This window comes from Paraburkholderia sp. NPDC080076, from assembly GCF_050281145.1.
GTDB lineage: Bacteria > Pseudomonadota > Gammaproteobacteria > Burkholderiales > Burkholderiaceae > Paraburkholderia.
Window position 1 is genome coordinate 57,672 of record NZ_JBNNWQ010000012.1, and the last position, 213,652, is coordinate 271,323.

187 protein-coding genes and 12 pseudogenes (1 of these 199 running past the window's edge) are annotated in these 213,652 nt (G+C 60.8%); 79 read left to right on the plus strand and 120 right to left on the minus strand.

From position 1 onward, the window contains the following. The 3 genes in view from ACQKRQ_RS34820 to ACQKRQ_RS34830 are tightly spaced (at most 39 nt apart) and all read right to left on the minus strand, a layout consistent with a single transcriptional unit that may run on beyond the window. Nucleotides 1-394 carry the 5' portion of an MFS transporter gene (locus tag ACQKRQ_RS34820; protein WP_427482053.1) on the minus strand. The gene continues 953 nt to the left of window position 1, outside the view, so the window shows 394 of its 1,347 coding nt (coding positions 1-394); the start codon lies at nucleotides 392-394; its stop codon lies off the left edge, out of view. Between the two features lie 39 nt (nucleotides 395-433). Beyond that, nucleotides 434-1,804 carry a dihydroorotase gene (locus ACQKRQ_RS34825; protein ID WP_427482055.1) on the minus strand — a complete coding sequence of 457 codons (1,371 nt, stop codon included), beginning with the start codon at nucleotides 1,802-1,804 and terminating at the stop codon, nucleotides 434-436. A gap of 25 nt (nucleotides 1,805-1,829) precedes the next feature. After that, nucleotides 1,830-2,921, minus strand: coding sequence for a CobW family GTP-binding protein (locus ACQKRQ_RS34830; protein WP_427482057.1), 1,092 nt, complete (start codon nucleotides 2,919-2,921; stop codon nucleotides 1,830-1,832). Nucleotides 2,922-3,070: 149 nt separating this feature from the next. On the opposite strand from ACQKRQ_RS34830, the gene ACQKRQ_RS34835 reads away from it, so the two are divergent. Continuing rightward, nucleotides 3,071-3,874: an IclR family transcriptional regulator gene (locus ACQKRQ_RS34835; RefSeq protein WP_408291195.1), complete on the plus strand. Its 804-nt coding sequence runs from the start codon at nucleotides 3,071-3,073 to the stop codon at nucleotides 3,872-3,874. A 208-nt stretch (nucleotides 3,875-4,082) separates the two neighbouring features. Here ACQKRQ_RS34835 and ACQKRQ_RS34840 read toward each other — a convergent pair whose 3' ends face one another. The 3 genes from ACQKRQ_RS34840 to ACQKRQ_RS34850 all read right to left on the minus strand — a co-directional run bounded on the left by ACQKRQ_RS34840 (nucleotide 4,083) and on the right by ACQKRQ_RS34850 (nucleotide 6,441). Continuing rightward, the gene (locus ACQKRQ_RS34840; protein WP_427482059.1) at nucleotides 4,083-4,229 is read right to left on the minus strand and encodes a hypothetical protein; all 147 of its coding nucleotides are present in this window, start codon (nucleotides 4,227-4,229) and stop codon (nucleotides 4,083-4,085) included. A 40-nt stretch (nucleotides 4,230-4,269) separates the two neighbouring features. After that, nucleotides 4,270-5,346 carry an ornithine cyclodeaminase gene (locus ACQKRQ_RS34845; RefSeq protein ID WP_427482061.1) on the minus strand — a complete coding sequence of 359 codons (1,077 nt, stop codon included), beginning with the start codon at nucleotides 5,344-5,346 and terminating at the stop codon, nucleotides 4,270-4,272. Nucleotides 5,347-5,409: 63 nt separating this feature from the next. Then, nucleotides 5,410-6,441: a histone deacetylase family protein gene (locus ACQKRQ_RS34850; protein WP_427482063.1), complete on the minus strand. Its 1,032-nt coding sequence runs from the start codon at nucleotides 6,439-6,441 to the stop codon at nucleotides 5,410-5,412. Between the two features lie 116 nt (nucleotides 6,442-6,557). Here ACQKRQ_RS34850 and ACQKRQ_RS34855 point away from each other — a divergent pair, with 116 nt between their 5' ends. Next, nucleotides 6,558-7,046, plus strand: coding sequence for an Lrp/AsnC family transcriptional regulator (locus ACQKRQ_RS34855; protein WP_168790669.1), 489 nt, complete (start codon nucleotides 6,558-6,560; stop codon nucleotides 7,044-7,046). A gap of 228 nt (nucleotides 7,047-7,274) precedes the next feature. On the opposite strand, the gene ACQKRQ_RS34860 is transcribed toward ACQKRQ_RS34855, so the two are convergent. Continuing rightward, entirely contained in the window at nucleotides 7,275-7,763 is a 489-nt protein-coding gene (locus ACQKRQ_RS34860) for an NUDIX domain-containing protein (protein WP_427482065.1), read from the minus strand. A 724-nt stretch (nucleotides 7,764-8,487) separates the two neighbouring features. Here ACQKRQ_RS34860 and ACQKRQ_RS34865 point away from each other — a divergent pair. Further along, entirely contained in the window at nucleotides 8,488-9,192 is a 705-nt protein-coding gene (locus ACQKRQ_RS34865; RefSeq protein WP_427482066.1) for a hypothetical protein, read from the plus strand. A gap of 364 nt (nucleotides 9,193-9,556) precedes the next feature. On the opposite strand, the gene ACQKRQ_RS34870 is transcribed toward ACQKRQ_RS34865, so the two are convergent. The 20 genes and pseudogenes from ACQKRQ_RS34870 to ACQKRQ_RS34965 form a co-directional block, all read right to left on the minus strand. Then, on the minus strand, nucleotides 9,557-10,012 hold the full coding sequence (locus ACQKRQ_RS34870) for a DUF3788 domain-containing protein (RefSeq protein WP_427482322.1): 456 nt from the start codon (nucleotides 10,010-10,012) through the stop codon (nucleotides 9,557-9,559). 318 nt (nucleotides 10,013-10,330) lie between these two features. Beyond that, nucleotides 10,331-10,789, minus strand: coding sequence for a RidA family protein (locus tag ACQKRQ_RS34875; RefSeq protein WP_427482068.1), 459 nt, complete (start codon nucleotides 10,787-10,789; stop codon nucleotides 10,331-10,333). 52 nt (nucleotides 10,790-10,841) lie between these two features. Further along, nucleotides 10,842-11,348 (minus strand): YkgB family protein, encoded by a 507-nt coding sequence (locus ACQKRQ_RS34880; RefSeq protein ID WP_427482070.1) that lies wholly within the window; start codon nucleotides 11,346-11,348, stop codon nucleotides 10,842-10,844. A gap of 382 nt (nucleotides 11,349-11,730) precedes the next feature. After that, nucleotides 11,731-12,009 (minus strand): annotated as a pseudogene (locus tag ACQKRQ_RS34885) (helix-turn-helix transcriptional regulator); the annotation flags it as partial. A 43-nt stretch (nucleotides 12,010-12,052) separates the two neighbouring features. Beyond that, a complete protein-coding gene (locus ACQKRQ_RS34890) occupies nucleotides 12,053-12,502 on the minus strand; it encodes a GNAT family N-acetyltransferase (RefSeq protein ID WP_427482072.1) in 450 nt (149 codons plus the stop codon). A gap of 271 nt (nucleotides 12,503-12,773) precedes the next feature. Further along, complete coding sequence (locus ACQKRQ_RS34895; protein ID WP_427482074.1) at nucleotides 12,774-13,244, minus strand: pyridoxamine 5'-phosphate oxidase family protein; 471 nt, start codon at nucleotides 13,242-13,244, stop codon at nucleotides 12,774-12,776. An 89-nt stretch (nucleotides 13,245-13,333) separates the two neighbouring features. Beyond that, a pseudogene (locus ACQKRQ_RS34900) lies at nucleotides 13,334-13,599 on the minus strand (hypothetical protein). A gap of 77 nt (nucleotides 13,600-13,676) precedes the next feature. After that, the gene (locus ACQKRQ_RS34905; protein WP_427482075.1) at nucleotides 13,677-14,372 is read right to left on the minus strand and encodes a glutathione S-transferase N-terminal domain-containing protein; all 696 of its coding nucleotides are present in this window, start codon (nucleotides 14,370-14,372) and stop codon (nucleotides 13,677-13,679) included. A 142-nt stretch (nucleotides 14,373-14,514) separates the two neighbouring features. Next, on the minus strand, nucleotides 14,515-15,432 hold the full coding sequence (locus tag ACQKRQ_RS34910; protein WP_427482077.1) for an NADP-dependent oxidoreductase: 918 nt from the start codon (nucleotides 15,430-15,432) through the stop codon (nucleotides 14,515-14,517). Nucleotides 15,433-15,497: 65 nt separating this feature from the next. After that, nucleotides 15,498-16,043, minus strand: a complete 546-nt coding sequence (locus tag ACQKRQ_RS34915) for a carboxymuconolactone decarboxylase family protein (RefSeq protein ID WP_427482078.1) — start codon at nucleotides 16,041-16,043, stop codon at nucleotides 15,498-15,500. 188 nt (nucleotides 16,044-16,231) lie between these two features. Further along, complete coding sequence (locus tag ACQKRQ_RS34920) at nucleotides 16,232-16,867, minus strand: nitroreductase family protein (protein WP_427482080.1); 636 nt, start codon at nucleotides 16,865-16,867, stop codon at nucleotides 16,232-16,234. Nucleotides 16,868-16,938: 71 nt separating this feature from the next. After that, nucleotides 16,939-17,709 carry an alpha/beta hydrolase family protein gene (locus ACQKRQ_RS34925; protein ID WP_427482081.1) on the minus strand — a complete coding sequence of 257 codons (771 nt, stop codon included), beginning with the start codon at nucleotides 17,707-17,709 and terminating at the stop codon, nucleotides 16,939-16,941. Between the two features lie 92 nt (nucleotides 17,710-17,801). Further along, nucleotides 17,802-18,341 carry a carboxymuconolactone decarboxylase family protein gene (locus ACQKRQ_RS34930; RefSeq protein WP_427482082.1) on the minus strand — a complete coding sequence of 180 codons (540 nt, stop codon included), beginning with the start codon at nucleotides 18,339-18,341 and terminating at the stop codon, nucleotides 17,802-17,804. Between the two features lie 295 nt (nucleotides 18,342-18,636). Continuing rightward, nucleotides 18,637-19,593 (minus strand): cupin domain-containing protein, encoded by a 957-nt coding sequence (locus ACQKRQ_RS34935; RefSeq protein ID WP_427482084.1) that lies wholly within the window; start codon nucleotides 19,591-19,593, stop codon nucleotides 18,637-18,639. A gap of 126 nt (nucleotides 19,594-19,719) precedes the next feature. Beyond that, complete coding sequence (locus ACQKRQ_RS34940; RefSeq protein ID WP_427482085.1) at nucleotides 19,720-20,430, minus strand: SDR family NAD(P)-dependent oxidoreductase; 711 nt, start codon at nucleotides 20,428-20,430, stop codon at nucleotides 19,720-19,722. A gap of 13 nt (nucleotides 20,431-20,443) precedes the next feature. Next, nucleotides 20,444-20,728 carry a DUF3331 domain-containing protein gene (locus tag ACQKRQ_RS34945; protein WP_132380043.1) on the minus strand — a complete coding sequence of 95 codons (285 nt, stop codon included), beginning with the start codon at nucleotides 20,726-20,728 and terminating at the stop codon, nucleotides 20,444-20,446. A 146-nt stretch (nucleotides 20,729-20,874) separates the two neighbouring features. After that, nucleotides 20,875-21,420, minus strand: coding sequence for a carboxymuconolactone decarboxylase family protein (locus ACQKRQ_RS34950; RefSeq protein WP_132380042.1), 546 nt, complete (start codon nucleotides 21,418-21,420; stop codon nucleotides 20,875-20,877). A gap of 37 nt (nucleotides 21,421-21,457) precedes the next feature. Then, a complete protein-coding gene (locus ACQKRQ_RS34955) occupies nucleotides 21,458-22,090 on the minus strand; it encodes an FMN-dependent NADH-azoreductase (RefSeq protein ID WP_132380040.1) in 633 nt (210 codons plus the stop codon). Nucleotides 22,091-22,202: 112 nt separating this feature from the next. After that, on the minus strand, nucleotides 22,203-22,820 hold the full coding sequence (locus tag ACQKRQ_RS34960; protein ID WP_427482088.1) for a nitroreductase family protein: 618 nt from the start codon (nucleotides 22,818-22,820) through the stop codon (nucleotides 22,203-22,205). 46 nt (nucleotides 22,821-22,866) lie between these two features. After that, nucleotides 22,867-23,130, minus strand: a pseudogene (locus tag ACQKRQ_RS34965) (cupin domain-containing protein); the annotation flags it as partial. 175 nt (nucleotides 23,131-23,305) lie between these two features. Between ACQKRQ_RS34965 and ACQKRQ_RS34970 the strand changes: the two are divergent. Both ACQKRQ_RS34970 and ACQKRQ_RS34975 read left to right on the plus strand, forming a co-directional pair. After that, nucleotides 23,306-24,739 (plus strand): PLP-dependent aminotransferase family protein, encoded by a 1,434-nt coding sequence (locus tag ACQKRQ_RS34970; protein ID WP_427482089.1) that lies wholly within the window; start codon nucleotides 23,306-23,308, stop codon nucleotides 24,737-24,739. Between the two features lie 331 nt (nucleotides 24,740-25,070). Continuing rightward, complete coding sequence (locus ACQKRQ_RS34975; RefSeq protein ID WP_427482090.1) at nucleotides 25,071-25,988, plus strand: sterol desaturase family protein; 918 nt, start codon at nucleotides 25,071-25,073, stop codon at nucleotides 25,986-25,988. Nucleotides 25,989-26,178: 190 nt separating this feature from the next. On the opposite strand, the gene ACQKRQ_RS34980 is transcribed toward ACQKRQ_RS34975, so the two are convergent. The 4 genes from ACQKRQ_RS34980 to ACQKRQ_RS34995 are packed head-to-tail and all read right to left on the minus strand — an operon-like array spanning nucleotide 26,179 to nucleotide 30,425. Next, nucleotides 26,179-27,753 carry an aldehyde dehydrogenase family protein gene (locus ACQKRQ_RS34980; RefSeq protein WP_427482092.1) on the minus strand — a complete coding sequence of 525 codons (1,575 nt, stop codon included), beginning with the start codon at nucleotides 27,751-27,753 and terminating at the stop codon, nucleotides 26,179-26,181. Beyond that, complete coding sequence (locus ACQKRQ_RS34985; protein ID WP_427482094.1) at nucleotides 27,717-28,595, minus strand: PhzF family phenazine biosynthesis protein; 879 nt, start codon at nucleotides 28,593-28,595, stop codon at nucleotides 27,717-27,719. Before ACQKRQ_RS34985 ends, ACQKRQ_RS34980 begins: the two co-directional genes overlap by 37 nt. Nucleotides 28,596-28,630: 35 nt before the next feature. Continuing rightward, nucleotides 28,631-29,347 carry a transporter substrate-binding domain-containing protein gene (locus tag ACQKRQ_RS34990; protein ID WP_427482095.1) on the minus strand — a complete coding sequence of 239 codons (717 nt, stop codon included), beginning with the start codon at nucleotides 29,345-29,347 and terminating at the stop codon, nucleotides 28,631-28,633. A 34-nt stretch (nucleotides 29,348-29,381) separates the two neighbouring features. Further along, a complete protein-coding gene (locus ACQKRQ_RS34995; protein WP_427482096.1) occupies nucleotides 29,382-30,425 on the minus strand; it encodes a pyridoxal phosphate-dependent aminotransferase in 1,044 nt (347 codons plus the stop codon). A 439-nt stretch (nucleotides 30,426-30,864) separates the two neighbouring features. Here ACQKRQ_RS34995 and ACQKRQ_RS35000 point away from each other — a divergent pair, with 439 nt between their 5' ends. From ACQKRQ_RS35000 to ACQKRQ_RS35025, 6 genes are all read left to right on the plus strand, one after another. Further along, complete coding sequence (locus ACQKRQ_RS35000) at nucleotides 30,865-32,319, plus strand: PLP-dependent aminotransferase family protein (RefSeq protein ID WP_427482098.1); 1,455 nt, start codon at nucleotides 30,865-30,867, stop codon at nucleotides 32,317-32,319. Between the two features lie 529 nt (nucleotides 32,320-32,848). Beyond that, nucleotides 32,849-33,829: a chromate resistance protein ChrB domain-containing protein gene (locus ACQKRQ_RS35005; RefSeq protein WP_427482099.1), complete on the plus strand. Its 981-nt coding sequence runs from the start codon at nucleotides 32,849-32,851 to the stop codon at nucleotides 33,827-33,829. Next, nucleotides 33,826-34,998 carry a chromate transporter gene (locus ACQKRQ_RS35010; RefSeq protein WP_427482100.1) on the plus strand — a complete coding sequence of 391 codons (1,173 nt, stop codon included), beginning with the start codon at nucleotides 33,826-33,828 and terminating at the stop codon, nucleotides 34,996-34,998. Before ACQKRQ_RS35005 ends, ACQKRQ_RS35010 begins: the two co-directional genes overlap by 4 nt. 50 nt (nucleotides 34,999-35,048) lie before the next feature. After that, the gene (locus ACQKRQ_RS35015) at nucleotides 35,049-35,783 is read left to right on the plus strand and encodes a superoxide dismutase (protein WP_427482101.1); all 735 of its coding nucleotides are present in this window, start codon (nucleotides 35,049-35,051) and stop codon (nucleotides 35,781-35,783) included. A gap of 94 nt (nucleotides 35,784-35,877) precedes the next feature. Next, complete coding sequence (locus ACQKRQ_RS35020; protein ID WP_427482102.1) at nucleotides 35,878-36,921, plus strand: YncE family protein; 1,044 nt, start codon at nucleotides 35,878-35,880, stop codon at nucleotides 36,919-36,921. A 106-nt stretch (nucleotides 36,922-37,027) separates the two neighbouring features. Further along, entirely contained in the window at nucleotides 37,028-38,125 is a 1,098-nt protein-coding gene (locus ACQKRQ_RS35025) for a Cj0069 family protein (protein WP_427482103.1), read from the plus strand. Between the two features lie 225 nt (nucleotides 38,126-38,350). On the opposite strand, the gene ACQKRQ_RS35030 is transcribed toward ACQKRQ_RS35025, so the two are convergent. The 3 genes from ACQKRQ_RS35030 to ACQKRQ_RS35040 all read right to left on the minus strand — a co-directional run bounded on the left by ACQKRQ_RS35030 (nucleotide 38,351) and on the right by ACQKRQ_RS35040 (nucleotide 40,674). After that, nucleotides 38,351-38,974 carry an MlaC/ttg2D family ABC transporter substrate-binding protein gene (locus ACQKRQ_RS35030; protein WP_427482104.1) on the minus strand — a complete coding sequence of 208 codons (624 nt, stop codon included), beginning with the start codon at nucleotides 38,972-38,974 and terminating at the stop codon, nucleotides 38,351-38,353. A 261-nt stretch (nucleotides 38,975-39,235) separates the two neighbouring features. Then, nucleotides 39,236-39,835: an NADPH-dependent F420 reductase gene (locus ACQKRQ_RS35035; RefSeq protein ID WP_427482106.1), complete on the minus strand. Its 600-nt coding sequence runs from the start codon at nucleotides 39,833-39,835 to the stop codon at nucleotides 39,236-39,238. A gap of 104 nt (nucleotides 39,836-39,939) precedes the next feature. Next, entirely contained in the window at nucleotides 39,940-40,674 is a 735-nt protein-coding gene (locus tag ACQKRQ_RS35040) for an SDR family NAD(P)-dependent oxidoreductase (protein ID WP_408178656.1), read from the minus strand. Nucleotides 40,675-40,803: 129 nt separating this feature from the next. Here ACQKRQ_RS35040 and ACQKRQ_RS35045 point away from each other — a divergent pair, with 129 nt between their 5' ends. Further along, nucleotides 40,804-41,379 (plus strand): TetR/AcrR family transcriptional regulator, encoded by a 576-nt coding sequence (locus ACQKRQ_RS35045; protein ID WP_427482108.1) that lies wholly within the window; start codon nucleotides 40,804-40,806, stop codon nucleotides 41,377-41,379. A 167-nt stretch (nucleotides 41,380-41,546) separates the two neighbouring features. Here the strand turns inward: ACQKRQ_RS35045 and ACQKRQ_RS35050 are convergent, their stop codons facing one another. Beyond that, the gene (locus ACQKRQ_RS35050; RefSeq protein ID WP_427482110.1) at nucleotides 41,547-41,732 is read right to left on the minus strand and encodes a thiamine pyrophosphate-binding protein; all 186 of its coding nucleotides are present in this window, start codon (nucleotides 41,730-41,732) and stop codon (nucleotides 41,547-41,549) included. Between the two features lie 193 nt (nucleotides 41,733-41,925). On the opposite strand from ACQKRQ_RS35050, the gene ACQKRQ_RS35055 reads away from it, so the two are divergent. Further along, complete coding sequence (locus ACQKRQ_RS35055; RefSeq protein ID WP_427482112.1) at nucleotides 41,926-42,873, plus strand: LysR family transcriptional regulator; 948 nt, start codon at nucleotides 41,926-41,928, stop codon at nucleotides 42,871-42,873. Nucleotides 42,874-43,112: 239 nt separating this feature from the next. Here ACQKRQ_RS35055 and ACQKRQ_RS35060 read toward each other — a convergent pair whose 3' ends face one another. After that, nucleotides 43,113-45,287: an alpha-galactosidase gene (locus ACQKRQ_RS35060; protein WP_427482113.1), complete on the minus strand. Its 2,175-nt coding sequence runs from the start codon at nucleotides 45,285-45,287 to the stop codon at nucleotides 43,113-43,115. A 355-nt stretch (nucleotides 45,288-45,642) separates the two neighbouring features. On the opposite strand from ACQKRQ_RS35060, the gene ACQKRQ_RS35065 reads away from it, so the two are divergent. Beyond that, nucleotides 45,643-46,887 (plus strand): MFS transporter, encoded by a 1,245-nt coding sequence (locus tag ACQKRQ_RS35065; RefSeq protein WP_427482115.1) that lies wholly within the window; start codon nucleotides 45,643-45,645, stop codon nucleotides 46,885-46,887. A gap of 404 nt (nucleotides 46,888-47,291) precedes the next feature. Here the strand turns inward: ACQKRQ_RS35065 and ACQKRQ_RS35070 are convergent, their stop codons facing one another. Further along, on the minus strand, nucleotides 47,292-49,331 hold the full coding sequence (locus ACQKRQ_RS35070) for an arabinofuranosidase catalytic domain-containing protein (protein WP_427482117.1): 2,040 nt from the start codon (nucleotides 49,329-49,331) through the stop codon (nucleotides 47,292-47,294). Nucleotides 49,332-50,789: 1,458 nt separating this feature from the next. Here ACQKRQ_RS35070 and ACQKRQ_RS35075 point away from each other — a divergent pair. The 8 genes from ACQKRQ_RS35075 to ACQKRQ_RS35110 all read left to right on the plus strand — a co-directional run bounded on the left by ACQKRQ_RS35075 (nucleotide 50,790) and on the right by ACQKRQ_RS35110 (nucleotide 61,876). Beyond that, the gene (locus ACQKRQ_RS35075) at nucleotides 50,790-53,579 is read left to right on the plus strand and encodes a beta-propeller fold lactonase family protein (protein WP_427482118.1); all 2,790 of its coding nucleotides are present in this window, start codon (nucleotides 50,790-50,792) and stop codon (nucleotides 53,577-53,579) included. A gap of 232 nt (nucleotides 53,580-53,811) precedes the next feature. Next, nucleotides 53,812-55,986: a TonB-dependent receptor gene (locus ACQKRQ_RS35080; protein WP_427482120.1), complete on the plus strand. Its 2,175-nt coding sequence runs from the start codon at nucleotides 53,812-53,814 to the stop codon at nucleotides 55,984-55,986. A gap of 12 nt (nucleotides 55,987-55,998) precedes the next feature. Then, nucleotides 55,999-56,697, plus strand: coding sequence for a MotA/TolQ/ExbB proton channel family protein (locus tag ACQKRQ_RS35085; RefSeq protein ID WP_427482122.1), 699 nt, complete (start codon nucleotides 55,999-56,001; stop codon nucleotides 56,695-56,697). 1 nt (nucleotide 56,698) lies between these two features. Next, the gene (locus ACQKRQ_RS35090; RefSeq protein ID WP_427482124.1) at nucleotides 56,699-57,100 is read left to right on the plus strand and encodes an ExbD/TolR family protein; all 402 of its coding nucleotides are present in this window, start codon (nucleotides 56,699-56,701) and stop codon (nucleotides 57,098-57,100) included. Between the two features lies 1 nt (nucleotide 57,101). Continuing rightward, complete coding sequence (locus tag ACQKRQ_RS35095) at nucleotides 57,102-57,848, plus strand: TonB family protein (RefSeq protein ID WP_427482125.1); 747 nt, start codon at nucleotides 57,102-57,104, stop codon at nucleotides 57,846-57,848. Nucleotides 57,849-58,699: 851 nt separating this feature from the next. Then, the gene (locus tag ACQKRQ_RS35100) at nucleotides 58,700-59,068 is read left to right on the plus strand and encodes a BON domain-containing protein (RefSeq protein ID WP_427482127.1); all 369 of its coding nucleotides are present in this window, start codon (nucleotides 58,700-58,702) and stop codon (nucleotides 59,066-59,068) included. A 235-nt stretch (nucleotides 59,069-59,303) separates the two neighbouring features. Next, nucleotides 59,304-60,716 (plus strand): DUF2252 domain-containing protein, encoded by a 1,413-nt coding sequence (locus ACQKRQ_RS35105; protein WP_427482128.1) that lies wholly within the window; start codon nucleotides 59,304-59,306, stop codon nucleotides 60,714-60,716. Between the two features lie 758 nt (nucleotides 60,717-61,474). Next, nucleotides 61,475-61,876, plus strand: a complete 402-nt coding sequence (locus ACQKRQ_RS35110; RefSeq protein ID WP_427482130.1) for a hypothetical protein — start codon at nucleotides 61,475-61,477, stop codon at nucleotides 61,874-61,876. Nucleotides 61,877-62,108: 232 nt separating this feature from the next. Here the strand turns inward: ACQKRQ_RS35110 and ACQKRQ_RS35115 are convergent, their stop codons facing one another. Further along, a complete protein-coding gene (locus ACQKRQ_RS35115; protein WP_427482131.1) occupies nucleotides 62,109-62,639 on the minus strand; it encodes a hypothetical protein in 531 nt (176 codons plus the stop codon). Between the two features lie 108 nt (nucleotides 62,640-62,747). Here ACQKRQ_RS35115 and ACQKRQ_RS35120 point away from each other — a divergent pair, with 108 nt between their 5' ends. Beyond that, a complete protein-coding gene (locus ACQKRQ_RS35120; RefSeq protein ID WP_427482132.1) occupies nucleotides 62,748-63,065 on the plus strand; it encodes a hypothetical protein in 318 nt (105 codons plus the stop codon). 63 nt (nucleotides 63,066-63,128) lie between these two features. On the opposite strand, the gene ACQKRQ_RS35125 is transcribed toward ACQKRQ_RS35120, so the two are convergent. Next, nucleotides 63,129-63,476, minus strand: a complete 348-nt coding sequence (locus ACQKRQ_RS35125; RefSeq protein WP_427482134.1) for a hypothetical protein — start codon at nucleotides 63,474-63,476, stop codon at nucleotides 63,129-63,131. A gap of 39 nt (nucleotides 63,477-63,515) precedes the next feature. Between ACQKRQ_RS35125 and ACQKRQ_RS35130 the strand changes: the two genes are divergently transcribed. Further along, nucleotides 63,516-63,743, plus strand: coding sequence for a hypothetical protein (locus ACQKRQ_RS35130; protein WP_427482136.1), 228 nt, complete (start codon nucleotides 63,516-63,518; stop codon nucleotides 63,741-63,743). A 311-nt stretch (nucleotides 63,744-64,054) separates the two neighbouring features. Here the strand turns inward: ACQKRQ_RS35130 and ACQKRQ_RS35135 are convergent, their stop codons facing one another. Beyond that, on the minus strand, nucleotides 64,055-64,219 hold the full coding sequence (locus ACQKRQ_RS35135; RefSeq protein WP_427482335.1) for a hypothetical protein: 165 nt from the start codon (nucleotides 64,217-64,219) through the stop codon (nucleotides 64,055-64,057). Nucleotides 64,220-64,428: 209 nt separating this feature from the next. On the opposite strand from ACQKRQ_RS35135, the gene ACQKRQ_RS35140 reads away from it, so the two are divergent. After that, nucleotides 64,429-66,156, plus strand: a complete 1,728-nt coding sequence (locus ACQKRQ_RS35140) for a methyl-accepting chemotaxis protein (RefSeq protein ID WP_427482138.1) — start codon at nucleotides 64,429-64,431, stop codon at nucleotides 66,154-66,156. 405 nt (nucleotides 66,157-66,561) lie between these two features. Here ACQKRQ_RS35140 and ACQKRQ_RS35145 read toward each other — a convergent pair. Next, nucleotides 66,562-66,753: pseudogene (locus tag ACQKRQ_RS35145) on the minus strand (hypothetical protein); the annotation flags it as partial. On the opposite strand from ACQKRQ_RS35145, the pseudogene ACQKRQ_RS35150 reads away from it, so the two are divergent. Together ACQKRQ_RS35150 and ACQKRQ_RS35155 are read left to right on the plus strand one after the other, a co-directional pair. Next, nucleotides 66,754-67,259, plus strand: a pseudogene (locus ACQKRQ_RS35150) (sodium:solute symporter family transporter); the annotation flags it as partial. Between the two features lie 557 nt (nucleotides 67,260-67,816). Then, nucleotides 67,817-68,632 (plus strand): alpha/beta fold hydrolase, encoded by an 816-nt coding sequence (locus ACQKRQ_RS35155; protein WP_427482140.1) that lies wholly within the window; start codon nucleotides 67,817-67,819, stop codon nucleotides 68,630-68,632. Nucleotides 68,633-69,185: 553 nt separating this feature from the next. Here the strand turns inward: ACQKRQ_RS35155 and ACQKRQ_RS35160 are convergent. Together ACQKRQ_RS35160 and ACQKRQ_RS35165 are read right to left on the minus strand one after the other, a co-directional pair. After that, a complete protein-coding gene (locus ACQKRQ_RS35160) occupies nucleotides 69,186-70,508 on the minus strand; it encodes a TIGR00366 family protein (RefSeq protein ID WP_427482141.1) in 1,323 nt (440 codons plus the stop codon). Nucleotides 70,509-71,084: 576 nt separating this feature from the next. Then, a pseudogene (locus ACQKRQ_RS35165) lies at nucleotides 71,085-71,519 on the minus strand (alginate export family protein); the annotation flags it as partial. Nucleotides 71,520-71,705: 186 nt separating this feature from the next. Between ACQKRQ_RS35165 and ACQKRQ_RS35170 the strand changes: the two are divergent. The 3 genes from ACQKRQ_RS35170 to ACQKRQ_RS35180 all read left to right on the plus strand — a co-directional run bounded on the left by ACQKRQ_RS35170 (nucleotide 71,706) and on the right by ACQKRQ_RS35180 (nucleotide 74,928). Next, nucleotides 71,706-72,422: a transposase gene (locus tag ACQKRQ_RS35170; protein WP_427482143.1), complete on the plus strand. Its 717-nt coding sequence runs from the start codon at nucleotides 71,706-71,708 to the stop codon at nucleotides 72,420-72,422. A 501-nt stretch (nucleotides 72,423-72,923) separates the two neighbouring features. Further along, complete coding sequence (locus tag ACQKRQ_RS35175) at nucleotides 72,924-74,516, plus strand: flavin monoamine oxidase family protein (RefSeq protein WP_427482145.1); 1,593 nt, start codon at nucleotides 72,924-72,926, stop codon at nucleotides 74,514-74,516. Beyond that, nucleotides 74,509-74,928, plus strand: a complete 420-nt coding sequence (locus ACQKRQ_RS35180; RefSeq protein ID WP_427482146.1) for a c-type cytochrome — start codon at nucleotides 74,509-74,511, stop codon at nucleotides 74,926-74,928. Before ACQKRQ_RS35175 ends, ACQKRQ_RS35180 begins: the two co-directional genes overlap by 8 nt. Nucleotides 74,929-75,062: 134 nt before the next feature. Here the strand turns inward: ACQKRQ_RS35180 and ACQKRQ_RS35185 are convergent, their stop codons facing one another. The 5 genes from ACQKRQ_RS35185 to ACQKRQ_RS35205 all read right to left on the minus strand — a co-directional run bounded on the left by ACQKRQ_RS35185 (nucleotide 75,063) and on the right by ACQKRQ_RS35205 (nucleotide 83,079). Continuing rightward, nucleotides 75,063-76,268, minus strand: a complete 1,206-nt coding sequence (locus ACQKRQ_RS35185) for a hypothetical protein (protein WP_427482147.1) — start codon at nucleotides 76,266-76,268, stop codon at nucleotides 75,063-75,065. Between the two features lie 22 nt (nucleotides 76,269-76,290). After that, nucleotides 76,291-78,420 carry an alpha-galactosidase D gene (locus ACQKRQ_RS35190; RefSeq protein WP_427482148.1) on the minus strand — a complete coding sequence of 710 codons (2,130 nt, stop codon included), beginning with the start codon at nucleotides 78,418-78,420 and terminating at the stop codon, nucleotides 76,291-76,293. An 88-nt stretch (nucleotides 78,421-78,508) separates the two neighbouring features. Then, on the minus strand, nucleotides 78,509-80,929 hold the full coding sequence (locus ACQKRQ_RS35195; protein WP_427482150.1) for a glycoside hydrolase family 95 protein: 2,421 nt from the start codon (nucleotides 80,927-80,929) through the stop codon (nucleotides 78,509-78,511). Between the two features lie 907 nt (nucleotides 80,930-81,836). Beyond that, a complete protein-coding gene (locus ACQKRQ_RS35200) occupies nucleotides 81,837-82,589 on the minus strand; it encodes a hypothetical protein (RefSeq protein WP_427482151.1) in 753 nt (250 codons plus the stop codon). A gap of 295 nt (nucleotides 82,590-82,884) precedes the next feature. Further along, on the minus strand, nucleotides 82,885-83,079 hold the full coding sequence (locus tag ACQKRQ_RS35205; RefSeq protein ID WP_427482152.1) for a hypothetical protein: 195 nt from the start codon (nucleotides 83,077-83,079) through the stop codon (nucleotides 82,885-82,887). Between the two features lie 284 nt (nucleotides 83,080-83,363). Here ACQKRQ_RS35205 and ACQKRQ_RS35210 point away from each other — a divergent pair, with 284 nt between their 5' ends. From ACQKRQ_RS35210 to ACQKRQ_RS35220, 3 genes are all read left to right on the plus strand, one after another. Then, a complete protein-coding gene (locus ACQKRQ_RS35210) occupies nucleotides 83,364-84,143 on the plus strand; it encodes an alpha/beta hydrolase (protein ID WP_427482153.1) in 780 nt (259 codons plus the stop codon). Nucleotides 84,144-84,420: 277 nt separating this feature from the next. Then, the gene (locus tag ACQKRQ_RS35215; protein WP_427482155.1) at nucleotides 84,421-85,044 is read left to right on the plus strand and encodes an FMN-dependent NADH-azoreductase; all 624 of its coding nucleotides are present in this window, start codon (nucleotides 84,421-84,423) and stop codon (nucleotides 85,042-85,044) included. 411 nt (nucleotides 85,045-85,455) lie between these two features. After that, a complete protein-coding gene (locus tag ACQKRQ_RS35220; RefSeq protein WP_427482157.1) occupies nucleotides 85,456-86,496 on the plus strand; it encodes a LysR family transcriptional regulator in 1,041 nt (346 codons plus the stop codon). Between the two features lie 220 nt (nucleotides 86,497-86,716). Here the strand turns inward: ACQKRQ_RS35220 and ACQKRQ_RS35225 are convergent, their stop codons facing one another. Further along, a complete protein-coding gene (locus ACQKRQ_RS35225) occupies nucleotides 86,717-87,244 on the minus strand; it encodes a MarR family winged helix-turn-helix transcriptional regulator (protein WP_132379971.1) in 528 nt (175 codons plus the stop codon). A gap of 342 nt (nucleotides 87,245-87,586) precedes the next feature. Here ACQKRQ_RS35225 and ACQKRQ_RS35230 point away from each other — a divergent pair, with 342 nt between their 5' ends. The 6 genes from ACQKRQ_RS35230 to ACQKRQ_RS35255 are packed head-to-tail and all read left to right on the plus strand — an operon-like array spanning nucleotide 87,587 to nucleotide 94,531. Further along, a complete protein-coding gene (locus tag ACQKRQ_RS35230) occupies nucleotides 87,587-88,849 on the plus strand; it encodes an amidohydrolase/deacetylase family metallohydrolase (RefSeq protein WP_427482159.1) in 1,263 nt (420 codons plus the stop codon). A 31-nt stretch (nucleotides 88,850-88,880) separates the two neighbouring features. Beyond that, nucleotides 88,881-91,280: a xanthine dehydrogenase family protein molybdopterin-binding subunit gene (locus tag ACQKRQ_RS35235; RefSeq protein WP_427482161.1), complete on the plus strand. Its 2,400-nt coding sequence runs from the start codon at nucleotides 88,881-88,883 to the stop codon at nucleotides 91,278-91,280. Further along, nucleotides 91,277-92,104: an FAD binding domain-containing protein gene (locus tag ACQKRQ_RS35240; protein ID WP_427482163.1), complete on the plus strand. Its 828-nt coding sequence runs from the start codon at nucleotides 91,277-91,279 to the stop codon at nucleotides 92,102-92,104. Before ACQKRQ_RS35235 ends, ACQKRQ_RS35240 begins: the two co-directional genes overlap by 4 nt. After that, nucleotides 92,101-92,619, plus strand: coding sequence for a (2Fe-2S)-binding protein (locus ACQKRQ_RS35245; protein WP_427482165.1), 519 nt, complete (start codon nucleotides 92,101-92,103; stop codon nucleotides 92,617-92,619). Before ACQKRQ_RS35240 ends, ACQKRQ_RS35245 begins: the two co-directional genes overlap by 4 nt. Nucleotides 92,620-92,648: 29 nt before the next feature. Further along, nucleotides 92,649-93,353, plus strand: a complete 705-nt coding sequence (locus ACQKRQ_RS35250) for an SRPBCC family protein (protein WP_427482167.1) — start codon at nucleotides 92,649-92,651, stop codon at nucleotides 93,351-93,353. Beyond that, nucleotides 93,350-94,531 carry a DUF1116 domain-containing protein gene (locus ACQKRQ_RS35255; RefSeq protein ID WP_427482169.1) on the plus strand — a complete coding sequence of 394 codons (1,182 nt, stop codon included), beginning with the start codon at nucleotides 93,350-93,352 and terminating at the stop codon, nucleotides 94,529-94,531. Before ACQKRQ_RS35250 ends, ACQKRQ_RS35255 begins: the two co-directional genes overlap by 4 nt. A 146-nt stretch (nucleotides 94,532-94,677) precedes the next feature. Here ACQKRQ_RS35255 and ACQKRQ_RS35260 read toward each other — a convergent pair whose 3' ends face one another. Next, a complete protein-coding gene (locus tag ACQKRQ_RS35260) occupies nucleotides 94,678-95,223 on the minus strand; it encodes a MarR family winged helix-turn-helix transcriptional regulator (RefSeq protein ID WP_427482171.1) in 546 nt (181 codons plus the stop codon). A gap of 8 nt (nucleotides 95,224-95,231) precedes the next feature. Beyond that, nucleotides 95,232-95,885, minus strand: coding sequence for a DUF1989 domain-containing protein (locus ACQKRQ_RS35265; protein WP_427482173.1), 654 nt, complete (start codon nucleotides 95,883-95,885; stop codon nucleotides 95,232-95,234). A gap of 289 nt (nucleotides 95,886-96,174) precedes the next feature. Between ACQKRQ_RS35265 and ACQKRQ_RS35270 the strand changes: the two genes are divergently transcribed. The 4 genes from ACQKRQ_RS35270 to ACQKRQ_RS35285 are packed head-to-tail and all read left to right on the plus strand — an operon-like array spanning nucleotide 96,175 to nucleotide 99,373. Further along, entirely contained in the window at nucleotides 96,175-97,209 is a 1,035-nt protein-coding gene (locus tag ACQKRQ_RS35270) for a transporter substrate-binding domain-containing protein (protein WP_427482175.1), read from the plus strand. Nucleotides 97,210-97,230: 21 nt separating this feature from the next. Further along, entirely contained in the window at nucleotides 97,231-97,875 is a 645-nt protein-coding gene (locus ACQKRQ_RS35275) for an amino acid ABC transporter permease (RefSeq protein WP_132379953.1), read from the plus strand. Then, complete coding sequence (locus ACQKRQ_RS35280) at nucleotides 97,872-98,531, plus strand: amino acid ABC transporter permease (protein ID WP_427482178.1); 660 nt, start codon at nucleotides 97,872-97,874, stop codon at nucleotides 98,529-98,531. The genes ACQKRQ_RS35275 and ACQKRQ_RS35280 overlap by 4 nt, the downstream gene beginning before the upstream one ends. A gap of 20 nt (nucleotides 98,532-98,551) precedes the next feature. Then, nucleotides 98,552-99,373 carry an amino acid ABC transporter ATP-binding protein gene (locus tag ACQKRQ_RS35285; protein WP_427482180.1) on the plus strand — a complete coding sequence of 274 codons (822 nt, stop codon included), beginning with the start codon at nucleotides 98,552-98,554 and terminating at the stop codon, nucleotides 99,371-99,373. Between the two features lie 787 nt (nucleotides 99,374-100,160). Here the strand turns inward: ACQKRQ_RS35285 and ACQKRQ_RS35290 are convergent. The 9 genes from ACQKRQ_RS35290 to ACQKRQ_RS35330 form a co-directional block, all read right to left on the minus strand. Beyond that, the gene (locus tag ACQKRQ_RS35290) at nucleotides 100,161-100,481 is read right to left on the minus strand and encodes a DUF4148 domain-containing protein (protein ID WP_427482324.1); all 321 of its coding nucleotides are present in this window, start codon (nucleotides 100,479-100,481) and stop codon (nucleotides 100,161-100,163) included. 1,075 nt (nucleotides 100,482-101,556) lie between these two features. Next, entirely contained in the window at nucleotides 101,557-102,837 is a 1,281-nt protein-coding gene (locus ACQKRQ_RS35295; RefSeq protein ID WP_427482182.1) for an ABC transporter substrate-binding protein, read from the minus strand. Continuing rightward, nucleotides 102,815-103,885, minus strand: coding sequence for a porin (locus ACQKRQ_RS35300; protein WP_408318250.1), 1,071 nt, complete (start codon nucleotides 103,883-103,885; stop codon nucleotides 102,815-102,817). The genes ACQKRQ_RS35295 and ACQKRQ_RS35300 overlap by 23 nt, the downstream gene beginning before the upstream one ends. 308 nt (nucleotides 103,886-104,193) lie before the next feature. After that, entirely contained in the window at nucleotides 104,194-105,909 is a 1,716-nt protein-coding gene (locus ACQKRQ_RS35305) for a hydantoinase B/oxoprolinase family protein (RefSeq protein WP_427482184.1), read from the minus strand. A 7-nt stretch (nucleotides 105,910-105,916) separates the two neighbouring features. Then, nucleotides 105,917-107,992: a hydantoinase/oxoprolinase family protein gene (locus ACQKRQ_RS35310; RefSeq protein ID WP_427482186.1), complete on the minus strand. Its 2,076-nt coding sequence runs from the start codon at nucleotides 107,990-107,992 to the stop codon at nucleotides 105,917-105,919. Between the two features lie 281 nt (nucleotides 107,993-108,273). After that, nucleotides 108,274-108,990: an ABC transporter ATP-binding protein gene (locus ACQKRQ_RS35315; RefSeq protein ID WP_427482188.1), complete on the minus strand. Its 717-nt coding sequence runs from the start codon at nucleotides 108,988-108,990 to the stop codon at nucleotides 108,274-108,276. Beyond that, a complete protein-coding gene (locus tag ACQKRQ_RS35320) occupies nucleotides 108,987-109,757 on the minus strand; it encodes an ABC transporter ATP-binding protein (protein WP_427482190.1) in 771 nt (256 codons plus the stop codon). The genes ACQKRQ_RS35315 and ACQKRQ_RS35320 overlap by 4 nt, the downstream gene beginning before the upstream one ends. Beyond that, complete coding sequence (locus ACQKRQ_RS35325; protein WP_427482192.1) at nucleotides 109,754-110,791, minus strand: branched-chain amino acid ABC transporter permease; 1,038 nt, start codon at nucleotides 110,789-110,791, stop codon at nucleotides 109,754-109,756. The genes ACQKRQ_RS35320 and ACQKRQ_RS35325 overlap by 4 nt, the downstream gene beginning before the upstream one ends. Further along, complete coding sequence (locus tag ACQKRQ_RS35330) at nucleotides 110,788-111,678, minus strand: branched-chain amino acid ABC transporter permease (RefSeq protein WP_427482194.1); 891 nt, start codon at nucleotides 111,676-111,678, stop codon at nucleotides 110,788-110,790. Before ACQKRQ_RS35330 ends, ACQKRQ_RS35325 begins: the two co-directional genes overlap by 4 nt. A 422-nt stretch (nucleotides 111,679-112,100) precedes the next feature. Between ACQKRQ_RS35330 and ACQKRQ_RS35335 the strand changes: the two genes are divergently transcribed. Next, the gene (locus ACQKRQ_RS35335) at nucleotides 112,101-113,060 is read left to right on the plus strand and encodes an NAD-dependent epimerase/dehydratase family protein (RefSeq protein WP_427482196.1); all 960 of its coding nucleotides are present in this window, start codon (nucleotides 112,101-112,103) and stop codon (nucleotides 113,058-113,060) included. A 63-nt stretch (nucleotides 113,061-113,123) separates the two neighbouring features. On the opposite strand, the gene ACQKRQ_RS35340 is transcribed toward ACQKRQ_RS35335, so the two are convergent. After that, nucleotides 113,124-113,429 carry a hypothetical protein gene (locus ACQKRQ_RS35340; protein ID WP_408318234.1) on the minus strand — a complete coding sequence of 102 codons (306 nt, stop codon included), beginning with the start codon at nucleotides 113,427-113,429 and terminating at the stop codon, nucleotides 113,124-113,126. Between the two features lie 88 nt (nucleotides 113,430-113,517). Here ACQKRQ_RS35340 and ACQKRQ_RS35345 point away from each other — a divergent pair, with 88 nt between their 5' ends. From ACQKRQ_RS35345 to ACQKRQ_RS35355, 3 genes are all read left to right on the plus strand, one after another. After that, a complete protein-coding gene (locus ACQKRQ_RS35345) occupies nucleotides 113,518-114,117 on the plus strand; it encodes a MarR family winged helix-turn-helix transcriptional regulator (protein WP_408318232.1) in 600 nt (199 codons plus the stop codon). A 169-nt stretch (nucleotides 114,118-114,286) separates the two neighbouring features. Then, nucleotides 114,287-115,708, plus strand: coding sequence for an MFS transporter (locus tag ACQKRQ_RS35350; protein WP_427482197.1), 1,422 nt, complete (start codon nucleotides 114,287-114,289; stop codon nucleotides 115,706-115,708). A gap of 197 nt (nucleotides 115,709-115,905) precedes the next feature. Further along, nucleotides 115,906-117,192 carry a Rieske 2Fe-2S domain-containing protein gene (locus tag ACQKRQ_RS35355; protein WP_427482198.1) on the plus strand — a complete coding sequence of 429 codons (1,287 nt, stop codon included), beginning with the start codon at nucleotides 115,906-115,908 and terminating at the stop codon, nucleotides 117,190-117,192. Between the two features lie 66 nt (nucleotides 117,193-117,258). Here ACQKRQ_RS35355 and ACQKRQ_RS35360 read toward each other — a convergent pair whose 3' ends face one another. From ACQKRQ_RS35360 to ACQKRQ_RS35410, 11 genes are all read right to left on the minus strand, one after another. Next, complete coding sequence (locus ACQKRQ_RS35360; RefSeq protein WP_427482200.1) at nucleotides 117,259-117,852, minus strand: carboxymuconolactone decarboxylase family protein; 594 nt, start codon at nucleotides 117,850-117,852, stop codon at nucleotides 117,259-117,261. A gap of 41 nt (nucleotides 117,853-117,893) precedes the next feature. Then, nucleotides 117,894-118,187 (minus strand): DUF4148 domain-containing protein, encoded by a 294-nt coding sequence (locus tag ACQKRQ_RS35365; protein WP_427482202.1) that lies wholly within the window; start codon nucleotides 118,185-118,187, stop codon nucleotides 117,894-117,896. Between the two features lie 2 nt (nucleotides 118,188-118,189). After that, the gene (locus ACQKRQ_RS35370; RefSeq protein WP_427482204.1) at nucleotides 118,190-119,569 is read right to left on the minus strand and encodes an NAD(P)H-dependent oxidoreductase; all 1,380 of its coding nucleotides are present in this window, start codon (nucleotides 119,567-119,569) and stop codon (nucleotides 118,190-118,192) included. 39 nt (nucleotides 119,570-119,608) lie between these two features. Next, entirely contained in the window at nucleotides 119,609-120,457 is an 849-nt protein-coding gene (locus tag ACQKRQ_RS35375; RefSeq protein WP_427482206.1) for a TauD/TfdA dioxygenase family protein, read from the minus strand. Beyond that, nucleotides 120,454-122,223, minus strand: coding sequence for a GMC family oxidoreductase (locus tag ACQKRQ_RS35380; protein ID WP_427482208.1), 1,770 nt, complete (start codon nucleotides 122,221-122,223; stop codon nucleotides 120,454-120,456). Before ACQKRQ_RS35380 ends, ACQKRQ_RS35375 begins: the two co-directional genes overlap by 4 nt. 33 nt (nucleotides 122,224-122,256) lie before the next feature. Next, nucleotides 122,257-123,741 carry an aldehyde dehydrogenase family protein gene (locus tag ACQKRQ_RS35385; RefSeq protein WP_427482210.1) on the minus strand — a complete coding sequence of 495 codons (1,485 nt, stop codon included), beginning with the start codon at nucleotides 123,739-123,741 and terminating at the stop codon, nucleotides 122,257-122,259. Between the two features lie 91 nt (nucleotides 123,742-123,832). Continuing rightward, nucleotides 123,833-125,881 carry a hydantoinase/oxoprolinase family protein gene (locus tag ACQKRQ_RS35390; protein WP_427482212.1) on the minus strand — a complete coding sequence of 683 codons (2,049 nt, stop codon included), beginning with the start codon at nucleotides 125,879-125,881 and terminating at the stop codon, nucleotides 123,833-123,835. Between the two features lie 63 nt (nucleotides 125,882-125,944). Beyond that, nucleotides 125,945-127,687: a hydantoinase B/oxoprolinase family protein gene (locus ACQKRQ_RS35395; protein WP_427482214.1), complete on the minus strand. Its 1,743-nt coding sequence runs from the start codon at nucleotides 127,685-127,687 to the stop codon at nucleotides 125,945-125,947. Nucleotides 127,688-127,753: 66 nt separating this feature from the next. Next, nucleotides 127,754-128,515 (minus strand): class II aldolase/adducin family protein, encoded by a 762-nt coding sequence (locus ACQKRQ_RS35400; RefSeq protein ID WP_408318211.1) that lies wholly within the window; start codon nucleotides 128,513-128,515, stop codon nucleotides 127,754-127,756. A gap of 65 nt (nucleotides 128,516-128,580) precedes the next feature. After that, nucleotides 128,581-129,525: a PDR/VanB family oxidoreductase gene (locus tag ACQKRQ_RS35405; RefSeq protein WP_427482216.1), complete on the minus strand. Its 945-nt coding sequence runs from the start codon at nucleotides 129,523-129,525 to the stop codon at nucleotides 128,581-128,583. 50 nt (nucleotides 129,526-129,575) lie between these two features. Continuing rightward, on the minus strand, nucleotides 129,576-130,865 hold the full coding sequence (locus ACQKRQ_RS35410; RefSeq protein WP_427482218.1) for a Rieske 2Fe-2S domain-containing protein: 1,290 nt from the start codon (nucleotides 130,863-130,865) through the stop codon (nucleotides 129,576-129,578). A gap of 316 nt (nucleotides 130,866-131,181) precedes the next feature. On the opposite strand from ACQKRQ_RS35410, the gene ACQKRQ_RS35415 reads away from it, so the two are divergent. The 3 genes from ACQKRQ_RS35415 to ACQKRQ_RS35425 all read left to right on the plus strand — a co-directional run bounded on the left by ACQKRQ_RS35415 (nucleotide 131,182) and on the right by ACQKRQ_RS35425 (nucleotide 134,275). After that, nucleotides 131,182-132,183, plus strand: coding sequence for a PhnD/SsuA/transferrin family substrate-binding protein (locus ACQKRQ_RS35415; protein ID WP_427482220.1), 1,002 nt, complete (start codon nucleotides 131,182-131,184; stop codon nucleotides 132,181-132,183). An 83-nt stretch (nucleotides 132,184-132,266) separates the two neighbouring features. Further along, nucleotides 132,267-132,815: a glutathione peroxidase gene (locus ACQKRQ_RS35420; RefSeq protein WP_427482222.1), complete on the plus strand. Its 549-nt coding sequence runs from the start codon at nucleotides 132,267-132,269 to the stop codon at nucleotides 132,813-132,815. Between the two features lie 23 nt (nucleotides 132,816-132,838). Continuing rightward, entirely contained in the window at nucleotides 132,839-134,275 is a 1,437-nt protein-coding gene (locus ACQKRQ_RS35425) for an MFS transporter (RefSeq protein ID WP_427482224.1), read from the plus strand. Nucleotides 134,276-134,329: 54 nt separating this feature from the next. Here ACQKRQ_RS35425 and ACQKRQ_RS35430 read toward each other — a convergent pair whose 3' ends face one another. Beyond that, entirely contained in the window at nucleotides 134,330-135,508 is a 1,179-nt protein-coding gene (locus tag ACQKRQ_RS35430; protein WP_427482226.1) for a Gfo/Idh/MocA family oxidoreductase, read from the minus strand. Between the two features lie 336 nt (nucleotides 135,509-135,844). On the opposite strand from ACQKRQ_RS35430, the gene ACQKRQ_RS35435 reads away from it, so the two are divergent. After that, nucleotides 135,845-137,191, plus strand: coding sequence for an MFS transporter (locus ACQKRQ_RS35435; RefSeq protein WP_427482228.1), 1,347 nt, complete (start codon nucleotides 135,845-135,847; stop codon nucleotides 137,189-137,191). A 30-nt stretch (nucleotides 137,192-137,221) separates the two neighbouring features. On the opposite strand, the gene ACQKRQ_RS35440 is transcribed toward ACQKRQ_RS35435, so the two are convergent. Genes ACQKRQ_RS35440 through ACQKRQ_RS35470 form a run of 7 tightly spaced genes read right to left on the minus strand, consistent with a single transcriptional unit; the run spans nucleotide 137,222 to nucleotide 142,676 of the window. Then, a complete protein-coding gene (locus tag ACQKRQ_RS35440) occupies nucleotides 137,222-138,181 on the minus strand; it encodes a Gfo/Idh/MocA family oxidoreductase (protein ID WP_427482230.1) in 960 nt (319 codons plus the stop codon). A gap of 54 nt (nucleotides 138,182-138,235) precedes the next feature. After that, complete coding sequence (locus tag ACQKRQ_RS35445) at nucleotides 138,236-139,234, minus strand: hypothetical protein (RefSeq protein ID WP_427482232.1); 999 nt, start codon at nucleotides 139,232-139,234, stop codon at nucleotides 138,236-138,238. Nucleotides 139,235-139,245: 11 nt separating this feature from the next. After that, nucleotides 139,246-139,884 (minus strand): RraA family protein, encoded by a 639-nt coding sequence (locus tag ACQKRQ_RS35450; protein WP_427482233.1) that lies wholly within the window; start codon nucleotides 139,882-139,884, stop codon nucleotides 139,246-139,248. Further along, nucleotides 139,881-140,537, minus strand: coding sequence for an RraA family protein (locus ACQKRQ_RS35455; RefSeq protein ID WP_427482234.1), 657 nt, complete (start codon nucleotides 140,535-140,537; stop codon nucleotides 139,881-139,883). The genes ACQKRQ_RS35450 and ACQKRQ_RS35455 overlap by 4 nt, the downstream gene beginning before the upstream one ends. Further along, nucleotides 140,534-141,262 carry an RraA family protein gene (locus ACQKRQ_RS35460; RefSeq protein WP_427482235.1) on the minus strand — a complete coding sequence of 243 codons (729 nt, stop codon included), beginning with the start codon at nucleotides 141,260-141,262 and terminating at the stop codon, nucleotides 140,534-140,536. The genes ACQKRQ_RS35455 and ACQKRQ_RS35460 overlap by 4 nt, the downstream gene beginning before the upstream one ends. An 11-nt stretch (nucleotides 141,263-141,273) precedes the next feature. Next, nucleotides 141,274-142,269: an amidohydrolase family protein gene (locus tag ACQKRQ_RS35465; protein WP_427482237.1), complete on the minus strand. Its 996-nt coding sequence runs from the start codon at nucleotides 142,267-142,269 to the stop codon at nucleotides 141,274-141,276. Between the two features lie 14 nt (nucleotides 142,270-142,283). Next, entirely contained in the window at nucleotides 142,284-142,676 is a 393-nt protein-coding gene (locus tag ACQKRQ_RS35470; RefSeq protein WP_408320933.1) for a RidA family protein, read from the minus strand. Between the two features lie 296 nt (nucleotides 142,677-142,972). Between ACQKRQ_RS35470 and ACQKRQ_RS35475 the strand changes: the two genes are divergently transcribed. Beyond that, on the plus strand, nucleotides 142,973-144,262 hold the full coding sequence (locus tag ACQKRQ_RS35475; RefSeq protein ID WP_427482218.1) for a Rieske 2Fe-2S domain-containing protein: 1,290 nt from the start codon (nucleotides 142,973-142,975) through the stop codon (nucleotides 144,260-144,262). 87 nt (nucleotides 144,263-144,349) lie between these two features. On the opposite strand, the gene ACQKRQ_RS35480 is transcribed toward ACQKRQ_RS35475, so the two are convergent. Then, nucleotides 144,350-145,624 carry an ABC transporter substrate-binding protein gene (locus ACQKRQ_RS35480; RefSeq protein ID WP_427482238.1) on the minus strand — a complete coding sequence of 425 codons (1,275 nt, stop codon included), beginning with the start codon at nucleotides 145,622-145,624 and terminating at the stop codon, nucleotides 144,350-144,352. A gap of 309 nt (nucleotides 145,625-145,933) precedes the next feature. Here ACQKRQ_RS35480 and ACQKRQ_RS35485 point away from each other — a divergent pair, with 309 nt between their 5' ends. Beyond that, a complete protein-coding gene (locus ACQKRQ_RS35485) occupies nucleotides 145,934-146,467 on the plus strand; it encodes a MarR family winged helix-turn-helix transcriptional regulator (RefSeq protein ID WP_427482240.1) in 534 nt (177 codons plus the stop codon). Between the two features lie 6 nt (nucleotides 146,468-146,473). On the opposite strand, the gene ACQKRQ_RS35490 is transcribed toward ACQKRQ_RS35485, so the two are convergent. From ACQKRQ_RS35490 to ACQKRQ_RS35500, 3 genes are all read right to left on the minus strand, one after another. After that, complete coding sequence (locus ACQKRQ_RS35490) at nucleotides 146,474-147,013, minus strand: hypothetical protein (RefSeq protein WP_427482243.1); 540 nt, start codon at nucleotides 147,011-147,013, stop codon at nucleotides 146,474-146,476. Nucleotides 147,014-147,078: 65 nt separating this feature from the next. After that, on the minus strand, nucleotides 147,079-148,086 hold the full coding sequence (locus ACQKRQ_RS35495; RefSeq protein WP_427482245.1) for a PDR/VanB family oxidoreductase: 1,008 nt from the start codon (nucleotides 148,084-148,086) through the stop codon (nucleotides 147,079-147,081). A 70-nt stretch (nucleotides 148,087-148,156) separates the two neighbouring features. After that, nucleotides 148,157-149,740: a Rieske 2Fe-2S domain-containing protein gene (locus ACQKRQ_RS35500; protein ID WP_427482247.1), complete on the minus strand. Its 1,584-nt coding sequence runs from the start codon at nucleotides 149,738-149,740 to the stop codon at nucleotides 148,157-148,159. A 214-nt stretch (nucleotides 149,741-149,954) separates the two neighbouring features. Between ACQKRQ_RS35500 and ACQKRQ_RS35505 the strand changes: the two genes are divergently transcribed. Continuing rightward, nucleotides 149,955-150,635: a GntR family transcriptional regulator gene (locus ACQKRQ_RS35505; RefSeq protein ID WP_427482248.1), complete on the plus strand. Its 681-nt coding sequence runs from the start codon at nucleotides 149,955-149,957 to the stop codon at nucleotides 150,633-150,635. A 43-nt stretch (nucleotides 150,636-150,678) separates the two neighbouring features. Here ACQKRQ_RS35505 and ACQKRQ_RS35510 read toward each other — a convergent pair whose 3' ends face one another. After that, nucleotides 150,679-151,644: a homocysteine S-methyltransferase family protein gene (locus ACQKRQ_RS35510; RefSeq protein ID WP_427482250.1), complete on the minus strand. Its 966-nt coding sequence runs from the start codon at nucleotides 151,642-151,644 to the stop codon at nucleotides 150,679-150,681. A gap of 233 nt (nucleotides 151,645-151,877) precedes the next feature. Between ACQKRQ_RS35510 and ACQKRQ_RS35515 the strand changes: the two genes are divergently transcribed. Beyond that, nucleotides 151,878-152,918, plus strand: coding sequence for a GlxA family transcriptional regulator (locus tag ACQKRQ_RS35515; protein ID WP_132379948.1), 1,041 nt, complete (start codon nucleotides 151,878-151,880; stop codon nucleotides 152,916-152,918). A 103-nt stretch (nucleotides 152,919-153,021) separates the two neighbouring features. Here ACQKRQ_RS35515 and ACQKRQ_RS35520 read toward each other — a convergent pair whose 3' ends face one another. The 10 genes from ACQKRQ_RS35520 to leuB all read right to left on the minus strand — a co-directional run bounded on the left by ACQKRQ_RS35520 (nucleotide 153,022) and on the right by leuB (nucleotide 163,461). Further along, entirely contained in the window at nucleotides 153,022-154,503 is a 1,482-nt protein-coding gene (locus ACQKRQ_RS35520; protein ID WP_427482253.1) for an NAD-dependent succinate-semialdehyde dehydrogenase, read from the minus strand. 90 nt (nucleotides 154,504-154,593) lie between these two features. Then, nucleotides 154,594-155,646: an ABC transporter substrate-binding protein gene (locus ACQKRQ_RS35525; RefSeq protein WP_427482254.1), complete on the minus strand. Its 1,053-nt coding sequence runs from the start codon at nucleotides 155,644-155,646 to the stop codon at nucleotides 154,594-154,596. Further along, a complete protein-coding gene (locus ACQKRQ_RS35530; RefSeq protein WP_427482256.1) occupies nucleotides 155,643-156,725 on the minus strand; it encodes an amidohydrolase family protein in 1,083 nt (360 codons plus the stop codon). The genes ACQKRQ_RS35525 and ACQKRQ_RS35530 overlap by 4 nt, the downstream gene beginning before the upstream one ends. A gap of 14 nt (nucleotides 156,726-156,739) precedes the next feature. Next, complete coding sequence (locus ACQKRQ_RS35535; RefSeq protein ID WP_132379940.1) at nucleotides 156,740-157,513, minus strand: aldolase/citrate lyase family protein; 774 nt, start codon at nucleotides 157,511-157,513, stop codon at nucleotides 156,740-156,742. Nucleotides 157,514-157,533: 20 nt separating this feature from the next. After that, nucleotides 157,534-158,565 carry an ABC transporter substrate-binding protein gene (locus tag ACQKRQ_RS35540; RefSeq protein ID WP_427482259.1) on the minus strand — a complete coding sequence of 344 codons (1,032 nt, stop codon included), beginning with the start codon at nucleotides 158,563-158,565 and terminating at the stop codon, nucleotides 157,534-157,536. Between the two features lie 50 nt (nucleotides 158,566-158,615). Further along, complete coding sequence (gene leuD / locus ACQKRQ_RS35545; RefSeq protein WP_427482261.1) at nucleotides 158,616-159,209, minus strand: 3-isopropylmalate dehydratase small subunit; 594 nt, start codon at nucleotides 159,207-159,209, stop codon at nucleotides 158,616-158,618. 10 nt (nucleotides 159,210-159,219) lie between these two features. Beyond that, the gene (leuC, locus tag ACQKRQ_RS35550) at nucleotides 159,220-160,623 is read right to left on the minus strand and encodes a 3-isopropylmalate dehydratase large subunit (protein ID WP_427482326.1); all 1,404 of its coding nucleotides are present in this window, start codon (nucleotides 160,621-160,623) and stop codon (nucleotides 159,220-159,222) included. 21 nt (nucleotides 160,624-160,644) lie between these two features. Continuing rightward, on the minus strand, nucleotides 160,645-161,418 hold the full coding sequence (locus ACQKRQ_RS35555) for an ABC transporter permease (protein ID WP_427482328.1): 774 nt from the start codon (nucleotides 161,416-161,418) through the stop codon (nucleotides 160,645-160,647). Nucleotides 161,419-161,482: 64 nt separating this feature from the next. Beyond that, nucleotides 161,483-162,385 (minus strand): ABC transporter ATP-binding protein, encoded by a 903-nt coding sequence (locus ACQKRQ_RS35560; RefSeq protein ID WP_427482263.1) that lies wholly within the window; start codon nucleotides 162,383-162,385, stop codon nucleotides 161,483-161,485. Nucleotides 162,386-162,390: 5 nt separating this feature from the next. Beyond that, entirely contained in the window at nucleotides 162,391-163,461 is a 1,071-nt protein-coding gene (gene leuB, locus ACQKRQ_RS35565) for a 3-isopropylmalate dehydrogenase (RefSeq protein WP_427482264.1), read from the minus strand. A gap of 385 nt (nucleotides 163,462-163,846) precedes the next feature. On the opposite strand from leuB, the gene ACQKRQ_RS35570 reads away from it, so the two are divergent. The 4 genes from ACQKRQ_RS35570 (at nucleotide 163,847) to ACQKRQ_RS35585 (ending at nucleotide 167,637) form a co-directional block, all read left to right on the plus strand. After that, nucleotides 163,847-164,737, plus strand: coding sequence for a LysR family transcriptional regulator (locus ACQKRQ_RS35570; protein ID WP_132379930.1), 891 nt, complete (start codon nucleotides 163,847-163,849; stop codon nucleotides 164,735-164,737). 381 nt (nucleotides 164,738-165,118) lie between these two features. Next, a complete protein-coding gene (locus tag ACQKRQ_RS35575) occupies nucleotides 165,119-165,868 on the plus strand; it encodes a M91 family zinc metallopeptidase (RefSeq protein WP_427482267.1) in 750 nt (249 codons plus the stop codon). 77 nt (nucleotides 165,869-165,945) lie between these two features. Continuing rightward, nucleotides 165,946-166,569 (plus strand): TetR/AcrR family transcriptional regulator, encoded by a 624-nt coding sequence (locus ACQKRQ_RS35580; RefSeq protein ID WP_427482269.1) that lies wholly within the window; start codon nucleotides 165,946-165,948, stop codon nucleotides 166,567-166,569. A gap of 129 nt (nucleotides 166,570-166,698) precedes the next feature. Beyond that, on the plus strand, nucleotides 166,699-167,637 hold the full coding sequence (locus ACQKRQ_RS35585; RefSeq protein WP_427482271.1) for an alpha/beta fold hydrolase: 939 nt from the start codon (nucleotides 166,699-166,701) through the stop codon (nucleotides 167,635-167,637). An 83-nt stretch (nucleotides 167,638-167,720) separates the two neighbouring features. On the opposite strand, the pseudogene ACQKRQ_RS35590 reads toward ACQKRQ_RS35585, so the two are convergent. Beyond that, a pseudogene (locus ACQKRQ_RS35590) lies at nucleotides 167,721-168,008 on the minus strand (IS6 family transposase); the annotation flags it as partial. Nucleotides 168,009-168,278: 270 nt separating this feature from the next. Continuing rightward, nucleotides 168,279-168,534 (minus strand): annotated as a pseudogene (locus tag ACQKRQ_RS35595) (NmrA family NAD(P)-binding protein); the annotation flags it as partial. Between the two features lie 102 nt (nucleotides 168,535-168,636). Here ACQKRQ_RS35595 and ACQKRQ_RS35600 point away from each other — a divergent pair. The 4 genes from ACQKRQ_RS35600 (at nucleotide 168,637) to ACQKRQ_RS35615 (ending at nucleotide 173,038) form a co-directional block, all read left to right on the plus strand. Continuing rightward, nucleotides 168,637-169,590, plus strand: coding sequence for a LysR family transcriptional regulator (locus ACQKRQ_RS35600; protein ID WP_427482272.1), 954 nt, complete (start codon nucleotides 168,637-168,639; stop codon nucleotides 169,588-169,590). A gap of 482 nt (nucleotides 169,591-170,072) precedes the next feature. Next, entirely contained in the window at nucleotides 170,073-170,396 is a 324-nt protein-coding gene (locus tag ACQKRQ_RS35605) for a DUF4148 domain-containing protein (RefSeq protein ID WP_427482274.1), read from the plus strand. Nucleotides 170,397-170,783: 387 nt separating this feature from the next. After that, complete coding sequence (locus ACQKRQ_RS35610) at nucleotides 170,784-171,641, plus strand: NmrA family NAD(P)-binding protein (RefSeq protein WP_427482275.1); 858 nt, start codon at nucleotides 170,784-170,786, stop codon at nucleotides 171,639-171,641. A 209-nt stretch (nucleotides 171,642-171,850) separates the two neighbouring features. Next, complete coding sequence (locus ACQKRQ_RS35615) at nucleotides 171,851-173,038, plus strand: MFS transporter (RefSeq protein WP_427482276.1); 1,188 nt, start codon at nucleotides 171,851-171,853, stop codon at nucleotides 173,036-173,038. Nucleotides 173,039-173,122: 84 nt separating this feature from the next. On the opposite strand, the gene ACQKRQ_RS35620 is transcribed toward ACQKRQ_RS35615, so the two are convergent. From ACQKRQ_RS35620 to ACQKRQ_RS35635, 4 genes are read right to left on the minus strand one after another with little or no spacing between them, the layout of a single operon-like run. Further along, complete coding sequence (locus tag ACQKRQ_RS35620) at nucleotides 173,123-174,418, minus strand: amidase (RefSeq protein ID WP_427482278.1); 1,296 nt, start codon at nucleotides 174,416-174,418, stop codon at nucleotides 173,123-173,125. A 37-nt stretch (nucleotides 174,419-174,455) separates the two neighbouring features. Beyond that, a complete protein-coding gene (locus ACQKRQ_RS35625; protein ID WP_427482280.1) occupies nucleotides 174,456-175,382 on the minus strand; it encodes a polysaccharide deacetylase family protein in 927 nt (308 codons plus the stop codon). 14 nt (nucleotides 175,383-175,396) lie between these two features. Further along, entirely contained in the window at nucleotides 175,397-175,891 is a 495-nt protein-coding gene (locus tag ACQKRQ_RS35630) for an ureidoglycolate lyase (protein WP_132379914.1), read from the minus strand. A gap of 1 nt (nucleotide 175,892) precedes the next feature. Beyond that, complete coding sequence (locus tag ACQKRQ_RS35635) at nucleotides 175,893-177,224, minus strand: MFS transporter (protein ID WP_408289258.1); 1,332 nt, start codon at nucleotides 177,222-177,224, stop codon at nucleotides 175,893-175,895. A gap of 138 nt (nucleotides 177,225-177,362) precedes the next feature. Here ACQKRQ_RS35635 and ACQKRQ_RS35640 point away from each other — a divergent pair, with 138 nt between their 5' ends. After that, nucleotides 177,363-178,262 carry a LysR family transcriptional regulator gene (locus tag ACQKRQ_RS35640; protein WP_427482283.1) on the plus strand — a complete coding sequence of 300 codons (900 nt, stop codon included), beginning with the start codon at nucleotides 177,363-177,365 and terminating at the stop codon, nucleotides 178,260-178,262. A gap of 125 nt (nucleotides 178,263-178,387) precedes the next feature. Here the strand turns inward: ACQKRQ_RS35640 and ACQKRQ_RS35645 are convergent, their stop codons facing one another. From ACQKRQ_RS35645 to ACQKRQ_RS35665, 5 genes are all read right to left on the minus strand, one after another. Next, nucleotides 178,388-179,704, minus strand: coding sequence for an amidase (locus ACQKRQ_RS35645; RefSeq protein ID WP_427482285.1), 1,317 nt, complete (start codon nucleotides 179,702-179,704; stop codon nucleotides 178,388-178,390). Nucleotides 179,705-179,971: 267 nt separating this feature from the next. Then, the gene (locus tag ACQKRQ_RS35650) at nucleotides 179,972-180,385 is read right to left on the minus strand and encodes a RidA family protein (protein ID WP_132379906.1); all 414 of its coding nucleotides are present in this window, start codon (nucleotides 180,383-180,385) and stop codon (nucleotides 179,972-179,974) included. A 125-nt stretch (nucleotides 180,386-180,510) separates the two neighbouring features. Next, nucleotides 180,511-181,761 (minus strand): acetamidase/formamidase family protein, encoded by a 1,251-nt coding sequence (locus tag ACQKRQ_RS35655; RefSeq protein ID WP_427482287.1) that lies wholly within the window; start codon nucleotides 181,759-181,761, stop codon nucleotides 180,511-180,513. Between the two features lie 50 nt (nucleotides 181,762-181,811). After that, nucleotides 181,812-183,446 carry an amino acid ABC transporter permease/ATP-binding protein gene (locus ACQKRQ_RS35660; RefSeq protein ID WP_132379902.1) on the minus strand — a complete coding sequence of 545 codons (1,635 nt, stop codon included), beginning with the start codon at nucleotides 183,444-183,446 and terminating at the stop codon, nucleotides 181,812-181,814. After that, nucleotides 183,446-184,372, minus strand: coding sequence for an ABC transporter substrate-binding protein (locus ACQKRQ_RS35665; RefSeq protein WP_427482289.1), 927 nt, complete (start codon nucleotides 184,370-184,372; stop codon nucleotides 183,446-183,448). The genes ACQKRQ_RS35660 and ACQKRQ_RS35665 overlap by 1 nt, the downstream gene beginning before the upstream one ends. A gap of 306 nt (nucleotides 184,373-184,678) precedes the next feature. Between ACQKRQ_RS35665 and ACQKRQ_RS35670 the strand changes: the two genes are divergently transcribed. Then, the gene (locus ACQKRQ_RS35670) at nucleotides 184,679-184,834 is read left to right on the plus strand and encodes a transposase (protein ID WP_427482291.1); all 156 of its coding nucleotides are present in this window, start codon (nucleotides 184,679-184,681) and stop codon (nucleotides 184,832-184,834) included. A 148-nt stretch (nucleotides 184,835-184,982) separates the two neighbouring features. Here the strand turns inward: ACQKRQ_RS35670 and ACQKRQ_RS35675 are convergent. The 4 genes and pseudogenes from ACQKRQ_RS35675 to ACQKRQ_RS35690 form a co-directional block, all read right to left on the minus strand. Further along, a pseudogene (locus ACQKRQ_RS35675) lies at nucleotides 184,983-185,111 on the minus strand (IS6 family transposase); the annotation flags it as partial. A gap of 137 nt (nucleotides 185,112-185,248) precedes the next feature. Further along, nucleotides 185,249-186,049 (minus strand): SDR family NAD(P)-dependent oxidoreductase, encoded by an 801-nt coding sequence (locus ACQKRQ_RS35680; RefSeq protein ID WP_427482293.1) that lies wholly within the window; start codon nucleotides 186,047-186,049, stop codon nucleotides 185,249-185,251. Beyond that, on the minus strand, nucleotides 186,021-186,764 hold the full coding sequence (locus ACQKRQ_RS35685; RefSeq protein WP_132379894.1) for an SDR family oxidoreductase: 744 nt from the start codon (nucleotides 186,762-186,764) through the stop codon (nucleotides 186,021-186,023). The genes ACQKRQ_RS35680 and ACQKRQ_RS35685 overlap by 29 nt, the downstream gene beginning before the upstream one ends. A gap of 232 nt (nucleotides 186,765-186,996) precedes the next feature. Beyond that, nucleotides 186,997-187,379 (minus strand): annotated as a pseudogene (locus tag ACQKRQ_RS35690) (DDE-type integrase/transposase/recombinase); the annotation flags it as partial. Between the two features lie 35 nt (nucleotides 187,380-187,414). Between ACQKRQ_RS35690 and ACQKRQ_RS35695 the strand changes: the two are divergent. From ACQKRQ_RS35695 to ACQKRQ_RS35705, 3 genes and pseudogenes are all read left to right on the plus strand, one after another. Then, nucleotides 187,415-188,047 (plus strand): annotated as a pseudogene (locus ACQKRQ_RS35695) (transposase); the annotation flags it as partial. A 1,140-nt stretch (nucleotides 188,048-189,187) separates the two neighbouring features. Beyond that, the gene (gene oxlT, locus ACQKRQ_RS35700; protein WP_132379892.1) at nucleotides 189,188-190,525 is read left to right on the plus strand and encodes an oxalate/formate MFS antiporter; all 1,338 of its coding nucleotides are present in this window, start codon (nucleotides 189,188-189,190) and stop codon (nucleotides 190,523-190,525) included. A 111-nt stretch (nucleotides 190,526-190,636) separates the two neighbouring features. Next, nucleotides 190,637-190,852: pseudogene (locus tag ACQKRQ_RS35705) on the plus strand (IS5/IS1182 family transposase); the annotation flags it as partial. A gap of 36 nt (nucleotides 190,853-190,888) precedes the next feature. On the opposite strand, the gene ACQKRQ_RS35710 reads toward ACQKRQ_RS35705, so the two are convergent. Further along, complete coding sequence (locus ACQKRQ_RS35710; protein WP_427482330.1) at nucleotides 190,889-191,056, minus strand: ABC transporter substrate-binding protein; 168 nt, start codon at nucleotides 191,054-191,056, stop codon at nucleotides 190,889-190,891. Nucleotides 191,057-191,706: 650 nt separating this feature from the next. On the opposite strand from ACQKRQ_RS35710, the gene ACQKRQ_RS35715 reads away from it, so the two are divergent. From ACQKRQ_RS35715 to ACQKRQ_RS35730, 4 genes are read left to right on the plus strand one after another with little or no spacing between them, the layout of a single operon-like run. Further along, the gene (locus ACQKRQ_RS35715; protein WP_427482296.1) at nucleotides 191,707-192,546 is read left to right on the plus strand and encodes an ABC transporter permease subunit; all 840 of its coding nucleotides are present in this window, start codon (nucleotides 191,707-191,709) and stop codon (nucleotides 192,544-192,546) included. Further along, nucleotides 192,543-193,289, plus strand: a complete 747-nt coding sequence (locus tag ACQKRQ_RS35720) for an ABC transporter ATP-binding protein (protein ID WP_132379886.1) — start codon at nucleotides 192,543-192,545, stop codon at nucleotides 193,287-193,289. Before ACQKRQ_RS35715 ends, ACQKRQ_RS35720 begins: the two co-directional genes overlap by 4 nt. Before the next feature lie 35 nt (nucleotides 193,290-193,324). Continuing rightward, on the plus strand, nucleotides 193,325-194,329 hold the full coding sequence (locus ACQKRQ_RS35725) for an NrtA/SsuA/CpmA family ABC transporter substrate-binding protein (protein ID WP_408317434.1): 1,005 nt from the start codon (nucleotides 193,325-193,327) through the stop codon (nucleotides 194,327-194,329). Nucleotides 194,330-194,338: 9 nt separating this feature from the next. Then, the gene (locus tag ACQKRQ_RS35730) at nucleotides 194,339-195,586 is read left to right on the plus strand and encodes an acyl-CoA dehydrogenase family protein (protein ID WP_427482297.1); all 1,248 of its coding nucleotides are present in this window, start codon (nucleotides 194,339-194,341) and stop codon (nucleotides 195,584-195,586) included. Between the two features lie 66 nt (nucleotides 195,587-195,652). On the opposite strand, the gene ACQKRQ_RS35735 is transcribed toward ACQKRQ_RS35730, so the two are convergent. Continuing rightward, a complete protein-coding gene (locus ACQKRQ_RS35735) occupies nucleotides 195,653-196,714 on the minus strand; it encodes an LLM class flavin-dependent oxidoreductase (protein WP_427482298.1) in 1,062 nt (353 codons plus the stop codon). A 293-nt stretch (nucleotides 196,715-197,007) separates the two neighbouring features. On the opposite strand from ACQKRQ_RS35735, the gene ACQKRQ_RS35740 reads away from it, so the two are divergent. Beyond that, nucleotides 197,008-197,460 (plus strand): helix-turn-helix transcriptional regulator, encoded by a 453-nt coding sequence (locus tag ACQKRQ_RS35740; RefSeq protein ID WP_427482300.1) that lies wholly within the window; start codon nucleotides 197,008-197,010, stop codon nucleotides 197,458-197,460. A gap of 2 nt (nucleotides 197,461-197,462) precedes the next feature. After that, entirely contained in the window at nucleotides 197,463-198,794 is a 1,332-nt protein-coding gene (locus ACQKRQ_RS35745; RefSeq protein ID WP_427482302.1) for a type II toxin-antitoxin system HipA family toxin, read from the plus strand. A 209-nt stretch (nucleotides 198,795-199,003) separates the two neighbouring features. Here ACQKRQ_RS35745 and ACQKRQ_RS35750 read toward each other — a convergent pair whose 3' ends face one another. Further along, a complete protein-coding gene (locus tag ACQKRQ_RS35750; RefSeq protein WP_427482304.1) occupies nucleotides 199,004-199,576 on the minus strand; it encodes a cupin domain-containing protein in 573 nt (190 codons plus the stop codon). Nucleotides 199,577-200,186: 610 nt separating this feature from the next. Here ACQKRQ_RS35750 and ACQKRQ_RS35755 point away from each other — a divergent pair. Next, nucleotides 200,187-201,137 carry an oxidoreductase gene (locus tag ACQKRQ_RS35755; protein ID WP_427482306.1) on the plus strand — a complete coding sequence of 317 codons (951 nt, stop codon included), beginning with the start codon at nucleotides 200,187-200,189 and terminating at the stop codon, nucleotides 201,135-201,137. 310 nt (nucleotides 201,138-201,447) lie between these two features. Further along, complete coding sequence (locus ACQKRQ_RS35760; protein ID WP_408254028.1) at nucleotides 201,448-201,870, plus strand: hypothetical protein; 423 nt, start codon at nucleotides 201,448-201,450, stop codon at nucleotides 201,868-201,870. A 197-nt stretch (nucleotides 201,871-202,067) separates the two neighbouring features. Here ACQKRQ_RS35760 and ACQKRQ_RS35765 read toward each other — a convergent pair whose 3' ends face one another. The 3 genes from ACQKRQ_RS35765 to ACQKRQ_RS35775 all read right to left on the minus strand — a co-directional run bounded on the left by ACQKRQ_RS35765 (nucleotide 202,068) and on the right by ACQKRQ_RS35775 (nucleotide 204,966). Then, a complete protein-coding gene (locus ACQKRQ_RS35765; RefSeq protein WP_132379868.1) occupies nucleotides 202,068-203,003 on the minus strand; it encodes an SMP-30/gluconolactonase/LRE family protein in 936 nt (311 codons plus the stop codon). A 16-nt stretch (nucleotides 203,004-203,019) separates the two neighbouring features. Further along, nucleotides 203,020-203,874: an SDR family NAD(P)-dependent oxidoreductase gene (locus ACQKRQ_RS35770; RefSeq protein WP_427482309.1), complete on the minus strand. Its 855-nt coding sequence runs from the start codon at nucleotides 203,872-203,874 to the stop codon at nucleotides 203,020-203,022. Nucleotides 203,875-204,051: 177 nt separating this feature from the next. After that, the gene (locus ACQKRQ_RS35775) at nucleotides 204,052-204,966 is read right to left on the minus strand and encodes a LysR family transcriptional regulator (RefSeq protein ID WP_408288432.1); all 915 of its coding nucleotides are present in this window, start codon (nucleotides 204,964-204,966) and stop codon (nucleotides 204,052-204,054) included. A gap of 201 nt (nucleotides 204,967-205,167) precedes the next feature. Here ACQKRQ_RS35775 and ACQKRQ_RS35780 point away from each other — a divergent pair, with 201 nt between their 5' ends. Both ACQKRQ_RS35780 and ACQKRQ_RS35785 read left to right on the plus strand, forming a co-directional pair. Beyond that, nucleotides 205,168-206,223: an aldo/keto reductase gene (locus ACQKRQ_RS35780; RefSeq protein ID WP_427482311.1), complete on the plus strand. Its 1,056-nt coding sequence runs from the start codon at nucleotides 205,168-205,170 to the stop codon at nucleotides 206,221-206,223. Between the two features lie 22 nt (nucleotides 206,224-206,245). Next, nucleotides 206,246-206,548, plus strand: a complete 303-nt coding sequence (locus ACQKRQ_RS35785) for a hypothetical protein (protein WP_408288430.1) — start codon at nucleotides 206,246-206,248, stop codon at nucleotides 206,546-206,548. Nucleotides 206,549-206,628: 80 nt separating this feature from the next. On the opposite strand, the gene ACQKRQ_RS35790 is transcribed toward ACQKRQ_RS35785, so the two are convergent. The 3 genes from ACQKRQ_RS35790 to ACQKRQ_RS35800 form a co-directional block, all read right to left on the minus strand. Further along, nucleotides 206,629-208,170 (minus strand): UxaA family hydrolase, encoded by a 1,542-nt coding sequence (locus tag ACQKRQ_RS35790; RefSeq protein WP_427482312.1) that lies wholly within the window; start codon nucleotides 208,168-208,170, stop codon nucleotides 206,629-206,631. A gap of 194 nt (nucleotides 208,171-208,364) precedes the next feature. Further along, entirely contained in the window at nucleotides 208,365-209,702 is a 1,338-nt protein-coding gene (locus tag ACQKRQ_RS35795) for an MFS transporter (protein WP_132379856.1), read from the minus strand. A gap of 70 nt (nucleotides 209,703-209,772) precedes the next feature. Continuing rightward, nucleotides 209,773-210,993 carry a fumarylacetoacetate hydrolase family protein gene (locus tag ACQKRQ_RS35800; RefSeq protein WP_427482314.1) on the minus strand — a complete coding sequence of 407 codons (1,221 nt, stop codon included), beginning with the start codon at nucleotides 210,991-210,993 and terminating at the stop codon, nucleotides 209,773-209,775. Between the two features lie 171 nt (nucleotides 210,994-211,164). Between ACQKRQ_RS35800 and ACQKRQ_RS35805 the strand changes: the two genes are divergently transcribed. Beyond that, the gene (locus ACQKRQ_RS35805) at nucleotides 211,165-212,154 is read left to right on the plus strand and encodes a LysR family transcriptional regulator (RefSeq protein ID WP_427482331.1); all 990 of its coding nucleotides are present in this window, start codon (nucleotides 211,165-211,167) and stop codon (nucleotides 212,152-212,154) included. A gap of 35 nt (nucleotides 212,155-212,189) precedes the next feature. On the opposite strand, the gene bamA is transcribed toward ACQKRQ_RS35805, so the two are convergent. Further along, nucleotides 212,190-213,652, minus strand: a 1,463-nt coding sequence (gene bamA, locus ACQKRQ_RS35810; protein WP_427482316.1) for an outer membrane protein assembly factor BamA, incomplete at its 5' end; no start/stop codon positions are given.

Consider the following 213,652-nt stretch of genomic DNA (forward strand, 5'->3'; position numbering starts at 1 on the left):
CAATCGCCGCATAGGTGGGAAGAAAACCAATCAGTCCACTTGCCACAGACATCAACAACACGGTCGCGGCGAGTGCGTTCTTTCTGCCGAAGCGATCACCAAAATGACTGAATACCAATCCGCCAACCGGTCTCAGCACAAACGCAATCGCGAAAGCTGCCAGTGTGTTCAAGATTGCGGAGGTAGGATTGCCGGAAGAGAAGAACTGGGTAGCGAGGATCACTGCGACGTAGCCATACACGCCAAAGTCGAAGTACTCCACGATCGAGCCCACCGCGCCCGCGACAACAATACGCGGGGAAATTCGCGCTGGAAAAGGCGCATCCAATTCGGACGTGCGATCGATGTCCAGTGCGGGCAGGCTTTGAGCGCCAAGACTTGCTTGTGTCTCCATGATTCTTTTCCTTGCAAGCATTCGTTACGATGAAGTTGCTTAACGCGACGTCAACGGACGCGACAGGTAGCGCCCATACCCGGGCTTTCCAACGGTCTCGCCGTCCAGCATGATCGTCTCTCCACGCACAATCGTGCGCACGGGCCAGCCTTTCAGCGACCAGCCGTCATAGAGGCTGTAGTCCGAGTACGAACCGAGCTCTTCTGCTCGCACCACTCGACTGAGGTTGAGATCGACGAACGTCAAATCAGCGTCGGCGCCCACCGACAGTGAGCCTTTCGCCGACGCCATGCCGAAGATTTGCGACGGAGCTTCAGTCAGTACCTCGGCTATTCGTGACAAACTCAGCCGGCCCTTGTGGTAACCCTCGCTGAGCAGCACCGGCAAAATTGTCGCCGTACCGGGGAACCCTTGCGAGGCAAGCCAGAAAGGACGCTCCTTGGTGGCTTTCTTGCGCGGCACATGGTCGGAGGCGACGACGTCTATGCTGCCGTCCTGCAGGCCTTCCCACATCGCCGCCACGTCGTCCTTGCTGCGAAACGGCGGGTTCGCGCGACCCAATGAGCCCAACTGCGAATCTTCATCGTGCGTCAGATAGTGCGGGCACGTCTCGACATATACATGTGGATAGCGCTCACGCCAACGACGCACTTCATCAAGCGCCATACGCGTGCTCAAATGCGGGATATAGATGTGCGCGCCGAAATGCTCGGCAAAATACATCGCACGGATGCAACTCTCGGCCTCGGTGAAAGGTGGCTTGACGGACGCCCAATCCTTGAGCGTCGGTGCGTCGAGATCCTTCATCGCCGTACGCAGACGGTTGACGATCTCGATGTTCTCGGTATGGCACACGACCTTTACCCCGTCCATACAGCCCGCCGTCCTGAGCAAATTGAACAGATACCCGTCGTCCGTTCCGTCGAGACCGAGATAGCGTCCTTCCTCGGCCTTGAAGTTCATGAAGTACTTGAACGACGTCACGCCGTAGTCGCGCACGTAGGCCGCCATGTCGCGCACGTGTTCTTCGTTCGCGACACTGAAGTGAAATCCGTAGTCAATATGCGCGCGAGCCCGTGCGTATTCCTGTTCGCGCTCGAAAACTGCGCCGTACGCTTCGTTGTTGAGGAAGTAGCCGAGAATCGACGTAAAGCCGCCTTGTGCGGCATACGCGGTCTCCGTCGAATACTCGGTGATCTTCTCGCCGAATCCGAAATGGACATGTGCGTCGATCAGGCCCGGGAAGATATGCAGGCCCTGTGCCTCTATGACAGAGATCGACGCATCCACCGGTGTTCCCGGCAAGAACCGGCCGGCAATCTTGCCGTCCCGGATCAGCAGGTCGAGCGGTGCCGGGTCCTTTCCCGCCTCGACGATCTGCGCATGGCGCACGACGAATTCCTTACTCATCTTGAAGACTCCGCAAATACTGTGATCAATGTTGTCCGGGCAATATACGGTCGAGTTCGTCCAGATTGCGGGGCAGCAACCCCGCCTCATCTATCCGCAAAGCACGCAAGCTCGACGCCAGCCAGTCGCGTTCGAGCGCCTCGCCGATAACCGTCAATCGCGCACGGTTATCACCGATGGGCCAGCGCAAAAGTGTCTCCGGCGGATAGAAGTGCGTGCCGACACCCTGAATCAGCACGGCCGCCTGAGTCTCTTTCAGGCGAAATAATCCCTTGCAGCGCAGCAACCGTGCGCCGTATCTTTCGACGACCAGTTGCCACCACGCCGCGATGCCGGGCCACGAGGTGTCTCCATCGATCCAGAAGCTCTCTGCGCCCACGGACGTCTCATGCACGCCACGGGCGTGATCGTGGTGCCCGTGCTCATGCTGAGGGGCCAGCGCTTCCAGCGGCGCAATCGGCTCTCTGTCGGGCGTCGCCTCGCAGAAGGCGGCGTGAAGCGCGTTATCGGCTGCCGCATCGATCCGGCGTGCTCGCGGATTCATCGCGATTGTCATGGTGCCCACAGCGGACACTTGCGCCGCGTCCACCAGATCCGTCTTGGTTATCACCAGCACGTCCGCCACCGCGATTTGCCGAGCGGTCTCGCGCTGCATCTTGATCTGCTCTGCGGCCAATCGGGCGTCGACCGTGGTGATCACGCGTCCGAGTGCAAAGTAGCCCGCGAGCGCCCTATCACCGATCAGCGAATGCAGGACGGGCAATGGCTCGGCGAGTCCTGTCGTTTCAACAACCACCTTGCGCAGTGGCATACCGATCCGCTTTGCCTGTGCGGCAATATTCAGCAAGGTCTCGCGCAGCGCGCCGTTCAATGAGCAGCACAGGCACCCCGAGTCAAGCAGCAAGACGTTGTCCGACACCTCACCGAGGATCACCTGATCGATACCGATTTCACCCACCTCGTTGACCACGACGGCGGTCCCCAGAGCCTCGGAGCTCTTCAGGAAACGATTCAGGAAGGTTGTTTTGCCGCTGCCGAGGTAGCCGGTCAGCACGTCGCAAGGAATCGGCGCGCCTTGTTGAGACACTTCCCCGGCTACATCGTGGAGTTTTTCCATGATCACTTAAATCGTTACGTTTAGCGATACATCGTTACGATCAGCATAACACGCTAATTTTTTTGCTTGCAACTGTCAGCAGCGAAATCGCTTGATGGGCGTCGCGGCCTGCTAATCTCTCGTTTCACGCGTGAAAAAGAGAAGGACGTATGACGGAGAAGAAGCTGAACTCGGTGGATGCGGTCAAGGTATCGGTGCGCATCATGGAAGCAATGGCGCTGGCTCAACGCGCTATGGGCGTGACTGAACTGGCGGACTTGCTTTCGGAAACGAAACCGCGCGTGCATCGACATCTCGTGACGCTGAAGGAAGTCGGCATGATTGAGCAGGACGCCTCCAACGATCGGTACCGATTGGGATGGAGAATTTTTCAGCTGGGCGAAGCGGCTGGAAACCAGTTTGATCTACGCCGCCTCGCTCAACCCTATCTGCTCGACCTGCGCGACGCGTTGCATGAAACGGTCGTGTTGGCCGTACCTACCAATGGCCTGCCGATGGTGATCGACTCGGTCGACAACATCTATGCGCGCATCTGCGTGAGCGTCAAACCGGGGAACCGGCCGCCACCGCATTGCTCAGCGCTTGGCCGCGTCACAATGGCATTTGCCACTGAGACTGAGCGTCAGGCGCTGGTCGGGGATTTACTGAAGGAAGACTCAAGCTTTTCCAAAGCGGCGCTGACGCGACTCGAGAAGCGCCTTGCACGCATTCGCTCAACGCGGTTCGATGTTTGCGCCGGAGAAATGATGCCAGGTATCAATACACTGGCCGTGCCGGTCTTCCGCGACGGCGCGACGCTCGCCGGCGTGATCGCAATCATCGGCTCCGTCGAGAGCATCACTGAGCCGCCTGCGGTGAAACAACTCAGTCTGCTGCACCATGCTGCATCCGAACTGTCGCGACACCTTCACGGCGACGTCTATGCCCTCGATGTCGGCGGCACGCCTGCCTAAGCGCTCAGCACGTTCCGCCAGCTGTTCAGGCACATGACTGGCCGGACGACTTAGGCGGGCGAATCGGAAGTCGTCGTTGCCGCTATTTATACAACTCCGACTCCGCCGTCAGTGTCAGCGTACCGATGACCTCGTTAATCCGAGGATCCGGCCGCGAGCGAGCTGACGCCCCCGACCGTCTTTGCAAATTCACCAGCGTCGTCGCTGATCACGGTCCCGCGTTCATCGCTCGCCACACCGTTCCGGCCGAGGAACTGATCGAGTCGCGCTGCAGCCGAGGCAACCTCCCTGTGCGCAAGCGTTGCGCGTCGGTGGCGACAACCCGGTACGTCGTGTTGAGGCTTTGCTGAGTCATGTCCCCTCCTCTTTGTGCCGCGCCAAAGGCGCCTGTTCAATCAATGACGAATCGTGTCAGCCAGCGCGGTATCGACGCGCTTCAACGGTTCGCACGAGGCGCTACCTATCGCCACGCCATAGAGATTCTTCGGATCAGGCGGCGTGGGAATAAGATCGAGTTCGATGCCGATGTTCCGTTCGCGTGACGCGGCATTGAGGTAGCGCAGCGCGGAGAAGTCTTCCAGCGCGAAACCGACCGAGTCGAACACGGTGACCTGCGAGGCGGATTCGCGGCCTTTTTCCGTGCCGGACACGATCCGGTGGAACTCGACGACAGGAAAGTCCGGCGTGAGCTGCTGAATATCGCCTTCGATGCGCGTCTGCGGCTCGTACTCGACAACGACACGTGCGCGCCGGAGAACATCGGCATGCAATTCCGTCTTGCCCGGACAATCGCCGCCGACGGCGTTGATATGCATGCCGTCTTCGATCATCTCCGGCGTCAGAATCGTCGCGTTTGTCTTGTCCGCGGTAACCGTGGTCACGATGTCCGCGCCGCGGACCGCGTCCGCCGTGGAGTCGATCCGGATCACTCGAAGCGCCCTGTACGGCGCGAGGTTGTGCACGAGCTTTTCCGTCGCGGTCTCGTCGACGTCGAAGACTCTGATCTCTTCGATGCCCAACATCTGGTGAAACGCAATGGCCTGAAATTCGCTTTGCGCGCCGTTGCCGATCATGGCCATCGAGCGCGAGTCCGGTCGTGCAAGGTAGCGTGCAAATAGCACTGAAGTCGCGGCCGTCCGAATAGCCGTCGTCAACGTCATCTCGCTCAGGAGCAACGGATAGCCCGTGTCCACATCCGCGAGCACGCCGAATGCCATGACCGTGAGCAGATCAGACTGTGTATTCTTCGGATGTCCATTGACGTACTTGAACGAATACAGCCGGTTATCCGACGTCGGCATCAGTTCAATCACGCCATCGGTCGAATGGCTTGCCAGCCGGGCAGTCTTTTCGAACGTATCCCAACGGCGATAGTCCTGTTCGATGTAAGACGCCATGGTCGTCAGGACTTGTGTCATGCCGACCTCGGCGACCAGCTTTGAAACATCGTTTACATCTATGTATCGCGTCATGCTTTTAGCTCCTTGTATGCGGGCGACGGTCGGATCGCAAAGCGACGAATCGGTAAAACGACATCAGGCTCTACCTTCAAAGCCCAACAGAACGTTGACCGCGTTGATTCCAATCTCGTCGACCATATATCCGCCCTCCATCACGAAAAGCGTGGGGACGTTGAAGCTTGCGATCGCCTCGCCGATGCGCAGATAGTCCGGCGTGCGCAGGCGGAAGTGGCTGATGGGGTCGTCTTCGAACGTGTCGACCCCGAGAGAAATGACCAGTGCGTCGGGTGCATGCTGCCCGATCGCCGTGCCGGCGTGGCGCAGCGCGTGGTCGAAGCCTTCCCAGGCCGTTCCCCTCGGAAGGGGCAGGTTCAGGTTGAAACCCTCTCCCGCGCCGACGCCACGTTCGTCGGCATACCCCGAGAAATATGGATAGGACACCGTGGGATCGCCATGAGTCGATACGAATAGAACATCAGGTCGATCGTAGAAAATGTCTTGCGTGCCGTTGCCGTGATGGAAGTCGATGTCGAGAACGGCTACGCGCTTTGCGCCGCCGTCGATGCAATGCTGGGCCGCAATCGCCGCGTTGTTCAAGTAACAATAGCCGCCCATGTATTCACGACCAGCATGGTGACCGGGCGGGCGGCAAAGCGCGAATGCGGCGCGCGCGCCACCCGACAACGCATCCATGCCGGTCAGTGCCGAGTTGGCGCTGGAACTGATCGCGGCCCACGTACCCGCGTTGATGGGGGATCCGGCGTCCATCGAAAAGAAGCCAAGCTTGCCATCGATGAATTCGGGCAACTCGTGACCGGGCAGTCCCCTCACGGGCCAGACGAGTGGCAGAGCCTGACAGGTTCTGCCCGTTGCAAGCCACTCGTGCCACGCTCCTGCCAGAAAGTCGACGTACCGCTGGCTGTGCGCGCCTGCATAGTCCGCGCATTGGTAGGCCTTCGGGCTGATGACATCGCCGAGTCCGGTTGCCCTCACTTGCGCGAGCACCGTCTCGGCGCGGAGGGGCTTCTCGAAGGAATCGGAGATGGCGCCGTCCTTTAGTTCGACGCCATGGTGCAAGCGATGATCGCTACTGTAAATGGTGAGCATGGTTGACTGCCGCGTTGAAGACAGCCAACAGTTTATTGAGCGGCGGCCGCATTGATTTTGCTTTCGGATGCGGAAAAGCCTAATATTTTGGGAAATTTGTCTAACAGGAATGAAAGATGAGCACAAATCGCCCAAAAATAGAAATGGACGCGGTCGACCGCTCGATGTTGCGCCTGCTTCAGGACGATGGTGCCGTGTCGAATGCCGCACTCGGGGAGAAACTCTCGCTGAGCGTGACGCCATGCTGGAGGCGGCGCAAGCACCTGGAAGACGAAGGTGTGATTACCGGTTACCAGGCGAACATCGACCGGCGCGCGGTCGGCCTGAATCTTCTTGCGTTCGTGCATCTCCGGTTCAATGTGCACTCGGACAAAACCGCGGATAACTTCGAGGCCGTCATCCGCGGTCGACCGGAAGTCCTCTCGTGCCACAAAATCACAGGCGATGCGGACTATATTCTGCAGGTGGTCGCCGCTGATCTGGACGCATACGGTGAATTTGTCGAGCGGGTGCTACGACGGCAGCCGGGCATCGCGTCGATACAATCGAGTCTTGCGCTACGCGAGGTGAAGTTTTCGTCCCGGGTTCCGATTCCTGACGCCTGAACACATGACTCAAAAGTGGGCTGCCGATTCGCCACTCGTTGCGACTCAACTCGGAGCGGGTTGTCAACGCGCGCTCGACCGCCACGCGCTGCACCCCGTTGTGGACCCTCGCCCTGGCCGCGCGTGCGTCCGATATCCGGTCGGAAGAGCACTCTCTCGATGAATTCCGCCCTGCTTGCTGGCCGCATTGAACTGCCCGTCGAGATGTCCCGAAAGGAAAAGGGCCAACTAACGGCAGAGATCTCTGCCGAGATACGCAGCGACCGCCCCTGTCAGCGCGATGCCGTGCAATTCCTCTGGCGATACCAGATGCGCGGCGATAATCTCACGATTATCAAGCCGCAACTCGGGTATGCAATCGAGGTGCAGTTCAAAGAAATGCACCCGGTCTCTTCGCCCGTCCCAAATGCCGCAGGCGCTGCCCGCGGGAAGTAATGGGCACGACGAGAAACCAATCTCCTCCTCCATCTCGCGCTGCGCCGCTGTATCAGGCGTCTCTCCGGGCCGGACACTGCCGCCGGGAAAATTCCACTCGGCCCGGTACGATGACTCCACCAGTAATAGCGCCCGCCCGACGTAGATTGCTACTAGCGCTCCCTCATGGCGAGGCCGTCGAAGGTGCCACCAGGCGCGAGCGAACGGGAATCCAAGACGAAGCACCATGCGCCAGACAGAGTCGATAGGCATAGATGGTCGCACTTGCTCAAGGCTCCGCATGAGGTCTCCCCTCCCTTATAATCCCTGCATTGATAGTGATTTCACCGGCGGAGAGCCCCACTTTATGAGTCAAGCACACGGGCGATACTCGGGATCTCGGGACAAGGGCCCGCGTCAGTCGCGCCAACCTTCAAAAACGTCATCTTACCGACAGAACAAATCATACGTAAAGGCGCCACCTGCCCGAGACCCGGCCCAGACGGCGTCTATTTTCAAAACGCGTTCCTTTAAATTTTTGGTCGATGCAGTGGGCGCGGAGAACATCGCACTAGGACTCGATTCGAACCTGACGCGCGTAACCGAACTGATGAATGGCGAGAGATTCACACCTGAGACGGCCTTCCACATCGAAACGACGCTCGGGTTACCGGATGGGTTTTTCGATCAACCTCATCCCACCCTCCCGTCCGAGACCATCAGTCGCTTGAGGGCGCCGCTCGACTTTATTCACCCGAATGCTGAACCGGAATCAGCGCACGGGCAGGTATTGGAGACGGTTCCCGCCACACAGGCGAATTCCCGCCCTACCCCCACAGATCGTTTGCCCAGGGAATCAGAAATGTCAAAGAGGACCGATGGCAGTTCGCCAAAGGCCGCCGCGAAGAGTAATCCCGCAGGGGCAAAGCCTGCCACGACTCCCCCGTCGAAATCTGCGTCAGCGAGAGCCAAAGCGTCTCCAAAGTCAGGGACTCAGCAATCGTTGCCACTGAACGACGTCGCAGCGTTGGAAAACATCCGTCGTGCCAATCTGCATGTGCTTACCCACCGTAAGGGATCGAAGGTGCGGCTGAGCGCAGTAGTGAGTATCAGCGCCTCCAACCTCGACAATCGTCTGTATGGACAGAAGCGCATGGACGACGCCGAAGCCAACCGCTTCACCGAACGTCTTGGTCTGCCAACCGCGTGGCTGGACGTTCCCCGTTCAGTCAGAGACATCCCTGAATCGGTCTCGGCTCTGCTTGATCCAGATCCACGGTCCGGTCGACATGCACCTGATCAGCAGGAACTGCCAGCTGCTTTAAAACCGGAAGCTACGGTGGCAAGAAAGCCTGCGGTTAAGAAAGCGAAAACCGCGCGCCGACGAAACACCGACCCGTCGGAGGCAGATCACACGGACGTCGCCGCCGAAACGAAGTCAGTTGTGGAGCAACAGGATGCGGTGCTCCCATCAGCCGCCGATCCGGACGTTCGGCAAGCTGTTGACCGTGATGTCCCGTCGTCCGCCTCTCACCCGCAGCCCGCGCTGGCCTCCGTCACAGAGATTATCGCGGAGCCACACCGTTATGCTTCCGTGACGAGCCTGGACGATCTGATAGGTATTGAACCGATAGCAGAGGCGCTGATCAAGACGCTCGCGGGTAAGGCACGCACCGGCCGCCTGGACGAGATGAAAGCGTTGGAACTCTTGCGGCAGATCGTGTCGCTCTGACCTGAATCGACAACTCACCGGCACTCCACGGCCGCCGGAGATTCCGCCGGAACGGAGTGCCTTTCCAGCAAACGCCGCGTATCCGATCATTGAGATGGGAACTGCGCCTCGTCTCATGGCGGGTTTGCTGGAGTATCGTGCGAGACGTTCGCGAATGTCACTTAACGGTCGCCTTGGGTATCTTCCGCCGGCCCCTCGAGCTGACAGAGTGTGGGGGTTCACGTCTGGTTACAGTAGTTCCTCTGGCCTTCCAACTTTCGCTGTAATAGATCCGGGGTCTCTGCTTCAGGGCAACACTCCCACCGCTAACGCGGCTTCCATTGTGATGCATCGACCGGTTGAATCCGCGGAACTTCCGCGACATTCAACCGCATGATAGCGGTGGGCGCTTCATGCTCACAAGCTCTGTCACCTCACGCCAATCATCTGCGGATGAGACCGCAACAGTCAACCATTTGCCGTCAGGGTATGCTCGGGCTTCATCGTAAAGCTTGACCAACTGTGGTCGCCAGGAATAACGCCGCTCCTCAAACTTCTCTCGCTCTGCTCGCCCCAAGACCACCAGAACCGAAAACAGCCTGTATGCCGGCAGCAAGGTGCAGAACGCCTTGGTCTTCTTGTAGCGCAGTGACCAACCGCGTTTCTTGCCACCATAGAGCCACTCTGGCGCGAAAACACCGGGGTAGGAAGCCTCGATCCAGCTCTGCAGCTCGGCCCAATGCTCGAACGCCTCTGGCCCGATCCAACTGCGGACAGTGCGCTCATCGGGCGGTGCCGATTTGTCGGTGATCCTGTCGCCGATTTGAGGGGACTGTTTCATGTTGCTTTCCTCTTCCTCTTCGTGGGTGGAATGTTTCTGGCGGTGCAGGTGCTCTCCTTGCCGACGATCTTTCATGAGCTTCTCGAAGGCAATTTAAATGCTTGGCGGTATCGAAAGTTCACCTATCCACGCTTGTGTCAGACCAATCGCTCTAATCGGATGCGCCAATGGCTGCGGCCTCAACAAAGCAAATACGCGGCACTCGTATCGATCTTGTCGAATTCGGGCGACTGCTAAGGATGCTCTGGACAATTCACTTTTGGAGCGGTGCCTATCTTTTCGATGAGATATCAAATCGGCTCGATCATCAGGGGCCGCCTATACCGTAGGCAGCACTGCTTTGAAGACGATTTCGATGAGTTGCTCAGGAAACGCCAGCCTCGAAACGCCGATCAGATTGCTGGCGCACTGAGGCCGCGCCGTAGCATAGGCTTCCTTGCGCACCTTGCCCGCTATCGCGAAAGCCTCATCGACATCGAGGACATAGATCGTCTCTTCCACCACATGGTCGAGGGTGGCTCCGAACTTTGCCAGGATCTTTGCAGCGTTTGCATAGGTCACCCGCATCTGCTCCGCCATCGTCGAGAAGTCGGCTGGCTTGCCGGTTTCATCGAGCGCGGCCGGCGCGATCATGACCCCCATGTTGTCATGACTAAGCTGACCGGACACATAGATCATGTTTCCGACCTTGATCGCCTGTGCATAGCCGTAATCGTCTTCCGCCGGTACGCCGTGATAGGCGGCCTCTTTGCCATTCGCTGCGCTCGTGTGCGTCATATATCATCTCCTGTCGAATAAGCCGGTTCAGATGTCCGGCCATCTGTTCACGTCACGATTTCTGAGGGTTGGTCCGCGAGCCCTGGACTGACGCTAGAAAGAGAGAAACCGATGCAGCCAGCAGAACAAGATCCTTAAGAAGAAACTGGCCAGGTACAGCTGAAATGGCCGGAAATCCGCCCGCCGTCGCTTCAGCTACTCCAGGGGTGCTCAAGAAGAAGGTGAGCGTGATCAGATAGGTCGCCGTCGACATCGCCGCGCCCAATGCGGAGAAAATGGGCAGGAAGGCTCCGAGAATCAGAGCAGCCGCGGTCGACAGCTCAAGGACGCCTATAACGTTACTTGCCCCTTGAACTCCCAATAGCGCGTGCAACCAGCTCATGATCGGGCTGTTGACGATGAACGGCGCGATGCCGTTGGCTTCGTAGGCGGTGAATTTCATTGCACCGAACCAAAGAAAGATGACCACCAGCGCCCATCTGAGCAGGGCCAGAATAGAGAGCGATCCAACGCTCTTTTCAGCGATTTGTAGACGATACTGATTTGCTCGAATGCTCATTTTGGATTTCCCGTTCAGGTTGTTCGTCGGTTCGTTAGGAGGCTCCACTTTAGAGCTACCCGGTTTCCGTTTCGAGACTAAATATGCTCAATAAAATGCCCAAAAGGATCAAGGCAACGAGGCGATCCGTTCCCGCGGCCGCGTTGCGGGATGGCACGATACGAGTCGTTTCGTCGAGATCGAGGTTCAAAATACTTGAAGGTAGAGACGAGCGCGTCGTGGATCGCTTGCCCAAATGAAACGGAAGGAGAGTTCCGATCCTCCGTGGATCTGGGATAGTTGCAACTGGGGTGTGCATGTCGGACTGCGCGTCATTGCTTGACCAGGACCGAACGAGGTCTGGTCGAAAGAAAGGCTCGCCCCGCGTTAGTGCATCTCCGCCTCATTCGTGCGGTATTCCGCAAACGAAGCGTCGCCATTCGCGTTCGCGCGCGAGGCGACGCCATTGTCCCGCCGTCATGCCCATCCTGTCGGTGAACACACGCCGGAATACCGACACGGATCGATACCCTATCGACCCGGCCACGACCTTCACGGTCATCGCCGGCTCCTTCAGCCCGTTGACGACCAGGCTCATGCGGATATCGGTCAGCAGTTCGACGGCCGAGCGCCCCAGCCTGTCCTGAAACTGCCGCATGAAGGTGTCTCGTGACATGCCGCACGGTGCGCCGCACGAGTGCTGGGGACGGCCCCGCGCCGTCGTGTCAGGCGAATAGTTTCCGGTACTGAATGAAAGGCGAGCGATCACCGACGCGGTCGTAAAGCCGCATAGCGGTATGGTTGGTTTCGTGTGTAAGCCAGTGCACACGGCACAGCCCGCGACGTTTCGCATCCGCGTAGACATGCTCGATCAGCGCGCGGCCGATGCCGCTGCCACGCGCATCGTGCGCAACGAACAGATCTTGCAGATAGCAGTAGTCGCCCGCTGTCCAGGTGGATCGATGGTAGATCGAATGCACCAGCCCCAACGCCTGTTCATCCACCATCGCAAGCGCGGCATGCATCGGCTCAACCGGGTCCAGAAAGCGTCCCCATGTCTCGAGCGTCACGGACTCGGGGATATCCACTTCGTAAAATCGCTGATAGCCTTTCCACAGCGGAAGCCAAATATCAAAATCGTTCTTTTCAATAGCTTTGATCTCGACTGATTGCATAGAATGCTCCTGAACTTGAGATATCCGCCATTCTGAATGCGGACGGGGCGCGCGGACGTGGCCGAACACCTCTAACGCCCAATCGAAGTGATCTGCGCCGACAATCCACTGGACGCCGATTCGTCGACCGAAGAGAGGGGGCCACTCCGGCGGACGACTCGCCCTTTCCCCTTGATGCGATCAACCGATTCCAGGAGTCAGAGGGTGCATGGACAGTTCGGGCGCATCAACAGGATCGGCCTCGTGAGCCGCTCGCGAGCGTACCCCCCGCCTACTCCATGATGGGTTTCACGCCATACTTTTGATAGTAAGTCATCCTGATCTCGTCCTGACTTCGAGGAGGGTCCGCGAAGACATGGGCCGGCGACAGCAATGGGACAATCGAAGAGGTTTCGATTCTGGCGACGTGATCGACAGGATACTCGAGGCCGTTCGTCGCCCGAACCCAGTCCGCGATCTTCAGATACTCGTCATCGCCCGGCGTCAGTATCAACGCACGGCCCTTGAATCGATAACCGCGCCTCTGGAAGATGTCGATGACGTTAATCTCCACGGCGGGATTGAGCTTCAGGTTCCGTATCGTCCCGGGCGATGCGATATCGGCGAAGTAGAGAACACCGTTGTTGACCGTCAAAGACGCCTTCGGCGAAAGATTGGGTGTCCCGTCCTCGTTGACTGTCGCGACGAACGACAGTATCGCCTGTTTGATGATCGCCTTCATGTCGGCGTTGATTTCATTCATAGATATCCTCGCTTGAAAAGAATTTGGGTGACTCCCAATGCGTCGACGAACAGAACTCGTCAAATGTTGATCTCAGGGTGAGCTTTTCGTTATTTGATGGGCGTGGTCAGCGTTTTGTCATCGGTGTCGAGGACGAATACCGCGAGCAACTTTGCCGGCTCGGTCTTGCTCGCGTTGCGGCTGATCGAATGGATCGCGCCCAGTGCATAATCGACTCCACGGCAATCAGTGACTTGCCCGGAATATTGGGAATGGCCGGCTCGTAGTTCTTCGTGACGGTTTCCGCTTCGCCGTCATGGGCCGAGACGGGGTCAACCACCAGGATGGCAAGGGTCGCGCAAGTGACAGCGATGATGGTTCAGATCTTCATGGACTATCTCCTTCCGGGTATCGGTTAGTCTTTGTTCTTCCGTGTTTTCTGCCAGCGCTGCTTCAGGCCGCCGTCACTTTCAGCCCGCGCTGTACCGCCGTCCGCGCGAGACCCCGTTCGAGCCATCGTTGTACCTGCCCGAAGCGCTCGAAACCGACGAGCTCGCGCGCTTCGTAAAAGCCGATCAGGTTGCGTACCCAGCCGAGCAGTGAAATATCGGCGATGCTGTAGTCAGCCCCCATCACCCAGTCGCGGCCCGCGAGCCGTTCGTCGAGGACACCGAGCAGCCGGGCTGATTCGGTTGCGTAGCGCTCGCGCGGGCGCTTGTCCTCATAGGCTTTGCCTGCGAATTTGTTGAAGAAGCCCACCTGGCCGAACATCGGCCCGACACCGCCCATCTGCCACATCAGCCACTGGATCGTTTCGTAGCGCGTGTTGGGATCGGTGGAGAGGAGCCGTCCCGTTTTGTCGGCGAGATAGATCAGGATCGCTCCCGATTCAAACAACGCAAGCGGCCGTCCGCCCGGACCATCGGGATCGAAGATCGCCGGAATCTTGCCATTGGGGTTGAGCGCGAGGAAGGCCGGATCGTGGTTCTCGTGCGCCATGATGTCGATGCGATGCGGCTCATAGGCAAGGCCCGTCTCCTCCAGCATAATGCCGACTTTCACACCGTTGGGTGTCGGTAAGGAAAAGAGCTGGAGCCGATCAGGGTACTGCGCCGGCCAGCGCGTGAAAATTGGATGAAGGAGTGTCATTTTCTTCCTGGGTGAGCGGGTCGAGTCGGGCCGGGGCATGGCCGACTCTTCCGACTGGATGCATGCCGGGACGATCGCCACGAGCCAAAAAAGCAACGATGATCCACGGGGTGGGCAGAGCCGTTCGCCCTCCCCCGCTTTCTCACGAACGAACGCGGATGATCGTCTTCCCCGCGATTCGTCCGGTCGGGTTGAAGGCGGCAACCGCATCATCGAGGCTCGCGACGGTGCCGATGTTCGTCCGCAGTCGCCCGTCCCGCACCCGCTGGACGATCTCACCCAGCTGGGCACGATCGGACTCGACCACGAAGTCGACCACCAGGCCGTCCGTAGGCCGCGCCTCGGTCGGGCCGGCGATCGTCACCAGCGTTCCTCCGGCTCGAATCAGGCCCGCGGACCGCTTCGCGATGTCGCCGCCAAAGACATCGAAAACCAGATCGACGCCGCCGACGTCTTCCAGGGCGTCGTTCTCGAGGTCGACGAACTCCTGCACGCCGAAGTCGAGCGCCGTCTGACGGTGCGCAGCGCGTCCGGTACCGATGACGTAGGCGCCGTACTCACGTGCAAGCTGGGTCACCATTGACCCGACCACGCCGGCCGCGCCGTGCACGAGGACGCTCTGCCCCGACCTGAGGCGGCCGTGCTGGAACAACCCCTGCCATGCAGTCAGGCCCGGCATCGGCAGGCTCGCGCCTACCGTGAAGTCAACGTCGCCTGGCAGCGGCGCGAGGTTACGCGCCTCGACGGCCGCGTACTCGGCAAGCGTGCCATCGCGAGTCCAGTCCGTGAGACCGAACACCCGCTGTCCCACTGACAGCCCCGTCGTCCCATAGCCGAGAGCGGTCACCACTCCGGCCAGCTCGTGCCCAGGAATTGACGGTGTTCGGTCACGGTTCACGCGGTCGGTCCAGGTGGGGGGCCACGTCAGCTCATCCCAGGTGAATCCCGACGCGTGAACCTGCACGATGACGTCGTTTATCGCCGCGTGCGGCTCGGGTCGCTCCGTCAGCCGCATCCCGCCTGTTCCTGCAGCCTGGTCCGTCACAATGATTGCCTTCATCGTCCTTCTCCTTGTGCGTGGTATATCGCCATTTCCGAATTCCCTCGCAAACGAATGAATAGAGTTCAGATCGAGCCAGCCGGCGTAACGGCGGGAAAGTCCTTCTCGGGATCGAACACGTTATTGAAAAAGTTCGTCAGCGAGTACATGGCTACCAGCGCGACGATCTCCATCACGTTTGCATCCGTGTAGCCGGCATCGCGGACCGCTTTCAGATCGGCGTCACCGACCTGCCCTCGGGTCTCGATGACCTTGCGCGCAAACTGGACGGCGGCGTCCCGCTTCGGGTCGGTGGCATGGCCCTTCCGGGCGAGAATGATTTCATCAGCCGGCAGCTTCGCCATGTGCTCGGCCGTAAAGCTGTGAACCGTCAGGCAGTAGTTGCAGCCGTTCACTTCGGAGACAGCGAGGCCGATGCTGTCACGCGTCTTCACGTCGAGCGCCTTGCTCAGGGAACCGAGCAGCGTGGCCCATGCGTTGAACGCGATCGGGCTTTGCGCGAAGGCCGCCATCATATTCGGGGTGAACCCGATATTTTTGGTGAACGCATCGAGCGTCGGTTTCGATTCGGCCGGCACCTGGTCCGGCTTTAAAGTAGTAGTCCTTGTCATCGTGGTCTCTCTAAGTCACTGGTTTCACTAGTTTGGGAGAGTTCATCTGGGAACCATCCCTCGGCTTACTTCGTGCCCGAGTCCGGGGTCGAATGTGATCAGGCCTTCAGGTAGGAGGTACCTTGCGCTTGCCTCCCATTCTGTCGGCCCCGTGGTCGTTCGGCGTGGTCACCGCCGCGGCGACGCATCTAAACGAGATCCAGCACATCGGTCAGGGGACGGCGCGGCTTTTGCGCCCAGTTTCCCGGACGCTCCGCCCCGACGGACAGCAGCAGAACCGGCACTTCGTCCCCGGCCAGTCCGAACTCGCGGTGCACCGCTTCGGCATCGAAACCGATCATCGGCGTCGAACCCAGCCCCAGTGAGCGGGCCGCATAGATCATCGCCGACGCGCCGAACGTGGCGGTGCGTACAGCCTCGTCGCGCCGGCGCTGCGGGTACGCCATGTACAGATCGCGTGCGGGGTTTTCCCATTCGGGCACCATCGCGGCCGGCATGACGCCCGCCTCCACCAGCGGCGCCAGCCGCTCCGGTATGACGCTGGTATCGACCAGCTGGCCGCAAACGATGAAGGTCACGGCCGCATCGGTGATCGCGGGCTGGTTCCAGGCAATCGGACTCAACCGGGCCTTGGCTTCACGCGTGCGTACCGCGATGAAGCGCCAGTTCTGCAGGTGGAAGGATGTCGGCGCGGTGGTGCCGATTCGCACGAGCTCGCGAATCTGGTCGTCGCTCAGGGTGACGGCAGGATCGTAATATTTGGCGGCGCTGCGGCTCAGGATACATTCGATGACTGCATTGGTCATGGTGGTTCCATCGTTCATGGTGATTCCTATGGGTGTGGGGATAGGTTGAGGGACACGAGTGCTTTCGCTCTATGCAGAGCTGCTGTCATTCACGGTTCTGAAACCTGATACCGGCTGGCCCAGGTCGCTATCATCGCGGCGGCATAGTCGGCGTCGGCCCGGCGCGTAAGCAGGTGATCGGCGTTGTCCAGGGAAATGAAGCTCTTGGGGTGCTTCGCGACCGCAAAAATGCGCGCGGCATTCTCGATACCCACTGTCGCATCCAGCGGCGAATGCAGGACCAGCAATGGAATTCGCAACTGGGCGATTCGGAACGCCAGGTTGTGACGCGCCAGGTCGTCGACAAAACTCTTGCGCACGACGAACGGCCTGCCAGCCAGCAATACCTCTGCTTCCCCTCGCGTCTCAATGGTTTGAAGGCTTCGCGGGTCGAACTGATGCAGAACATGGCTGGTATCAAAGGGGGCGCCCAGCGTGGCCACGGCACGAATGCCCGGCATCTCGCCCGCCGCCAACAAGACGGCTGCGCCACCAAGACTATGGCCGACGAGAATCGATGGGGATTTACCGTCTCTGGTCATGGCGTTGCCGGCCGCGACCAGATCGTCCACGTCCGCGGCGAAAGTGGTGTCGGCAAAACTCCCACCGCTATTGCCTAGTCCGGCAAAATCGAAGCGCAACACACCAATGCCATGAGCGGCCAGCGCACGCGCCACGCGACTGGCGGCCAGGCTGTCCTTGCCGCACGTAAAGCAGTGAGCGAGTATGGCCCAGCTCTGCGCATCCCCGTCCGGTAGTTCCAACCTGCCGGCGAGCCTGTAGGCACGTGGTCCGTCAAACTCAAAGGATTGTGCGGTCATAAGTCGATATCTCTGGTTTGGCGGGCATTACATCAGCGAGCTGCCGGGCGACACCCTGGATGTGTGCTGCCGAGCTTGTCCGGCGAGGCCCTTCACTCGACGGCTGGAAAGTCGACGTCGGTGCCGTTGATACGATTGAAGGTATTGGTGAAGATTCCGAGTGCGACGGTCAGCGAGATCTCCGCCAACTGGGTGTCGGTATAGCCAGCCGCACGAATGGCATTAAACTCGTCCTCGCTGATCGTGCCGCTCGTGGTCTGCAGGTGTGACACGAAGCGCACCAGTGCATCACGTTTGGCGTCACCCGTGACCTGCCCCACGCGAATGGCGCGCAAGACATCGACCGGCAGGCCCACCTTCTTGCCCACAAAACTGTGGGCGGCCACACAAACGTCGCAGCCCGTCTTCGCACTGACCAACAGCTTGATGGTTTCGACCTCTTGCCGGCTCAGGCTGCCTGAGTCCAATGTGCCTTGGGCGTCGAGCACCGCGGCCAAAGACGCCGGTAGAAGGTAGCCCAACGCGGCGTACGTGTTCGGGACCCGGCCGCCAGCAATCTTCCTGACCCGCGCATAGATATCAGCGGTGGCGCCAGTTGCCGATTCGATGGCGGGAATAGCGATACGGCTCATGTTGTGAACCCTTCATCACGTGGTTAGGAGTCTCCACTTTAGGCCTCCCCCGTACCGATTTCGAGACCGGATTTACTCAATAAAATGTCCAAAAGGATCAAGTCAACCCGGGGGATCCATCCCTCGGCACACAGCGCGGACGGCGCATGTCGTCTCGTGGAGATCGAGGTTCACGTGCTGCAGTTATAGACGAACGCGTCGAGGGTCGCTCGCGCGAATGGGCGGCCGCCCCGCGCCGACACCTCTAGCACTTCATCCAGCCTGCACACCGAAAGCGAAGCGCTAATTTGTGCCACTACTGGCCCTGGCGCGCGAGACGGCGCCATTGCCCCGGCGTCATGCCCATCCTGTCGGCAAACAGACGCCGGAATGACGACACGGATTGATACCCTACCGATTCGGCGACGGCCTCGGTTGTCATCGTCGGCTTCTTCAGCTCGTTTGCGGCCAGGCTCATGCGGATATCGGTTAGCAGGTCGATGGCCGAGCGCCCCAGTGTGTCCTGGAAGTGCCGCATGAAGGTGGCGCGTGACATGCTGCACAAGGCGGCCAGATCAGGCAGACTCCAGGACCGCGCGGGATCGGCGAACATGGCTGAAATGGCCGGCGCCAGTCGTGGATGGCCTGCGAGCGCCAACAGGCCTGCCGGGGCCTGCTCGGATTCGCTCGCCTCGCGCAGTACTAGCATGAACAGCGCCGAACTAAGCGCGTTGAGGATGGCGTATCCGCCCACTTTGTCGCCCGTGGACTCGGAGCGCATCAGACCCACGAAACTGGCCAGGTGATTCGAAGCAGACCCGATATCCGTTTCACCATGGCCTTCCATGGTCCGTACCACCAGATTCGTGGGCAGGTAATTGCGAATCAGCCGGTCATGAGGCGGCCCGATGAGAAATCGCCCGCACAACATGTCCAGATGCTCGCCCTGGCCGTCATTCTCGCTGAGCGTCAATCCGGCGGAGCCCTGGCGTTCGTAAGTAGGCCCAGGCGCATGTCCACTGCCATCGTGCAGAACGTGCGCCGACCCGTGAGGCAGCAGCACGATATCGCCGCCCACCAGTTCCCTGGCCGTCTCTGTCTCCGGATCCTCGATGATGGCCCGGCCCTTGAGCACGACGTGGTAGGGAATCTCATGCGCCGCGGACTGATCCCAGGCCACACGCCAGGGCGCACCGTAGGCGCAGCGGACCTCCAGCCGGCCGGTGATGGTGATCATTTGCAGGAGATGGCTCAGCCAGTCGACTTGGGACATGGGACTCCGTTAGGCCTCGACATGGAAAAGATGGGGCACCGGCCGGACTACTGCGCCTGCCGGCGCGTGAAAATGGGATGCCTGAGTGTCATTTTCTTCCTCCTTCACGATCAGCGCCGGCGCATCTCAGCGGCCAGCACTTTGCCCGCCGTCGACGTGCAGGATCTCTCCGGTGATAAACGGTGCAGAATCGAGAAACAGGATGGCGTCGGCGATGTCGCTCGTCTCGCCCAGACGTCCAATAGGGTTGAAGGCTCCCAGCGCTTCATAAATTTCAGGCGCGTGCATGGGCGTCTTTATGTTCCCCGGAGCGACGGCGTTTACACGAATGCCCTTCTTCGCGTACTCGATCGCCAGTGACTTCGTGGCGGCGTTGATGCCGCCCTTCGTCAGAGCCGCCAGGACCGAGTAGACCCCACTGATTGCAACCTGGTCTATGCTGGCCGTGACGCTCACCACGTGGCCACTCGAATGCTTTTCCATCTCGGCGATCGCGAGTTGCGTGATGTGATAGAAGCCCGCCATGTTCACGTTCATCACGGCGGCGTAGTCCTCAGCGGTGTGTTCGGTAAAAGGCTTTCCGATATAGATGCCCGCGTTGTTCACCAGCGTATCGATCCGGCCAAATCGCGCGACGCCTTCGGAAATGACACGTTGGGCGGTCGCGGGGTTGCCGCTGTCACCGGCTACCGTCAGGACGTTCGCGTCGTCCGACGGCTTGATCGAACGTGAGGTTGCAACGACGGCATAGTCGAGCTTGCGAAATGCCTGAACGATCGCGGCACCGATCCCTTGCGACGCGCCGGTAACGACGACAACCTTTCGTGACGTGCTCATGTTTTGGTACTTTTTAACGTGATGGTTTCTGGGAAAAGCCAGATACAGCGGAAGCTAGAATCATCCGATGGCGATTGATAGGCACATGCGATCGATGTACACGCGGACGAAATATCGAATCCCCGCGGCGTATTGGCTTACCGGACAGCACACAAATCGCATCCGCGTGCGCAAGACCGATACCCCAGATCTGATTCGCATAATGACCCAGGCAAGGATCGCTCCAGCGTATGCTAATCGTCGTTGACGACAGCTTCTCCACAATGGAGACGTGCAACGGCGACCGTTCGTTTTGCATGGTGGGGATCGCTCATCATCAAAACCTTGTCGGTAAGCCCGGATGGGTTCGCAAGAATCTTTTGGCATCAGGAATCTTTTGCATCCGGGCTTTCGCGTTACGCTCGCATCAACCTCCTGGGACACCCGGAAATGGTCGATATATCGTCAAATCGAGCCAGCCGGCGTAACAGCGGGAAAGTCCTTCTCGGGATCGAACACGTTGTTGAAAAAGTTCGTCAGCGAGTACATGGCTACCAGCGCGACGATCTCCATCACGTTTGCATCCGTGTAGCCGGCATCGCGAACCGCTTTCAGATCGGCGTCACCGACCTGCCCTCGGGTCTCGATGACCTTGCGCGCAAACTGGACGGCAGCGTCCCGCTTCGCGTCGGTGGCATGGCCCTTGCGCGCGAGAATGATTTCATCAGCCGGCAGCTTCGCCATGTGCTCGGCCGTAAAGCTGTGAACCGTCAGGCAGTAGTTGCAGCCGTTCACTTCGGACACAGCGAGGCCGATGCTGTCACGCGTCTTTACGTCGAGCGCCCTGCTCAGGGAACCGAGCAGGGTGGCCCATGCGTTGAACGCGATCGGGCTCTGCGCGAAGGCCGCCATCATATTCGGGGTGAACCCGATATTTTTGGTGAACGCATCGAGCGTCGGTTTCGATTCGGCCGGCACCTGGTCCGGCGTTAGCGCTGAAGTTCTTGCCATCGTAGTCTTCCTTATAAGTTACTGGTTTTACGAATACTCAAACGCGGCTCCGCACGAGGCTGACCATCGCCGGTTCGATCGTCGCGATGAGCGAGCGGCGAAGTTCGGTTGCGCGCGTCTCATCGATGAAGGCTGTAGCCTGCAAAGGCAGGTAATGGACGGTATTGAGACCAATGCAGCCGAGCACGGCGGTAAGATAGGGCGTAAGGAAATCCGGCTGATTGGCTCGATCACCAGCGAATACGCCACCCGAAGCGATCCCGACGAATACCGGACGGTCCTGAAGCATTCCGACCTTGCCGGTTGGTGTCGACTTCATCGTGCGGCCGACACGGAGGATCTGATCGATCCACGCCTTCAGGACGGACGGGACCGTGAAGTTGTTCATCGGCGTGCCGATGACAACGACATCGGCACACTCGACCTCCTGAATGAGTTGCTCGGCCGGAAGCACCGCGTCGGCGGACCGCCCTGCCGCGGCCAGCGACGCGGGCGTCGCGAGCGCGGCGGCATAGTCGGGTCCGGCATGAGGTATCGGTTCATATCCGAGGTCCCGACGAATTACATTCGCGCCGGGCAGAATCGTGAGAAGCTTTTCGACAAGCGCCGCCGACAGCTCTCGACTGTGCGACTTCGGTCGCGGACTGCTATCGATGTGCAGGATATTCATACGACTTTCTCCGGCCGCGTCACAAAGCCAATGGCGGCATCGAGCATCTGTTCAGGCTTGGTGCGGCGGTTCTTGCCGCGTACCTTCCACAGGTCACCGGTTCTACTAGCCATTAAACGAGATCCAGCACATCGGTCAGGGGACGGCGCGGCTTCTGCGCCCAGTTTCCCGGACGCTCCGCCCCGACGGACAGCAGCAGAACCGGCACTTCGTCCCCGGCCAGTCCGAACTCGCGGTGTACCGCTTCGGCATCGAAACCGATCATCGGCGTGGAACCCAAGCCCAGTGAGCGGGCCGCATAGATCATCGCCGACGCGCCGAACGTGGCGGTGCGTACAGCCTCGTCACGCCGGCGCTGCGGGTACGCCATGTACAGATCGCGTGCGGGGTTTTCCCATTCCGGCACCATCGCGGCCGGCATGACGCCCGCCTCCACCAGCGGCGCCAGCCGCTCCGGTATGACGCTGGTATCGACCAGCTGGCCGCAAACGATGAAGGTCACGGCCGCATCGGTGATCGCGGGCTGGTTCCAGGCAATCGGACTCAGCCTGGCCTTGGCTTCACGCGTGCGTACCGCGATGAAGCGCCAGTTCTGCAGGTGGAAGGATGTCGGCGCGGTGGTGCCGATTCGCACGAGCTCGCGAATCTGGTCGTCGCTCAGGGTGGCGGCAGGATCGTAATACTTGGCGGCGCTGCGGCTCAGGATACATTCGATGACTGCGTTGGTCATGGTTAATCCTACAGGTGAGGGGATAAGTCGAGGTACGAGGGGCTTTTTACCTGACCGGCGTGGTCAGTTCCTTGTCGTTGCTATCAACGACGAATACCGCCAACAGCTTTGCAGGTTCGGTTTTGCTCGCGTTCCGCCTGATGGGATGGCGCGCGCGAGGCGGTTCGGACCAGCTCTCGCCCGCGCGATACACGCGTACTTCACCATCGTTCACTTTTGATTCGATTGCGCCTGATACCACGTACGCGTATATGAAAGCGGACTTGGTGTGCGCGTGAGGTACCGAGGCAGCGCCCGGCCGCAGCGCCAGCGCTTACGAAGATCGCAACTATCGCGCAAAACGCAGACAGGATCGGGTGAATGGTCATGACCAGATATCTCCCCTATTGGCCTTACATTTGTACCAACGATGGTGTGAATATTCTGTACCATCGATGGTACGAATTAAAGAACCAAGATTCCCCGTTTTTGTGTGTACCAAGAACATGAATGCAGACCTGCAGATTCAGCTCGACCGGACAGCGAAGCTGTCCCTGGCAGAACAGATTCGTATGAGCATTAGCAGGGCCATAGAGTCAGGCCTGCTCGCACCTGGTACCCGACTGCCCTCGTGGCAGGACCTGGCCGCGCAGCTCGGCGTGGCGCGCGGTACAGTTCAAGCGGCATATGAACGGTTGTCCGACGCTCAAATGATCGAAACATTCCGGGCCGGGGGCACCCGCGTCGCCCCACGGCCCCGCGTGGCGGCGACTCAATCCGAAGCGCCGCAGCTCGGAGCGTTTATGAGGGCTTATGAGGAGATGAACGCCGGGCCGGCGATCTTTCAGCTCGGCATTCCGGCGTTTGAAGGCCTACCGGAACAGCTTTTTGCACGCGCGCGCTCGTCCAATCTACTGAAGACCGGATGTCTATCGTCACTGCTCTATCCCGATCCCAGAGGGGAGTTCGAATTGCGAAGAGAGATCGCGGGCTATCTCGCCATCGCTAGAAACGTTCACTGCTACCCGGAGCAGGTGTTTATCACTTCGGGATACAGCTCCGGCTTAGGCCTTGCACTGCGGGTGTTAGGTTTGGAAGGCAAGAAGGTCTGGATGGAAGAGCCCGGTTTCATGCTCACCCGGAAAGGGTTGGAGCTCGCTCGTTTGAATATCGTGCCGGTACCGGTGGATGCAGAAGGTCTCAACGTAGGCTATGGCATCGAGAACGCCGCGGACGCAGCGTTAGCCGTCGTGACGCCTGGCCAACAGGCTCCGCTGGGCTCGACCCTGTCGTTAAGGCGACGTCTTCAGCTGCTTGAATGGGCGGCCTCGAGCGACGCCTGGATTATCGAAGATGACTACCTCGGCGAGCTACAACTGCAAGGCAGGCCGGCACCTGCCCTGGCATCTCTGGACGAGGGAAAACGGGTCATTCACATCGGTTCCTTCAGCAAGACTGTTAGCCCGGGGCTCCGGCTTGGATTTGTCGTGGCGCCAAACGAATTGGCCAACGCATTCTCCGAAGTAGCCGCAACGCTTGCCCCGGCACCATCACCGGTAGTTCAACTCGCCACGGCTCAATTTATGCGTGATGGCCACTACATCCGACGCGTGCGTCGGCTCAAGCGTCTATATTCTGCCCAGCGTGACGCGCTATGCGAGCAGTTACGATTGCGCGACGCAGAGTGGGTTAATGCCGGCCTGGCAGTACTCCTCCGACTCCCCGACGGCGCGCCCGATGTGCGGATCGTTCGGGAAGCGATGACCATTGGCATGGCACCATCGCCTTTGTCCGCATGGTTCGCGACTCCATCCTGGACCTTACCCGGCCTTTTGCTCGGGGTGGCCACGGCGCCTGAACAGCACCTCGCCACATCGTGCCGTCGACTGTTCGAGATCATCGACCGATATTGCCAGCGCGACGTGCGGGGCGTCACTTGAGACCACGAAGGAAACTCCGGTGCAAGCCAGCAACTGAGGCGACACCGCGCACGACCGGAGACAAAGCGAAGCGCGCCGACGGCACAGTTTGACCTGCCCTTGACACCGTGCGGTCCTGTAACTGTCACTACCGTGTCGAAGGACCAGGCTCCATGTGTGTGGGCCCGACTTTCATCGCATGGCAAGGCTCCGCCTCCCACGACATACGATGAAATAACTTCCACATAGACTGTTATGGCGCCCATGGCTAATGTGTCGGTATCGGATGCGACGCACTGACACACCCTTTCACCGCAGACGATAGCTTCCGCCACTACCGTAGGGCATCGTCATGGAATCACTTGGAAAATTCACGCTTTACGTCACAGCTTTCGTCATCGCCGTGTCGCTGGTCGAAGCTGTCTGGCTTAGCCGGAAAAATCGCACAACCGACACGCCATTCGCATGGCACGAAGTGTGGCTTTCGCTCGCCGATGTTGTCGGGCGCAAGCTGCTCGCGCTGCTGCCGCTCTCGCTCGCAACCCCCATATTTGCCCTGGCGTGGGAGCATCGCATCTTCACCGTAGAACTGAACAGCGCTCTGATGGTGCTCACGCTCTTCATCGGCCAGGAATTCTGCTACTACTGGTATCACCGGGCGTCGCATCGCATCCGGTTCTTCTGGGCGACGCACGCTGTGCACCACTCGCCTAACCAGTTGACCCTTTCCACCGCGTACCGGCTCGGCGTGACGGGCAAGCTGTCGGGCTCGGCGATCTTCTTCGCGCCGCTCGTATGGCTCGGCGTGCGTCCTGAAGTCGTACTGCTGACGCTCTTCATCAACCTCATGTATCAATTCTGGCTGCATACCACGTGGATTCCGAAGCTCGGCTGGCTTGAGTATGTTTTCAATACGCCATCCTCGCACCGCGTGCACCATGCATCGAATGTCGATTATCTGGATGCGAACTACGGCGGCGTATTGATTATCTTCGACCGGCTGTTCGGCACCTACGTTGAAGAGCGCGCCGACGAACCTTGCCGTTACGGTCTCGTCACGCCGACCACCTCGCGCAATCCGTTCGTCGTCGAGTTCGAGCACTGGGCGACACTGGTGCGGGACGTAGCGAAGGCAAAGAACGTGTGGACGGCGATCAATCACATTCTCCAGCCGCCTGGCTGGCTGCCGGACGGCGGCGGCGAAACCACAGATGAACTGCGCCGCAGGAACAAGGCACCTTGTGGCGAACGCAAAGTGGCCAATGGCTGACCATACGTCCACTGACGCCTGGTTCACTCAGAAGGAACTGTCAGACCGGTCCGGTGACAACGGGTCAGCCGGCATCCGGTACGAGTTCGCCATCACAATTGGCGTACGGATCGCGCCGCCCATCGTGGCATCGATGAGATTTCCAGCGCGCACTGCCTGATTGTGGAAAGCGAGGCTTGCCGGCTGGTCCTTATCCGGCCGTCGCTACATGATCCTGGTTGCCATATGTCGTCTTCCTGATGCACACGACTTTCGGTTGAGTCATTTCCTCGTACGCAAACCTGACACCTTCGCGGCCCAGGCTTCCGTACTTGAATCCCCCGAACGGCATGGCATCGAATCTGTAATCCGATGAGTCGTTGATCATGACCCCGCCGGCTTCCAGTTCGTCGGCGGCCCTGAGCGCTGCATGCAGATCGTTTGTGAAGATGCCGGCATGCAGGCTGTACTCGGGGCTGTTGGCAAGCGAAAGCGCCTCGTCCAGTGTCTCAATCCGCTGCAGAACGACAACCGGGCTGAACACCTCCTCCTTCCACAGGTCGCAGTCGAAGCCGACGTCCTCGAGCACCGTCGGAGCGTAAAGCGAACCGTCTTGCGTATTCCCGCACAGCAGCCTGGCACCCTGACCGATCGCGGCATCCACCACGCGTTTCGTCTGGACGGCTGACTGAGCTGTAATCATCGGTCCGACGTCCGTGTCGGGCAAGGCGGGATTGCCCGACTTGAGTGCTCGAGTACGGGCAACAAAGCGCCTCGCGAACTCGTCGTAGATGGACGACTGGATCAGGATTCGTTGCGTGCCGATACAGTTCTGGCCCGCTGCCCAGAACGCTCCGGACACACACGACGAAACGGCGTCTTTGAGATTGCAGTCACTCAGGACGATGACGGGTGCGTTGCCTCCCAGATCCATCGCGAACTTTTTCAGACCCGACGACCGGGCGATTTTCTCTCCGGTTATGAATCCACCGGTAAAGGAAACCATTCTGACGTCCCGCGATGAGACGAGCGCTTCGCCGAGCGCTGCGCCGCCCGTCGCGACCGACACGACGTTCGATGGCAATCCGGCCGCCACCAGATATCCGACGAGCTTGATCGCCGACAGTGGCGTGAATTCAGACGGTTTGAGCACCACGGCATTGCCGCCGGCAATCGCCGGCCCCAACTTATGCGCCACCAGGTTCAGCGGATCGTTGTATGGGGTGATGGCGACGATGATGCCGAGAGGCTCCCGAGTGAACCATCCCTGCCGGTTTTCCGATCCACCGTACGCGTCGAACGGCACGACCTCACCTACGTTTTGACGCGCTTCATCGGCGGACAGCTTGAGCGTGTTCACGCATCGCAGCACTTCCTTGCTGGCCTGCCGGATCGTCTTGCCCGCTTCCGCGACGATCAGATCGGCAAACGCGTCCTTGTCACGCTCCACAAGCGATGCGCAAATCTCTAGCACGCGAGCCCGTTCGTGACGGGACAGGTTGCGGCAGACGCGCGCCCCCTCCTTTGCGGTCTGGATCAGCGCCTGCGCGCCTCCCGGTGGAATGTTCACGACAGTGCCCACTTCGACGCCATCGAAGGGATTGGTGATCGAGATGAAGCCCGGCGATGCATCAATGGGAAATGCGTCATTCATTTCGAAACGCCTGTGGTCGTCTTTTCTTTCGAATGCGGGAAATGGCAAAATTCCTCGCGCAAACACTCTCAGCGCGTCTCGCGCCAGGTCTCCGTTTAGAGCGTAAGCGAGCCTTCCACGGACGTGACGCACGAACCGCCGACGCTTACCACTCCGTTCGCATCCACGCTTACCTTGACTCGCCCATCTCGACCGACGCAACGCCCCTGAGCCGCCACGTAATCGGCTCCGCCAGGCGGTAACAGGCCGCGCTGCCACTGGAAGACGGCCACGCTGCCGTTGCCGCTTCCGCAGACAGGATCCTCCTCCACCCCGCAGGACGGTGCGAAGGTACGCACTTCAATTGCCGCATCGTCGCCATGCTCGCGAGCGCCGAATACGGTCAGGCCCGTGACGCCCAGGCGGCGCTCAAGCTCAGCCAGTCTCGGGAGATCCGGCCGAAGATCCAGTACGGAAGCCGCGTCGATCATTTGAACCACGATCCAGATGGCGCCCACGTTCACGATACCTGGCGCAGTCTTCAGGTCCACTTTGCACCCGAGGATGCGCTCCAACTTCGCCATGTCCGTCGTGTGCAGCGGCTCCAGCTTCGCAGGCGGTAGCCGGAAGGTGAGCTCGCGGCCTTCGCTTCGCGCCTCGATCGTCAATTCGATGAGCCCGATGCCGCATTCCTGGATCAATCGACCGATTCGGCGGGGCGCGACGCGCCCGGCTTCCAGGATTGCGTGCGCGCTACCAAGCGTCGGATGGCCGGCGAAAGGTAGTTCGCTACGCGGCGTGAAGATCCTCAAGCGATAGTCGGCGTCGGCTGTCGTGGGCGGAAGGACAAACGTCGTTTCCGAAAGATTGGTCCATCTCGCAACAGCCTGCATCGCGTCGGCGGTCAGGTTCTCCGCGTCCATGACCACGGCCACCGGGTTGCCCAGAAGCGGCCGGAATGAAAAGACGTCAACCACGCTATAGGATCGCTTCATGCTCCCTCCGTCTGAATCCCGCGGACTCGTGCCGCTCAGGCTGCGCTCACGCTGTCGAGTTCCGTCCCTGTGAGACCGTACTTCGCCATGCGAGCACGGTGATCCGCCGAACCGATGTACTTTCGAAGCTGCTCATTCACCGCTTGCAGAAGCGCGTGATTGCTCTGGCTGAACGAGAAGGCGCCGACAGGTGCTACGCTTTCGTTGCTCGTTTCGACCGCAACCCCTTCCAGTTCCCTATTGGCACCCGCCAGGACACGGCTTCCCACTGCCGTGCTCGCGTAGGCGTCAATCTTTCCTGCAAGCAGCGCGTCGATCGCGTGCGGTTGGTCCTTGAACGCCACGATCTGGCTGTCGCTCACGCCCGCCGACATTGCAGCGTCGTACTGAATCGTCCCGGCAACGATCCCGAGCCGGGCGTCGTTCCGCGCCGCGACGGCCCGGTAGCTCGTCAGCGCTTTCGGATTGCCATGACGAAGCAGGAAGCCATCACCCAGCGACCAGACCGGCACACTGAATGCAACGCGCTCCGCTCGCTCGGCCGTCACGAAAATTGGCACGTTCATGTCCCAGCGTCCTTCCTGCACGCCCGGCAGAAGCTCTTCGAACGAGGTCAAATGATGTTCGATCGAGGACACACCGATCGCTCGAAGCACCACATCCGCCAGCTCGATGTCGGCGCCCGTCGCGCAATGATCTTCGCCCGTCCAGTAGAAGGGCGGTTCCTCGAGATACGCGATGCTTACTCTCATAGCAGTACTCCACAAATCCAGGGGTTACGACACGTCAGGCAGTCGTGGCGTCCAGAGCCGACGAGAGCGCGGACAACGCGGATCCGAGGCGCGCTGGCGGCAGATAGCCAAAGCCCAGCCGGAATACACGGCTGCTTTCCCCAAACCATGCTCCGGACGCCAGTTGCAAGTCATGACCCGGCAGCAGATCCCAGAAGCGCGAGGCGGCAGCCTCGTCGAATGCCTCGGAGCGCAGGCGCACGCAGCACAGCGCACCTGCGTCGGGTCGGACCCACTCGACGCGTTCGCGCTCGCTCTCGCACCAGTGCGCCAGTTCCTGGAGAGCGCCGGCGAGCGACCGACGTCGCGACGCGAGTACACCTTCCCTGTGGCGCAGAAGCACAGTGGCGAGCGTCTCGTCGAGCACCGAACCCGAGATCACGGTGTTCATCCTGGCGACGGTCAGACGCGCCCGAAGATCAGCGTCCGCCACCGTGAGCCAGCCTGTTCGTAAGCCCGGCGCGCCGAGCGCCTTCGATACCGACGCGCCGGTGACGATGCGTGCGTCGAGCGCCGCGAAACTGTCGGCCACCGCATCGTCACCATAGGCGGCTTCCCGATAGGTCTCGTCAACGAAAAGTATCGCTTTCGGAGACCGCCTTTCCATCACGACAAGGAGCTTCTCGATGTCGGCACGAGACATCTGAACGCCAGATGGATTTTGTGGCGACGCGATGCTGACAAGCTTTGTCTTTGACGACAGGCGTGCGTCGATCCGATCCAGGTCCAGCCGATAGCCACTCTCGAACGACAGCTTGATCTCGCGTACGTCGACGCCGGCTCCGAGAAGGCAGTCACGGCTCGGCGGAAAGCATGGTGTCGCAAGGACAGCCTCGTCGCCGGACCGGCAGACCTCGAAAGCGAGAAGAAAGAGCCCGAGCGCGGTACCTTGTGTCGTGATGATCTGCCCGGCTGAAACGCCGCAGCCTTCTGAAATGGCTTCGCGCAACGCTAACGACCCAGCGGAGGTTCCGTAGCCGAGTTTCAGATCGCGGATACGGTCGAGACCCGCCAGGTCCAGCAATTCGCCGACCGTCAAGTCTTGCGAAGTGCTCTCCGCCAGATTGAATGGCCGATTCACGTCGAGCAGTGAAATGATCTCGTTGCGAGGAAATCTCCCGCGCCAGGCGAGGGAATTCGCTTCGTTGAAGCCAGGGCGCTGTCTTTCATCGAAATTCTGCTGAAAACTGTTCATGCTCGTGCCTTGCATTTGCTGTGAGTCATTCGCCAGACGATCCGCTGCAAGCCGTCGAACTGCCGGTCCAGCACGGCCTTCGTGGAGGTCACAGCCGTGCACGGGGGCCTTGCTGCGGTACGGCATCCCGGTTCCTCCGGACGCGATCGCAACGTATGCATCGTAGCGTCCCTGGGTCAACCAGAACAGTCACAGTTTTCTGCAGAATGGACCATCACAATTTCCCTTGGCGAGCCAGGGCGTCGCGTCGATAATCAGGGATTACTCCGTTATGAACGCTTCTATGGACACGCCCACTCCGTACCGTTACGAGCAGTTGGCCGAACTCATCGTCGGCATGATCGACAAGGGCGCACTCGCAGCGGGCATGCGGGTGCCATCCGTGCGCGCAGTCAGCGAGCAGCACGGCATCAGCATCTCCACGGCGTTACAGGCATATCGCCTGCTTGAAGATCGCGGCGTCCTCGTCGCGCGTCCGCAGTCGGGCTTCTACGTCGCGGCCGCACGCCGCGGCGTCCTCGCGTTGCCATCGGCCTCGCGGGCGCGCGCGAAGGCGTCGACTGTGTCGATCAGCGGAGCGGTCACAGCGCTTCTCGAGCACGCATCGAATTCGGCGCTCGTCCCCCTTGGCTGCGCCGTGCCCGACGCCGCGCTGCTGCAATCGAAGCGGCTCGATCTCGCGCTCGCGCGCGCCGCACGTCAACATGGCACGCGCTACAACACCTATTGCGCGCCACACGGCGAGCCGCGCCTGCGTCGCGAGATCGCAAAGCGCGCGATGCGCGTCGGGCACACGCTCTCCCCCGACGACGTGCTCGTGACGTGCGGCTGCACCGAGGCGCTGACACTCGCGCTTACGACTGTCACTACGCGTGGCGATACGATCGCGATCGAATCGCCCACATACTTTGGGCTCCTTCACACCATTGAAATGCTCGGCCTGAAGGCGTTCGAGCTGCCAACTCACCCGACGCGCGGTATCGACGTCGGCGCGCTCACACGCCTGCTCGATACAGAACCCGTGGCGGCCTGTGTGCTGTCATCGAGCTTCAACAATCCACTCGGCTCGGCGATGACAGAAGCCGAGAAACGTGCGCTCCTCGCGGTGCTTGCGCGGCATGCCGTACCGCTCATCGAAGACGACGTCTATGGCGACATCCACTTCGGTCGCGAGCGGCCGAAGCCCTTCATCGCGCTCGACGGCGGCGCCAATACGATCTACTGCAGCTCGTTTTCGAAATCCCTTGCGCCGGGATACCGGGTCGGGTGGATGGCGGCGGGCGCCTATACGCAGCAAGTGATGGAGCGCAAGCTCGCGTTCAGCCTCTGCAGCCCGGTCTTGCCGCAGGTTGCACTCGCAGACTTCCTGGAGAGCGGCAGCTACGATTCGCACCTGCGCGGCATCCGCCGAATCTTCGAAGAGAACCTCGCGCGCATGACTCAGACGATCGAGGCAAGCTTTCCCGCCGACACGAAAGTCAGCCGGCCAGCAGGCGGTTTTGTGCTCTGGCTCGAACTGCCAAGACGCTTCGATTCGCGTGCGCTCTTCGACGAGGCACTCGAGCAAGGCATTTGTTTCGCACCAGGCGACGTCTTTTCGGCGAGCCGGCGCTTTCGCAATTGCCTGCGCCTGAGCGCCGGGCATGCCTGGGACGACCGCATAGAGGACGGAGTCCGCCGCCTTGGCCGGCTCGCACGAGCGCAACTCGCGCGCCAGGAGGCATTGGTGAACGGTTAGGCGGGTGACCAAAACCCCGGTTGCTACAGACCAAAACTCAAAAGCCGGTCACACCGTCGATTGCCGAGGTCCGCCTCTGGCCGGTCGCCGCCCGACGTTCCGCACGCGTGAACTTGCAGACCCCGCATCGCGCGTCGGACCGTAGCCGACCCATAAGCGCCAATCGCGCTTTCCTTTCGAACGACCGTTATTCGGCCCAAGACGGCCGCTCAGGCCAGCGCTGCGAGACCAGCGGGCACTCTATTGAGTAGCCTTCGCCATCGCCAAGCGGAGAAGAACGCGCACGCACCCGTAACGACACGCGCCGATTACCCACCCGCGCGCATTTCCCCGACATTCACCGTCATTCACTGAGCCGGCGAGATAGCTCTCGCTTCGTCCGGCTCATGGCCAGTTCGGTTTTGGGCCCTCAGTCGGATACCAGCCACCGGCGTCCGTTCGCCCTTCAGTAATCACGGTCAGTGCTGCCCGCCGAAGTCAAAACAAAAATTGTTTGTAAAGTACGCTACATTTGTGTAGTTTACTTTACATGAATACTCTAACCAACTGGTGCGTCCTCGTTCTGACGTTCCCCACCGAGAACGCCACCGCGCGCATGCGAGCGTGGCGCGCGCTGAAGGCGAAGGGGTGCGCGGTCCTGCGTGACGGCATCTACCTGTTGCCTCACACCGCGGAGCGTGAGGACATGCTCCGCGAACTTGCCGGCAGCATCGACGAAGCCGGCGGCACCGCGCATCTGCTGCGGGCGCCAAGCTCGGACGCGTCGCAGGAAGCGGACTTTCGCGCACTGTTCGACCGGAACGACGACTACGCAACCTTTGTCGCGTCACTGGGCGCTACGCGCAAAACGCTGGGGGGCCTGCCGCCGGCAGACGTCACGCGCTTGCTGCGTCGCCTGCGCAAGGATTACGACGCGATCCGGATGATCGACTACTTTCCGGGTCCCGCATCGACCGACGCCGAAGTCGCCTGGGAAGATTTCGTGGCCCTTGCGGATACGGTCCTGTCGCCGGGCGAGCCGCATGCGGCTGAGCGAGTGATCCGGCCCCTCCCGCGTGACGAATACCAGGCTCGCACGTGGGCAACCCGGCAACGGCTCTGGGTCGATCGCGTCGCGAGCGCATGGCTGATCCGCCGCTTCATCGATCCGAAGGCACGCTTCCTCTGGCTGGCTTCGCCGGAGGCCTGCCCGCCGGACGCGCTCGGCTTCGACTTCGACGGCGCCGCCTTCACACACGTGGGCGAGCGAGTGACGTTTGAGGTGCTGGTCGTGAGCTTCGGCCTCGACGATGACGCGGCGCTGCTTCGGCTCGGTGAAATGGTGCACGCGCTCGATGTTGGCGGAGCACCGGTGCCGGAAGCGATCGGCTTCGAAGCGGTGATGGCCGGCGCGCGGCAACGCGCATTGGACGACGACCAACTGCTCGACGAGATGGGGCGCGTGCTCGATTCGATCTACGCACACTTTGCGACGAGCAAAAAAAATGACAACTCAGAGGGCCGTTCATGAACACCACGACGGCGATCACGCCCGGCTACACGCTCGGCCAGATCGTCCTCTACATGCTGCGGCTCGGCACCTTTGGATTTGGCGGCCCGGTGGCGCTGGTCGGCTACATGCACCGCGACCTCGTCGAGCGACGGGGCTGGATCAGCGAACAGGACTACAAGGAGGGCCTGGCGCTGGCTCAAATGATGCCGGGTCCTCTCGCCGCTCAACTCGGCATTTATCTCGGCTACGTCCATTACCGCGTCGTCGGTGCAACGGTGGCCGGTATCGCTTTCGTCCTGCCGTCGTTCCTGATGGTCGTGGCCCTCGGCTGGGCCTACGCGCAGTTTGGCGGCCTCTCCTGGATGCAGGCAGTCTTCTATGGCGTGGGCGCCGCGGTGGTCGGAATCATCGCGATGAGCGCGTATAAGCTGACCAGGAAGACCGTCGGCAAAGACAGATTGCTGTGGGCGATATTCCTGACGCTCGCGGTCGTTACCGTGGTCACTCAGTCCGAGATCGCGTGGCTCTTTATCGCGGGTGGTTTGATCAACTGGTTCTGGCGTGCCCCACCGAAGTGGCTTGGCAAGGGCGGACTGAATGCGCTTGCCGTGACGCAGGGACCGGGTGTAAGCGGTGTCCTGAGCGGTCTTGACCTGCCGTTGCTCGGCCAGATCGGTCTGTTCTTCGCCAAGGCCGGCGCGTTCGTGTTCGGTTCGGGACTGGCGATCGTGCCGTTCCTCTACGGTGGCGTCGTGACCGAACATCACTGGCTCAACGACAAGCAGTTCGTCGATGCGGTGGCCGTCGCGATGATCACGCCGGGGCCGGTCGTGATCACAGTCGGGTTTATCGGTTACCTGGTCGCGGGATTCCCGGGCGCCTGTGTCGCCGCGCTTGGGACCTTCCTGCCCTGCTACCTGTTCACCGTGCTGCCAGCGCCGTACTTCAAGAAATACGGCAGGTTACCTGCCGTCAAGGCGTTCGTTGATGGCATTACTGCGGCGGCCGTGGGTGCGATCACCGGCTCAGTCATTGTCATCGCGCGGCGCTCCATCGTCGACTGGCCGACTGTTGTGCTTGCGCTTGTGACGGTCGTATTGCTCTGGCGATTCAAGAAGCTGCAGGAGCCGGTGATTGTCGTTGCGGCTGCCCTGTTTGGTCTTGCTGTCTATCCGCTTATCCACTAGCACGCCATCTGACGGCACGCGCGTGCGCGCATTCTACGAGGAACGTAATCATGGCAACACGTCGTACCTTCCTGCACAACACCGCTGCGGTGGGCGCGGGAATCATGCTGGCCCAGGCGCAAACCGTGCGTGCCGCAGAAGAGCCCGGTTATACCGACAAGCTCACGGACGCGGACGGCAAGTATGCCGCTGGACCGCTGCCATTCGCCTACGACGCGCTAGAACCCGTCATCGATGCGCGCACGGTCGAACTGCACTACAACTTTCACCACAAGCCTGCTGTCGCTGCCGCGAACAAGGCTGAAGACGGTCTCGCGAAAGCGCGGGACTCAAACGACTTCGCGCTGGTGAAGTTCTATGAGAAAGAACTCGCGTTCCAGCTGTCGAGCCACATCCTGCACAGCATTTACTGGACCAGCATCTCGGGTAAAGGCGGTGAACCGAAGGGCGAACTGGCCAAAGCGATCGACAGGAATTTCGGTTCGTATGCGAAGTTCAAGGCCCAACTGGCGGCGGCAACGATTGCAGTGGAAGCATCCGGCTGGGGTGTCGTTGGCTATCATCCCGCGACGGGCAAGCTCATGATCCTGCAGTGCGAGAACCATCAGAAGCTGACCGCCTGGGGCATCCAGCCCATCCTCATCCTCGATGTTTTCGAGCACGCGTACTACCTGAAGTACCAGAACCGGCGCAACGAATACGTCAATCAGCTTTTTAGCCTCATCAACTGGGACAACGCCGCCATGCGGATGCAGGCAGCGGTGCCTGCTCGGAGGATGACGTGAACTGGATGATGCGTGAGCTGGCGAAGACGACGATTGAACGAGCGCCGCTCGCAAAGCATAGTTGCACGGTGAACACGCTGAGGAAACTCGCGTTATGAATGCACTTTGGACTCGGCCTGCTGCTCGTTGGCTGCTTTCTGTAGCGTGCGCTATTGTTGCCGCGCTGGGGGGCGTTGCGTTCCCAGCGTCGGGTGCGGACAACGGTCTTGAAATGGGTGGCCTGCCGTTGAGACAACTCGCCGACGTTCCGCTGGGCGGACGGCCGACCCGACTCGACTACGAAAGCTTCGATCCGGAACGCCACCTGCTGTACATCGCCCATCTGGGCGACGATGAGGTCATCGTGTTCGACACGCGCGCCGGTCGCGTCACCGGCCGGATTCCAGACGTGGCCACTGTGCATGGCGTACTGACGGTTCCGGAATTGTCACGCGTGTATGCGTCGGCCACCGGCTCAAATGAGATCGTCGCGATTGACGAAGCCACACTAAAGATCACGGCGCGCATGCCGGGCGGCCGTTATCCCGATGGCATGGCCTACGCGCCCGACGCGCACAAACTCTACGTGTCCGACGAAACGGGCGAAACCGAGACGGTGATTGACGTTCGCTCCAACACGCGGGTTGCAACGATCCCGCTCGGCGGTGAAGCCGGCAACACCCAGTACGATGCGGTTTCCCGACACATCTTCGTGAACGTTCAGTCTCGGCGGCAACTGCTCGAAATCGACCCAGCCACGGACCGGATCATCACACGGATCGATCTGCCGGGCGCGCAGGGCAATCACGGACTGCTGATCGAACCGCAGCAACGGCTTGCTTTCATCGCTTGCGAAGGCAATGACAAGCTGCTGGTACTCGACATGCCCACGATGCGGGTCACGTCATCGTTCGATGTCGGAGAGGATCCGGACGTCCTGGCCTTCGACCCGCAACTGCATCTGCTCTATGTCGCTGGCGAAGCCGGGATCGTCTCGATGTTCAAAGCCGAAGCGGGCAACGTGTCGAAGATCGGTGACGGTCGTGTCGGCCTCAATGCGCACGTTGTCGCAGTAGATGACTCAACGCATCGTGCCTACTTCCCGCTTAAAAATGTTCAGGGGCAAGCAATGTTGCGCATTATGGCCCCACAAGGCTGAGGCGATAAAGACAACGGAGTCGGAATGGGTAGTACCAACCCTGGCCGATCGCGAAGTTGTTCGCGCTCAAGTTCCCCCCTGGATGCAGGCGCGTGTGGAGGATGAGATGAGTCAAACTAAAACTGCCGCCAAGGTGGCCATACTGTGGCGCGGTGATCATGAAGCGCGCAAAAATGCGACACCGGCGAACAATCGCTTTTATCGCGTCTTCGAAGAACTGACGGCGATCGGTATTCAGGTGGAACCCGCTGTCTATTCCGACGAGATAGTGGATGAAGTGCGTGAGCAACTCTTGAAGGTCGACGGCGTACTGGTATGGGTTGATCCGATTCACGACGGGCAGACCCGTGTGGCTCTCGACGCCATGCTGCGGGAGGTGGCGTCGCGTGGACCCTGGGTCAGCGCCCACCCTGACGTCATCCTGAAAATGGGCGTCAAGGAAGTTCTGCATCGCACCCGGAATCTCAGCTGGGGAACGGATACCCATCTCTATCGCGACAGATCTGCGTTCCAGTCTGAGTTCCCGTCTCGCCTTGAATCGGCGGGGCCGCGCGTTCTCAAACAAAACAGGGGCAATGGTGGTCAGGGGATCTGGAAAGTCGAGCAGATCTCGCCGCCTGGCGGCGATGCGGTATTGGTTCGCGTGCTGCATGCACGCCGAGGGAGCGTGCCGGAAGAGATAACGCTGCACGATTTCATGGCGCGCTGCGAGGCATACCTCACGCCTGACGGCTGCATTGTTGACCAACCCTTTCAGTCACGCCTTCCCGACGGGATGATTCGCTGCTACATGGGAGCCGACAAGGTTGTCGGGTTCGGACACCAGTTGATCAAGGCGCTGATATCGCCACCACCGGAAGGCCATGACTCTGACGCTGCGCAGCCCGGGCCACGTATCATGCACTCCGCCTCGGCCGAGCCGTTCCAAGTCCTCAGAGCGAAAATGGAACTCGAATGGACGCCGCAAATGATGGATATCCTGAACATCGACAGCGCTTCGCTGCCGATTATCTGGGATGCTGACTTCCTTTACGGACCGCGCACCGAATCGGGCGAGGATACCTACGTACTCTGTGAGATCAACGTCAGTTCAGTTTTCGCCATACCGGACCAGGCGCCGGCAGCAATCGCCCGTCTGACGAAGGAACGTCTGCGGAAAAATAGTCATCGAACTGGAGTTCCCACCGGATGGCGAGCAGCATGATTTGTGCAGCAAAAGGCGCCGTCGAAGCTCGGGGAAACGGGGGAGTCGCTGCGGTTGGGCAGGATCGCCAAAGCCATGAAAGTCCGTTCGAGCGCACACTTCGGTCATTCGCGAAGCCCTATTGATTGACCGTAGATGGCCGCCCTCTGAATATCCAAACGATTTGCGGGCGAATGACGGGTCACGGCCCGGTAAGCGCCCGCCGCCATGATACCCAGCGATCACTTACTGCTTGCCGGAAGCGAGCTGCTGGTTGCGCTCAGCAAGAAACCGGATCAGACCGTCAACACCGCTTTCCTTGATCTTGTCACTGAACTGCTGCCGATATGTCTGGATTAGCCAGACGCCGAGCACATTCAGGTCATACAACCGCCAGCCCTGCGGCGTGCTGTACAGCCGGTAGTCGATCTCCGCTGGTTCGCCGTTCCTGGTTGCAACCGTGCGCACCACCACGTCCGTATCGGTTGGAGCGATGTGGATCGGCGGGTAGTCGATCCGTTGGTCTGGACGGAGCTGACCGATAGCACCCGAATAGGTGTGGATCAGGAGCATCTTGAACTGTTCGACCAGTTGCTGCTGCTGCGCGGGCGTAGCCGTCCGCCAGTAACGGCCCATCGCCAGTGACGTGGTGCGGTGAAAATCGGTGTAGGGAAGAATGTCCCGGTTTACGATATCAATGATGCGAGGAATATCGTCTGGCGCGATCGCTCTGGTCCGCACCTCGTCGAGTATCTGTTGCGTCGCGGTCTTGATCAGCAGCTGAGGCTCAGATTGGTCGACTTGCGCGTACGCCGCACCGCCGAACGACAACAGCGCTGCGCAAAGAGTCAGTAGAGAAAGTGTCTTCATGTGCAGAATCCTGGCTGGACGCGTTGACTTGCTGCTACGAAGTATCCTCCATCTACGCCCGAATGCGTCGCGGCAGCACTCGTCGCTGTTTCAAGTCCGAACGGACATCCGTCTGCGTCACTTCTGCCGTACGGGCGCTCGTAGCCGACGAGTCGCCAGCGGCCATCATGCACTCGCTCAGAGGCACTAACCGAATCCCGGTCAGATCACCAGCACGCGTTTAGCGATGCGCGTGGCCGCTGTCTTCGTCGTGAGGCGCCGCTATTTGAACTTGACGAGATCCTTGAAGATCAGTTGCCCCCAGGTATTCCCCCTACCTTGGACAAGCAAGCCGCCATCCTTGAGCGGTCCCAGCGCAATCGGCGCGAAACCGAGTTGTTCGGCCAAAGCAGCGACCGGTGCCACCGCATTTTCGTGATCGCTCGACAAAAACACGACGCGGCTCCCGCCATTCACGCTTGGATCAGCGGCCAGAACGGCAGCGGGCAGATGGTTAAAGCCCTTTACGAACCTGGCGCCGGTGAACGCTTTGGCGACAACCGCGGCCGACGGCTGACCTTCCAGGTCTGCAACGGGAACACCGTAAGCATTGGTCGTATCGATGATTGTCTTGCCCTGCCAGGTTGGGATCTGCTTCGCGACTTCGCGATGTTCCCAGAACGGAACCGCCAGGAAGATCGTGTCGGACGCGATTGCATCCTGCAGCGTCCCGGGGACAACGGTGCGGCCAATCGCTTGTGCCTGCGGCATCAACGTCTCGGGAGAGCGCCGGCTGGCGACGGTCACATCGATGTTCTTTCTTGCAAACGCTCGGGCGAGTGCCTGACCTATCGCGCCAAAGCCAATAATTGAATAGCTCATGCGAACTCTCCATTCCGTATTGACAAGGAATCCATATTTATCGACACAAATCGGATCATCTTCGTCGAGTTGACAGGTGCTTCTACACGCTTTTCGGCGCGATTTCAGATGGCCGAGAAGCCGCCGTCGACAGACAACTCCACCCCATTCACGAAGCTCGAATCGTCTGAAGCAAGAAACAGCGCGACCGTCGCAATTTCCTCAGGACGACCCATCTTTCCCCGCGGAATCAGGGATTCGAACATCCGCTTAGCCTCCTCGGTGAGAACCTGGTCCTGCATCGGTGTGGCGATCGGCCCCGGGCTCAGCACGTTCACCCGGATATTCCTACCCTTCAGTTCGTTAAGCCAGGTGCGTGCGAATGAGCGCAACGCCGCCTTGCTCGCCGAATACACGCCATAACCAGGAAAGCCTTTCACCGAAGCAACGGACCCGGTCATGAAGATCGATCCGCCATCGTTGAACAGCGGCAACGCCTTCTGAACCGCAAACAGCGTTCCGCGCGTATTCAAACCGAAGATCGCATCGAAGTGCTGCTCGGTAATCTCGCCCAGAGGGACAGCTTCGCCCGTGCCTGCGCTCGCGAACAGGATGTCGATCTTGCCCTTTTCCCGTTTGACTGTATCGAACAGGCGGTCGAGGTCGTCCAGATTGGCCGCGTCGCCGCGCACGCCGGTCACGTTCCGGCCAATCAGCTTGACGGCCTCGTCGAGCGCCTCCTGCCTGCGGCCCGTGATGAAAACATAGGCGCCTTCTTCAACGAACCGCTTGGCGCTCGCCAGCGCCATGCCGCTCGATCCACCCGTGACGACTGCAACCTTACCCTCAAGCTTTCCCATGACATCTCCTTTCGTGGTGTCGGACAGCGTCTCTGTTCCAATTTGCACAAATGCGCTGTATCTTATGGATCAGTGATCCATATCCCGATTGAAATATATGGATCACCGATCCATTTGTCAAGGAAAGTTATGCGGGCCGACGCCAGAAAAAATTACAATCACCTGCTTGCAGTCGCTCGTGACGTCGTCACCGAGAATGGCGCCGATGCGTCCATGCGTGACATCGCCCGCCGGGCCGAGGTCGGGTTGGCCACAGTGTTGCGTCATTTCCCGACGCGAGAAGCCTTGTTCGAAGCGTTGCTGCGTGCGAATCTGGACGCACTGACGCAAAAGGCGGGCGAACTCGAAACGTCGAATCCGCCGGGCGAAGCGCTTGTGTCCTGGTTTCGCGAAGGGGTCGCATTCGTTCATAGCTATAGCGGCGTTGTCGCCTTGATGGCGAGCGCCCACGCGGACCCGCACTCCGCGCTTTACGCTTCTTGCACAGCGGTGCATGAAGCGGGCGAGCGACTACTGCGCCGCGCTCAGGGCGACGGAACGGCACGCGCCGATATGGATGGGGTAGATCTGTTCGCCCTGATGTCGGCGCTCGGCTGGCTCGTCGACCAACCCTCATTCGCGTCACGGGCCGATCATCTCCTTCACGTTATTACGAGCGCCATCCTGACAAATCGGCTTGGCAACGATATCAAGAAGGCAACTTAACAGAGCGCAACGAATTGTTGTCTGCATTGAGTCGGATGGCGTCCTCTATGACCGGCGCCGGAGACTCTATGCACAAACGTCCTGGCAAAGGTGACGAATGCACTGATCGTGTCGGGCGTTTTGAGCGGCTGTTATCCGCCGGGCTGGACAGCAGGACCACGGAGGACTCAACCAGGCACGGCGTGTATAGGGGCCGACACAGCGTTGGCGTGCCCGGAACCGCCCGTGATCGCGGCCACGCCTACTCTGCCGGCCATCCGCGCCAGTGAGTCGGCCATGTGACCGGTGGCGGCCTCGTGCCTCGTATGTATCAGCTTGATTCCTGTCTCGAAGGACGCGCCGAAGACCGGCATGATGTGATTGCGCTAGACCGTGAGAATCAGCCTGACTCCATTCCGAAGCATAGTCTGTGGAGTCAGGTCTGCGCCACGAGTCTCTGTCATTAATTACTCTCAAGTCACCCGGACCGGCGGCGTCGAAAAAGTAGCATCGTCCTCACGTGATACCTTTTTCGCATCTCCTCATCAACCCTCGGACGGTGATGTCATGAAGCGATCTCCTGCGGCACTGCAACGAAGTCATATCGAAGCCCTGATCGCCATCGGTGATGGTGGCTCGGTACATCGCGCTGCGCGCAGTCTTGGCGTTGCGCAACCGGTGCTCTCACGGCTGCTCGCCGATGCGGAAAGCCGGCTGGGAACACGACTCTTCGAACGGTCGAGCCAAGGAAGCCAGCCCACGTTGCTCGGCGAAACCGTGCTCGCGCAAGCGCGCTCCGTGATGCGCGCGATGGACCGGCTGAGCGCGAGCGCCGCGTCCGCGCGGTTGCCGGTCCGGCTCGGTTGCATACCCCGCGCAATGCATACGCTGATCCCGCCGCTCTATGCGCGGATGTACGCAGGGACGCACGCAGACGATCCAGCGGGCACCGACGACACGGCATTCCGCTGTAAGGTGATCGAGGGCAGCTCGACTATGCTGTTTGAGCTACTGGAGGCAGGCGAACTCGATTTCGCGATCCTGCGCTGCGCCAGCACGGTGAAGAGCGACGAGGTGAAGATCGAACGTCTGTATGCGGAGCGCACCGTAATCGTCTGTTCAAACCACCATCCTGTGTTATCCGCGAGGCCGCTGCGGCTTGCCGACCTGGCTGCGCTCGACTGGACGCTCCCGCATGCCGACACGACCTCGCGTGTCGCCTTCGATCTATTCTGGACGCGACGTCGTCTGCCGCCGATCGAGCCGGTGCTCGAGACACGCTCGTTCGAGTCGAATATCGAAGTGGTGGCACACACGCGGCTGCTGTCGATCGCGCCGGAGTCGATCGCCCGGCGCTACATGCGCTTCGGCATGCTGAGCATTCTGGAGATCGAGAGCGCGTTGCCATCGAGCCCGATCATGCTCGGCTCGCGGCTAACGGCGCGCGAAGAACCCGTGTTGAAGCGCTTTCGCAAGCTGCTGCAGGAAACGGCGGGCGAGTTGGCTTTGGGCTGAGTGGTGCTCGATTGCTTCTGTGATGGGACGTATCGTCCTTTGAAACTGCGAGCAGCAATCTGATCGTCCCCGCGTTGCCGCCGGCGACGCATCTTGTATTCCGCATGCCTTGAAAATCGCTATCGTGAGAGGTAGTAGCGCGCTGCGGCCTCACACATAGCGCACCCAACGCTGCGCGTCTCCCTAGTTTGAGGTTTGCGCCGCCGCAAGACACGGCGGCGCAGGTCTTTCAACTGAAGCTACTGCGCTGCCGGCGCGCCGACGCCATCAATGTCCGGTGCCCAACCCGAAGGGTTCGAGAAGATCAGCGCGTTCGCGTTGCCCGACTTGAATGTGCCCGTCACAGCGAGAGTCGAGATGGTGCTCCACCCACCGCTCGGCGGAAACGACACAGTGACAGGCGTTGATCCGTTAAAGCTGATGTCCGCGGAGCGCGGCGCCGAGTCGCCGTTCGCATAGCCCACCAACACGGTGTAGGTGCCGTCCGCGGGAACACTAATGTTGTTGATCGTCAACGTCCCGCCGTTGCCAACATAGCCGACGTCCGAGCCGCCCGAACAAACGCTGCATGCCGAAATGCGCGCGCCACCGGCGAGTACGCTGCTCGAAGCTTCTGCCTCGTAGGCGGCCTTGAACGGCGGAAGCGTCACCGGGCCGGCGACGACAGAGACTGTGCCAATGTCGGGCGCAGCCGCGGTGCTGTCCGCGCTCGACAGCGTCAGCGAGTTACCCCCGGGCTGCAGCGGCACGTAGACCGTGACCGTGCCAACGCGCCCTTCGCCGCCGGTCGGCGGAAACGCCACTGTGGTCGTCTGGCCGCCGTTCGTCGAAAGTTGTGCGGTCAACGTGTCGCGAGAGCGGTTCGCATATGCAATCTCGACGTAGCCGCCGGTGCCGGTCGATGCGACGTTGCCGAAGGTTACCGTGCCAAGTCCCCGAACGATCCTGCCGCCGTCGCAGTCCGGGCAGTGCGTATACGATGCACCACCGCCAAGTGAAGTCGGCTGGTAGTTCTTCGCGGCGACGTCCTGTCCGCTTACCGAGAGCATCACGGCGCCGCCCGCCGGCACCGAGGGTGCCGTATACGAAGTGACGAACGAGCCGAGTTGCTTGCCGGCCCACAGATCACGCACCATCGCGCGCGCGTTTGGCACCAAGCCGAGTTGCTGCCACGTGATCGTCATCGGCGCGTCCGTCGTGCCATTGTTGAACAGCACGACAGCACGCTGCCCCTGGCCGGCGAGAAGCTTCGCCCACACCTGCTGTGCGCCGGATTGTGCGACCTTTACACCTTGTGTGCCAAGCGGGTCCTGGTCGACTGCAATGACGTCGGTGTTGGTCGTCAACTGCGTGGTATCCGCGGTCAGCGGCTTCGACAGGTCGGCGCCAAGAATCAGCGGTGCGCCGGCGATCGCCCACAGGCTCATGTGCGCCTGATCGTGAACCGCCGTCATGCCCATGCCGACCACCATCATGTCGGGGTCGTTGTAGAAGCCAGTGTGCTGGGCCTCGGGGTGATAGTTGCCAAGAAAGTTGCCGGTCACGCTGCCGAAGTTCGGCGCGCCGCTGTTCGGCCCATAGATGTCCCCCGTCGTTCTCCACATCCGGCCAACCCCGGCGGCCCACGCCCACGGTCCCTCGTTGAAGTCGGGGTACGTGCTGTTGCTGGCGATGGTTCCCCAGTCGCAGATGCTGAGCGTCACGCGGTGGCCGGTCTGCACGTATGCCTTGTCGATCGCATCGGCGATGGCTGTATAGGCTTGCTGCGGATCATAGCCGGCTGCGCCGCCCCCGCAGAAGTCGACCTTCACGAAGTCGAATCCCCACTGCGCGAACTGCAGGAAGTCGTGATCGTAGTGCGCGAAGTCGCTACCGACGAAATGCGTGCCGTTGGTTCGCGTGCCGCAACCCTGCGGGCCGGCGTCGATGTAGATGCCCGCTTTCAGTCCCTTGCTGTGGATGTATTGCGCGATGGCCTGCATGCCGCCCGGCCATTGGGTGTTGTCGATGACGAAGTTGCCGTTGGCATCCCTCGCCCCTGAGGTCCACCAGCCTTCATCGGTGTTCACGTACTCGTATTGCGCGCCGGCTTTTAGCTGCGCATTCAGTGCGGAAAGGCCATCGGCTTCGGCCTTGATCGTGTTGTAATTCACGTTCTCGGCAAGGCTATTCCATGACGACCATCCCATTGGCGGCGGCACCACGGCGATTTGACGCGAGGGGCGGCGGCTTTGCTGCGCCGCGGATTCGCTTTGCGCGGCAGAGGCCGCCGTGGCTTGTTGACTCTTCGCCGAGGCGACGGCCCCGCTACCGCCCGGCGCATCGCCACCACAACCCGACAAGCCCAGCGACACACTCACGGTTAATGCGGTTAACAGCGAAAAGGCACAACGTCTGTACACGAGCAGGTTCATGTCTGTCTCCTGGTTGAACGCTTGACTCTTGCGGCAGGGCTGTTTTCGGGAGTGACTATATTCAGGTCCGCTCAGGAACTCCAAAAACTTTTTTGTTATCCCAGCACGTGGGAATATTTAGGGTTACAGAAATTTATGCGTAGAAGATAAAATCGAATGACCGCAATAAACGAGCACACGGACTGCTGAAGCGTTTGCAGTTTCAAGCCTCAGTCCGTTGTTTCGGCAATGCGGAAGTGACCAGTTCAACCTGGCTATAGCAATCGGGAAGCGGTCGCGATAGTCTCCAGTGTGCGGGCCGCACGGACCATCGCTGCCGAGCAAGTTCAGGAACATAACGGGGGGGCGGTTCACAATGTCTGACCAACGCGGTAGTCAATCTGTCACGATGTCTGACCGAACCGGTAGTAAATCTGCATTGCGTCAAGTTGCAGCTTCGAGGCTTTTTCTTGGCGCAACCATTGCGATGTTTTTGTCGGGTCTCGGCGCGTCGGCGGCTGCACCACAGATCGTTCTGTTCCTGGTGAAGGAACTCGGCGCCTCGCTGCCGTTGGCAGGATTCTATTACCTGACCAGCCTTGCAGCTCCAGTCGCGGGGTATTTCGTCGGCCGCTACTCTGATCACACAGGGAATCGCCTCGGTCTTTTTCGCATGTGTGCTGTGGCGGGCTTTGTGGGCTGGGCAGGGCTGGCCGTCTCTACTTCGGTCTGGATACCCTTCATCATTGCGGTCGCTTTGCTGGCCGTTTCCGGTGCTACCGCCTCGCAGATTTTTGCGGCTGTCCACGATGAACTCAGCGACAAGCCCGACGACGCAAATGAAAGTGTCGTTGCCATCATCCGTATGGCGCTTACCGGCGGATGGATCGTCGGGCCTGTCCTGGGAGCGTGGGTAGCGGCTGCCTATGGCCTGCGCCCCATGCTCTGGATGACCGCCATCTGCATGCTTTTACAGATCGCACCTCTCGGAACGCTGAACCCAACCGTCAAGATCAAGCCGGCGTCGGCGAGCGAGCCCGCGCGTCACTCCAGCCTACGTGCCATGCTTCCACTCCTGACGTTCACAGGACTCTTCGTCATGCTCTACGCGGGGGAGCCAGTGAAGTATGGATTCCTGCTGATCTACATGGAAGAACGCCTCAAGCTAGGCCCGGCCGTACGTGGAGCAGTCATCGGGACACAGCCATTCATCGAGCTGATCATCATGCCTTTCAGCATCGGGCTGGGCCGCAAGCTTGGCAACATATGGTTGATGTGTATCGCGGCCGCCATGGGGGTGTTTGCCAATCTTTGCTTTGCGCTCTGGTCGTCTGCAGCGGGCATGTTCGCCGGACAGATCCTCATGGGAGGTGTTTGGGGCATATTTATGGTTCTGGGCATCATCGTCGCTCAACGCCTGCTTCCCAACGCGGTAGCGACGGCGTCGGCAATCTTCATGAGCTCGACGGCCCTCGCCTCGGCGTTAGGAGGCATCGCGAGCGGTCTTGGCGTCGCATTCCTGGGCCTTCCCCATGTCTTCCTGCTGCCCGCACTCTTCGCGGGTATAGCAGTTATTGGACTGGCATTGATGGCACGCACCGAAAGCTTCAAGGTGTATTGATCTCGGGTCGGTCCCTTCGCGCGCTTCACTGTGCCGTTAAGGCAGTCCTTCGACGGCGCGGGCTGCTCCGCGGATATATGACGCGGCACGCAGTATTTGCGAGTTTGGCTCCATTTGTCTCGCCAGCGCGTTGAGTAACCCCAGGCGAGTTCGAAGGCGGCGTTCCCCTTGTCGGGCAGTTCGCATACGCGCTCGAGCAAAGATGCAGCGTCCGGTTCTGATCGAGAACACGCCGTTGATTGCGAGGACAGGAACGTCTGAGTTGGATCGGGAGCGCTCAATCGCTGACGGTGGGACCTGACATTCGCGGCCATCGGTGTGCGAACGTCAACGCTGTCCCCTGCGTCGTCGACAAACGTGGTGGCGCCCATGCGCTGGACGCCACCGTTCGCACACTTCGAGCGCTACATTCCTGAAGCAGTCTGAATTGCCAGGCTTGGGCAATAATGCGTTGCGCTGAGAAATGCCGCTTGCTGCGACCGGTTTCCAGCGGCGCTCGACGTGGGTGGATCGATAAATACAGATGCGTTATTCGATCCCGCAGGCGCGGTGAAGGTCATCGTCACTTTCCACCAGTTGCCCGCTCGCACCGCGCTCAGCGAGGTCGCTTGTCCGGCGCCCCATGTTCCCCTCACGACCTGCCCCGTATTCGTGTTGACGACCCATCCGAATTCCGTGCCGCTCGAGTCATCGGTCTGGATCGATCCGCCAGGAAAGACCGTCGCGTTGGAGGTAGCCATAACGTAGTCCGTGAAACTGTAGGTTTGGCCGCTCTGAACCCGGATGATTTCGCGGATATTCGCAACCGACGAGCCATTCGTACCGATGACCGTCGCCGCATGCTTGCTGTTCCCGCTGATATCAGTCGCAGGCACAGCCGTGCCGCCATTTTGCTGGCTCCATGCATCTGGCATTGCAAGACTCAGCGGCGAATTCACCAGATTGTTCGCGTAGCAGGCGGCCGAAGTCTTATTGGCCGGCGGCCCGTAGAAGCCCGCAATGCTGGACTGGATCCCGTTGTCCGTCACGTCGGATGTCGCCTTGGTGATGATCGCACCTTCGAAGAACTGAATTGGCGCAGCGCTGCCGTCGCCCCCTTCACCAAGTGAAAGACCGCCTTGCCATTGTCCGTTGAAGGCATGGCCCGCATCGCCGCCAAAGTTAAGGGCTTCTGGCGGAGCCTGATCAAAGAGCGGGGTGAGCACGCTCTGCGAAGCAGAACCGCCCTTGACGACGAAAATATTCGATGCGTTCACCGGCGAATACTTGGAAAGTACCGTGACAAACTTTTCATTCTTGGGCTGCTGTGGGCCGTACAGATAGACCCCCGCCTCGGCATCGACGCCCGGCCAGTTGGTATCCAGTCCGTTACATACCGGGTCCTTCGCATTCGGTGGCTGATTCGAATCACCATCGCAGTAACCGAACACCGCTGCGTTGCCGTTTGAGAACGCCAGCGCAAACATCTCGCCCTCGATTTCGCCATGAGCAAAGGTGCTGGGGTTAGCGCTGTTCTCCATGTTTCCGTACGTGCCGCAACACGTAGAGGACTGGCTGTAATGTGCGCCGGCCACCATATACTCGGCGATCTCGGTATCGCCGATCGACTGGTTCACTGTGCCGAACCGGTTCCGATAGGCTTGTCCCCCCAACGTATTCAGCGCTGGAATCTGCGCGCCTTCGAGCGGTACGAAACCCAGCTTCGCCGGTGTGCCGTGCGCCGGCAAATCGTTACCGATCGATACCTGCAGTGTGGGCGACTGCGCGGTCAGCGCGGTGGGCGGCTGCGACAACTGCACAGTCAGTGTCCCACCCGTTCCTGGGAGCGTGATCGTCGCAAAGCCGTTGATGACCGGTACGGTCGTCGTCTTCTTCGATCCTGACGCGCTACTCGCAAGGGTCAGTGATTCTGTGCCGTCCTGATTGAGTGTGAGAACGGCAGGCACGTTACCAAACGCGCCTCCCTTGAGAGCCGCAACTGAGTCGATCTGATCGTAAATGTATGAGACGGCGCAGGACGTATCGTTGCAGAACGCGTTTGCGCTTCTGACATTGGCCGAACCGATTTGCTGCCGATCGCCGCCGTTCGGCAAGGTGCTCGACGTATAAGGGTAGATGTCCTGCTTTGCATTGTCAGAGGCCCGTTGAAGCTGGAACAACGGGCCTCTATAATTTCTTGTCAGTAAGCGTGTCACGCTGTGAGCCGCGGAACACGGTGTGTTGGCCGCTGCGGCGGTGTCGCAAGGTAACGGAAGCGCATTTGCCGCTTCCGTTACTGCACTGCTATCTGGCTGCGATGCAATGTTCGCTGATGACGTCGGTGACGCACTCGTGTTCGCCACGCCTTGCGCCGCAGATGTGCCGGCGCTGTCTCCATTGCATGCAGCGAGTGCAACAGTCGCCGCCAGCAAAACAGAAATCAATCCAACTCCTCTGGACATCATGACCTCCTCGTATCGGACCACGCTTCGGGTTAGTTTTCATAAAATTAGTTATGCCAACTGATTTGCACAGAATCATCACCGATCAAGCAGACAGTGTGCGGAACCGTCACTCGTTTCCGGCGATTTGAAGAATGTTCTGCTGCGTGACGCGACTCGTCAGCCAGAGGGAGCACGATGCCGGTCAGGCGCCAGCGATCTCAACTATTAATAATATTAGTCAACAATATCGCCTCACCATCTCAGGATAATCCCCTAGCTGCAGCGCCGCAATTCAGCTATCCGACCGTTGAATCCAGATCAGCAACGGGCATAACAGGATCCTGTGTCAATATTATTGCTAATAAAGAACCTTTCATAATGAATGGTTTGGCGTCGTCCAGCTCACTCGCGCCCGCTTCCGGGTGGTGCCATCGTGTCCCACGCGCAGCGCTGGCTTTCCCGGCTTACACGTCAGGGGTACGTCGTGCGCGGTCGCGCTAGCGGATGCTGATGAAGCAGGGTCGGCTGTAAATGCAATTTACTATCAAGAGAAGCGATGCAGCACGCAATGCAATCATTCTTAAAGTTGTCGGTCAACAAAAAACGTTCGCTTTAATCAATTTGTAACGTTCAATAAAACATGACCACCGCGCGGCGCGTGTACTGTCACGTTGTTGATGGTCGAGCGGGCGAAGACTTTGAACATCAGCATTCCTGATTTGTGCGGCAAGGCGATCCAACGTTGGGTTGCCGGTCACGGTTTCCCACACTTTAAAACCTGTATGCGCGCCTGCCGCTTGTCTTGCGCGGATACTGTCACGTTGCCGGGATGTCGGCGGAAATGCAGCGACAATTGCGGGTATGAAACGGACTGCTCTCCAACACAGCGCACCTGCCAACGACGCTATGTCTATGCCGGCTACCGATTTCCGCCCGACGCAATCAGTGTACCGTGCCCGAAAAGATCCGCTCGATGACCCGGAAAAACTGGCAACCAGTTGTGAGAAAGAAAATCACTCTATTTACGCATAGTTCAGACTGCGAAGTATTTTCAATCTCCGGTAATTTTTTGAGTAAAGTGAATGAGTGGGTCTTTAGTTTTCGGAAAAAAATGCATGCATCGAGAGGCTTTTTTATAAAGGCACAAATTTCGGAAATCCGAATAACAATTTGCTTATACAACCCGTCGATCCGCATTTTTTTCGCCACGTCTTGATTCACGTCTCTGACATATGCAAACGATAGATTTTTCTGGCTGAGGCTCAGAAACGCTCAGCACAAGCAGCTCCAATTTTAGATCAGGGGTAACAGAACAGATCTGAGACGTTCAGTTCAGGAGCAGAGATTTCAATTCTGTTTGTTTTCTGGAGATATGAAATGAAAAAATGCAGACTGGTTCAGTCTAGCATTACATTAGGATTACTTACCGGCTCTATACTTTTCCCAACCCTTCAAGCAAGCGCAGCACCTCAAAGCAATATGGAACTGTTGCCGACCGGCCAGTTCATCTCCCCGAGAGCCATTCCGGGCGCCGTCCAGCAATTGCTGAATCCGCAGCTTTCGGCGAAGTCGACCCAAGTGGTCAGCGGTGCCATCAAGTCGCAGCTCAGCCCGGACGGCAACACGCTGGCCGTAATCACCGCTGGCTACAACACCGTCTACACGGGCGCCAACAACAGCACGCTGGACAAGGCTGACTCGACCCAGTACATCTTCATCTACGACGTGTCGGGCGCGAACAAGGCCCACCCGATGCTGGCGCAAGTCATTCACCAGAACAACGCGTTCGACGGTCTCGCCTGGAACGGCAACCAGACCCTGTACGGCACCGGCGGCGCCGACGACAAGGTCTATGTGTATAACCGCGCTTCGGCTGTCCCGTCGGCGCAATGGTCCCAGACCGCGGCCATCGCACTGAACCACACGACGGGTATCGGTTCGGGCGTCAAGCCGAACGCTGGCGGCCTCGCTGTGTCGGCTGACGGCCGGAACCTGGTCGTTGTCAACAACTACAACGACTCGATCTCCATCATCGATACGGGCTCGAACACACTCGTTTCCGAATACGACCTGCGTCCGTTCAACACGTCGGGCCAGCAGGGTGTCGCCGGTGGCGAATACCCGTGGGCGGTTTCGCTGAAGGCCGACGGGACCGCGTTCATCTCGTCGGTGCGTGACCGTGAAGTCGTGGTGCTGAACCTGGCGAACCCGGCCGCGCCGCAGTTCATCACGCGCATCCCGGTGAAGGGCAATGCATACGGCATGGCCTTCTCGCCCGATCAGTCTAAGCTCTACGTCGCCGTATCGAACACCGACCAGGTCGCCGTCATCGACACCGCCAGCCACAGGGTTGAGAAAGCGATCGACATCGCCAGCCAGAATGGCGACGGCAACGACCGGGGTAGCGGCAATAACAAGAAATACAGCGGCCGCGATACGGTCAACGTGACCGTATCGAAGAACGGCAAGACCCTGTACGCGGTCAACAACGGCGACAACTCGATCGCTGTGATCTCGCTCACCGGCGAGAACGGCTACCACGTCAACGGTCTGATCCCGACCGCCTATGCGCCGAAGGACATCACGCTGAGCGCCGATGGCTCACAGATGTACCTCATCAACGGCAAGTCGGTCACGGGCCCGAACCCCCTCTATACGTCGGGTACCACGGCCCAGTACCAGTTCGGCCTGGAACAGAGCAGTCTCGTCAGTGCTCCGGTCCCGACCGGCGATGTGCTCGCCCAGCTGACCACCCAGGTGGACGAAAATAACCACTACTCGGAGAAGGAGTCGGATAGCGATCGCGAGACGATGCACTTCTTGCGCGCTCGTATCAGGCACGTGATCTACGTCGTGAAGGAAAACCGCACGTTCGACCAGATCCTCGGCGACCTCGGCAACGGCTCGAACGGCGATCCGACGCTGACGATGTACGGCAAGGCCACCACGCCGAACTTCCACAACATCGCCAGCAACTTCGTCACGCTCGACAACTTCACCGATCCCGGCGACGGTTCGATGGACGGCTGGTCGTGGGTGCAGCACGCACACGTCACGCCGACCGAGGAAGTTTCGCAGCAGGAGAACTACGCCGGCGTCAGCCGCGGCATGGCGTATGAATCCGAAGGCTCCAACCGCGGTCTGCCGGTTGGCCTCCCCACCACCGCCATGCGCGACTTCGCCACGAATGGCAGCTTCACAAGCGCCACGTCGTCGCTGCCGGGCGGCGCGGCCAACGCGCTGCCGGGCAGCGCCGACGTGTCGGTGCCGGATGCGCCGTTCGGCTATCAGAAAGCGAGCATCTACGACGCGGTTCTGCAAGCCGGCGGTGCGGTCCGCAACTACGGCGGCATGGTCAACAACGTTGGCTCGATCGGCACGATCGCCAACCCGCTGCTCAATCCGGCTGGTGCCAACATCGTCCAGGCTCATCCGCTCAAGCCTTCGCTCGTCAACCTGACGGACCAGTACTACCGCGGCTTCGACCAGGCCTATCCCGACACCTTCCGCGAACTCGAATGGAACCGCGAGTTCCAGCAGTACGTCGCGAACGGCCAGCTCCCGTCGTTTGAAATGGTCCGCATGGGCTCCGACCACACCGGCAGCTTTGCCCAGAACGTCGGCCAGATGGGTTCGGCTGAGCAGGAAGAAGCCGATAACGACTTCGCAGTTGGCAAGCTGGTCGAAACCGTCGCGCACAGCCCGTATGCGCGGGACACGCTGATCGTGGTGGTCGAGGATGACTCGCAAGCCGGTTCCGATCACGTCGACTCGCACCGCTCGCCCGCGTACGTCGTCGGTGCATTCGTGAAGAAGCACGCCGTCGTCAGTACCGCCTACAGCCAGGTCAACGCGCTCCGTACCATGGAAGACCTGCTCGGTACCCAGCATATCGACCTGAACACGGCGTACGCGCGTCCGATGTCCGACCTTTTCGACACGAAGTCGGACGGTTCGTGGACCTACACGGCCGTTGCTTCGACGATTCTGAAAAACACGAACGTGGGCAACGTGGCGAGCGGCACCGACGGCAACCAGTTTGCCCAGGGTGAGGACATTCATCCGCTGCATGACGCGACGTACTGGGCGAACGCGACGAAGGACTTCGACTTCTCCAAAGAAGATCGTATTCCGCCGGATCTGTTCAATCGCGTGCAGTGGAAGGGCGTGATGGGTGACAAGCCGTATCCCGTCCCGCACTCGATCTACTCGAAGGCCGCAGCCGACGGTTCGAAGTCGGTCGCTGCTGTCGACGACGACGACGATTAAGCAGGTCGTCGCGTGGTCCGGTTCGAGTGCATCGGGCGGCCTTGCATTGCCTGATGCGCGAGATCCGAAGTAGCCAGTCACGGCGGGTCGCTGTCCCAACGGACGGCCGCCCGCCGACCTTCTCACTACCGTCTCCAACAATAGCCAGCACCGCGTGAAGCCAACGAACGTATCCAGGTCCCGAACCGCAATTGCCATATCGGCGCTATTTGCCGCTTTGTCATTCCCTAATTTGGCGAAGCCTCAACAAGCTCAACAGGAACAGCCTCAGCAAGCACAAGGTCAACAGACGCCAACCCGGCAGACGCAACCCGCGAGCACGCTCGGCGAGATTTCCGTCACCGCTGCGACGGCCGCGGCCGGGCGCGACCATAACGTCAACGACCCGTATCAGGTCACGGGCGTCAGCAAGACGGGTACCGCGCTCGGCGACCTGCCGATGAGCGTGCAGGTCATTCCGCGCGGAATTCTCGACGAACAAGGCGTCACGTCGTTGCAGGAAGCGATCCGGAACGGCAACGTGTCCGGCGTGAACTATGGCGGTACCGATTCGAAAGGCTTCACCGACCACTTCATGATCCGCGGCCTGCAGGCGCAGACCTATGACGACGGCTTCTCGGACGGCGACCAGGTCAACGGCCCGACGCATTCGCTGCTGGGCGTCGAGCGCATCGAAGTGCTCGAAGGACCGGGGTCGGCGCTGCTCGGCAGCGGCCCGCCGGGCGGCGCGATAAACCTGATCCACTACACGCCGTCGGCGCAGTTCCACTGGGGCGGCAATATCCAGGCCGGCTCGTTCGGTACCGTGAACGCCAGTGGCTACGTCACCGGTCCAACCGGCATCGACGGACTGAACTATCGCGTGGACGCCGGCGCCGGCCGCTCCGACGGCTACCGCGACCTCGCATCGTGGAACAAGGAAATCCGTCCCGATCTGCAATGGAAAATCGGCGACCACAAGATCGAGTTCTCGATCGACGCGCAGGACTATATGGCAACGCCCGACTCATACGGGATGATCTATTACAAGGGGGCGCCGATCCGCAATGTCCCGTTCGACGCCAAATATTCGACGCCGTTCGCGAACGCACACGGCAACGATGTACGCGCCACGCTCACGGACGAATGGCGCATCAGCGACTACCTGACGATCAACAATCGTCTGTCGTACATGCACCACACGCTGGATTTCTACAGCAACGGCGACAGCACGCACGCGAAGGTCAAGGGCAACACATTCACCGGCCGCCAGTTGCGCGACCAGGACGATTCGCTCAACACGCTCGACTACCAGTTGGAGCCGGTCTGGAAATTCTCGACGGGCAGCATCCACCATACGCTGCTGACGGGCTTCGAATACCTGAACCAGGATCTCAACACGGTGAAGGCGACGGCAGACCTTCCGGACATCGAGGACATCTTCGCGCCGGTTCCGACGGAAACCTCCATCGCCAGCCTGCATTTCCAGTGCGCGCCCTCTCACTCGTGCCAGAACGACCATGTGTACGCGAACTTCTACAGCATTTACGCGACCGATCAGGTGGACGTGACGGACAAGTTGAAGATTCGCGCGGGCGTGCGCAAGGACTGGTTCGATACGTCGCTGACCCTGAACCCGCTCCCCGGCGAGCCGAACCGTACCGCCAACGACGGCATCACGCTGGTTCAGGGCAATACGTATACGCGCAACGATGCGCCGACCAGTTGGAACGCCGGCGTGCTGTACAAGGTCACGCCCTGGATGACACCGTATTTCGGCGTATCGCGCAGCTACCTCGCCAATTTCAACTCGGAGAACGATGCGTTTTCCATCGGCCCGCCGGAATCGGCGCTGCAATACGAGCTAGGCGTAAAGTGGTCGCTCGACGACGGGCGCTACGTGCTCAACACCGCGCTGTTCGACGTGAAGCGGGAACACGTGGCGACCCCGTTCGGCGACGACCAGATCGCGTTCGATTCGCAGCGCACACGCGGCGCCGAGGCCTCGCTCGACGCGGATCTCACACCGAACTGGCACGTGTACGCGAATTTCACCGCGCAGCACGCGCGTATCACTTATAGCCCAGACACTCCTGGCGCGGTCGGTACGGTCCCGCAGGGCGTGCCCGCCTATATGGCGAACCTGTGGACGACGTATCGCTTCAGTCTCTTCGGCAGGGCGGGCTTTCATGCGGGTGCCGGCATCAATTACATGAGCCGGATGTCGAACGGCTTCGCCAACGGCTACGATTGGGCGCCTGCCTCTTTGATCGAGAACCTGCAGTTCGGTTACGCGGAACCTCACTGGGGGGTCGATCTAAACATCGACAACGTCACCAACCAGCGCTACTACATCGCCACCAACGTGGTCGGCGCCTACCTCGGCGCGCCGTTGGCCGCCTACGTTTCCCTGCATGCGGATTTTTGAGGAGGATCGATCATGTCGATGGACATCCTGTTACGCGTCGCCGATCATTCCGGCGGCGTGCTGTATGTGATCGCCGTGCTGCTGTTCGTCTCACTGACCGTCGTCATCGAGCGGCTGTGGTTCCTGCATCGTGTCGCGCGCGATGCGCACGCGGCGCTTGCCGAACTGGACCATCAGAAGACGCTGAACGCGAGCGCGCTCGCGGCCTGGGCCCAACGGCACGACGGGCTCCCGACGGGCAGCGTGATCGCAACCGCGGGCCGGCTCGCCGGACGCGCCGATCGCGACACGCTCGCCGCGAGCCTCGAGGAAGCAGTGATGCGCGAGGCTCCCCGCATCGACCGTTTCCTGTGGGTGCTCGATACCGCGGTCACGCTGGCGCCGCTGCTCGGCCTGTTCGGCACGATCGTCGGCATGTTCGACGCGTTTCAGGTGCTGTCGAATCCGGGCAACGCGCCGACCCAGGTGACGGGCGGCGTCGCCGAGGCGCTGATCGCGACTGCGTCGGGCCTGTTCGTCGCGATGATCGGACTCGTGTTCTTCAATGGCCTGCATAATCGCGTGCGACTCGTCGTGCATCAACTCGATACGCTGAAGACCGCGCTCGTCAATCGCCTGACGAGCGACATCCCGGATGTCCAGGTCGCGCGGGAGGCGGAAACTGAACCCCCGCACGGGGTGATCGGGTCGCTCGCCCGGCGGGGAGCATGACGTGAGGTACTTTGAGGCACGCAAGGCGCGCATCGAGATCATTCCGATGATCGACATCATGTTCTTCATGCTGGTGTTTTTCATCATGATCACGCTGCACATGATTCCGAACGCGGGCCTGCGCACGCGGCTGCCGTCGGCCACGGGCGCACAGAGCCTGCCTCCGCCGAAGGTGACGGTGACGCTCGCGGCCGACGGCAGCGTGTCGGTCGACGGCCGCACGCTCAGCACGGCCGATCTGACCGCGCTGCTCGCGAAGCGCCCCGATCCGGCGCATATGGTGGTGACCATCGCCGGCGCGAAGGACGTGCGGTTGCAGAAGCTCGTGAACGTGATGGACGCGTGCCGCGCGGCCGGCGTTACGCAGGTGTCGCTGGCCGCGCAACCGGAAAAGGTGGACTGACATGTCGTCGATGCCGACCGTCGCGCAGCATGCGCCGCACCCCGGCACGCGCAAGCCGCTCTATATGTCAGCCACGCTCGCGCTAGCCGTCGAGGCGCTCCTGCTCGCGGGCGTCGGCGCATGGCTGACTCATCCGCGCATCTCTGCGCCGAGGCGGCCCGAGCCGATGACGATCACCCTGACGCCGCCGACGGCCCAGCCGCCGAAGCTCGCGCCCATCCCCGGGCGCGAAGTGTCGATGCCGGTGCCGAAACCGGCCGTGCAGCCGCGTCGCGCTCCAGCGGTACATCAGGCGCGCGTCGCGCACGCGGCGCCGCCGAAGCCGCAGCCGGTCACGCCACCGCCCGCGCCGATTCCGGCGCCGAACACCGCGCCTGCACAGAGCGACGCGCCGGCCGAACCCGCCTCCCCTCCAGCACCGCGTCCCGCGCCAGCGCCCGTCCCCGCTCCGGCCCGCCCCGACGCGAGTTTTGACGCCGCGCTGCGCGCCGCGATCGAAGCGGCGCTGCGCTATCCAGAATCGGCTCGCATGGAAGGGACAACCGGGCGGACGCTCGTCGGGTTCGTCTATCGCGACGGCGCAGTGTCCGACACACACGTCGTGACGTCCAGCGGCATGGGCCTGCTCGACCATGCCGCGCTCGCGGCCGTGCGCGACGCCGTGTGCCCGCCTCCGCCGCATGGGCTCGAGGGCAAGAGCCTGCCCGAGCAGCTATGGGTCGATTTCACGCTCGACAGTAAGGGGTAAAGACCATTGTTAGTCCGTTGAACCAATGAGATTGCACCGTTCGTCTACTGTGCATGACCGTATGCGGATTACAACGTCGGCCTCGAAAACACATCCATGAGAAAGAAATCGCATGGCATTGCGCCGCAAGACGCGCTAACGCCGGCGGCCGGGTCCGGTCCATTTCGTCCTGCATCTTCTGGCGATCACTGGGCACAGCACCAAATTTGCTACCAATGTCACGGGAGCAGATGGCCTCCTTACGCCGACCAGGGAGAACCCGAATCTGGGTTGTGCCTCGGCGCGCCACATTTGTCAGTATGGTCTGGCGCGATAGGAACAACGCGCTGAGGCGACCGGGGGTGGTTGCGGCAGTCACCGGATTGGCTGACTCGAAAGTGGATTCGATCAGCGTAACGCGCTCCCGATGCTCCAGGAATTGGACCAAAGTTGCATTGCCGCTTTTTGTTCCGCAGCCTACATTATGAAAGGAATTGCGGAAAGTACCTGAACCCGGGACTCGCGAAGACAGGAATGGCGAAGGCAGAGGCGAAAAAAGACCGATCCGTCATCGTGTTCATAGCGGCGGAAATGCCGGCCAGATTCGTTCGCGGCGCTTCGGTGGCGCCGACTTTCAATTCGCTCGATCGGGGGGACTCTGAGCGAATTGCAGCCGCCCATCCATGATTTCTTCTGAAGGAACCGGAGAGTCACCTCAAACGTCTTGAGGACCGGCACTAGCGAGTCGAATCTGAACGTGATCGTCCGCAATGGTCGACGACTCGACTAGCATGATCGTCGGGTTAAGGTCCGTTGTCAGATGCAGACCGGCGATTCCCGCCGGATCTATCGTGCCTCAACAGGAGCGAGAAATGAAAGCAATCAGGACATTCAAGCTGATGGGTGGCGCATTGATCGTCGTGGTATCCGTCAATGCGTGGTCGCAGACTAGCGAATCCGCTGCGCCGTCGGCTCAGTCCAGTATGGCGCCGTCAAGCGGAGGAAGCGCGAAAGCCACCAGACAGGCAAATCGCGCACTCAGCAAGAAAGTGCTTGTCGCGCTCTCGAAGGGCGGTGTCAGCACGTCCAGAATCAACGTAGTTGCGAAAGGCGGTGCAGTGACGCTCGTGGGAGCCGTCACTGACGCGACCCAGATCGACAAGGCGGGAGAACTAGCGAAGGGGGTGTCCGGCGTCACGTCGGTGAAGAATTCCCTGACACTGAAAGAAGTGGGTCAGTGATCCTTCCTGATCAGGTCGGCCGGCGGGGTTAATTTCGCAAAAGTAACGGCTGGACCGCCGTGCTCACCCATGCCGGGTTGATGGCTAACCGCGCACCGCCGGTGCACGAAGGTTAGCAAGCTCGATATCTGAAGTATTTTTGGACACGTGCCTGGGGCCGGCAGGATCAGAGGATGCCGGCCTCCGCCATGCCAGAGTGAACTCCGCATCGCGAGCCCGTCAGGAGGAGGTGAGCATGGAAACCATGGTGAAGGTGCCTGGGAAAGCCAAGGTCAGGGTCAATAACGTCGCGGAGGATGTCTCGGCTCCTCGCTCCCGGGAAGAGCGACTTGCCGCCGGTCGGGCGTTGCGCGATCGGGTGCCGCGCAACAGCCACGCCGACTGGACACCATCGGCACAGCGCCGGGACCCCATCGAGATACTGGAAGAATCGAACCTGGATCGCTTGCCGGAATTGGTCCCGATCCGCTATGGCCGTATGCTCCGCAGTCCCTTCACGTTCCTGCGCGGCTCGGCGGCGCTCATGGCCCACGATCTTGCGGCTACCCCAAGTACAGGTCTTCGAGTGCAAGCCTGTGGAGACTGCCACCTGTTGAATTTTGGCCTGTTTGCCACCCCGGAGCGCAATCTGGTCTTCGATCTGAACGACTTTGACGAAACGCTGCCAGCGCCTTGGGAATGGGATCTGAAACGGCTGGCCGTCAGTTTCGCGATTGCTGGACGCGATAACGACTTGCCGGATGCGGATTCCCGGAAAGCCGCCCTCGAGTGCGTGCGCGCATATCGGGAACACCTGCGGGAGTATTCCCGGACGAATCCTCTAGAAGTCTGGTACACCCGCCTGGACATGGAAACCCTCATTGCGATGGCGCCCGATGAAAAGGTCAAAAAATACCGGGAGCGACTGGCAGAAAAAGCCCGCCAGCGTGTTGTCGAAAACCTCTTTCCCAAGATCACCGGCGAAGTGGCTGGACGACGCCGCCTGGTCGATCAACCGCCGCTGCTCTACCACGTCAGTGAGCCGGGCTTCGAGGAACGGGTTCGTGAGGCACTCGCCGACTATCGCCGGTCGCTGTCCGACGAGCGCCGTGTCCTCATGGATCGCTACCACCTGGAGGACTTCGCCGTTAAGGTCGTGGGTATTGGCAGCGTGGGCACCCGGTGCTTCATCGGGTTGTTTTTCGACGAGGAAGACCATCCCCTGATGCTCCAGTTCAAGGAACAGCGCCGGTCGGTGCTCGAACCCTATGCGGGAAAGAGCCATTATGAAAATCAGGGGCAGCGCGTCGTCATGGGACAACGGCTGATGCAGTCCTCCAGCGACATCTTTTTAGGGTGGTTGCGGGGACAGCGAGGCTATGACTTTTTTGTGCGGCAGTTGCGGGACATGAAGATGTCGGTTGTCCTCGATGAAATGACCGCCGCGCAGCTCAACCGCTATGCCCAGTACTGCGGCTGGACCCTGGCCCGCGCCCATGCCAAGTCCGGGGACGCCACGACCATCAGTGGCTATCTGGGCAAGGGTGACACCTTTGACGAGGCCATCGGCGCGTTCTCCCTCGCCTATGCAGATCAGACGGAGCGCGACCACGCAGCGCTGGTGAAGGCGGTACGTGCAGGCCGACTGGAGGCTCTCGTTGAGGAGTAGCCGTCCTGCACCACTCACACGCGACAGAGCGTGGCGAAAGACTTGTCGTGGCAACTTGACCAGCCCGACGTGCCGCCGGCTCAATGCCTTTTCACAGTCCTTCAGGGGCAGCTTGCGGTTGCTTCTCCCGGATCGGTCCGATGGATGGGGTGCGTAAGCGGCCGGCGATCCCGTCTTGAGTAACGTTGAAGGTCTTGGGAGCATCGTGTGCACTTAAATAGGTGGACACGTGAACACTATCGAAGAAGACGTGCCGGTTGGGAGGCGTCAACGCCGGCGGGTCTCGCGATGTCGTGATCGACATTGGGTGCGTGGGTCCGTACTCGCACGAACGCGAACGTGCGACACGTCTTGCCTTGCGCAGACAGTCGCCCTGTTAGCACCTCAAATCGGATATTCCGGTTTACGCCGGCCCGGACGAATCTACCGTCAATGGTCAGAGTCCATTCGGAGTCGCCGTCCATGCCGGTCTGCGTTACTGGTTACACGGCCTCTACACGAGTACCGATGCGAAGGCCGTGTTCAGAACAGCACCGGTCGCGCGCTCAGGAACATACTCTGTCATTGGACTATATCGCATATCCAACTGCCAGAAAGTCTCGCACAGGCACGATATGATCCGGCCACTTCGGAAAACGAACCGTGCCGAAGCACGATAAGTTCGTCTATTGCGCGTAATTCACCTTCAGTGCCGGCAAAGTCGGCATAACCTCGAAATACAATGCGCTAGAGCGGATAAGCAAAGCAAACGAAGCCCTATGATAGTGTCCAAAGGTCATGTAGACAAAGCCAAAACGGTAGTCGACGACAAATCGGCACTCCACGTACAGATCGTCCTGACACGTGTATTCCATAAACTGCCCATTGGTAGTCGCGTTTGCTGCTGCCTGATTATGCGGGAGAGCACTGACCGCGGACGGGGCATCATCCTTGTGCGGCAAATAACCGTGCTCATTCTGATGTACGGACCGCGTATCCTCGACAAAAGGGAGAAAGGCGTTATGTTGGATGCGCATCGTTTTGCGAACCTTTTGGAGGAGAGCGTATGTCTCTGGTTTATTCTCCAGACATTCATCATGGAAGATCGGTATTACCTTTTCGGCATGGTGGGCGTCAAGGATGCCTTAGCGATCCGTTGTAGTGCTTATTGCCACATTTAACGCCGTGATGGTGACTACTTCCGCTCGATGGGTAGAACAAGATGCCTACGACCACAACCACAAGGACAGCTGCCACGCCGATCCACAGAACAAGCCAAAGTCGTGGCACTTCCATAGGATCGTCAGTGCGGCCAACCGTCCAGGCACAGAAACCAGCAACGTCCATGCGGGCAGTTTGCTCGCGTCTGTGTTTTGGTTCATGTGTTCCTTGTTGCGCGGCCCGCTTTTCCGATTACCCGGATTTCTTCATTGACTCCCGCTCCGGGGCGGGCTTGACTGCAACAGTGGATCTAAAGGGGACATCAAAGGAAAATTCGTAGCCCGTCGCCGCCTTCAACGACGCAGTGATGCCCGTTCCAGGCGCACCCTTCCGAAAAATTGCGACGCGCCATACAGATCCCGTGGATCGGCAACGGACCTCATGAATGTCCTGTTCAACCGTGGCGTTGTCGTGCATTACGCCAGGGAGAATATGGCGAGTGTACGATGCGCAACCAGTGAGTTCGACATCCATGCGATTCCCATTCGAGTAGTCGTACACAAGCGAGCCGATTGCTCCATCCGAGCTGAAAGAGGTGGTCAGGCGAGAAAATCCCGCTCTGCTATCGCTCATTTCCACCACATTGAACGCGCCGGTCATCTCGGGCGCAAAGTTCTGTCCCGATGGTGTCGGAGAGGAAGGGTCGATCGCGCAGCTCGCCGCGAGCATAGAGAGGGCAAGCATCGCCCCAACCCGGAGGAAAACCTTTTTAGCCTTCTGCATGTGCTAAATTCTCTTTAATGTGTCGTCGAGTAATTCAATCGATTTGATCCAGCGAACTCTGCGCATTTCCGGCCCACGACCATCTATTTGGCTAATCATGCGAATTGCATGAATCTGCTTCGAACGTGGAATCTGCATCCAACGATAGTTAACGGCATCCACGCATCAATCTTTATCAAAGACCCTGTCGAATGTCGCGATGGCTTCCCATCGCTCCCGCCGAGTCACCTCCAGATACGGGGCAACGTGATCCAGATCGGAATGCCCAAGCAGAAACTGCACCGTGTCGAGCGAGTCGCCCTGCGCAACCAGGCGGCTTACAAATGTCCTTCGTCCACTATGGCTGCCATGACCAGCACCGAGGCCAGCGGCACGATACCGTCTCTCGCAGAGTTTGGCGCACGCACCGCAATGCTCATCTCATGAGGCATCATTCACTTATGCAAGGAATATGGTAGACCGGTGCGCCTCGGCTTCGTACAGACGTCATCAGGCTTTGACCTCTTCTCCTGTCACCTTCTGCGTGATCGCCGGAGCCTTTAGCGCGCTGACCGGCTTCAGCAGATTCAACACCTCGATCAGCCGTTTATGGATGTCGGGATCGTTGTGCGCCGCCTGGGTGATCGCCATGTGATGCCCGATCGATTCTTCCAGATCGGCTGGACGTTTGCCCCGCGCATCGGGATAGGCCAGATCGGGCAGCGCCGCCAGCGACCACGGATTCTCGATGATCGATTCGATTGTGGATAGAAACTCACTGCTCAGTGTGGCAAGCGGATAGGCATCACTGGTCCGACGCAGCCGAAACTGCGCCAATACTTTCGCAAGCAGATTCACATGAAGACAGCACGGTTACTTGTCGGTGGAGCAATCTGTATGTCTGCCTGGCAGGCGAACGCCGCAGACACCAACTCGAATCCGTCGCCCGCAATGTCAGAGACCGTGATCGCTTCACAAGGTCCGGATTTCTCTGGCCACTCCATGTCGGGCGGCGCTGCCGTTCCCCTTGCAAAAAGCCGAGCCGACATTTATCACGACCTCGTGCGCTCGAAAAATAACGGTGAAGCGGCGCACATCCAACAGCTTTACAGAGGAACTCATTGAATCTACGACACTCCCCACGGCTGGCCGACACAACGAGGACCGAAGACCGATTGCTACCTGACCTTGCACGCCAAAAGCGCGCTTGGCAAACGGAGACTGGTCCTTCGGCCCCAAGTTTGTCGGCTCCCAGTCGGCGGGTGATGAGCTGCATCAGGTACGTTGCAAACTCCGGTCCTGGTAATAGAGTCGCATTAAGTCGGCCGCAGAAGACCGAAAGGAGTTCGCAGTCGCTCCGGCAGCGTGCCGTGCAGGTCCGCCGGTGGTCGGCCGAAAACAGGCCGATCTCCTCCAGCATCGTGCCGGCCCCTACCTCAATTCCGATCTCCTGCAGTCTTCCGCTCGTCGCCATGGAACGTGCGTCTGGATCGCAAGCGCACGATCTTGTCCTGCAGTCGGATTGCCTTTACTTTCAGCTCAGCGAGTTGCGTATGGTCAGCAGTCTCCAGCGCGTTCAGATACCGCTGGATGCTCTTCATGGACAGTCCGTGTCGCGGGAGCATCACAGCCAAGCGGGTGACATTCAAGTGTTACGTAAAACATGACAAGCAATACGTAATAAATATGATGCCAACCGATTACTTTTTTTTGCGGTAATATTCGTCCCTTCGTTTTACACATAAAAATAATTGATGTGCTCTCCGAGGGAATATAACGATCCATTTATCTCGATCCTGGAGGGGGTGCCATGCAGTTTGGAAGAAACTTCAAGGTAGTAACGCAGTTGATCGCGGGATTTTCTCTCGTGATCTTTCTGATGGCTTGTCTTGGTGGGTTTTCCCTTTACAAGATGAATCAGGAGAACACGCACGTTGCCGCCCTGCGCGACAACGCATTGCCTAGCGTACGCACCAATCTGGAGATGCAATTGGCTATTCGCGGGATCCGGGCAAGTCAGCTTCTTGCCGCCACCGCAACGACGCCTGATGAATCCCATACTGCAGAAGATCGCATCAATGCGGCGCTGGCCAACTACCAGAAGGCATCTTCGGAATACGCAACTCTGGTAGATAGTCCCGAGGAAAAAACCGCCTACGCCGACATTCAGATGCTGATGCCTAAGTTTCTCGATCTCAACAATCAGGTTCTGGAACTCGTCAGACAGGATCGGCAGGCCGATGCGATGAGCCTGCTGCGCAAGAAGTCGGACTCGATTCGAAATGCAATCGAGAAAGACATCCAGACCATCGTGGATGCCAATACGGCCAGCGCAAACGACGAAGGCAAACAGGCCGGTCAGGATTATGCGCAGGCGAAAACGCTAGTTTACAGCTTGATGCTGGCAGCGGCCGTGGTCGCCATCGTGGTTGCTCTCGTCATCGCCTTTGGTGTGGCAAGGCAACTTGGTGGTGAGCCTCGCGACGCAATGGCACTCGCCAGCGAGATCGCGGCAGGTAACCTGCGCGCCACCGTACAGCTTAAGCCGGGCGACCACTCAAGCCTCATGTACTCGCTGAGCACAATGAGAGACCAGCTTGCGGCTCTCGTCCGGCGGATCAAGACCGCCAGCGAGTCGATTACGGTCTCCTCAGGCGAGATCGCGCAGGGCAATACCGATCTCTCACAGCGGACCGAAGAGCAGGCCGCCTCTCTGGAGGAGACCGCATCGAGCATGGAACAGCTGACCAGCGCCGTGCGCCAGAACGCAGACAATGCGATTCAGGCGAGCCAGCTGGCCAGTACAGGCTCGGGCGTCGCGCGACGGGGAGGGGAAGAGATTAGCCGTGTTGTCACGACGATGCACGAGATCGCCGAAAGCTCCGGGCGGGTTGCCGAGATCATCAGCGTGATCGAGGGGATTGCGTTCCAGACCAACATTCTCGCGCTCAATGCGGCGGTCGAGGCCGCCCGTGCCGGCGAGCAGGGGCGAGGGTTTGCCGTCGTCGCGGGAGAAGTCCGCACGCTTGCACAGCGCAGTGCCACTGCCGCGAAGGAGATCAAGGATCTGATCACCGAATCGGTCAGACGCATTGATACCGGATCGAAGCTCGTTGAAGACGCGGGTCGGACCATGACTGAGATCGTGCAGGCAGCCGTGCGCACCACGGACATCATGAGTGAGATCGCGGCGGCTTCCGAGGAGCAGAGCACTGGTATCGGACAGGTCAATACGGCCATTACCCGGATGGATGAAGTGACCCAGCAAAACGCCGCGCTCGTCGAGCAGGCCTCGGCCGCGGCCCAGTCTCTGGCGCAACAGGCAGAGGGTCTGCGTGACGCGGTGTCCGTCTTCAGCGTAGACGACCATGAAGCATCCCATGCGACTGTCCAGCCACTCGAACGGCCCCGAACGGTAGCCAGAAGCGCGTCATCCATCGCAAAGACTACGTCATCGCAAAAGCTCGTGCGAGCCGAGCGTACCGGCGGCAACACGGCTCTGGCCGATAGCGCCGCCGATGACTGGCAAAGGTTCTGAGCGAAGCCTGAAAATGGCAAGATACGGGCGTTCTAGGAGAAATGACCAGGGTCGTCACCTCCAACACAACAGCTATCAGCAGGCTGGGGGCACAGGCGATGGTTGTTGGAAAGTTTCTCGACTCTGCCTTGTCGCGACTCACCGGGTCGCTCCGTGTCAAAGTCACCCGGTCGTTCCGGCTGGGAATTTTGAAGATGCCCTGTCGATGATCGACGACCTGCCCTTGCCTGCCGAATATCACTCATGAGCGCTGGCCTGATGGCTGTCGTCCTCATCGCGATTGCATGCAGCGCATTCGTCATCCGCCGAACCAAGAGCGTTCGACACAATGGGGAGCCAATCTTCGTCAGCCAAAGACGCTCTTCCGGACTTGAGACCGGCAGTCGACGGAATCACGCGGACACTTTACGCTTGCCGCCCGTCCTGACGATTCGGAGCACTTTCTGCAATCAACGCGCGCCTGAATGCATCCCTTGCGCGCAGCCGTTCCAGATACGCGAATACTTCACAGTGCCCGGCCTCGTTGATGAAGCCGGTTTTCTGCAGGACGATCGAGCGGTCGCCGCCTCGCACCAGCGCATTCGAGTTGTGATAACTCTCTATTCTTCGTGCATAGCTCGCGGGAAACAGTCCGATCGCCGGGAGATGCAGATATCGCGCATATCAACTGTCGCACTAATCATGGTCGCAGTAGGCTTGGGCATTCCTTTTGAGCACGTGAATGTCGCGTTTATCGTCAGCATGGGAGCAGCGATTGCCGCCAGCGCCAATTGCCCCGTTCTTCTCTGTTCAATATTCTGGCGAGGCACAACCACGCTAGGCGCCGTGCTTGGCGGCCTACTCGGCCTTGTCTCGGCCTTGTCTCGGCCGTGGTTTTGACAATCCTGTCCAAACCGGTATGGGTTGATGTCATGCAACACGCCACCGCGCCCATCAGTCTCGACAATCCTTCTCTTTTTTCCGTGCCGCTCGCCTTCGCAGGCATATTTGTCTTCTCGAAGCTTGACCGCACTGCCCGCGCCAAAAAGGAAATTGCCGCCTTCGACGCGCAGGAGTTCATCTCACAGACAGGCATTTCACCTATGGAAGCCACCAGTCACTGATGTAGCGCAAGACGCTGTGCAGGCCAGCGCCTGTACGGCGCCTCGCTAACAGCGACCCATCTCAGCGTGCATTGGGGCCTATCCATGACGCCTCGCGGCCGAACTTAAACGTGGTTGCGGGCGTCGCCAGTCTCGCGAAGAACCCATCGGTTTGCCTGTCTGACTGCCGACTTGCTCTTGGCCGCTACATATGCCAGCGATGCTGGACATGACTGTTGCCCCGCGAGCGCGCCAAACACCAGTCGCTCCTTCAACCTCGCGAAGTGCCGCAGCCGCGTTGATGTCAAGTTTCAGTTGACGGCTCGTTGACTTTCACAAATGCGCTTCAAATGCGAATAGGTTTATACTTCGCATGCGAACGTTTAAGCGCGATGGCGTTCCAGGCGGAACTTTCCTCCCGTGCCCGCGGTCCAGCAGAACCGTGCCTCAACAAGGTTGCGCCCCAGGAACATAACGAACCGATGGAATGCTTTGATCGGTTCAAGCGTTATTACGCTGCACTCGTTGCGACGGAGCGAGTCTGCCGCACGGAACTCGAAACCTCTACCTGATCAAACATGCCATTCATCGAAATTGAAGGAAAGCCGCTGCACTATCAGACTCACGGCACGGGATTCCCGGTGCTGCTGGGGCACAGCTACTTGTGGGATTCGTCAATGTGGGCGCCGCAAATCGACGCGTTGTCTCGCCACTATCAGGTCATTGTTCCGGACCTTTGGGGCCACGGGCAATCCGGGCAGCTCCCGGAGAATACGCGTTCGCTTGGCGATTTGGCCACACATGCGGGCCGTCTTCTGGATGCCCTGGGTATCGGACAATGCGCGATAGTCGGTTTGTCGGTGGGCGGGATGTGGGGGTCCGAACTCGCGTTGCGAGAACCGGGCCGTGTCAAGTGCCTCGTCCTGATGGATACCGACAGGAGCGCCGAACCTGATGCGACGCTCAAGCAATATTCCCAGATGTTCAACGCGATCGAATCGCTTGGCAGTATTCCCGCTCCGATGATCGAGGTCATCGTGCCTTTGTTTTTCCGCCGGGGCGCAACGCTAGACGGTGAAGTGCACGCAAAGTTTCGAAAAGCGCTGGCGGGGTTCTCTGCGGACCAGTTGCGACAGTCGGTTGTACCGCTGGGCCGGTTAATTTTCGGGCGGTCCGACGCCCTTGCCAGTCTTGCCGGTCTTGACGCCGCCAGTACGCTGCTCATGTGCGGCGAACTCGACATTCCGCGGCCACCAACCGAAATGGCACGAATGGCTGCGGTGATTGGCTGCCGGCAAATGCTAATACCCGAGGCAGGCCACATTTCGAACCTTGAAAATCAGTCCTTCGTCACTGACACATTGCTTGCGTGGCTTGGTCAGCATGTCGCGTAACGGGCAGAGCGGCTGCCGATAAGAACGACGATATTCCGACCAACAACGAACGTGGCGCTGTCGACCACATTGCACTGCTTGCCCAAGGGTTCACACAGTTCCGCGCAAACTTCGAAAAGCTCGGCATGAGTGCGCGATAACAGAACCAGAACGGCAGTTCGAACTGGCAGACGTTCGTCCACGACCAGAATGGCGGCCTGGTCAGTATACATTCGGCCAGGGCTGCCGAGCCGGAATTACCAGTGCCAATCGAAGCAAAACGCTGTTACAGGACAAGCACGCAGTTCTTCAACCCAGCGGAATATTTGACGTTGCAGGCGAGGGTTGCGCAACTGACCCGTGGCCCCGAACAGGTCACACAGATGGTGTTACGAAGCAAAGATCGCTGCGTAGGAAAATTTGACCCAATCGTTACGAAATCAATTCGGTCAAGGAATCTAGTGCCCAGCCGGCGAGCAGCAACGGCCCGATGTAGTTCATACGGAAGGACACGAAGCTTCGCAACATGCCTTCCTGGGCGCCCCACCTCGCTTGAGGCGGAGCGCCAACCTTCTCAGAACAGGTACATACCAGCCACAAAAATCACGCCTGAAAACAGAAGTGCCGTCACGCAGTAGCCCATGATGTCTCGAACGCCCAAACCGGCGATAGCAAGTGCAGGCAGTGCCCAGAACGGCTGCGCCATATTCGTCCACGCTTCGCCGTAGGCAATTGCCATCGCGGACTTGCCGAGGTCGGCGCCAAGTGCTTGCGCTGCCGGCATAACAAAGGGACCTTGCACCACCCAATGACCGCCGCCAGACGGCACCGCGAAATTGATAAGCGCCGAACTCAGGAACGCCAGAAGCGGGAATGTGTGAACGTTCGCGATGTCGACGAACCACTTCGTAATTACACCAGCCAGCCCCGAATGGTCCATAAGGGCCTGAATGCCAGCGTAGAACGGGAACTGAATCATGATGGCGGACGCGCCCCTGGCTGCACCGGCTACAGCGCGCGCATAGGCCATCGGCGTCTTGTGAAGCACGATACCTGCTGCGAGGAACACGAGGTTCACGGTATCGATGTCAAGAACGAAGCCGTTCTTGACGAATCGGATTACCAGAAACACGGCGCACAGTGCCGCCACCAGGAACGCCAGGATACGGCTTTCTTCCATCTTCTCCGCGAACGTCGCGTTAGGAGGAAGTTTGCGCTCGACACTCGGCGGGTCCTGCAAAAGGGCCGGGTCCACTGTGACGACGTCCTCCGGCTTCGGCATCATGAGTCTCGCCAGAATTGGCAAAAGAATAATGAGGCCGATGGTGATAAACGCGTTGTAGCCGGTGAATATGGTGTGCGATACCGGAATCAGACCTACTGTCTTCTCCATCGGATTGCCTTTGGTCGCGGCCACTAGCGGCACTGAGCCAGACAGGCCCCCATGCCACGTCAGGAAACCCATGTAGGCGCTTGCAACGAGGAGACGGTAGTCCGTTCCGGGGACACGTCTCGCGACCTCGCGCGCAAGCATCGCACCGAGGACCAGACCGAAGCCCCAGTTAATGGCGCAGGCCACTCCGCCCACAAACGCCACCAGCATCACGCCTTGGCCGGGTGTACGCGCGGAGCTTGCGAGGGCGACCAACATCCGTTTGACCGGGCCTGAGCTCGCCAATGCGTGGCCGGTCACAAGAATCATCGCCATCTGCATCGAAAATGCAAGCAGATTCCAGAAGCCAGAACCCCATAGCATCACGAGGTCCGCGGGTGCTTTCGGCGTCAAACCAAGCGCGAGCGCGAAGGTCACGATGGTTAGGAGGATGGCAAAAATCAGGGGGTCCGGCAAAAACCTGTGCACCACCTGAGTAAAGAAGGCGGAAATTCGCTGAATCAAGTGTCTACTCCTCGTCACCAATATGAAGTCGGCCTACTGTCGTTGTTATGGCCGGTAAGCCGCGCGCGGCGATTCTTGCACACAACGAAAAATCCTGCAGCGACGAATGCCACGACTGTTGAAGTGGGTAAAGAAGACATTGATTGATAGAGCCGTCCTCGGCAAACTTCGCGCCTTGGACAGACAGACGGGCTATCGCGAACCGTAGAAGCAGCGACGAAGACAAGCCGAGTTCGCACACGCGAGTACGCCACGAGAACGCGGCGGCGCCGTCCCAATCGCCACTATCAGCGGCGATTCAGTCCAAACTCATTGACTCACTTCTGACAAGAGTGCTGTGGATTGCAGGCTTTTGGTTCGTCGAAGGTCGGGCGCGTTCGCACCGCTTCCAGCGCGGGCGCAACGTTCGAACTGACAAGCCAGTCGGCGCGAACCTGCCCATACATCCCAGTCCAGCGCGTTCGCTCCCCTTCCGTGCCGGGCACCACAGCCATGCCCTGACTGTAGATTGCATCGGCTGCGATCGCATGCCACTGGAAAACGCGCGCGGTAATTAACGTGACCTTCGGCGACACCTTGAACGTAATCGACGGCTTCACGTGGATCAGGTTGTAGCCGGCCGAAGGGCCGCGCATCCTGGAGTTGAAAGAGCGCCTGCGCATGCTGACCGATGCGCGCGTCGGCATGCACTTCGGTGCGCTGGATCACGTAGCTGTCGGGCCTCGCGCTGCCGAGCCCGAAGAGCGGCGCATTGTTCAGTTCGAAGGCCTCGCGCAGGTTCGCGCCGAGCGACAGATACGTCGACGGATCGCTGCCGAGCGGGATGTACTTGAGCGCATCGGATGACTTGCGCGGCACGCACGGATTCGCCAGCGCGGACCAGTCTTCCTGCCAGCGGTTCAACGACAGCGCCGACGGCCGCTCCGCAATGCATTGAGGCGCGGCGGCCGCGCCCGCATCCGCCGTGTCATTGGCGGCGAACGCGTTCGCGCCCTCCGTCAATCCGCCCACGGCGAACGCAGCGCACGCATAAAAAAGACGCTGGCTACGATGGGCAAATCAACGAAAAGAGGCCAGAAAAAAGGCCTGTTCGTGATGTAAACGCACGCACATGACCGATAGAATTTCGTTACGCACCGTCGCGCGTCCGATACCTGTCGGATCGCTTTCTCACATCGGATTTCCGGTTACTTCAGCATGACACGGCTTGCACGGCACTACGTCCCAGAACAACCTCAGCACGTTATCCTGCAGGGGCTCACGGGGCCCGCATTCCTGGACGAAGGAGACTACCTGTACTTCCTCGCCTGCCTGGCAGACGCAGCGCGCGTCGCCGATCTGGCAGTTCACGCGTGGGTCCTTATGCCTGACGCGGTACAGTTGCTCGTCACGCCTTCATACGAGTCGAGCGTGGCCATGGCGATGCAGGCGGTCGGCCGTCGCTATGTCGAGACCTTCAACCGCCGCCATGGACGCCGCGGTACGGTGTGGCGTGGCGCGTATTGGGCAACAGTGATTGAGCCCGACCGGTATTTCCTGCTCGCGAGCCAGATCATCGATCAAGCGCCGGTGCGCAACCGCCTTGTGGCAGAGCCTGGGAACTACCAGTGGTCGAGCTACACACATCACATCGGAATGCGTGTCGATAGCTTTATCAAGGACCATCCACTCTACCGGGCGCTCGGCAATACGCCGTCCGAGCGCCATCAGACTTACCGCGATTTGGGCGCACGGCCCCTTGACGAACACGAGGTCGATAACCTGATGCAGTCGACGCTCAAGGGCTGGGTGCTCGGCAGCGCCGCGTATTGCGAGTGGGCGGCGCAGACCGCTAACCGGCGTTTGATGCCCCTGCTGCTGCGAGACCGGCCGTCCAAGGTTCGCACGACACGCGCCCTCGCAGACGCGGACTAATCAGAAGAAAAACAAGCAAGGAAACCTTGCTTGTTTGAGAGGTGCTACGTCAGGTCGGAGCGTTTCAATCCGCTTGGCCGGTGTCGCGAAACAGCCACCCCATCTCGCTCATCCTCGAACGCTGCCGTCTCGCGCGCCCTGGCGAGCCCGACCCACAGGATGCAATCGGCCGTCCTGATAACGGACAGTCGAGCGTGGTGACGAGAAACGGTTCATACTTTTTAATTCGCCTCGAGCCCTATTTCAGTGGAAACAGACGGCCTCCTGACGTTCGCACCACAACGGGGGGCGCGACGACCAACATCGCCCGCTCACCACCGGTGTTTCTGGTGTTCGATTCACGACGCTCGACGGGTGATCGCATAAAATGAACTAGTCCGTTGCAGTACGCCCCAACGCAATCGCCAAACATGCGAATCCAGATGACTCGAGCCTTACGATCTGGGATGCCATCGGATTTCGTTCGCCATCGTTTCTCTCCAGTCGGGGCACCACGTCCTTATGTCGAGAATGACCACAAATGCGATGAGCCGCCGGCACCTGCTGACGCTGATCGGCAAGAACCTCGGCGCGGCCGCCATGATGCAAGGCATGGGCACGCTTGGGTTCGCCGCTACCTCGACCTACGCCGGCCCGATCAGACTCGACTGCGCACCCAAAGGAACGCGAATTCTCGTGCTTGGCGCGGGCATGGCTGGCCTCGTCGCGGCCTTTGAGCTGAGGAACGCGGGCTACCACGTGCAGGTGCTCGAGTACAACGACCGCCCGGGTGGCCGGGCCTGGACTGTCAGGGGCGGTGATCGTTATACAGAACTCGGCGGTGCCACCCAGTACTGCGATTTCGCTGACGGGCTTTATCTGAACCCGGGGCCGTGGCGCATTCCGTATCACCACCAGGGCGTACTCGACTACGCAAGACGCCTGAAGGTGTCGCTCGAACCGTTCATCCAGGTCAATTACAACGCATACCTGCATTCGACTGAGGCTTTCGGTGGTAAACCGCAACGATTCCGGGCGGTGCAGACCGACTATCAAGGCTATATCGCCGAGCTGCTTTCCAAAGCAATCCGCAAGGACGCACTCGACGATGCGGTGTCAGGCGAAGATGCGCATCTGCTACTCGAATCCCTGCGCGAATGGGGTGCGCTTGGTCGGGATGGCAGCTATCAGGCGGGCCGGCGAAGCAGTGAACGCCGCGGATTCGCGACCGCGCACGGCGGTGGGCTGATGCCCGAGGCCGTCCCGTCGGATCTGCTCCCGCGCGACCCCCTGCTTGCATCGCGTTTGTGGCAATGGCTCTCGTCTGGAAACGAGCAGGACTTCCAGAGCACCATTTTCCAGCCTGTCGGCGGCATGGACAGGATTGCCCATGCGCTTCATTCTCAGGTCGCGAGCGCCGTAGTGTTCAACGCCAAAGTCACGGCTATCTTGCAGGACGAGCAAGGCGTCACAGTGCGCTATACCGATACGACCACCCGGACCGAACGGAACGCGCACGCGGATTGGCTGGTGTGCACCATTCCGCTCTCGATTCTGAGTCAGATCGACATTGCGGTCGGTCCGGCCATGCGCGCCGCGATCGATGCGGTGCCCTACGAGACATCGGTGAAAATCGGGTTGCAATTCGGCCGGCGATTCTGGGAAGAAGACGAGCAGATCTACGGCGGCATCACGCAAACTGATCTGCCGATCTCGACGATTGGCTATCCGGCAACAGGTTACGGATCGACCGGTCCTGCGGTGCTGCTTGGCGCCTACATGTGGGGGCCCGCCAGCTATGAGATGGGTGCGCTGCCCCCTGCCGAACGGATCGCGGTGGCATTGAGCCAGGGCAGCCAGATTCATCCGCAGTACGCGCGCGAGTACCAGACCGGCTTCGCGATGAGCTGGAGCCGATCACCGTTCACGAATGGCTGCTTCGCCGCATGGACGGATGCGTTGAGAAAAGCGCATTACGCAAATCTCTGTCAGATCGACGGACGGATCGTCCTTGCCGGAGAGCACGCGTCCCATATCCCGGCATGGCAGGAAGGCGCCGTGCTGTCGTCGCTGGATGCGATCACCCGGTTGCATCGGAGAATCGTCAATGGATAAGCCGACGCTGATCCTCGGCGTGATGCTGATGGCCTTGCTGATGGGAGCCGCGACAATGTCGGTTCAGGCCGTGGCACAGGAAGCACCACGCACTTTCACGATTTCACCGGGCTATCGCTTCACCGAAAAAAGCGGTGAAGCGCTTTACAACGCTACCTGCGCGGGGTGCCATATGCCGGATGGAAAAGGCGCACAGGGCGCGGGTCACTACCCGGCGCTCGCTGACAACCCGGCAGTCGAAGCGGCACCCTACGTCATCGCCAATGTACTGCACGGCCGAAAGGCGATGCCATCGTTTGGCGACGCGATGAATGACGATCAGGTCGCTGCTGTCGTCAACTACACGAGAACCCATTTCGGCAATCGATTTGCCGGAACTGTCACGCCGAGCGAGGTTAGAGGTTTGCGCTGAGTTCACGTGGCATGGCTATCGCCCGGCCGCTTTCCCGCACCCTCCTCCACTCGCTTCACGAGACTTATGGCACGATGTACCCGGGTCTGTTTCGGCGCGGCGATGGCGCCGAGTGGTACGGAGTGATCCGTTCGTCAATTCGGCAGGCGCCGCGGAAGATCCGTGATGCGCGGCCCACAGAGTCGGGAGTGCCCGAGGCACGATGCGAGCGCCTGCTCGCCGAACCATTTCTGCGTGTCCAGGTTGTAGTGCACGCTGCCGTCCCCACCGCCTAACGCGCCGCCCTGGAAAATACCGAACCCGGGCGGCTGTCCATTCCAGTCCGGCGACTGCGACGCATCGACGAAACTGAAGACGCGAGGATTCGCGTCGACGAAGCCGCCGAACACTTTCTGCATCGACGCAAGCGCGGCGGGATTATAAGGCGCGACCGCGTTGGTGACGTTGTCGTAAGCGGTCGACAACGGCTTCACGATCAGCACCGGAAAGGTCGAACCCACCGCAGCAAAAAAACTGCTGAAGAGGTCAGCGTAATTCTGCGGCGCGCGATGAATCGTCGTTGCGTTGCCGGCCGAATTCAGCGGTGCAGCTTCTGCTTCCCACTGGTTCCACTGCAGGCCGAGGATGCGCGGCTTCTTGCCGGTCGCCAGAATCTGCTTCAGTCCCAGATACATCATGCGGCGCGCGAACGGTGCAAGCGCATACGTCGGCGTCTTGCTTGCATCGAGCATGGGTTGCCAGAGATTAACGCCATGCACCGTCCAGCCGCAGCAGCCGCTGAACGCGTCGTCTGCGACGTCCACGCCCTGGCTGCCCCAGCCGATATGAATGATGTACAGATCGGGCAGCGGCTCGCCCGCATTGATCGCCGCCTGCCACGCATACGCGGCGAAATTGGCGGCATTTCCGCTGCCGCCGTAGTAGCCGAGATTCATGTCGGACGACGTGCTGTCCGACCAGTTCACCCAGGACACGTGATCGATCGTGGATATCGGCTGGGTAAATGGCGCACCTGTCCCGTCGGCGTTACCGGTGATGTTCCCCCAGCCGTCGTTGCGGATGCCCCATACGTTGGGTGCCGGCATCCCGCCGGTGCCCGCGCCCGCACCCGAGGCTCCCGTCAACGTCAGATCCGCGGGCAGGCCGTTAAGACCGGCACTGTTGCTCTGCCCCATCACGAACAGGACCGCCACTTCGTCGTGACGGAATCGCGATCCTTTCTCCCACGATTGCGCCGCGGCGGCATTCGGTTGGGCCGTCGCGTCGGCGGCAACGGACATCTGTACCCCACTCGCAGCCAATACGAACGGCAGCGCAATCCGCATCAAGAAGTTCTTCATGCCTGTCTCCATGGATCGCCGGTCACTGTTTGGCCGGCTGGCTGACTGCCTGGCCCAGGCCGTCGATATCGGGACCGTAGTTGCCGGAAATCACCGAGAACTTGATCGTGTTGGCCGCACCGGCTTTTAACGGGACCATGACCTGAGCACTCGACAGGATCGGAAAGTCCCAGGTGCCTTCACCGGGAAACCGCACGGGAACCGGTGGGCCATTGTTGACGCTCACGCTCATTGCACGAGGCGAACCGCCACCGTCGTCCGCGCTGATATACACCACGGGGACCGCATACTCGCCATCGGCAGGCGCCACGATTCCGTTGAACTGGAGGCTCGAATCCGAGTTCACAAAATTACCGACCTTTTCGTGGCCGCTGCATATGTTGCATGCCTGGACTGCCGCATCCTGAATGATGTTGGTGGCGCTTTCCGCTTCATAGGCGATAGGCGGCAATGCGGGTTGCGGAGCGGCGATCAGCGTCACCTTGCCGATCGACGGAGCGCGGCGCCCCTTGTCCGGAAGAACGAAAGTCAGCTTGTTGCTTCCCGGCACGAACGGCATGTACAGCGTGACGGTGCCCTGGGCCTGTCCGATGGTAACGGGCAGCTGGATCGTCGTGAGTACGCTGTCGTTGAGAATCAGCGGCACCTTCAGCGAAGACTTTCCTTCGTTCCGGTACGTCACGTCGATGTACCCGCCCGCGGTTGCATTTACCGTGTAGCGTGCTACGCCGTCTTCATGTGTGACCGGTTTGGCCGGGTGGGTTTTCGATGCATCGTCCACGCCGGCGATGGTCAGCATGACGGAGCCGCCGGCCGGAACAGCGGACACCGTATACCCGGACGCGTGCGAACCAAGATCCTGGTGCGCCCAGATATCCCGCACGCTGGCCGAAACAGCGGGGTCCAGTCCGAGATCCTTCCAGTTCACCGTGATCGAAGCGGCAGACCCGGTCGTGTTGAGCAGAACTACCGCACGGCGACCTTGACCGGCGAGCAACTTGGCCCATACGCCCAGACCGTTCTGCGGCACCGCGACCCGGATCGCCTGAAGGCCGCGCGGGTCCTGATCGACGGCGAGCACCTCCGGATTGGTCAGCGTCGCCATCGTTGCCGGGCTGACGGGCGTCGTGAAATCGAGACCCAGGATAAGCGGCGCACCGGAAATGGCCCACAGGCTCATGTGCGTCTGATCCTGCGCGGCGCTCAGACCGAACCCGGCAAGCATCATGTCCGCATCGTTATAGACACCCGTATGTTGCGCTTCCGGAAACAGATTGCCGTAGAAATTCTGGTTGACGATTCTGGAAAAATCCGGCGTGCTTTGATGACCCGGTGTACCGGTGTCATAGGTGATGTCCTCGGTCGTTCTCCACAGATCCGCGACTTGCCCCCAGTCATACGATCTGCCCGTCTTGTCGGTGTGAAAACTGTTCGGATTGATGCTGTAGACGATCCGCCGATTCACCGCGGCACCCGCACTGTCCAGCGCATCGCGCATCTTCCGGAAACCGGCCACCTGATCGTCGACGGTGCCATCCGGCGAGCACCAGTCGTACTTCACGTAGTCGACGCCCCACGCCGCGAATGTATTGGCATCCTGAACTTCGTGCCCAAGACTGCCCATCGGGTTGGTGTGCCCAGGGTACAGATTGTTGCGCTGAGCACAGGTTTCGGCTGCGGGCACTTCATACATGCCGAACTTCAGACCTCTGGCGTGAATGTAGTCGGCCACCGCTTTGATGCCGCTCGGAAACTTCACGGGGTCGGCAACCAGATTGCCTTGCGCATCGCGGGATGGCGCGAACCAGCAGTCGTCGACGTTGATATAGCTGTAGCCCGCTTTCATCAACGGACCATCCTTCTTCAGGCCGTCGGAGATAACGTCCGCGGCCGTTTTCACCAGATCCTCGGTGATATTGCAGCCGTACGCATTCCACGACGCCCAACCCATTGGCGGTAGTGCAATCGACCTTTGGGCCTGAGTTTGCGATGGCCCGCCTTGTGCGGAAACGTTTGCGGAGTTGGCCGCGGCCTGCATGACGCTCGCGCCGTCGGAGGAACCTTGCTGGTCGCCGCCGCAGCCGGACAAACCGAAAACCATTATGATGCTCGCGAAAAACAGATACACCTGTGTGCGACCCAGGATCTTCATGATTTTCCTTTGTTGAAAAATGAAACTGGGACTTCCGGGTAAACTGCTGTGCGGCGTCTGTTTCGGGCTGCCCGGCCGCTTCGGGGGTTCAGGAAACCGGCTGCAGGTTGCCGTCGAATCGTGCCGTTCCGTTTTCCCTTATCGACACGGCTCGCGCCACGTTGCCGTATTGCAGTGTCGTTCGCGTGCCGCCGACGCTGACGAGCTTCACGGACGACAACACGCCGCGGTTCCACTTGACGTCCACCGCAAATCCGCCCTTTGCCCGCACGCCCGTGACATGCCCCGTGCTCCATTGCGACGGCAGCGCGGGGAGCAGCGTGATGCGATCCATCCTGCTTTGCAGCAGCATTTCCAGTATTGCCGCCGGACCGCCGAAGTTCGCATCGATCTGGAACGCCGATGAGTTGCTCGACAACGCATACGCGTCGAACATGTTGGCGAACGTGCCGCTCACGCCGTCATTGCCCACCGAATAGCGCAGCAGCTTCGGGATCATCGAATAGCAGTTGGCGGCGTCGTGGAAATGCGCCCAGCAGGCGATGCGCCATGCGAGCCCCCAACCGAACGAGTCGAAGCCGCGTGCAAGCAGCAGCGCCTTCACGCCGGCCACGAGCTTCGGATCGCTGTCGAGCGTGATGCGCTCGCCTTCGAACCAGCCGATCAGCGGCGACAGATGCCGATGCCCCGTCTCGCCGACGATGCTGTCGCTCATCCATTCCTGAAGCTGCCCTGTCGTGGCACTCACCTTCGGCAGATAGAGCTGCGCCTTCATGCTCCCGATCGAGCGAGCAAAATCCGCGTCCTTACCGAGCAGCTGGCTCGCGGTCAGATAGTTCGTGAACAGATCCCACACGAGTTCCTGCGCGTAGGTGATCCCGAGCTGCTGGTGCGGTCCCTGCTCCGGCGACCAGTCCTTGTCGTCGATGAGCAGACCCGTCACGGGGTCTCTGATCAAACGCGCCTGCCAGAACTCGCACGCGGACTTCATTACCGGATAGATGCGGGCGAGATACGCCTTGTCCAGCGTGTACTGGTAGTGATTCCACAGCGTGCGGCAATACCAGGCGCTCGCGGGCGGACTCCAGTCCCAGCCTATAGAGCCGTAGATGCCCGTCGAAATGGCAACCGTCCAGCCCGCGACGTTGCCGTTCGAATTGCTGTAGTTCACGTTGGCGGCATCGTTGAAGTGATTCTTCGTCGACTGAACCCACGACGGCAACTGCCCGGTGACGTAATCGGCGAACGGTTGCTGGCACTCCGGCAAACCGGCTCGATCGGCGAGCCAGTAGTTCATCTGGATGTTGATGTCGGTGTGGTAGTCGGCCATCCACGGCGGGTTGTTCGTGGTGCTCCACAAACCCTGCAGATTCGCCGGCATCGAACCGCGTGACGACGAGATCGTGAGATAGCGTCCAAACTGCACGTACATTGCTTCGAGCTCCGGGTCGGCCGCGTTGGGATTCACCTGACGCGCCAGCAACCGCTCCGGGATCGTCAGTGCCCGTTGCGCATCGCTCGACCTGCCGAGATCGAGGTCCATGCGCCCGAAGAGCGAACGATAGTCGCGCACGTGACGCTCGAGCAGTTCGCGGTAACGCAGGGACGAGGCGCCCTTCACGTCAGCGATCACTGCACCGCGCGGATTGACGCCCGTCAGATAGTTTTCGACGTAGCGCCCGTTGTAGTCGGTGCGCGCCGCGATGATGATCGTGAGCGCCGGACAACCCTGAAGAGTGATCTGCGCGTTGGCCGAGTCGAGCGAAGCGACGCCCGCATCTGGAACGACCAGCATGTAGGTCGTGTACAGCTCGCCACTGCCGCTGACCGCGCCCGAGAACGACAGCGCGTGGTTCGATTCACCGATGGTTTGCGTCCCCTGCCCGTCGACCAGCGACACCGCGCCGTTATAGGTGCCGCCGTCGGACGTGAGCCGTACGACGATCACGTTGTCGGGGAAGCTGCTGAAAATCTCGCGCCGATAGGTTTTGCCGCCAACGCGGTATTGCGTGCGTACGATCGAATTGCTGATGTCGAGCGAACGCTGGTAGTTCGTGGCGCCGGCGTGACCGGGCAGATCGATGTAGAGCTTGCCGAGCGACAGGTAGGTGCCCATCCCCGTCGTCGTGTAGGCCGGATCGACAACGTTCTTGCTGCCCGACCACAACGTGATTTCGTTCAGGTACAGCACCTCACGTTCGCTCGCGCCGCCGGCCATCGCACCGAGCCGCCCGTTCCCGACCGGCAGGCCTTGAAACTGGATGCTGGACTCGGCAGCAGGCGAGTCGTATCGGAACAGCAGTGCCTGATCGGCGGGAACGCGCGCCGAATCGGCCTGCGTCGAAGCGTTGGCTGAATCGAAAGTATCGGATGGAACTGAAGAGGGATCGCCGGTCGCGCCGGGCGAGGAAAGAGTTGCAGCGCCAGCACGTGCTGCAACCGGGAGGATGACAGCAGCACTGCCTAACTTCAGCAGCTTGCGGCGCTTTGGACTGGTGGGAATTTTCATCGTGTCTCCTGCTAGTAAATTATGCTGAATCCACCTATGAATATTTCGTTCAAATATGCACGCGTAAGGATTCATCAGACATTAGGTTTTTCCCCTGGTACCGCGTTGCAAATGGTGGGATGAAGATGCGGGCGAATTGATGTTGCTGTGGGATGTCTGCGGATCGGAATTTGGTGAAATTTAGGAAACCGTATTTTTTATGGCGTACGAGACCGCGTGCGGAGAAAGCGGTCATTTCAGTGGGTAACGATACGTTTCTACGCAACCCAGTCCGGCTAGTTCCCGACACAAAGCCTTGGTTCTCTTAAGCGAATTAACTGCTGCTCCGCCGACTTACGTTTGGACGGCTGGCAGCCCGCGACCCGTCAGAAATGGGACTGCGTTATCGGTATGACCGGTTGCCGCGCGTGTAGATCACGCATTGATATGCGAGCACGCAAAGTAGCCCCAAGCTCGCGAACAAACGAACGAGGCCGGCCACTTGCCCATGCCGACAATTCCGCTCCGTTCCCGCGAGAGCCGTCCGTCGTGTGGGGGCAGAGGTGGGGCAATAATCCGCCCCACACGATAAAGGCCTTATGGACATTTCCGAGCACGGCGTCGGTGAACGCCTCGCTGGTGAACTGGCTGCCCATCGTAGATTGGTGCACCAGGCATCTGACAGAAACCGTCACGCAGGATTAACAGCCCGTCTCGAGCATGAGAACTCTGGAATCAGGGAAACCTCATCGGGCTCCCATACGCGAAGCACTCGCGTCATCCACACCGCTCGCGAACAGCGGCTTACGCGCAGACCGTATGAACCGGTCGTTTCGAATCTGTCAGGTTTAATGGGGCCTTCGGCAGGCTTCGGCCCGGACTGACCCCGCAGCCAAAGGTCTGCCGCTCTCAAGCGGGCCCCCGTGGATTATCGGCTTAGGGCGGCCTGGGCCCGTTGCAGCCACTCGCTGTTATGTTCGCGGGCGTGGCGTGGCCAATGCCTGGCATCCTGCACAATCTCAGCGTAAAGTTCGCGCGCACGCTGGCGGTCGGCCTCGTCGGGCTGCACCGCTAGCCAATCGGCGTACAGGCAACGCGGTGCAGCGTCTCTTGCGCTCGCGAGCGCAATCTCGAACGCGGCGCGTGTGCCTGGCGCGCCAATCACGCCCAAGGCTCGTGCATACAGCAAGGCAGGCTCCGGCTGCCGTCGGGTGACAGGATGGGCGGCGAACAGTTTTTCCAGGGCGTCCTGCGTGGCCGAAGCATTGCCGTTGGCAAACTGCGCACGCGCCAGCCCTTGGAGTAAAGCCGGATCGGATGAGAACGGCCCGCTGGCCGCCGCCTGGTAATGCTCCAGGGCTTCGGCGGCATTTCCTGCATCGAGCAGCGCTGCGGCCAACCGCATGCGATGCGCGACGGTCGGCGCGCGATCGAAATCAGTGCGCGCCTCGCGCACCGCTCGATTGGGATCGACAAACTGCGAGATGGCCCTCGTTGCCGCCCTTGCCCCACGCGACTGGCGCAGGGAGGGCAAGTAAATGACAAAGAAGTAGACCGCACTGCCAAGGCCAGGGAAAAGAAACAGGATCAGCAGCCAGTACATGTTCTGCTGGGTGCGCACGGCATGCACCGCAAAGAACAGGGCGATGATGACGTAAAGGCTGATTCCGAAGATGCGCATTTACGAAAAGGTCAATTGTGGGGCGTTGCCGACGGTACGTCAGCGAAACGGCTGAGCGCTATTGTGACAGAAACACGCTGCCATATCTGGTAGCTCAACGGCACCCTTCCCGCCACCTGGCAATTGGGCCGGCCCGCGAGGCAGCGGATGCCCCGCATCATCGCTCCCCGCCGTCGTTATTGGGCCGGGAGGCCCGCGATGCGCGTCGTCCAGGCTCTCTATTGGCTCAACGATGCCTTGGAAGACAACAGGGACGGATTCGAAAGCGTCTAGGACCGGTTTTTTCCAACCCCGTTTACGGCTGTGAAATTAAGCGGGATTGAAAGATGGCTTTTCCCATTTGACCATCTGGATGCAAAAGTTCTTGCAGCTCATACCCGACTTTCTCCACGGCGGCTGACGAGACGATGCAGAAGCGCCACACCGGCATATAGCCATGCAGCCGCAATCCAGCCCGTCCATCGACCCAGCCCGCAGTGGCATGCTTCACACGGTCTCGCGTCAAGCGTCTATCCGCAAATCGCAACGGGATCCTTTTTCGGCGTTCTCCGACGGCCTCGCGTCGCGGCACATTTGACGCCATAAAAAAAATTGCAGCGAATGGAATGTTTGCTCCGAGCCTGTGTTTGCCCCTTCGTACACCAGAATCCAGCGCCCGCTTGCAGTCGGAAGCATCGACCGGATGATTGACTGGGTATGGTTCGTCTATCGACTCGCCGCAGCGGCTGAGCGAAATCCGCGAATCTCATCCCTCACCTATCTCGGAGAAGTCTCATGAAGTTGAATTCGTTTGTCCTCGCCGGTTTCGCCTGCGCCACGCTGCTGAGCGCAACGACATCATCTGCGCAGGACAGCACCGCCGCCCCGTCCGCACCGATCAAGAACGTCGTGTTGGTTCACGGACTGTTTGCAGATGGTTCAAGCTGGGGGAAAGTGATTCCTCTGCTGCAGGCGAAGGGCCTGCACGTGACGGCGGTGCAGAATCCGACGACCTCGCTCGACGCGGACGTGGACGCGGTCAAGCGCGCGCTTGCGCAGCAGCAGGGCCCAACGCTGCTGGTCGCGCACTCGTACGGCGGGATGGTGATCAGCCAGGCTGGCGATGATCCGAAGGTGGCCGGTCTTGTGTACATTGCCGCGCGTGCACCGGATGCCGGAGAGGACTATCCGGCGCTGACGAAAAAATTCCCGGCCGCGCCCGCATCGGCGGGGCTTCAGTGGTCGGACGGCTACGGCGCGCTGTCTGAGCAGGCATTCTTGAAGGACTTTGCCGGCGATCTGCCGACGGCTGAAGCAGAAAAGTATTATGCGGTTCAGCAGCCTATCGGCAAGGCGATCACGATGGCGAAGACGACCGTCGCCGCGTGGCACGACAAGCCGACCTGGTATGCGGTGTCGACTGAAGATCGGACCATCAACACCGATCTGGAGCGCTTCATGGCGAACCGGATGCACGCGCATACGATCGAGCTTAAGTCGAGCCACGTGTCGCTTCTGTCGCATCCGACTGAAGTGGCAAATCTGATCCTCGAAGCGACCGGTGAGCAGAAGTAAGGCGGTACTCGCGTCGGCTCGCAATGGCGTATAGAGCGCGAGCGGTCAATGGGGCGGTGGCGCGTGGTGGGTAACGTCTGCCCGCCCAGCGTTGTTGAACCGGTGTAGCGCATTCCGCAGACTGGCATCATGGCTTCGCAAGAGCAATTGTGTCCAATCAGACGCAGGCCGACCGCTATGGCCCGGCATGCGTGGACCACTCGGCGCAAGACATAAAGAAACAAGGCATTCTGCACTCACCCCTATTGTTCACACTTTCGCATCAGGGTCACGCATCATGCGTCTATTAAACATCGTGTCTTCTCCTCGTGGCGCCAAGTCAGTCTCAATCTCTGTCGCTAACGCGTTTCTCGATGCGTATGGTAAGGCTACTCCTTCGATTGAGATCGACACGTTGAACGTCTGGGACGAAAACTTGCCTGACTTTGACAGTCATGCGATTGGTGCAAAGTACAAAGGAGTATCAAAAGAGCCGATGGATAGCGCCGAATTGTCGATCTGGATTCGGATACAGTCTCTTGTGAAGCGTTTTCAACAAGCAGATCGGATAGTCGTCGGTGTCCCGATGTGGAATTTTGGATATCCCTATAAGCTGAAACAACTGATTGATCTTGTCAGTCAGCGGAACATGCTGTTCACCTTCGATGGCGAAAGATACGGCCCAATACTGAAGGTCCCGAGGGCCCTCGTCATCTATGTTCGCGGACAGAGCCACGATAGAGGTGCGGGTATTAGTAGCCCCGGGTTTAAACATCAAGCCGATTACATCGATTTCTGGCTGAAGTTCATCGGTGTGGATGAAGTTAAAAGCCTGACGGTGGAACACACTTGGGATGCTAAGGGACCGGAAACTATCGAGCAGGGGAAACGTCAAGCGATTGCGATGGCCGCAGATTTCTAATCGTGCTAACACAGCGTACCCGCAAGCGCCTCTTTGTTTAGCGACTACAGCACCTTGAAAATGTTCTGGCGGGACGGTCGACGCTATCTACCGGATCGTCCTGTTCGCCGCCCTATTCTTCGTGCTGCTTGTGTTGCGCCTCTGGAATTTGGTCGCCTAATCACCGGTCTCGGTCGCTTGGTAAAGCTGCACTTTTGCTGGCACGGCGGTGGTCCGCTATCGACACCACCTGTCTGGTCTTGGGCCGACAGTGCTCGCCTCGGTATGGCATCGATCGTGGTTGCGACAGTTTGCCAACGAGACATTTATAGTCGGGGAGGCCGGTCGAGTTTCCGGACAAATCCGGCCACACGCGGTAACCGCAGCAGCAACGAGTAGTGCGTTGACCGTCCACTTAAATCTGAGGGTTTTATGGACACATTGCAAAAAATGCGCGCGTTCACGCGAATCGCGGTGACCGGCAGCTTCACCTCCGCTGCCAGGTCGCTCGATACGACGACCGGAGTCATGTCTCGAGCGGTATCAGAACTCGAAGCCCATCTGCGAACCCGCCTGCTGAACCGTTCGACGCGACGTCTTGCCCTCACACCGGCTGGCGAGCGATATCTGCAAAACTGTCAACAGATCCTAGCTGACCTCGACATTGCAGAAGAGGAGGCTCGCAGTGCGCACGAACGCCCTGCCGGCACTTTACGGATGTTCAGCCTGGCGAGCATTGGACAACACTATGTGCTGCCGGCGATCTCGAAATATCGCGCCCAATACCCGGAAGTTGCGGTCGAACTAACCTTGTCGCAGAGTACGCCGGATCTGTTCGGTGGCGGCAGCGATGTTGCCGTCGTTGTAGCGCCGTCTCTTTCTGACTCGGAGATGGTGTCGCACCTGCTCGGCTCCACGTGTAGCATCCTGTGCGCATCGCCGGACTATTTGCGCTCGCGCGGCACTCCGCGGCAACCGGGCGATCTGGCGCAGCATGAATGCCTGACGCTGAACACGCCTGGCTTTCCGGAGCGCGAGTGGTTACTCGAAGGACCTGACGACAGCGAATTGCTACAAGTCAGGGGCCCGCTGCAAGTGAATATCGCCGAATCGCTTGTTGTCGCAATCCGCGAAGGCATGGGCATCGGGATGCTGCCGTTGTATGCCGCAGTCGACGGTCTGCGCAACGGCACGCTAGTTCGCGTGCTACCCGATCGCACGCTGCAGAAGATGAACATTTACGCACTTTACGCTTCACGCAAGTTCACCGATGCGAAAGTACGCACATGGGTCGATCTCCTGCGCGCCCACTTACCAGGGGTCATTGCGCGCGACAAAGCGATGCTTGCCAGTTCGAGGGCGATGAAAGACCGAGATGGACACCAAAGCTCTTCATGCTTGCCGCAAGCTCCCACTTCGCGCGGCTACCTGCGATCAGAACAGCAACGTGAGGTCCAGCAGCTTCCACCTTAGATCGCATGAAGACACGCTGAACGAACGGAACCACCGCAAAGGGAGTCGACGGGTACTACGCTGCGTATACATTTCCAGCTGGAATTTTCCAGGTCATGCTGCCCGCAGTCGCTCTATAACGTGTGCTCTTCACTTTCCCTCAAAAACTGCGGATGTATTGACAAAAGAATCCGACCTCGACCAAGTCAAGTAGCAACCGAATTTCTCACGTTGTCCACCACTAACCCTCCGGCAACCTCAACGGCACGACGGTCCGCTCATTATTGGCCTCCACGAGCCGGATCATTTGCAACATGAAGAAATCGCGCTCTACAGATGACAGATGCTCGATCGTTCTGTCGTGCGCGCGTTGCACGGCCGGCGCCATTTTTGCCACGAGACGCTTGCCCTGGGCAGAAAGCCGTACGAGCCTAAGGCGTTTGTCGTGCGCAGCCTGCTTTCGGTTGACGAGACCGCGCGCATGCAACCTCGGAATCACTTCGGCGACGCTCGAACGTTCAAGGCCGATCTCGATGGCCAGCGTGTTCTGGTCAATTTCGCCCAGCGCTTCAAGCGTGGTCAGCAAGCTGTATTGCACGGGCGTGATATTGAACTCGCTAGTCTCTTCGGCGAACAACGACCCGTGAATCTGATGCAGGCGCCTGATCAGAAAACCAGGCCGCCCAAACAATGGGGATCTTGCCTGCAGCCGCTCAAGCTCAGCACGGGTTGTTTCGAGGTCCATTTCCGGAATGATCAAGGTCGACATGGTGCGGTCTCTGGCGTAACTGGTGAACTGACGTAGATGCGCGAGCCGCGCGCTCAATGGCAGCATTCTATGCGAACGACGCGCCCCGTTTCAAATGCGCGGCACACCACACAATTCACCAAAAAATAGCACTGGGCAAGAATCCGGTGCACACCCGCCTCAGAGTCTTCATTTTGGTGCGAAGTCGCTCGGAAAAATCCGTGGTATGGCACACATCTGTTGGCGGTATCGACGGTTTCTCATTGATGCAAAAGGCTTTTCCGAATCATTGAAGCAACGGATTCAAACCGGCACACTATTTGCGGTACACCACGCATCTCGTCCCGGAAACGCACACAAAACATGTCCCAGCTTCTACTTCAAGGTGGCCGCGTGATCGATCCGGCCGCCGGCATCGACGCCACGCTCGACGTTCTCGTCGACGGCAAGTCGATCGCCGCGATCGGTGCCGGGCTCTTCGCCCAGGCGCCGTCAGCCGAAATCATCGATTGCCGCGGCCGGCTGGTGCTGCCCGGCCTGATCGACACACACGGCCACGTTTATCAATACGTGACCGGCCGCTTTGGCCTGAATGCCGATCAATGCGGCGTGCACTCCGGCGTGACGACCATCGTCGATCAAGGCGGAGCGAGCTGCATCACGATTCCGGGCTTTCGCAACTTCGTCGCCGAGCGCGCCGCAACCCGCGTGTTCGCCTTTATTTCGGCCTATCTCGTCGGCGGCCTCGAAGGTCATTACTATCCCGACCTGTACCGTCCCGACTGTCTCGATGCGGCAGCGACCGTCAAGTCGGCGCTCGCCAACGCTGATCTGGTCAAGGGTATCAAGGCGCATGCCGAGATCGGCGGCTTCGCGCGCTGGGGACTCGACGTGATGAAGATCGCATCGAAAATTGGCCGCGACGCTGCCTTGCCAGTCTACATTCACTTCGGACAGCTCTGGCCCAAGCCGGAGCTCGGCGGCATGCCTGTCAATCCCGACTCGATTTTCAATCAGGTCGTCGAGACCCTGAAGCCCGGCGATATTCTCGCGCATCCGTTCAGCCGGCATCCGGGCGGGTTTGTCGAGGAGAACGGCCAGTTGCATCCGCTCGTTCATGAAGCGGTCGCACGCGGCCTCAAGATCGACGTCGGTCACGGCTCGCACTTCAGCTTCAAGACCGCTCGCGTCGTGCTCGACAGCGGCGTGATCCCCGACACGCTGGGCGCGGACATGCATGGATACAACACGCATGTGCCCTCGCCTGCGGGCACGCCTGACAGCCATCCCGACGAAGAGCACTCATTCCTCGGCCGCACGCAGTTCAGTCTCGTCAGTGCGATGACCAGCATGCTGGCGCTCGGGCTTCCTCTCGATCATGTCGTTGCGATGACGACCAGCCATGCCGCGAAGATGATCGGCATGGACGGTGAATTGGGCACGCTCAAGGTGGGCGGTGTCGCTGACATCAGCGTGCTGGACGACCGCCGTGGCCGTTGGGTGCTCGAAGACAACGAAGGCACCCAGGTGATCACCGACCGCATGCTCGCCCCGCTTTTCTGTGTACGCGATGGCGTCCGCTATGACGCCAATGCGTCCCAGTTGCCTCTCGCGCGAGCGGCGTAAATCCGACCCGGCTCTCTTCACGAGGCAAACGATGAAACGTGCAGTCACAGTCAAGTCGCCGGACCGGCCGCAGGGCATCGGCGTATCGCTGCCGCGCAAGGAAGACGACCGCTTCCTGCATGGCCGCGGCGAATATGTCAGCAATATTCGCATGGTCGGAATGGTCGACGTCGCGTTCGTGCGCAGCCCGATCGCACATGGCCATATCGTTGGAATAGAGAAGCCGGCCGGTTTGGAAAAATCGGTCTACACGCTGATCGATCTCGACAATGTGAAGCCGATCGTAGCGAATTCGGGGCTGCCGGGTTTCAAACCGTCCGAACAGCCCGTACTCGCCAGCGGTAAGGTTCGCCAGGTGGGCGAAACCATTGCGATGTGCGTCGCGGCAACGCGCGCTGCCGCGGAAGACATCGCGGCGCAGGTGTTCGTGGACTTCGAAGAACTGCCCGCTGTCGTCGACATGCTCGACGCTCGCCGCGAAGGCTCCGCACTCGTGCACGAGCATTGGGGGGACAACGTCTTCCTCGAAACCTTTGTCGATGCGAAGCCCGACGTCGACCTCGACGCGATCCGTCGCGATGCGCCGATCAAGGTCCGCCGCAAGCTACGCACCTCGCGCCAAAGCATGGCGCCGATGGAAGGTCGCGGCGTCGTCGCGCACTGGGATAGACGCCTCTCTCAGCTGATCATCCACACGTCGGCGCAGATGCCGCACATCACTCGTACGGGCCTCGCGCATTGTCTCGGTCTCGATGAAGGCCAGGTCCGCGTGATCGCGCCCGACGTCGGCGGGGGGTTCGGCTACAAGGGCATCCTGTTGCCGGAAGAAGTCTGCTGTGGCTGGCTTGCGATGCATCTGGAGAAGCCGGTCCGCTGGATCGAGGATCGCCGCGAACAGTTGACGGCCAATGCCAACTGCCGCGAGCACGACTACGACATCACCGCGTATGCCGAACTCGACGGCCGGCTTATCGCCGTCGAGTGCGAGGCTAGCGTCGACTCAGGCGCTTACTCGTCGTATCCGTTCTCCGCCTGCCTTGAGGCCGCGCAGGTGGGCAGCATTCTGCCCGGCCCATACAAGATGGATCGATATCGCTGCCGCACCTGGTCGGTCGCGACGAACAAGCCGCCCATCCTGCCGTACCGTGGCGTAGCTCGTACCGGCGTGTGCTACGCGATCGAAACGGTCATGGACGCGATCGCCGTGGAAGCCGGCATCGAACCCTACGAAGTGCGACTGCGCAATCTCGTCGAACCGCACGAAATGCCGTACGACAACATCACCAACAAGCACTTCGACAGCGGCGACTATCCAGAGGCCGTACGGCGGGCCATCGCCGCCATCGATCTTCCCGCGATACGCGCGCGTCAACGGCGCGGCGAACCCGATGGTCGCCGGATCGGTTTCGGTCTCGCGGTCTTTTGCGAGCAAGGCGCACACGGCACCTCCGTCTATCATGGCTGGGGTATTCCGATGGTGCCGGGCCGCGAGCCGGCCGTCATTCGCCTCACCCCCGACGGCATTCTCGAAGTGCGGGCCGGCGTGCATTCGCACGGTCAGAGCATGGAGACGACGCTTGCGCAGATCGCGCACGAGGTGCTCGGCATCGATACGGAACGCGTACGCATCGTACTTGGCGACACCGGTGTGACGCCGTATTCGACCGGCACATGGGGCTCGCGCTCGATCGTGATGGCTGGCGGCGCACTAGGGCAGGCCTCGAAGGAACTCAGACAGCGGATGATGAAAATCGGCGCATGGCTGCTGATGGAGCCGCTCGACGCCGTGCGTTGGGAGCACGGCGCAGTTGTCGGTGCGCAAGGCCGCTGCACCATCGCCGACATTGCGCGAACGTGGTATCTCGCGCCACAACTACTGCCGCCCGACGTCGATCCGCGCGGCCTGGAAGTGTCGACGTCGTATCAGGCTAAACGCGATACCGGCACGTTCAGCTACGCGTGCCATGCGGTCGTCGTAGCCGTCGACACACAACTCGGCAAGACTGAAATTCTCGACTACGTGATCGTCGAGGACGGCGGCGTGCTGATTAATCCGATGGTCGTCGATGGGCAGGTATTCGGCGGTGCAGCGCAGGGAATCGGCACGGCCCTTTACGAAGCCATGCCGTACAGCGAGGACGGCCAGCCGCTTGCCTCTACCCTCGCCGACTACCTGCTGCCCGGCGCCACGGAAGTCCCCGCTATCCGTATCGAACACATGGAAACGCCCGCTCCGTACACCGAATTCGGACAGAAAGGCATCGGCGAAAGCGGCGCGATCGGCTCAGCGGCCGCGATCGCGAATGCCGTCAACGATGCACTGCGGCCGCTCGGCGTTCAGGTCGACCAGTTGCCGATCTCGCCGCGTGTCATTGTCGAAGCTATGCGATCGGCAACGCCGGCTCGCGCCGCCAAGGGGATGCCAGCATGAAAGCCGCGATCTACGACTATGCAAAGCCCGGTACCGAAGATAGCGCGATCGCGCTGGTTGGCGCCAGCGATGGAATGGCGAAGTTCGTGTCCGGCGGCCAGTCGCTTGGCCCGATGATGAATCTGCGGCTCACGCAACCCGAGACGCTGGTCGATCTGCGCGGTATCGCGGCGTTGCGTGAATGCGGCAACGAAGGTAACAGGACGCTGATCGGCGCATGCGTGACGCACGCGGAGATCGAAGATCGCAAGATCGACGACGGTACACAGGGATTGATGCCCTATGTGGCGCGCGGCATCGCGTATCGCGCGGTGCGCAATCGCGGCACACTCGGCGGCAGTCTCGCTCATGCCGATCCGGCTGCCGACTGGATTAACACGATGTATGCCCTCGACGCGGAATTTCTCGTCGCGGGCCCGCATGGGACCCGCTCGTTGACGGCAGCCGGCTGGATGAGCGGCGCGTTCACGACCGCGCTGGAGGCCGACGAGATTCTCACCGGCGTGCGCTTTCGGCGCCTGTCGCCTGCCGCGCGCTGGAGCTACTACAAGTTCAATCGCAAGCCCGGCGAGTTCGCGGAAGCGATTGCGGTCTTCATCGACGATGCGCCGGCCGGCATTTGCCGCGCCGTGATCGGTGCAATCGACGGGCCGCCGCATTTGATCGAAAACGCGCGCGCGTTGCTCGACAACCCCAATGCGGCGCTGCTCGATCCGCATCTCGACGCAGCGGGTCTCGAAACCGGGAGCTACGAATACCAGGTGCATCGCGTGGCGCTTGAACGGGCTGCGGCGATCGTCCGCGAAAACAGGAAGCAGCAATGACCGATATCCTCACTCAACGGATCGAACTGCGGATCAATTGCGAGCAGGTGTCGGCCGCTGTCGAACCGCGCACGAGTCTCGCGGATTTTCTGCGCGAGCATCAGATGCTGTGCGGCACGAACCTCGGTTGCGAACAGGGCGTGTGCGGCGCGTGCACGCTGATGGTCGACGGCATGCCGACCCGCTCGTGCATCACGTCGGCGGTCTCGTGCTCGGGTTCCGACGTGCAGAGCATAGAAGGCTTCGACAGCGACGACGTGATGAACGAACTGCGCACCGCCTTCACGGCAGAGCACGCGTTGCAATGCGGCTACTGCACGCCGGGAATGCTGGTGACGGCGCGCGATATCGTCACCCGCCTGCCCGACGCAGACGACGACCGCGTGCGCCTCGAACTCTCGGGCAACCTGTGCCGGTGCACCGGCTATGTCGGTATCGTGCGAGCGATCCGGCGCGTACTGGATGCGCACCGGGCGAGTCAGCGTGCACCGCTCGCCGCGACTGCCGCAACCTGATCCCCTAGTCTCAAGAGACCGGACCACGAATGGAAATTGAGCAAAACTTTACAGTGCCCTACCCACGCGATGTCGTATGGGCCTGTTTTCGCGACACACCTGGGATCGTAGCGTGTCTGCCCGGCGCGTCGCTGACCGCGCCACCAGACGACGGCCGTCTGAAGCTCGCGATGACCGTCAAACTCGGGCCAATCGTGGCAAGCTTTGCCGGCGACGGCGAGATGAAGCTGGACGATACAGCCTGGCGTGGCAGCGTTATTGGCGGCGGGGTGGATCGCAAGAGCGCGTCACGCGTGAAGGGGGAAGCGTCGTTCTCACTCGACGACCCGACGCCTCGCGAGACGCGCGTCGACGTGAAGGTGGACTACGCGATCGCCGGCAGCCTTGCGCAGTTCTCGCGTGGCGGCATCGTGAAGGAACTCGCCACACGGATGACCGAAGCCTTCGCTGCGAACCTCAAGGCCCGGCTGGATCTCTCGGCTTCGCAAGTCGCAGCTACGACCACCGCGCCTGCTGCCGAGCCGGAGCTGGCAACCGTTTCAGCCCCCGACCCGGTGACGACGCCAGCCGCAACAGTTCCACCCGTTTTGCAGCCTACGGATGTCATATCAGCCCATACGGCTAACCCGGCTACGCAGCCGTCCGCTAATGCCCCGCTCAACCTCGGCAACATGTTCTGGAAAATCCTGTGGTCGCGTGTTTGCGGGCTGTTCGGCTTCGGAGTCCGCAGATGACATCCCCGGTCCAGGATGCCGCGCTTCAGCGCCTGCAAGCGGTTCGTCCTCAATGGCGCGCTGTGCGCTTCGCACGCGATGCCGTTGGGCTGCCCGAGTTCACGCTGCTGCATGCAGGCCCTCCGTATGAAGACCCATGCAGGCCACCCCCGCCGGTGCTGTCGTCGGCGGTGTTGTGCTGTCTGTATGAAGGCTGGGCGGCAAGCGAGCAGGATGCCGAACACCTGATCGCCACCGGCCGCGTGAAACTTGTCAGCGCCCAATCCTATGAAGTGGTTACGCCGCTCGCAGCCGTGATTTCGGGCAGCACGGCGCTTGTCGAAGCCGGCGATCCGACTGGCGCCGCCTGGTCGCTGCTGGGCAGCGGCGCGGGGCCGCAACTGCGCTTCGGCTCACGCGACCCCGCGATTCTCGACCGCATGAAATGGCGCGACTCGATTCTCGCGCCGGCACTCGACACAGCGCTGCGCGGCGAACCCGTCGATCTCTTAGCGCTCGCCCGGCACGGCCTCGACAACGGCGACGATCTGCACGCCCGCACGACCGCCGCAAGCGCAGCGCTCTACGACGTGTTGTCCGCACGACTCACCGATTCGTCGATCCATGCGATGTTGCAGCAGACGCCGCTGTTCTTCCTCACGCTGTGGATGGCCGCGTGTCGCCTGATGACGTCGGCTGCCGCGCGAAATGCGGATCCGGCATCGACGCTCGTCGTCTCGCTCGCGGGAAACGGCATCGACGTCGGCATTCAACTGGCGGGCCGCCCGTCGCACTGGCACACCGCCGCTGCTGCTGCGCCGGCAGGGCCGGCCATCAATCCCACGCTCAAGGTCGCTGCTGCTCCTTTGACCGGAGACAGCGGCGTCATCGATGTAGCCGGTTTCGGAGCGCAGGCGCTCGCACTCGCGCCTGAACCGGCGGGTGCCTTCGCCGCGTGGCTGCCGCCCGAATGGCAACGCGAGCAAGCCCAACTGTACGCGGGTTCCCACCCCTGCTTTACTGATCTCCACTGCGGACTCGATGCCGCGCGAGTCGCCTTACACCGCGTCGCGCCGCTCGCTGCGATCGCAATGATCGGCGCCGATGGCCGTGCCGGTCTGCTAGGCCGCGGTCTCTTCGCTGTTCCGCAGAGTCTGTTTGCGTCGGCCGTTCAATCTCTCGAAACGCGATGCTCGTGAGCTGTTCCGTGACAGCCTTTGGCAACGACTTCGCGACCAGAATCGCCTCTGGGCTGTCAGTTGCAGAGGCGAGGCCCGGATCGATGGCGCCTGGCAAATCCTCACTGTCGCACGCACGATCCACGCTTCGCCAAAAGGCAGCAATGTCAGTCGTCGTCGCTTTTCTTCGCGGCGCCACCGACCGGTGTTCGGCTCAGATCGTTATTGGTCTCGACGAGCAACGTCAGATAAGTCATGAAGCGCTTGCGATCCTCGGGCGGCAGCGCGGCGAGCGTCCGCTCGTGAGCCCGCGCGACACCCGTCTCGAGCCGCGCCAGCAGCGCCCGTCCAATCTCCGTCAGCTCCGCCACCTTCTTGCGTTTATCCGTCTTCGACACGCGCCGCTGAATGAAACGCCGCTCGACCAGCCGCCCAATCACGTCGGCGGTATTGGCGCGATCGAGACCGACGGCGCGCGACAAAGCAATCTGTTCGGACGGCCCTATCTGCTCCAGCGCAGTGAGAATGCTGTATTGCACTGGCGTAATACCCTCTGGCGCGCACTCTTCGACAAATAACGCGACATGGATCTGATGCAGCCGGCGGATCAGGAAGCCTGGGCGTGCATCCAGCGCGGTATGACGCCAGGCCTTCGACGCGCTGTCGCTCGCGCCTGCCCTGTCGGGTTTTGCTTTATTCGGACTCGCCACCATGACCTGCCTTATTTTGCCTGCGGAGGGTTATCTGACGTGGCGCGCGACACCGTGACCTCGACAGGCGTGGGTCGGAAGCCCGACGAGGGATTGTTCTGTTGTGGGCAGTTCGACAACACAGCAATAACGGGCATCTCCGCGCGCAGCACCACGTAGTCGCCTGCTTTCGACGGGCTTGGCGCAATCTCGACCTCGCCCTGCTGGCCGAACGTCACACGCATGAAGAAGTTGATGTTCGAGACGATTTCCGACGGCCCCAGAGACCACTTCGCCAGTTCCTGCGCGAAGTTGCTGCGGCAACTCAGTTTGTTATGGACGCCGTAGCGGAGGAAGTCCATCTCGTGGCTGCAACATCCCGCGAGCGTGTCGTGAAAACCGCAGGTGTCGTCGAGCACCGAAAACATCTTGCGCGCGCGATCGGAATAGATCGTGGTGCCCTTGGTCACATACAACGAGCGATTGAGTTTTACCGTGTTCGGAACGTTGAGCCGGTCGAGCGGCAATTCGCCGGAGTAGCAGAGAAAGTCGACCGCCTGCTGCCCCTCCAGATCGACAATACGCAACTGATCGCCCGTCTCCAGCCGCATCGACCAGCGGCCGCCCGGTTCGATGATTTCACGATAAGCCGGTTCTTGGAACGTAAGATCGCCGCCGTCTTTCATTTGGTCCAGCCTCCATGCTTCTTGTCAAATTGGTCAACGGTAAGTTGATTCGTCAGTATGCATCGTATCAGTACAAAAACAGAAATTCTCTTCTTTCTCGTCTCTGTCCGTCACGCACGTTTTTTGTGCGCCGTCTCCTTTATCGCGCAACGGCGCCAAAGCCGTTGCATTGACTCAAATGAGTGCATTTTGTCCATTCTGTGGGGGCTTAAGTCTTTTGTTGGTGCGCAGATTGCCCTCTATCGACGCATGTATGCGCTCGCCTCGACGCTCACATCGGCACGGCGCGGTGCTCGTCGAACTGGCATGTGAATTGCATCGGAGACGCGCAACTTGTCAGTGTGCATACGAATTTTCGAATGCGTACGAACGAGACGGCCTTTCGGCCACCAAAGCGCACGCTTCGCGCGCCATCCGAGTCATTACACCAAGAGGGGTATTCATGTCGTCTCTCACCATCCAAAGTGCCGCAACGGACAAGACTTTCCGCACCGGCTTCAGCCGGCTCGCGCTGTCGTCTCTGCGTTCGCTGTTCGCTATTGCCGCCTTTGCGGGCGCTGCGCACATCGCATCGGCTGCCAGCGTCGACGAGATCAAATCGCGTGGCTATATCTCGGTCGCGACCGAAGACGATTTCAAGCCATTCGAATTCGTCGATAACGGTGCCCCCACCGGCTATGACAACGAGATGCTCGCGCTAGTGAAGAAGAAGCTTCCGGTACAGGTGAAGCAGCAGATCATGCCGTGGTCGGGCATCCTGCCGGGCGTAACGACAGGCAAGTACGACATGGCTGTCACTGCGGTTCTAGTCACGCCGGAGCGCAAAGGCACCTTTGATTTCACCGCGCCGCTGGCGGAATCGACGACGTTTTTTGCGACCAAGAAGGGATCGCCCATTAAGTCCGCCGACGACCTGATCGGCAAGGTGATCGGCGTGCAGACCGGCAGCGCAATGCTGGCCGACGTGAAAGCATTTGACGAGCAACTGAAGAAAACCCACGGCGGCAACGGCCTCAAGCAGATTGTCGAATATCAGTCGTATCCGGAGACCTATCAGGATCTCGCGCTCGGACGGCTCGACGCCGTCGCCAATACGCAGATCAATCTCAACTCACTAATCAGGACGCGGCCGGACACATTCGTAATCGGTCAAAAGATAGGCAGCCCAGTGTATATCGCATGGGCGGTCAAGAAGGGCGACACGGCTGCGCTGCAGATGGTCAACAGCGTGCTCCTCGACCTACGCAAGAGTGGTGAGATGTACCAGGTTCAGAAGAAGTGGTTCGGCGCCAGCTTCGAATCGATGCCGCAGTCCATCAACTGACCTCGCAGGCGAGCCCGCTTAATGACCGCTTACGATTACTGGAGCATCACGCAAGGTGCACTCGCGACCATTTCGCTGTCGCTCATCAGCATCGTGCTCGGCGTTCCGCTCGGGCTCGCACTGGCGCTGATTCGCTGGGCGAAAGTGCCGGTGCTCGACCGCTTCGTGTACTCCTACGTCAGCGTCATCCGGTCGTGTCCGACCGTGACGTTGACCTTGCTGGTGTTCTTCGCGTTGCCCCAGCTCGGACTATCGCTCGATCCGCTGCCCGCCGCGATTGTCGCGTTGACTATCAGCACGTCGGCCTTCAACTGCGAGATATGGCGCAGCGCGCTCGTCGAATTTCCGCGCGATCAATACGATGCAGCGCTGTCGTTCGCGATGCCGCGTTTCACCCGCATACGGCGCATCGTGATGCCACAGGTTTGCCGCGCGAGTCTGCCCGGCCTCGTGAACGAAATGACGCTGCAGATCAAGTCGACGCCCGCGGTGGCAGTGATCGGCATTGTCGAGATTACGCGCGCTGCGTTGCGTGTCGGCTCGAACACGTATGAGCCGCTGCCTCCGTTCATCTTCGCGCTCGCGCTCTACGGCCTGATCGTGTTCGCTCTCATCAGGCTGCAACGTGCGGTCGAGAAACGTCTTCGCTCCGGAGGCATGATTTGATCAACAACTTCCTGATCATCTGGCAGCAGCGCGACATCGTGCTGGCTGGCCTGCTCAACACGGTGATCCTTCTAGTCATATCCGGCGTGGCGTCGCTCGTACTGGGCGCGCTACTTACGCCTTTGCTCATGTCGGAGAACAAGGCGGTCAGCCGCGCGGCCACCGCCTACGTCGATGCCATGCGTTGCGCGCCATTTCTGCTGTTTGTCTACCTGATCTACTTCGGCTTGCCGACGCTCGGCATCAGAATGTCGAACTGGTCGGCTGGCGCAGTCGCGCTGATTCTCTACAACACGGCTTACATGGGCGAGTTGCTTCGCGGCGCCTGGCTCGAACTTCCGGCATCGTTGATCGAGTCGGGCAAGGCGTTCGGATTTCGCGGTCTCACCCTGTTACGACGGATCATTCTGCCGCCGGTCATGCTGCGCGCGATGCCCCTGGTCGGCAACCAGTTGATCCAGATCGTCAAGGACAGTGCGTTTCTGACCGTCATCGCCGTCGGCGAACTGACCCATGAAATGACGGGCATTCAGGCCACCTACTTCATTCCGTTCGCTGCGTTCGTCGCGGCGGTCCTCCTTTACTGGTGTCTCTGCCTTGCAATCGAAGCCGGCACCGGGATGCTGAACAAATTCGCCGAGGAGCGTCGAGCGTGACCCCGACCTTGCCTTTGACAATGCCTGAAACAGAAACGGAAAATTTGCCCCCCGTCGATACGTCGCCGAACGTCCTTAGGCTCGTCGGCATCTCCAAGTCGTTTGGCGATAACCACGTTCTGCGAGACGTGTCTTTGCAGGTCGCGCAGGGCGAGACCGTTTGCCTGTTAGGACCGTCCGGATGCGGCAAGTCGACGCTGCTGCGCTGTATCAACTGGCTCGAAGTGCCCGACGCAGGCAGCGTGCATGTATCCGGCCAACGGATGGGCGTGCGCGACAACACCCGTATCAGGATGAGCGATGCCGATCTGGCAAAAATGCGTGCCAAAATCGGCATGGTCTTCCAGCATTTTGCTTTGTGGCCGCACCTGAGCGTCATCGAAAACGTGATGGAGGCACCGCTGCACGTGCTCAAACGCGACCGCGCGACCGTGCGCGAGGAAGCGATCGAACTGCTTACCCGCGTCGGCCTTGCCGACAAGCACGACCAGTTTCCCTCACGCCTTTCTGGGGGGCAGAAGCAACGGGTCGGCATTGCCCGCGCTCTTGCGATGAAGCCGGACGTACTGCTGTTCGACGAACCGACCAGCGCGCTCGATCCAATGCTGGTTGGGGAAGTGCTGAGCGTGATGAGGTCCCTTGCCAACGAAGGTGCGACGATGGTGATCGTCACGCACGAAATGGAATTCGCGCGACAGGTAGCCGATCGTATCGTGTTCATGGACGGCGGCCAGGTTGTCGAAACGGCGACGCCGGCCAAATTTTTCGGCTCACCGGACTCGCTGCGCGCAAGGCAGTTTCTGGCGCGATTTCATGGACATGGCGGCAACGCTTCGGTTTGAGGTCGAGATGGACTTTTAATCTCGAGCTTGCGCGCGACGGGAAATGGCCGTGCGGTGGGTCTACGGGTAGGGAAAGTTGGGTCGCGATGAGCCACGGTCACGATCGAACCAGGCATTGCCGCGACGACATTCAGCGGATTCGAGGGATCGGCTACTGAGCGGCTAAGACGCGGCGGTTCCGCATGTGCGGTAATGCGCTAATCGATCAATCTCATGCGGACATTACTTTAGGATTACCTGGACTCGCTTTGACAGCGCCTTTTGAGCGGTAAAACCGCGACTAAAGGTTCCGGCAGAATCGACTGTTAGTTGCATTTTTATCATGCCCAAACATTCATCCAACCCGGACTGTTCCCGATTGCGAATGCCATCGATAAGCTCGTAGGGCCAATTGTTAACGACGTGCGACAGACCTGTCGCTCCGACAGTCCACGAGACTCGTGTCGCAATCTCCGACTGGCGCTCGTGGGCGCCCTCCCCTCACACTGCACACTCGTCAACGACGACGAGCTTGTGCGCGGCCTTGATGAGGCGAGCGGATTTCCCTGAACCAGGAGCTCCAGCGGCGTGTCGTGCGTACTGCGAGCGTCAATCACGTACGCCAGCAGATTACGCAAATCCGCCAGGAGTTTTCGTGGTTTGGGAAGAATTAGATTAAAACCGGCTCGCTATCGAGGTGACTCCCAGTTGCGAGCCGGTTGCATGAGTGACGGTGCACAGCGGAACCGCGCTCGAAGGACTGTGTTGCTGAGTGGACTGCGCAGCAGCGGCCCGTCCAACTCTTTGATCATTGACCAAAAAATACAGAGCGCGGGCCAGTGGAGTCTGCCTCGGTTTTGTAGGCATGAACACCTGACGTCGACGAGCCGCTTACTACGCCGCCGTAGGTTGCCGAACCGTTCTGTTCAGCGATACGTGCTTCGGCGGCCTGGATGTTCTGCGGGTAGTCGGAGCTATTTGCCCGCGCCGGGTCATAGCCAGCCTTCTCGAGCTGGGCCAGTTGAGCGCGGACCTCGGCGCGCGTAACCGGCTGATTCACTTGTGCAAACGACACGGCCGGTGCGGCAAAAACGAGTGCAACAGCGATTGCATTGATGAGCGATTTCATGATTTGAACCTCAGCGATCATTTCAAATGTTGCTACAGACACACCGGTCTGCAACTCATCAAAGCAGTCTACGAGCCGTATTTATCAGGGTAAATACCTAATTGGTGAAAGCACTGTTGCGGGAATCGAAACAGTAGTCGAAACGGTTACCGCATGGCCGCGCCAACCCGCCAAGCTAACGGATTTGAAGTGGATGGCGTGTCAGGTTGTTTTCCAGACTAGCGCGGCTCACCGACAGCCGTGGCTCCGCCGCCGGATGCTTTTCGCAGTGTGACGATAGGACACCGCCTTGCGCTAGGCTCGTTGGCTCTCTGAATTCGTCGCCGGCGACAACGAAGAAGGTTCGGCAACTTGGAGTGCGCATGCTTGCCGGCAAACTTGTAGACTGCTTTCTCCTGCGTGCGACGCTTGACAAGAACGCTCCAGCTGGGCCTCAAGGGGCTTCTCTCGGAGTCGGCGCGAAGTGGGGAGTTCGTTCATTGTTCGCAGCGGGGGCATTTCGCCGGGCGGTGGGCGGTGGGCGGCGAGTGCCATGACGGCCCGCTGTCTTCCTGCCGATATGCGTGCATTCGGGGTTGATCCGGCGACGCCACCTGGAAGAGCTCACTCATGCATACCAGCGGGGCCAGTTGTTTTTTGATGAGTACGCCAAGCTTTCGTTTGCCGGCCAGCTTCCATCGCATCCGTCACTACGGTCTGCTGGCCAATCCGGTGCGTCAGGCAACCTGGCGACGATACGGGACGTCGCTACGCGCACCGGCTGCGAGTCGCAAGCGATGGCCGAGAAACTCCGCCGTTCATGAGAGCACTTCACTCCCCTAGCCGCACAAGACTCCCGCCTCTCGGACCACTTCGCGGGCCCTTCCTCGAGCGCGTCCACCGCCCGCCAGCGCGCGTTGTCGTGTACTCCTTAGGCCGCAAGCAAGGGAGGGCGTCGAATAACGCGTAACAATTCGAACTGGTCTACTTATTCCGCGCAAGGCGGCGTGCTCGCCATATATCACGTGATGTCTCGCCGAAATTTCCGCTCAAGCTCCCCCGCCGATCTCCGTTCCGCCCATCACGAGCGGCGGCGCTACTTCGCTTGTGCCACGCGTTTTTCCAACTCAGGCGACGGGATGCGTGCCAGCTCGACCACTTTGCCGTTGCGTATCTGCGTAATGATGACGGGCAGCAGCATCTCCTGCGGCGTCCCGTAGGTGGACGCTCCGCCGAACGCGGCCGGTCCGTAGCTTGACTCGAAGGTGATCTTCGGCAGCGTCTGAGCAACGACGCGCGGATCGATGCTCCCCGACTTCTCCATTCCCGCCTTGAGCGCCATCACAGCTTCCCACGCCGACATGCCGGCAATATCGAGCGGCTCGTGCATCGCCGGCTCGAACGCTGCGGCCACTTGACGCTGCACCGGCGTCGCGTTGGGTCCGGCAAAGTCGGCGCCCAGCCCCATATAAAGGTTTTCAACCGCTTTGCCTCCGGTGCGAATCACCGCATCGGACACCGTACCCGCCGACGCGATGCGAACACCATTCCACCCTTGATCCGCGATCGCGCGATAGAGCACACCAATGTCACCAGGCGGCGCACCTAGTGTATCGATCGCGTCCGGTTTGGTTTGCACGACCTTGGTTGCCACCGGTTGGAACTCGGTTGTGCCGCGCTCGTATTTCACGTAAGTGAGAACCTGAATGCCCAGCGCCTTGAGATGCGGCATGGCGGATGCCACTGCCTCTTCGTCGGCAGCGTCATTCGGGCTGATCAGCGCGATCGTTTTTATCGACGGATTCTGTTTCTTGACAAGTGTATAGAGCGGCCCCAGAAACTCGGTCGGCGTGTTCGTGATCGTGAAGGTTAGTGGATATTTCGGACCCTTGATCGAATTGGACCAGCTCACGGTAAACATGAGAATACCGGCGCGCTCTGACATACTCTGCGTCGCCGCGACGGCCTGCGTCGACATGCCGAATACGACATAGCGGATGCCGTCCCGATTGAACATCGTCTGGGCGACCTTGACCCCGTCGGCCGCCGTGTACTTGTTGTCGTACGCCGTCACCGCATAGTGATAGATCTTCCCGTTGACATTGACGCCACCATGGTCGTTCACATATTTGACGGCCATTTGCGCGACCCACTCCGCACTCATGCCCCAACTCGCTCCAGCACCCGACATCGGCACCGTCATTCCAAGGTGGATCACGTCGTCCGCTAACGCGGGCATGACGAACGTCGCGTTGATCGCCCACGCCGCGCATGCGGCGGCCAGCGTCCGACGTACAAACGAATAGTTATGCATCGTCCCCCCTGTAGCCCCACCGCGCAGGCGTGTCGGCCAGCTAGAACGTGTGCCGGATGCCAACCATGCCGCCGGTTTGGGACGCGCCGAAAGACGTGTTGAAACCGGCTCCGTCAATGCCAACGTTACTGCCTTTCGTGTTCCAGATCTTGGAGACCTGCGCGTAGAAGTCCGTGGTCTTGGAGACGAAGTAGTCCGCGAGAATCACGCCGCTTGTCGGGCCGTTGTGCAAATTGCGGATCTGCATGTGGTACCCGCCCGCGGACAGCGAAAACGCCGGCGTGAAGCGATAGAACAGACCTGACCAGTAAAGGTTCGAACTTTGCGCCGACGCGCCGTTCTGCCCATTCAGCCAGCGATACCCCAGATAGCCTGTAAGACTGCCATACGTATAGGACGCACCGGCCACGACGCGCTGCAGCGCATTGCTCTGTGTGGCAATCGACGTGCCCTGCTGCTGATCGAACACGACACCTGCGCTAATCGGCAGCGAGCCCTGATACATGGCCATCAGTTCCCATTCACGCCCGACCTTGCTTGCGCCGGGGACCTGCGCGCCGTTCACGATCGTTGAATCGAAGCCCGTGCTGTACATGCCGCCCAACGTAAAGCCAGCACGATTGATCGTGTAACGCACCGAATTGTCCATTCGCGAGGCGAGGAACGAATCCATCGGATACGCCGAATAAAAGGCGAACTGCAAGGGGTCATACGTCCATAGATATTCGTACGCGAGATTTTTTTGCCGGCCCACGGTGACGGTACCCCACGTTTTGCTGTCCAGCCCGACTACCGACGTACGCCCGAACTCGCGACCGCCCTGCGAAGACTGACCGGTGTTGATGAGGAAGCCGGATTCGAGGGTGAAAATCGCCTTGAGACCGCCACCCAGGTCCTCGACCCCTTTCAGGCCCCATCGATCGCCGAGCAGATTGCCCGCCTGCATCTGGACCTGACTGCTATTGGTCTTGTTACCGGTCGTCGTGGGGACCTGATTCTTGTATTCGATGCCGACGTCGAGCAAGCCGTACAGCGTCACCGACGATTGCGCGCTAGCTATTCCGGACACGGCGCCAAACGCCAGCGCGACGCAGATTTTCTTGTTGGTCATGAGAGACCCTTTCAATTCAGTCCAGCTCAGGATGAAGCGCGCATTAGCCAGAGATCAGAAGACCCACGCTCGTCGCGCACTGATTTTTCTCCGAAACTCACCAGCCTTTCTTTGATAGGTATCCTATTTAATCAAAAGACAAATCGTCCTTCCTGAAACAACTTCTTCGAGATTCATGGTGTTCCGCCCTTCTACTCCGAACATCGCCAATCTTTCCCGGAGAATGACTTTAGTTTAGCCATCTAAGTGTTGCAGCCAATCAGGTGAATCCCTATCGGCTGATGCCCTACTCGCCGCTGTCGCGCTTGTCACCGCACCGATCGGCGCGCGGCAGTCGCCGTGGCATCGATCGCATGTGTAACAGGATCGATGACGACGCCATAATCGCGCAACGCACCTTCCACCGACACGTAACCGTCGAGTACGTCATCCAGTACCAACTGCGGATCACGTGCATAGGGGTCGCCGTATCCGCTGCCGCCTTGAGACTGATACTGGAATGTCTCACCGGCTTTCAGCTCGAATGCCGCCGAATGCGTAAGCGGTCTCTCATCGTCCGTATCCGGATTGATCGACGAGCGCAGACGCAGGGGACTGCGTCCACCAAATGCACCTTGCGGCTCTCCCGCCTGCATGCGACGGAAGTTGAGCGTGCAGTCTTCCAGTACGCGGTAGCGTTTTCGATAGCCCAAACCGCCCCGAAACTGGCCGGCGCCCGCCGAATCCGCAATTGTTTCGATGCGCTCGACCTGCACCGGATATTCGGTCTCGATGATCTCGACAGGCGTGTACGGCGTGTACTGATGCATCGGATTGACGGCCAGATTGCCATCGTGCGTCGGCGTACCGCCAAGCGAGGGCGACATCAGTTCATAGGAGACCGCCGGCCTGCCCGAGCGGGCCTGGCGAAAGCCGAGTACTGGCCCCGAGGTGCCAAATCCGCTCGTCGCCACCGCACGTGCGGGATTGAAGCGCGCGAGTGCCATCAGGCACGCGCTGTACAGCATGGCAGTCGATGCAAAATACGATCCGACTGGCGCGGGAAACCTCGCTTCGGTGACCAGGCCGGGCTTACTGACAAGGCGAATCGGCCGCAATGCGCCATAGTTAAGCGGAATGGATGGATCCATACTCGTGATGAGTGAGAGTGCCGCCGCGGCAAGTTGCGATTGCGGACGAATGTTTTGCGGGCTTGCCACCTGCGGGCTGCTGCCGGTCACGTCGAATGTGATTGTGTCGGCTTCTTTTCTCACCCTGACGTTAAAGCGTACTGGTGCCTTGAACAGATGACCATCGGCCTCGAAATGGGTTTCGCCTGTATATTCTCCGTCCGGCCATTCGAGCAGACCGCGCCTCACGCGTCTTTCGGTGACGTCCTGCAACTCCTGAAACGCCGCGCGGATCGTGTCCACCCCGTAACTCTCACACAGCGCCCTCACCTTCTCCGCACCGACGCGTGTGCAACCAACCTGTGCCTGCAAATCGCCGCGCAACGCATCGGGTTGCCGGCTATTGCGCATCAACAATCGAACGACGTCTTCGATTGGCCCGTCTGCCGTCGCATAGCGGACCGCGGGAATCAGAAAGCCTTCGTGATACAACTCGCGCGACGCGCCCGATGCAGACCCGGGCACCATGCCGCCAATATCGCTTTTGTGCGCGATACTCGCCGCAAAGCCGAGCACATCGCCGTCGAAAAAGATCGGTGTGACGATTGCAATATCGGAAGCATGGAACGAGCCTCCCAGATACGGATCGTTGGCGATGAAGCTGTCGCCCTCGCGCATCGTATCCAGCGGGTATTGTTCGAGAATGGCGCGCAACGTGAACTGATAGGGCATCAGGTGAACTTGCGAGCCTGAGAATACCGCGCAGCCGTCGCGGTCTGTAATCACCGCGCTGCCGTCTTTCGACTCGCGCAAAATCGTTGAGTAGCCGCCGTGAAACAGCAGATGTTCCATTGTCGACACAATTTCGCGCAGCCGGTTATTCAGAACTTCCAGCGTGACAGGATTCACAATCATGATCGCCTCACACCTCCACAGTGATGATCAGCGTGCCGAAGCGAACGACTTCGGCCTTCTGTCGCGGCAGCAACACCGTAGTCGAATCGAGTTGTTCGATGATCGCCGGTCCTTCGATCACATCACCGCGCCGCAAGCGCTCGCGGTGATACACCGGCGTGTCGATATAGTCGTCGAACTCCTCAAAGCGGGCGCGCCTCGTGCCCACGCGCGCGGCATCCGTGGAGCCCTCTCCTTGCGGCACGTCGGGTAAGGTCAGATGAGGGACCGCACTCACGGACACCAGCCGCAAGTTCACGACCTCCGGCGTTTCGTGCGGCGCGGAAATCGCGTATACGCGCAGATGGGCCTCGTCGAATGCACGCCGCACGGTTTCCTTATCTGCATCGAGGAACGGCGGCGCCACGCATGGAATCGTCAGTTCATAGCCCTGATACGGATAGCGCAAGTCCATCTGATAATGCAGTTCCACTTCAACGGACCTGAAACCTTCCGCGTACGCTTCGTCAAGCGCCCGTTCGCGGAGCTCGCCGAACAGCTGATTGATCGTGGCCACGGAGAGCGCCGGTAACGGCGCGGGATGACTGCGCAGGTAGAAATGCTTGACGTCCGTTTGCAGTAGCCCCATCGCGCAACTTATGCCGGGATGCGGCGGCACGATCACGCGTGGAATGCCGACGTTTCGCGCCACGCGCGCTGCGTGTACCGGCCCCGCACCGCCGAATGCCACGAGCGCGAAGGTCCGGTGATCGAGCCCGCGCTCGGCAAACGCAAGGCGTGTATCGACTTCCGTATTTACATTGACGATCGCGATGATGCCAAGCGCCGCCTCTTCGACGCTCAACCCCAGCGGCTCGGCAATGCGCTTGCGAATCGCTTCGCGCGCAAGGTTCGCGTCGAGCTTGACCTTGCCGCCCACAAGCGCATGCGGTTCAAGATAACCGAGCACGAGATTGGCGTCGGTCACGGTGGGCAACTCGCCGCCGCGGCCGTAACACGCGGGACCCGGCGCGGCGCCTGCCGATTGCGGCCCCGCCTTGAGCAATCCGTCCGGACCGATACGCGCGATTGTGCCGCCGCCCGCGCCCAGCGTGTTGATGTGAATCATCGGCGTGCCGACGTCCTGGTGGTTGATGCTGCCGTCGCGGTTTTCCTGGTATTCGCCGCCCACCAGCACCGCGATATCCGTACTGGTGCCTCCCATATCGAACGTGACGACATTCGGCTCACCCACTGCCAGGCCGAGTTGTGCACTGAATACCACCCCCGCCGCCGGGCCGGACAGTAACGTCTGGTTTGGATAGTTCGCGGCCATGTCGACACGCATCAGGCCGCCGTTCGACTGCATGATGAAACGTTGCTGTGTCGTTAGATTCAGCTCTTTCAGGCCCGTCGACAGCCGGCGCAGATAGTTCTCGATTACCGGACCGACATAGGCGTCCACGACGGTCGTCGACGTACGCTGATATTCGCGTATCACGGGCAGAATGACGCTCGACAGCGACACGCGGCACCCAGGAAATTCCTCACGAATGATCTGCGCCGTGCGCGCTTCGTGAGCATCGTTCATGAACGAGAAGAGGTACGCCACAGCAATTGCCGACACCCCCCGCTCTCTCAATCGACGCACCGCCGCGCGCACGCCGGGTTCGTCCAGCGGTTCCAGTTCGCTGCCGTCGAAAGCGATCCGTCCGTCGATTTCTTCGATATGGCGCTGACGTACGAGTGGGCCAGGCTTGCGCCAGAATGTATCGATCGCATCCGCACCCACCGGCCGCAATCCACCGCGCAGTTCATATACGGCCCGAAAGCCACGGTTTATCAGCAGCCCGGCCGTCACCCCTTTGTGTTCAAGCAGCGCATTGGTCGCAACCGTAGTGCCATGAGCGAAGAACTGAATCTCGGCCGGTGTCACCGCCGGGAACTCATCCATTAGCGTGGCCAGGCCGTTGAGCACCGCGCGCGAAGGATCATCCGGGGTCGACGGAACCTTCGTGACATGCAGCGTCTGGCTTGTCACTTCTAGCGCGGCGACGTCCGTAAACGTCCCACCTGTGTCGATTCCGATTATCCAGTTAGACATTCAACACTCCGATGTACTGCGCTCGCGTATTGCTCCCACGAGGCGGCCGGAAAACCACATTCACCCCTGACAATCCGGGCCGCTTCCGTTTTCATTCCAACTCCACTTAGATACCTAACGATATAACGCACAGTCCCACTTTCAACCAGGTAGAACCCTTGCGACGGAAAATATGGCAAGCTGCGCGCTGATACGCAAGCGCACAACCGCAGGAGCGAATGGGCAAGTGCAAAAGGCCGCATGCTCTACGCATGCGGCTCCAGAACTGCGGGATGCGTGGACTAGAGTCCCAGGTAGGCGCGGCGAACGTTCTCGTCGTCGGCGAGCGCCTTCGACCGCCCGTGCAGATGGATATATCCGTTTTCCACGACGTAGGCCTCATCCGAATGCTTGAGCGCCAGCGACGCGTTCTGCTCGACCAGTAGCACGTCAATGCCGTCTTCGCTGACCGAACGAATGATGTTGAGAATGCGTTGAACGATGACCGGAGCAAGGCCCACCGAGGGCTCGTCCATCAGCAACAGGCGAGGTGCTGCCATCAAGGCGCGCCCGAAGGCGACCATCTGTTGCTGGCCGCCGCTCAGCATCGAGGCCTTTGCATTGAGCTTGGTCGTCAGATCGGGAAAGTACTCGAGCACCTGATCGAGCGTGCGCTTGATGGCCACCTTGTCGGTCCTGAGCCACGCACCAATCTTCAGGTTCTCGAGTACAGTCATTGAGTGGAAGAGTCTTCGGCCTTCCGGTACGAGTACGATGCCACGCTGTGTAATCTGATCGGGCTTCAAACCGGTGATGTCTTCGCCGCAGTAGCGCACTCGCCCTTTCGCAACCGGCAGCATGCCGGTGATGCCTTTCATGATGGTCGTCTTGCCAGCGCCATTCGAACCGATCAAGGTGGTCAGCGTGCCATGCTTGACCGCAAAGTCGACGCCGAACACGACGCACACCTTACCGTAGCGGATTTCGAGTCCCTCGACGGCCAGACACTCGCTGCTCATGCATCGTCTCCCAAATAGGCCTTGATCACCTCAGGATTGGTGCGAATCTCCGCCGGTGTTCCCGAGGCGAGCAGTTGCCCATAGTTGAGTACCATGATCCGGTGCGAAATCCCCATCACCGAACGCATGTTGTGATCGACGAGAATGATCGTCGTGCCGTACTCGGCCTGAATGCGCTTGATGATGTCGATCGCGAAGTTGCTTTCGGTGGAGTTCAATCCGGTGAGCGGCTCGTCAAGGCCGAGCAGAACCGGCCGTGCGGCAAATGCGATCGCAATGCTCAGCATGCGCTGGCGGCCGTGAGGAAGCGTGCCGGCTGTTTGATCGAGAAGCGTCTCTAGTCCCAGCAATTCCGCGGTCTCGAGTACGCGCCGTTTTCGTGACGCGTGATCACGCAGGCTTTGCATCGTGCCGACAAGGATGTTGTCGTAGACGCTCATCGTGCGAAGCAGACTGCTGTGCTGAAACGTACGACCGAAACCGCGGCGGCTGATCTTGGTGGCGCGAAGCTTCGTCACATCTTCGCCGCGAAAATAGATGCGGCCACGCGACGCTCGCGTGTGCCCGCTGATCACGTTGAACGTCGTGCTCTTTCCGGCGCCGTTCGGACCAATCAGTCCAAGCACTTCGCCTTCGCGAACCTGAAAACTCAGATTGTCCAGCGCCTTGACGCCGCCATACTGCCGGCTAATGCCGTCTGCGACGAGCAGCGGTTCGTTGCTTGAGCTGGTCGATGAGCTGGCCGACGAGGTAGCGGGTGTACTCATTGCTTTGACACCTCCGTGCGGCTCCCCATACGCTGTTCCGAGCCGCGAAGCGACGAACGCCATCCAGTCCGCCAGAACGAACCTTCGACTATCCAGCGCCAGACACCCAGCAACCCGTCGGGCAGGAACAGCATGCTTGCAGCGATTGCGCCACCAAACACAATCTCTTCCCATTCACTATGACCCTGCAAAGCCTGATCGAGACATGTCAGGATTGCCGCGCCGATCACCGTGCCAATGATGTGACTCTGGCCGCCGATCATGATGTACGCGAGCAGGAACACCGCGACGGAGAACTGGAAGTCCGGCGGGCTGATGATCGCATTCGTAAACGCGGTCAGCGAACCGACGAAACCGACCGCCACCGAAGCAAGTACGAGACAGATCACTTTGACTCGAATGATATCGACACCGACCGACGCCACGATCGAATCGTTGTCGCGAATCGCCTGAAACAGCCTGCCGAGTGGCGAGCGTTCGCAGAGATAGAGAATCAGCATCCATACGCTGCACACGCTCAACACCAGTGCGGGCAACCAGCCTTCCATGTAGGGCGGCAGATAGATCCCGACCATGCCCGCATTGCCGCCTACGTAGTCCCACTTCGTATAGATCAGCCCCATCAATGCGGTGAAAGAAAAACCTATCAGCATGAAATAAGGGCCTTTGACGCGCAGGCATACAACGCCGAACAGGCAACTCGTCACGCCGGCCACTGCGCTACCCAGCAGGATCGCCGCGATAAACGGCCAGCCGAAGTTGACCGTGGCGATTGCCGTGGCGTATGCGCTCAAGCCCATGAACGCTGCGGTTGCAACGTTTTTTTCGCCGATCAGCAGAACAAAGCGCAAGCAGACCGCCGCCAGCGAATTCAGTGCGATCCACATCACCATGCTCTGACCATAGCGATTTTCCGCAAAGATCGAATAGGCGAGTAGCGCGATGAAGATTGCGGCAACCAACACTCGGCCAACGCGCGGCATCTTCCTGACCGATTGCCCCGTGAGTGCCACGCTTGCTTTTTCCGTGTTCATACGATCTTCACCGCTTGGCCCATGAATCCGCGCGGACGCAGGAGTAGGAAAATGATCACCAGGATGTTCGACACGATCGCCGCACTGGTGAGGTCAAAGTAATAGCCACCGAAACTCTCAATGGCCGCGATAAGAAAACTGGCGAGAATCGCACCTGGAATGCTGCCCAGGCCGCCGACGATAATGATGATGAACGCCTTGACGAGATAGTCGTCACTGATCGTCGGCGTCGTCGAGACCAGCGGAGCGATGAGACCTCCGGCGACTGCCGCGAGAATGGAACCCAGCGCGAACCCGTAGCACGAAATCCGGCGATAGCGGATGCCTTGTAGCATGGCCGCCTCGTAATCGTCCGAGATGGCGCGCAGCGCATTACCCAGACGGGAGCGCTGCACGAACGCGTTGAGCGCGAGCGTGACTCCAATCGCCACGCCAAAGATCAGCAATCGCTGTGCATTGACCACGCCACCTAGCACGGTGATGTCGCCTGATACAAGCCGTGGTGTGACGCGTGGCGCCCCGCCGAACACCGCGAGCAGGATGCCCTGCCCCATGAACAGGAAGCCCAGCGATAAGGTGAACGACCCGAGCAGGTCGCGCGTGAATTTGTAGAAACCGCCCCAGTACAGCGCCATGGAAAGCACTGCGATGAAAACGATTGAACCGACGAAAGAAGCGATATACGCGGCCCAAACGGGCCAGCCGAAGGTGTTCGTCAATGTCGGTAGCGCACTCGAAATCAGCAACGCCGTAGCGGCAAAGAACTGACCGTGCGCGAAATTGATGATCTTCATCGTGCCGAAGATCAACGTGAGTCCAAGTGAAAACAGCACATACACCGAACCGATTTCCAGCGTATTGAACAGCAATTGAATGAACAAGCCCATGTCCGCGGTCCTTTGTTCGGTTCGTGTGAAGGTCAGACTTGCAGCAGCATCGGGGACGCCGAACAACAGATCGGGAAAACGTTCACGTGAGCCTCCTCGGTGTGAATCGCCGTCTCATGGACCATTGCATGTTTCATGCGATCCCTATCTCATGGTGTCGAGCTTTCTTATGCATTTAATATTCGATGTCTAAGATTATGCCAGGGGTACAGTGAAGTCAAGACGAGTGGACGCCCGCGTAAACGCGAAGTGCGACGACGCACAGAGGGTCAAGCGAGTGTGCTGCGATGCGATAAAACAGGCGTCAATTGACAAAGCATGTTGTTTTGTTAGACTGCTAATCGTTTCATCCAGGCGGCTGCGTTCAGGACTCAACAACGCGCTTCGACCACAAGCAAGGAGACACTATGTCCAGATATCTGGTGATCGGCGGCAACGGGGTGATCGGTCACTTTGTCACTCGTGCACTGGTGGAAGCCGGGCATCGCCCCGTTGTGATGTCGCGAAGCGGTAACACTGAACTGATCAGCGACATCGCAGCTTCGTGTGATCTGCTGACTGGCGACGCGTCCGCTGCCGACAGCGTCGACGCCGCGATCAGCGCCCACGGCATCACGCATATCGCCCATCTCGGCGCAACCCTCACGAGCGTGACGGAGAATACGCCCGCGCTCGGTATGCAGATCAACGTTGGCGGCGCTGCCAACGTATTGGAAGCAGCAAGAAAGCACGGCGTCAAACGCGTAGTGATGGCGAGCAGCAAAGCCGCTTATTCACCCATCAGCGGAGAATTCGCCCATCCGACCTATCGGCCCATGCCGGAGACTGCGCCCACCGAACCCGCTACCGTGTACGGTATCTCGAAGCTGGCGGGCGAATTGCTCGGCCGCTGGTTTCGCGATCGCCACGGGGTTGAATTCGCCGCGCTGCGCTTTGGCTCGACGATCGGACCGGGCAAGATCTCCCGTCATGGTGGCGCGCACAGCAGGTACAGCGTGATTATGGAAAATCCGATGGCAGGGTTGCCGGCTGAGATTCCCAAAGGCGGCGACGCGGTATGCGACGCACTATTCAACGGCGAGGTAGCGCGCGGCATTATTGCGGCGCTCGACGCTCCCCGCCTCAATCACTCGGTGTACAACATCGCAACCGGGACCGGCTTTACGCTGAAGCAGTTTGGTGCGGCCGTGAAACGGCGCTTCCCAGACGCAGAGATATCCATCGGACCGGGTACCGATACCGGATCAATGAATTGCATTCTGGACGTAAGCCGCGCGAAAGAAGATTTGGGTTTCGTAGCCGACCATGATGTTGACCGGATCGTCGACGGCTACATTGCTACCATGCGTCGGCTCAATCTGCAGGCGCCCGCGCCTCACTGAAGCAGTCTGCGGTTCGCAACGGGCGCCGCTCACCGGCGGCGCCGGTGGAACGTGCCAGTTGTGTCACTCCTCCTGTTCGAACATGGCCAGTACGACGATGGGCAGCAGTTGCTCCGCGTAAGGTCTAGGGGCGTCCACCCTGATCAGCGTCGAGTCGACGCGATAGTCCCCCATCGATTGTTCCACCTGGCGCTCAATACCCGCGATGGTTTCCTTTTCAGCCGCGCCTGCCTCACCGTCATGCACGAACTGAAGCGTCACCTGGCGCTGCGCCAGATCTGCCGAGATAGATCGGATCTTTTCCGGCAGCGGCCAACTGAGCGCGCGGTTGACACTGCCGATCAACTGGCGATGTTCTTCGTTGGTCATGATACCCTCAGGAAAATAGAATTAGATCGCTAATAATGTAGCGTCGCACTACATCCCCTGTCAATTGCCGATTCCGAGGCCTGCCGCAGTGCGCGAACCGTTTGGCGGGTTGGCAGGCTGCCGTGTATCCTTAATCAACAAACAACCTTCCTGGATTGCGATGGCGACCCAACATAACGAAAAACCGGCGCTACCGATGCCGCGCAACTGGCGCGACGCCGTACCGAACGATCGGCTCGGGCACCTGGTCAAGGACGCGGCGCGCGCCATGGCGCGCGGTCTGCAAATTCGCCTGATGGAGCATTCGGTTTCGTATGGTTATTGGCCTTTCTTGCGCATTTTGTGGGAGCGGGAAGGCCTGACTCAGCGCGACCTCGCCGAGCTTGCGGGACTGCGTGAACCAACTGCCTATAACGCGCTGCAGCAAATGGAAAAGCTCGGATACATCACGCGCCGCAAGTTGCCTGGCAACATGCGCAATATCTGTGTTTACCTGACGCCATCGGGAAAGGCGCTACAGAAGCAGCTCATTCCGCTCGCCGAAGATTTGCATGAAGTCGCCGTTCGAGGCATTGCTGACAAGGACCTCGCCATCGTGCGCAAGGCGTTGCAAACCATGGTGCGCAATCTCGAAGAAGACGAACTCGAAGCGAACCGCCTCATGCCGCCTTCGCGCAAGATCGTGTGATGCCCATGACGGGCGATGCGGTTGCAGGAATCGCCGGAAATCGCCTGCGCCCAACAAATACTTAGGGATATAATAAAACCGCCTGAAGACCGGCGCTTCGCGCGTGCGCCCCGGTCCCAATCTTCATCTGCTGCAGAGCCGCGCGCCGGCATTCCGGATCAGGCGTGACGTGAAAGCATCTATCGGGAAGACGTCCATCGCCGATACGGCGGCACGGGACGGCACGGCGAACGTGCCGCAAGACGGCGTATCCGCTCCGCAACTCTATTGGGGCATTCTGGTCGTCACGCTGAGCACCGCGTTAGGCGCTTTGGACACGGTTATTGCCAATGTGGCGCTGCCGACCATCGCGCAAGACCTGCATGCGTCCCCCTCCGCCTCGATCTGGATCATCAACGGCTATCAGATCGCTATCGCCATTTCGCTACTGCCGTTCTCCTCGCTCGGGGACCGCATCGGCTATCGTGCGGTCTATCTGACCGGCATCACTGTGTTCACGCTCGCGTCGCTCACGTGCGCGCTTTCGCATACGCTCGTCGAGTTGACTTTGTCGCGTGTCGCGCAGGGGTTCGGTGCAGCCGGCATTGCGAGCGTGAATACGGCGTTGGTAAAAACGCTCTATCCCTCCCGCCTGCTCGGCCGCGGTGTCAGCATCAACGCCTCGGTGATCGCCACCGCGTCGGTGGCCGGACCTACCGTAGCCGCGTCGATCCTGTCGATCGCGTCGTGGCCATGGCTTTTTGCCGTCAACGTGCCGCTTGGTATCGCGGCGCTCCTGCTCGGATTCGTCGCGCTGCCGAGCAGTCTCACGCATCGCAACCGCTACGATGTGATCAGCGCTTTGCTCAACGTACTCACGATCGGCTCGCTGGTAATGGCTGTCGATGCCTTTGGGCACGGCGGCAACGCGCTGACCGTCATGCTTTATTTGTGCTGCACGGTCTGCGTCGGGTACGTCTTCGTCAAGCGTCAGCTCGATCGCGAGACACCCCTCCTTCCGGTCGATCTGCTGCGCGATCCGGTCTTTGCGCTCTCCGTCGCGACTTCGATCTGCTCATTCATTGCGCAGATGCTCGCATTCGTCTCTTTGCCATTCTTGCTGCAACGGACCTTTGGATACACCCCTGCACATGTCGGCCTTCTCTTGACGCCCTGGCCGCTCGCCGTGCTATGCATGGCGCCCATATCCGGCGTTCTTTCCGACCGCTACCCAGCCGGTGTTCTTGGCGGCATCGGCCTCGCAGCGCTCGCAACCGGGCTTGCACTACTTGCGTGGCTGCCCGCCGATCCTCCGGCCATCACCATCGCCTGGCGGATGGCATTGTGCGGTCTCGGCTTTGGCCTCTTCCAGTCACCCAACAATCGCGCGATTCTGGCCGCCGCACCGCGCGGGCGAACCGGCGGCGCCAGCGGAATGATCGGTACGGCACGCACACTGGGTCAGACAATCGGTGCCGCGCTTGTCGCGTTTGCATTCGAGGTCGTTCCACAGCACGAAGCCAGTGTCGCCCTCGCGGCGGGGGCCGGCTTCTCCGCGCTCGCGGCATGTGTGAGCCTGTCGAGACTCGCCGCCGCACGTCCGGCGAAGTGAACTGCCGCTGCGCGCCGCGATCGCGCTCATTTCCCCGCGCGATAGTTAGTTTTTCGAACGGTTTGACGTTGACGCAATAAACATAGATAGCTAATATAAATCAACCTGTTTGACCGCTTCTTCCGTGTGCGGCGCTGCGTGATGAGTCAACTGATACGCACGACGGATTGTCACTGATCTCTCCCGGAGGTGAACTCATGCTGACAGCAGAACAGAACCAGCTGCTTACGCGCGTTGGTGCAGGAACGCCCGGCGGCGAACTGATGCGCCGCTACTGGCATCCCATTGCCGGTGTCGACGAATTCTCCGACGGCCGCAGCGCGCGTCGCGTACGGTTGCTCGGCGAAGACCTCGTGTTATTCAAGGACCGTCAAGGCCGTTTCGGCTTGATTGCAGAACACTGTCCACACCGGCGTGCGTCGCTTGCATACGGCATTCCTACCGAGGACGGCATTCGCTGCCCGTATCACGGCTGGCACTTCGACGCGCAAGGAAACTGTATTGACCAGCCTAACGAGTCGGCGGAAACGTGCTTCAAGGAACGCGTCAAAACGCCGGCGTATGCAGTCGAAGAACTCGGCGGCATGCTATTCGCGTACATGGGACCGGAGCCGCGCCCGCTGCTGCCGCGCTTCGATGGTTTCGTGATCGAACCGGCGGTACGCATGATCGGACGCGCGGTGATCCCGGCTAACTGGCTGCAGATCATGGAGAACTCGGTCGATCAGGTTCATACGGAATGGCTGCATGGTCATCTGTACGAGAACCTGAAAGAGAAAGAAGGTGTGCGCGTGGCAATTACCAAAAAGCACGTCCGTATCGGCTTTACCGAGTTCGAGCATGGGATCATCAAGCGGCGTCTGCTCGAAGGTCAAAGCGAAGATTGCGACGACTGGCAGGTCGGCCATCCACTCGTGTTTCCGAACATGCTGGCAGTAGGCTATGCGTCGAAGAAAGCGGGCAGCCGCATGTCGTTCCAGATTCGTACGCCGATGGACGACACGCATACTTTGCACCTCTGGTACACCACGTTCGTGCCGCCTGAAGGCACCGAAATTCCAGCGCATCTGCGCGAACGCGTGCCGGTCTATGAGGTGCCCTATGTCGACCGCCGTGGTGACTATCTGCTCGACATGATCGATTCGCAGGACATCATGGCGTGGATCACGCAAGGTCCGATCGCCGATCGCACAAAGGAAAATCTCGGCTCGACCGACCAGGGCGTGGCGATCCTCAGGCGCATGGTGCATCGTGAACAGGCCAAGGTCACGCGCGGCGAGGACCCGTTGGGCACGGTGCGCGACGCAGCGATGAACGAGCAGATTCATCTGCCGCTTGAACAGGACAAGTATCATTACAACGACGGCTTCACCAGCATGCTCGGGCGCACTCAGGCACGGTATTCACCCTATGCGCGCGATCTCATCCGGCTTTTTTCACCGGAGCACGCCGAGGCGTTCGAGCGCGTTCTGGAGATGCTCTAGAAGCGATGACGTCGGGTGCTGCCGTCTGGCGCCCGCTTCACATTGCCACTAAATGAAATGACACCGCTAGCTGGTGACTAATGGCGGCTCGACACCCGGATCGAGCTGCATATCGAAAGTGGCCAGTAGCGCCGCGATCGTCGAGTAGTTACCCATCAACGCCACCAGATCGATCAGCGAGCGCTTGCCGAACGTCTTGAGCGCCCGTTCGTAAGTGCGCGAACTCACGCGATGCGCACGAAATATTTCCCGGCCCAACGTAATGACAAGCGCGTCGGTTTGATCGAGCGCGGCGAGGCGCCGATCGCGCCGAATCGCGTCGATGGTGTCTTCCGGTACGCCCGCGCTGAGCGCGGCCGCTTCATGGACGGCCCACTCGAACTGACTGTCGCAACAACGCGCTGTGGTGAGTATCGCGACCTCACGTACGCGCGGTGAAAATGCCGCTTCAAAGCGCAAATAGCGCAACAGCGGACGGTTGCGCTTGGCGAGTTCCGGACTGTGCAATTGCAGACCGCCCGGCCCGCGCAGGCCACGTATCGAATGCGCCCCGGGCTTCACGTGCGCATCGAAAATAGCTTGCGCTTCCGTGTCGAGGCTCGCGCGATCGGGTAGCGGCAACCGGCAGCCCGATTGCGGATCAATGTCGATGGGATACATGGTGTGGCCTCTGTGACGCGCACTTGACGCGCCTTGCGCCCTCACTGGCTCGCCGCCTGTCCGATACCCGCTTTCTTCTGCGCGTCCTGCAGATTCGACGGATAAGTGGATCCCACCTGATTCGGCTTATAACCATTCTTTTCCAGCGTCTGCAATTCAGCTTTGTTCTTCGCATGGGCGGCTTTTCGGTCTGCCTTACGTTGCGCCTTGCGCTCGGCTTTCGTGGCCGTGCTGGAGGCAGCGTCCGAGCCCTGCGCCCACGTCGGCGCTGCCGAAACCGTCATCAGCGTTGTTGCCATGATCGTGACCAACCATGAATGTGTGACCGTCGACATCGCTATGTCTCCTTGTTCGTTAGTTTCTTGAAGCTCTTCTCGCGCACGGCAAACATCGCTTCCATTTCGCGCCGCACACATACGTCCTGGCGTTTGGCGTCATAGCGCACGTCTTGCCATCGCACCACCGTGCCCGCGGCGATGTCGCGGACCAGTTCCATTCCGTGCGCGACACCGATCGGCAGCGCGCCGATCGCCAGCGAATCCGTGGCGGGCATCAGCTTGCCGTACACGGTATAGCCGCCTTCACCGTCGAGGCGCTCGCCCGCGCGCAACGCGCGTTTGCTTGTGGCCACCGCATCGGCCCGGAAGCCGCCGGTCGAGCCCGTTGCTTCGCCGCGCAACGCCACGCTCGCCACCGACGTGCCCAGTTCGAGGCCAATCAGGTGATAGGGTTTGTACATGGCCGCGAAACGGCCACTTGCGTCCGTTCTCAAGCCGTATTGCGCGAAACATTCGCGTACATAGCGGCTCATTGCTTCGATGACCACGTACACGCCCCAGCGCAAATCGCGAAACACCGGGCGTCCATCGCGTTCGAGCGATGACACGACTTCAACGGTGCCGCTCCGCTCCAGCACACCACCGGCGTCGACCGGTTTCAACAGTGCCGGTAGATCGTCGGCGCCGCAGGCGGGAAACGCGAGTCCATCGGTGGCGGGCGTGAGTGCGCAGGCGTTCGCAACGGCCGCCATTTCGAGTGCCGATTTCGTGCCGTCCACGAATGAATTGAACATCTGCGCGTTGAAATCTCCGCTTTGCACCTGCTCGTCGGTAAAGCCGTAGTGGCGCCAGACGGTATCCGGCGTCGACTGTCGATAAGCCGGCAAATAGCGGGTGCCTTTGCCCGCGCAAACGATTTCGAAGCCACAGGTGCGCGCCCAGTCGACCAGTTCCGCAATCAGCGCCGGTTGATCGCCCGATGCCAGCGAATAGACAACACCCGCCTCCTGAGCGCGGCGCGCCAGTAGCGGACCCGCGAGCACGTCTGCTTCGACGTTGACCATCACCACATGTTTGCGGTGCTCGCAGCACAGCAACGCGTGACGCACGCCGGCAGCCGGATGACCGGTCGCTTCGATAACGACGTCGATTGCCCCGCAGGCAATGAGCGCGGACGCGTCGTCGGTAACGAACGTCGATCCTGTGTCGAGGGCGTCACGCCAATCCGTCGCAGCATAGGCGGACGCGCACCAGCCTACCCGTTGCAGCGAATCGCGCGCGCGCTGTGGCGACAGATCGGCAATCCCGAGCAGATGTACGCCAGGTGTCGTGCGTACTTGCGACAGATACATCGAGCCGAATTTGCCCGCGCCGATCAAGCCGACACGTATCGGCCGGTTCGACGCAGCCCGGGCTTCGAGCTTCGCGATCAACGACATGGACGTCCTCCGCAGCGTGTGGCGCGTATTACGTTCCGGTCATTCGACCGCTTCCGCCGGCAACGTGATGCGCCGCATTACGCGACGCTGTTTGGGATCGAAGTCCGTGCGTGCGTGCAAAGCGCAGCGGTTATCCCAGATGAGCACGTCGCCGACCTGCCAGCGATGCGAGTAGATAAATTGCTCCTGCTCCTGATGAGCGAACAGATACTCGAGCAACGCATCGCTTTCTTCTTCCGGCATGCCTTCAATACGTGCAGTCATCAAGCGATTGACGAACAGCGATTTGCGCCGTGTGACAGGATGAGTGCGCACCACGGGATGCACGTGGCTGGGTGCGTCCGCATTCGGCTGTCCGCGTCGGGTCGGATTCAGCCCGTAGTCGTACACGTTCAGCGCCCTGAGACCTTTAATTTTTTGCTTCACGTCGTCCGGCAAGGTTTCATACGCCTTGTACGTGTTGGCGAATAGCGTATTGCCGCCTTCGCTCGGAATCTCGATGGCATACAGCATCGTGCCTTTTGACGGGTGATCGCGATAGCACTGATCGGAATGAAACTGCATCTCGCCGTCGGGCAGAATGCCGTCCGGACGATCCGGCTGCTTCACATTTGTCACGTACACGAGTCCCTCGACACGTTCGAGAGCCGGAATATGGCCTGATGACAGTGCGCCACCGCCGAACAGCCTGCCGAAGCGCACCTGGTCCTCTTCGGACAACGTCTGGTTGCGGATCAGCACGACCAGGTTCTCATGCCACGCGTCGAGAATCTTCTGGTTCTGCTCGGGCGAGAGATCGCGCAAATCGATACCCTGCACCTCGGCTCCCAATGCGTCGGATAGTGGCCGTGTCGTCACGAGGCCCGCCATCTGTGTTTGCTCGCTCATAACTGTCTCCTTGAATCGCTTGCGGATCGACTTGTGTGATGCGTGAATGCGGTGTCGGGCTTCGGCGTGAGGTTCACCATAGCCCGCACATCCGCGTCCTGCTGCTGAGACGTTGGATGTGTCGCCGGTGCGCGCAGCGCGGACGACTCGCTGGATTGGCTGGCGATCATTTCCGCCGCCTTCTCCGCGATCATCAGCACCGCGGCATTGATGTTGCCGCCGACGATGTCCGGCATCACCGACGCATCCACCACCCGTAAGCCGCGCACATTGCGGACGCGCAACGATGCGTCGACAACGGCGAGTGGGTCGTCGGCGGTGCCCATCCGGCAAGTGCCGGCCGGGTGATGCGAAGTGGCCGATGTGCGCCGCATATGCGCATCGAGCGCTGCGTCGGATATCTGATCGGCGCCCGGCAGCGTCTCGTTGCCGATGAACGGTTGCAGCGCCGCCTGGCTAGCGACTTCGCGGATCAGCCGCATGCCAGCGCGCAGCGTGCGCGCGTCGCGTTCGTCTTCGAGGAAATTGAAGTGAATTTTTGGCGCAGTACGCGGGTCTGCCGACGCGAGTTCGATCCGACCGCGACTGAGAGGACGCAGCAGCACCGCGCGGCACGCGAAGCCATCCGCTACGGGCCGGCGAAACGGTGCAAACCACGGACCCGCGCCCGGTGGCAAGGCACGAAACAGCAACTGGATGTCGGGAAGTGCCAAAGCATTGTCGGTCTTCAGGAAGCCGGTCCAGCCGCTCGGCAGGTCCGTCCAGAAGCCGTTGCGGAACAGAAGCGCCTGGGCGATCCCGCGCGCCACTCGGTCCAGGCGCATCTCACGTTGAAAGATCCCCGGTGCGCTTCGTGAGAATTCAACGCTTGCCCACAGATGGTCTTGCAGATTGCGCCCGACGCCCGGCACGTCGGCCTTGATGGGGATGCCATGACGTTCGAGCTGCGTGGGGTCGCCGATGCCGGACAGCATCAGAAGATGCGGCGAATGAATCGTCCCGGCGCAGAGAATGACTTCGCGATTGGCTTCGACGTTCTGCGCCTCGCCGTCCACCACGACTCGCGCGCCAGTCACGCGGTCGCCGCTGAATAGCAGCGTCTGCACCGCGGCGCGCGTCATCACACGCAGATTGCTGCGGTTGAGCACGGGTCGCAGATACGCGGAAGCCGCGCTCGAACGGCGGCCGTTACCCAAGGTCAATTGCAGGCGACCTACCCCTTCCTGCATATGGCCGTTATAGTCCGGCGTGGCCGGCAGGCCGGCTTCGTGCGCCGCGCGCATCCATGCGTCCACTAACGGGTCAGGATATTGCGACGTGCATGTCGCGACGGGCCCGACGCCGCCACGAAACTCCGACGCTCCGGCCTCCCAATGCTCCTGCCTGCGGAAATACGGCAGCACGTCCTGATAGGACCAACCAGGCAAGCCGTACGAGGCCCATCGATCATAATCGCCTGCATGGCCGCGCACGTAAGCCATCGCGTTCACCGACGAACAGCCACCAATCACCTTGCCCCGCGCGCACTCAATACGTCTACTGTCGAGTCGTGCTTCCGGCTCGCTGTGCAAACCCCAATCGAAACGCGGCGAGCCGTGCAAACGTCCCCAGCCAAGTGGAATGTGAATCCACGCGCTGCGATCCCATCCGCCCGCTTCAATCAGCAAAACATTGGTATCGCCCGCCTCGGTCAGGCGCGCGGCGAGCGCGCAACCAGCCGAGCCCGCACCGATGATGATGTAATCGAATCGCGATGTTGTGCTCATGGGCGCCGTCGGAACACGTAAATATTGGACCAATTAGCGCAATGTGACGTGAACGGACTTTTGCCTGGTATAGCTGAGCAATTCGTCCATACACTCTTCACGCCCCACGCCGCTGTTTTTAGTGCCGCCGAACGGCATGCCCGTGTAATGGCCACCGCCGCCGTTCACCCAGACATAGCCGCAATCGAGCTTCATCGCAATCTTCAAGGCCGCGTTCAGATCGTTCGACCAGAGTGCCGCGGCCAGACCGTATTCAGTCGCGTTCGCGAGCGCCAACGCTTCATCAGGCGAGCGCCATTTCAGCACCGAGAGCACCGGACCGAACACTTCCTCACGCGCGATGCGCATGTCACGTGTCACGCCGGTAAAGACGGTCGGCTCGACCCAATAACCGCGCCCGAAGGATTCACCCGGCGGCCGTTTGCCGCCTGTCGCCAGGTGCGCGCCGTCGGATTTCGCGACGTCGATGTATTCGAGCACGCGCCGATAATGACGCTCAGAATTGATCGGCCCCATTTGGGAGGTTTCGTCAAGCGGGTCGCCGAGTTTGAGCGACGAAACTGCCGCAACAACTCGTTCCACTACGGCGTCATGAATCGACTCGTGCAGGAGCAGGCGGCTCGTCGAGCCGCATGACTGACCCTGCCACGCGAAATTCATTCCGGCGATCGCGGCATTCGCCGCCACGTCAGGATCGACGTCGGGAAACACGATCATCGGATTCTTGCCGCCCAGTTCGAGTGAAACCTGCTTGACGCACACTTCCGCCGCGCGGCGCTGAATCATCATGCCCGTGCCCACCGATCCGGTGAACGCGATGCGCCGCACACGCGGATGGCGCACGATCGCGTCGCCGGTGATCTGCCCCGGACCCGGCAGAATATTGACGATGCCGGCGGGCAATACATCGGCACACACTTCGCCGAGTATCGCGGACGACAACGGGCTCTGTTCCGGTGGCTTGATCAACGCGGCGTTACCCGCCATCAGCGGTCCCGCGAGCGCTGCTACTTCGAAATAGATCGGATGGTTGAACGGCACGATGCGCGCGACCACACCGAACGGCTCGCGCATCGACAGATGCAGGCGCTCTTTCGAAAATGGCAGCGTCTCGCCCTTGATTTCGCACGCAATGCTCGCGTAGTACTCGAGCAGATGCACCGCGCCCGCCAGATCGCCGCGCATCTTGCCAATGGTGTTACCGGTGTCGCGCACTTCGAGTTGCAAAATCTCGTCGCGGCGTTGCATCAGCCGGCGGGCCAGCTCACGTAGCCGCTCGGCCCGATCGCTCACGTCGAGCGCGGCCCACGAGGGTTGCGCGCGTTCGGCGGCACTGACCGCGCGTTCCACGTCGTCAGCGTCGGCAATTGCGCTACGGCCAATTGGCGTTTCGTCGGCGGGATTCAGCGAGACGGCCCATTCGCCGCGCGCGCCCGCGCCAAGCTGCCCGTCGATCAGCAACGGATAATCCCGCAAGCCGGTCTCGTCGCCGGCACGTACCGAGGTCGTCTCCACCATTCGCTCGCTGGTAAATTTAAAATAAGATACCTAAGATTATGACGGATCCGCAGCAAGTCAAGTCAGGAGTAACCCCTTTTCGCGGGTACGGTCATGCTCCGATCTCCGTCACCAGCATGTTGCAGAACGTATCGACTTCTACGTGCTGGCCCGGATAAACCACGGTCGTCGACGTGCGTTCCTCGACGATCAATGGACCGATGAGCCGCGTGCCCGGATACAGATCGTTGCGGCGATAGACCGGTGTCGGAACTGACGCTTGCGGACCGAACCACGCGTCGCGCGTTTCGAACGGGGCCGGCGTGACGTTTTGCGCGATTTCGAAGGTTTTCATCGCCGGCTTCGGAATCTGCCCGACACCCGTCACCTGGAAGTTGACGATCTCGACCAGTTGTTGCTGCGCCATGTGTCCGTAGCGGCGGTGATGCGCTTCATGAAAGCGTTGCTGCAACGTTTCGAGGTCTTGCGGGCCGTTCAGCGCGGGCACCGTCACATCGACCTCATACGACTGGCCGGCGTATCGCATACCTGCATGGCGCACGGTGGTCAGATGCTCGCGCGGAATATTTTCGTTGACGAGGTCGTTCAGTACGATCGCTTCCATGTCGCGATAGAACGCATTGAGCTCGTCGCAACTGGTCGATTCCATTCGCGTGATGCGCGTCAGGCTGCGCTCCTGCTGCACGTCGCTCACCAGCATCCCGTATGCGCTGAACGTGCCGGGATCGCGCGGGATCAGAATCCGGTTGATGCCCAGTTCGGCTGCGATTCTCGCGGCTGTCGTCGGCCCCATGCCGCCGAACGGCACCAGCGCAAACTCGCGCGGATCGTAGCCGCGCTCGACGCTGATCGTGCGCATCGCGATCACGACGTTCGTCGTCAACACCCGCAGAATTCCCCACGCCGCCTCGTGCACGCTCATGCCGAGCGGTCGCGCGACGTGCTCTTCGACCGCCTGGTAGGACGCATCGCGCGAGATCGCCATTTTCCCTTCGAGCAACGCATGCTGATTCAGATGGCCGAGCACGACCAGCGCGTCGGTGAGCGTCGGATGCGTGCCGCCGCGCATATAACAGGCCGGTCCCGGATTCGAGCCCGCGCTTTCCGGTCCCACCTTCAATACGCCGCCGAGCTGGATCGATGCGAGACTGCCGCCGCCAGCGCCAACGGTATCGATATCGACCGCGTGCGTGCGGATCGGATGGCGTCCCACGGACACCTCCGACTTATGCAGCAACTGGCCCGGAACCACGGCCATATCCGTGCTGGTGCCGCCCACGTCGAACGTAATCAGGTTGGCGACGCCTTTGGCTGAGCCGAGGTAGCGGCTGCCGATCGTCCCGGCTACCGGACCAGACATCACCGTCTGGATCGGCGTGCGCGAGAGCATTCGCGAACTCGCGGCGCCGCCGTCCGATTTCATCATGAGCACGCGCGCGCCCGGAAAATAGCCGAGCGAAAGCGTCTCCAGATCCTTCAGATAACGTGCGGCCGGCGGCCCGATATACGCATTCGCGACGGTCGATGCCGTGCGCTCATATTCGCGCCATTCTGGGTTGACCTCGCTCGACAGCGACACGTACATGCCGGGTGCGACTTCTTCGATGATTCTCGCAATTTCCTGCTCGTGCCCTGCGTTTGCGTAGGCAAATAGCAGCGCCACAGCGATCGCCTCCACCTGTTGCGCCTGCAATTTCTCTACCGCGGCGACCACGTCGTCGCGTTGCAACGGCTCGATCACGGTTCCGTCGAACGCGAGGCGCTCGCGCACTTCGTGAATGCGATCGCGCGACAGCAGCATTTTCGGCGCGGGCGCATAGAGGTTGAACACATCGCCGCCGCGCCATTGACGCCCCATTTCATATACATCGCGAAATCCCGCGGTCGTCAGCAACCCGACGCGCACGCCATTGTCTTCGAGCAAGGTGTTGAGTGCCGCCGTCGAGCCGTGCAGGATCAGGGACACGGCGTCCTTGCCGAACTCCGTCTGCAGGTCCTTCATGATCGTGTCCATCACGAGCATCGGCTCTGCCCGGTTCGACAGATACTTGCGGATTACCGTGACGTCGCCGAGGTCTTCGTCGAATGCCGTCACATCGGTGAATGTACCGCCGACATCGATGCCGATCCGCAGTTTCATAGCCACCTCTTTTCTGATAACGGACGTAATTAGGTTTTTGACGCGTTTTCTGGTGCGCGGGTGTCAGTGCGTAGCGGAACGCGTCTTGTTGCCGCGCAAGTACGCGGTTGCTTCAACGTCGACGCTGCCGTCTTCCGGGTGAATCGCGACGCCGTATAGCGTGCGAGCCGCCTCGATCGACACATAGCCGCGCAACACGTCCAGTCGCACTGCTTCGGAGTCGCGCCCAAAGGGATCGCCACGGCCGCCGCCGCCCGCGAGTCCCCACGCGAGAACGTCTCCGGCGTGCAGGCGCAGCCCAGCCACTTTGGACGGCAGCGCACGTTCGTCCGGCTTGCCGCGATTGAGGACCGCACTCGAAGCCCGCGCCGGCAAGGCGCCGAGCGAACCCGGCGACGCATGCTTGAAGCGATCCGCGCGCAGATTGAAGGTCACTTCGTCGCTCAGCACTTCCCATTCGCGCATCGCGCCAAGACCGCCGCGATGCAAACCGGCGCCGGCGGAATCCTGAATCAGCGCGTAACGGCGAATGCGCAACGGAAACTCTGTTTCGACCGCTTCGACCGGCGTGTTCATCACGTTCAGCACGAGCTCATCCTGAACGCTGACGCCATCGCCATGCGGCCTTGCACCACCGCCACCGTTGTAGATCTCGTGAATCGAAAACCAGCGGCCGGTGCGGGGATTGAGGCCCGAACCGGTCAAGCCGCCGCTCGCGCCGCTGCCGGGTGCCGGAATGCGGTCGGGCGCCACCTCGCCAAGCACGCGCGCGACCAGCGTGCTAATCAACTGACTCGCACGCACATACATATTGACCGGCGCTGGAAAGCGCGGATTGAGCAGCGACCCTTCCGGCGGATACGCGACGTCGACCGGCCGCGACATGCCGTCGTTGACGGGCAGATGCGGCGCAAAAGCCATCTTCACCCAGCATTCGATCACGTTGCGCGACACGCATGGTCGCAGATTGATCGGACCGCGCGCTTGCGAATCGCTGTCGAGCGTGAACTTGAGCCGGTCGCCAGCAACTTCGAGCGACAGCGAAATACGATACGACTTCTCGCGGTCGATGCCGTCGTCGTCGAGATAGTCGACAACCGGACCGTACGTGCCGGGCTTGAGCTGTTTGATCTGCGCAGTCAGTTCTTTTTCGCAGATGTCCATCCAGCGCGTCCAGCACGTGAGCACCGATTTCGTGCCGTACTTCTCGAAGAGTTCACCGAACTTGCGGATGCCATACACGTTGGTCTGCACCTGCGCGTTGATGTCGCCCCAGGTCATTTCTGGCGTGCGCGTGTTCGCGCAGATCAGTTCGTACAGCGCCGCGTTCAACTCGCCCTCGTTGTACAGCTTGACCGGCGGGATCAGCAGACCTTCCTGGAAAACTTCAGTCGCGTCGGGACTATTGGTGCCCGGCACTTTGCCGCCGATGTCCGGCTTATGCGCCGTGTTGCCGATATACGCGACCAGTTCTCCTTCGAAGAACACTGGCGAGACGATCGTGACGTCGGTTGCATGGTTCTGACACGCACGGTACGGATGATTGACGATGAATGCATCGCCCGGTGCCATCTTGCCGCGAAAGGCCCGATGGATTTCGCGCGTTTGCGCGGCGATCGGGCCGATATGCGCCGGCTGGGGAATGCCCTGCGCCACCATTCGCGCATGGCGGTCGAAAATCGCAAAGGTGAAATCCTGGCTTTCCTTGATCACCGTCGAATAGCCGGTGCGCAGCATGTTCATGGTCAGCTCACGTGCAATCTGCAACGTGGACTGAAAAATGACTTCCAGATCGATGCCATCCATCCGAACCTCCGCGACGCTGAAGTGAAAGGTGGCTGCGCCGCCGCGCAACCGCATGAAACCATACGGCTAGGCGCGACGCTCGTGGTCTTCAAGCACGCTCACATAGTGACGCCACGTCCACTTGAACACGTCTTTGTTGTGCGCCGAGAGCTTGGCGTTCTGTGCTTCGCGCAGACGTTTGAAGTACATCTGATCCTCTTCGCCGAGCAGCATGGGGGGCTTGCCGGCCTTTGCGCATTCGAGCGTGATGCTGGCCAGTGTTTCGAGCTGGATCGCCTTGATCGTCGCTTCTTCCACCGACGCGCCCACTGTCGCCACGCCGTGGCCATACATCAGGCAGACCGACTTGTTCTGCATCGACTTGACGAGTTGCTGACCGGTCGCCGCGTCGCGCACAAGCATTGCGCGGGGGAACATCGGCACACCTTCGGCCGCGAGGTACATCGAGTTGGGGTCGTAGGCGCCGAAGATCGGTTGCAGTTCGAGGCCGAGGATCGTGCAAAGCATCGACGCGCGGGGGTGAGCATGCACGACCGCGTTGACCTCGGGCCGCGCCTTATACAACTCGCCATGAATCGGCAGTTCGGTGGGCGTCTCGTAGGCATCCGCATGTTCGAGTTCGGAACCGTCGAAACGGCACGCGTGGACCGCTTCAGCCTGCGTGCGGATCAGGCCCGCTTCGCTCTTGCCGCGACAGCGGATCAGCATGCGTTCGCCTTCGATTCGCGCACTGACGTGGCCCGTGGTTTCGCGCACCAGGCCCAGATGAGCCAGGAGCCGGCACGACGTGGCAATCGTTTCACGAAGTTCATCAAGCGTGGTATCCATATGTACGGCCTCTCCTGATTGAGTGCAGCGGTGTTGACCGCGCGGCTTCGACTCATCCTGCCGCGTCAGCGATCTATCGTGATCTCCTGCGTTTTCGCGCGCGACACGCAAGGAATGATGAAGGTGTCCTGTTCGTCGTCGAACAGCGCGAGATCGCGGTGATCCGCGACGCCCGCGATCAACGCGGTCTTGCATGTCGCGCAGGAGCCGGTTTCGCATGAGGTCGGCACATCGAAACCGTGTTCGCGCATGACCTGCACGATGGACTTGTCCGCCGGAATGTCGAGCGTCACGCCGCTTTTCGCCAGATGACACCGGAACGGCCGGTTCACGTTCGATTCTTCAGCGACCTTCGCGGAGCCGAAGTCCTCGAAATGAACCGTGCCGCGTGGCCAGTTCGCCGCGGCCTCGCGCACTGCGTCCATCAGCGGACGTGGGCCGCAGCAGTAGATATGCGTGCCGGGCTCGCGCGCCGCGAGCAATCCGGCGACATCGAACGCGCGGCTCGGATCGCCTTCGTCGTGATGAACCGTGATGTTGGAATGCTCGCGCGGCGCGTTGACTTCATTCAGAAATGCGGTCACCGACGCCGTACGCGCGAAGTAGTACAGGTCGTAAGGAACGCCACGCGCGTCGAGGTGCTGCATCATCGCGTAGATTGGCGTGATTCCAATGCCGCCCGCAATGAACAGGAATCTCTCCGCCGACGCTTCCAGCGGAAAATCATTGCGCGGCGTCGACACATCCAGTCGATCACCCGTATGCACGCCTTCGATCATCGCTCGCGAACCGCCCTGACCGTGATGTTCTTTCTTCACGGCGAAACGGTAATAACCTGTTTCTCCGGGCGCACTGCACAACGAATATTTGCGCACGAGACCCGTCGGGCCAGTCACCTCCACATGCGCACCCGGCGTGAACTCGGGCAGCGCGGCGCCGTTGGCGTCGCGCACCTCGAACAGGTAGATGTCACCCGCAATCTGCGCTTTGTGACTCACAAGCAAATTCATGATTCTCCCTGTGCACGTTCCCGGTCTATTCGTTGCCGGTCCGCGCTGCTTTAAAGCGAGTCGAGCACTTCTTCGAAGGCACGAGCCTGGCCGGGCTGGAACAGTTCGACCAGTTCCCGCGCGAACGGGGAATGTCGCGCATGCACGCGCGAGAGCAGGCTCGCGAAACCGTCCAGGAAGTGGTGCTTGTCGCGCTCCAGCGGCAGATCGATGCGCTCGTTGGCGCGCGCATCGCGCATCGTGCCCAGCGGATCCTCGCCACGCTGCACCTTGCCGATCTCGCGATGTACCATGCGCCGCAGGATCGCCAGCCCCTGGTCCGTGCTGCCCAGGTTCTCCTTCGTGCGATCGGCGATCGGCCCCTGCGTGACCCACGCCATGATGTCCTGCGCGTCGATCATGTCCAGCGCGTACTCGCCATGCTTGTCCAGATACGGCACCTCGTACACCGGCACGCGCTCCAGCAGATGCGGCGCCACCTTCGCGCCCGGCGGCGGCACGTACGCGGTGTACCACAGGTGCAGGGTGTGCGTGTCGTCCATCGGCGTGCGGATCTGGAACGCGTACATGCCCCATTGCGGCGACGCATAGCCCACCGCCAGCATCGTCGGGAACACCAGCGGATGGCCGATCTGCCAGTCGTCGCAGTCCTCCGACTGCCCTTCGAGCAGGCGCCGCTTGATGATGCCGTGCTCGAACTCGGTAAAGCCGATGCGCACGTGCCGGCGGCTGATCGAGAACTTCGCGGGCTGCCCCTGGATCTCGCGCAGATGCTCGTGCAACTGCCCGTGCAGCCACTCGGTATGCACCTGGTCGACCGAGTTCTCCATGATCTGCAGCCAGTTCGCCGGCACCACCGCCTGACCGATCATGCGGATCGCGGGCGAGGCGACGAAGCCGTCGTAGCGCGGCAGCAGCGGACGCGGCTCCGGGCCCATGTAGGCGAACAGCATGCCGCCCAGTTCCTCGACCGCGTAGGCGCTCGTGCTCACGCGCTCCTTGAAGCAGGTCTGGGCCGACTCGTTGGGCTGCTCCAGGCATTTGCCCTGGGCATCGAAGTGCCAGCCGTGATACGGGCAGCGGATGCCCTGGTCGGTGGGAATGCCGTAGGCGAGCGAGGCGCGCCGGTGCGGGCAGTGCTCGGCGATGAGCCCGAAGCGGCCCTGGCGGTCGCGAAACAGCACCAGGTCCTCGCCCAGCACACGCACGCGCTTGGTGGAGCGCGCGCTGCTGAACTCATCCACTCCGCCCACCGGGTGCCAGTAGCGGCGCATCAGTTCGCCGCCGGGCGTGCCCGGTCCCACACGTGTGAGCAGTTCATTCTGTTCGGCCGTCAGCATCGGGTTCTCCTCTTTGCACTCGATGACGAAAGCGGCGTGTTTGCAGTGCCGCCCGTCAACCGGTTATCGATGATTTCGGATTAAGTTTAGGCATCTAAGTTAATCGTGTCAATCGACGTCGTGAGCCATGTTCCCCTGTTACTACATACATCGGGAAAGCCCTAAGGCCGCATTTTTCATACTTCGACTCGCTTGACACACATCCGGTGCTGGTCGATTATTAGACGGCTAACTAGAAAGCTAACCATGCAGCCGGGCAGACGGCTGCCCCTTCCAGCTTGATGACATTTCCACTCCCTCCGAGGAGACAACGACCATGAGCGGCGACACGATCACCTTGAGCATTGCGCTATCCGACAACGAACGCACCCGTCCGCTCGCGCAAGGCCGCGTGCATGCGCAAGGCGTGAAGTTGATACCCACCGTCGTGCATCCGTCCGAGATGTTCTGGCGTCAGTTGAAGTACGGCGACTTCGACGTTTCGGAGATGTCGCTCTCGTCGCTATTCATTGCGGCATCGCGTGGCGATCGTGACTGGGTTGCACTGCCCGTCTACACGTCCCGGCAGTTCTTCCACACAAATATTCTGGTGCGTACCGATCGCGGCATCGAACGTCCGGAAGATCTGCGCGGCAAACGTATCGGCGTGCCCGAATACCAGCAGACTGCGGCGTTATGGTCGCGCGGCATACTGGAGCACGAATTCGGCGTGGCGGCTCGAGACATCGAATGGTTCATGGAGCGCGGCCCGGAAAAAAGCCATGGCGGCGCCACCGGCTTCAGGCCGCCCGAGGGCGTTCGTCTCAATCAGATTCCACCCTCGACGAATATCGGCGAAATGCTCGTCAGCGGCGAACTGGACGGCACGCTGCTTTATCTGACCTCGCGCAATCTGGTCGATCGCAGCACGATCGACATCAGCAAGGTCGAGACGGTCAAACCGCTCTTTGCGGACAAGCTGGCTGAAACGCGGCGCTTTTACGCCAAGACCGGCATCTACCCGATCAATCACACGGTGGTGATCCGCCGCGCGCTGTATGAACAGCACCCATGGCTCGCACTCAATCTTTATCATGCATTTGTCGACGCAAAAAACGAAGCGGAGCGCGACACGCTCGAAGGCATGCGTGCTTTCCTCGACACCGGGCTCGTGGACGCGTCCGTACAACAGACGCTTGTTCAGGATCCGAAGGCGTATGGCATGAAGGCCTCGCGTCCAGTCGTGGAGCGTGTAGCCCAATATCTGCACGAACAGGGGCTGACCGCGCACCGCGTAAACGTGGACGAGGTATTTGCAAAGTCGACAGTGGATCTATAGGGCGTGAGCGCCTCGCGCGCAGCGGCATTCGCCGGGCGCGCGTATTATCGCTGCTCGTCCACTCGCAATACAGGGAGCGCGCCATGTCAGCCATCCGCAAGATTCCGTTGCAAACGAACGCCGGCGACACCGCCGATCTGTCGTCCTACGACGGCAAGGTGTTATTGATCGTGAACGTCGCGTCAAAATGCGGGCTTACGGTGCAATACGAAGGGCTGCAAACGCTATATGAAAGAAAGCGCGCTGAAGGCTTCGAGATTCTCGCCTTCCCGGCCAACAACTTCAAAGGTCAGGAACCCGGCACGAACGAGGAAATTCGCGCGTTCTGCGACACGCAATACGGCGTGAGCTTCCCGCTCTTTGCGAAAATTTCGGTGGTGGGCGAAGACCAGCATCCTCTTTATCAGGAACTGACCCAAGCCGTGCCCGACGCGACCGGCGAAGGCCCGATGCGGCAGCGGCTGACCGAGCGTGGCGTGCCGGCCAATCCCGCTCCAGGCGTGCTGTGGAATTTCGAAAAATTCCTGATTGGCCGGGACGGGGCGGTTCTCGCGCGCTTCTCGCCTGACGTCACTGCGGACGACCCGCGCCTGCTGTCCGCAATCGACACCGCGCTCGCCGCGCGCGCCTGAGCGCCCAGCGCCGGGCAGCCGCCATGCAGGAACTCTCGCCCGCCCGGCGCACCGTGATTCTCGCGACGTGCTGCCTGAGCCTGCTGATGGTCTCGATGGATGTCACCATCGTCAACGTCGCGCTGCAGGCCATCCGGCTCGACCTGCACGCCTCGCTCTCCGCGCTGCAATGGATCATCGACGCCTATACGCTCGTGGTCGCCTCGTTCCTGATGTTGGGCGGTTCGCTCGCGGACCGCTTCGGCAGACGGCGAATCTTTCAGATCGGCATGGGCGTGTTTTCGATCGGCTCGCTGCTGTGCAGCGTGGCGCCTACTGTGAGTTGGCTGATCGCGTTTCGCGCCGTGCAGGCGCTCGGCGGCTGCATGCTGAATCCCGTGGCGATGTCTATCATCACGCACGTTTTCACGGACCCGAAAGAACGCGCGCGCGCGACCGGCTTATGGGGCGCTGTGGTCGGCATTTCGATGGCGCTCGGACCGCTCGTGGGTGGCCTGCTGACGCAAAGCATCGGCTGGCGCGCGATTTTCTGGGTCAATCTGCCGTTCGGCGCGGCCGCCATCGTGCTGACCGCCTGCCTCGTTCCCGAATCGCGCGCACAGCAGGCGCGACCTCTCGACCCGCTGGCGCAACTACTCGTCTTGATCGCGCTGGCCGCACTGACGTTCGCCGTGATCGAAGGTCATGAAATCGGCTGGGGATCGACCATCATCGTCGGCATCTTCGCGCTGTCCGCGCTTGCGACCGTCGCATTGCTGATGCACGAAGCGCGCCAACGTCAGCCGATGCTTGACGTGCGCTTTTTCCGCAACGTGCCGTTCAGTTGCGCGACGCTGCTCGCGATCGGATCGATCGGCGCCTTTTCCGGCTTCCTCTTTCTGAACTCGTTATATCTGCAGGAAACGCGCGGTCTCTCGGCCATGCTGGCCGGCCTGTGCACGCTGCCGATGGCGCTCGGCATGATCGTCTGCTCGCCGCTCTCTGGATGGCTGCTGCATCGCTATGGCGCGCGGCCGAACATCGTACTGTGCGGCATCAGCTTGACGGCGAGTGCGCTCTGGCAAACCCAGCTCGCGCCGGACACGCCGTTTGCGGCGCTGTTCGCCTGTTATCTGCTGTTCGGCTGCGGCGTCGGCATGGTCAACGCCACCGTTACTTACACGGCCGTGTCGGGCATGCCACTCGCGCAGGCGGGACTCGCCGCGGCGATCGCGTCGACGAGCCGGCAGATCGGCGCTGCGCTCGGCGTCGCGCTCGCGGGCGTCATTACGCATGCGCGAACCGCTACCGGCATGAACTTCGCCGAAGCGACGCATCCGGTCTGGTGGGGTGTCGTCGTGATCGGCGCGGCGATCATCGCGCTCGGCTTTCTGTCGACGAGCCGCTGGGCCGAGCGTTCGTCCGCGAGCGTCGCGCATCTGTTGCGCGAACCTGCGAGCGGTGGCGCCGCGCAACAATGAGCAAGCGTCTCTGCTTACCTGAAGCGTGTTGGGCGCGCGTGCTGTCGCAACGTTTTAATGTGACACCGGCGACGGCACCGCGACCTGACGAGTGAGCGTGACCTCTTTTCCACTGCGCGCCGATTCTGTCGCGGCGACGCACACTTCCAGATTCGCGAGTCCCCATCGACCATCGTGCACGGGCGCCCTCAACCCCGCGAGCGCATCATGAAACTCATTGACGACCATGTCCTGCGGCCCCGGCGGAATCGGCAACGCCATGTCCTCGCGGCCTTGTGCGGTATAAATGGAAATACCGTGACGCGACTGACGCATGTCGCCGTGTTCGCAACTCACGAGTGTGAGGCCGAACGACGGATGGTAAGGCGGCTGCCCGCGGTGCATCTTCGCGGAGCGTTCCCGCTTCGCGGCGATTTCGTCCTGATGTACGCCCACATGCGCGCGCCGCCGTGCGCCGATTGCAGCAGGGTCGGCGGCAAAGCCACCTTCATCGACATCGTCTGATAATTCTGCCGACATGAAGGCGCCATAGCCGTTGTAGATCGCGTTGCCGATGGCTCCGTCGGCGAAGCGAACGACCACCGTGTGTGCGCCAACGGCCGGTCGCGCGGCATCGAAATCGAAGGTGGTCGCGCTAACCTGCGTGGCAAGGCCACCGGCTAGCAGCCGGATCACATCGAACTGATGCGCGCCCTGCCGATAAGTGACGCCACCGCCATGCGCGGGGTCGAGTTCGTCGGGACGGCGCGGGCGATAGATCCAGTCTGTGTACGACAACTGCGTGACCATTCGCATGCGCCCCAACGCGCCGCTTTCGATGATTTCGCGCATCTTGTGAATCGGCGCATCGTAGCTGCGCGAGTGCCCGATCATCAACACACGCTGCGCGCGGGCCGCCGCATCCACCATTGCTTGCGCGTCGTCGAGATGCGCTGCCATCGGCTTTTCGCACAGCACGTGCAATCCGGCTTCTACAGCGATGCGGGTGTGCCGTGCGTGCAACTCGGTGGGCGTCGCGATGTATACCGCATCCAGATGCTGCGCCGCAACGAGTGATTCGATGCCATCGAACGCCGGCACGCCCCACTGCGCGCCGACGGACTCGCGCACTTCCGTGACGGGATCGGCGACTGCAGCCAGCACCATGCCGCGATGAGCGGCAATGGCCGGCAGCATCATGCGCGCAGCCGTGCCGAGTCCGACTACACCAATCCGAAACTGTCTTCCGTTCATCTGACTGTCTCCGCTAACGTCGCCTTAGATCGCACCGCATATGACATGAAGGCTTTAATATTAGATACCAAAGTATAGAGGAATACGATGAAGTTGTGGGCGATCCACAACCCCCGCGGAGCTCGCATTTCGATGAGGGTATTTCTCTACGTTCCAACGTACGCATCCCGATTGACAAGCTGGCCAGGGAGAGGAAAATGCTCAGCACACAACGCTTAGATAACTAAGTGATAGCCGCGCCAGCGGCAACGTGCCCCGCTCCACTCGCTCCATCCCGGCGCGGCCTGCACGACGAGACAACCGGCATGTCTGTTCACAACCGAACGGTGAAACGCGATGAACGGAAATTCGCTGCACGAAGCGTCGACGGGTGCCCTCAAGCGAACTCGCGGCCGCTGGTTGGTCATCGCGCCGCTCCTGATCCTGTTCTCGTTCACCGTGCAGTTGGACAAGACGAACATGTCCGTCGTGATCGCGGATCGCACCTTCCTGCACGCACTCGATCTGGTCGGCAAGCCGGCCCATATCGGTCTGCTCAATACGTTGTTCGTGGCGGGCTACGGAATCGGCATGCTGTTGTGGGGTTTCGTGATCGACTGGCTCGGACCGCGGCGCTCGGCAATGGTCAGCATATGCGGCTGGGCGTTTTTTACCTTCATGTGCGGCCGCACCACCAACGTGGTCGAATTGTACGCAGCGCGTGCGCTGCTGGGCGCAGCCGAAGGTTGCATCTGGCCTCTCGCGAACAGCTACACGGGGCGGTGGTTCCCGTCGCGCGAACGTTCACGGATCACCGGCATGTGGGTGAGCGGCGCATTCGCCGCAATCGCCGTCGGCATTCCGATCATCACGGCGATTCTGCTCGAACTGGGCTGGCGTGGTGTATTCATTTCGCTCGGGATTTTTTCGTTCGTGCTGGTGCCGTTGTTCTTCTTCTTCGGCGCCGACTATCCGGCGAAAGCGCGCTTCGTCAACGAGGCCGAAGTCGCCTACATCCGCAGCGGCGCGGCGCCATTGGTCAGCACCGCGAGCGGCGAACAGCCCACGCTCGCGCAATCGTTGCTGAACATTCGCATCGTCTTGCTGATTCTCGTTCACGCCAGTTCATCGGCTATTCTGTGGGGGCTCACGACGTGGCTGCCGACTTACCTCGTGCGGGAACGCGGACTGTCGATGAAAAGCATGAGCGGCGTGATCTCGATCAGCTATATCGCGCCGATCCTCACCGTGGTCCTCGTCGGCTATCTCGCCGATAAAGCGCGTCATCGTGCATGGGTCGGCGCCATCGTTGCGCTTGCCACCATGGCCGGCCTCTCGATCGCCATGAGCGTGCCGTGGCTGCTCGTCACGGCGTTCCTGCTTGTACTCGGAATTGCCGCGCCGATGATTTTCGGCGGCCTGCACAGCGCGATGCTGCACGATTATGTCCCGCATACGCAGATCGCGCGCTCGACCGGCATCGTCGTGGGCCTGGGCAATTTGCTTGGTTCGTTTTCGCCCGCGGCGATGGGTTACCTGGTCGGCGTATTCGGCGGCAAATTCCTCGCGGCGTTCGTGATGATCATCGGCCTGAATGGCCTGTCACTGATCATGTACACGGTGATCGCGCTGATGAAGCGCCCGAGCTTTGTCGACGTGCGCGCCGAGGAGCCGGCGCTGGTGAGCGCGCGGCCCCGCCCTTGATGTATGCTCGATGTCTCGATTCGCTGGCGTTTAAACATCATTCAGCGAACGAGCGAGTTGGTCGAGCGTGATATAAGCGGGCAGCACGTTCGCGAAGCTCGACGGTGCCTCTCTCCCGGTGCGGATTGCCTCGATAAAAGCGCGATCCTGCAACTCGATTCCATTCATGGACACGTCGACGCTCGACACGTCTACCGGGTTTCCGTGGTGATCGACGAGGTCGTCGTAGCTCGCCACATAAGTGCCGTTATCGCAGATGTAGCGAAACGTGGTGCCGAGCGGCCCATTGTTGTTGAACGAGAGCGCAAGCGTGCACAGCGCGCCGGAGCGCGACTTCATCTGGATCGACATGTCCATCGCGATGCCTAGAACCGGATGGGCCGGGCCCTCGATTGCTCGCGCCAGCGTGATGGGCTCACCCGTCTGATAGGCGAACAGATCAACGGTATGACACGCGTGATGCCAGAGCAAATGATCGACCCAGCTACGCGGCTCGCCGAGAGCGTTGGTATTGGTGCGCCGGAAAAAGAACGTCTGCGCGACCAGATGCTGGACACGCAACTCATCTGCTGCGATTTTCTGATGTAACCATTGATGGCTCGGATTGAAGCGCCGCGTGTGACCCGCCATGCCGACAAGGCCACTGGCACGCTGTGCGTCGAGTAACGCCTGCGCGTCAGCAAGGTTATCGGCGATGGGAATCTCGATCTGCACGTGTTTGCCCGCGGCAAGGCAAGCGAGACCCTGCTCCGCGTGCACACCGGTCGGCGTGCACAGGATCACCGCGTCGATATCGTTGCGGGCAATCGTCGCCGCAAAGTCCGTCGCGGTATCGGCAATGCCGAAGCGCGCGCCGATCTCGGCGGTCCGCGCGGCGTCACGTCCGACCAGCGTCGTGACGACTGCGCCGTCGATCGCGGACAAAGCCTCGATATGCTTGACGCCGAACGCGCCAGCACCGGCAATGCAGATTCTGAGCGGCTCGCTCATGTTGCCTCCCGCAACGCTTGCGGCGCGGGCAGCACGCGAAGTTCGCGCGATCCGTTACGCCGGTTTCCAGACAACGAAGGCCGCGCCCACCCCGGTTCCGGCGGGGGTGCGGTAGATCGGAACGTACTCTTTCCAGACGACCGGCAGCGATTGCAGCGCGCCGGCCGCCAGCACCCAATTCAGTATCTCCGATGACCCGGAATTCAACGCACCACGCGGCAGCCCTCGCAAGGCGCGTGCGTCGTTGCATTCGAGCGCTTCGAGTACGCCGAGATCGAGCGCTTCATCTACAACGAAATGACTCAGCCCTCCTGAGGCGATGATCGCAACACGTGCGTTGCCGTCGATCGCGGCAAGGACATCACGCAGCTTCGCGCCGATATCGTAGCAACGCGATGCACTCGCAACGTTCGGCTGGAAATACGTGTTCAGCAGAATAGGCACCACGGGAATGGGCCGACTGCGAAACAGCCGTTTGACCACGAAACCGAATGCATGACCCAGCCCGCAGCGTTCACGATCGCCGATGCGCGCCACCGCGGCAACATCCACTTCGCGCTCGATCAGGCCATTGACAACTTTCAGGCCGAACTCCGCCTCGCCGCGGATGGCGTGGTTATCGTCCATCATATAGCCGCGGCCCATGGTGCGAACCCAGTCCGGGCTGCCTTCGTGACCGTAGGCGTCGCTAGTGACGAGATTGTCCGCGTAGTACACCGCGAATGCCGGCTGATTGTCAGTGCCGAACAGTTCGCCCTGATCGTCGCCGACGATCAGGGCGATGTCGGGTGCGGCCAGTTCCAGCATGTCGCCAAGATAATCGAGCGCGGCTTCGCACCTGATCGCCTTGCGATGCAGTTCTTCGGGCTGCGCGGCTTCTTCGTAGCGTGGACCCACTTCGGCAAGCAACTGCGCATAGTTCAGACGGCGGCCGTCCGAAAGATTGAGCGCCGGGTTATTGAAATCGGCTTGCGCCCGATGCCACCAGTCGCTGCTGTCGAGCGTAAAAAGCGGCGTATGTGACGTGCCGATACCGAGCACGATTTGAGCCATCTCTCACTCCCTTATTGTGCGTTCTCCGGCAAGCCGTAAATATCGAGCGAGCGTTCGCCGCGTCTGAGTCGCGCGACGATGTCCCTCTCCTTCTCTTCGCGCTCGACGCCGTTGGACACGATGTTTGCCGCGCTCGCGGCGGGCAGCACGACCACGCCGTCGGCATCGGCCACCACGAGGTCGCCCGTGCTGACGAGCACATCTCCGATCAGCACCGAGCCACCCAGCGCGCCCGCGCCGTCCGCGCGCTTGCCCGTGCCGCGGATGCAGATGTTGGCGGCAAACACAGCGAGGCCCAACGCGCGCAGTTCTTCGACATCACGCACGCCGCCTTCGCTGATGAAACCGGCCAGTTCGCGGGCGAGCGCCGCGTTCGCCATCACGCCGCCCCAGTAGCCGGCTTCGACGTAGCCGCCGCATTCGTGGATCAGTACTGCGCCTTTAGGCGCGGCGTAAATCGCGCGATGCAACCACAGGTTGTCCAGCGCGAGGCCGGCAACGGTGAAGGCCGGCGCGGCAAGGCGCCAATGCATGTCGAGCGGCTTGATCGCCGAGGGTAGCGCGCCGACCTTGCCGCCGGCCTCATGCAAGGTAGCGGACCCGAGACGTCGCGCGTGGTCGAGCAATTCGGCGGAATATGACGCGCTCATGACCGGTCCCGCGTTTGCAGCGAATGGTACTGCTGCGTCTTGCGCACCTCGTCGAGGCGTTCGCCGCGCTCGATGGCCTCGCGAATCCGGTTCTCTGCTTCATCGATACGCTGCGCCACTTCCGCAACCTGCTCGAACCGCTCCTTTGGCACGGCGACCACGCCGTCCCGGTCGCCGACCAGCAGATCGCCGGGATTGACGCGCACGCCGCCGATCGACACACTGCATTGCACCGCGTCGACCGCGACGCGATCCTTGCCGGTACGCATGTAGGTGCCGCGCGAAAAGATGGGATAGCGCATCTCGATTGCGCGCGGCGCGTCACGGCACACGCCGTCGATCACCGTGCCGCCCAGATGCTTGCGTGTGGCGACGATGGTCAGAATGTCGCCCCATACGGTCGCGTCGACACGCTGCTGGTTATCGAGCGTCACGACGGTTCCTTCCGGCAGATCGTCGATGTAATCGCCGACCGTGCCGCCATGCACGCCGCACGGCACGTAGCGAACCGTGAATGCGGGACCGGCCATGCGGAAAGTGGGATCGAGCGGTGCGATGCCCAGGCACTGTCCAGAGATCCCCAGCTTGTCGAGCGCATCGGAGATGGTGGTCGTATCCATGCGGCTCAGTAACGAAACAGCGCTGTCTGTCATGCCTGTCCCCTCGAAGCGTTTTTGTCCAGCATGCTTTCGTATTGATGTCCCATCACCGCGCTAACCAGTTCGCCCGCGCGCAGGCGTTCGACCATCTGCCGTTCGCGCTCGGCCAGCGACTCCGCAAGTTCGAGCACCTCTAACGCTCGTGCTGCTTTCACGAACACGACGCCGCTGCCGTCCGCGAGCACGAAATCGTGCGGATACACGCGAATGCCGCGCACGACGATGGGATCCTGGCAGGCCGTCTCCATCACGCGCGACCGCGCGGTGGCCGGCACCGCGCCCAAGCCCACCACCGGAAAATCCAGTCCAGCGGCTTCATCGATATCGCGGCACATGCCGTCGACGATCACGCCTTCAATACCGTTGCGCTTCGCTGCATAGGACAGAATGCCGCCCCACCCTGCGGCCTCCTGATGCGCGTGATGCTCGACCACGATCACGTCACCTGCGCTGCCCCTATCGATCGCCGTGGTGCACAGATGGCGGGGCGCCGTCGCGCCATCCGCCGGACCGAGTGTCACCGTGATCACGCGGCCCGCGAACGAATGCGTTCCGGCGAGACGCCGCAGGCCGAACGCGACGCCGCGCAGGCCGAGCCGGTCGAGCGCGTCGGATACCGCGCACGTGTCGAGCCTGGCGAGGCGCTTCACCAACGCGAGCTGCTGCTCGTCATCTGGATGACGCTGGGCTTGCACCGGCAAGGCTGAATTGCCGTTCATGACGTTTCCCTTTATTTGTAGTTCTTGAAACGCGTGTAGAGGCGCGCGCAATTGCACTCGAAAATTTTGTCGCGGTCTTCGTCGCTCAGGAAATCGATGCCTTCGATCACCGGCTTCAGATCGTCGAACGGCCGTCCGGTCGTTGGATCGGTCGCGCTGCCGGTGCCGGGATTTTCAGTGGCGAACAGTACGCGATCGGTGCCGATCGTCTTGAAGAGCAGTTCGAGCGCGTTCTTGTCGTACGTGCAGGTGTCGAACCACAAACGCTTGAGCTTGTCGTCGAACGACTCGCCGCCCTTACGCACGGCCCACGCGCGAAACCGGCCCATGTGATAGGGAATGGCGCCGCCACCGTGCGGCAAGATCAGCTTCAGATTCGGAAAGCGCTCGAACACGTCCGAATTGGTCAACGAAACGATCGCATTGCTCTCCTCGTTGATGAACTTCATTGTGTAGCTTTCGCGTGACTGGCAACTGCCGGCCGAATGAACGAGTGCGGGAATGTCGAGTTCGCAGAGCTTTTCGTACAGCGGATACCAGAACGGATCGCCGAGTCCGGGAGGCTGCGGACCTTCGCCTTCGGTCGGATCCGGATTGAGCAGACAACCGATGAACCCCTGCTCCTTCACGCGAAAGTCGAGTTCCTCAAAGCAGTTGACCGGCGACGTGTCGCGGAATTGCGGGAGCGCGGCCACTGCACGAAACCGCGTCGGGAACATCTGCACGGTCTGATACACGAGGTCGTTCATGTGACGCGCCCAGAGCGCCGGCACTTTGGCCGGCTTGATCGAGTGCATCTGCATGTAAGGGCGTGGCGAAAGGAACTGGATGTCGGTGCCGACCTTATCCATGATGTCGATAATGGTCTGTGCGGCGTCGCGCACCGCTTTCTCGGTCAGCGTCGGCGCGCTGCTCGGATTGCCCCGGTTGCCGACCAGTTCGGCCATGTAGCGATAGCTTTCGAGCGGCACGACAACGTGTGCATGGGAATCGATGATCATAGGCATGTCGGAAAACCTCCTCACGAGACTACGGCGATGACTTCCAGTTGGACCAGCATGCCGCCCGGCAGGTCATAGACGAGCGTGTGGCGCGCGGGCCGGTCGTGCGGATCCGGAAAGCAGCGCAACCATTCCTGATTGACTGCGGCGCGCGCGCTGTCGTCCTTGATGTAGACGGTCATGCGAACGAGGTGCCTGAGACCCGCGCCGCCCGCTGCCAGCAGCGCCCGCATGGTCTGAAACGCAAAGCGGGCCTGGGCCTCAGCGGTATCGGGAAGCGTATCCGTGGCGGGATCCTTGCCTGGGATACCCGACGAATACAACATGTTGCCGACGCGCGCGCCCATCGGGATCGGCGCATTACCGTGGCTGACACCCGGCACTTCGAGTGAGCGCCCTTCGTGCTGATTCATCTGTCTCCTCCTGGCTTCGCATGACGTGTCATGCCATGCGTGGGATGAATGCATAGATGGCTACTTAGGTCTCTAATATCATGCACTGTCCCGGCACTGTCAAGGCAATTTTTGACGGGTTCGTTGCGTCCGCTTCCGCATGGCGTCACTCCCGCAGCGCAACACCGGCGCGTGCGAGCGCGTTGCGGTTCGTAGGCGGGAACTCAGGATTGACAGCCTGTTATTAGATTCCTAAACTTCATTCACCATCCGCGCGACGGCGGAAAGCGCCGCAATGCTGCAAAGAGGAGAACCCGATGCTGACGGCCGAACAGAATGAACTGCTCACACGTGTGGGGCCGGGCACGCCCGGCGGCGAACTGATGCGCCGCTACTGGCACCCGGTGGGCGGAGTGGATGAGTTCAGCAGCGCGCGCTCCACCAAGCGCGTGCGTGTGCTGGGCGAGGACCTGGTGCTGTTTCGCGACCGCCAGGGCCGCTTCGGGCTCATCGCCGAGCACTGCCCGCACCGGCGCGCCTCGCTCGCCTACGGCATTCCCACCGACCAGGGCATCCGCTGCCCGTATCACGGCTGGCACTTCGACGCCCAGGGCAAATGCCTGGAGCAGCCCAACGAGTCGGCCCAGACCTGCTTCAAGGAGCGCGTGAGCACGAGCGCCTACGCGGTCGAGGAACTGGGCGGCATGCTGTTCGCCTACATGGGCCCGGAGCCGCGTCCGCTGCTGCCGCGCTATGACGGCTTCGTCGCCTCGCCCGCGATCCGCATGATCGGTCAGGCGGTGGTGCCGGCGAACTGGCTGCAGATCATGGAGAACTCGGTCGACCAGGTCCACACCGAGTGGCTGCACGGGCAGTTGCACGAGCATCTGCGCGAGATCCAGGGGCAGCCCGCGAAGTTCTCGATCAGCCGCCGGCACGTGCGCATCGGCTTTACCGAGTTCGAGCACGGCATCATCAAGCGGCGCCTGCTCGAAGGGCAGTCGGAGGACTGCGACGACTGGCAGATCGGCCATCCGCTGGTGTTCCCGACGATGCTGGCGGTGGGCTACGCGTCGCCGCAATGGGGTATGTACGCGTTCCAGATCCGCACGCCGATGGACGACACGCACACCCTGCACCTGTGGTACACCGCGTACGTGCCGCCGCCGGGCGCGAAGGTGGCGCCGCATCTGCTGGAGCGCGTGCCGGTGTACGAGGTGCCGTATCTGGACAAGCATGGCGAGTACGCGCTGGACATGATCGACGCGCAGGACATCATGGCGTGGGTCACGCAAGGGCCGATCGCCGATCGCACGAAGGAGAACCTGGGCAGCACGGACCAGGGGCTGGCGATCCTGCGGCGCATGGTGCATCGCGAGATCGGCAAGGTGCAGCGTGGCGAGGATCCGCTGGGCACGATGCGCGATGCGCGCGCCAATGAGCGCATCGACCTGCCGCTGGAGCGCGACAAGCACCACTTCCTGGACGGTTTCGCGAGTTTGCTCTCGCGCGTGCATGCGCGACATTCCCCGTTCGCGCGGGAACTGGTCGAACTGTTCCAGCCCGGCCAGGCTCGTGCCTTCGAAGAAGTACTCGACTCGCTATAAGCGACTTGCGAGGGCAAGTTGCCGGGTGCTTGCACCCGGCTTTTCTATTCGATGGCGGCGGGCAACACTCGCGCGCCGCCGCTCCGCTTATTTCCCACCCAGGCGCTGCTTCAATTCCGTCGACTCGATTCGCGCGATCTCGACCACCTTGCCGTCGCGTACCTGCGTGACGATCACCGGCAGCAGGATCTGCTGCGGCGTACCGTATTGGCTCTTGCCGCCAAACGCGCTCGGACCGAAGCTCGAATCGAAGACGATGGTCGGCAGCACCTTGGCGACGGAGGTTGCATCCACACGGCCCGCTTTTTCGAGCCCCGCTTTCAGCGCCATCACGCCGTCCCAGGCGGACAGGTCCGTGAGGTTCAACGGTTCGTGGAAAATCGGCTGGAAGCGCGCGTCGAGGTCGCGCTGAATCGGTGTCGCGCCGGATGACGAGAACACCGCGTCGAGCCCCATGTAGAGTCCCTCGAGCGTTTTTCCTCCGGTGTGAATCAACGCATCCGATACCGTCCCCGCGGAAGCGATCCGCACACCGTTCCAGCCTTGATCCGATAATGCACGATACAGCACGCCTACATCGCCCGGCGGCGCGCCGAGCGTGTCGATCACATCGGGCTTCAGTTGCGCGGCGCGCGTGGCCACCGGCTGGAACTCCGTCGTGCCACGTTCATACGTGAACTGCCCGACGATCTTCGCACCGAGCTTTTCCCAATGCGCGGTCGCCGCCTTCGCGACTTCCTGATCCGCGCTATCGTTCGGGCTGATCAGGGCGACCGTGCGGATCGTCGGATGCTGCTTCATGACCAGTTGATAAAGCGGTTCCAGAAACTCCGTCGGCGTGTTCATGGTCGTGAACGTGAGCGGGTATTTGGGGCCTTTGATCGCATTGGACCAACTGATGGTGAACATCAGCACGTTCGATCGCTCCGAGATGCTTTGCGTGGCAACGACAGCCTGCGTCGACATGCCAAGTATGATGAACTTGATGCCGTCGCGATTGAGCATGGTCTGCGCGACCTTCACGCCGTCCGCGGCGGTGTATTTGTTGTCGTAGGACGTCAAGGCCAGCTTGTACGTCTTGTCGCCGACATGAACGCCGCCATGACTGTTCACGTACTGCACCGCCTGCTTGCCGACCCACTCGGAGCCCAATCCCCAACTGGCTCCCGCGCCCGACATCGGCACGGTCATGCCGAGCGCGATGGTGTCTTCCGCCCGCGCGGCGTTCACCAGCCCAAAGCCAAGTCCCGCCGATAGCGCGCATGCCGCGAGCAGGCGTGGTAAGCCCGGCAGGTGACGCGGCAAAAACGGAAGGTGTTGCGTTCGCAACGATGTCATGTTCAACGCCAGTTCATCAGCCATGTCTTCCTCCAATGTGTCGGCCACGTTTCGTGCTTTTTCGGCGCGAATCGACCGCTTTGTTGTCATGCACCGGCGGCCACGGCATTCAAGCTGATTGCACTCGCCGCTTGCCTACACTGTCGATACTTCGACATCTAATATTATTCGAAGTTAAGTTGCAAACGGCACAATGTCAATACGGCGGCGCACCTATAATTCCGCGCACTTCGTCCCGACTGGAGGCGACCGGACTGTACGGGCCGGCTGCGTTGACTTGAGGAGCAAACGGGCGGTGTATGCTATGCGCTTTGCTCACTTCAATCGACCAAGATGGCAACCACGAAAAACGTTCGAGAAAAGCCGCCGCTACCGATGCCGATCAACTGGCGCGACGCCGTCCCGAACGATCGCCTCGCCCACGTCATCAAGGACGCGCAACGCGCCATGGCGCGCGGACTGCAGATCCGGCTGATGGAGCATTCGGTCTCGTTGGGACACTGGCCGTTCCTGCGCATCCTGTGGGAGCGCGACGGCCTCACGCAACGTGAATTGAGCGAACTGGCGGGCTTGCGGGAACCGACCGCCTATAGCGCGTTGCAGGCCATGGAAAAGCTTGGCTACATCACGCGCCGCAAGCTGCCGGACAATATGCGCAACATCTGCGTCTACCTGACGCCGAAGGGCAAGGCGCTGCAAAAGACGCTGATTCCTCTCGCCGAGGATCTGCACGAAGTGGCGGTACGGAATATTCCACCGAGAACGCTTGCCCAGTTTCGCAAGACGTTGCACACCATCATCAAGAACCTCGAGGACGACGAGATCGAAAAGGAACGCCGCATGCCGCCGTCCCGCAAGCTCGGGTGATGGAACTCAGCGCACGCAACCGACGCTGAGCCGCGTGTGGGCGTCGGCGTCGGCCGCATACAAGGTGTGGTCGCGCACGTCGGTCAATCCGAATGCGCGTGCCAACGCCTCGCGCGCCGAGGCCGTCTCGCCGGGTATTCGGCCCTGCACGATGACGACGGCGTCCGGCGCGCAATAGCGCTGCGCCTGGTACAAGGCGAGGTTTGCGTCGTCACGCAATTGCGAACTGTCGCAGGTCGCCGCATCGCGCACTGAAATCGACACGAGGCCGCTGGCGCTGCGAGCGAGAATCCAGCCGGCGTGGTATCCGCATGAACCCGCCGGCTCGGCGAACACGCGAATCAATCCACTCAGGTGCTGGAAGCGCGGATCGGCCGCGAGCATATCGGTCGCCTGCGCCGGTAGTCCGTCGCCATCCGTCCAGACCGCAAGCGTCGAATCCGCACGGTGCGTCGCGCGCATCGTCATGCCTGTTTCGCCGATCAGGAACAGCCCTTCGCGGCCCTGCGCGTGCGCGCGGACCGTCAGATAGTCTTGCATGTCCATCGCGTCTCCCGTCTCCTTGAACTGACTCTGGCCGAATGGCTGTGGCGGCACTTCGCGCGGCACGATCACAGATCGAGTACGAGCAACTCGCTCTTCGCACGCGATACGCACGCCGTCAGAAACTCCTGCTGTTCGCCGGCACCGAGAATGCAGTCGCGATGATCAACCTCACCTTCCAGATATCGCATCTTGCATGTGCCGCACAGCCCGGCTTCGCACGAGGTCTGAATCGGCAGATGTGCTTCCCGTAACACGTCGGCGATGCTCAGGTTCGGCGCTACCGTCAACCGTTGACCTGTGCTCGCGATCTGGATTTCAAAGCTGCCGCTGGGGTCATGCGCCGCGTCCGATACCGCCGATTCGAGCACCGGCGGCGCACTGAAATGCTCGCAATGCACGCGTTCACGCGGCCAGTGCGCGGTCGCCTCGGCGCAAGCCCGCATGAAACCCGCTGGACCGCAGTAGTACACGTGCGTGCCGCGCGACGCTTCTTCGTCGAGCAGACGCCGCACGTCGAGTCCTTTCGATGGATCACCGCCGTCGAAGTGCCAATGCAACTGATCCGCGTCGAGCATGGCTTCGAACTCGTCGTGAAACGGCGCGGCACTCCGCTCGCGGGCGCAGTAATGCAGCGCGAAGTCAGCGCCATCGAGCGCGAGCCGATGCGCCATCGACTTCAACGGCGTCACGCCGATGCCGCCTGCCAGCAGCAGAACGCGGGTAGCCCGTCCGTCGAGCATGAAATGATTACGCGGCCGGCTGATGCGCACGCGCTCGCCGGCGCGCAAGCGCTCATGCATCGCTTTGGAGCCGCCCCGCCCGCGCTCGTCGCGAAGCACCGCGATGACGTAACGCCCCCGCTCATCCGGCGGGTTGCATAAGGAGTATTGCCGCACGAGGCCGTCGCCGAGATGCACGTCGATATGCGCGCCCGCGTCGAACGGCGGCAGATCGCCATCGTCCGGATCGACGAATTCGTACGACAGGACGTTGCGCCCTTCGTAGCGAATCTGCCGGACAAAGACGGTCAGCGTCGTCGCTTCCAGGGTTTGTTCGAAACCGCCTTCTGCCATGATGTCTCCGCTTTGCGGCACCGAGTGCCGCATGCCGCGCTGGTTTTCGCGTTAGGTGGTGCAATGACGCTTACGACTCTGCCCGCGCAGCCTGATTGGCGGACGCGCCCGCGGTTCGCCCGTTGACCTCCAGTTCGAGCGCCGCCATTTTGTCGCGCACGAACGCGGTCCGCGCTTCGCCTTGCAGCTTCTCGCTTTCGATCAGGATCGCCACCACGCCCTTGGACAGCTTGCGCCGCCGCGCAATTTCCTCTTCGACGGTCGCCGCTTCCGGCATGTCGAACACATTGCCCGAGCAAAAGCTGTTGGGCGCCCCGCCGACCGTGCGCAGCCACTCGGCAAACTGCTGCGGCCCGGCGGCCGGATTGCTGCCACGCACGGCGTCGCGCAGCATCTTGCGGAACAGATAGAGGCCAGCGTCGAGCTTGGTGGGATGTTCGAGCGTGTGCACGGCAATGGGACGCTGGCTGATGATGGCCTCGTAATCGCCAGGCGCGTATTGCGCTTGCTTGTAATGCCCGCGTTCACGGTGGTTAGTCGGGATGGGCGGCATTTCGTCTATCGAATATTTGCCGAAACGCTCCGGACGGCGCATTGCCACCTGTCCTTCGAGAAAGTCGATCGACTCGTAGCCGACCCACTCTTTTTTCCCGACGCCGCGCGTGTCGATGCCGGGGCCCATCACGCGCCAGCCGATCATCTTGCTGTTCTCGTCGTCCACGGGCACGGTCCAGCGCACGATATGAAAGCGGCTGAAGAGTTTGCGTGCCGAGCCGTCTTCCGATGTGTACGCATGCAGGCTCAGATTCGGCAACACCTGATGCTGCACGCGCACGAACATCCGTTCCTTGTCGACACGCCGCGCGCCCGCACAGGCCAGACTGCGGCCCTGTTGCACTGGGATGAATTGCATGTCAGGCGCGACTTCCATCGACGCGGCGCCGACCTCGTCGAACGTGGTGCCCTGGAAGTGGCCGTCCACCACGTTTTTGCCGGCGTGCAAGGCGGCCGTGTGGAAATTGTCGGCCGCATTGTCCTGCACCTGCAACCAGTTGCAATGCTGGAAGTTGCTGAACGGCACCAACTCGTCGCCAGGCAGCACGGTGAAGTCGCCTTCCCATTCGGGAAACGGCGGCTCTTCATCCGGCGGTCCCATGTAGGCGAAGACGAGCCCATTGCGCTCGACAGCCTTGTAAGCGCCCTGCCGGATCGAGCAGGCGTACTTCTCGGCCTCCGCTTCCTCGCCTTTGGGAAACGGCACGTGCAGACAGGTTCCGTCCACGTCGAACACCATGCCGTGATAACAGCAGCGGATGCCGTGTTCCAGGACCGCGCCATATTCGAGCGATGCGCCGCGGTGCACGCAGTGCGCATGCAGTACGCCGACCCGGCCGCTGCCGTCGCGGAAAGCCACCAGTTCCTCGCCGAGAATTTTCAGGAAGCGCGGCGTGTCGGTCAGTTCCATCGCCATGCAGACGGGATGCCAGAAGCGCCGCATGTATTCACCCGTGGGGGTGCCTGGGCCGGTTTCGGTCAGTTCGGGATCGTGATCGGGCACCTTGTTCGTGTAGTAGCCACCATAAGGCACGAGCTTCTTCACCACAGCGCCGCCGCTGCTGCCGCCATCGTCCATCTTTTCCGACTTGATCGTCATGGGAACCCCTCCGATTATTAACGCCGCGCCAGATAGCAATCTGCCTGGCTACTGAACTCCGAACTCTGTATACAGAGATTAGAAGCGTTGTAATCAGATGCCTATACGGGTTAACGCGCTATCCAGCGCTTCGCGCTTCGACAGACACCGGCCCGCAATGCGTTGACCACGTCAGACCGGCACTGTAGTCTGTATCCAAAGTACAGAGAGCGCCATGCCCATCAAATTCGACAAAATTCAGGTTCGCCCCGACTTCGTGGACGAGGTCTATCGCGTGCTGCTCGATGCCATCAGCGACGGGTCGCTTGCCCCCGGCGTGCGTCTCACCCAGGAGGAGATCGCCGAGCAGTTCGCGGTGTCGCGCTCGCCGGTATTGCAGGCGTTGCGTTTGCTGAAAAAGGACGGCCTCGTGCAGGATGCGCCGGGCCGCGGTGTAGTCGTCGCGCCGCTCGACGTCGAGTGGATCGGTCACCTCTATGAAATACGCGGCGCGCTTGACTCGCTGGCCGCGAAACTCGCCGCGCTACGCCGCAGTACGATCGATCCCGCGCTGATCACCCAAGGGCGGCGCGCGTCCAAAGGCAAGGACGTCAAGGCCATGATCGATGCCGACGCCGCTTTTCACAATGCCATCTATCAGGCGTCCGGCAATCCGCTGATTGGCGAAAGCGCCCTTCTGCATTGGGTCCACTTGCGGCGTGTGATGGGTGCGGTGCTGCAATCGTCGAACCTGCGCGACGCGATCTGGGACGAGCACGCCGCGATCGCGCAGGCCATCGCGGCCGGCGACGCGGTGCGAGCGGTCGAGTTGACCGAGCATCATACGAGCCGCGCGCGCGCCAATCTCATCGAGCGACTGGAGCACGTGCTCGCCGCGGGCCAGGCCTCCGCCTGATTCAGCGCGGCGGAGTCCGGTGGCGCCGCGACGCAGGAATGGATCACGCGCTCGCATACTGTCCTCTCACGCCCTTCATTGCGCTACAAATCGCGCTGACATGGCGGTGATCCGTGCCACAGCATCCGCCCACCACGTTCATGCGCGGCAACAACGCGTTCAGCGCCCGATACTGTGCGCCGAGCTCCTCCGGGTTGCCGTCGTCGAGGTCGGCTGATTCGTCGAGTTCGGCGTGACTGCGCCGTGACGCGTTCGCCCGGATGCCGTGAATGCGCTCGAGCCACGCGCCTCCATCGCCCAGCACGCTTTCGAAATGCGATGGGTGCGCGCAATTGATCATGTAATACGCGGCATAGGCACCGGTTTCCGCGTCGGCACGCTCGATAACATCGCGCAGCGCATCGCCCGACGGCAAGCGTCCGTCCATTTCGAGCGTGAACGAAATCGCCACGGGCATGCGGGCTTGCCTAGCGGCATCGATCACGCCGATGCCTTCTTCCGGATAGGTGATCGTGAAGGCCGCGATCATGTCCGCCTCGGTCGCCGCCAGCGTGTCGACCTGCGGCTGGTGATAGGCTCGCGCCTCGTCGCGGGTCATGCGTGTATCGATCCGGTAAGCATCGCCGCGCGGGCCTAGACAACCGCTGATGACAATCGGCGTATCCGGCGTTTCGAACTCGGCGCGCACGTGCACGAGCAGTTCGATCGCCTTGCGGTTTGCCTGCGCGAGCGCGGCCTCGGAATAGCCCAGCTTGCGGCCCCAGTCCGCATTCGCGCGCCAGGTCGGCGCTTCGAGCACGAGACCGATACCCTCCCTGCTCGCAAGACTCGCATAGCGCCGGAAATAAGCGTCGAGGCGCGCGGTGCCCGCGGCGTCCTTCAGCAGATCGAACGCGGCGAAGCAAGGCAACTCCATGCCATCGTGAAAGATCAGCGTCGTCTCGATGCCGCCATCGGTCATGAAAAGCGCGTCATCGAGTTGCGGAAGGTGAGTGCGGTACTGGCTCATGGTCATGCTCCGTCAATGAAGTCCACGTCAGGGAAGTCGTCGGCAAGGCATCGGCGGGGCATCCGCCGAGTGAAAGAAGGAGATAAAACATGAGCGTCCGGGCCCCCGCTCCTGCGGGGAGTGCTGGCGCCAGCGCCTTCCTTACACTTTAATAACATTGCGACGGAGCCACGATACGGCGAGCGTGCGCCCGACGCCAAAGCCATTTCGGCAACTTACCGGACAAAACGGCCATGAACGACCGCTCACCCGTGCGCATCTGCATCCTCGCGCTGCCCGAGACGTCGGCATCCGTCGTGTACGGCATGTACGACATGTTCATGTCGGCGGGGCGCGACTGGGGTCTCATCGTCGAGGGCACGCCGGGGCGCGCGCCCATCGCGCCCTGCGTCGTGTCGCGCCACGGAGCCTCGTTCGTCGCCGCCAATAACGTGCGAATCACGGCGGACGCGCCGCTCGATGCCTGCGCGGATGCCGATGTAATCTGCGTGCCCGAGCTGCTGGTCCCGCCCGGCGAGCCGCTCGCGGGCCGCTTCGACCACGAAATCGCCTGCCTCAAAGGCTGTTACGCGCAGGGCAAGATTCTCGCAACGGCCTGCTCGGGCGCGATCCTGCTCGCAGAAGCCGGCCTGCTCGACGGCCTCGACGCGACGACGCACTGGGCGTACTGCGATTTCATGGCACGGCGCTATCCGTCGATCAAGGTACGCGCGCATCGGGCGCTAGTCGCATCGGGCGATGGCGAGCGGCTCATCATGGCCGGCGGCGGCACGTCGTGGCTGGATCTGGCGTTGTATCTGATCGCGCGGCTGGCGGGCATCGAAACCGCAATGCAGACGGCGCGCATCAATCTCGTCGACTGGCACGATGTCGGCCAGCAGCCGTTCGCGCGGCTCGCGCGCACGCGGCAGGCGGAAGATGCCGTCATCGCGCGCTGTCAGTCGTGGATCTCCGATCACTACGCCCAGCCTTCGCCCGTCAGCAAGATGATGCAAATGAGCGGCTTGCCCGAGCGCTCGTTCAAGCGCCGCTTTCAGCAGGCGACCGGCATGTCGCCGCTCGCTTACGTGCATACGCTGCGGCTGGAAGAAGCCAAGCAGATGCTCGAAACCGACACTCAGCCGATTGAAGCCATTGCCAATGAAGTCGGCTACGAAGACGCGGGATTCTTCAGCCGCCTGTTCAGACGCAAAGTGAGCCTCACACCGGCGCAATACCGCCGACGTTTCGGCGCCATGCGTAACGCAATCACCTACGTCAAGGAGAATCGATGACGATCGCGACGAGCCGGCGGTGGGCTTGCGATTCTCCGTTTACGGCTTCTCATCGGCGTTGACCTGACGCACCTCGCGGCCGCCTCGCGTCCTGCCGACGTGCTTACGCCAGCCCGCCCTGGCAGACATATTTCAGCGTGGTGTAGTCGTCGAGACCGTAGCGCGAGCCCTCGCGTCCGTAGCCCGATTCCTTGACCCCGCCGAATGGCGCCGCTTCGCTCGAAATGGCGCCCTCATTCACGCCGACAATGCCCGCCTCCAGCAATCGCGAAACGCGATCGATACGCCGTACGTCCTGGCTATAAAAATACGCGGCGAGGCCGAATGGCGTCTCGTTGGCAGCCTTGAGCGCGTCGGCTTCGGTGTCGAAGCGGAACAACGGCACGACCGGCCCGAACGTTTCCTCGCGAAACAGCAGCATGTCCGCGGTCGCATCGGCCAGCACGGTCGGCGCGAAATAGTTGGGCCCCACGTCGGTCAGGCGCTTGCCGCCGGTCAACGCGCGCGCGCCTTGAGCAAGCGCATCCTCGACATGGCGCACGATCTTGTCGATCGCGCGGGCGTTGATCATCGGGCCGATCTGCGCGGCCTCGTCCGTGGCTGGCGCGACCTTGAGGGCGGCCACGCGCGTGCTCAACACGTCGGCGAAACGATCATAGATGCCCGACTGCACGTAGACCCGGTTCGGACACACGCAGGTCTGTCCGCCGTTACGGAATTTCGATGCCATCAGGCCCGCCACCGCGACCTCGATATCCGCATCGTCGAACACGATGAAGGGCGCATTGCCGCCCAGTTCCATGGAAAGCTTCTTGAGCGTGCCCGCCGATTCGCGAGCGAGGTATTTGCCCACCGCCGTCGAGCCGGTGAACGATATCTTGCGCACCCGTTCGTCGGCGAGCCAGTCGCCCACCGCCGGGGCTGCATGCTCGCGCGATGCGGTGACGATGTTGATCACGCCGGCCGGCACGCCCGCCTCCTGCGCCAGCTTCAGCAGCGCCAGCGCGGTGAGCGGCGTATCCTCCGCCGGCTTCGCGACGACGGCGCAACCCGCCGCCAGCGCCGGCGCAATCTTGCGGGCGATCATTGCGAGCGGAAAATTCCACGGCGTGATCGCGGCGACCACCCCTACCGGCTCCTTCAGCGCAGTCATCCGTTTGCCGCGCTGCTGCTGCGGAATGATGTCGCCGTAAATGCGCGACGCTTCCTCGGCGAACCACGCGACGTAAGACGCGCCATACGCCACCTCGCCGCGCCCTTCGGCCAGCGGCTTGCCCTGCTCGAGCGAAATCAGCCGCGCCAGGTCCTCACTGTTCGCGACGATCGCGTCGTACCAGTTGCGCAGGATCGCGGCGCGCTCCTTGGGCAGCTTTTCGCGCCAGCCGGGAAATGCGCGGCTCGCGGCATCGGTGGCCGCGCGGGCATCCGCGGGTTGGCTGTCGGGCACATTGGCGATCACCTCGCCCGTTGCCGGGTTGTGAACCGCGAATGTTTCGCCGGACAGCGCGCTTTGCCATTCGCCGTCGATGAAATTGAGCGGGCTGAGCAGCGCCGGACGATCGAGGCTTGACTGTAGATCCTTCATGGCGGATTCCTGGAGTGGATGAGGGAGATGCATTGCTGCGACCGGCAACTGAAGTGCGCCAGATGTTTCGCTGCGCGGCGGCAGGCGTGATCAGTGACGCACGGCGTCGACGAAACGGTTCGTGTAGGTGGACGGTATGTCGATCCGCCCTTTCGCGTCGGCTAGTTCCTTGTCGAACTTCGACAGGATATTGAACACCGCTACCGGGCCGGCTGGATCGAAACGGCCGTCGGCGGAGAAGATCGGTTGCGAGTTTTTGTAGGCCGCGACGAAGGTCTGGCGATTGCCGAGTTGATAGGCGGTGGGCAGCGCGTCAGTCACTTCATCGGGTGTCGCCGTTTGCAGGAATTTCTCGGCGCGCACGATCGCGTTGACGACAGCCTGCACGGTATGCGGATTCTTTGCGATGAAATCCGCCGTGGTCAGGATCGCGGCTTCCGGATATTGCGCGCTGCCGAGCGCGGCCTGCACGCCACTGGCGGTGCGCATGTCGGCGACGACGTTGAGGTCGTGGCTGTCGGTCAGCATCGTAATGACCGGATCGACGCTGATCAGTCCATCGATCTGGCCTTGCCGAACCGCGGCCACGGCGCCGGCCTCGGCACCCACGCCGATTACCGAAAAACTCTTCAGATCGACGCCGGCCTTCGACGCCAGATAATCGAGCACCAGATTATTGCTGGAGCCGGGCGAGGTCACGCCGAGCTTCATGCCGCTCAGGTCCTTCATCGACTTGAACTTCGCCGCGCTTTTGCTCGAGATGCCGAACACGTAGCCCGGATAGCGCGCCATCAGCGCAACCGCGACGACCTTCTGGTTTTTCGCGGCCATGGTCAAGGTGTTCGAATACGCGCTGGAGCCGAAATCGGCCGTGCCGCCGAGCATCGACTGCAGCACTTTCGGGCCGCCCGGAAACATGCTGCGCTCGACGTCGAGCCCCTCGTCCTTGAAGTAGCCTTTGCTGATAGCGATGTCGACCGGCAGATAACCCATCACCGCGCCCACCGTGGCGATGTCGATATGCGTCTTCTCCAGGGGCGGCGCGGCTTCGCCGGCGGCCGATGCCAATAGCGCGGTCAGCAGCAGCGTCATCCGCGCGGCCGACATTGCGGCCGCCGGAATGGCAAAGCGGCCCCGGCTCATGATGCGCTCTCCTGCCCGGCCAGATCGAGCTTATAGGTCGCGGCCGCCGTCTCGCTGAAGAGTGCGCGTTTTTCGTCCTCGGACGCGCTGCTGGCGATTCGCTTGAACGCATTCCACAGCACGTGGTAGCTGAACATCCCTTTGTCGACGGGGAAATTGCTCTCGAACATACAGCGTGTCACGCCGAACAGTTCGATACAGGTTTCCACGTAGGGCCGCAACGTATCGGCGAGCAGCGCGGAGGTGGGCGGCAGGTCATCCTGATCCAGGTGAAAGCCCAGCACCGGCATGCCGCCGCCACCAAGCTTCACGCGGGTATTCGGCAGCGCGGCGAGCCGCCGCATCGACTCACGCCACTCGCTCAGCATGGCATTGCGCGCCTGCGGGCTCGACGCGTGGCGCCCCACGCCCACCGGTCCGCCGAAATGATCGATGACCACGATCACATCGGGAATCGCGAGCGCCAGCGCGTAGCATTCGTCCAGTTGCGTGTGATAGATCCACATGTCCAGCGCGAGCCCGTAATCGCCCAGCCGCGCGGCGCCCTGCTGAAACTTCGGATCGAGCATCATGTGGGCGGTCGTCCGCGCGGTGGTCGAGGTCACTGCGGGATCGTCGTGCCAGACCAGCGAATTGCGGATCCCCCGCAGCCGTCCGCCGGAAACCGCAAGCATCGCTTCGAGCACCGGCGCCACGTTATCGCCGAGCGCGAGGCTGGCCGCGCCCACGATTCCCGCACACAGTTGCGTGCTGCCGTAGGTGCCCGACGCTCCCATCGCCGCCACGCCGTTCGCGAACTCGACTTCGCCGAGCGTGGCGAAGGCCGGGTCGCCCTGCGCACGCAGCATCGAGCGGCTCTGGATAAAAACCGTCGCGGCGATCCGGTGGCCACTCGTCACATCGTCGAGCAGATCGTGCGCCAGGTAGCGCGCGCCTGGCCGGTCCCACAAATGATGATGCGGGTCCACGATCAACCGCTCCGGCTCGATGATCGTTTCGTTGCGCAGCGCGAGCCACGCAGGACGAACCGGCGCGTGCGGATCCGTGGGTAAGCGGGAAGAAGGTTTGCTGGCATTCATGACAGGCACCCCGCTCATTGCAATGGCTTCTTGAAGCGGTTTATCAGCGCGCGGGTTCCATCGGCCAGAATCGCCGCGTCGGCGCCCACCGCAACGAACATCGTGTCCAGATCGATGAACCGCTGCGTGTCGTCGGCGTTGAAAGAGACGATGCCCGCCGGCTTGCCGGCCGCGGCGATTCTGCGCAACGCGTCTTCGACTGCGGCGCGTACTTCGGGGTGGGCGGGATTGCCGGGATGCCCCATCGACGCCGCCAGATCGGATGGTCCGACGAAAATGCCATCGACACCCTCAACTGCGGCAATCGCTTCGATCTGCCCGAGCGCGCCGGCTGTTTCGACCTGCACCAGCAGGCACATCTCGTCTTTGGCCTTCGCGATGTAGTCGCTGCGCGCGCCGAATCGGGAAGCGCGCGCCATGCGTGCGCCGACGCCGCGAATGCCATGCGGCGGATAGCGCGTCATTGAAACCAGTTCGCGCGCCTGCTCCGCCGTGTCGACCATCGGCACGAGCAACGAGCGTGCGCCCGCATCGAGCAACTGCTTGATGATCCACGCCTCGCCAACCGGCGGACGCACCACTGGCTCGACCGGAAACGCCGCGAGCGTCTGCAACTGCGCGAGGATCGTGCGTAGATCGTTCGGTGCGTGCTCGCCGTCGATCAGGAACCAGTCGAAGCCGGCGGTCGCGCAGATTTCAGCGGCCACGCTGTCGGCCATGCTGAGCCATAAGCCGATCTGCCGCTGGCGCGCCGCGATGGCAGTCTTGAATGCGTTCGGATGCTGCATGTCGAATGGTCTCCAATGAGTTACGGTTTCTTGACGGTGGCGGCTTCCACAAAACTATTCGTATAGGTCGATGGCAAATCGATCCGGCTACGCGCCCCCGCGATCAGCGGGTCCGATCCGGCCAGCACGTCGAGTACCGCCGCGGCGCCCTTCGGGTCGTAGCGGCCGTCCGTGGAATAGACGGAACGGGTATGCTCGATGGCCTTCAAATACATGGCGCGGTCGCCCACCTGATACGACTTGGGCAACGCATCGGCAATCTGCGCGGGGGTCGCGGTCTGCAGGAATTTCTCCGCACGCAGCATGGCGTTGACCACCGCCTGAACGGTATGCGGATTCTTCTTGATGAAATCGGTGGTGGATATCACCGAGCCTTCCGGATAGGTGCTGCTGCCGATCGAGGCCATCACGCCCTCGCCGGTGCGCAGATCGGCGACCACCTTCAGCTCATTGCTCTCGGTCAACATCGTGATGGTCGGATCGATGCCCACCAGCGCGTCGAGCTGTCCTTGCTTCACCGCCGCCGCCGCGCTGGCTTGCGCGCCGACGCCGATCACCGCATACGATTTGCGGTCGACGCCGTTACGGGCCGCAATGGCATCGAGAATCATGTTCGTGCTCGAACCCGGCGAGGTCACGCCGATCTTCATGTTGGCGAGACTTTTCAGCGACGTATATTTCGCCTGCCCCTGCCTGGTGATGCCCAGCACGAACGCGGGATATTTGATCATCAGCACGAACGCCTGCAGGTGCTGGCCGTGCGCGGCCATGGTGAGCGTGTTCGAATAGGCGCTCACCACCATGTCAGCACTGCCGCCGAGAAGCGCCTGCAAAGTTTGCGGACCGCCCGCATACATGCTGCGTTCGACGTCGAGTCCTTCATCCTTGAAATAGCCCTTGGCGAGCGCGATTTCGAAGGGATAGTAGGAAATCACGGAACTGGTGGTCGCGATGTCCAGATGGGTTTTCTCCAGACCGCCCTGCGCGTGGCTGAGCGTGGCCATGCTGAGCGTCAATAGCGCGCAGCACAGCGTACGGAAAGTGTTTTTCATGTCGGTGTCTCCTTGTATTTGATTTCGGCCTGTCTACCGCTTTGCATATGTCAGGGCGGTGCGCTTGTGCGTGCCTCGAACGCGGCGATCCGGTCGGCGAACTGCAAGGTGTAGTCCACGCCATCGATCCCCAGCAGCAGGCATTTGCGATTGAACGGATCGACTTCGAACCGGTGGTCGGCATCCCGCGTGCCGACGATCTGACGCTCCAGATCGATCGACAGCGTCGTACCCGGTGCGTCTTCCAGCATCGCGAGCAGGCCGGCTACCACCTCCGGCGGCAGCACCAAGCACAGAACACCGTTTCTGACGCAGTTGTTGAAGAAGATATCGCCAAAGCTCGCGGCAATCACCGCGCGAATACCGTAGTCCGCAATCGCCCAGACCGCCATTTCGCGCGACGACCCGCAACCGAAGTTCGGTCCGGCAACCATGATTTGCGCGTCGCGATAAGCGGCCTGGTTCAGCGCAAAATCGGCCCGCTCGTTGTCGTGGTCGTCAAAACGCAGGTCGTGGAAAAGATACTGGCCGAAGCCCTCCGCGCGTTGCTTGCGTAAAAAGCGCGCGGGAATGATCTGATCCGTGTTCACGTTCGAACTGGCAATAGGCAGCGCGACGGCTTCGACGCGCAAGAACGGTTGCATGCACGGCTCCCTAAAGAAATTGACGCACGTCGGTCAGATGCCCGGCGATCGCAGCCGCCGCGGCCATGGCCGGGCTCATCAGATGCGTACGCGATTCCGGCCCCTGGCGGCCGACGAAATTGCGGTTCGAGGTGGAGGCGCAACGCGCCCCCGGCGGCACGGTGTCGCCATTGGTCGCGAGGCACATCGAGCAGCCCGGCTCGCGCCACTGGAATCCGGCCGCCACGAAGATGCGATCGAGGCCTTCGGCTTGCGCTGCGAGCTTTACCTGCGCCGAGCCCGGCACGACCAGCGCCGTGACGTGGGCGGCGATGGTTTTGCCCTTCACGATCGCCGCCGCCGAGCGCAGGTCCTCGATGCGGCCATTGGTGCACGAACCGATGAACGCATAGTCGATCTTCACGCCGTCGAGCGGCTCGCCGGCGCGGAGGCCCATATAGTCGAGCGTGCGCTCGATCACCGCGCGACGTTCCGGCTCGCCGGCGCTTGCCGGGTCCGGCACCGCGCCGCTGATCGGTAACGCATCCTCGACGCTGTTGCCCCAGGTGACCATGGGCGCGATGCGGGTGGCGTCGAGCGAAACCTCGGTATCGAAGGCGGCGTCCGGGTCGCTGAAGAGCATGCGCCATTGCGCCAGCCGATCGTTCCAGTCTTCCCCCGCTGGCGCGAACGGCCGGCCTTTTATGTAGGCGAAGGTGGTCTCGTCGGGTGCGATGATGCCCGCCCTCGCCCCTGCTTCGATCGACAGATTGCACAACGTCAACCGCCCTTCCATCGACATCGCCGCAATCGTGCTGCCGGTGTACTCGATCACATGCCCCGTCGCGCCGGAGGCGCCGATCTTCGCGATCAGCGCGAGCGCCACGTCCTTCGCGCTGACGCCGCGTCCGAGTTCGCCGTCGATCGTCACACGCAGGGTGCGCGGCATGCGTTGCCATACGCTTTGCGTCGCCAACACGAGCGCGACGTCCGACGCGCCGACACCGAACGCCAGCGCGCCGAGCGCACCGTGCGTCGAGGTATGGCTGTCGCCGCACACAATGGTCATGCCCGGCAGACTCAAACCTTGCTCGGGCCCGACGACATGCGTAATGCCATGCCGCGGATCGTCCATGCCGAATAGCGTGATGCCTTCGCGCTGCGCGTTGCGGGTCAGCGAGGCGACCATATCACGCCGTTCGGGGCCGTCGACGTCGTCGAGCGTGCGCCCCGTGGTCGGCGCGTAATGATCGGGCGTCGCGAACGTGCGGTCGGGACGGCGCACGGTGAGGTTCTTCGCCGCGAGCACCTGAAACGGGTTGCGCGAGCCTTCGTGAATCAGATTCCTGTCGATATAAAGGAGACTCTGGCCGGTATCGTCGCGCACGACTTCATGGCTGCTCCAGATCTTTTCGAACAAGGTCTTGCCTTGCATGATGGACACAATCCGTCTCCGTTAGTTGTCGGCGCGCGCTTTGGCCGATGCGCCCGAGGCCGGTTGCCAGATCAGCAGGCGCCGCTCGATACGCGTCACCAGTGTGTCGATCAGCAACGCGAAGACGGTCAGCACCACGATGCCGGCGATCACCGCATTGATGTTGAAGGACCCTTCGGCCTCCAGAATCAGATAGCCGATGCCGCGCGCCGAACCGAGGTATTCCCCCACCACCGCGCCGACGAACGCCATGCCGACCGCATTGTGCAGGCTCGAAAAGACCCAGCTGGCCGCCGACGGCAGATACAGATAGCGCAGCATCTGGCTGCGGCTCGCGCCCAGCATCCGCACATTCGAATGCACCACCGGACTGACTTCGCGCACGCCCTGAAAGACGTTGAAGAACACGATAAAGAACACCAGCGTCGTACCCAGCGCGACCTTCGACCAGATGCCGAGGCCGAACCACAGCGCGAAAATCGGTGCGAAGATCACCCGTGGCATCGCGTTGGCGGCCTTGATGAACGGATCGAGCAGACGCGCCAGAAAATCGTTCAACGACAGCAGCAAACCCACCACCACCGCCGCGCCGGTCCCGACCAGAAACGACAACACCGTCTCCACCAATGTCACCCACAGATGCGGCAGGATTTCGCCGCTCTGGAACCATCGCCAGACCTGCACGAACACCGGTCCCGGATCGCCGAAGAAGAACACCGGCATCACGCCGAGGCTCACCAGCAGTTGCCACAGGCCGAGCGTTGCAGCGAGCAGCAACAGACGCCACAGCAGCATCAGATCGCGCGGCGCACGCGTGTTTGTCGGGCGCTTCGTCGTGCGCACGGCGCCTTCGATCGGTTCAGCGTTTGCTCTGTTCATAGCCTTTCAGCACCTCATCACGAAGAACGTCCCAGATCTGGGTATGCAGCGCCACGAAACGCTCGGAATTACGGATTTCGGACACCTCGCGCGGGCGCGGCAAATCGATCGGAAACTCTGCGATCGGCCGCGTGCCCGGCCCCGCCGACAAGACGACGACGCGGTCCGACAGCGCGATGGCTTCATCCAGATCATGGGTGATGAACAGCACCGACTTGCGGTCCGCCTGCCATAGCGCGAGCAGTTCGGATTCCATCAACTGGCGCGTCTGGATGTCGAGCGCGCTGAACGGTTCGTCCATCAGGATAAGCGGCGGATCGAGAATCAGCGCCTGGGCGAGTGCGACGCGTTTGCGCATGCCACCCGACATCTGATACGGAAACTTGTGGCCGTGCCCCGCGAGGCCGACGCGCGCCAGCCACAGTTCGGCGCGCTGTCCGGCTTCGGCGCGGCTGACGTTGGCGAACTGCAGGCCCGCGGAAATGTTGTCGATCGCGCGCCGCCACGGCATCAGCGCTTCGCCTTGAAACAGATAGGTCGCGTGACGGTTGATGTCCGTCACCTCGCGGCCGAAACTGAGCACCCTTCCCGACGATGGAAACAGCAGACCCGCCGCCATGTTGAGCAAGGTCGACTTGCCGCAGCCGGTCGGACCGACCACAGACACGAACTCGCCGGGCGCGACGCTCAAGCTCGCGTTGTCGACTGCCGTATAGCATTGCTTGCCGGACGCATGCGAAAACGTGCACGTGACGTTTTCGAACGCGAGCGCGGCACCGGCCTGCGCGGCCGCCGGTGTCGGCAACGCATCTGCGCGTCGCGTGCCGGATGCGCCTGGTTGAACACCCGGCAGCGCGGATTGGATCAACGCGGAACGAATCATGGCCGTCAACCCGCGAGTGCCGCGACCACCGCATCGCCCATGGCGCGCGTGCCGACCTGGGTGCAACCCGTTTCCATGATGTCGCCGGTACGCGTGCCCGCCGCGACGACCCGGCGCACCGCCTCCTCGACGAGCACCGCTTCCGTCTCGCGTTTGAGCGTGTAACGCAGCAGCATTGCCGCGGAAAGAATCGTGGCGAGCGGATTGGCGATGTCGCGCCCGGCAATGTCGGGCGCCGAGCCGTGGATGGGCTCGTACAGCCCCTTGCCGCCGGGCGCCAGCGAAGCCGACGGCATCATGCCGAGCGAACCCGCGAGCATCGCCGCTTCGTCGGAGAGAATGTCGCCGAACATGTTGCCCGTGACAATCACGTCGAAGCGCGTCGGTGTGCGCAATAGCGCCATCGCGGCAGCGTCGATATAAAGATGCGTGAGTTCCACATCCGGATACTCGCGGCCCACTTCCGTCATGACATCGCGCCATAGCTGCATGGTCTCGAGCACATTGGCTTTGTCGACCGAACACACCCGCTTGTTGCGCTGCTGCGCTGCCTTGAATGCGACGTGGGCAATCGCCCGCACTTCAGATTCGCGGTAACGCATGGTATTGATCGATTCGCGCTCGCCGTTCGCGCTTTCCACCGGACCGCGCGGTTCGCCGAAGTAGATATCGCTCGACAGTTCGCGCACGATAAGCATGTCGAGTCCGTCGATCACTTCGGGCTTGAGCGTCGACACGGACGCGAGTTCCCGGATCGGCCGGACCGGCCGTAAATTCGCGTTCAGACCGAGTGTCCTGCGCAGTTGCAGCAACCCTGAGCGAACCTTGTTCTTGCGCAGCCACTGTTCATACTCGGGGCCGCCTACCGAACCGAACAGGATGGCGTCGCAGCGTTGCGCCATCGCCAGCGTTTCGTTGGGCAGCGGCTTGCCGGTCGCCTCCACACCGCTCATGCCGATGGCCCCATACTCGAGTTCGAGTTCGAAGCGCCCGTTCGAGACCGCTTTCAGAACCTTGACGGCCTCGGGAACGATCTCCCGGCCCACTCCATCGCCCGGCAATACGGCAACCTTCATCGCGTGTCTCCATGATTAGTTGGGTACAGCGGCGCAATGCATCGAGCACGCCGCTGTTCTGGCCTCGATATTAGGAACAGCGGCACGGGCTCGCTATTTCTGTTTGACGAAGGGGGCTTGTCGATCGGCGACGCTCACAGCCGGCGTCAGCGAGCCGGCGGCTGCCGCGAGGACCGGCGAAAGGACGCCAACGCCTTACGTCATCGGAGCGCGGCGTAAAATGACACGGGCTGTACGCGCGAGCCGCGCAGCGGATGCGCGGCGACCATGGCGCTCCTTCAACGCGATATTCCTGGGGAAAGCACTAACGCCGGCTGTGCTTTGATGTGTCGAAACAAACCGGACGCGATCACCTCGGCGGTCAACGTTCGGGCAGGGAACCTGTATGAGAATCGATCTTTACACGCTGCAACTGTTTGTCGCCGTCATGGAGACCAAGAGTCTCACGCAGGCCGCCGCGCGCGAGCACATAGCGGTGTCGGCCATCAGCAAGCGCATGTCGGACCTTGAAGCGATGCTTAATCAGCGTTTGTTCGAGCGTCGTCCCACCCGGCTCGAACCCACGCGGGCCGCCCATGTCCTGCTCCGTCACGCCAACACGATTCGCCGCAACATCCAGCAGCTTGAAGTGGAGATGACGGATCTGTCGGAAGAAGTGCGCGGTACCGTCCGGATTGCCGCGAGCATCGCGGTGGTCACGCAATATCTGCCGCAGCAATTGCGTACATTCTCCGGATTGCATCCCGGCGTCAGTGTCGAACTCACTGACAGTCTGAGTCCTCACGCGATCAAGCTCGTTGCCGACGGGCAGGCGGACATCGGCATATTCGGCGATCCGTTCGCGGCAAACGGCCTGAGCACGCTGCCTTATAACGAAGAGAGGCTAGTTGCGGTGCTGCCCGTGGGACATGAACTGCTGGCGCGACCGAGCCTGAGCTTCGCCGAGATGTTGCCGTTCGAGTTTGTTTGCCTGCGCAGCGAAAGCTCGTTGAGCACACTGCTTTTCGCAGCGGCGGCCCGGCTTGATCGGCAGATCAGCCGGCGCGTCCAGGTAAGCGGCAACGAAGCGGTCTGCTGCATGGTGGAGATGGGCATGGGCATTTCGGTGTTGCCTGCGCCGTGGCTCGAGCGCCACCCGAGTTTCGCCGGTGTTGAAACCCGGCCGCTCGATGAGCCTTGGGCGCAACGTCACCTTCACCTATGTTTCAATGGCGACCGGCATACGTTGAATGTTCCCACGCAACTGCTGGTCGAACATCTTCGTAAGGCAGACTAACCGGCGCTTGCTGCAGCACATCTTGCTCGAAGCACGCGAATCATGTGCAAGCCAGTGCCAGATTGATGGACCGGCGTCGTGAAGCGGTGAGCAAGACGAGATCGCTTTGTCACTGCCACCGCTTTGCTGCCGTCGTTATCAGCTTTCCGCTTCGCTGATATTTCCGGTTGAGCCTGAGCCTGCGCGACGTTGAGGCGTTATTGCTCAAGCGTGGTGTCGTGGTCACGTACGACACGGTCCGCTGCTGGGCGAGCTTGTCGCCCAGACGGCCAGCAAACTCTCCAACTGCGCCCCTCGCCAAACCGGGCATGATCATCAAGGGAATAAATCTGCGGCACTGGCTGTTCTACCAAGACTCTCATAGTCTAACGAGCTAACTACATGCCATCCATTAGGATCCCGCCGTTTCTTCACAATCCGTCGCAAGCTAACGCGCAGCCAGGTTTCCAGTGGACGTCGACCCAATTCCATGGCGTTATGGTCGGACGTCGGCCGCTGCATCCCGCATCGTTTGTCGGTGCGACGCTCGAAGCCCTCGGCAAGATCGCTAGCGGTGCGGCCGGCCGCAGGCTGATGGATGAAATTGAACTGGCCGCGGCCCTGATCCACACTACTCTGCCGTACAAAGTGGCGATCATTCCGTCCGGCGACGGTCAGCGCGTCTCCATAGCTCCTGGTTCATTCGGATCGCGGGTGTACGCTGGCACGAATGGCGCAAGTGCGTCGAACCTCGTGCGCGCGCAGGGCGCCCAACAGGTTGGAAGGACAAGCGCACCCGTTCCATTGACAGGCAACGTGTCCAACTTCAATGCGGCCGCGTGGGCAACCGCCCAGATGCGGTTTCTCGATGGCGATATCGGTTCGCCGTCCATGATTCGTTGGAATCCGGGCAAGTACGACTCTCCGGACGGACATCGCCCTCCCTTCATTGGGCTAGCCCATGAACTGATTCACGCACTGCGCAGCCTGAAGGGCGCGACCGCCGTCTATGCTGAAGCCGACGAGCGCGCGGTGACCGGCCTTCACCCGTATCCGGCAGGCCCGATCACGGAGAACGCGATCCGCGCCGACCACGGCATCGCGCCACGAACCCGGTATTCAGGCCTCCAACCGGGCGCACTGACCACGTGAACACGGTCAAAGCCGAACTGCCTGTGCCAGGTTTTCATGGCTTGATTAGGAAGCGATCTCTTCCTATTATACAACCCATGGACAAAAAATCAGTCACACCATCTCCGGGACCTCGCAGTCCCGGACGCCCACGGGAGTTCGATCTCGATCACGCTCTGGACAAGGCCATCGGCACGTTCAGCGAGAACGGCTATTACGCCACCTCGCTCGGCAAGCTCACGGCTGCGATGGAGATCGCCGAGGGCAGCCTCTACAAGGCCTTCCGCGACAAGCGCGGCGTCTTTCTGGCCGCATTCGAGCGCTACGTCATGCTGCGCAGCGAGCGGCTGGCGCAGGAGCTGGCAAACACACGAACCGCACGCGACAAGGTCAGGGCCATACTCGCCGTCTATGCCGAAGGCAGCCACGGCAAGACCGGCCGGCGCGGATGCCTCGTCGTGAGCAGCGCTGTCGATCTCGCAAGCTCCGATCCAGAAATGGCGAAGCGCGTCGCCGCCGTGCTCGCGAGCCAGGAAAGGCGTCTCGTCGGGTTCATTCGAGAGGGACAGGAAGATGGCTCCGTTTCCTCGCTGGTCGATGCTGCCGTCACCGCCCGCCTGCTGCTGTGCGTGGTGCAGGGAATGCGCGTGCTGGGCAAGACCGGCCGCTCCCGTGAGGAGATGGCAAGTCTTGTCGATAGCGCATTGAAGCTGCTCGACTGAGCATTTGCCTAATTTGGAAGGGGTCTCTTTCTATATGAAACCGGCCACGCCAACCGACCCCCGCGAAACCAGTCCCACCAGGCGATTGGACGCGACCGCTGATCACCCAGACTCGACCAGGAGTACACCATGACGCATGACGTCGTTCAAACCTCCGCCGCGGACACGTTACCGCCCTTCGACCCTGCGACGTTCTGGACGCAGTTCCACCACGATACCGTCGTGATCAAGGGCGTGCGGCTGCATTTCGTCGAAGGCGGCAGCGGCGCGCCGATCCTGCTGCTGCCCGGCTGGCCGCAGAGCTGGTACGCATGGCGTTATGTGATGCCGCTGCTGGCCAAGGCCGGCCGACGCGTGATCGCGCTCGACCCGCGCGGCATGGGAGACTCCGATCGGCCCGCCTCTGGCTACGAGATGCGTACCGTGGCCGCCGAGCTTCATGGTTTCGTCGAGGCGCTGAAACTGACCGCCAACGGGCCTGTCGACATCGTCGGTCACGATCTCGGCACCTGGATCGGCTATGCCTATGCGGCCGAATGGCCGGGCGACGTGAAGCGGCTCGCCGTGTTCGACGCGGCGCTGCCCGGCATCACCCCGCCGCCTCCGGCCGGCATTCCCTCGGCGGAGGCGAATGTCAAGACCTGGCACCTGGCCTTCAACCGGCTCGATGATCTGCCGGAGATCCTGCTGCAGGGACGCGAGCGGGAGTTCCTGACTTGGCTGTTCAGGGCCAAATCCACTCGTCCCTGGACGATCACGCCGGCGGATCTCGGTGAATATGTGCGCGTCAACGCCGCCCCCGGCGCGACGCGGGCGGCGCTTTCCTACCAACGACACAATCTCGGGCCCGAAGGAATCGCGCACACTCGGGCCCGCGCCGAGCGCAAGCTCGCCATGCCGGTACTAGCTGTCGGCGCGGAGAGCGGAGTCGGAGCAATGCTGCTCGACACGATGCGCTTAGTCGCGGTGGATGTGCGGGGTGCTGTGTTTGCTGCCTGTGGGCACTATATGCCCGAAGAAGCCCCTCGCGCCGTCGCCGAGCAAATCATCAGGTTCATGGGTAAATGAATGCGGCCACAAGCCCACTCGCGACGGCACTGTCAAGTTGACGAGCGTAGGCTACATGTCTGAATCAAGAGTAGTTATCCTTATCAGATAACCAGGTTGGCTGCGGTTGGGACCGGCCTGTCTTGCCATGTGGCGATGCGTTCTTTTAGTATGGCGCGATGACAATCCGCGTTCATCTGATGTCTGGGCAGCGCGAAGTGCCGCCGGATCGGGCCGGAGCATGAGAGAAACGCCTGCGTGGGACGCGCGTCGCGAAAGTCGCACATCTGGCGCTCGCGACTGCGGGTTGGTTGGTGGCTATTCTCGGCGCGGTTTGTCACGCGAGCAGCCGTTTTGATAAAGACGTGCTTTACCTGAGCGAGTCCAGGAATATCAGCCTCCAGCGAGGCCGCGCTGTAGCAACTATCTCGAAGCGGAAAATCTCAGGAGCGGTGAGCCTCGGCCGTGAACCGACCGATCGCGTGCGGAGCCGCGTTGATGAAGGCGTCAATTGTTACATCGAGAACGGTTTGGCTTAGCTCGTGGTCCGTTGACGTGCCAAAGGCGCAACGCCGAATTCCATGATAGAAAATCCCACCGTGAAAGGACCATACGTAGTCAAGTTCGTCTTCCGTAATGAGAATGTCGACCCCAGACGCCATCCTGTACTCTGGAAACCCGGGTGCCGGATCGAAATTCGGAGGTAGCAAAATGAACACTGCTTCCGCCCCGTCAAAGGCACGCGCCAAGGCGACTGCGTGGTTCATTTGAGCTACTGCCACCTCGCATCCCTGGTTTGCCCAGTCCTCTCCTTTTACTGGATCACGAACGACTCCACGCACTTCCAGTGCCTGCAGCAAGCAGAACACGTGCAACGACACCTCCTACTTGCCCGGTAATTCCAGTAACCGCAAACATCTGCCCCTCCTGATTCGCATCGTTCGATGGGGCAATTTTGTGCGCCGACACGTCTTTTCGCGATAACATCAGTGTCATTTGATATATGCTGCGGGGGCATTGATGGCCGGCTTCGACGAACGAATTCTGAATGGGATGGGTGTTCTGTCCGCGATAGTCGACACCGGCAGTTTCGCTGCTGCGGGTGACATGCTCGACATGTCTCAGTCGGGTGTGAGCCGCTGCATAGCACGGCTTGAAACGCGCCTAGGAGTCCGTCTCCTGGACCGCACGACGCGTTCTGTCACGCTGACGGATGAGGGCCGCCGCCTTTACGAGCAAGTGATACCACTGCTTGCGGCGCTTGAAGAGGCCGCGACGTCCGCTACCGAGGGAGCGACAGCGGTACGCGGTCGCCTGAGGGTCAATGTCGATCCATTTTTTTCCCGCCTGCTCCTTGCCCCGAAGCTAGGGTCATTTATCGATCAGTATCCGGAGCTCCGACTGGAATTGGTCACAAGAGATCAGCTCGGCGATATGATCGCCGACGGCTTTGACCTAGCGGTCCGATTTGGTGAACCGCGACCTTCCAGTCTTGTGGCACGAAAGCTCCTCGATACGCGCATCCTGACCGTTGCAGCGCCCGCCTATCTCAAGCGCAAGGGCCGCCCCGAGCAACCCACGGAGCTCGAAAATGACGCTCACCAATGCATAAGGTTCCGGGATCCCGAAACAGGGCGACCCTTCGACTGGGAATTTCACCGCGGGCGCAAAAAAATTTCCATTGAGGTGGCTGGGCGACTCACTGTCAACGATGTCGGCACAATGCATAGCGTCTGCGTGGCCGGGCACGCCATTGCTCAGGTGATGGAGCTCGGTGTAGAACAACTACTCGCGGATGGCCGGCTCGTGGAGTTGTTCCCCGACTGGCCCGACGATCGATTCCCACTTTACGCACTCTATCCGTCCCGCCATCATGTTCCGGCAAAGGTGCGCATGTTTCTCGATTTCATTGTGTCGCTCAGCGCAGCCCCGGAAAAGATGCTCGATAGGCGAACCAAGGCTAGCCGTCCCTAACGGCCAAGTCGCTCACTATCTTTTGGCTCAAAAGGTGGTCGCGTGTAGATGAGCGGTTCACCCGTCCTCCCGTGACCCTGCACTGACGAGTCTGGATCTCCCAGCTGTTAAAAAAACCGGCGCATTTCCGAGACTTTAACGACACACGTCCCCTATCGCGGTAGACAGTAGCGTCCGGCTCCCCGCTAAACCGTCGTTCGTCGCGACCTCAAGACGTAGCGGGGAGGTCATAACCCCAGCCCGTCTCCCAACGACGCGGATACCTGCCGAACATTTTGCCAGCCGCACTGGCCGCAGAATTTTGCTGCGCCGCGTTTCGGTAGCGCGATTCACTTCAGCCTGTCAGTTTACCGGCGATTCGTTTCATGACAATGCGGCATCGATTAGATGACTGCGATGCTATTTCAGTTTCATCTCCTTTTGTCCAGAATCCATTCCACACCATACGTTCTTCTCTTAACCCAAACCGGAGGAGATTTGCCATGAACTTCCGCCAACTCACCCTGGTCGTCGCAACTGCCCTCGTCTTTCCAATCGCGAGCCATGCCCAGGAAACCGCTTCCACTGTAACCCGTGCCCAGGTCCGCGCCGAACTCGTTCAGCTTGAAAAGGCCGGCTACACGCCTGGCCGCGCCAACGATCCCCACTACCCGGACGACATTCAAGCCGCTGAGACCAAGATTAGCGCACAGCGCAACACCGATGCCAACGTCGAAACCAGTTTCGGCGGCGTACAGGACAGCCGCACGGAATCGGGCAGCCGTACTGTCGTTAAAAGGCTCGGTTCAATTTATGCGCATCGCTGAACCATATGCCGTCCGGCGCGAAAGAATCTACACTCTGCCTCGCCGGACGGGCGGCTTTCAGGCTGGAATTTCGTCCGGCCAAACTATATGTAGTAAATCGCCCGCGCGCTTTACTACGTACCAAATGCCAGCATGCGCAGCCCTGCTACTGTCACAAGTCTTGAATCCACTCGTGATCTTTGATGACAAAGTGTCATATCACTTCTGACGTGACGGATATTCATTTACCAAGTCGTTCAACTTAAGCTCCAAGAAACTTTATCGGAAGGCAGCGATGCGTCGAATCAACGCTCTGCCAAGTTATTCGCCATCAACCAATTGTTTGGATACCAGACTGGGCGGTCTATTCGCCTGACAGGTTTAATACCGTTTAAAGGACTAGGTCAAATGTACGCGATTACAGGAATTACAGGAAAAGTCGGCGGTGTCGTCGCCCGAACGCTTTTGAAGGCAGGACTGCCTGTTCGTGCCGTTGTCCGGGACATCGCGAAGGGTCAGCCATGGGCAGAGCTCGGTTGCGAAATCGCTCTTGCGGAAATCGGCGACGCCAAGGCGCTTACGAAGGCTTTTGAGGGTGCAGACGGCGTGTTCTTGATGACACCTCCAAACTACGATCCCCAACCTGGCTTCCCGGAAACGCAGGCGAACGCTGTTGCAGTCAAGAAAGCGCTGGAGACTGCGCGGCCAAAACAGGTAGTATTCCTTTCGACAGTTGGTGCGCACATCGCCGAACCGAACCTGCTCAATAACTCCAAGATGACCGAGGAGATGCTTCGCACTCTGGACCTTCCAGTGTGTATGCTCCGTGCGGCCTGGTTCATGGAAAACGCGGCGTGGGATGTAGATGCGGCGCGCACCGGGGCAATTCATTGCTTCCTGCAACCGCAAGACCATCCAATACCGATGGTGGCCGCTGATGAGATAGGAAGCAACGCCGCAGAAATCCTTCGTGACGAATGGACCGGTGTGCGAATTGTCGAACTGGAGGGGCCTGCGCGCTATAGCGCAAACGACATCGCGTCCGGGTTCAGCGCCGCCCTCCGCCGTCCTGTGCGCATGGTCCCGGTGCCGCGCGATACATGGGAAACACTGTTCCGGTCCCAAGGCATGCAATATCCAATGCCCCGTATTCGGATGATCGATGGATTCAACGAGGGTTGGATTGACTTCCAGGGCGGTATTGGTATTGAGCACCGCAAAGGCCAAATTCCTCTCGATGATGTCCTGAAGGCGCTTGTCGCGTAACTGGGCAAAGATACGTCGACAGAAAATCGGTTTCTGTCTCCCGCTACCTATCCGCACAAACAAATGACAAGATGGCATTGATGAGATGAGAGCCGCGATATTGTTGGCTCGGAGGAGTCCTCGGAAAATCGACCCGTTGATTAGTTAATTGGACGGCTGGGGGTTGAGCAAAACGTAGTCAACGCCCAGCCGCAAATCAGGGGGTTACAGTGGCGACAGATCTATCAATTGAGGAATCGCACGGTTCCTCAACTCACCGCATCGGCTTTGCGATGACTGCGCTTATGGCGCTCGCATGCGGACTTATCGCAGCCAGCAGTTACCTCGCACAACCTCTTATCGTCTTCATCGGGCCCAAGGTCGGACTGCCGCTTTGGGGCGCAAGTCTGGTCATGACACTCAGCCAGGCCGGCTACTGCGTCGGACTAGTCCTTCTCGCCCCACTCGGCGATCTCCTGGAAAATCGACGACTCGTTTTGCTGACACTTACCGGACTCTGCGTCGCGTTGACTGTGATGGCGGGCGCTACCAATGTTGTTTTGCTCCTGGCGGCCGCGTTTTCTCTTGGTGTCGGAACCACCGCCGTACAGATGCTTATCCCTTTGGCGGCGCACATGACTGACGATGCGTCCCGAGGTCGAGTAGTTGGCAAGATCACTGGCGGATTACTCGCAGGCATCATGCTTGCGCGACCTGTCGCGAGCGTCGCTGAAAACGTCGTGGGGTGGCGGGGTCTATATATTCTCGACGCCGTCATTCTTGTCGCGCTCACGTTTCTTCTCAGTCGCCAGCTTCCAGTCAGGCAACCGGACGCAAAGCACGACTACAAGGCGTTGATCGGATCTTTACGTTCGCTAACGCGAACGCACCGAGCCCTACGGCAACTCGCGGCGGCCCAGGCATGCCTATTCGCGGCATTTAGCCTCTTTTGGGGTACTGCGCCAATCATCCTCATGCACCGATTCGGGTTCAACTCGACGGCAGTGGCACTGTTCGCGCTCGTCGGCGCGGCCGGCGCATTGTCGGCACCTGTCGCTGGCTACGCCGCCGACCATGGGTTCGGACGGATTGGTCGCATGGGTGCGATTTCGCTTGTCGTCTGCGGGTTCGCGGTGGCGGGGACCCTGGATTCGGTGGCAGGATGGGTCATAGGAGCGCTGATGATCGACGCAGGTGTGCAGGCATCCCACGTCATTTCACAGCGAACCATACTAGCGCTGGACCAATCAGCCAGCAGTCGCCTGAACAGTCTGTACATTGCCATCTTCTTCCTTGGCGGTGCCTTGGGCTCTGCTCTGGTCTCGCCCCTCCTGCTGATCAATTGGCGATGCACCGCAGCGGCAGGTGCGCTGATTGCCTCATTGGCCGCGGTATTTTTTCCATGCAAGATGCAATGATCAGCGCGGCTAGCAGTCGGGCCAAGGGGCGCGTCGAGCGCGCGAACCACTAGCACACACGCTTTCCGCGATCCAGACGAACGCCTATCGATCGGCGTGGTTTCGCCGATCGACAAACTTGTGCAGAGCGAGTGCCCAGCCAATTAACTCCCTGTCCGTACCCGGCTTCCCAACCAGTTGCACACCGACCGGCAGGCCGTCGTCGCTCAACGCAGTGGGCAAATGGATGCACGGCCAGCCCAGCAGGGACCACGCTTTATTGAAGGCCGCCGTTCCAGTCGATTCGAGTCCTCTTGGAGCCGGACCCAAAGCGCTCGACGTCAGGACGACGTCCGCATCGCCGAAGTAATCCGCCCAACACAAACGCTGCGTGTTTTGCCACGCCTTCATCTCGCGATAAGTCTGCGCCGGCATCTCCAGTCCTTGGTCGATAGCCTCACGCAACGGCCGGCTCAGTTGCGCTGCGTGCTCAGAGGCCACCGGTAAGAGGCTGCGCGCCAGTTCGTAACGCATGATCACCGAATGCGCTTCGAGAAATCTGGCTGGGTCGGTTAATTCAGGGACCGGTTCGATCGTCGACAGATCGCGAAGCGCACTCCTCGCATCTTCAAGAGCGGCCTGTGCAGCGTGTTCCAGCACATGTCCGGGATTGCCCGGCAAAAAACCGATCTTTACCGTCCGCATATGTTCGGTTGAGTACAGCGGAGGTGGAGCATCGGGGAGCATGACTTCCGCGACCCGCGCCACGTCAGCCACATCGGCGCAGTACCAGCCGATCACATCCAGCGACTCGCACATTATCTTCGTACCGTCGCGACCGAGCGCCCCGAAACTCGGCTTGAAACCGACGACACCGCAAAACGCCGCCGGCCGGATCATCGATCCGCCAGTTTGCGTGCCCAATGCCATTGGCACCATGCCTGCGGCTACGGCAGCGGCCGAGCCGCTCGATGAGCCTCCCGGCGTATGTTGGCGATTTGACGGATTGCGCGTGGGTCCGGGCGTCATATAAGCGAATTCGGCCGTCACCGTCTTGCCGATCGGCACCGCTCCGGCTCGCCGTAACAAGGCGACGCAGGATGCATCGAATTGGGACGGCGAAGTGTTGCAGGCCTCGGAACCGCATCGCGTCGGCATGCCGGCCACGTCGATGATGTCCTTCACGCCGAATGGAACCCCCGCCAGCGGACCGGATGCGCTCCGCGCGGACGCGTCAATGAGGTCGCTCGCAGACGCGACATGCGACCAAGCGTTCAACTCCCGTTCTCGCCGTGCAATGACCGAAAGCGCGCGGCGCGCTGCATCGAGTGAGTCGTCCACCCCCGTTTGCACTCGACGGGAAATCTCGACGACGGAATAGGCACCGGTTGCCATTTTCATTCCGGGATCATCAATAGTTGGCCGCGCTGCACTTTCTTCAACTCCGCCCTGCCGCGCTAAAAGGATGTTCCTGCAACCAGTGATTCGCGATATCGATGCGGCGGCACATCCACACATCCTCCCGCCGCGCGAGGCTGTCGAGCAAACGCTCGAGTCCCGCGGCACGGCCAGGATGACCGATCAAACGCATGTGCAGCCCGATTGACATCATCTTCGGCGCTCGAGCGCCTTCGCGGCACAGCATCTCGACCGCGTCGTTGACGAACATGTAGAAGTCCTCCCCGGTCGCCATCGCGCCGCGCGCGAACTTGACATCGTTATTTGTCAGGCTATACGGAATCACCAGATGCGGCTGCTGTTGCACCGTCGTCCAGTACGGGAGCTCGTCGTTGTACGCGTCAGAATCGTAGATGAATCCACCATGCTCAACCAGCAGCTTGCGAGTATGAACGGTCGGCGCATAACGGCAATACCAACCCGCTGGAGGCCGTCCCGTGGAGTGAGTAATAGATTCGAAGGCACGCCTGATTTCCTCCGCTTCCTGCTCTTCAGTGAGATCTTGCGCCCTCACCCAGCGCCGACCGTGACTGCACACGTCCATGTCGCCATCGCGGATTACTTGCGCGAATTCCGGATTGCGCTCCAGCGCCTGCGCGCAGGCGAACGCGGTGGCGGGCAAACTGCGCTCCTCCAGCAGGCGCAGCACGCGCCAGATACCCACCCGGCTGCCATACTCGAACATCGACTCGGCAGCGAGATCGCGGCCTTCAAAGCCGCCCGCCCCTCCTTCGCCCAGGCCACTTTCAGAGTGGCCGTCGCCATCAGGGAAGGACGCTTCCGCGCCTTCCTCATAGTTGATGACGATATTGACTGCGAGTCGGGCGTCGTTGGGCCACCGGGGGTGGGGCGGCCGGCGTCCATAGCCGGTGAAGTTCCGTTTCAGGTGATCGTATTTGCCGTCCATTGCGTACCCCTGCTCTATAGCGCGACCATAACAGGCTCGGCCAGTCTCGTTACGACGGTGTCATCGCTGCGGCCGCTGTCCGCCATGATCACCGCTACCTCATTGACGTCGTCGAGCGACGTAAACGCGAAGTGCCAGACCGAGCGTCGATAGCACACGCCCTGGCCGCCGTCACTGGTAAAAGCGGAGAGCGTGGCGAGGTCGGGAAGGCCGTCCTCGCCGGGTAGTGCAACCGCGATCAGGTATGGAACCTCGCGCATCGGAATGAAGGTCTGATGCGAGTGCGGATGGCATTCCATCGTATCGATGGTGATTGACCGAGTCCGGCTCGGCTGCAAGCGGTTAATCCATAGACGCGGCGTAGTGCCGGCGTCGAGTCCGGCAAACGGCATTGAAAAATCGCGCCGTCGCTGTTCGGTCTTGTTTTCGAGAACTTCGCCATAAACCTCGAACGCGTTCGCGCTTAATGGCTTTACATCGATGTACGGTGCTGCGCCTGCCGTCGTCATATCAAACTGCCTTCCCTAAAGCACGTCGCGATGTAGTGAACATCGGTGTGCGACTAAAGAGTACCGTTAGCACGGTTCCCAAGACCAAAAAGCCCGCAAAAATCCACGCCGGCAGAGCGAATCCACCGCTGACCTGACGACTCCATCCCAGCAGACTGGGTGCGATCACACCGGACAGGTTAGCCAATGAATTAATGACGCCAATTGCCACGGCGGCCGCTGTGCCGGTCATCAATTCGGAAGGCAGTGTCCATAGCAGCGCGTTGGAAGCATAGACGCCCATCGCCGCGAAGCAGAGAGCGATCATGGCGGCCCAGTGCACGGGCAACAGGAACGCGAGAGCAATGAAACCGAGCGCACCGAACAGCGTCGCCGTGGCCAGATGCGCGACGCGTTCGCGATGGGTATCGGAATGGCGCGCCCATGACACCATTGCAATCACGCCAGCAAGATACGGTACGGCGCTTAGAAAACCAACCGTCGTATTGCTATAGCCAAAACTCTTGATGATCTGCGGCAAGAAGAACGCGATGCCGGTCGTACCAAATACGATGCAAAACAGCGTGCCGGCCAGCAGCAAGACAGCGCGGTTCGCGAACGCTGCTGACAACGGATAGCGTGCCTCTGAGTCGAGTGCGCGACGCTCGCTCTCGAGCATGCGTTCCAACCTGTCCTTGTCGTCAGGGCTCAGCCACGTCACGTCCGCGGGGTGATCGGCCAGCCACCATAGACAACCGATGCCGAGTACAACCGCGGGGATGGCTTCCAGTAGAAACATCCATTGCCAACCGCGCAGGCCAGATACGCCGTTCATGCCGTCGAGGATCAGCCCGGAAATCGGACCGCCGATCAGGCCCGACAGTGGGATTGCAACGATGAAAATGCCTGTGACCCGTCCCCGGTAACTCGCGGTGAACCATCGGCTCAAGTAAACCACAATGCCCGGGAAGAAACCTGCTTCTGCCATGCCAAGCAGGAAGCGCAGTACATAGAAGCTCTTCTCGCCCGACACGAACATCATGGCGCCGGAGACCAGCCCCCAGGTCACCAGGATGCGTGCGATCCATCTTCTTGGCCCGACCTTCGAGAGTATGAAGTTGCTTGGCACCTCGAACAGAAAATAGCTGACGAAAAACGCACTCGCCCCGATTCCGTATGCAACGCTCGACAGCCCGACGTCCGCGTTCATCTGCAGCGACGCGAAGGCAATATTGACCCGGTCGACGAACGCGACGAAATAAAGCAGCATCAGGAAAGGCAGAATTCTCCATGCCACCTTTGTCATGACCGTTTGTTCGACACCGGAAAAGTTGACGCTTGCGACTTTATTCATTGGGGTGTCTCGGTCTGAGGGGGTTGGGCCGTTACGGCTCGCATCCGGTCTTCGGGATGCGATAACTGGCATTATCAAAAGCGGCCTTACAATAATCAACTATTGAAAATTATTCACACCGTATAAGAAAAGGTTATTGTGAACACGAGACTGCTGGGTATCTTCAGGACCGTCATGACGTCGCAGACCACGGTCGGTGCTAGCCGTGTGCTGGGGATCTCGCAGCCGGCCGTCAGCACTGCGCTCGGCCAACTCGAATCGGAACTTGGATTCCCGCTCTTCAATCGCGTGGGAAACCGGCTGGTCCCGCGCGAGGAGGCTAAGCTGCTGTTCAGTGCATCAGAAGCCATGTTCATGTATTCCGAGGCTCTCGACCAGACCGTCGAGGACATCAAGGAGAACCGCCTCGGACATGTGCGTGTGAGCGCCACGCCGCAGCTCGGGCACTCAATACTCCCGCAGGCAATTCAGCGTTTCATGATCGGCAAACCCGACGTAAAGGTGTTCTGCGACGTCGTCGATTCATTCAAGGTGATCGAAAGCGTTGAAGCGCTGGCGGCCGATTTCGGCCTGGCGATGGCGCTCGAACCCGAGCTTGACCAGTCGCTGAAGATGGTGAAGATCGCGTCGATCGAGATGGTTTGCGTCGTGCCCCATGGACATCCGCTTGCACGGCGCAAACGTGTCGTGCCGGCCGATCTCGAGCCGTATCCGCTGATCGGTCTGTCGAGTCTGGCGCGCGTCAGCACGCAAATTGCTGCGGCATTCCGCGACGCCGGCGTGCCGTACCGCGTGGCGGTCGAGACACGCTATTCGGAGACCGCGTGCAGGCTGGTAGGCGCCGACGCCGGTGTCGCGGTGGTCGACGCACTGTCGGCCGTCGCACATACCGGTCAGCAGCCGATTGTCGCGCTGCCGTTTCGGCCGAAGAACACGATCGACGCGTGGGCGATTTCCTCGAAAGACCGCCCTCTGACGCGACTCGCGGAAGCGTTGCTGGTTGAAACACGTGATGCGATAAAAGCTCTTCGGCCATAGGGCCCGTTAAACCTCAGATCCCAACCCGATCGGATTCGGGCGCGCGGGCGTGGTCGTCCGACTTTTCGGAAGTGGCGCTCCGTCTGTTCGCGCCCGTGATTAACGGGTCATGCAGGTCACGCTGCTCATTGCCCGATCGCGGGCGGTATGCGCTCATGCCAATCTGTCACCTGCTGATAAGCCTGACCGATACGCAGCGCCAGCGATTCATCATATCCACGGCAAACGATTTGCAGCGAGCTCGGCAAGCGCTCGGCGGTAAAGCCGTTTGGCAGCGACAGCGCGCACATATCGAGAAGGTTGACGAAGCGCGTGAGGCGGGTTGGTTGGTCGTTTTGATTCACCTCGCTGAGCGGTATGGCCACCGTCTCCGTTGTCGGTGTCAAGAACGCGTCCACCGCTGCCAACGCGGTTTTCATCCCCTGCTTCATCTGGTCCCGGCGGTGCAGCGTTGCCAGATAATCCTGAGCCGAGATGCGGGATGCAGCAAGGATGCGAGAGCGGACCACTTCGTCGAGCGGCAGGCGCGGATCGTCGACGAGATGACCGTGAGTGAAATACGCCTCCGCCATCGTGACGTTGGTCATTGAAATGAATTCAACGAGGCTAAACGGCAGAGCGATATCGACGATCTCCGCGCCGAGCCCGCTCAGCACTGCAAGTGAGCGGTCGTAAGCGTCCAGCACATCGGCCGCGACACCCAATCTTTCCTCGGACGGAAGGCGCGCGAGCCGCAGACCGCGGACGCCATGCTCCAGCGTCGAGATGGGATCGGCCGGCAGGTGGCCGCTCGTGCGAGGATCGCGCGCGTCGGGGCCCTGCAGGAGATCGAAAAGCAGTGCCACGTCCCGAACTGTATGAGCCATCGGACCGGGCGTATCAAGAGTGGGGCTGAGCGGCAGGATGCCATACGTGCTGATTCGACCGATCGACGTTTTCAGCCCGGTAATGCCGCACCACGCAGCGGGCTGGCGGATCGAGCAACCGGTATCGGTACCCAGCGCCCAAGGCGCGAGGCGGGCCGCGACGGCGACGGCGGAGCCGCTGCTCGAGCCTCCAGGCGTGCGCGGCACGTCAGCGTCCCACGGATTCCACGGTGTGCCTCGATGCTGGTTCATCCCCCACGCGCCACAAGCGAATTCCACCGTGTGCGTTTTGCCGAGCACGATCATCCCTTGGCTCACCAGGCGACGCACGACCGTTGCCGTTACGGTCGCGCGATGATCGAGCCGGCTCGCGGAGCCGCCTGTCGTGATCCGCCCTTCGATGTCGATGATGTCTTTGATGGCCACCGGGATACCATGCCAAGGTCCCACCGCATGGCCCGAACGAATCGCCTTATCCGCTGCCTCAGCGGCGAGTCTCGCCTCTGGCGCATAAACCTCCACGAATGCGTGGAGCTTCGGGTCGTGCGTTGCGATACGCGCGAGCAGCGCATCCATCAAGTCCACAGGCGACAGACGCCGTGCCGCGATTTCCCGCGACAGGACATACGCGGGTGCGAGAGCAATATTGTCAGTCAAGTCAGGATCTCCACTTCATGCCGAGTACAGGCCCTCGACAGGTTCGTATAGGCAGCGCGGAACGGTGTGCACTTCGGTCTTACTGCATATTGACCAGACTCGCATACTATTCGCAACTTCAGGCGTTGTGCACAGCCGCGTGACTCGAACAAAAAAGTCTACGGGATTCCCGGGGCGATTCAAGTATCAAGCGGCAGCTGAATTCGGCCTGCGAGCAATAAAGTCAATTTCGACGAGCGCGTCGCGCGCCAATCCAGTCACGCCTATACAGGTCCGCGCCGGCAATTTCCCAGGCGGGAAACAGGCAGCATAGACCGCGTTCATCGTCGCGTAATCTCGTTTGAACTCGGTCAGAAAGATTCGCACGGAGAGGACATGTTCGAGGCCAAGCCCGATCCCCTTTAACACGAGGACCAGATTGTTCATGACCTGGGTCGTCTGTGCGGCCACGCCTTCTGGAAGCGGTGCGCTGTCATCGTCCGGTGATGTCGGCATCTGGCCAGTGAGAAACACCCAGCCGTTTTGTTCGGTTGCATGAGAGAAGGGACCGACCGGGGTAGGCGCGCCCTCCACCATCCAGAACTTCGTTGATGAATCCATCTGCTGTCACTCCATGAACAAAGAAAAGCGTCGTATGAGTCCGCACCAGCAGCGCTCCCATACCTCGCGCTGGCACATCCGGCACGCCAGCCCATGTGCAACGCCCGCGGCCCGGACGAGAACGCTTAGCCGCCCGCGCCGCCAATGAAAACGTTCTTGCGGATCGAGCCATGCACGCCCCAGTTGCCGTCGACGACTTGCGTGACGCCGAAATCCGCGGCGACCGACATCAGCGCGATGGCCTCGTCCTCGCTCAGCCTGTGTACGGTCATCAGGAAGCGGCGCAGCTTGCGGAACGCATCACGCATCGCCTTGTCGAGGCTCGCGTGCTGTGCCACCTCGATCTGTCCGGCCGGGCCGAGTTCCGCCAGGTAATTCGCGAAGGTGAAGCCGTACACCGACCATTGGTCTTCGGTTTCCAGCATCGGGTGCGTGAGGCCTTCGAGGATAGTGCCGCCCAGATCGTTCTTCTTGTGCAGCACGAATTCGAAGTCTCCGGTCAGCGAGGTCTCGATCGCGGTACCGCCGAGCTCGCTGTCACCCTGTGCCGCATGCGGATCGCCGACGGAGAAAAAAGCGCCTTCGACAGCGACCGGGTAGTACATCCGCGCCCCCTTGCCGACACGCCAGTCGTCGATATTGCCGCCGGTGTAGCTGGGTGGATTGGAGCTGACGTAGTCGACCTCCGTCGGCGCGAGTCCCATGGTGCCGAAATGCAGCCGGGCGGGTACCTTCACGTTCGACAGGATGCTCTCCCGCTTCTTGACCAGCGAATGATCGACCTTCACGCCGGGGTAGTCGATCGTCGTATGCACGATGCCGTCCGGATCCGTCTGTGGCGTCCACACGTAGTTGTAGACCGCACGTGCGAACGGCTCGCCCGAGGAATCGAGCTCGAAGATCGTCACGACTTCACGCGGCTTCGGTTCCTCGATCAGATCGCGATACTGGAAGCCCCAGGATGCGGCGACGTTCGAACCGAAACAGCGGCCGCGATAACACGCATTGCAGCTCGGCCGCGGCCGTACGTCGAGTATCCGCACTTCGAGCACGTCGCCGGGCTCGGCCCCTTCGATCGCGACCGGCCCGGTCAGGAGATGCACGCCGACACCTTCGCCGGAACCGACTGTAAACGGTCCATCGGTTGGCCCCGCGCCACGGCGCGGCATGGCCTTGTGCTCGCGGGTCCAGTTAAAGATACTTTCGGCGCCGGGGTCGCCCGCCACCATCCGTTCGTGATCGTCGTTCGCATGGTGAGTCAGCGTCTCGATCGTGATCCGGTCGCCGGAGCGCACCGTCAACGCGGGCGCGACTTTCTTGCTGAAGTAACCCCAATGAACCGTTTCAGGCGACACAGGCAAAGTATGGTGCTTCATGGTTGTTCGATTCTCGCAAAGGGCCGGGCAAAGCTGAACGGCGCGTGCCGTCACGACGCGACTTCGAGCCGATTGTCGGCGCCCATCACGCTCAGGAATCGCGCCGTCAACGGATCGCGCGGGTGTGTGAGCACTTCGTGCGCAGGCCCCTGTTCGACCACCGCGCCGCCGCTCATAAACACGACGCGATCGGCGACCTGATCGGCGAAGCGCAACTGATGCGTTGAGATGATCATCGTCAGACCGCCTTCGTCCACGAGGCGCTGGATCACGTCGAGTACTTCGCCGACGAGTTCGGGATCGAGCGCGGACGTCGGTTCGTCGAGCAGGAGCACGCGAGGATTGGGCGCAAGCGCGCGGGCGATCGCGACGCGCTGCTGTTGCCCGCCGGATAGATGGCGCGGCAACGCGTCGGCGCGATGACTGAGGCCAACGCGTTCGAGCAGTTCGCGCGCCCTGCGCTCGGCATCGGCGGGCGCCATGCCGTGCACCCAGCGCAGCGGCCCCGCGATGTTCTCGCACGCCGTCAGATGGCTGAACAGATTGAAATGCTGGAACACCATGCCGACGCCAGCACTCGCACGCTCATTGGCGATATCGGCCTGCGTCATCGGCTGACCATCGACTCGAAAACCGAGGCGCTTACCGCCGATGCGGATTTCCCCCGAATCCCACTGCTCCAGGTGATTGATACAGCGCAGCAGCGTGCTTTTGCCCGATCCGCTCGGCCCGAGCAGCGCGATAACCTCGCCGTAGCGGACGGTGAGGTCGAAGCCGTCGAGTACCGTCTGCTCACCGTAACGCTTGCTCAGCCCCTTCACCTGGACGGTCGCGCTCTGCTTCTGGAGCGTCGCGTAGCGCTGCGCGCGCTCTGCGTGAACATCACGCCGAACGTCACGCGCGTTAGGCATTGGCACGGGCGACGGCGCCGGTTCGAGCAGCGCATCGGCGGGAAGTGTCGCGCCCGCGCCGGGTGGGTTCGCCGCAATTCGGGCACGGCGCCACGGCAGCAGCCGTGCAAAGCGTCCAGACGGGCTGCGATCGAGATCGAGCGACGTTTCGGCGAACAACTGGATCGCGGCGATCACGCCGGTCAGCACGAGATACATCAGCCCGGACGCGAAGAAGATCGAAAAGAAATCGAACGTCGACGACGCGAGCTGGGTGCTGCGCAAGGTCAGTTCGTCGACTGCGATCACGGATGCCAGCGACGAGTTCTTCAACGCGCTGACCGATTCGTTCCCGAACGCCGGTATCATCGTGCGGATCGCCTGCGGCGCGATCACGCGGCGCAGCAGCACGGTCGGCGTCATGCCGAGCGCCTGCCCCGCGAGCAGTTGCCCACGGTCGACACCGAGCACGCCAGCGCGCAGGATCTCCGCGATGAACGGCCCCTCGTTCGCCGCGAGCGCGAGACCCGCTGCGCCCATCGCGCTCAACTTCAAGCCGATGTGCGGCAACGCGTCGTACGCGAACACGAGTTGCAGGATAAGCGGCGTCCCGCGAAAAATCACCGTGTAGCCTCGCGCGATCGCGGCGAGCGGCCCGACCTTGCTCAGTTGCATGCTCGCGAGCACCAGTCCCACGATCAGACCGCCCGCCAGCCCGAGGGCCGTGACTGCGATCGTAAAACCGATGCCGCTTAGCAGATACGGCAGGCCGAGATAGTGCAGAAACAAATTCATCAGTTCAAGGCAACCAGCTTGGGGGTTTCGAGGTTTTCAACGCCGAGCGACCACTTCTTTAGCAAGTCCGTCTGGATGCCGGCCTTCTGGATCGCGACAAGCGCTGCCATCACGGCTGCGCGCATTGCCGGGTTGGTTTTCGGTACGCCGATACCGATCGAATACGGCAGCGTCACCGCACTGGCCTTTTCGAGTTGGTTCGGATACGCCTTGACTGCCTGGTCCACCGTGTTCACGTCGTTGATATACGTGTCGGCGCGGCCCGCGAGAATCGCCTGGATCGCGTTCGCGTTGTTGTCATACAGCTGCACGGCGGCTTCCGGCTTGTTCGCCGCCTTGCAGGCCGGCGCAAGATTCTGGATCAACGGCACTTCGACGTAGCCGGTGTTCTCCGCGGCAGTCGTGCCGCACATCGTCGGGTTGATGCCGCTGATCTTCTTCGGATTGCCCTTCGCGACGAGCACGCCGTCGAACACCTTCGAATAGGTGATGAAGTCCGCCGCCTTCGCGCGCTCTTCGGTCGCATACATGTCGGAGATCACGATGTCCGCCTGGCCGCTTTGCAGCGTCGGCAGCAGCGCCGCAAACGAGACTGGCTTGTACGCAATCTTGAAGCCGAGGCAGTTGCCAATCGCGTCGCCGAGGTCGATGTCGAAGCCGATATATTTACTCGGGTCATTCGGGTCTAGCGCTTCATAGCCCGGCGTGTGCGGATTGATCGCGTTGATCAGCGTCTTGCCCTTGAATTGCGGGTATTTCGCCTGTAGCGCCGCGCATTCGGCAGGCGCCGGCGCGGCAGCCTGTGCGTGACCCGACAGCAGTAGCGCCAGCATACTGACGGCGCCAAGAACCAGCTCGCGCCAACGGCGGGCAAAACCGCCTGCGCGCCGCACTCGATGCTCATGATCGACAAGATTGGTATACATCCCTGAACCCCCTGAAGCGGCAGATGCCAATGGCCCACACCATGTACGCCTTGTTGCATCGCACCAGCGCGAGAGTATGTGAACGAAATTCCACGGACTTGTCCCAGCGCGCACAAATGCTTGTACGGGGATGAAGGAGTTGGCATACAGCGAATCGCAGACGAGGAGCGGGCCTGAATTTCGCGGCGAGAGACGCAGGGGTAGAGTCAAGATGAAGCAAACCCGTTGCCTTGGCGGAGGCCGACATGAAGTTCTGCGGAATATCAAGCGCGACGCGCCGGCTATCGGCTACCGACTGCTAAAGACGTGCCCGGCATTGGTGAAATACTTGCGACGGTGATCATGCTGGAGACCGGAACGGTGGCACGGTTTGCCAGCGTGGGGCAGTTCAGTTCGTACAGTCGCTGCGTCGATAGCGTAGGGCAAAGCAACGGCGGCGACGGCAATGCATGCCTCGCGTGAGCGTCCATCGAGGCGACGAACTTTGCATTGAGGCAATGCGCGCCGGCACCGCGTTTCTATGAACGCATGTAGCGCGCGACCAACCGGATCGTCGCGCTCAAGGCCGTGGCCCACAAACTTGCGCAAACCTCTGCCCGGCGCCGTCCAGCCCGAACTTCACCGACCAGCGCAGCACCGTCTCGTATGTAAGCTGAATGCCGCGTGCGACCAGCAGTTGCTCGACCATGCGCAGGCTGAGCGGGAAACGGTAGTACAACCACGCCGCACAGCTAATCACATCGGGCGGGAAGCGATAGCCCGCAAGTTCGCAGTACCCGCCCGGCTATGCCGTCATGTCGATCGCTTGTGTTGACCGCAGCACGGATGTTGCATTGCGCGGCGAACCCGTGCTTATCCCCGTGTGCGTATTGGTGCTTACATCAACACCTGGCCGCCATCGACCACCAAGGTCTGCCCGGTGATCCAACCCGCGTGCGAGCTGGCGAGAAACAGCACCGCATTCGCAACCTCCGCTGGCGTCCCGAGCCGGCCGAACGGAACCGAACGCAGTATCCGCTCATACAGCTCGGGATCGGAAGTCTTGCGCTGTTCCCACGCTCCACCGGGAAACTCGATCGAGCCGGGCGCAACCGAGTTGACACGGATCCGGTCCGGCGCGAGCGTCAATGCATGGGAGGCCGTGTAGTGCACGACCGCTGCCTTGATCGCCGCGTAAGACTGGGTGCGTGTCGACGGACGCAGCGCTGAGATGGACGTCACATTGACGATGGCGGCGTTCGCCGACTGCCGCAAGAATGGAAGTGCGGCATGACCCGCTCGCACCGTTGCCATGAGGTCGACCTGGATGCCGGCCTCCCAGCCGGCTTCGGTATCCCCACCTCCGAAACCGGACGCGTTGTTAATCAAAATGTCGATGCCGCCGAGCGCGTTGCCGGCCATCGCAATGTAAGCGGTGATCGCCTCGCCGTCAGCGAGATCGCAAGGTGCGGTATGGACCGGACGGTCATAGACGGCCAGTTCGGCCTCGACCGCTTTCAATCCTTCCAGGTTGCGTGCACAGACGGACACGGCGGCGCCTGCCTGCGCGAACCCGAGCGCGATGCTGCGGCCAATACCGCGCGAGCCCCCCGCGACGACGACACGTTTACCGTTGAAATCGAAACCCATGTTTTTGCCCTCCAGGAAGCTAAACCAGCACGTGACCGCCGTCGACAACAATGACTTGCCCTGTGCTGAAGCCCTGCTGCATCAGGTAAAGATAAGTTTGCGCGACGTCGCTCGCCTCCCCAACCCGCCGTACCGGCATCTTCCCCGAGATATGGTCGTAGAGACTCTCGCGATCGGCTTTGCTCATGTTGTCCCACAGCGCGGTACGCAAGACGCCAGGTGCCACGGCATTCACACGGAGCGGCGCAAGCTCGACGGCTAGTGTCCGTGTGAGTGATTCAATCGCCCCCAGGATACTGGCCGGGATTGCCCACGTAGGCAGTGGACGCGACGAGGCCACTCCGCTCGTCAGGGTGATGGAGCCGTTCGCGCGAATGAGCGGGGCTGCATGTTTGACGGCCTTGAGCGCCCCCCAATAGCGCACCTCGAAGGCCCGCTGCGCGGCTTCGATGTCGAGTTCAGCAAGGGTTTGCAGGAACAACGACTCCCCGGCGGTGTAGACGAGGTGGTCTAGCTCACCGATGCGTGCAAAAAACGCGCGCACTTGCCCCTCGTCGGTAAAGTCGAGTGACTCGCCGCGCGTGCCCCGAGGTAGGCGCTCAAGTGCGGCAGCGACGCGCTCCGGCCTGCTCGAGGCGATGATGACTTCGGCTCCCGAACGCGCCGCAGCTTCGGCTACGGCAAAGCCAATTCCTGACGTGCCCCCGGCCACAACGACCCGGCTTTGTTGAAGAGTAATGCTGGTAGATTGGCTGTTTCCCATGCTTGAAGTTTCCGTGAGAGAGCGGTCCGCGCGGTGGCGTCCAGCGTAACGCAGCATGTACTGCTGAACCACAGATCGACGCGCTACCGCGGCCGCGTCCGAGTGTACGGGATTTGTGGCAATCGCGTTGAAGGCGCCGCGCGGAGAGTACATTTGAGTACATTTCTCGGGATCTTTGCATTCGGTGGACCAAGGTGACGTGAGCCTTGTCACCGCGACGGCGCGCATTGGCTCAGAAGGCTGTAGACGGATCTTGGGCGAGTTCGGTAAAGCGATGCCACGTAGCAAATCGCAAGGCCAACTGTTTGCGAAAAGTAAGTTTTGTAGCAGATGTCGCCTGATGGCGAATGCTGCGGATCGGGCCTTAGCTCGAGAGAAAAGTCTGAGTGCGTTCAGGCTTTCGAAATCCATGCATGCGACGCTCGCGTTTGCGCGTCGGCTGATGGCCGACGGCTATTTTTCGCGCGATTATTCATTCGTGCGGAGGCTTTCAAAAACACATGATTAACGTGCGTCAACTCGCGGACCTCCGCCAATCGCGGCGCGATAGCTGCGAAGCTGGTCTATCACGATCTTGCGCGGTACTTCGCGGCACGAGGCGAGTACGCGTTCGAACAGCAGTTCTTCGATATCGCGTAGGCTAAAGTGAATCAACCATGACGATGATTGACCCCGTAGAGCGGCAGCATGATCTCAAACCTCGACGTCTTGCAGACGACACCGCGTATAGCTCAGCAGCGATGCTCGCTTGGATGATCGACGAGAAGGAGATTGCACCGCATATTCGGGTCTGGGAGAAAACGACGCGCAAGGACAATACATTGTCTGGCAGCGAGTTTCAGTGGGATGAACAGGCCGATGAATATCGCTGCCTCACCGGGCACGCACTACGCAGTGATCGCCGCAAATTCAGGAATCCGCGCTCGCAAGTCACAAACGCTGACACGATCATCTATCGGGCAGCGAGAGCTGTTGGATGAAAGATCGCTGCTGTCCGAACACACCCATTCCGCAAGATCGCCCGCTGCATCCATGAAGCTGCGCGTGACGAAACGAGGTGTATTGCGAAGACGTCTGAATACAACCGCTCTTGCCGTGAGCGAGAGAACGTGGAAATGATCTTCGCTCATCTCAAACGCATTCTGAAGCTCGACCGTCTCCGATTGCGAGGTCCAAGCGGTGCCCATGATGAGTTCCCGATGGTAGCGACTGCGCAAAATTTGCGAAGATCGACCAGGTGGTACATGGCAGGAAGCAAGCAGATGAACCAGGCAGTTGCATGACGAGCAACGGGAACCGTTGCTTCGTTCAAGTCGCCGCTTCGCCGATCACCACAACTCGAAAACGTTCTGCCAACCCCTGCATCTCCGACCACAATTCGACATTTTCAAATGTGAGGGACTTCCCCATCCTGAGACGACGTTCAGGTCGCACGGCATCGAGTGCCAGGATTGAGGTGTCAGCCATCAATCTGAACAGGAGGGGAAGTCATGGACCGGCTTGCTGCGGTCGGCATCGACCTCGCAAAGATGTGTTTGTGCACCCTGCAAGTCACGTGAGTTTCTGTTTTCACAAAAGCAGGTATGAGCTGCCACCCAACAGCCATTCAGCATCCTCGATTGCGGCCGTTCGTAGTCGTTCAACATCACTGCATGTTGCCCGTAATTCCACGTCGCCGAGCCACTCACACTGCACGCCGCACGGTGGCCAACGTTACTGCTGTGCCAAGCGTCAGGAGCTGGGCGCCGCGCTCGTCGCGTTCATCGCGGTTGGCAAATGCGACGACCGAGCGCGTGCCGTCATGAGCGATGAAGCGAAGGACGTAAGGGCGAATTGCAGATATAGGTGAGGACTGTGAAGCGCGTGAGATACGAACCCGCGCGAGCGCGGCTAACGACATGATGACTTCCAATCGGACAGCGAGATAACCGGGCGCCCTGCTTCTGAAGATCCAGCTGCGGCAGCGCCGCAACCACTTGCTGCGCCGTTCTCCGCAGAAACCTTAGCTTCGGCGACCAACGGTTGTTGCACGGTTGCCCCGTTTCCCGCGCCAACCTCGCTCACTCTCTCGACGCATCGACGTCGAGGAGCATCCAAATTTCTTTCAAATAAAAAACTCACATTACTTTTAGCTTTCATATATAAAGGCAAGGCATGTTGCGAACAGCCTTGTCTCGCTTCATGTCCTCGGCCCGCCGGCATTGCCAGCGGGCCTTTTTTTCGCAGCGAAATAATGTCGGCGCTTACATACAGTCAGCTTTCATATTAAGAATTACGTGGTGATAACCCCAATAATTCTTTCACTTGACTTACTTGATATATCACATACTGTATGGGGTGGATCACCGGTTATCGTGCCGGTGGCGGGCGGAGAAGCCACCTTGGCCCCGCAAACATCAGGCAGCAAGACCTAGGAGACAGTTATGAGCGCGGATCTACAGGGAGGGGCGTCGTCGTGGAGGGCGTCGCCGTGGGTGCAACTGGTATTTGGTGTGATTTGCATGGCAATGATCGCGAACATGCAGTACGGCTGGACGTTGTTCGTGAATCCAATCAATGAGAAATACCAATGGGGTCGCACGGCGATTCAGGTTGCATTCACCATCTTCGTGGTGACGGAAACGTGGCTCGTGCCGATCGAAGGTTATCTCGTTGACAAGTACGGTCCGCGTCCCGTCGTGGTCGTCGGCGGCCTGCTCTGCGCAGCGGCATGGGCGCTCAACTCGGTGGCGTCGTCGTTGCCGCTGCTGTATATCGCGGCCGCCATTGGCGGCGTCGGCGCGGGCGCAGTGTACGGCACCTGTGTGGGCAACGCGTTGAAGTGGTTTCCCAATCGCCGCGGGCTCGCTGCGGGCATAACGGCGGCCGGCTTCGGCGCAGGCTCGGCGGCCACCGTCGTGCCGATTGCCAGCATGATCAAGAGCAGCGGCTATGAAGCCACGTTCCTCTGGTTCGGTCTTGGCCAGGGCATCATTGTTTTCATACTTGGTCTCGCGCTGCTCGCGCCACCGGCCACTCTGCTCGCGTCGGCGAAGAGCGCGGTGCAACGCGTGGTCTACAACGCGACGCCCCGCGAAGTGATTAGTTCACCGGTGTTCTGGGTCATGTACCTGATGTTCGTGATGATGGCTGCGGGCGGCCTGATGGCGACCGCGCAGCTCGGACCGATCGCAAAAGACTTCGGTCTGCACGATTCGCCGGTTTCACTGCTCGGATTGACCTTGCCCGCACTGACCTTCGCGCTGACTATCGACCGCGTGTTGAACGGTCTGACCCGGCCGTTCTTCGGCTGGATCTCGGACCGCATCGGCCGGGAAAATACGATGTTCATCGCGTTCGCCATCGAGGCGGTCGGTATTCTGGCGCTGTCGAAGTACGGTCAAAGCCCGGTTGCGTTTGTCCTGCTCACCGGCATCGTGTTCTTTGCATGGGGCGAAATCTACAGCCTGTTCCCCGCCACTTGCGGCGACACGTACGGACCGAAATTCGCCGCCACTAACGCGGGGCTGTTGTATACGGCGAAGGGAACGGCCGCGCTGCTGGTGCCATTTACCAGCGTCGTCACGGCGATGACGGGCAGCTGGCACGCGGTGTTCATGCTCGCGTCCGGAATGGCCGCAGTGGCGGCACTGCTCGCCCTATTCGTGCTGAAGCCGATGCGTCGCGCCTATGCGGAACAGCACGCTACGCCGGCTCTGGAGATGCCGTACGGTCCAACGTTCGTCAGTGACTCGGCTCGAGTTTCGGCCGACGGTGGATAGTCGGCGAGGCAATTGAGTCGTTCCCGGTCGACTGTGACCGCGAGGTTCCGGGCAGTCCCTTGCTGGTCCAGAACCACAATGATTTCCGTATCCGGTCTCGGAGGGAGAGAGATGACGCGGTTCGTTCACGGCGGCAGCCGTCCGCGAAGTTTTCTCCTTCCTGATGCACTCGACGACTACGTAACGGATACGAATCGCGTGCGTGTCGTCGATCTATTTGTAGATGAGCTGGATTTTCGGCAGCTAGGGACGGAGGGCAACGAGCCTGCGCTCACATACCGTCCTTTGTACCACCCCGAGGTGCCGCTCAAGATCTATATCTACGGTTAGCTCAACCGCCTTCGATCCAATCGCCGGCTCGAACTATTCAAACCCAAAAAATTCCACGCGCGCCGCGACGAACACCACCTTCTGGATCTCTTCTTTGGACAGGCCTGCCTTCTCGAGATACGCGGTCACCAGATACTGCTCGTAAGCGCCCGGCGTGTTCACGCCGACCTTGCGGCCGATCAGGTCACGCGCACTGTGGATCGGACTGCCTAGCGCAGTTCGAGCTTCTCAGGGGTTTGCGCCAACGCCGGGCTTGCTGAAGCCGCGACGAACGGTGGATGGCGATTGCTGGCGGTCGAGCACTGTACTCATGACGTCCTCCTTGGGGTCGATGGCGTAATTCATGAAAGCAGCATCGATGCGGCATCGGCAACCAACGATTCAGCTCATGCTTATGCGTTGCCGGGCGATTCGATTAGTCGCCGTCGCGGCAAAAAGAGTCCACCAGAGAAGCGCTTTGGTTCGAATAAAAGCTTATTTCGAAGCCCGCTTTTGTTTGCCTATAGCCGAAGGTTGGGTCGTTGCTCCGCAAGACGTCGATTCTGGACGGGCGATCCGTCGTTCGCCCCATTGCTGTCAATACACGCCGATTGCATTCGGGCGACGCTGCCGTGAAGCAACGCGCTGAAACTGCAAAGCAAAGCATAAAAAACTGTTTGTCATTGCGATGTCAAACGGCCTTTAATAACAGGCTCGCCTTCGTGACATGCCGAAGTTGACCAATGTCTGCCCCCGCATCGGGGTATCGCTGAAGTAGCAATCGTGTGTCAGGACTCGTCTCCGCATGGCGGGTTGATTTGTACCGGCTCCATATCGGAGCACTCTTTTTTCATGGCTGATATGGAACCGACATGGCTGACTTAACTTCCTCTCGCAACAGCTATGTCTCTTCGAAACGAATGCGTGCAGGTGTTTCGAGAGGTGCGCTTTATAGTTGGCTCTCCTGGATTGTTCCAGTTCTGGTCCTGGTGCTTTGGGAGGCTGCGGCGCGTATTGGACTGATTGCGCCTCAGGTGCTCCCGGCTCCAAGCAGTGTCGCGGAAACCGCGTTGGATCTGGCCAGAAACGGCGATCTTTTCGTTCACCTCGGCGTCTCGCTTCTGCGTGCAATGGCGGGCTTCCTCATTGGGGGAATCATCGGCCTCGCGCTTGGCATCATGGTCGGCTTCTCACCGCTGGCACAGGCCCTTTTCGACCGATCGATCCAGATGGTGCGCGCGGTCCCTTTCCTTGCGATGCTGCCGCTCGTCATCGTCTGGTTCGGTGTGGGCGAGGTTGCGAAAATTTTCCTTGTCGCGCTCGCGGTCCTGTTTCCCATCTATATCAACACCATGCTTGGCATCCGCCAGATCGATCCGAAGCTGATGGAGCTCGCCAAGGTTATCGGGCTGAACTGGACCGCGATCGTGCGACGGATCATTCTGCCCGGAGCGATGCCGTCAATCCTCACGGGCGTACGTTATGCGCTCGCTCATGCCTGGCTCGCGCTGGTCATCGCCGAAACACTCGCGACCACAAAGGGCATCGGCTTCCTCGCAATGGATGCCCGCGAATTCCTCCAAACCAATGTCATTTTGCTGACCATGATCATCTACGCGATCATCGGCGTCGTAGCGGACGCGCTGGTACGGGTGCTTGAAACCCATTTCCTCTCATGGCACGCGAATTACGCCAAAGGAGAGCAAAAGTGAGCCAAAGCATCGCACTGCCCCGTGGTTCCGAAGTATCGGCACTCGTCAACGAAGATCGCGTCAGTCAGTCCGCGCTGGGCGTATCGGTGCGTGGCCTGCGGCGCTGCTATGGCACGCGTGTCGTCATCGATGCACTGGATCTTGACATCCACCAAGGCGAATTCGTCGCGCTGCTGGGTGAAAGCGGGTGCGGGAAGACCACCCTGCTGCGCGCGCTGGCAGGCCTCGATCTGCCCGACGCTGGGCAGATCCGCGCGCCCGAGCGTCCTTCCGTCGTGTTCCAGGAGCCTCGTCTACTGCCTTGGGCTACGCTGTGGGAGAACGTCGCTCTAGGTCATGAAACCACTGTCGGCCGAGCCGGCGCGGCTCGTGCCCTGGCCGAAGTCGGGCTTTCCAGCCGGGAGAACGACTGGCCCCGCAATCTCTCAGGCGGTCAGGCGCAACGCGTCGCGTTGGCGCGGGGCCTCGTTCGCGATCCCGCCCTTCTGCTGCTGGACGAACCGTTTGCGGCGCTCGACGCGCTCACGCGGATCAAGATGCACGGTCTCGTCAAGGAGCTCGTTGCCCGCCATCACCCGGGCGTGCTGCTCGTGACGCATGACGTCGACGAAGCGCTCACGCTCGCCGACAGGATTCTCGTCATGCGCACGGGACGCATCGCTGCTTCTTTCCGACCCAAGAACCACACGCCACAGGAACTGCGGTCCACGCTGCTCGCAGAACTGGGCGTTCTGTCTCACTGATCGATTTCCTGCACGACTCCAAGGACCTGACAAGGATGAATGATTCTTCACTGAGCCGCCGCCAACTATTGCGCGCGGCGGGTGGCCTGCTGGCCGGTGCCGCCGCCAGCAGCCTGTTCCCAGCGCGGGCAGCCGAGCCGCGCAAGCTGACACGCAACACCGATACGGTTCGCATCGGCTGGGGGTACGGCAGCCTGCCGGACATTGCCAAGCAACGCGGCGTGTTCGAAAAGACGCTCGCCGCAAAAGGCATCAAGGTCGAATGGATCGGTCCGTTCCCGAACCACGCGCCGTCAATTCAGGCAGTGGTCGGCGGCAGTGCGGATTTCGGCTTCTGGGGATCGACTACGCCTGCATTGGCCGCCATGCTGGCCGGCTCACCTATCGTCTTCAATGCGTTCGACGTCTATTCCCCACGCTCGACTGCCATCATCGTGAAGAAATCGAGCGGCATCAACTCGGTCGCCGATCTGGCGGGCCGCAAAGTTGCCATCAACCGTTCGGGGCTTGGCGAATTCCTGCTCATTGCAGCCCTGGAAAAGAACCACATTGACCGCGACAAGGTCGAGTTCGTTTATCTGAATCCGCCCGATGCCGCGCCCGCGTTCGCGCAAGGCAAGGTCGACGCCTGGTCGATGTGGTCGCCGGCGGTGGATATCGCGCGTAATTCGAACGACGCCAAGGACATCTTCAACGAGGGACGCGACCTCGATTTCCTGATTGACTACAGTTCGCTGGTAACGCGTCGCAAATTCACCGAAGAGAACTCCGAACTGATTCGCGCGGTGATCGACGCGTACTACGTCGAAGGCTCCTGGCAGTCGACGCATTCCACCGAAGCCGAGCAGCTCGCACAGGGAGAAGCCAAATACCCGAACCAGGTGCGCGACTATCTGGCGAGCCTGAAGCGTGTGAATCAATTCCACGAACCCGACGACGCCGCTTTCATCGCGCAGCTTCAACGGGCAGCCGACTGGCTCGCGGAACGCAAGATTATCCGCTCGCGGATCAAGGTCGCGGATTACAGCATCAAGGTTTGATGGAGCACCATGAGCACGTCTGAAACCACGATCGTCGACAGCGGACGGCCCCAGCTTGTCTCGCCGCTGTCCGCAAGCCTCGGCTTCTCGGAGGCCATCGCCGATATCGCATCGACTGCGGCAGAGCGGGAACTGACACATCGTCTGCCGTACGATGAGATCGCGAAGCTCAAGGCGCTAGGGTTCGGTGCGCTACGCCTGCCGACCGATGCGGGAGGGCAAGGTTTGTCGTTGACCGAGCTCTTCGTCGTAGCTCGCGATCTTGCTGCGGCCGATTCCAATATAGCCCATGCTTTTCGTAACCATCTGTGGCAAGTCGAAGCCTCGCTTAGACAACGAGACCACCCTTTTCATGCGCATGTCCTCGACCTGACCAGGCAGAACAAGACCGTCGGGCTCAGTTTTACCGACAGCGACGCGGTGGCGGCGGGCGCTCGCCCGAGCCGGGTCCTGAGCAGGCTCGAATGGGACGAAAAACGGCATGCCTACATCGGCTCGGGCGAGAAAGTTTATGCGACGGGCAACCTCTACAACGACGCATTCATCGGCGTTGCTGTGGAAAGCCGTGCGGGCCGGACTGTGCAATACGTGCTCGACCGAGGCGAAGGGGTCAGCGATCACGACGACTGGCAGGGATTCGGCCAGCGCCTGACAGGCTCAGGCACTGCGGCCTTTCGCGCCGTGATCGTGCCCGCCGCCCATGTTTACCCGCCGGATCCGCCGAAGCCTGAAGAAGCCGCGCCGTGGGGATACACCTTTCATCAGGTCTATCTGACCAACTGCATCGCTGGCGTCGTGCGGCGCATCGTATTGGACGCTGTAGAGGTTCTACGCGCGCGGGGGCGCAACTTCTATCATGGCGAAGCCGCGCACCCTACCGAAGAGCCCGTACTGCAGACATTGCTCGGTCGTATCCGCGCGTATGCGGCCAGCACCGAGGCGACTGTAGACCGCGCTGTCGGAGCGCTGCAACGAGCCTGGGACAGCTATGGCACGAGCGACGAATATGAGACTACGCTTGCCGCCACGCTCTCGGCGGCAGAGGCCAAGGTGGTGACCGACGATCTCGCCCCGCAGATCGCCAGTTGGCTGATCGACCTCGGGTCAGGCTCGGTCGTCTCGCGCGTGGGCGCTCTGGACCGGCACTGGCGCAACATCAAGGTCATTGCCTCGCACAATCCGCGGCTTTACAAGGAACGCCTGCTCGGGCAGAACTTGCTGACTGGGCGTCTTCCGCCCACAGGCGCGTTCTTCTGATCACGAACCACGTCGTACCTGGCTTCAGGTGCGACCCTTGATTGACTCCAACCCGATATTCCGCGTTCAGGCGGAAAGGAGACGCCGAACGCGCGGCGCCACCTCTTCCGCAAAGCGCTGCATATCGGCCTCGAAGGGCTGGAACTGCAGCATGAAGAGTTCAATCCCCGCGCGGTGAAACTCGGCAATACGGCGCGCGACCGTATCGTAATCGCCAACGAGCCTTGCGGCCGTGCCCCCGTTCGAACCGACGCGCGGCGACTGTGCGAACGTCTGGATCATCACCACGTTCGGATCGATATTGGCTTTCTGCCGCTCCCGCAGCGGCTTGTCCAATTCGGCCAGCGCGAAGAGATGCTCGAGGTGAGCCTCTGCCTGCGCCTGTGTTTCGCGTGCGATCACGAACGCCGACAGGCCGAAACGCAAATCGTCCTGCCCGACGGGGCGCGCGCGAGCGGATACGTCGGCGATCAGGCGTGCAACGTCGTCGTGCGGTTGACCATTGATGAACCACACGTCGCCGTGCGCCGCCACCAGTGCGCGCGCCGGCTCCGACTCACCACCGACGTAGATCCGCGGACGTGCGCGAAACGGATCAGCGGGACGCAACTGATACCCGTCGATGTGGAAGTTATCGCCGCGGTGATTCACCACTTCGCCGCGCAGCAGCGCATCGACGACCGAGATCCATTCGCGGCCGTACACGTAGCGTTCATCATGTTCCGGAAAACCGATGCCGGCGCGTTCGAGCTCCGGACGATTCCACGCGTTCACCAGATTGATTGCAAAGCGTCCGCCACTAATGTGCTCGATTTGCTGCGCCATCTTTGCGAGCACGACGGGGTGATAGAGATAGGGCTTGATGGCCGTAATGATCTCGATGCGCGACGTGAGCGCCGCCAATGCAGCCGATGCCGTCCATGCCTCGAGCTGGTCGAGCGAGGCGTCATGCGGATTGACCGTATGCTGGGCGACGAGCACCGAGTCGTAGCCGAGGCGCTCGGCCTCGAGCACGAGCGTCTTGTTGCGTCCCCAGGAGGCGTCATACGGTTCTGCGGGATCCTGCAGCGCCGCGCGGCTACCATGCACGAGCGCCCAGATGCCGAAGCGCGGAGGTTTGGCTGACATCGCTTTGATCAACGGGAAGATACAGGTGAAGGGACGCCCATGCTACCGCTACCTGTACGCCTCGCCATCCAATTTCTATCGATATGCAATTGCCAGAAAGGCATTAAGACCCTCGTCGCGCAATGCGCGCATACGACAATGAGGACTACCCCGCGCCCCACAAGTCGACTTAACAGTCTATTTTCTGTATCTGCCATTTACAGCATATTTTCTGTATTTGTCGAATACATAATATATACTGTTTCTGTCATTCACAGACTGGTTGATGTTTTCACGACTTTCCGAGGTCGCCCGTGGACTATCCCGTTAAAACCCCTCGTCAGTTGCGGCCACTTCTTGTCGGCTTCCGCAAGGCCGCCGGACTCACGCAGTCCCAGGTGGCGAGCCATTTGGGGGTCGCCCAGCAAACCTACGCCCAACTCGAGGCAAAGCCCGAATCCGCGAGCATGGATCGGCTATTCCACGTTTTGAAGTTGCTCAAGGTCGATATCGTTCTGGCCCAGGTGTCGAGCTCGGCCCTTCCCGAAGGCTACCAATCCGGGCGTCTGCGTACAGCGGGGCCGCCGGTCGCGGCAAAGCAGAGCGTGGCAAAAAAGCGTGCGACCACTACGGCCGCGAAGACAGCGGGCACCCGCAAGGCGGCCGCCACCCCGGCGCGCGGTAGCGGGCAAGGCGCGCCGAAGCCGCCCACCCGGAAGCGAGTGGCACCAGTGACTACTGCCCCCAAGAAGCGGGAGGACTGGTAACAATGGGCCGCCGCTCGCACGCCAAAAGCCTCAACCTCTGGATGAACGGGTTGCCAGTCGGTACCTGGGAGACCACGCGGGACGGAGAGAAGCTGACCTACTTCGAAGCCTGGATAGAAGACGAACAGGGACGTCCACTATCGCTCTCGCTGCCTTTTACGGCCGGCAATCAGCCCTATCGGGGCAAGGTGGTCTCGGACTATTTCGATAACCTGCTGCCTGATAGCAGGGCTATCCGCGAGCGCATCGCAGGGCGCTACAAAACTGGCGGCACGTCGCCGTTCGAGTTGCTGGCCAAGCTTGGACGAGACTGCGTAGGCGCTACCCAGATGCTGCCTCCAGACGAAACCCCGGTGAATCTTGAGCAGATCAATGGGCGCCCCCTCAACGAGGCGGAAATCGCGCGGCTACTGCGGGAAACAACGGCCCCGCCCGTATTGGGCCAGCATGAACCCATCGATGACCTGCGCCTGTCCATTGCCGGCGCGCAGGAAAAGACTGCGCTTCTGTGGCACGACGACCAGTGGGCCATCCCGGAAGGCAGTACCCCGACCACGCATATCCTGAAGCTGCCTCTTGGACTGGTCGGAAACATGCGCGCCGACATGCGCACGTCGGTGGAAAACGAGTGGCTGTGCTCGAAAATCGTCGCAGCGTATGGTTTGCCGATCGCCAGTTGCGACATCGCCACCTTCGAGGACCAGAAAGTGCTCGTCGTCGAGCGATTCGATCGCAGGTACGCGAGCGACGGTTCATGGATCCTGCGGCTTCCCCAAGAAGATATGTGCCAGGCGACAGGGACGTCCGCCGCCGACAAATATGAGTCAGATGGCGGGCCCGGAATCCAGAAGATCATGGAAGTCCTGGCCGGTTCAGAACGGTCCGCCATCGATAAGCGCCATTTCTTCATGACGCAGATCGTGTTCTGGATGCTCGCCGCCACCGACGGGCACGCGAAGAATTTCAGCATCGCACACCTGAAGTCCAACCGCTATGAGGCCACGCCGATCTATGACGTTCTCTCCGCGCACCCGATCATTGGCAATGGACCGAACCTGCTTTCTGCGCGTCGGGTGAAACTGGCAATGGCGGTACGTGGCAACAACGCCCACTATCTGATCAATGATATCCGTCGACGCCACTGGATTGCGCAGGGGCAACGAGTCACGCTGGCTCCGGCCGACGTCGAGGAGATGATCACCACCCTAACGGACATGACGGAGGATGTCGTCGCGGAGGTTGAGGCGCTGTTACCGGCCGCGTTTCCAACCGATGTGTCGGACAGGATCTTCGAGGGCCTGCGACAACAGAGCGCGAAGCTCGCCGCCCAGTAGACCGGTTGAAGGCAGCGGATCCGTCGCCGCTATTGCAATCAAGCGAGACCAACTGACGACTTCTTCCACCGCCGCGACAAGGTAGCGCGTACCGGCGCTAGCCAGTCTGCAACGTCGGCGGATTCTTCTCGAACAGGTAGCCCGGGTGGCTCGTCCTCACCGAAATCATGAGCCGACAGCAGCGTATCGCCACTGGTCTGGTCGGCGATCTAAAACAGTCTGGGTGTACCGGCCCAGACAACGACCGACTCGATGTGGGCGGTATTTACCCAGCTATGCGGCACCGTCGATTCGTAATGCGCGCTATCTCCCGCGCGCAATTCAAATGTCTTGCCCTCCAGCGTCAGCGATACCTGACCGGCGATCACGTACATGAACTCCTCGCCAGCATGCGTTGTCACTTCGGAACGCTCTTGCCCGGGCGGCATCCTCACGAGAATGGCCTCGAGATGACGGCCTCCGGTCAGGTTCGTGAGTCTGGCAAACAGGTTCGCCGAATCCGCAAAGCCAAAAAACGTCAACTGCTCCGCGCGGCACACCGAACGTTCTTCACTGGGCGTGTCGAGGAAATACTGCACCGTCACTCCGAGTGATCTAGCGATACCCGCCAGCGATGTAAGGGAGGGGCTTGCCAGGCCTCGTTCGACTTGCGACAGGAACGGCTTCGAAATGCCAGCCGCAGTGGCCGTATCATCGAGCGTGCGCTTTAGCCGCTGCCGCAGCCCGCGTATCTTGCTACCCAGCGCAAGAGGTGAATCGCTATTGTCAGTTTTAGTGAGCATGGCACGCCAGAATTAGCCGCTCTTGGCGGGTGTAACAACTTAACAGTGCTACCGATGCGCTCGGCAAGACGAGCGATGTCGCACCCTCGCGTCTGTCGCGGGTGCCTGCGAGCGACGATGTCCGGGCGCTGACCGACTACATCAGCAGCGAACAACAACTCAACCGTGGGCCACCCATGGAATAATGCGCCGCCCTCTCTCCCGCTGTTGCTCGGTCCTCGGAATGGCCAACATCGTTTAGCCGACTGTAATCCGCTCGGCCTTTTTCATTTGAGTCGGTTCTTCAGCGGAGCCCCGCATCGGCTCAGTCAATCAGCGGCTATTCTGATCAATTGTTATTGTCAGGCTTGACGTTGCGTCGCACTTTGCAAAAATTTTTTGCGCCAAATCCTTGATTCAACTTCCGAGCGGCATGCTGTAGGAAAACGAAAGGTTGTTCACATCCAATCACATTGACCTCCACGCCTTCTCATGCGCGAACTGGAATCCCCCGAATGCAGCACGCAACACGGATGATCAGCATCGCGGCAACTGCCTACCCGATAGCGACACCCCAAGCTTACTAATGGTAGTCTCGAAGTCGACTACCATCATGCCGAGCCGGAGCAATATGAATAAACAGTGGACCGTGACAGATATTCCGCCGCAGATCGGCAAGCGAGTTCTCATCACCGGTGCGAACAGCGGTATTGGCTACCATGCTGCATTGGCTCTGGCGCGCAAAGGCGCGCAAGTCATACTTGCGTGCCGCGATAAACAACGCGGAGAAGAGGCCTTAGCCCGTCTGAACGCCGCCGCACCCGACGCTCGTGCTGAACTGGCGATTCTCGATCTCGCATCCCTCGCGTCCGTAGGACAGTTCGCACAGAGGGAGCTCGCCGGGCAACGCCCCATTCACATTCTGGTCAACAACGCTGGCGTCATGGCGCCACCGAAACGGCGCGAAACTGCCGACGGCTTCGAACTGCAGTTTGGCACCAACGTACTCGGCCATTTCGCGTTGACTGCGCTCCTTATGCCCGCTCTCGAACTAGCGGCGACTGGATCGCCTGAGCGACCTCGCATCGTCACGATTGCTTCCATCGCGCACAAGCTAGGACAGATCGATTTCAACGACCTCCAATCCACAAAGACGTATTCGCCGATGCAATCCTATCGGCAGTCAAAGCTCGCGGATCTGATGTTTGCGTTCGAGCTCGACCGGCGTTTGCGCGCTGCCAACTCCCGTGTCATGTCGGTTGCCGCTCACCCCGGCGTCGCAAACACCAATCTGTTTCGCGGCGGTGATCGCTCCGCGATTTCAATAGCTGCCCGCGAGCTCCTTAGTCATTTCATCGGTGCCGCGCTGAACACCGATTACGCAGGCGCGCTGCCGACCCTTTACGCCGCTACTTCGCGTGACGTCAGTGACGGTGGCTACTATGGTCCACAAGGGTTTCTGGAGGCACGTGGAAGCAGGATCGGCGAGGCGAGTGTCGCCAGACAGGCAAAGGACACTTCGAACGCCGGCCGTTTGTGGCAGGTTTGCGAGGAGCTCACTCAGGTACGCTTGCGCCCATAGTGCGGGCCGGCTAAACCCTGAAGCGAGGATCAGGAACGGACGCCTCACGCGGATGGTCGCGGATCGGGCGAACATCAACACGGGTTAGGCAGGTGCGCGGACCGATAACGGATAGACGCGCTGCGGCAGCCCTGGTCGCGAGTTTTCGTGGCGCTGATTACCCCGCCTATACCTCTGTATAGGTAAGTTACGCTAACGCGGCATCGGCATATCCCACCGTAGAGTAGATTCGTGCTCCGGTAAAACCTACTCTTCTCTCATTCCGACAGGACCGGCGAGCGCGCAAGCTCGCGTGCGGCAGGAGAACCGAATGACTCTCGAATTTTTAAGCCATCAAGTCATTTTCGACCAGGCGGTCCAGCATCTGTTCCAGCAGCGCGAAGCAGCGCTCCTGCCGCGCGGCGGCGGCGCATATCGCGGTTACTGCGGCGGCTGTCCAATCGGCAACTTCATCAAGCCACGCGACTACCTGACAGTGATGGAAGGTGTTCCCATTCACTATGTCAGCAGGAAAAAGCATGAAGTGCCCGCCTATATGGATGTGGGTGTCGCTGCGCTGAGAAGAGCGCTACTGCGTTCGAAGATCAACGTATACGACCCGCAGACGGTCAGCCTGCTGAGCTGCCTGCAAAACGTACATGACGTCTTCGGCGTCTGGGAATGGGGCGACAGGCTGCAATCGATCGCGCATCAATTCGGCCTCAACGCAGACCAACTGACGAACGCTGCGTAAGGACGGCCCGGGCTCGAGCACACGGCGTGCAGTGCCGCTATGATTGCGACTGCAGTTCCTTGCCAACCGACTGGAGTACGTTATGCAGGGAGTTCAGCGAGCGCCAGCGCACTTCCTGAACCCGCATAATCCGCATCATGACCGGCCGGTGTGCGGTGACGCCGCCGACCGGGCGCGGATGTAATCCACCGACGAGCTCAGGTTGCAACCGCCGCAGTCGTATCCACGTATAGCGCGTACAGTGACTGCCCGGCTGCCATGAACAGCCGGTTGTGCGCCGCGCCGCCGAAGCAGACGTTCGCGCAGCGTTCGGGCAAAGCAATGCGCCCAATCGCGTTGCCGTCCGGCGCGAATACCATCACACCGTTCAGTCCCGGTCCGGTGCCCCAACCGGCCCATAGGTTACCGTCCATGTCGCAACGGAAACCGTCTGGCGCGCCGTTCTCGCCCGCATCGACGAATACGCGTCCGCGCACGAGGCGCCGACCGTCCTCGACATCGTACACACGGATACGCCGCGGCTTCGAGCCCGATTCGACGATGTAGAGGCGGCGTTCGTCGGGCGAGAAGCAGATGCCGTTCGGATTGACGATGTCGTCGGCGACCACCTCCGCCCGGCCGGTAGCCGGGTCGAGGCGATAGACGTTGGTCGGCAACTCGGGCTCACCTTTGACACCCTCGTAGTTGTTGGAGATGCCGAACGGCGGATCCGTGAACCAGATGCTGTCGTCGCTCTTCACGACCACATCGTTCGGAGAGTTCAACCGCTTGCCGTCGAAGCGATCGAGCAACACGGTCAGCGTGCCGTTGTACTCGGTGCGCGTCACGCGCCGGTTGCCGTGCTCGCAGGTGATGAGCCGCCCCTGGCGGTCCCGTGTATTGCCGTTCGCGTACCCCGAAGCCCTGCGAAATACCGACGTCGCGCCAGATTCCTCGTCCCACCGCATAATGCGGTTGTTCGGAATATCGCTCCACAGCAGGAAGCGGCCGTCGCCGAACCACACCGGTCCTTCGCCGAAGCGCATGCCAGTCGCAAGCCGCTCGACCGCCGCGTTCGTGATCCGATATTTCAGGAAGCGCGGATCGAGCACTTCCACCGCGGGATCAGGATAAGTTTCACTTTGTTGCCACATAGTGCCGGCTCTTGAGTCAACGGGGCTGCTTGATGAACGCTTCGAATGCCGTAGCGTAGTCCGGATGCCAGCGCGACAACGCGGGCCGGTTCTCGACGATATCGCCTGCGGCCCATAGGATGCGCAGTTCATCGAGTGAACGCGGCACGTCGTTGTCGGGACACAGTATGTAGAAGTCGCCGGCGTCGAGACGCTCGAACATGAAATCGACGGTCTGCTCGGGCGTCCATGCGGCGACGGGCTTTTCCACGCGGCCGTTGCGTGTCAGTTCCGTGAACACGAAGCCGGGAATCAACAGATGAGCGCTAATCCTGCAGTCGGCGGTGTTGCGCAGTTCGTGCTGCAGCGCTTCGGTGAACGCTTTCAGACCGGCCTTCGCAACGTTGTAGGCGGGGTCGCCCGGCGGCGTCGTGATGCCTTGCTTCGAACCAGTGTTGATCACAAGCCCCGGACGACCGCGCTTGATCATGTCCGGCACGAAAATCTGCGTACCGTGGATCACGCCCCACAGGTTGACACCCAGCACGCGCTCCCAGTTCCCAGTCGGACCGAACATCCCGCTGCCGGGCTGAATGCCGGCATTGTTCATCAACACATCTGTTCCGCCGAAGCGTTCGACGACGGTTGCGTGCAGGCGGCGAACATCGTCGGCGACGCTGACGTCGGTCTCGACCGCAAAGACGTCTTGTGTGCCGCTTGGGGTCAGCGCGGCGATTTCCTCCACCGCCTGCGCGACGCGGTCGGCGCCGAGGTCGGCGATGCAGACGCGCAACCCAAGCTGCGCAAAGCGTTTGGCAGCAGCCAGGCCGATGCCGGCGGCGCCACCGGTGATCACGGCAACGGCGCCGGGGGTCAGGGCAGAATGAGTCATGAGAATCCTCGTTGATGCCGGAATCGCGGCGCCTACAAGCGACTTACGATCCCGATCCGTTGGAACAGTGAGTCGGCGATCCTAGCATGACCATTTCTTTCGTGACCGGCCGGGCTCCCAATGACGAGCGGTCCTAAGCATGTTGCGCTATTGCCGCGCGAAGCGGCGAGTCGAGCGTCAGGCTATCATCGCGGGCAATTTGAGCAAGTCCAGGAAAGCACGGGCGACGGGTATGAGCGGTTCTCCCGCGCTGCCCTTAAAAACCGCCGCAAGTTCCCAGCAGGGTTCCTCGGTCTCACGCAGGCTCGCCATCGCAACCGGCGCGCCGCGCGTGTCGCTGCCCCTCGCGGCGGCCACGGATTCGGGCACCATGCTGATTGCAAGCCCCTGTGCGGCCAGTTCAAGCAGCATCGGCATGTCGTTGACCTCGAAGCTGGTCCGGCGCTGCAGCCCTGCCGCCGCAAAGCTTCGATCGACGAGCCGCCGCACACTCCACTCCGGGCGCAGATCGGCGAATGTTTCGTCGACGAGATCGGCCAGCTCCAGCCCGCTGGCGCCCGCAAGTCGATGATACGTCGCGCAGACGACAACCATTCCTTCGCATGCGAACATGTGCGATCCGAGATCGTCGAGCGGCGTATCCGGCGGCTGCGTGAACGCGAGGTCGAGGCGCCCTTCCCTCACATCGTCGATCAACGCACGCGAGCCGTCCAGTGTCAATTCGATATCGATCCCACCGAACGCGGCCCGAAACTGTCCTAGAGAAGCCGGCAAGTCGACGAAAGGCGCGAGACCATGAATCGCACCGATACTCAGCCGCCCGCGTGCGAGCCCATGAACCTGCGTGACGGCGTGCCGCGCGTCGCGCGCGGCAGCCAGTACCCGCTGCGCCTCTGCGAACAGCACTTCGCCGGCAGGCGTCAAGGCGACTCGCCTCGTGCTGCGATTGAATAACGGTCCGCCCAGGTCTTCTTCCAGCGAGCGGATCGACGCAGACAATCCGGACTGCACAAGGTTGAGGCGCCGCGCCGCGCGCGTGAAATGTCGCTCTTCCGCGACCGCCACGAAATGTTCGAGTTGCTTCAAATCCACGTTGGCACTCTTTCTGCAGAGACGATTAATCACGGAAACCGCTTAATTGGATCACATCTTTCTATTGGAATGGTAATTCAATCTCCGTTATCGTCGCATGTCTGGACACGTGAAACGCCGCGCACGGAATGCGGGCGCAGTGAGACTTACGACCGCACGCCAGTTGCAAATCCTCACAGCATATAGGGAGATTGCTTCATCATGGACTACCGTCAACTTGGCCGTTCGGGCCTCAAGGTGTCGACCGTCACGCTGGGCACCATGACGATGGGCGGCAAAGGCAAATTCGCCAGCGTCGGCGAGGTCGGCCTCGACGATGCGCGCCGGCAGATCGACATGTGCATCGACGCGGGCGTCAACCTGATCGATACCGCGGACGTCTATTCGAACGGTGCGTCGGAGGAAATCGTCGGCCAGGCGCTCGGCGGCAAGCGCAAAGGCGGCGTGCTGATTGCGACGAAAGCCCGCTTTCCCATGGGTGACGGCCCGAACGACCGGGGTCTGTCGCGGCATCATTTGATAGAAGCCTGCGAGGCGAGCCTGCGCCGTCTCAAGACCGATGTAATCGACCTCTACCAGGTGCACGAATGGGACGGACTCACGCCGCTCGAAGAAACGCTTGAAGCGCTCGACCTGCTTGTCCGGCATGGCAAGGTCCGGTATGTCGGCTGCTCGAACTACTCGGGCTGGCACCTGATGAAGGCGTTGCATGTGAGCGAATGCGATCGCCTGCCGCGCTTCGTGAGTCAGCAGATTCATTACACGCTCGAAGCACGCGAAGCGGAATACGAACTCGCGCCGATCGCACTCGATCAAGGCCTGGGCATTCTCGTCTGGAGCCCGCTCGCAGGCGGCCTGCTGTCGGGTAAGCACCGCCGCGACGCGACGCCCGAGGGCACGCGTCAGCTCGCCGGCTGGACGGAGCCGCCGATCCGCGACGCCGAACGACTGTGGTCGATCGTCGATACGCTTGTTGAAATCGCCGGCGAGCAGAATGTCTCGGCTGCGCAGGTCGCGCTCGCATGGACGCTCGGGCGCCCCGCCGTCACGTCGGTCATCATCGGCGGACGCAACGAGAAGCAGTTGCTCGACAACCTCGGCGCGGCCAACCTCAGACTGAGCGCCGAACAGCGCGAGCGGCTCGACAAGGTGAGCGCGCCGCCCCTGCTCTATCCGTACTGGCATCAGGTGCAGACCGCGCACGATCGTCTTTCAGTTGCGGACCTGTCGCTGTTGGAGCCCCATCTCAAGGCGTAGACGCGCATCCATTCCCCATCTCATGGCGATGGTCGGCATGCTGGCGGGAGGCTGCCTCAGTGACAGCCTCCTGAAAAAGGGTAAATCGGTAACGGTCGCGCGCAAGTTGCCGGTGATCGTCGGCCTCGTGTTGACCGCCACGATCGTTCGGCAATCTGTCCGGTATTACTACGCCCGTCGTTTTCGGCATGATCCTGCAGCGCACGCACAACTTCCACTATGCGATGTGATACATCTCGATCGTCGCCGTTCTGGGCATCCTTTCGTAAATCTTCCTCGTCGGCAAAATCGAAATGATCGTGCCGCCGAAGAAGCGGGCACCTAACGCGTACGGGGTTACGCAGTCGAGCTAGGCTCAAACAGGCTGGCTTACGCTAGCCGCGCCAAAGAAACGCAAACGCCGCCTTATGTGATGGCGCCAATCTGCCAGGGCACGAATTCATTCTGGCCGTATCCGTGAATCTCGCTTTTCGACGCCTGGCCCGACGCGGTCGCAAGCATGAGTTGGAAGATCTCCTCACCGAGTTCTTCGACCGTTCGTTCGCCGTCGAGGATCGACCCGCAATTCAGGTCGATGTCCTCTTCCTGGCGTTGCCACAAAGCGGTGTTGGTACCCAGTTTCAACGAGGGCGACGGCGCGCAACCATAGGCGGAGCCGCGGCCGGTCGTAAAGCAGATCAGGTTTGCGCCGCCCGCGACCTGCCCGGTCGCCGAAACCGGATCGTAGCCCGGTGTATCCATGAAAACGAGACCCTGGGCACGCACCAGTTCGGCGTACCGGTACACGTCGACGAGATTGGTCGTGCCGCCTTTCGCTACGGCGCCAAGCGACTTTTCGAGAATCGTTGTCAGCCCACCGGCCTTGTTCCCGGCCGATGGATTGTTGTTCAGATCGGCATTCATGCGCGCGCAGTATGCTTCCCACCAGTGGATCCGTTCGATGAGCTTTTCGCCGACTTCACGTGACACGGCCCGGCGCGTCAATAGATGTTCGGCGCCGTAGACCTCGGGGGTTTCGGAGAGAATCGCCGTTCCACCGTGCGAGACCAGGCGATCGACTGCCGCGCCGAGTGCCGGATTTGCGGTAATGCCGGAGTAGCCGTCTGAGCCGCCGCATTGCAAGCCGATTACGAGGTGCTTGGCATCCACGGGCTCGCGCCGTACCTTGTTCGCTTCCCCGAGCATCGCCTTGACCTGTTCGATGCCCGCCGCCACCGTGCGCGCCGTGCCACCGGTCGCCTGAATGGTCATCGTCTTCAGCGCCGCGCCGGACGTAAGACCCTGGCTTTGCATAAGCCCATCGATCTGATTGGTTTCGCAGCCCAACCCGACTATCAGCACGCCGGCGAAATTAGGATGCCGTGCATAACCACCGAGCGTGCGCCGGATCATTTCCAGCGCTTCGCCTTCGGAATCGATCGCGCAGCCCTGAGCGTGCGTCAGCGCGATCACGCCATCAACGTTTGGATAGTCCGCAAGCGCTTGCGGATGAATATCGCGACGAAAGTAATCTGCGATGGCGCGCGCCGCCGTTGCGGAGCAATTGACCGATGTCAGAATGCCGATGTAGTTACGCGTTGCGATACGTCCGTCGTCGCGTACGATGCCCATGAACCGCGCCGCCGCTGCGACCGTCGACGCCGGCTTCGCATCTGTGCCGAACGCGTAGTCCCGATCGAAATCGCCCATCGCAAGGTTGTGCGTATGGACATGCTCCCCGGCATCGATGGCACGTGTCGCAAAGCCGATGATCTGGCCGTAGCGCCGCACTGGCGCGCCCGTTTCGATAGCGTGGACGGCAAGCTTATGACCCGCCGGGATCAACCCACGTACAGCAAGACTACCGTGGATGCGCATGCCCGCGACAAGCTGGTGCCGCGCGATGACGACATCGTCATCTGGATGCAGTTGCACGATTGGCTCTACGGTTGCCGAAGGATCGGCCATTGTGTTTTCCGCATTGAATATCATGACGTGGCCTCCTCGCTCTGCGCTGCACGCAATGCCTCGCCTGTTACGGCATCAAGGCCGACGAGCGTATTGATCGATGCGCAAGCGCCGCATCGTCCGCCGATGAAATGATGTCCGAGAATGCTCATGTGAATTTCCGGTTAAATCGCGTGCAGCGTATCTGCATGTGTCTAGCGAAGCGTCGCTTCGGCCGAGCCAATCGGCGCTTCGGCTACGCGGCGTGACTGCAAGCCGATGCTCATAAGCAGGAACACGCCGACGACGCCTGCAAACGCCAGGGTGAACATGCCCGCACGAGGGCTATGAAAGAGCGTCTCCACTGCCGTCTTTAATGTGGGCGCGATGAAGCCGCCGAGATTGCCGAGCGCGCCGATCATTGCAATACCGCTCGCTGCCGCGGTACCGCTCAGGTAGGCCGTCGGCAAGGTCCAGAAGAGCGGCTGGACGACTACGAAGCCGACCGTCGCGATACAGAATGCGACGAGCACGGGTCCGATGTGATTGCCGAGGGTAGACAGTGCTATTCCTGCCGCGGCCGCTGCCAGCATGGCGATGGCGAGTTGCCGGTGCTTCCCGCTCGCGTCCGCGTAGCCGGTGATAAAGCGCAGTGCGATGAGTGCGCACAGCCAGGGAATGGCGGTCAGCAAGCCGACCTTCGAGCCGATGGCGGTACCGGTCAGCTCCGAAATCCGCGTCGGCAGATAGAAGATGACGCCATACACGCTCACCTGAATGGCGAAATAAATCGATACAAAGCGAAGCACGTTCCAGTTGCGCAGCGCGGTCAGCGCAGTAGCCGGCCCATGCGCGACCTTGTGCCGGTCTTCCGCTGCAATGGCGTTTTCCAGGGCGTCTTTTTCGGCCGACGTCAGCCACTTCGCGTGGCGCGGTTTGCTCACCAGATAGAAGAACGCGACGATGCCAACAGCCGACGCAGCGAGACCTTCGATGAGAAACATCCATTGCCAGTTGTGCAGCCCGAGGCGGCCACCCATGACCTCCATCAGATAACCTGACAGCGGGCTGCCCAGCACGAGCGCCACTGGCAAGCCAAAGTAGTAGATGCCTAGCGCCTTGCCGCGTTCACGTGCGGGGAACCAGTATGTGGAATAGAGAATGACGCCGGGCGAAAAACCTGCTTCGGCCACGCCCAGAATGAAGCGCAGCGCATAGAACGAGGCCTCGTTGTGCGCAAACATCATGGCCGCCGACGCAAGCCCCCAAGTGACCATGATCCGGCTCAACCAGAGCTTCGCACCCACCCGATGCAGCATCAGATTGCTCGGGATCTCGAACACCGCATAGCCGATGAAAAAGATCCCCGCCCCGAGCGCAAACGCCGCGTTGCCGATGTTCGAATCGACTTGAAGGGCCTGTTTGACAAACCCGACGTTCGAACGGTCAAGCATCGATAGCGCGAACATCAGCGCGAGGAAGGGCGCGAGCCGCAGGCGCGCCTTGCGCACCGCGCTTTCCAACGGGTCTTGCGTAACGTGTTGAGTCTGCATCTCGTCTATCTCCTTGAGGAAGCCGGGTATGCCGGTCTGTTATGGGGGGCTAGAGCCGGGTCATACGTGATCAGAGAGAGGCTGTGTCCAGTAGTCCTCGTGCAGCAAGGTTCGCCATCAGCGCGCGCACGCCGAAAGTCCACGGCTCGATGCGGTCGCTGTGGTTGACCCGGTTGACCAGCGTGCCGAGCTGCCGGCTCGAAATCTTCACGATATCGCCCAGCTTGTGTGTGAAGCCCGCGCCAGCGGCGTCGCGGTCTTCGATTGGTGCAAAAAGCGTCCCGAGGAACAGCAGCGCGCCATCGGGGTATTGATGGGTCGAACTGATCGTCTGCGAAACGAGATCGAGCGGGTCGCGCGTGATCTGGTCCATCGAACTCGTGCCTCGCAAGACAAAACCGTCGCTGCCTTCAACGCGCAAATCGACTGTCGCCCGGCGCACATCGTCGATCGAGAAAGTCTCGTCGAAAAGCCGCAGGAAGGGGCCAATCGCACACGAGCCATTGTTGTCCTTCGCCTTGCCAAGCAGGAGCGCGCTGCGTCCTTCGAAGTCGCGCAGATTGACGTCGTTGCCCAGCGTCGCGCCGAGCGCGCGGCCGCGGCTGTCGATCGACAGCACGATTTCCGGCTCCGGATTGTTCCAGACCGAATTCGGATGCAGCCCGATCTCCGTGCCTGTCCCCAAAGCCGCCAGCACTGGCGCTTTTGTGAAGACTTCCGCGTCAGGGCCGATTCCGACTTCAAGGTATTGGGACCATAGTCCCTGCTCGATCAGCAGCGCCTTCAATTCGCGCGCCTCGGCGGAGTCCGGTCGGATGCTGGTGAGACTATCGCCGACCAGAGACCTGATCTGCTCTCGCACGCGCACCGCGCCTTGCGGGTCGCCCTTTGCCTGCTCCTCGATCACTCGTTCAATCAGGCTCGCCGCAAAGGTCACCCCTGCTGCTTTGATGACCTGCAGATCGCAAGGCGCGAGCAGATGGACGCGCTCCGGATTGCGCGCGGTACCGCCCGTTGCATCGGCCGTATTGCCGATGATCGTCTCCAGCTTGCCGATCCAGCGGCCACTCGCGGCTCGCACCGTCGCGACCGGATCTTCCCGCTCCAGCAAGCTGCTGATGGTCGGTGCTGCGTCGGAAATGTCGAACACTCCGTCGGCGCGCAAGACGACTACGGCGGGACCTGCGGGCATTGAATTCGCGGCAGGTACCCAGGCGCGGCCGACAAGCGTGCCGGACAATCCGTCCGACGGAAGCGTGTCCGTTACGCTGAGTGAAAGCGGGGATGTCATGTCTGTCTCCACTGAAGTTTGTCTGGCGCGCGCGGCTTGCCGCCAGTTCGCGCGTTGATTCCGCGCGTTGATTCGCCCAGCAGCAACTTTAGGCAGCCGACCGATAAACATCCAATCTCTTATTCAGTACAATCGATTCCATCCGGTTATGAGTTCGTGCGTGTTTACCCCATGTCCAGACAATTTGCGGTGCGTACGTCGAGCGTCCTGGCAAGGCTGCGCTTCAGACATCTTCAACTGCTCGATGCCCTCGGACGCACGCACAACTTGCGCATCGCAGCCGAACAGATGCTTATCACCCAGCCCGCGGCGACAAAAATCCTGAGTGACATTGAATCGATGTTCGGGGCCCAGTTGTTCGAACGGCTACCACGGGAGATGCGCCCAACCGATCTCGGCGTATTGTCCGTGCGCTATGCGACCGCGGCGGTAGCCGATCTGGGCAAGTTCGTGAACGAGTTCAGCACCTTGAGCGATGGCGGCTACGGTCATCTCACCGTCGGCGCTATCTCGGCTTCGGCCGCTCAGGTGGTGACGACCGGCATCAGGGAGATTCGCCGGCAGCGGCCGCAACTGGTCATCAAACTGGTCGAGCAAAGCAGTGACCAACTGGCGGTCTGGCTCGAAGAAAGGAAGCTGGACGTGATGGTCGGCCGTCTGACGGAGCCGCGCCATCAAGTACTGTTCGACTTCGAGGTGCTGTCCGGGGAACCGGTCTGGGTGGTCGTCGGACAGCATCATCCGTTGTTGCAGCGGCGGCGGCTGGAGTTGGCCGATCTTGGCGCGTGGCCATGGATTCTCTATCCGCAAGCAACGGCTATCAGGCAGCTGTTCGACGAAACGTTCGCCGGCGCGGGCATTCCTGCGCCGGTGGGCATGGTGGAAACGCCTTCAATCTTTTCGACACTGGAACTGTTGCAGGCAACCGACATGATTTCGCTGCAGCCACGTGCCGCTGTCGAAAAATATGTAAGCAAGGGTCTGCTCGGACACCTGCCCATTCCCATCACCCGGACCATGACGAGCTACGGTATCGTCACGCGCAAGCACGAATTGCCGTCACAGCCCATGCAGGAATTCATCGCCATTCTACGTTCCGTGGCCGGACGTGTCGGCGATCGGGCGCTGCCAACGCGGGACGGATCGAGTGAGGCAACGTGACGATAGGGATCGGCGAGAGCGGTCCGACGATAGCTTTAGAACGATGTGCCTATCTGGAACTGGAATTTCTGATACTGATCGCCTGCGTGCTTGACGAGCGGAAAACCGAGGCTCAACTTGAGCGGACCGATCGGCGAGATCCAGGCGAGCCCCAGCCCATAACCGTAGCGCAATCCGTTCGCACCGATGCTACTGCCCTCGCTGCCCCATACATTGCCGCCGTCGAGGAAGGTAAAGACGCGCAACGTGCGGTCGTAGCCGGATCCCGGCAGTGGAACGGTCAGCTCGATATTGCCGACGACCATCTTGGAGCCACCGATGGGATCGTTCGTGGTCGCGTCGCGCGGGCCGAGCGAACTTGGTTCATATCCACGCACTGAATCGATACCGCCCGCATAGTAGTTCTTGAAGATCGGATAGGGCTTGCCGTTTAATCCATTGCCATAGCCGCCCTGAAAGTTCAGGCCAAGCACGAAGCCTCGCGCGAACGAATAATAGTATTGCGCCTGGAGGTCTGCCTTGTAGTACGGCGTATCACCCAGCGGCGTGCCGTATTCGGCATTGGCTTGCGTATAGTAGCCCCGGCTTGGGACAAGCGCGCTATCACGGTCGTCACGTGACCATCCCGCCGTCAACGGAACATTGTTGGAGACACGGCCGAATTGCGTGACGTAATCCTTATAGCTCTGAGGCGTATTGGCGTCGATATCCAGACGGTTCTGCTCGAACCCCAGCCCGAAGTACACCATGTCGGCCTCGGAGAAAGGCACGCCGAATTTGAGGTCTGCTCCTGCCGTGATAATTCGGAAGCTCGAGTCGGTCGAATAATACAAGGGCTCCGTCGTGCGGTAATAAACGTCGGTGATGCGCTTGATGCCGTCAATCGTGAAGTACGGATCGACCTGTGTGACCGTCAACGTACGGTTGGTAGTGGAGGTGTTCACATTCAGTGCGAGGCTCGTGCCCGAGCCGAACACGTTGTCCTGCGATACGCCCGCGGAGATAATGGGCCCCTCGCCCGAGCCATAGCCCAGGCCCAGCGAAATCGAGCCCGTGGGTTTTTCCGTCACCTTGACGTCGACGTCGACCTGGTCCGGCGTGCTTTCGACCGGCACCGTGGTCACGTCCACATCCGTGAAGTAGCCGAGACGGTTGATCCGGTCTTTCGACAGCGCGAGGCGGTTCGAATCGAACCACGAGCTTTCGAGCTGGCGCATTTCGCGGCGCACCACTTCGTCACGCGTACGCGTGTTGCCGACCACGTTGATGCGGCGCACGTAGACGCGGCGGCTCGGGTCGACTTGCAGCGTCAGGTCGACCTTGTGGTTGGCCTGATCGATCTGCGGCTGCGCATTGACGGTGGCAAACGCGTAGCCGTATTCGCCGAGCTTGTCGACGATCGACTTGGTGGTGGCTTGCAGCTTTTCAGCCGAGAAGCGGTCACCCGGTTTGATCTTGATGAGCTTGGCCAGCTCCGGCTCGCGGTCGAGCAGATTGC

Bases quoted from the DNA above. Each gene is read 5' to 3' on its own strand.
- ACQKRQ_RS35455 (WP_427482234.1), bottom strand. From the start codon at position 140,537: ATGACAGACAGCGCTGTTTCGTTACTGAGCCGCATGGATACGACCACC.
- ACQKRQ_RS35025 (WP_427482103.1), top strand. From the start codon at position 37,028: ATGAGTCAAACTAAAACTGCCGCCAAGGTGGCCATACTGTGGCGCGGT.
- ACQKRQ_RS35500 (WP_427482247.1), bottom strand. From the start codon at position 149,740: ATGACGATCAAGTCGGAAAAGATGGACGATGGCGGCAGCAGCGGCGGC.
- ACQKRQ_RS35755 (WP_427482306.1), top strand. From the start codon at position 200,187: ATGAATAAACAGTGGACCGTGACAGATATTCCGCCGCAGATCGGCAAG.
- ACQKRQ_RS35405 (WP_427482216.1), bottom strand. From the start codon at position 129,525: ATGAATTTGCTTGTGAGTCACAAAGCGCAGATTGCGGGTGACATCTAC.
- ACQKRQ_RS35360 (WP_427482200.1), bottom strand. From the start codon at position 117,852: ATGTATCCCATCGACATTGATCCGCAATCGGGCTGCCGGTTGCCGCTA.
- ACQKRQ_RS35450 (WP_427482233.1), bottom strand. From the start codon at position 139,884: ATGAGCGCGTCATATTCCGCCGAATTGCTCGACCACGCGCGACGTCTC.
- ACQKRQ_RS35250 (WP_427482167.1), top strand. From the start codon at position 92,649: ATGGAAATTGAGCAAAACTTTACAGTGCCCTACCCACGCGATGTCGTA.
- ACQKRQ_RS35470 (WP_408320933.1), bottom strand. From the start codon at position 142,676: ATGAATCAGCACGAAGGGCGCTCACTCGAAGTGCCGGGTGTCAGCCAC.
- ACQKRQ_RS35790 (WP_427482312.1), bottom strand. From the start codon at position 208,170: ATGGCCGATCCTTCGGCAACCGTAGAGCCAATCGTGCAACTGCATCCA.
- ACQKRQ_RS34915 (WP_427482078.1), bottom strand. From the start codon at position 16,043: ATGACAAGGACTACTACTTTAAAGCCGGACCAGGTGCCGGCCGAATCG.
- ACQKRQ_RS35800 (WP_427482314.1), bottom strand. From the start codon at position 210,993: ATGACATCCCCGCTTTCACTCAGCGTAACGGACACGCTTCCGTCGGAC.
- ACQKRQ_RS35075 (WP_427482118.1), top strand. From the start codon at position 50,790: ATGGAACTGTTGCCGACCGGCCAGTTCATCTCCCCGAGAGCCATTCCG.
- ACQKRQ_RS34830 (WP_427482057.1), bottom strand. From the start codon at position 2,921: ATGGAAAAACTCCACGATGTAGCCGGGGAAGTGTCTCAACAAGGCGCG.
- ACQKRQ_RS35225 (WP_132379971.1), bottom strand. From the start codon at position 87,244: ATGTCGACCTTGATCATTCCGGAAATGGACCTCGAAACAACCCGTGCT.
- ACQKRQ_RS35230 (WP_427482159.1), top strand. From the start codon at position 87,587: ATGTCCCAGCTTCTACTTCAAGGTGGCCGCGTGATCGATCCGGCCGCC.
- ACQKRQ_RS34960 (WP_427482088.1), bottom strand. From the start codon at position 22,820: ATGACCAACGCAGTCATCGAATGTATCCTGAGCCGCAGCGCCGCCAAG.
- ACQKRQ_RS35425 (WP_427482224.1), top strand. From the start codon at position 132,839: ATGCAGGAACTCTCGCCCGCCCGGCGCACCGTGATTCTCGCGACGTGC.
- ACQKRQ_RS35660 (WP_132379902.1), bottom strand. From the start codon at position 183,446: ATGAATTTGTTTCTGCACTATCTCGGCCTGCCGTATCTGCTAAGCGGC.
- ACQKRQ_RS35060 (WP_427482113.1), bottom strand. From the start codon at position 45,287: ATGAACCTGCTCGTGTACAGACGTTGTGCCTTTTCGCTGTTAACCGCA.
- ACQKRQ_RS35140 (WP_427482138.1), top strand. From the start codon at position 64,429: ATGCAGTTTGGAAGAAACTTCAAGGTAGTAACGCAGTTGATCGCGGGA.
- ACQKRQ_RS35655 (WP_427482287.1), bottom strand. From the start codon at position 181,761: ATGAAGCACCATACTTTGCCTGTGTCGCCTGAAACGGTTCATTGGGGT.
- ACQKRQ_RS35000 (WP_427482098.1), top strand. From the start codon at position 30,865: ATGGACACGCCCACTCCGTACCGTTACGAGCAGTTGGCCGAACTCATC.
- ACQKRQ_RS35440 (WP_427482230.1), bottom strand. From the start codon at position 138,181: ATGAGCGAGCCGCTCAGAATCTGCATTGCCGGTGCTGGCGCGTTCGGC.
- ACQKRQ_RS34910 (WP_427482077.1), bottom strand. From the start codon at position 15,432: ATGAAGGCAATCATTGTGACGGACCAGGCTGCAGGAACAGGCGGGATG.
- ACQKRQ_RS35490 (WP_427482243.1), bottom strand. From the start codon at position 147,013: ATGGACATGCAAGACTATCTGACGGTCCGCGCGCACGCGCAGGGCCGC.
- ACQKRQ_RS35005 (WP_427482099.1), top strand. From the start codon at position 32,849: ATGAATACTCTAACCAACTGGTGCGTCCTCGTTCTGACGTTCCCCACC.
- ACQKRQ_RS35750 (WP_427482304.1), bottom strand. From the start codon at position 199,576: ATGCTCACTAAAACTGACAATAGCGATTCACCTCTTGCGCTGGGTAGC.
- ACQKRQ_RS35735 (WP_427482298.1), bottom strand. From the start codon at position 196,714: ATGTCAGCCAAACCTCCGCGCTTCGGCATCTGGGCGCTCGTGCATGGT.
- ACQKRQ_RS34945 (WP_132380043.1), bottom strand. From the start codon at position 20,728: ATGCAAAACGAACGGTCGCCGTTGCACGTCTCCATTGTGGAGAAGCTG.
- leuC (WP_427482326.1), bottom strand. From the start codon at position 160,623: ATGCAAGGCAAGACCTTGTTCGAAAAGATCTGGAGCAGCCATGAAGTC.
- ACQKRQ_RS35255 (WP_427482169.1), top strand. From the start codon at position 93,350: ATGACATCCCCGGTCCAGGATGCCGCGCTTCAGCGCCTGCAAGCGGTT.
- ACQKRQ_RS35135 (WP_427482335.1), bottom strand. From the start codon at position 64,219: ATGAAGAGCATCCAGCGGTATCTGAACGCGCTGGAGACTGCTGACCAT.
- ACQKRQ_RS35725 (WP_408317434.1), top strand. From the start codon at position 193,325: ATGAATGATTCTTCACTGAGCCGCCGCCAACTATTGCGCGCGGCGGGT.
- ACQKRQ_RS35385 (WP_427482210.1), bottom strand. From the start codon at position 123,741: ATGGTGGAGACGACCTCGGTACGTGCCGGCGACGAGACCGGCTTGCGG.
- ACQKRQ_RS35650 (WP_132379906.1), bottom strand. From the start codon at position 180,385: ATGGATTCATCAACGAAGTTCTGGATGGTGGAGGGCGCGCCTACCCCG.
- ACQKRQ_RS35155 (WP_427482140.1), top strand. From the start codon at position 67,817: ATGCCATTCATCGAAATTGAAGGAAAGCCGCTGCACTATCAGACTCAC.
- ACQKRQ_RS35085 (WP_427482122.1), top strand. From the start codon at position 55,999: ATGTCGATGGACATCCTGTTACGCGTCGCCGATCATTCCGGCGGCGTG.
- ACQKRQ_RS35795 (WP_132379856.1), bottom strand. From the start codon at position 209,702: ATGCAGACTCAACACGTTACGCAAGACCCGTTGGAAAGCGCGGTGCGC.
- ACQKRQ_RS35410 (WP_427482218.1), bottom strand. From the start codon at position 130,865: ATGCTGACGGCCGAACAGAATGAACTGCTCACACGTGTGGGACCGGGC.
- ACQKRQ_RS35685 (WP_132379894.1), bottom strand. From the start codon at position 186,764: ATGGGAAACAGCCAATCTACCAGCATTACTCTTCAACAAAGCCGGGTC.
- ACQKRQ_RS35200 (WP_427482151.1), bottom strand. From the start codon at position 82,589: ATGCGCATCTTCGGAATCAGCCTTTACGTCATCATCGCCCTGTTCTTT.
- ACQKRQ_RS35210 (WP_427482153.1), top strand. From the start codon at position 83,364: ATGAAGTTGAATTCGTTTGTCCTCGCCGGTTTCGCCTGCGCCACGCTG.
- ACQKRQ_RS34925 (WP_427482081.1), bottom strand. From the start codon at position 17,709: ATGACCGCACAATCCTTTGAGTTTGACGGACCACGTGCCTACAGGCTC.
- ACQKRQ_RS35520 (WP_427482253.1), bottom strand. From the start codon at position 154,503: ATGAAGGATCTACAGTCAAGCCTCGATCGTCCGGCGCTGCTCAGCCCG.
- ACQKRQ_RS35015 (WP_427482101.1), top strand. From the start codon at position 35,049: ATGGCAACACGTCGTACCTTCCTGCACAACACCGCTGCGGTGGGCGCG.
- ACQKRQ_RS35605 (WP_427482274.1), top strand. From the start codon at position 170,073: ATGAACTTCCGCCAACTCACCCTGGTCGTCGCAACTGCCCTCGTCTTT.
- ACQKRQ_RS35040 (WP_408178656.1), bottom strand. From the start codon at position 40,674: ATGGGAAAGCTTGAGGGTAAGGTTGCAGTCGTCACGGGTGGATCGAGC.
- ACQKRQ_RS35055 (WP_427482112.1), top strand. From the start codon at position 41,926: ATGAAGCGATCTCCTGCGGCACTGCAACGAAGTCATATCGAAGCCCTG.
- ACQKRQ_RS35765 (WP_132379868.1), bottom strand. From the start codon at position 203,003: ATGTGGCAACAAAGTGAAACTTATCCTGATCCCGCGGTGGAAGTGCTC.
- ACQKRQ_RS35715 (WP_427482296.1), top strand. From the start codon at position 191,707: ATGGCTGACTTAACTTCCTCTCGCAACAGCTATGTCTCTTCGAAACGA.
- ACQKRQ_RS35745 (WP_427482302.1), top strand. From the start codon at position 197,463: ATGGGCCGCCGCTCGCACGCCAAAAGCCTCAACCTCTGGATGAACGGG.
- ACQKRQ_RS35445 (WP_427482232.1), bottom strand. From the start codon at position 139,234: ATGGCTCAAATCGTGCTCGGTATCGGCACGTCACATACGCCGCTTTTT.
- ACQKRQ_RS35580 (WP_427482269.1), top strand. From the start codon at position 165,946: ATGGACAAAAAATCAGTCACACCATCTCCGGGACCTCGCAGTCCCGGA.
- ACQKRQ_RS35070 (WP_427482117.1), bottom strand. From the start codon at position 49,331: ATGATGTCCAGAGGAGTTGGATTGATTTCTGTTTTGCTGGCGGCGACT.
- ACQKRQ_RS35585 (WP_427482271.1), top strand. From the start codon at position 166,699: ATGACGCATGACGTCGTTCAAACCTCCGCCGCGGACACGTTACCGCCC.
- ACQKRQ_RS35610 (WP_427482275.1), top strand. From the start codon at position 170,784: ATGTACGCGATTACAGGAATTACAGGAAAAGTCGGCGGTGTCGTCGCC.
- ACQKRQ_RS35645 (WP_427482285.1), bottom strand. From the start codon at position 179,704: ATGGATGCGCTGCTCGCGCGTATCGCAACGCACGACCCGAAGCTCCAC.
- ACQKRQ_RS35130 (WP_427482136.1), top strand. From the start codon at position 63,516: ATGTCTGCCTGGCAGGCGAACGCCGCAGACACCAACTCGAATCCGTCG.
- ACQKRQ_RS34975 (WP_427482090.1), top strand. From the start codon at position 25,071: ATGGAATCACTTGGAAAATTCACGCTTTACGTCACAGCTTTCGTCATC.
- ACQKRQ_RS34860 (WP_427482065.1), bottom strand. From the start codon at position 7,763: ATGCGGAGCCTTGAGCAAGTGCGACCATCTATGCCTATCGACTCTGTC.
- ACQKRQ_RS34935 (WP_427482084.1), bottom strand. From the start codon at position 19,593: ATGTCCCAAGTCGACTGGCTGAGCCATCTCCTGCAAATGATCACCATC.
- ACQKRQ_RS35365 (WP_427482202.1), bottom strand. From the start codon at position 118,187: ATGTCGACGGTCACACATTCATGGTTGGTCACGATCATGGCAACAACG.
- ACQKRQ_RS35620 (WP_427482278.1), bottom strand. From the start codon at position 174,418: ATGAAAATGGCAACCGGTGCCTATTCCGTCGTCGAGATTTCCCGTCGA.
- ACQKRQ_RS35435 (WP_427482228.1), top strand. From the start codon at position 135,845: ATGAACGGAAATTCGCTGCACGAAGCGTCGACGGGTGCCCTCAAGCGA.
- ACQKRQ_RS35535 (WP_132379940.1), bottom strand. From the start codon at position 157,513: ATGCAGCATCCGAACGCATTCAAGACTGCCATCGCGGCGCGCCAGCGG.
- ACQKRQ_RS34895 (WP_427482074.1), bottom strand. From the start codon at position 13,244: ATGAATGAAATCAACGCCGACATGAAGGCGATCATCAAACAGGCGATA.
- ACQKRQ_RS35320 (WP_427482190.1), bottom strand. From the start codon at position 109,757: ATGAGTACACCCGCTACCTCGTCGGCCAGCTCATCGACCAGCTCAAGC.
- ACQKRQ_RS35785 (WP_408288430.1), top strand. From the start codon at position 206,246: ATGGCGATGGTCGGCATGCTGGCGGGAGGCTGCCTCAGTGACAGCCTC.
- ACQKRQ_RS35245 (WP_427482165.1), top strand. From the start codon at position 92,101: ATGACCGATATCCTCACTCAACGGATCGAACTGCGGATCAATTGCGAG.
- ACQKRQ_RS35240 (WP_427482163.1), top strand. From the start codon at position 91,277: ATGAAAGCCGCGATCTACGACTATGCAAAGCCCGGTACCGAAGATAGC.
- ACQKRQ_RS35570 (WP_132379930.1), top strand. From the start codon at position 163,847: ATGAGAATCGATCTTTACACGCTGCAACTGTTTGTCGCCGTCATGGAG.
- ACQKRQ_RS35275 (WP_132379953.1), top strand. From the start codon at position 97,231: ATGACCGCTTACGATTACTGGAGCATCACGCAAGGTGCACTCGCGACC.
- ACQKRQ_RS35170 (WP_427482143.1), top strand. From the start codon at position 71,706: ATGACACGGCTTGCACGGCACTACGTCCCAGAACAACCTCAGCACGTT.
- ACQKRQ_RS35805 (WP_427482331.1), top strand. From the start codon at position 211,165: ATGTCCAGACAATTTGCGGTGCGTACGTCGAGCGTCCTGGCAAGGCTG.
- ACQKRQ_RS35730 (WP_427482297.1), top strand. From the start codon at position 194,339: ATGAGCACGTCTGAAACCACGATCGTCGACAGCGGACGGCCCCAGCTT.
- ACQKRQ_RS34825 (WP_427482055.1), bottom strand. From the start codon at position 1,804: ATGAGTAAGGAATTCGTCGTGCGCCATGCGCAGATCGTCGAGGCGGGA.
- ACQKRQ_RS35325 (WP_427482192.1), bottom strand. From the start codon at position 110,791: ATGAACACGGAAAAAGCAAGCGTGGCACTCACGGGGCAATCGGTCAGG.
- ACQKRQ_RS34990 (WP_427482095.1), bottom strand. From the start codon at position 29,347: ATGAGAGTAAGCATCGCGTATCTCGAGGAACCGCCCTTCTACTGGACG.
- ACQKRQ_RS34955 (WP_132380040.1), bottom strand. From the start codon at position 22,090: ATGAATATCCTGCACATCGATAGCAGTCCGCGACCGAAGTCGCACAGT.
- ACQKRQ_RS35540 (WP_427482259.1), bottom strand. From the start codon at position 158,565: ATGAAAAACACTTTCCGTACGCTGTGCTGCGCGCTATTGACGCTCAGC.
- ACQKRQ_RS35770 (WP_427482309.1), bottom strand. From the start codon at position 203,874: ATGACTCATTCTGCCCTGACCCCCGGCGCCGTTGCCGTGATCACCGGT.
- ACQKRQ_RS35310 (WP_427482186.1), bottom strand. From the start codon at position 107,992: ATGTCTAACTGGATAATCGGAATCGACACAGGTGGGACGTTTACGGAC.
- ACQKRQ_RS35340 (WP_408318234.1), bottom strand. From the start codon at position 113,429: ATGACCAACGAAGAACATCGCCAGTTGATCGGCAGTGTCAACCGCGCG.
- ACQKRQ_RS35505 (WP_427482248.1), top strand. From the start codon at position 149,955: ATGCCCATCAAATTCGACAAAATTCAGGTTCGCCCCGACTTCGTGGAC.
- ACQKRQ_RS34890 (WP_427482072.1), bottom strand. From the start codon at position 12,502: ATGCAATCAGTCGAGATCAAAGCTATTGAAAAGAACGATTTTGATATT.
- ACQKRQ_RS35415 (WP_427482220.1), top strand. From the start codon at position 131,182: ATGAGCGGCGACACGATCACCTTGAGCATTGCGCTATCCGACAACGAA.
- ACQKRQ_RS35185 (WP_427482147.1), bottom strand. From the start codon at position 76,268: ATGAAGAACTTCTTGATGCGGATTGCGCTGCCGTTCGTATTGGCTGCG.
- ACQKRQ_RS35510 (WP_427482250.1), bottom strand. From the start codon at position 151,644: ATGAGCCAGTACCGCACTCACCTTCCGCAACTCGATGACGCGCTTTTC.
- ACQKRQ_RS34905 (WP_427482075.1), bottom strand. From the start codon at position 14,372: ATGACACTCCTTCATCCAATTTTCACGCGCTGGCCGGCGCAGTACCCT.
- ACQKRQ_RS35375 (WP_427482206.1), bottom strand. From the start codon at position 120,457: ATGAGCGAGCAAACACAGATGGCGGGCCTCGTGACGACACGGCCACTA.
- ACQKRQ_RS35760 (WP_408254028.1), top strand. From the start codon at position 201,448: ATGACTCTCGAATTTTTAAGCCATCAAGTCATTTTCGACCAGGCGGTC.
- ACQKRQ_RS35665 (WP_427482289.1), bottom strand. From the start codon at position 184,372: ATGTATACCAATCTTGTCGATCATGAGCATCGAGTGCGGCGCGCAGGC.
- ACQKRQ_RS35190 (WP_427482148.1), bottom strand. From the start codon at position 78,420: ATGAAGATCCTGGGTCGCACACAGGTGTATCTGTTTTTCGCGAGCATC.
- ACQKRQ_RS35475 (WP_427482218.1), top strand. From the start codon at position 142,973: ATGCTGACGGCCGAACAGAATGAACTGCTCACACGTGTGGGGCCGGGC.
- ACQKRQ_RS35430 (WP_427482226.1), bottom strand. From the start codon at position 135,508: ATGAACGGAAGACAGTTTCGGATTGGTGTAGTCGGACTCGGCACGGCT.
- ACQKRQ_RS34950 (WP_132380042.1), bottom strand. From the start codon at position 21,420: ATGGCAAGAACTTCAGCGCTAACGCCGGACCAGGTGCCGGCCGAATCG.
- oxlT (WP_132379892.1), top strand. From the start codon at position 189,188: ATGAGCGCGGATCTACAGGGAGGGGCGTCGTCGTGGAGGGCGTCGCCG.
- ACQKRQ_RS35120 (WP_427482132.1), top strand. From the start codon at position 62,748: ATGAATCTGCTTCGAACGTGGAATCTGCATCCAACGATAGTTAACGGC.
- ACQKRQ_RS35045 (WP_427482108.1), top strand. From the start codon at position 40,804: ATGCGGGCCGACGCCAGAAAAAATTACAATCACCTGCTTGCAGTCGCT.
- leuB (WP_427482264.1), bottom strand. From the start codon at position 163,461: ATGAAGGTTGCCGTATTGCCGGGCGATGGAGTGGGCCGGGAGATCGTT.
- ACQKRQ_RS35010 (WP_427482100.1), top strand. From the start codon at position 33,826: ATGAACACCACGACGGCGATCACGCCCGGCTACACGCTCGGCCAGATC.
- ACQKRQ_RS35175 (WP_427482145.1), top strand. From the start codon at position 72,924: ATGTCGAGAATGACCACAAATGCGATGAGCCGCCGGCACCTGCTGACG.
- ACQKRQ_RS34875 (WP_427482068.1), bottom strand. From the start codon at position 10,789: ATGACGCACACGAGCGCAGCGAATGGCAAAGAGGCCGCCTATCACGGC.
- ACQKRQ_RS34930 (WP_427482082.1), bottom strand. From the start codon at position 18,341: ATGAGCCGTATCGCTATTCCCGCCATCGAATCGGCAACTGGCGCCACC.
- ACQKRQ_RS34840 (WP_427482059.1), bottom strand. From the start codon at position 4,229: ATGACTCAGCAAAGCCTCAACACGACGTACCGGGTTGTCGCCACCGAC.
- ACQKRQ_RS35465 (WP_427482237.1), bottom strand. From the start codon at position 142,269: ATGCCTATGATCATCGATTCCCATGCACACGTTGTCGTGCCGCTCGAA.
- ACQKRQ_RS35485 (WP_427482240.1), top strand. From the start codon at position 145,934: ATGGCAACCACGAAAAACGTTCGAGAAAAGCCGCCGCTACCGATGCCG.
- ACQKRQ_RS35525 (WP_427482254.1), bottom strand. From the start codon at position 155,646: ATGAGCCGGGGCCGCTTTGCCATTCCGGCGGCCGCAATGTCGGCCGCG.
- ACQKRQ_RS35390 (WP_427482212.1), bottom strand. From the start codon at position 125,881: ATGAAACTGCGGATCGGCATCGATGTCGGCGGTACATTCACCGATGTG.
- ACQKRQ_RS35265 (WP_427482173.1), bottom strand. From the start codon at position 95,885: ATGAAAGACGGCGGCGATCTTACGTTCCAAGAACCGGCTTATCGTGAA.
- ACQKRQ_RS35380 (WP_427482208.1), bottom strand. From the start codon at position 122,223: ATGAGCACAACATCGCGATTCGATTACATCATCATCGGTGCGGGCTCG.
- ACQKRQ_RS35290 (WP_427482324.1), bottom strand. From the start codon at position 100,481: ATGAAATCGCTCATCAATGCAATCGCTGTTGCACTCGTTTTTGCCGCA.
- ACQKRQ_RS35515 (WP_132379948.1), top strand. From the start codon at position 151,878: ATGAACGACCGCTCACCCGTGCGCATCTGCATCCTCGCGCTGCCCGAG.
- ACQKRQ_RS35115 (WP_427482131.1), bottom strand. From the start codon at position 62,639: ATGCAGAAGGCTAAAAAGGTTTTCCTCCGGGTTGGGGCGATGCTTGCC.
- ACQKRQ_RS35495 (WP_427482245.1), bottom strand. From the start codon at position 148,086: ATGGCAGAAGGCGGTTTCGAACAAACCCTGGAAGCGACGACGCTGACC.
- ACQKRQ_RS35330 (WP_427482194.1), bottom strand. From the start codon at position 111,678: ATGGGCTTGTTCATTCAATTGCTGTTCAATACGCTGGAAATCGGTTCG.
- ACQKRQ_RS35780 (WP_427482311.1), top strand. From the start codon at position 205,168: ATGGACTACCGTCAACTTGGCCGTTCGGGCCTCAAGGTGTCGACCGTC.
- ACQKRQ_RS34970 (WP_427482089.1), top strand. From the start codon at position 23,306: ATGAATGCAGACCTGCAGATTCAGCTCGACCGGACAGCGAAGCTGTCC.
- ACQKRQ_RS34880 (WP_427482070.1), bottom strand. From the start codon at position 11,348: ATGAGCATTCGAGCAAATCAGTATCGTCTACAAATCGCTGAAAAGAGC.
- ACQKRQ_RS34835 (WP_408291195.1), top strand. From the start codon at position 3,071: ATGACGGAGAAGAAGCTGAACTCGGTGGATGCGGTCAAGGTATCGGTG.
- ACQKRQ_RS35030 (WP_427482104.1), bottom strand. From the start codon at position 38,974: ATGAAGACACTTTCTCTACTGACTCTTTGCGCAGCGCTGTTGTCGTTC.
- ACQKRQ_RS35355 (WP_427482198.1), top strand. From the start codon at position 115,906: ATGCTGACAGCAGAACAGAACCAGCTGCTTACGCGCGTTGGTGCAGGA.
- ACQKRQ_RS34920 (WP_427482080.1), bottom strand. From the start codon at position 16,867: ATGAACGATGGAACCACCATGACCAATGCAGTCATCGAATGTATCCTG.
- ACQKRQ_RS35095 (WP_427482125.1), top strand. From the start codon at position 57,102: ATGTCGTCGATGCCGACCGTCGCGCAGCATGCGCCGCACCCCGGCACG.
- ACQKRQ_RS35285 (WP_427482180.1), top strand. From the start codon at position 98,552: ATGCCTGAAACAGAAACGGAAAATTTGCCCCCCGTCGATACGTCGCCG.
- ACQKRQ_RS35400 (WP_408318211.1), bottom strand. From the start codon at position 128,515: ATGGATACCACGCTTGATGAACTTCGTGAAACGATTGCCACGTCGTGC.
- ACQKRQ_RS35035 (WP_427482106.1), bottom strand. From the start codon at position 39,835: ATGAGCTATTCAATTATTGGCTTTGGCGCGATAGGTCAGGCACTCGCC.
- ACQKRQ_RS35460 (WP_427482235.1), bottom strand. From the start codon at position 141,262: ATGAACGGCAATTCAGCCTTGCCGGTGCAAGCCCAGCGTCATCCAGAT.
- ACQKRQ_RS35180 (WP_427482146.1), top strand. From the start codon at position 74,509: ATGGATAAGCCGACGCTGATCCTCGGCGTGATGCTGATGGCCTTGCTG.
- ACQKRQ_RS35260 (WP_427482171.1), bottom strand. From the start codon at position 95,223: ATGGTGGCGAGTCCGAATAAAGCAAAACCCGACAGGGCAGGCGCGAGC.
- ACQKRQ_RS35100 (WP_427482127.1), top strand. From the start codon at position 58,700: ATGAAAGCAATCAGGACATTCAAGCTGATGGGTGGCGCATTGATCGTC.
- ACQKRQ_RS35635 (WP_408289258.1), bottom strand. From the start codon at position 177,224: ATGAATAAAGTCGCAAGCGTCAACTTTTCCGGTGTCGAACAAACGGTC.
- ACQKRQ_RS35480 (WP_427482238.1), bottom strand. From the start codon at position 145,624: ATGGCTGATGAACTGGCGTTGAACATGACATCGTTGCGAACGCAACAC.
- ACQKRQ_RS35420 (WP_427482222.1), top strand. From the start codon at position 132,267: ATGTCAGCCATCCGCAAGATTCCGTTGCAAACGAACGCCGGCGACACC.
- ACQKRQ_RS34850 (WP_427482063.1), bottom strand. From the start codon at position 6,441: ATGCTCACCATTTACAGTAGCGATCATCGCTTGCACCATGGCGTCGAA.
- ACQKRQ_RS34855 (WP_168790669.1), top strand. From the start codon at position 6,558: ATGAGCACAAATCGCCCAAAAATAGAAATGGACGCGGTCGACCGCTCG.
- ACQKRQ_RS35630 (WP_132379914.1), bottom strand. From the start codon at position 175,891: ATGACGACGGCAGGCGCAGCACCGTACATCGATGTAAAGCCATTAAGC.
- ACQKRQ_RS34985 (WP_427482094.1), bottom strand. From the start codon at position 28,595: ATGAAGCGATCCTATAGCGTGGTTGACGTCTTTTCATTCCGGCCGCTT.
- ACQKRQ_RS35020 (WP_427482102.1), top strand. From the start codon at position 35,878: ATGAATGCACTTTGGACTCGGCCTGCTGCTCGTTGGCTGCTTTCTGTA.
- ACQKRQ_RS34870 (WP_427482322.1), bottom strand. From the start codon at position 10,012: ATGAAACAGTCCCCTCAAATCGGCGACAGGATCACCGACAAATCGGCA.
- leuD (WP_427482261.1), bottom strand. From the start codon at position 159,209: ATGCAACCGTTCTTGCGCGTCGAAGCCGTCGCGCTGCCTATTGCCAGT.
- ACQKRQ_RS35560 (WP_427482263.1), bottom strand. From the start codon at position 162,385: ATGATTCGTTCCGCGTTGATCCAATCCGCGCTGCCGGGTGTTCAACCA.
- ACQKRQ_RS35395 (WP_427482214.1), bottom strand. From the start codon at position 127,687: ATGGATGGCATCGATCTGGAAGTCATTTTTCAGTCCACGTTGCAGATT.
- ACQKRQ_RS35215 (WP_427482155.1), top strand. From the start codon at position 84,421: ATGCGTCTATTAAACATCGTGTCTTCTCCTCGTGGCGCCAAGTCAGTC.
- ACQKRQ_RS35235 (WP_427482161.1), top strand. From the start codon at position 88,881: ATGAAACGTGCAGTCACAGTCAAGTCGCCGGACCGGCCGCAGGGCATC.
- ACQKRQ_RS35315 (WP_427482188.1), bottom strand. From the start codon at position 108,990: ATGAGCAGCGAGTGTCTGGCCGTCGAGGGACTCGAAATCCGCTACGGT.
- ACQKRQ_RS35110 (WP_427482130.1), top strand. From the start codon at position 61,475: ATGATAGTGTCCAAAGGTCATGTAGACAAAGCCAAAACGGTAGTCGAC.
- ACQKRQ_RS35600 (WP_427482272.1), top strand. From the start codon at position 168,637: ATGGCCGGCTTCGACGAACGAATTCTGAATGGGATGGGTGTTCTGTCC.
- ACQKRQ_RS35625 (WP_427482280.1), bottom strand. From the start codon at position 175,382: ATGGACGGCAAATACGATCACCTGAAACGGAACTTCACCGGCTATGGA.
- ACQKRQ_RS35530 (WP_427482256.1), bottom strand. From the start codon at position 156,725: ATGAATGCCAGCAAACCTTCTTCCCGCTTACCCACGGATCCGCACGCG.
- ACQKRQ_RS35050 (WP_427482110.1), bottom strand. From the start codon at position 41,732: ATGCCGGTCTTCGGCGCGTCCTTCGAGACAGGAATCAAGCTGATACAT.
- ACQKRQ_RS35300 (WP_408318250.1), bottom strand. From the start codon at position 103,885: ATGACCAACAAGAAAATCTGCGTCGCGCTGGCGTTTGGCGCCGTGTCC.
- ACQKRQ_RS34845 (WP_427482061.1), bottom strand. From the start codon at position 5,346: ATGACGCGATACATAGATGTAAACGATGTTTCAAAGCTGGTCGCCGAG.
- ACQKRQ_RS34940 (WP_427482085.1), bottom strand. From the start codon at position 20,430: ATGAGCACGTCACGAAAGGTTGTCGTCGTTACCGGCGCGTCGCAAGGG.
- ACQKRQ_RS35105 (WP_427482128.1), top strand. From the start codon at position 59,304: ATGGAAACCATGGTGAAGGTGCCTGGGAAAGCCAAGGTCAGGGTCAAT.
- ACQKRQ_RS35575 (WP_427482267.1), top strand. From the start codon at position 165,119: ATGCCATCCATTAGGATCCCGCCGTTTCTTCACAATCCGTCGCAAGCT.
- ACQKRQ_RS35065 (WP_427482115.1), top strand. From the start codon at position 45,643: ATGTCTGACCAACGCGGTAGTCAATCTGTCACGATGTCTGACCGAACC.
- ACQKRQ_RS35305 (WP_427482184.1), bottom strand. From the start codon at position 105,909: ATGATTGTGAATCCTGTCACGCTGGAAGTTCTGAATAACCGGCTGCGC.
- ACQKRQ_RS35370 (WP_427482204.1), bottom strand. From the start codon at position 119,569: ATGTCGTTGATCGCGAAGCTCGAAGCCCGGGCTGCGTCGAACCGGCCG.
- ACQKRQ_RS35195 (WP_427482150.1), bottom strand. From the start codon at position 80,929: ATGAAAATTCCCACCAGTCCAAAGCGCCGCAAGCTGCTGAAGTTAGGC.
- ACQKRQ_RS35555 (WP_427482328.1), bottom strand. From the start codon at position 161,418: ATGCTGCTGTGGCGTCTGTTGCTGCTCGCTGCAACGCTCGGCCTGTGG.
- ACQKRQ_RS35220 (WP_427482157.1), top strand. From the start codon at position 85,456: ATGGACACATTGCAAAAAATGCGCGCGTTCACGCGAATCGCGGTGACC.